This window comes from Micromonospora sp. RB23 (genome assembly GCF_053585025.1).
Genome location: NZ_CM132111.1, coordinates 1,935,143 through 2,165,108, shown reverse-complemented (window position 1 = coordinate 2,165,108; position 229,966 = coordinate 1,935,143). Strand labels below are relative to the sequence as shown.

Sequence of the window (229,966 nt, the reverse complement as noted above, 5' to 3'; positions counted from 1 at the left end):
GGTGCGGAGGCGCGGTCCGCGCGGGCGGTGTCACGCAGCATCATCTACGTGATCGTGGGCCTGGGCCTGCTCTACGCCCTGTGCGCCTGGGCGATGGTGGCGACGGTGGGCGCCGACCGGGTCGTCGACCTGGCCCGCGACCCGGCGGCGCCGCTGCCGTTCGAGGTCTTCTCGGGCTCCCGCGCCGGTAGCGCGGGCGTGCTGTTGGTGGCGCTGGGCGGCCTGCTGCTGGTCAGCAGCGTCCTCGCGGCGATGATCAGCTTTCACAACAGCGTGGCGAGATACCTGTTCGCTCTCGGCAAGGATCGGCTGCTGCCCGCCCGCCTGGCTGCCATCCGCGAGGGTGGGTCGGGCGCGCCGCTGGGTGGCTCGATCACCCAGTCGATCACCGCGCTGATCGTCATCCTGCTGTTCGTGGTGAGCGGCGCCGAGGCGTTGACCATGTTCACCTGGCTGAGCAACATCGCCGCGGTCAGTCTGATGCTGCTGATGACGGTGAGTTCACTCGCCACCGTCCGTTACTTCGCCCGTGGCGGCGGGCGCAGCGAGTCGCTGTGGGCGCGGGCGATCGCCCCCACGCTCGGCGGTATCGCGATCGCGGTGATCCTGCTGGTCACGCTGGTCAACATCAGTGCGGCGCTCGGCACGCCACCCGGCTCCCACCGCGCCTGGCTGGTGCCCGGGACGGTCGGCCTCTTCGTCCTCGTCGGCGTGCTGTGGGCGATCAGCGTCCGGGCCCGCCGGCCGGACCTGCTCAGCGGCATCGGAGAGCGCGAGACCAACCCGACGCGGCAGGTCGACGAGGACCTGGGTCACCTCACGCTCTGAGCCGCGTCTGCGGATCGAGGCAGGCGGCGCCGCCGACGCGGTGCCGCCTGCCTCGTCGTTCCGACTACGTCGCGGCGCCCCTGGTCGGGGTGATCCGCTGCGCACCGACGTGCACCAGCGTCGCCAACTGGGCGATCCCGGTCCAGATAGGAGCGTCGCCCGAATAGCTCTGCAACGGCCGCCACGCCTCGTGGAGCGGCGTCGTGGACTGGATCAGCGGTCTTTCCCAGGGATCGGTGGGCCGGTCGACGACGATTCGCGTCTCTTCGGGATCCATCAACTGGATGTAGAAGCGGCCGGGAATACGGTCCTCACCCTCCACCCGGCGCATCGTCTGCTCCCAGGTGCCGAGCGGACCGTCGAGCGAGCTGACCGCGAGCCCGATGAACGTCGACTCGGCGGTGATCCGCTCGTCGACACGGTTGCACATCTGCGGAGGCTGACGCGGATCCAGTCCCCCGTGGTCGAGGTAGTGCCGCGCCGTCTGCGCCAGGTCGTACAGCAACCTGGGCAGGTGCGACACGTCCTCGCCGGCCTTGTCGAGACGCGTCGCCGCGCCCACCTCGAAGACCGGGCGGTCCGATGTGGACCCGACGACCGGCATCGCGTAGAGGAAGGCGAATCCGTAGGGGCACAGCGGATTGCGTCGACGCTGCGCCCACGCGTGCCGGCCGTGCATGGTGTTCATCAACCCGACCCGGCTCAACGCGGAGGATCGCAACGACGCCCAGATCCGCCGCGTCTCCGGGTCGCTGATCGGGGGCGGCGATTCGCGCGTGCCCGGCGACGGGTCGACCGGCGGCGGCGCGTACGCGGACGGCGCGGACTGCCAGGGAACCGGTGGTTGCTGCTCGACCGCGGGCGACGGCATCGCATTCGTGGGCGCCACCCAACCATGGCGTCCGACCGTCGCCGACGGCTCTGGAGGGAGAGAGGAATGGCCGCCCGGGTGCTGGTCCCAGGGAACGGCCGTCGCCCTTCCGGCGGTCGCCGCCGCTCTCCAATCCTCGGCGTTCCTCTCAAAAGGACCCGAGCGAGTTCCTGGCCTGTCGTACGCCACGGTGTTAGTCCCTCCAAAGACGTCGCTACAGCCTCTCATCGCACACACACCGCGATCAACCATGCACCGCCAGTCGGCTTGATCGGGTTCCGGAGGCGGTTGCCTGGACGTCGGCGTCATGGTCCACTCTTCGCTGAGTCGCCTATCAACGGAGAGCCAGTGACCTCCCCCACCAGCGTTCCCGACGACCTTTCCCTCACCGCTGAGATCGAGCACTTACGAGCCGTTCTGTCAGCGCGCAGGTCGATCGGCTTCCCGGCCGCAGTGGATATCGACTATGGACCCGTGACCTCGCTGTTCGGATTGTTGATCAACAATGTCGGTGATCCGGAGACCGACCCCGACACCGGTCACACGAAAGCGTACGAAAGGGAGGTCATCGACTGGCACGCGAACCTTTTCGGCGCCCCCGCCGACGATCGGTGGGGATATCTGACCAGTGGTGGGACGGAGGCGAACCAGGCGGCCATCCTGCTCGCCCGTGACCGGTTCGCAGGCGCGAGTCCCGTGCTCTACTACAGCCAGGCGACCCACGACTGGATTCGCAAGACCGCCAGCATGCTGAACCTCCCCGAGGTCGTCATCCGGACCGACACCACCGGTGAGATCGACTACGACGATCTGCGGGGCGAGCTGGCCCGGCGTCGGGACCGGCCCGCCATCGTCGTGGCCAACGCCGGCACGACCGTGACCGAGGCGGTGGACGACCCCGCCCGTGTTCGTCGCGCCCTCTCCGAGCTGGCGATCCGCAACGCTCACCTGCACGTCGACGGAGCGCTCGCCGGTGTGCCGTTGGCCCTGCTGCCGGACCGGCCGGTGGCGATCGACCTCGGCCGCGTGGTCGACTCCGTCGCGATCTCCTGCCACAAGTTCTACGGCACCACCATTCCGGGAGGTCTGGTGGTGACCCGCCGTTCACTGCAACGGGCAGCCCGGCGGATCTCCTACACCGCCACGACCGACAGCACGATCAGCGGTTCCCGCTGCGGCCAACTCGCCGTCCAGATGTGGTACGCGCTGCGGCTGCTCGGCGAGGACGGGCACCGCGAACGCGCCGAGCGCGCCCGCGAGACCGCTCGCTTCGCCCACTCCCTGTTGGCCAGCGTCGGCTGGCCGGCCTGGCGCAACGTCCACGCATTCACGGTGTACTTCACGACGCCGCCACCGCCGATCTCCCGCCGCTACGGCCTGTCCAACGCCGACGGCGGCATCAGTCACCTGATCTGCATGCCGGGCGTCACCCGCCAACAGATCGAGGCGCTCGCGGCCGACATCGCGACCGTCCGGGGCGCCGAGCAGCCCAGCCCGAGCCGCGGCGTCCGGCGACTCGTCCCGGTCGCACAGTTGCCCCTGGCCGCCGACCGGCCCTGAATCGGCGGCCAACCGGGGACACACCGCCCGGCGGTGACGGCCTACTCCTGCACGGGGCCGTCGCCGGCGGTGGCGGCGCGCATCTCCTTGAGGACGAACTTGGCGGCCTTCTCCACCACGCCGACGCCCGCCTCCTGGCTGACGTGATGGTCGGAGAGCACGGCGATCAGCCAGTCGTGACGGTCCTCGACGATCCGTCCGATGCTGTTGACGAGCCAGCGACCGCCGTCGACGTCGGCCGTGTCCCAGCCGTTCTTGACGTACACGGAGGTGTTGCCCGGCTGCCGCGCGGCGGGGACTCCCCATCGCTGCTCGGGGATCACCCTCTTCATGAGGCCCATCACGAAGGTGCGGTCCTGCGGCGTCAGCGGTCCCTTCGACGACGTCAGCGCCATCAGCAGACGGAGCTGGTCGGCGGCCGTGGTCGTGGTCATCCCCCAGTGCTTGCTCGCCTTGGTCTCGCGCAGACCGAGTGTGCGGTTCGCGGCGGTGAGGCCGCTCGACCCGCCGATCTTCTGCCAGAGTGCCACCGCCGCGTCGTTGTCACTGGACACGATCATGGCTTCGGCCAACCGTCGGGTCTCCGAGTTCAGGGCCTTGCCCGGCGGCGTCTGGCGCAGCAGCAGAGCCGCGAGGATATTGACCTTGACGATGCTGGCGGTCTCGAAGCGCTCGGTGCCGGCCGTCACCGTGGCCGTACCCTGTCGATCCAGGGCCGCGACCGCGAGATGGCCGTCGTACCGGTCGACGTAGGCCTCGATCCGCGCCCTCGCCGGCTTCATCAGGTCGACGGCCGGTGTCGTCGGGACCGGACCGGCCGGCGAACGGCCGGGTGACGCGTCAGCTCCCCCACCCTCGTGCGCGCGCGTGGCGCCGTAGGCGGCCGTCGCGACGCCGGCGAGAGACAGGGTGGCCGCGGAGACGACCCAGCGGCGTGGCAGCTTCCGACTCCCCCGCTCAGCCAAGACGAGCCACCGCCTTCGCCGCGATCGAATCCACCGCAGCCTGGTCGCCGAGGTCCGGCAGGCTGATCGTCGAGACCGTCTCGTCCCGTTTCACCATGACAAAGTACCTAGCCGTAGTTGGGGTGTCGGAATGTGCGATGCGGCCCCGGACGAGCAGACCGACGCCGCCAAGATAGTGCGGGTCGACGATGTCGAACGAGACCCGCGAGCCGTGGACGAGGTAACTCGCGCACCGTTGGAGAACCTGGCGTACGTCGTCGACATTCCGCTCGGCCCATCCGGGTTCGTACGTCTCCACGATGTGGTGTGCCGGCGACGAGCCATCCGGCAGCCGGTAGTAGCGCTCCACGGCAGCCTGCCGGTGGGACTTCGCGGGGTAGTCGCTGCTCCGGTACTCGGGGCAGTCGTCCTGCTCCCACGGCCAGGGTGGCAGACCGGACCGTGCGTCGTCCGCACGCCAGCCCGCACCCAGATCGCCCGCTCCCAGAAGCATGCTCAGACCGCTCCGCTCGACGTTCACGGTGGATGACTTCTCGGGGCCGTCACCCGGCTCCCCCCGCTGACACCCCGCGACAAGCGCCACCAACGCCGACAGAACCAGCGGAACGGCCACGGACAGGGCCCTGCCGTGAACCGGGCCCCGGCGGGTCCTGCTGCTCGTGACGGACACCGAACCTCCCCCACACAGTTGACTGCCACCACAGGTCGCACCGTCACCGACGGTGCGCGACGGCACCCTCGTCGCCGCCCCGGGACAGGCGCGGCCGCTCAATGTCGCTCCTCGGCGAACAACTCGAAACGGGTCTCGCCGAGCAGCTCGCGCAGCCGGCTGAGGGAGCGCATGCTCTGGGTCTTGACGACGGCGGTGGAGACGCCCACGACCTCCGCGGTCGTCTCCACGCTCAGGTCGTCCCAGTAGCGCAGGACGATGATCGCCCGATCGCGCAGTGGCAGGGTGGCGACCGCGTCGAGCAACGTCATCCGCAGCTCAGCTGGATGTTCCTCGCCCTGATCGGGCGGCGTCGACATCGCCAACTCGGTGCTGGAGCGACGCCGCTGCTGATCGATGACGCAGCGCAACAGCACCTTGCGGGCGTACGCATAGGGGTCGTCGGCACGTTGGACCCGTCCCCAGTTGGCGTACACCTTGGCCAGCGCGGTCTGGGTGAGGTCCTGGGCGAGATGCCAGTCGCGGCACATCAGGAACGCGGCGTCGCGCAGGCGGCCCACGGCCGCCTGCGCGAATTCCACGAAGCCCTCGTCAGCCATTCGACCTGGCCAACGTCGGGAACTTCTTGGCGCCCATAGCGACGATCTCTTCCGGCAGACTCGTCCCCCAGGTCGGGTTCGCGGCGATCGCGACTGCCTCGTCCACGGAGAGAACGGCGGGCGCGGGCGAATTCTCCTTGCCCGACCAGGCCAGACAGGTGGAGATCAGCACGTCGATCTGCAGGCCGCCCCGGTGATACACCGTGATCATCTTGTCCTGCACGCAGTTGCCGGGCACCTCGGTCAACTCCACCGTCCCCGGGGCCGGATCGCCGCCGACGCGGTCCCGGTAGACGGAGAGCCGCACCATGCCGGGCCCGTCACCACGATCCAGATAGATCTGGACATACGGCATGCCGGGGCCCGCCCCGCTGCTTCCCAAGCTCGCCTGACCGCTGGTCTTCCCCTTGGGCAGGAGCCGCGTCAACAGTTCCAGGGCACCCTGTGGGGTGGTCGTCACCAGATCACCGTCCGGCCCCGCCCCGATTCGCACCGTGTCGATCACCGTCGTCGTGGGTGTCGGCGATGTGCCCACTCCCGGCGCCGGGTTCGCGCCCCGCAGGGGCGCTCCGCCCGGAGCGCCATCGGGGGTCTTTGCCGGCGACGGCGTGGGCGACGGGCTGTCGACCGACCCGCCCGGCGAACCGACCTCCCACGTCTTCGACTGACCGATTTGGTCGGCGCCGATGCGTGGCCCGATCGCAAGGCCGACCACGAGCAGCACCGCCAACGCCGATCCGCCCGCGCCGAACTGCGCCAGCCGACGCCGGCGGCGCAGTCGTCGCCCCTGTATCACCGACTGCTCGACCAGGTCACCCAGCGGCGGGGCGACGTGTCGGGCCAGTTCGTCCCTGAAACGAGCACGTACGTCCCCCACGTCTCTCACCCCTCCTTTGCCGACCGCCGACCGTGACCATCCGTCACGTTAGAGACGGGCCGACGGGCCAATTGGGTCGCAGTTTTCCGGCACCAAATTGGTTTGGCAGGAGTGACCTCGGTCGCACTCTCAGCACGTGATCAGGCGATTCCGGAGGGTCATATTCAGTCGTCGAATTCCCCGCAAAACGACGGCAGCGTCGAATTCAAGAGTCCCTTGACCGTTACGGAGCGCAACGACGCCGCTCGCGGGCCGGCCGACGCCACGTGTGGTGAGGGTTGACATTGCCGCATGCCATGTCTCATGTTGTTGAGACAATGCTTGCGACGTATGGAGGTATCTCATGCGCGAGGCGGATCACGCGGAAGCCGGACGGTGGCTGACCCGGCACGGCCTGACCGACGTCGAGCCCACGCCGCTGCTCGCGACGCGACTGTCGGTACGACGACACGCGAAGCTCGCCGACAGCGTCCTGCTGGCCGCGTTTCTGATCGGCGCCGCACTGACGCACGTGCTGGGCCGACTCGACGACCACACGTTCTCCTGGGCCCCGCTGCTGGTGCTCGCGGCGCTGGTGGTCGGCCTGCTGACCGGTCAGTGGCTGCTCGGCTGGTGGGTACGGCGCGTCGACCGGACGGCCGGCGCGCGCCTGTCCCGGCGGGTGGCCCATCCGGTGGCGCTCGGTTGGCCGGTGGTGCTCGGTCGGCCGCACGCCGCCTTCGCGGTCGCCACGTTCAGCGGCGCGGCGCTCCTCGCCGTGAGCGTGCTGCCCGTGCCGGACCCCGGCCTGCGGTACGGAGCGGCAGTCGTGCTGATCGGCCTCACCGGCGTCGGGGCCAGCATTCTCCTGCAGCTACGCCAGATCGTGACGACCCCGGCCGTGGCCGAGGACGAGGCGTCGCTCACCGCCGACGTCATCATGCGGGTCGAGGACGCCCGTCACCTCGTCACACCGAGCCTCGTCTGGTCGCTGCCGGCCATCTTCCTGTACGGGGAATCGCTCGGCTGGTGGAACGCCGTCTCCATGGCGCTCGTGCTGGCGGGCGTCTGCGCGCTCGGCCTGATCGAGGGTCGGACCACGGACGTCGGGACGACGGCGCGGCGCGCCCTGGCGGTCCGATGATCGTCATCGACGCGGCCTCACCGACGCCGCCGTACGAGCAGCTCCGGGCCCAACTCGCGAGGCAGATCCAGGACCGCACCCTCGCCGTCGGCACGAGACTGCCGACGATCCGCCGGCTCGCGGCCGATCTCAGCCTCGCCGTGAACACCGTCGGGCGGGCGTACCGGGAGCTGGAGGAGGCCGGACTCATCGAGACCCGCGGGCGGGCCGGCTCGTTCGTCTCGGCCGGCGGTGAGCAGTCCCTCGAGCAGGCCCGCCGCGCCGCACACGACTACGCGGCCGTCATCGCCCGCGTCGGCATCGATGGCACCGAGGCGATCCGGATCGTCAAGGCGGCGCTGGGCCAGGGCTCGACGCCATGACCGCCCCTGGGCCGGCCGGACAGTCCGACGCCGACGGACGGCGCGCCGGGCGCCGCGTTCACACACCGCCGCGGCGGGTCAGCCCTCGACGGCGGGCCGGCTGTGCACCACCAGCTCGCCGATCTCCAACCGGCCGACGCGCAGCTCCCGTACCACCGCCCGCCGGACAGCCAGCCGCCCGATGACCGACGCCCCGACGGCCACAGCTCCGACCGCCAGCGCCCCCATGGCCAGGGCGCCGAGCGACGCCGCCCCCGCCGCCCGCGCACCGGTGGCCACCGCGCCCGTCGCCACCGCGCCGTCCGCGCGCGTTCCGGTCAACCGCCTCAGCCGTACCTCTCGTCTCATCGCTCCATTGTCCGCACACCATCGTCCGAACGCCGCCCCCACCACCCCGGTGTCACCCCACGGCACCGGTCCTCGCCGGGTAGGGGCCGGCGGGTGACCCGCCGGCCCCTCCGGCCGGGTCACCGTCCGTACAGCTCGAACTCGTAGAGCGAGAATCCGTACGAGGTGGCGCGCTTGACGCCGTACACCCGCACGTAGCGGGCCGTGACCGGGGCGAAGGTGGCGTTGTCGACGCCGCCGTTGCCGACGGTGGTGGTGAACACCGGGGTCCAGGAGCTGCCGTCGCCGGAGACCTCGATCCGGTACGAGGTGCCGTAGGCCGACTCCCAGCGCAGCACCGCCCGGCTGACGGTGCGGGCCGCGCCGAGGTCGACGCGGAGCCACTGGTTGTCGTTGTAGCTGCTGGCCCACCTGCTGCCCAGGCTGCCGTCGACGGCCTTGTCCGGCGTGTTGCTGGTGAGGAACTGCGTGCTCGACGCGGTCGCCGGACGGCCCTGGGCCAGGTTGGTGACGTCGTCGCCCCGGCGTGCCGGGAACGAGACGACCTGCTGGTAGGTGGGGCGGTTCTGCCAGGCGATCACCGGGTGGGTGATGCCGCCGAGCCCGGAGTGTGCGATCGAGTCGGCGCACCACTGGTCGCCGGCGCCGCAGGACTTGTCGCCCGGGTAGACGGTGGTGGCCGGCACCGCGGCGGCCTGGCCGAGCGTGTCGAGCAGGGCCTGCCGGCACGCGCCGAGGTTGCCGCTGCCGCAGTAGGCGCGGCCGAGACCGCCGGTCACCGGGTCACCGAGGACGGTGCGCAGGTCCTTGTCGACGTAGCCCCACCAGCCGTGCTGGAACGACGAGCCCTTGTGCGCCTGGCCTTGCAGGGCCCAGCTCGCGGTGCCGTCGCGCCCACCGTTCTGGCCGCCCGACGGCGCCTCGTTGACCTCGATGGCGTCGACCAGCGCGGCGTAGAGGTCCGGACCGAGGCCGGGCCGGAACTCGGCCGAGGCCAGCAGCGGCCACCAGGCGTCGAAGATCCGGATCGCGTCGGCGTGCTGATAGACCTTGGAGCCCGGAGATGTCTCCACCCGACGGGCGCCCGCCTGCTGCCAGGCGCGCAGCTTGCCCACCGCGTCGGCCAGCGCCGGGTCGGTGACCGGCGTGCTGTCCAGCACCCGCAGCAGGTCGTCGAGGACCTGCTGGCCGCGCAGATCGGTCACCGCCGCGTCCGCCATGATCTTGACGACGTCGGCCCGACCGAGCTTGCGCTGGGCGATCGCCGCCCGCACCGGGCCGTCGAGCAACTGACCCCGGTGTACGGAGCCGAAACTGAAGTTGCCGTCCGCCGCCCCGAAGTCCCGCGCCTGCTTGTTGTTCCAGCTCACGTAGTAGTCCTGGTTGACCGACTGGGGGTGGGCCGACGCCGGCGCGTACGTGGCGTCGTTGGTGTCGGGGTTCCAGCCGGCCCACTCGTACGCCGGCTCGGCCTTCGCCGGGAGGTTCGGATCGGTGACGGACGACCGGACCGGGTTCGAGCCGGAGTTGAAGTACGCCGCCTCGGTCGAGTTGACGTAGAACCAGTTGAACGCGTACCCCACGCTGGCGGCGGACGCCTGGAAGGCCGCCGCGCTGCCCATCGCCGCCGGGTCGTTGAAGGCCTGGAAGCCGATCGCCGAGTCGGCCTCGTGCCGGTAGGTGGAGCGCAGCTTGGTGAACGCGGTCGGCTGCCCGTTCACCAGCCCCCGGTAGGAGACCAGCCCGTACCTGGTGCGCAGCGCGCGCAACGTGTACGAGCCGGCGGGGGTGGAGTCGGCCAGCGTGGGCGACCAGGAGTTGCGCTGCTCCAACGCCTCCATGGCGAGGCACTGCCCGTGGTACAGGTAGCGGTTGGACCGCAGCGTCGGCGCGGTGCCGTCGGTGGTGCACAGCGGGACCGCGTACGTGTCGGTGAGGTCCTGGGAGGCCGAGGTCGCGCTCCACGCGTAGTCCTGGCCGCGGCCCAGCAGCACGTAGAGGTTCAGCCCGGCGAACGCCGCGCCGCGTGCGCTGATGCCCGGCCCCTGCAACTCCTGGAGCATGAGCAGTTGCGGCGCGAAGTAGCCGGTCTGCGGACCGAACACGGCGACCGGGTTGCCGGTGGTGGTGTGCCGTCCGGAGACCACGACCGCGTTGGACATGCCGTGCGCGCGCAGGTTGGCCAGGCCGCCGACCAGCTCCTTCGTGGCGGTGCTGACACCGGCACGGGAGGCGGCCCCGCCGCTGGCGTCGTGGGCGAGCGGCTCGGCGACCACGGTCCCGGCGTCGGGGAGCACCGCGCTGGTCGCGCCCGGAGGCGTCCCCCCGTACGGGAAGCTCTGCCCGTCGTGCAGGGTGAGCACGGTCTCCGGGTCGTTCTGCGACCGGAACGCGGCCCACACCCGGTCGCCCTCGGTCGCGCCGTACTTGGCCCGGGCGGCGACCCGGACCAGCGCGGACTGGATCTCGCTGCCACCGCCCCCGCCGAACAGGCCGCCGATCACACCGGCGGTGGCGATGAGGTCGGTCATGGTGAAGTGCTTCGGCTTGCCGGCGCCGGCGAGCACGTACTCGCCCGGGTAGTTGTCGTCGGCGATCGACTTGTCGATGTAGGCGTTGATGCCGGCGATGTAGTCGACCACGTCGGTGTAGAGCTGCTGGCCCCGAACGCCCTTGGTGCGCAGCGCGTCCACCTGGGCCTGGAGGTCCGCCTCCGTGTAGGGCGAGTTGGCCCAGACGCTCTGCTCCAGCTCACGGTTGCCGGGCGCGCCGCCGGCGAACGAGCTGACGTTGCCCCGGCCGACGTGCCGCAGCAGGTCCATCACCCAGAGCCGGTCCTGCGCCCCGGCGTAGCCCGCGCCGAACATGGTGCCGCCGCGGGTGGTGCCGGTGACGTGCGGGACACCGGTGGCCTTGTCCCGCACGATGGTCACGTCCGCGCGCGGCGAGACGGTGCTCTCGACCTGCGCGGCCGGAACGCCGAACGAGGCGTCGTTGTAGAAGTGGGCGATCTGCTCGTCGGTCAGCCCGGCGTAGTTGTAGACCAGGTTCGCGTACTCGTCGAGCTGGTCGCTGGAGTGCGCCGGGCGGGTGCCGAGCGCCTGGTGCGCCAGGATGGCGACAAGCGTGGCGTTGCCGTTCTGACCCGGGGGCAGGATGTCGGAGCACTGGCCGAGGCAGTAGTCGTTGGCGGCGAACGTGGTGGCGGCCAGCGCCGGTGACGGCGGGGTCACCGTCAGAACGCTCGCGGTAAGGGTGGCGGCGGTGAACGCCGCGAGCCGGGTGCGTAGTGCGGGACGGGGCATGGCGATCCTCCGGGGACGCGGAGTCGGGCCGAACGGTGCGCCCGGCTTCCGGTGCCGCGTCTCGCCCTCCGTGCCCGGGCGCTCCACCCGGAGGTGAGAATGACTCACATCGATACCGGGCAATGATCGGCGCTGAACCGTCGTTAGGGATACCCGTCGTTCACCACGCGCCAATGTCGACGTTTCGTCGCTTTCCCGCTGAAGACCGGCGCGATGGAGCCTCGCTCACTCCCGGCGGGCGCCGCACTCAGTCGTGGCCCCCCCGCGCGACGAGCGCTTCGATGCCGTCCAGGAGCAGGCCGAGCCCGAAGGTGAAGTCGGCGTCGTCGATCCACTCCTCGGCGACGCCCAGGGCATTCGCGCCGACGGCCGAGGTCAGCTCCGGGTAGTCATCCGCGTCGAGTACCTGCCCGAGGATCTCGCCGTACTCGGCCAGCCCGGCGATCGAGTCGTCGGTGGCGGCCGGACCGGCACTCAGCGCGTGGCCCAGGGCCGCCTGCTGGGCAGCGTAACCGCTCAGGACGGTGGCGATGTTGATCCGTGCGCCGTACGTGAGCCCGGTACCGGCGAGCGCGGCGAGCGCGCGATCCAGCCAGCGCAGCAACCGGGGCCCGGTGGGCGGGGTGCGCTGGTCGAGCGCCAGCAGCCACGGTCGGGCGAGCAGGAAGTTCCGGTTGGCCCGCGTCCAGTCGAACAGGTAGTCGCGCCAGGCGCGCCCGTCGAGCGCGGGCGGCTCGGGCGCTGCGGCGTCGGCCATCATGACCAGCAGTTCGTCCTTGCTGCCGACGTAGCGGTACAGGGACATCGGTGCCACCCCGAGCTGGGTCGCGACGCTGCTCATCGTCACCCCCGCCAGACCATCACGGTCGGCGATCCGGATCGCGGCGTCGACGATCCCACCCAGTTCGAGGCTGGGCCGGGGGCCGTGCCGGGAGCTGGTCTCACGACCCCACATCCGGGCCACCACCGCCGGAAGCCTCCGTTGCGCCACGTCCGAATCTCCTCGCTCTCCACCCGGGGGTCTTGCCAGCACTCTAGATCTCAGGGACTCTGTATCTCGTACGCTGTAGCCGATACGGAGATGGAGATCGTGATGACCATCCGGATACCGGGCGGACGTCTGCACGACGTCGACGCGATCCGAGGGTTCGCCCTCCTCGGCATATTCGCGGTCAACGTCACCTTCATGGCCTCCGGCTATCCAGGGCACCTGGTGACGGACCCCGACTTCGCCTCGGGCTTCGACGACGCCGTCCGCACGTTCTCCTCGGTCTTCGTCGACATGAAGTTCTACGTGCTGTTCTCGTTCCTCTTCGGATACAGCTTCACCCTCCAGATGGAGGCGGCGAGCAGGGCCGGCGCGGCGTTCCCGGCACGCATGCTCCGCCGGATCGGCGGCCTCTTCGTCCTCGGCGGCCTGCACACCGTGCTCCTGTACGGCGGCGACATCCTCACCACGTACGCGGTGGCGTGCCTCGCGCTGCTCCTGCTGCGCAAGGTGGCCGACCGTACGGCGCTCCGGATCGCGGCGGCGCTCTACACGCTCGTGCTGATCAGTCTGGTCGCCAGCGCGCTCCTCGTGGACCGCTCGGCATTCCTACCCGGCGAGGCCCAGGCGCTGGCCAACGGCGAGGAGGCGACCCAGGCACTGCTCGGCGGCTGGACGGCGAACATCGGCGAGCACCTGGCCGGCCTGCCCCTACTGGTGCTCCAAGCGGTCACCCTGCAGGGTCCGACCGCCCTGGCCCTGTTCCTGCTCGGCATGGTCGCCGGACGGCGACAGTGGCTGAACCGGGTCCGCGGCAACGAGCCGGTGCTGCGCCGCATCCAGTGGATCGGTTTTCCGATCGGACTGCTCGGGGCGGCCGTCTACGCCGCCAGCGGCAGCAACGGCAACGCTCTCGGCGTCGCGGCCAGTGTCTCGACGGCCCCGCTGCTGGCCGCCGCCTACGTGGCGACGCTACTGCGGATCATGCACAACCCGCGTACGTCGGTGGTCCGGGCCGCGCTCGCCCCGGCCGGCCGAATGGCCCTCACCAACTACCTCGCCCAGTCGGCGGTCGGCCTGATCACCTTCACCGGCATCGGCTTCGGCCTCGCCGGGACGTTCTCCCCGCTGGCCCTCTTCGCCTTCGCTCTGGCGGTGTTCGCGGCCCAGTTGGTGGCGAGCGCGTTCTGGCTGCGGCGGTTCCGCTACGGGCCGGTCGAATGGGCGCTGCGCTGGCTCACCAACGCCCACCGTCCTGCCTTCGTCGCCCGAACCGATCGTGCGCGCGCCGCCGAGGAGGGAGTACGGCGGCCCGATCACGCGTCCTCGGCGTAGCGGACGCCGTACCTGTGCAGCGTGACGCCCTCGGCGAAGGACTCCTGTTCGAGCAGGTCCAGTTCCACCGATCGCGCCACGTCGTCGAAGAGTGGCCGACCTCCACCGAGGATGACGGGGTGTGTGAAGAGCAGCAGCTCGTCCAGCAACCCCGCGCGGAGCAGATGGGTGGCGACCGTCGCGCCGCCGACACCGATGTCGCCGTCCTGCTCCTCCCGGTACCTGGCGAGCAGCTCGACGGCATCGCCGTCCGAGCCGAGGGTCCGGGTGTTGTAGCCGGCCTCGGTGCGTGTGCGGGACACCAGCACCTTGGGCTTCGTCGTCCAGATCTCGCCGTACTCACGCAGGTAGTCCGGTAGCTCCTCGTCGGTGCGTGCGGCCGGCCAGAACCCCTCCATCGTCTCGTAGATCGTGCGCCCCTGGACCATCGACGTCAGCGCGCGGGCCCGTGCGTTGAACTCCCGGTGCAGCGGCTCGCCGATGCGCAGCCAGTTGCCGGCGCCCTCCTCGCCCGGGGCATGCTCGATCCTGAGATCCAGAGAGACGTTCATCCAGTACACGAAACGGCCCGACACGTACCCTCCCGGTGATCGCGGTCTGCACCCACCTAACCCGACGCTGGCGAATCCTCCGCGGATCCGGCGAAGCGTTTCACGAAAGCGCGGTACACCGGGGTGCCCGGCAGGCCGTCGCGGATGGCGAACACCACGTGGTCGAACCGGTCGACCACGTGCAGGGCCTCGGCGAACGCGCCGGCCACCGCGGCGGGCTCGTTGCGGAACACCCCGCATCCCCAGGCGCCCAACACGATCGACCGGTGTCCGTGCGCGGCGGCGACCTCCAACACCCGCCGCGCACGCCGGACCAGCACGGCCGGCACGTCCGACGCGTGCGCCGGCTGGTTGCGCACGATCGCGCCGAGGTTCGGCGCCGCGGCGGTCAGGAACGACGTCGTGTACGGCTGATCGAGCAGCTCGCCCTTGTCGTTGCGGAAGACCGGAACGAGCGGGGAGTAGATGACCCGGTCGCTGTAGCGCAGATCCTGCTGCGCACGGTGGAACGCGTAGAACTCCGGCACGGCAACCAGACACGGGTAGAGCGCCGACGAACGGGCGATGCTCTCCTCCTGCGCCTGCGCCCCACCCAGGAAGCCACCACCCGGGTTCTTCGCCGACGCGAACACGAGGCACGCCGCGCCGGGCCCGAGTCGGTACGCCGCCTGCAACGTCGACTCGTGTGTCACCTCCACCGTCGCGACGCCGGGCGCCGCGTCCCGCAGGGCGAGCACCTCGTCCGGCAGGTGATGCCGGGTGCCGGCGACCGCGGCGCGTACCGCCGCACCGACGAGGACCTCCACGCCGTCGCTGTCGCGGTAACGTCCCGACTCGGCGATCTCGACCGTCTGCCGAGCGATCTCACGAAGACGGCCGCTCACCGGTCCACCCGTGGGATCAGAAGATGAAGGGTGGCCACAGCCAGCAGGCTAGGCAGGCCCAGCGGCCGCCGACAACCGGATTTCGGGATCATGCTCGATGTCCGTGTGACGGGGTCACAGGGGTGACGGGTCGTCGCGCAGCCGGCTGTAGAGACAACCGTCCCGCCAGGCGCCGGCCCGGAACTCGCAGGCCCGGACGACTCCCTCCAACTGGAAGCCGGCCTTCTCCAGCGACCGCTGCTCGGCGACGTTCTCGGCATGGGTGCTGGCCTGGATGCGCTGCGCCGGCGTGTGGCTGAACAGGTAGTCGCAGAGCAGCGCCTGCGCCCGCCAGCCGATGCCCTGGCCGCGCCACTCGGGCAGCAGCACGATGCCGATCTCCCAGTAGGGCGCCCGGCCTCCGTACTGGCGCTGGAGGTAGCTGAGGTAACCCGCCCGCGAGTCGGCCGCCGGCTCGACCTGTACGACCAGGCCACCGGTCCGTTCACCGAGATAGCCGTCCTCGGCGAAGCGACGGGCCGGCGCGGCGGCGTCCCGGTAACCAGCCCAGTCGAGCCCGATCAGCCCGGGTTCGACCGCGAACCGGCGCAACATCTCCAGGTCGTCCTCGGTCACCGGGCGCAGCCGTACGGTCGAGCCGGACATCTGGTGCGCGATGCCGACCACCGGCGGTTCAGACATGTCCACCTGGCGACCGTAGCGACGGGCGGGGCGGCCCGCTGTCCCGGTTGGACAGGCTGCCCGATTCGTGCCGGAAACCCGCCGTCAGTGCGCCAGGTGGCCGGTCGCCTCCAGCAGCGCCCGGGTGAGCCGGTTGAGCGCGGCGCTGCGCAGCTGCGCCGAGGTGAACCAGTCCAGCTCGCTGATCTCCTCCCGGTCCGGTGCCGGTGTCCCGTCGACGACAACCGCCTGGTAGACGGCGGTGACGTACGCGACCCGGTCACCGTTGGAGTAGGTCACCTCGTAGTCCGTACCGCCCAGCACGTCCAGCAGCCGCAGTCCGCCGACGTGGACGCCGATCTCCTCACGGACCTCGCGCACGGCCGCCTGGGCCGGCGATTCGCCGATCTCGACCGCACCGCCCGGCACGCCCCACCTGTCCGGACTTCCGGTGTGGCGTACCAGCAGAAGCCGCTCGTGCTCGTCGACAAGGATGACCGACACCGACGGCAACTGGATCAGCTCGGGGCCGATCAGGGCCCGCAGTCGGGCCAGGTGCGCGGAGATCGCCATCAGGGCGGCCCGAACGGATCTACCGGCAGGTCGGGTAGCGGCGGGGCGTCGCTCGTCCCGTCGACGACGGTGACCTGCCAGTCGACGAGTGTGGGCGCCGCCAGCCGGCTGACGTGCCAGGCGACGACACCGACGGCGATGACGAGCGACGCCGCCGCGGCAACGAGCAGCCACTGCCGCAGTGACAGCCGTTCGTCGGCGCGCGGCGGCTGCGGGTTCTTCAGGAAGGGTGCCCACATCGGGGGCCCGTTCAGAGCCACGACAGCACCTCCTGGGCGACGGTGGCGGCCGACTCGACCACCGCCGGCTCGGCGACACCGGTCGCCTCGTAGTCGACGAACACCCCGTAGGTGCCGAGACACACCGAGAAGTGGACGCTCCGGCCGGTCTCGCGGTCACCCGAGAGGTAGTAGAGGGCGCGGTCACCGAGTGCGAACGGGTAATTCCTGGTGTTCAAGACCGTCTGCAGTCCACCATGGTCCAGGCAACGCGGACCGCGACCCTCATGCCGGCCGTAACGTCCGAGTGACACCCACAGGGCGGCGCGTCGGGCCTCCTTCCCGGGCATGCTCTCGACGCGGCAGTAGTTCGAGCGCAGGCCCGGCCCGTTCTGTTGGGCAACCTGCGGGGTACCGTGCCCGGGAACGAGACGGTCGAACACCTCCGACCGAACGAGCGGGCATACCGCGGGAGGCGCAGGCGGATCCACCGTCGCACTCCGCCAGCCCTGCCAACCGCCGACGGTCACCGAGAGCAGGACGCAGAGGGCCAGGACGCCCACCCAACGCCACCGTCTCATGCCCGCAGTGTGACCGGACAACGCAAGTGGACCAGCGGTACGCCGAGAGCGCCGCGACCGCGTCGTCGCCGCTACGATCAGCCGCCCCGAGAACCGACGAAGGATGACTCTCGTGCCAGCCACTCCCCTGTCGCCGGACGTGCCGATGCACGATGGCCAGCTCACGGTCTCACTCGACCTCGTACGTGAGCTGGTGGACGCGCAGTTCCCCCAGTGGCGGGGCCAGGCTCTCCGGCGCGTCGCCTCGCAGGGAACGGTCAATGCCATCGTGCGTATCGGGGAACGGCTGACGGCCCGGTTCCCCCTCCAGCCTCTTGAGGTCGACGCGGCACGGGTCTGGCTGGAACGCGAAGCGGAAGCGGCCCGAGAGCTGTTGGGCCGTACGCGATTTCCCACTCCCGAGCCGGTCGCCATTGGTCAACCGGGCGGCGGCTACCCGCTTCCCTGGTCGGTCCAGACGTGGATACCGGGAGTCGTTGCCACCGACCAGGACCCCGGGGATTCAGTCGCCTTCGCGCACGATCTAGCCGAGTTCGTCGACGGCGTGCGAGCCATCGACACACGCGGCCGCACGTTCGACGGCCAGGGTCGCGGCGGCGAACTACCAGCACATGACGAGTACCTGGAGAGCTGCTTCCGGCACAGCGAAACGTTACTGGACGTGCCCCTGTTGCGCGGGTTCTGGGAGGTGATGAGGGAACTGCCGCGGGGCGGGACCCCGGACACGATGAACCATGGCGATCTCATCCCGGGAAACGTCCTCGTCTCCGACGGGCGGCTGGCCGGGGTTCTCGACGTGGGCGGACTGGGCCCTGCCGACCCTGCCCTTGACCTCGTCGGCGCCTGGCACCTGCTGGAACGTGAGCCACGCCAGGCGTTCCGGAAGCTACTGGGCTGCGACGATCTCGAGTGGGAGCGCGGCAGAGCGTGGGCCTTCCAGCAGGCGATGGGGTTGGTGTGGTACTACCAGCGCACCAATCCGACGATGAGTCTGATCGGCCGACGCACCCTCGCGCGCATCAGTGCCGACCCACCACGCCCTTGATCAGTCTCCAGTGGCCTTCGGAGATGACGTCAACGCTCCCGTCGACCACCGCGATGGCGGTGTCGTCGTCGATGGCGTAGGTCGGGACCGGGATTCCGGCCGCCCACTTCTCGATGTTGGACAGCGTGGCGTCCTCCATGTCCGGATGATCAAGGTGGGGATAGAGCGTGAAGTCCACCAGGCCCAGCGCCCGGTCGGCGCCCTGCGCCATGTCACTGCCGTCGGGGACGAATTGACTGTCGAACTCGGCGTCGCAGTTGTACGGGGTGACCGCGATGCTCCCGGCGCTGACCCCCACATAAACCGTGTCGTCCAGCGACGGCAGAAGGTCGGCCAGGCCCGACTGGCGCAGCCAGTAGGTCAGGTACAGCACGTCGCCGCCCCAGACGAGGAGGGCGTCGGCCTCCCGGACCGCCGGGACCCAGTTCTCCTGCCGAATGGTCGGCAGCGCCGTGAGTTCCAACAGCCCCAGGGACTTCCAACCCAGTTGGGTCAGCGGGATCGAAGCGTGGCCGTGGACCGCCTTCCACGCCTTCTCGGCCCCACCGGGGAAGGGATGAACGCCGGTCGGGATGAACAGGGCCGTGGACTCGGCGATCGGCTTGCCCAGCAGGTCGACGAGCGCGTCGGAGATGCTCGGGTTGCTGATGCCCCCCGACGTGAGAAGGAACTTCATGACATCCGCCCTCCCGGTCATCACTCAATGACGATCATATTGCCCACGAGGGCCGGCGGCCGGGGCCGCCAGCGGCGGCCCCGGCCGGAGAGTCAGCTCCCGCAGATGCCGTACCCGTTGAGGCTCCACGAGCCGGCGAAGCCGTCGGCGTCCTCGTCCGCCCGTACCCGAACGGTGTTCCCCCCGGTGATGTTGATCGCGGTCAGCAGCACCTGGCCGTTGCCGGCGTTGATGTCGGCGCCCGCGCTGTAGAGGCCCTTGCCGGCCGGGCACGACTTGACGGCGTGGTCCGTCGAGTTGCTCGCGCTCGTTCCGGTCAACGCGACCCGCTCCAGCCCGGCGGGCCCGTTGGCGCAGACCGCGATCGAGGTGGCGCTCCAGCCGGCCGGCGAGGTGCCCTGCACCGCGACCGCCCGGACGGTCACCGACGTCAGGTCGAACGATGGCACGACCTGGTCGAGCACCATGTCACCCTGGCCGTTGTTGACCCGCCCACCCATGCCGATGACCTTTTTCGTCCCGCAACTCGCCGTGACGTACTCCGTTCCGGCCGCTCCGGTCGTGGCCACGACCTGGTATCCGGCCGGCGTGGTGGCGCACTGGGCGACGGCCTGCAACCCCCAGTCGCCGGCGAAGTTGGCCGGGCCGGCCTCCCGCATGGTCACGAAGAACCCGGTGCCGTTCGCCAGCGGCTCCAGCCGGTCCAGCCCGACCCGCCCGTCGGCCGACGAGCCGGCGGTGAGGAAGCCTCCGCCGCCGGTGACCACCTTGCCGGCCGGGCAGGATGCGAGCGCCGACTTGTCCGCGCTGCTCTCGGCCGCCGAATGGGTGACCGTCTCCAATCCCGCCGGCACCGCCCAGGCCGGCGCTGCCCAGCCCAGGCCGGCCAGCACGGCAGCCGTCGACGCGACGACCGTCAGCAGGCCCCGTCCCTTGGTTACTCGCATGTCGCTCTCCCTGTCCGCCTCGGCCGACGCCGCGCCGGCCCGCCTCCCGCCGGCCCGGAGGCCGGCAGCTGAGAAGAGCCTGGTCGGGGCCGCTTGCCGTCCGCTATCCGACCGCTTGGCGCCGGCCGTGCCGGTCACGCCGTCCATAGACTTAGCCTGCTGCGCATCGCCTTCGGCGCTGCCGGAGGTGGTCGTCCGATCACGACTGACGAGGAAAGCCATGCGGTGGTCCCTCCTCGGCCCCGTCCAGGTGACCGCCGGGGGGCGGGTCCTTCCCATCGACCGCCCTCAGCAACGCGCGGTACTCGCGCTGCTGCTCCTCAACGCCGACCGGCTCGTGCCACTGGGGCATCTCGTGTCGGCGCTCTGGGCCGACGACCCGCCGGCCAGCGCCCGGACACAGGTGCAGGTCTGCGTCTCCCGGATCCGTGCGGCCCTGCGCGAGGCGGGCGCGGCCGACCTGCTGACGACGCAGGGCGGCGGCTACCGGCTCACCGTGGGCGGGACCGAGCTGGACCTCACTGAGTTCACCGTGGCGGTCGAGCAGGCCCGCGTCGAGGAGACGGCCGGCCGGCGGGCCGAGGCGGCGCAACTGCTGCGTGACGGCCTGGCGCTGTGGCGGGGGCCGGCGCTGGCCGGCGCTGCCGGCGCCTTCGTCGACGCCGCCGCCGCCGGACTGGACGAGCAGCGGCTGCTCGCGTACGAGCGGCTCGCCGCCGTGGAACTCGGCCTCGGCCGGTTCGCCGCGACCGCGCGTACCCTGCGCCCCCTGGTCGCCGAGCATCCGCTCCGGGAGCCGCTGGTCGCCGGGTACCTGCTCGCCCTGGCCGGCTGTGGCCAGCAGGCCGCCGCGCTGCGGCTCTACGCCGAGACCCGCCGCCGTCTCGTCGACGAGTTGGGCGTCGACCCCGGCCCCGAGCTGAGCGGGGCACACCTGCGGGTGCTGCGGGGACGGACGGCGACCGAGCCGGTACCCGCCGGGCCCGCCGGGCCGCCTCCGGCGCAGCTTCCCGGCGATCCCGCCTGGTTCACCGGCCGCGCGGCGGCGCTGCGGCAACTGGACGCGCTGCTGCCCGACGACCCGGCGGGGGCCGCCCGGGACGGCAGCCAGGACGATCCCGGCCGGGCAGTGGTCATCTCCGCCATCGCCGGCACCGCCGGGGTCGGCAAGACCACCCTCGCGGTGCGCTGGGCCCGTCAGGTGGCGCACCGGTACCCGGACGGGCAGCTCTACGTCAACCTGCGCGGATTCGACCTCGACGGCCGGGCCGTGCCGCCGGGCGAGGCGCTCCGCGGCTTCCTGGAGGCGCTGCACGTGCCGCCTCAGCGCGTACCCACCGACCTGCCCGGGCAGGCCGCCCTGTTCCGGACGCTGCTCGCCCACCGCCGGGTCCTGGTGCTGCTCGACAACGCCCGGGACGACGAGCAGGTACGGCCCCTGCTGCCGGGCTCCCCGGGCAGCCTGGTCGTGGTGACCAGCCGCAACCGGCTCACCGGCCTGGTGGTCAACGCCGGCGCCCACCCGGTGACGCTGGACCTGCTGGGACCGGTCGAGGCCCGGGAGTTGCTGACCGCTCGGCTCGGTCGCGGGCGTGCCAGGCGCGAGGCGACGGCGTTGGACGAGATCGTGCGATGCTGTGCCGGCCTGCCGTTGGCCCTGGCCGTCGTCGCGGCCCGCGCCGTCGGGCAACCGGACGTGCCGCTGTCGGTGCTCGCGGGCGAACTGCGGGACGGCGACCCGGACCGGCTCAGTCCACTGGCCACCGGCGACCCGATGACCGACGTGCGGGCGGTCTTCTCCTGGTCGTACCGAGCCCTGGACGCCGACTCGGCCCGGCTGTTCCGACTGCTCGGGCTACACCCCGGCCCCGACTCCGGACGGACGGCGGTGGCGAGCCTCGCCGGCCTGCCGCCGGCCCGGGTCGGCCCGCTGCTGGCCGAGCTCACCCGGGCGAACCTGCTCACCGAGCGCAGCGCGGGCCGGTACGCGATGCACGACCTGCTGCGCGCGTACGCCTCGGAGCTGTGCCACGACACGGAGCCCGCGGTCGAGCGGGAGGCCGCCCGACGCCGCCTGTTCGACCACTACCTGCACGCCTCGCACGCGGCGGACCACCTGCTCGACCCGTACCGGTTGGCACGGCCGGCCGCGCTGCCGCCGCCGTCGGCGGGAGTGACGGTGGGCGACCGCCCGGAGCACACGTGGGCGACCGCGTGGTTCGCCGCCGAGCACCATGTCCTGCTGTCGTGTGTGGAACAGGCGGCGGCCACCGGCCTGGACCGGCACGCGTGGACGTTGGCGGCGGCTCTCACCACGTACCTCGATCGCAGCGGGCACTGGCCGGAGCTCGCCGCCGCGCAGCGGACCGCACTGGCGGCGGCGCGGCGTCGGGGTGATCTGGCCGGTCAGGCCCTGGCGCACCGCGGCCTCGCCATCGCCTGCACCTGGTCCGGCGACCACGAGGCCGCGCACCGGCACTACCGCCGCGACCTGGAGCTGTACCGCGAACTGGGCGACGACACCGGACGCGCGCACACCCACCTCGGGGTGAGCTGGGTGCTCGCCCGGCAGGGCCGGCTGCGGTCCGCCCTGGACGAGACCCGGCTGGCCCTCGACCTCTACCGGACCGCCGACTACCGGGTGGGGCAGGCGAAGGCGCTCAACAATCTGGGGTGGATGCACGCCCGGCTCGGCGAGCCCGGGCCGGCGCTGCACTGCTGCCAGGAGGCCCTGCGTCTGCACGAGGAGACCGGCGACCGGCACGGCGCGGCGCTGACCTGGGACAGCCTCGGGTACGTCCGGCACGGCCTCGGCGACCACGACGAGGCCGCGGACTGCTACCGGCGGGCGCTGGCGCTGCACCGGGAACTGGGCGACCGGTACGACGAGGCGGAGGTGCTGGACAACCTGGGCGACAGCCTCCGGGCCGCCGGTGACCTCGACGCCGCGCGCCGGGCCTGGCGGGAAGCGCTGACGATCTTCGACGAGCTGCGCCATCCGGACGCCGACCGGCCCCGGGCCAAGCTGGCCGTCCCAGCCGTCCCGGTGGCGCCCACCGGCGGTGGCGAGCGCTGACGACACCGGTGGATCCGTCATTTCTGTCGGTCGGCCGTGGCACACTCCCGCGCCATGGACGCTGACGAGTTCTGGGCACTTGTGGAGTCCGCCGGGGCGGATGTCGACGGGTCGACCGACGACGACGGTGAGGCCGTCGCCGCCGCGCTCGTGGCGCGTCTGGCGGCGACGTCACCGGAGCGTATCGTCGAGTTCGAGGAGCTGTTCGACCAGCTCCAGGACGCGCTCTACCGGTGGGACATCTGGGCAGCCGCGTACCTGATCGGCGGTGGATGCTCGGACGACAGCTTCATGGATTTCCGGGCGGGCGTCATCGCGCAGGGGCGCGGGTGGTACGAGCGGGTCCTGGCCTCCCCCGACGGACTGGCCGACCATCCCCTGGTACGGCGTGCGGCAGCCGGGGAAGACGACGACGGCGCGCTCTTCGCCGAGTCGGTGAACTACGTGGCCAGCGAGGCCTACGAGCAGGTCACGGGTGACGACGATGCCTTCGACGCGGCGTTGAAGGCCCGTCAGCAGGGTGCGGACGGTATCGACGCGGCCGGCGAGGCCGATATGGGCGAGGACTTCGACTTCGACGACGATGACGAGATGCGGCGTCGGCTGCCCCGGCTGGCCGCGCTGTTCCTCGACACCGACGGCTGAGCCCGACCGTCGTGGATCGACGGCAACTCGACGAGCAGCAAACCCTCCTGACCAGGCATTCTTGGCGTATGGACCATTCGGAGAACCTGGCTCTGGAGGTACGCACATGTTCACCACGAAGTTCTGGAAGGCCACCGCCGAGCGGGCGGTGAAGAGCGCCGCGCAGGGTCTGCTCCTCTACTGGGGCGCCGATGTGGTGTTCAACGCGTGGCAGGCGGACTGGGCGGCCGCGGGTGGCATCGCGTCCGGTGCCGCGGTGCTGTCGGTGCTCACCTCGCTCGTGAGCGCGAGGGTGTCGGGCGAGGGTGACTCGCCCAGCCTCGTGGGCGGCGAGCAGTAGCACCGGCCCAGCCGGGAGCCCTTCGGCGTCGAAGGCGCTCCCGGCCGTCGAATTGACTCGGCGGCACGAAGGCGCGACGCTGTGGCAGCGCTCCCATCGACGGGCTCCTATTCGAGAGGAATGCTCGTGCGTCCCCACAGAGTTCTACTACCGGTCGTGCTCGCCACGGCCCTCGGCGGCCTGGCCCTGCCGGTGCCCGCCCTGGCCGCGGCCGGCCCGGCGCTGGCCGTGGACACCACCGCCGCCCGGCACCAGATCAGCCCGTACATCTACGGCATGAACTTCGCCGACGAGGCCCTCGCCCGCGACCTGCGGCTGCCGGTGAACCGCTACGGCGGAAACGCCACCACCCGTTACAACTTCCGCGCCGACACCACCAACCGCGCGGCGGACTGGTACTTCGAGAACATCCCCAACGACAATTCGAGTCCGGAGGACCTCCCGAAGGGCTCGGAGAGCGACCGGTTCGTGCAGCGCAACAAGGCCACCGGCGCCGGCACGGTCATGACGGTGCCGATGCTCGGCTGGATCGCCAAGGACCGGTCGCGGGCCTGCGGCTTCAGCGTCGCCAAGTACGGTCCGCAGGAGTCCACCGACCCCTGGGCGCCGGACTGCGGCAACGGCAAGAAGCCGGACGGGACACTGATCACCGGCAACGACCCGGAGGACACCAGCGTCGCGGTCGGTCCGGAGTACGTCGCCGACTTCGTCAAGCACCTCAAGGGGCAGTTCGGCGCCGCCGCCGACGGCGGCGTCCAGTTCTACAACCTGGACAACGAGCCGGACCTCTGGCAGTCCACCCACCGCGACGTCCGACCGACCGGCATGGGCTACGACGAGTTGCGCGACCGCACCTACGAGTACGCCGCCGCGATCAAGGCTGCCGACCCCGGCGCGAAGACGCTCGGTCCCGTCGGCTGGGGCCTGAACTCGATCATCTACTCGGGCCTCGACCAGGACACCTGCTCGCGCACCGGCTGCTGGTCGAATCCGCCGGACAAAGCCGCGCACGGCGGCCAGGACCTCGGCCCGTGGTACCTGGACCGGATGCGCGAGTACGAGCAGCAGCACGGCACCCGCATCCTCGACTACTTCGACGTCCACCTCTACCCGCAGCAGTCCGGCGTCTTCGGCGATGCGGCCGGCGACGCCAACACCCAGGCGCTGCGACTGCGTTCGACCCGCCAGCTCTGGGACCCGACCTACGTGGACGAGAGCTGGATCAACAGCCCGGTCCGGTTCATCCCGCGCCTGCACGAGCTGGTCGACCAGCACTACCCGGGCACGAAGATCGCGATGACCGAGTACAACTGGGGTGCCCACGGCTCGCTCAACGGCGCGCTCGCCCAGGCGGACGTCCTCGGCATCTTCGGCCGCGAAGGGCTGGACATGGCCGCTCTGTGGACCGCGCCCGCCGCCGACCAGCCGGTGGCCAACGCCTTCCGCGTCTACCGCAACTACGACGGCAACGGCGGCGCGTTCGGCGAGACCTCCGTCCAGGCGACAAGCGCCGACCAGGGCAAACTGGCCGTGTACGCCGCCGAGCGCAGCGCCGACAAAGCGCTCACCGTGGTCGTTGTCAACAAGACCGGGGACGACCTGACCAGCCCGGTCACCCTCTCCGGCGTCTCCGCGAGCACCGCCCAGGTCTACCGGTACAGCGGGGCGAATCTGGCCGGCGTCGTCCGGGAAGCCGACCAGCCGGTGACCGCCGGCGGCCTCACGACCACCTTCCCGGCCAACTCGATCACCCACCTGGTCCTGCCGCGCGCCGCCACGCCCGGCGACACCCAGGCGCCGACCACGCCGGGCAAGCCGACCGCCGGCACGATCACCAGCGACAGCATCCCGCTGGCCTGGACACCGTCCACCGACGACACCGCCGTCACCGGGTACGACGTGCACCGGGTCGACACCACCGGCACCGTGAAGGTGGGCAGCGCCACCGGCCCCACGTACACCGTGACCGGGCTGACGCCGGACACTCCGTACACCTTCGTGGTGACCGCCCGCGACGCGGCGGGCAACGTCTCGCCGGCCTCGCCCGGCCTGACCGTACGGACCGCGCCCACGCCGCCCACCGGCCGTTGCACGGTCGGCTACACGGCGAACAGTTGGCCGGGCGGCTTCACCGCGACCGTGACGATCAAGAACACCGGTGCCACCGCGATCGACGGCTGGAAACTCGCCTTCGACTTCCCCACCACCGGCCAGCAGGTCAGTCAGGGCTGGTCGGCCACCTGGAAACAGACCGGAACGAGCGTCACCGCGGACAGCATGAGCTGGAACGGCAGACTCGGCCCCGGCGCATCCACAAGCATCGGCTTCAACGGGACGTGGAGCGGCACCAATCCGGCGCCGGCCGCCTTCACCCTCAACGGTCAACGCTGCGGATGACCTGAGGTCCTCCTTTTTGCCGGAGCCGAGCCGATGGGGTCCGGGGCGCAGCGTCGCCCCGGACCCCTCGCCCATCAGAGCTGCCCAAATCGGCGTTCGGCCCGGGAGGTACGGGATACTGCCGCGGTGATCAGGTTCCGGTTCGAGCTGTACCCGTCCGACCAGGTGTCGCCGTGGGGTGGCTCGCAGCCGAGGCTGCACTGGTTCGGCCTGACCGAGGGCTGGTACTGGCTCGAAGCAGGCGGCCAGGAGTTCCTGCGCCGCACCCGACACGTCGACCCGCACCCCTACATCGACTACTACCTGGCGCGACTGTGGGAAGACGTCATCGCCCTGACACCCAGGGCGCTGGAACCGGTGCCCGACGACCTACAGCCTTTCATCGCCTCCCACCCCACGCAGTGGATGTGTGACCCGCTTGAGTTCGTGGACGAGCCGGATGGGCAGCGCCCGGACAGCGCGAACGCCCCCGCGCCCGACCACCCGGTCGTCAGCGCAGCGCTCTGGCACGGCGAGCACCACCTGGACTTCGGGTACCTGCGTCATCCTCCCGAACTCCGCCTGTGGCGTACCAGCCACGACGATCGCGACGAGATAACCCTCCACTGGCGGCACGAGGACAACGGGGAGGTCGCCTTCACCACCGATCCCGCGGTGCGGCTCAGCGTTCCGACCACCGCGTACCTCGCGGCCGTGCACACCCTCGACCGCGAGCTGATGGACACCATGGGACAGCGCGTCGAGGATCTGGAACGTCGAGGTGGGTTGCCCGGCACGGACCTCGACCTCGACCAATTGCGGCGGGAGCACGACGATCGGCGGCGTTGGCTCGCCAGGAACCTCGACCGTCGTGTGACGACCGACTGGAACGTCGTACGTCAAGGTGCCCGGCTGCTGCTCGATGATCTCCCATAACACTTGATGCGCGGTTCTGCGAAGCGCGAAGTAGATCAGCCGCCGGAGCCCTCTGCCGCCCCGTCGTGGGTGGAAGCGCCGTCGCCACCATCCAGGTCGACGTGCTGATGGCCCTGACCGGCGTCGACGTTCACCTGATCGAGTTGGGTTGCCGCGACGGACCAGGCAGCCTCCGCTTGGGCCGCCTGCCGCTTCGCCAACGCCGTCAAGGCGGCCCGTTGGGTGGGCGGCCCGGTGACCGCGAGGAGGTACGTCTCGACGGCCAGGGATGCCTGTTCGACGGCGCCGCGCAGCCCGCCCCGTGCAACGTTCGTCGCGGTGGCGCCCGACGGAGTGTCGGCGAACGGCGCTGCGGCACGCTGCATGGTCTGTTGCCACTGGCGGGCCTGCTCAAGGCCTGGTTGCTCGCCGGTTGGCGGCACTGCCCGCAGGGCGGTGAGAACGGGAGCGACCTCCTTACCGAGGCGGCGGGCCGTCGCCGTCAGCTCGACTATCTGCTGGCTGTCGCGCTGTGCGTCGGCCTTACGGATGTCTGCGGCAGCCGACTCGACGCCGTCCGGACGACCGGCTGCGTACCCGGCGAAACCGCCCACAAGAAGAGCCGCGAGCCCGACTGCCACGACGATGACGGCGACACGTGCCGTCCGGCGGCGACTCGTGTCCGGAGCCGACAGCTGATACGAGGGTTTACCGGTACGGCGCGACACGACATCTCCCTGCATCGATGGAAGCTCCATCGCAGCCTAGCTTCTTCGTCGCGGCCGGCGCCCCCGGAAGGTGCCGAACCTCCGACCGTGGCCCGGCCTATGCTCTCGCGGGTGGAGGCCGGGGTGAGGCGCGGGAAATCGCCGGAGCCCGGATCCGGACCCGCATCTCAGCTGTCACACAGGTACCTGTCCGCGGCAGCCCCCGAGTTCCACCGCCCGTGGATGATCCTCATCTGGTCGTGGTAACGGCACCGCCCTGCTCAGCTCAGCTGGACCGTCCCGACGATTCGTGTGGGGACGACGGAGCCGCCCACGGGTTCGTTGGAGACGCCGAACGTTCCCGCCTCGGCAACCGGGCCGACGACCGTGGTCGCCCCCCTGGCATCCTCTGCCAGTCGTCCCACCTTGCGGGGCTCGCCGCCGCGGATGAGCCAGAGTTCGTATATCCGTCCGGGTCCGGGTTCGGGCAGGTCACGCAGCAGCACCACCCCGCGGTCACGGCTGCGGGAGACCACCACGGTCGCGACGCCGCCCGGCTGCAGCGACCGCTCGAACACCTGGGCGTCCGGGGCGTCCAGGACGGCGGCGATCTGCCGCGCCTGCTCGCTGCTGGCCCGCTCGTCGCTGACCCGATCGTCGGTCACGGCCCAGGTGGCCGCGCTCGCGCCGCCGGCCACGACGACGGCCACCGCGGCGGCCACGGTGAGGCGTCGCCACCTGCCTGCCGGCCGTGTGGCGCTGTCTCCGGCGGCAGCAGAGCGCAGCTGCGGGGTACGCGCCGCCTGGACGAGGGTGCGCTTCCGCAACCCCTGGGGCATGGCCTCGACGACGGTGTCGTCGGCGAGCCGTGCGACCGTCTCCCGTAGCTCGGTCACCTCCTGGCGGCACGACTCGCAGTCGGCCAGGTGCCGCTCGAACGCCGCCCTGTCGAGGTCGTCGACCGCGTTCAGGGCGTACGCGCCGGCGAGGGTGTGGATGTCGGCGCTCATGCCCGTCCTTCCATGTCAATGCCCAGGCAGTCGCGCATCCGGATCAGTCCGTCGCGCATCCGCGTCTTCACCGTCGGCAGCGGTGTCTTCAGCTTTTCGGCAACCTCCCGGTAGGTGTGGCCGCCGTAGTAGGCCAGGGCCACCGCCTCCCGCTGGACCGGTGTCAGCCGGCCCAGACAGCGGCGGACCTGTTCGCGCTCCAGCCGGGCGGTGACGTCCTCGACGACCTCGTCGTAGGGGACGTGTGTCTCGGTCGCGGCGACCCGCTGGGTGCGGTCGGTGTGGGCCTGCTCGCTGCGCACGCGATCCACCGCCCGGCGGTGCGCCATCGTCAGGATCCAGGCGGAGGCCGAGCCACGACCGGCCTCGAATCGGCCGGCGGTGCGCCACACCTCGACCATCACCTCCTGCGTCACCTCCTCCGCCTGCGCCGGGTCGCGTACGACGCGGCGGGCCAGCCCGAGGACCCGGCCGGCCATGGTGTCGTACAGCGCCGCGAACGCCACCTCGTCGCCCCGTGCCACCCGCGCCAGCAGCTCGTCCGGGCTCGGTGACGTCGCGGTGTCCGGCGGCACCGAACGAAGCCGCCGCGCGTGTTCCGGGTCGCCGCTCATCCTCGGCATGTCCTCTCCTGTGCTGGCGGCCGTGGGTTTGCCGCCGCGTACTCGTTGCTGGGCGGGATGCGGGTGAGCGAGGCGCGCGTACACGATGACATTCTCGCGACGACGCGCTCCACATCTCCGTTTCTGCCTGGATCCGGCGTTGACACTCGGGTGGGGTCAGGAGGGATTCGTGGCGTGATGGACGGCAAGCACCAGGTCAGGTGATCGTGACGGTGGTGCTGTGCCAGCCGGTCGCGCCGTCGGGGAACGGCGCGGCCCGTTGGTCGGTCTGGGTCGCACCTGTCGCGTCGGTGGCCCGTACGCGCAGGGTGTGGCTGCCCGGGGTGGCGTCCCAGCGGTAGGTCCACTGCCGCCACAGGTCCGGCGATGGTCCGTCGGCGAGGCGGGCCTGCCGCCACGGCCCGTCGTCGACCTGCACCTCGGCTGCCATGATTCCCCGCCGTTGCGCCCAGGCGACACCGGCGATGATGACGGGCCCGGCGCGACGTTGCGCGAAAGGTCTCGGAGTGTCGATGCGCGATGCGGTCTTGACGGGCGCGTCGGCCGCCCACCCGCGCTGCACCCAGTAGGGGTCGAACGCGTCGAACGTGGTCACCTTCATCGAGGTGAGCCACTTGCAGGCGCCCACGTAGCCGTAGAGTCCGGGGACGAGCATGCGGACGGGGAAGCCGTGTTCCAGGGGCAGGGGTTCGCCGTTCATGGCCACGGCCAGGAGTGCGTCGCGCCCGTCGAGGATCGCCGCGAGCGGAGTGCCGATGGTCATGCCCTCCACCGAGCGGCTGACGAGCTGGTTCTGCCCGGTGTGGAGACCCGCCTCGCGAAGCAGCGGTGCGAGGGGAATCCCGGTCCAGCGGGCGGTGCCGATGTAGGGACCACCGACCTCGTTCGAGACACAGTTCAGGGTGATGTCACGCTCGACGAGGCCACGGGCGAGAAGATCCTCGAATTTCCAGGTACGAGGACGGTCGACTGCCCCGTCCAGGGTCAACCGCCAGGTCTCCAGGTCGACCTGCGGAACAGTGAGGGCCGTGTCGACACGGTAGAAGTCCCGGTTGCGGGTGAGGAACGCCGAAACCCCGTCGACACCGACGGAGACACCGTCGGGTAGCGGCGGCGCCGGTCGTACCGGCGGCGGAATGCGAACGGCGGCGCGGGAACGGGCGCCGACCGCACTGCCGCGACCCACGGCCTGGCCGACGGCGGCCGTGGCGCCGGCGATCAGCGCGGTCCCCGCTGTCGTGGCCAGGAACTGACGGCGGTCGAGCAGCCACGGCCGGCTCGGCGCGGTGACCGTTACCGTTCGACCGGCGCGCGCCAACAGCAACATCGCGGCCGATCCGACGCCGACACCCGTCAGCACCGGCAGAACGCCCAGGGGCGTCGCGCCCGGGCGGGACAGGACGGCGGTGACACCGACTGCGGCGAACACGGCGAGGCCAGCCAGACCGTAGCGTCGTCGTCGAAGCGCCGCCGCGCCGAGCAGAACCGCGGCCAGGGCCAGCAGCGCGTAGACGCCGACGAGGAGCGCGATCTTGTCGTTGGCGCCGAAGGTGCGGATGGCGAACGCCTTGACGCCCTGCGGTGCCAGGTCGATGGCAACACCGCCGACTGCCAGCACCGGATCGGCGGCAGGAGCGACCAGCGCCGCGAGGAGGTGCGCCACGGCGAGAGTCACTCCGGCGGTCAGCACGCCGACGACCGAGCCGCGGACGGCGGTCATGCGGAGGGACGGCCCCGGCCGACGGGTCGCCGGCCGGGGCTCGATGTCGGTCGACGCCATCAGCTCTTGGGCATCAGAACGGTGTCGACGATGTACACGGTGGCGTTGGCCGTCGAGACGTTCCCGCAGACCACCATCGAGGTGCCGTTGACGGTGAACGACGAGCCGCTGCCGGTCACCTCGAGGTCGCCGCCCTGCAACGTCTTGTGGGTGCCTGCCAAGGTGTCCGGCGACAGCTGGGTCGTCACCACGTGGTAGGTCAGGACCTTCTTCAGCAGGGCGTCGTCGGCCAGGACCTTGTCCAGGTCCGCCTTCGGGATCTTGGCGAACGCGTCGTTGGTCGGCGCGAACACCGTGACGCCCTGCGCGCCGTTGAGCGAGTCCACCAGGTTGGCCTTCTTCACGGCCGTCACCAGCGTCGACAGCAGCGGGTTGCCGGACGCGGCGGTGGCCACCGGCACCTTCGCCATCGCCTCGAAACTGCCGGGGTTGGACGCATCGGTCGGAACGGCAGCGCACCCCGAGCCGAACTGACCCGACATCATCGTCGAGGGCGAAGCCGATGCCATCGGCGCGCTGGCCGACATGCTCGGCGCGCCGCTGGCACTCTCCCCACTGTCGTTACCGCCGCAGGCGGACAGGGCCAGCACAGCGATCACGCCAACGGAGGCGAACAGGCGTCGCTTCATACGAACTCCTCGAATGCTTGTACTTCACTGCTGTTGTCGAAGGGCATTCGAGGCCGATCTCGAGACGGATGGGCGCAACAGGGAGCAAATTCGGCGCGGCGCTGTCACAGACCCCGACGGGCGCCAGCAGTCCGGGGAATCAGGACCGGTCCGCGGGCCATAGGATCCACCAACATGGTCCGCACCACACCCCCGCGTCCCCTTGATATCACCGCGGTCTTCCCCGAGCTGCGGGAACACTCGACCACGGCCACCCGCCTGCATCCCCGACCCGGCGCTCCGACCGTCAGGGACAGCTCGGTTGGTGGACCGCTGCTGTGGCCGGCCGACGAGGTGTGGCCGGTCTGCGACGACACCGGGGCGCACGAGCCGTACAACCTGACGACCCCGGCCGACCTGCGCCACCAGCGGAAGATCCTCGCGGCAGCAGAAGCCCGGGCCCCGCTGCCGGGCGGGCACTTCTTGACGGCGCAGGAGCGGGCGGAACTCGACGCGGCCGACGCACGCGACCTGGACCACCTCATCGAGAGTCCCATCCCGTTGGTCCCGGTCGCCCAGCTGTACCGACGAGACATCCCGGACTACGCCGGTCCGGACGGCACCGACCTGCTCCAGGTGCTGTGGTGCCCCGTGGACCACTCGGACCGGCACTACAGCCCTCGCGTCTTTCTCCACTGGCGCGACAGTTCGGCCGTCGGCCCCCTGCTCGAAGCACCTCCCGAGCCGTCGGTGATCAGCGACATGTACCTGCCGATTCCGTGCCTGGTGCACCCCGAGCAGGTCCGCGAGTACCAGTACGCCGACCTGCTCCCCGATGACCTGCGCGACCGGCTCGATGAGTGGGATGACGACGAGGACGAGAGCCGTCCGCACTATCAGAGCGACCTGTCGCTGGCGCCGGGATGGAAGGTCGGCGGGTACGCGAACTGGTCACTGACCGACCCGTACCCGATGGACTGTGCTGTCTGCGGCACCACGATGACCTTGATCTTCACCGCGGATTCGGGTGACTGGAACGGCATGAATTGCAGCTGGCGCCCGTACGAGGAAGACCCGAACGCGTCCCCGGACATCGTCGGCGTGCAGATCGGTCGCGGCTACTCGCTGTACACCTTCCGCTGCCCCGAATCATTCGATCATCCCCCGGCCACCGCCATGCAGTGACGCGGCCTCCCGTCCCGGGTGCCGTCCGTCGCCCACGCGATTGAGCAGGTCACGGGCGGGGTAGTGCCCGTCCTCGCAGATGATCAATCGGCGGCCGGGTCGGGCCCGCCGGCGAGGGGGTAGCACCGGTGCGGACGTGGGGGCGCGACGCCGTGGCGCGATTGCGTGGCGACGGCATGACCGTGGTCGAGCTGACCGCCGCCGCGGTGGTCGCCTGGATCGTGGCGGCGGTGGTGATCCGTCACCCGGACCCGTTCTACGCTCCGACCGCCGCGCTCGTCGTACTCGGTGAGTCCCGCGGGCGACGGCTGCGGCAGACCGTCGAGATCCTGCTCGCGGTGGCCGCCGCCGTGCTCGTCGCGGAACTGCTGGTGTACGCGCTGGGCCCCGGCACCGGCACGGTCCTGCTGGTGCTGTTGCTGACCACCACGACGCTGGTGCTGATCGGAGCCCGTCGTGCTCTGGTCGTGCAGGCCACCGTCTCGGCCATGTACCTGGTGGTGGTCGCCGCGCCGCACGGCACGCTGATGCCGTTCCGCTTCGTCGACGCGCTCATCGGCGGCGGGGTCGCGTTGGCCGCCAGCCAGCTCATGGCCGCCCGCGACCCGCTGGCACCCCTGGTGGCGCAGGCCCGGCGCAGCTACACCGACCTGGCCGACCTGCTCGACACGGTGAACGCCGCACTGCAGGGCTGCGACGAGGACGCCGCCCGCGCCGCGCTGGACCAGGCTCGGCAGGTGGACGACTGCGTCGCCCAGCTACAGACCGCCGTGCTCGCCACCGGTGAGACACTGCGGCTCGGACTGCGCCGCCGGCACCTGGGCAAGCTCGCCGACGTGGAAGCGACGCTGCGGCAGCTCGACTACGCCGCCCGCAACATCCGGGTGCTGGCTCGGGCCGGCGTGACCCTGACCCGCCGGCACACCGCCACACCGCCGGAGCTGACCCCCGCGATCGGCGCGCTGACCGGCGCCGTACGGTCGGCCGGGGAGGCTCTGGCCAGCGACCTCAGCGGCGCCGACGCCGAGCGGCACGCGCACCGGGCCGACGCAGCCGCCCTGGAGGCCGTCCGGATCGCCGCGGGCCTGCTGCGGTGTGACCCACCGCTGCCGGTCACCATGATCGTCGGACAGATCCGGGCGACCGCCATCGACCTGCTGCGCGGAGTCGGCCACGACGACGTGACGGTGCTGGATCGGGTGGACGAGGCGCTCGGCCTGAGCCGGGCGTGACGCCCGGTCAGTCGACGGTGCCGACGAGGCGCGTGGCGGTCCAGCCAGTTCGGCGAGGCGATCACCGAGCCGTCGCGATCCGAACAGCCAGCACCGCGTTCGACGGTGGTCGCACATTCACCGCGCCGAAGGAGCCCTACGCATGGACGACGCACTCCTCGTCCGTTGAAGCGCGAAGGACCAAGCGGCTGGACGACCCGACCGGGCGGACCATCCACGAGCGAAGGCAGGCGGAACTTCAGTTGCCCAGCCCTCGCGGGGCAGCAGTCGCGGACGGTGAGTAGTTGTACACGATGTAGCCTCGGTAGACCGCGATCCTGTCGTACAAAGTCCGAGCCTCGGCGTCGACCTCGGTGTTCCAATACAGGCGTGGGGCACCATGCTCGTCGGCATCCTGCGCCACTCTTCCGATCATCGCAGTGGCAATACCTCGCCGTCGTACCTCTGGTGTGACGAACAGCTCCGCCAGATAGCACCTCCCGGCCCCCCCACACGCTCGGGTGAAACAGGTAATGCGCGATGCCGACCATCGTGCCGTCGAGCCGTGCGCAGATGCCCCGGATCTGCCCACCGTCGACCAAGCGATGCCATGTCCGTTCGTAGCCTTCGTCGTCGACCTCGGTCGCGGGCCGACCCGGCCGGCCAGCCCAGTGCGCGTGGAAACTCCGGGTCAACGCTTCCCACTCGTCGCGGTCGGGCTGTGTCAGCGGACCGATGCTCATCACCTGGCCATCCTCCTGCCGCTCTGCGCTTCGGGCGACCGTACGGGATCGCGCCGGGGCTGCGTGTTCCTCACCCGCGTCACGTTGGAACCTGCGTTGGAGAATGTCTCCTCCGGAAAGTTCGAGCACCTGCGGCGGGATGCTCGTCAGCAACTGGAACGACAGACCACCACCTGACTCGCTCGACGGCGGCGCGCTGGTCACGTTCATCGACACACCGCGCCGCTCGCGATGGCGGGCCGGGAGACCGGCACATGAGCGTTCCGCGGGCATCGTCAGCAGCCATGTTGCGGAAGCCACCGCCGCTCTGGTCTACCGGCCGGCTCGCAACTCACCAAGGACCTGTACAACCTCGGCGCGGACCTGTGCTGGGCAACCCCAGTAGTCGTAGATGCCACCACGGTCGCCGTTGTGACCACAGATGACGAACACCCCGGTACCCAGCCGGCGCTTCAACTCGGTGGCCAGCCATCCGACGAACCCGCTGTTGTCCAGTTCGGGCGGGAAGTGGAACGAGAACACCGTGAAGCGCTCCCCCTCGGTCGCACCGCCTGGCGCCAGCCAGGACCACCGATCCTCGTCGCGCACCACGGCCAGCAGGTCAATCGTCAAGGCCGGTGGCTGGGTAAGCGGGGCCTCGAGAAACGACCACTCACCGTCAAATATGACCAGTTCCGCGGCCGCGATGACACGTCGCAGCCGCTGCGCGGTCTCGTCATGGGACTCCTGGCTGATGCTGACCACGCAACGATCTTGCCCCATGACGGCGGGCACCGCAGTCGCCCTCGGCACACCGCTGCTGGTCAACCCGTCGGCGTCCTGGGCCGCCCGACGCAGCGCAGGCGTCGGGCGTGCATCAGGGTCGAGTTGTGCCCTCGATGGTGCTGCTTGTCCGCGGACGGAGTGCGGTCAACAGGCTGTCGAGTTGACCCCATGCTCGCGCGCTGGCGACGTGGTCAATGTAGTCGCGGGATTCGATGATGAGCCCATTGCGGATACGCATCACGAAGACGCATGGCACCCGGAATTCCTCACCTGTCTCGGCGACCCGCCCCTGATAGGCAAACTCGGCGACAATCACCTCCGGGTCCGCGGTCTCATGAATCCTCACGTCGACCGGCTTACGGTTCAGCGTCCGGCCAACCGGAGGCGTCGCGGTGAAGTGCTCGTGCAGTTCGCTGCGGCTACGCAGCGGTGGCGGGTTGAGCGGGTGAAACGGATGCGTGACATGGGTTTCTTCGCCGTACAGGTCGGCCAGGTCCTCGTACGGGCCGTCGCAGACACCGTTCACAAGTCGGAGGAAAGTTTCGCGTGGACTACTCATGCCGAGCTTCCTTCGAATCGGTAGATGTCACCTGTGCCATGCCGAGGGCAACATTCGGGGGTGGCCCGTACCCCATCGACGGCACCCTACCGACATGAGTCCCGATTCGACTGCCCCGAGGGGTCTTCGTCGGCTGTCAGGCCAGGCCGGTGCAGGCCGCGCGGACCGCGGTGCAGGAACACCTGGTGGCCGCCGGCAATCGAGGCCGACTGCGGGGCGATAGCCATCAGTCGTGCGGAGCGGTTGCGACACCCGAGCACCTGCACGTCGTCGACGGTCTGCCCGTTGAGCGCGGCGCCGGTGGGACGCGACGCTCGTACCGTAGCCGTTGCTGTGGACGACGATGAGCTGGCGGGTGCTGGCCGGAATGGTGTGTAGCCGGGAGGCGATGTTGCTCGCTGCGGCCGGCGTCGCGGCCTTACTCGTCGGGGCGCGCGACGGCGACCGGCTGACAGACGGCTTCGTGGATCGGCTCGCCGAAGGCGACGGGGACCGGCTGACCGAAGGCGATGGGGAGGGACTTGCGGGGTCAGTCGGTTCGGGAGCGCCGGTCACCGAGATATCGATCGGAGCCAACCCGGCGTCCACGGTGTCGTTCCGGCCCGGATCTGCGCAGGACGTGAGCCCGAGCCCGCCGAGCAGCGCCACCGCGATGGCACCGAACACTGCCCGCCTGAACGGCGTTCGCATTCCTACTCCCTCAATGGTTCTTGATGTCAGCCAGTCGTCTAGCCAGAGGTGACCGCGAGTCCGGGGGGACTCTTGCCGCGTAGTTGGTCCGAGTTCGCAGGTGCGACCCTCGCGGACGGCGAAGGCAGCGCTGGAGATCAACTGAGCCACTTCCACGGCGTCGTCGGTCTGGCCGGCGTTACATGTGAGGGCGGCGCCCGCCGAATCGAGAGCCTCGTCGGCGACCGGGGACGACTCGGGCAGCTTCGGCCGCACCACGCGTATGGCCCTGCCGCCGCCTGCTGACGTCAGACGAGGCGTTGGATGCGGACCTTCGGGCGCTCGTTTCTCAGGTGGCCGTGCTTGTGCTGGCGGACCTGTTCGTCCCAGACCTCCTGGTCGTATTCCGGGTCGGGTGGGATCCACTTGTGGGAGCCGTCGCTGTAGTGGAACTTCTCGTCACCGGGCCGCAGGATGCTCATCGAATCCAGCCGAGGAAGCGTCTGTGCAGCGCAGCCGCCGGCAACCAGGTCAGGTCCTGGGAGGCCCGCGCCAGCTGGGCACCCAGGTAGAGAGCCAGGGAGAGCGGAGCATCGTCGAACTCGGCGCGTAGCTCGCGCTGCCGTGTGCGGCAGGGCCAGGGCGCATCGCAGCCGCTACAGCTCCAGATCGGCAGCACCGGGCCGTGCGTGGTCATGCGCCACCTCCGAGCAACGCCGCCCTCATCGACCGCGCCTGCCGGCTGGTCCCCGAGGCCACTTGCCAGCACGGGTACGGCGTGAACCGCGACCAGCACGCCCGACAGCCGGCGCAAAGGCCGTCTTTCCCGGGCAGATGTACAACCGGAGCTTTCGGCTCGGCCTCGTTGATCACTGCTCCTCCTGGCAAGGCCAGTGCCCCCGGTTGATCGGGATGCGGTGTCGGCTGCGACAGGGCAGCTCCGCCCCGCAGCGGCAGATCCACCTCCACTTCGGCCACGACCATGCTGGGCGGTGGCGTCGCGCCAGGGTCATCGCGGCAGCGGTCAGGTACTCGTCATAGGTCACTCGTCGCCCTGGTGGTGTCCTGTCCCGCATCACTGGCTCCCTCCGCCGGGCAGCACTCCATGGCCGACCCCAAAACGACGGGACCGGATCTGGAACGTTCGGTAACTGCGACGCTACGATCACGACGGCGTCGCTTGGACTCACCGGCAGTACGACTGAACAGGCGAGATGGGCTGCCATAGCCTTCGTTTCACGGCGGAACGTCGACCACGGGTCAACGTAGGGATGACGCATGAGAGGTCCCGGACGATCAATACCGCATCGCGGCGAGGTGACCGGCTACCTGTTCAAGCTGATCCGGGAGTCCATCCCGCTCACCCAGGAGCAGCTCGCCATCGACCTAGACATCGATCGCGTGACCGTGCAGAGCTGGGAATCCGGGCGCCGGCCATTCACCGCGGTACCGCTCGGGCAGGCGATCGCCGTCCGACGCCGGCTCGGACAGCTCGGCGCGAACAGACTCCTGCTCGCAGCACTTGACGACGCCGCAGAGGCGGATCTCATCCTCGCCGCCGTCCTCAATGCACATGTGGACCGCTGCGACATCGCCGAACAGCCGCTGGGCTGGTCCGTACTGACCCACCGTCTGACCGATTTAATCCTCTGGGCCGTCCTCGGGCAGACACCGACAATCACCAGAGACCTACCCCTCGCCCATTCCCGGCGAGGTCCAGTCCCGTCCGGGCCCACCCTGCCCGTCGATGAGCAACGCGCGTTCTTCGCTCACCTCTACGTACTCGCCGACCGCGCCGCAGCCGGACGGCATCGGCACGTGCTGCTGCACCGGCAAGCCTGCTTCCTAGCCGGCATGGACCCCACCAAGGCAGCAGCAGGTTGGCTCAGCCAGAGCACCGCGCGAGCCCACCGCACGACCACCTTTCGCTCCTGGTCGCCGCTGTGGCCCGACGCCCGCTCCATCGTCACGTCCCTCGCCAACCAGGGTGACCCGGAACCGTTGCGGGATTTCATCGCTCGGGCACATCCCGACGACACCTGCGAGCGGGCAGCCCTCAACTACTCGGCCTACTGGGTGGGCGAGGTCCCCTACCGCCACCGCGACGACTCGTTCATGCCCGGAACGCTGACTGATTGGCATGGCTCATGCCTTCTTCGGCACCTGGTCCAGCGCCTCGATCCAGGGCATCCCTTCGTCGATCTCAACATCCACAACGTCTGGGCTCTGCTGGCCGCACGACGCGGTCTCGCTCTCGACAACCCCGCCGCAATCCGGGCGCTCCTCGACCGCAGTGTCCCGCTCCTGGACAGCGACCGGATCTCCGCGCAGTCACGGCAGGAACTAATCTCTATCGTCTACAGCCTGCGGGCGGACGGACTCACCGGCACAGGGACGGGTAGATGACCGACGACCACGACGCCGGAGCGATGAGATTCATCTTCGAAGCCGGCGTCCTCAAACGCGCCGCCCGGACCGGCTGGTGGTTCGCCGGCGTCAAGCAACCCGAGTCCATCGCCGAGCACTCCTTCCGAACGGCGTTCATCGGAATGATTCTCGCCGTCATGGAGGGCGCTGACCCAGCCCGAGTATCGATGCTCTGCACCCTGCATGACACCCAGGAAACTCGGATCACCGACATCCCACACATCGCCAAGCGCTACCTCACCGCCGTACCCAACACGGCCGTCACCGCCGACCAGGTGGCCGCATGTCCCCCAGCCGTCGCCGACGTCATCAACGCCGCCGTCGCCGAGTACGAAGCCGGCGAGACGCTGGAAGCTGTCGTCGCTCGCGACGCTGACAAGCTGGAATGCCTCGTCCAAGCCGTCGAGTACCGCCATCAAGGCATCGACAGTGTCCAGCGCTGGATTGACAGCTCACGAGCCGCGTTGAAGACCGCCAGCGCCCACCGCCTCGCCGACGCCGCCCTCAACGGACAACCCCTCGCCTGGCTCACGCCCCCACCCCAGGACTGAATACTCAACACCTGCGCGGCCGACGACGGCCCGTAATGGGCATGACCGACTCATGGGTGACTCATGATCTCTGCTATGGGACAGCAAAAAGCCGGCTGGACTATGCCCAACCGGCTTTGACCTGCAAGAACTAAGGGTGGGCGATGCTGGTATCGAACCAGCGACCTCTTCGGTGTGAACGAAGCGCTCTCCCACTGAGCTAATCGCCCTCAGCGCCGTTGACTCTACCCGATCGTGGAACCAGACCAAAAATCCGGGGTCAGCGCGCCGCGAGGTACTGCCTCGCCTCGGCCACCACGTCGATGCCGAGGCTGAGCTTGAGGGAGAGCCAGACCACCGCGCCGACGAAGACCAGGCCGACGGCGCCGAGGACGAAGCGCAGTGGCAGTGACTGCCGCGTCACCCAGCGCGTCCAACCGTGCACGTGCCGCCGGGTGAAGCCGAGCAGTCGGCGGGCCCAGTGGAATTCGACGGCCCAGATGCCGAGGCCGGCGATGACCAGCAGCCAGCCGGGCCCGGGCAGCGGGATGAGGGCGATGCCGATGGTGACCACCAGCGCACCGGCGATCGCGATGAAGATCTTGAGGGCGATCCGACCGGTCGGGTTGGCGCGGATCAGGTCGAGCGTGGTCGAGATCCGCTGCCGCCAGCGCGGGCGGCGCGGCGGTTCGCCGACGACGAGGACGCCACCGGGACGGCCGGCGTCGGGCGTCGACCGTCCGGGTCGCTCGGGCTGCTCCATCGGCACGTCGTACCCCCGCTTTTCGGCTGCTCGGACCGCGACGTTCGGCGGGCCGGGCGCGGTCACCGGATCCACTGAGGATCGGTTCGTGACCATTTCACCCCCCAGTGTCGCTCGGGCCCGTCACTGCAACGGCCGACTGGACGTTACCGGAGTAAGTCGACGACTGAGCCACCCGACGCCGGGCGGAATCACGCACTGGGCAGAACCGGAAATCCTACATGAATGTTCACATTCACGAGGCGCTTCCGTCCCCCTTCCCACCACTGGGTGAAGTCAGCGTATGGCGGAGCGTAGCCAGGAGTAGCACCTGAGTATGGGAAAAGCGGGACACGCGCGTTCCGCAGCGGTGCCGGGGGGAGAACGTCCATGAGTGTCATCCGACCGACGACCGTAGAGGTCGAGACGTCGCTAAGGCTCGTCGCGCCTGACGCCACCGCCTTGCCGGTGCGTGCCAGTCTGCGTTACGACCCTGCTGACCCGTATGCGGTCCATGTCCTGTTCCATGCCGAATCGGCCGGCGGCGAGGCGGTGAGCTGGTCGTTCGCCCGCGAGCTGCTGGTCACCGGCCTGGACGAACCGGCCGGCATCGGGGATGTGCGGGTCTGGCCCTGGGCCACACCGCGCGGCGACTTCGTCGCGCTGGCCCTCTCGTCACCGGACGGCAACGCCCTCTTCGAGGTGCCGCGCAGCGTCCTGGTGCGTTTCCTTCGACGGACGTACGTCGTCGTCCCGCGCGGCCGCGAGGCCGAGCACCTGGACGTCGACACGGCGGTGAACCGGCTGCTCGCCGGCCGCTGAAAAAAGCGACACCGGGGCCGCGCGGATCTGCCGAGTCCGCGCGGCCCCGGCACACCCAGGGGGGTACGACGACAGCCCGACCCGGGCCGGGCGGTGCTCAGCCGTGCGTGGTGATGCCGCCGTCGACGGGGATGACCGCTCCGGTGAGGTAGGCGCCGGCCCGCGACGACAGGTAGATGGCGGTGCCGGCCATGTCCTCGGGGCGGCCGATGCGGCCCAGCGGCACCTGCTGTTCGATGGCGGAGCGGCTGGCCGGGTCGTCGAGGGCGAACGCCATCATCTTGCTCTCGAACGGGCCGGGCGCGATGGCGTTGACGGTGATCTGCTCGCCGGCGAGCTGGTGGGCGAGGCTGCGGGTGAGCATGTGCACGGCGGCCTTGGTGGCCGAGTACGCGTACACCTCCATGAACGGCACCCGGATGCCGTCGATGGACCCGATGTTGATCACGCGGGCCGGGTCGTCGGCGCTGGCGGCGGCGCGCAGCGCCGGCAGCAGCGCCGTGGTGAGTCGGAAGACGGCCTTGACGTTGACCGCCCAGAGCTTGTCGAAGGCGGCCTCCGGGTAGTTCTCCAGTGGCGCGCCCCAGGTGGCGCCGGCGTTGTTGACCAGCACGTCGAGGCGGTCGACGCGGTCGCGCACGGCGGCGGCCAGTGCCTGCGCGCCGTCGTCGCTGCTCAGGTCGGCGGGGATGGCCTCGCACAGGCCCTCGGCGGAGAGTTCCGCGGCGACCTTCTCACAGACGTCCGCCTTGCGGGACGAGATGATCACGCGGGCGCCGGCTCGGACGAAGCCCTGGGCGATCATCAGTCCGATTCCCCGCGACCCACCGGTGACCAGGACCGTCTTGCCTTCGACCGAGAACAGCTCCGTCATAGGAATCCCATCGTGAGTCGGCGTGCTCCGCCGGTCCGGCGAGCGGCCGGCGGGACGCCGGGACCGGGCGGCGATACCGCCGGGTAACGTAGCCCGGCCGTGGGGACCGCGACAAGCCAGGACGTCGTCGCGTACGGCGGTCGGGATGCGGTGACCTGCGGTTCGGGCTACCGTCGCAGACGATGGTCTCCACCGATCCCTCCCCCGCGCCATCGATCGGAACGGCATCACCCGTACCCGACGAGATCTCCACGTTCGCGCTGGCCGACCTGGCCGGTGACCCCGGCTGGCGTCGGCCGGTGTTCGTCGAACGGGAGCTGTTGATCCTCACCACCCGCGGCCACGGCGACGCCGAGCTGGACTTCCACCTCCTGCCTTGCCGGCCCGGCACGCTGCTGCGGGTTCGCGCCGGCCAGGTGCTGCGGTGCGTCGGCCCCCAGTTCGACGCGGCGGTGGTCGGCTGGACCACCGATGCCCTGGACGGCCTGGCCGTCGATCCGGACGCGGCGCCGACCTGGCGGCAGTTGGCCGGCGAGGACGAGGACGCGGTGATCAACGAGGTGAGCCAGTTGGCGGTCGACTGCCAACGGCACCGCGACGGCCCGGCCGGCCGCGCGCTGCTGCGTCACCAGCTCGCCGTGCTGCTGCTGCGGTTGGCGCTGCCCGACGCGAACCGGGCCGGGCAGCGTAACGAGGCCGAGACGTTCCAGCGGTTCTGCCGGGAGGTGGAGCACGGCTACCAGGTGTCCCGGCGGGTCGAGGATTACGCCGCCGCGCTCGGCTGCTCGGTGCGTACCCTGACCCGGGCCTGCCTGGCCGTCACCGGCCGCAGCGCCAAGCAGGTCATCGACGAGCGGGTGGCGTTGCAGGCGGCCCGGCTGCTCGCGGCGAGCGACGAGCCGATCGCGCAGATCGGTCGTGGGCTCGGCTTCTCCGAGCCGACGAACTTCGGCCGGTTCTTCACCCGGGAGATCGGGGTCAGCCCCGGCGCGTTCCGGGCCGCCCGCGACCAGACGGCCGCCGGTCGGGTCGTCCGACCCCGACCGTCGGTCGAGCCCACCGGCGCCAACGGCGGGCGGTTCCGCACCGGCGCACCCGTCGAGCCCCGCAACTCGGGCCGGCCCGGTGGTCCGGGCGTCCCGAGCGGACGGGCATGATGACGGGGTGCAGATCTCCGCGCGCGGCGACTACGCGGTACGGGCGGCGCTGAGCCTCGCGACCGCGTACCCCTCGCTGCTGTCCACCCAGGCCATCGCGGCGGAGCAGGACATGCCCCGCAAGTTCCTGGAGGCGGTCCTGGCGGATCTGCGTCGCGCCGGCATCGTCCGGGCCCAGCGTGGCGCCGAGGGCGGTTACACCCTGGCCCGTCCGCCGCGTGAGGTGACCGTCGGCGCGGTGCTGCGCGCGGTGGAGGGCCCGCTCGCGGGCGTACGCGGCCTGCGCCCCGAGGAGACCCGCTACGAGGGCTCGGCGGAGAACCTGCCCGGCCTGTGGGTGGCGGTGCGTGCCGCAGTGCGGCGGGTGGTCGACGAGGTGAGCCTCGCCGAGATCGTCAGCGGTCGGCTGCCCGCGCACGTCCGCAAGCTCACCGCGCTGCCCGACGCGTGGGAGCCGCGCTGACGCCCCTCACAGGGTGCGCACCACGTCCTCGGTGGTGAGCCGGGGCAGCCGGTCCTGCCAGGCGTCCGGGCCGGGGCGGCCGACGTTCAGCAGCAGCAGCGCCTCGTGCCGGCCGTCGGGGAAGAACTCCCGGGTCACCCCGGCGGCGTCGAACCCGGCCATCGGGCCGGCGGCCAGCCCCGCCGCGCGTATCCCCACCAGCAGGTAGCCGATCTGGAGAGTCGCGCTGAAACGGGCCTGCTCGGCGCGGGCCGTCCGGTCACCCAGCCACTCCCGGGCCTGCGGCCGGTGCGGGTACAGCTCGGGTAGCCGCTCGTGGAAGTCCACGTCGGCGGCGAGCACCGCCGCCAGCGGCGCGCTGGCCGTCTTCGCCCGGTTGCTCGACGACACGTACGGCAGCAGCCGGGCCCGGGCCTGCGGCGAGCGCAGCAGCAGCACCCGTAGCGGCTGACCGTTGTACGCGGTCGGCCCGTACCGGATCAGGTCGTGGATCGCGGCTACCTGGGCGTCGGTGACCGGCTCGTCGGTGAACGTGTTGGCCGTGCGGGCCGCCCGGAACAGCAGGTCCTGGGCGGCCCGGTCCAACACGAGCAGATCGGCCGCGACGGGCGCGTTCACGCCCGGGCCGGGGTGGTGTAGCCACCCCGGTGGTGCACCAGCGGTGGGCCGTCGTCGCCGTCGCCCAGGGCGAGCGGTTCGGCGATGACCAGGGTGTGGTCACCGACCGGGACGCGGTGCACCACGCGACAGAGCAGCCGGGCCAGCACTCCGGTCAGCAGTGGCACCCCGAACGGCCCGGCCGTCCAGTCCGGATAGGCGGCGAACCGGTCGATGCCGCTGGTGGCGAAGACCGTGGCCGCCTCTCGCTGCCCGGCGGCCAGCAGGTGGACCGCGACGTGTTCGGCGCGGGCCAGCACCGGCCAGCTCGACGACGTCGTACCGAGGCAGAACGAGACGAGCGGCGGATCGAGCGAGACGGAGGTGAACGAGGTGGCGGTGAATCCGGCCCGGATCGGTTGGCGAAACCCGCCCGGGCGGGCCGGCTTGGTGGACCGGGCCACCGCGGTGACCACGGTGACGCTGGTGGCCTGCCGACGCAGCAGCGCCCGGAACAGGTCCCGGTCCACCGGTCGCAGCTCCGTCGCGTCCGTGGTCGGACGCTCCAGGGTGGTCACGCCGACGCCGGGGCCGGCGCGGCGTGCGCGATGAAAAAGTTCTCGTCCCGCTGCAACATGAACCCATGCTGCCGACGGCGCGACCGGCCGGTCAACGGTCTTCCAGAAGATGAGACTTGCATCGCCGACGATGTTACGAAGCATCTGTAGCAGCCTTTACCGCAGCGCAACACCTATCTGGTGGATAGGAGTTGGCGCATCGCGGCGTGACACCGTCCACCCGGGACGACGAGGAGGTTTCGGAATTCGCCCGTTCGGGAATGTTCGATCTCGACACGGCAGGGAACGGTTGACGAGGGGAGTGCTCCGATGGGCCTCATGTTTCGCAAGCGCAAGAAGATCGGTCCGCTGATCCTGAACTTCACCGAGAACGGCTTCTCCTCGTGGAGCATCAAGATCGGCCGCTGGTCCTGGAACTCGAAGGCCCGCGCACACCGCGTCGACCTGCCGGGACCGCTGTCCTGGAAGCAGGACAAGGCCCGGTCGTAACGACCCGGGAGTCGAGCGGGGCGCCGGTGATTCACCGGCGCCCCGCTCGGCGTCTTCGTCCCGCCCTCCACCTCGCCGATCTTGCACCTTCGGTTGCCGTTACACGCGGGAATGTCCCTTGTGTCGCCGCAGGAAGTGCAAGATCGCGGGGGTCTTAGGACGTGGGGGTTTCAGGACGTGGGGGTGATCAGTTCGTCGCCGGCGAGGCGGCCGGACTCGCGTTCCCTCGTTGCTTTGCCCTCCTGCACCAGGGTGGTGAGGGCCTGGTTGGCGTCGGTCGCGCGGTAGACCGTCGCGGTGAGGGTGTGTCGGCGCAGCTCGGTGACCGGGCGCGGCCCACCCCGGCGCAGCTCGGCCAACAACTCGCGGGCCAGCGGCTCCAGGGAGGCACCCCCGGTCACGTCCGCTGGCGGGGCCGTCGGGTCGGCGGGGTCGCGGTAGCGCACCCCGAAGTCCGCGCCGACCGACCAGAGCGTGTCACGGACCGCCTCCAGGCTCCGGTCCGACCGGCTCCCGAACGCGATCACGCCGGCCACGGCGTCGTTGAGGTCGGCCGCTTCCAGCACCGGCGCCACCTCGGCGACCAGCGGGAAGCCGGCGAGGCCGAGGGCCGGGCGGGCGCTGGTGGCGGCGTGCAGCAGCACTTCGCCGTTGCGGCCGTTGGCGCAGGCGCGGAGCACCTCGGCGTGCGCCGGGCCGGACAGGTCGGCGAAGCAGAACAGCGGCGCTCCGGCCACGGAGGCCGCCTTGAGCGCCACCGGCAGCCGGGCGGGGCCGCCGGGCAGCAGGTGCACCGTCACCTCGGGAGGCAACTCCGCCTCGACCGCCCCGAGCCGGGCCGGCAGGTCGGTGACCTCGTCCGCGAGCACCAGAATCGTCACCTGCCGACCGCGTATCTGCGCCGCGTGACCGGCGACCGCCCGTAGCGCCGCCTCCGCGCCGCCGCCGTCGGCGCCGGCCCAGGCCAGCGCGACGGTCGCGCGGCGGGAGCGGTGCAGGGCGACGGGCAACCAGGTCGCCACGTGGCGGACCAGCAGTTCGCGGAGGACGTCGGCGGTCCGGTTGGTTGGCATCGGTCCGTTCTACCCCATGGCCGCTCAGGCCGGTACGGAGATCCCCACGCCGCCGCGCGTCTGGCCGCCGTACCGCTGCCGCTCGGCGTCAAGGTCGAGCCGGCCGATGCGCTTGCGGGCGGCCACCGTGGCGTCGTCGAGCAGGTCGGCCGGGACCAGCCACACCACCTCGAACTCCAGGCCGTCGGGGTCCTGCCCGTAGAGGCTCTTGGTCGTGCCGTGGTCGGACGTGCCGGCCAGCGCGCCGGCGGCGGCGAGACGCTCAGCGGTGACGGCCAGCTCGTCGAGGGTGTCGACCTCCCACGCCAGGTGGTAGAGCCCGACGGTGGCCCGGCCGGCGGTCGAGCGCCCGGCGCCCGCGCCGATCTCGAACAGACCGAGGTCGTGGTCGTTGGTGGAGTCGGGGGCCTGGAGGAAGGTCGCGCCCCGGAAGCCGTCCGGGGTCATCTCGACCGGGGTGAAGCCCAGCACGTCCCGGTAGAAGGAGACGCTGCGGGCAAGGTCACTGACGTAGAGAACCGCGTGGTTGAGCCGGTGAATACCCATGACCCCACACTAGCGTCGTTTTGTTGAGCGTTCAACCATCGGGAGTATGATGGTCGTCATGACCCGCTGGCTTAACCCTGACGAGCAGCGCACCTGGCGGGCGTTCCTCGCCTCCTCCCGAGCGCTCATGGACACGCTCGACCGTGAGCTGCAACGCGATGCCGGTATGCCGCACGCCTACTACGAGATCCTGGTCCGACTCTCCGAGGCGCCCGGTCGGCAACTGCGGATGAGCGAGCTGGCCGAGGCGACCGGGTCGTCGCGCAGCCGGCTCTCGCACGCGGTGGCCCGCCTCGAGGAGGCCGGCTGGGTGCGCCGCGAGGACTGCCCCACCGACCGGCGCGGGCAGATCGCGGTGCTCACCGACGACGGTTTCGCCACCCTCGCCGCCGCCGCGCCCGGCCACGTCGAAGGGGTACGTCGGCACCTGTTCGACGCGTTGAGCCCCGCCCAGGTCGACCAGTTACGCCGGATCAGCGAGACGTTGGCCGAGCACCTGAGCAGATCCTGACCGATCGACACCGGCGCGGGTCTTGTACTTACCGTCGTCGGATGAGCACGATGGGGCGTGTCCTCCGGCTTCGACGAGTTGACTGACCAGGCGCACCACCTCGTGTCCGCTGGCGACATCGCCGGTGCGCAACGGCTGCTTTCCGACGCGCTCACCGACGCCGACCCCCGCCCGGCCAACGCCACACCGGAGTTGGCCGAGGCGGCCAGCCTCCAGGCGCGGGTGCTCGTCGCCCTCGGCGAGCCGCACTCCGCCCGCGGCTGGGCCGCCTTCGCGTACGCGGCCACGACCCGGTTGCACGGCCGCTCCGACCCCCGCACGGTGGCCGCCGCCGCGACCCTGGCCGCCGTGCTGCACCGGGTGGGCAGTCACTCCCGGGCCGCCCGGCTCTACCAGGACGTGATCATCGAGCTGACCGCGCAGGACGGTCCCGAGTCGCTGCGGGTGCTGGCCGCACACGCCGACCTGGCCACCGTCGAGTACGCCCGCGGTCAGTGCACGGTGGCCCGCGACCGCCTCCAGGACGCCTGGGAGCTGCACCGCGAGGTGTACGGGGACGGCCACCCCAGCGGCATCAAGATGTTGGCCCGGCTCGGCTCCATGCAGCGCGACTGCGGGCAGTTCGCCGAGGCGCACGACAACCTCGCGCTGGCCCGCGAGCTGTGCCGGCAGCATCTGAGCGCCGACGACCCGCTGGCGCTCCAGGTGGCGGCTCTGGCCCGGGCGGCGGCCAACCCCGACCACGTCTGCGCCGACGACGCGTCCGCCGTCCGGGACGCCCCGGTGGTGCCGGCCGCGCGCACCCCGCCGCAGTCCGACCGGCCGCTCGATCCCGCCTACTATCCACCGGCCCCGGCCCCGGCGGAGACGGAGACGGCTGGTCCCGCCGACCGTACCGATGAGGGCCTGGCCGGCGCCGGGCTCGCCAGCGGCGGCTCGGTGCCGAATCCGCGGGTACCGGCCGACGAGCCGGACGGCTCCCCGGACTTCCGCTGGCCGCCGGATGATGAGCCGGACGGATCGTCGGACGACCGCTGGCCGCCGGCTGACGAACCGGGCCTCCGCTGGCCACCGGACCCGGCGGACGACCCCGTCCCGCACCCCACCACCGCGCCCGTGCCACCGTCGGTCGCCGGGTTCACGGGCGGCACCGAAGAGTCGTCCGGCGTGTACCGGCTGTACCGCCCCGGCGCGCCGTCCGAACCGGACCGACCGTCCGCGCCGCTGACGCCGTACACGCCGTCACGGCTGCTGCCGGTGCCCGTGCACCGGGCGCCGTCGCCGACGCGCAACAGGCTGGTTCCGGTGCTGGTGGCCGGCGTGGTCGTGGTGCTGCTGGGCACGGCGGCGGTCATCGCCGGCGTGGCACGCGTCGGCGACGGGGACGACCCGAAGTCCGGGCCGCCGCCGAGCGCCGGCCCGAGCGGAACGGTCGCCTCCCCCACCACCGGCACCCCGGCCGCCGGCACGGCCGCGCCGGCAGCCGCACCGGGCTCGCCGCCCGGCGCGGTGTCGCTGCGCGACAACCAGGACAACATCGCTCTGCGCTGGACGTACCCGGCCGGCGGCGAGGGGCCGGTGGTCGTGTCCGCCGGGCGGGCCGGGCAGGACAAGACCGCCATCGCCACGCTGCCCGCCGGCACCGACAGCTACATCGTGTACGCGCTGAACCGCGCCAACGACTACTGCTTCACCGTCGCCGTCGTCTGGTCCACCGACACCGTCGCGAGCGCCAACCAGGTCTGCACCCGCCGCCGCTGACGTCCGCCGTGCTCACGGTCGGGCCACCATCGATGGCGGCTCGGGCCCGGTCGGGGTCGCCGGGAGCAGCAGGCGTACCCGCAGACCGTGCCCGCCGTCGGCGTCGGTCAGGGTGATGGCGCCGCCCGCGCGGCGCACCAGCTCCCACACGATGGCGAGGCCGAGGCCCGCGCCGCCGTGGTCGCGGCCCCGGCCGTCGTCCAACCTGGTGAACCGGTCGAAGACGCGGCCCCGGTCGGCCGCCGGAATCCCCGGGCCGTCGTCGGTCACCGTCACCAGGTGGTACGCGGCCTCGTGCGGCTCGGCCGCGACGATCACGCTGCCCCGCGCGTGCCGGACCGCGTTGTCGACGAGGTTGGCCAGCACCCGCCGCAGCTCGGCCTCGTTTCCAGCCGTCCACAGCGGCCCCGACGCCGGTGCCACCCGCACCGGGGGCGACGGATACCGGGCGGCGACCTCGGCCACCAGGGCGGCCAGGTCGACCGGGCCGGTGCCCCGCGCCGCCGGCATCTCGTCCAGGCGGGCCAGCAGCAGCAGGTCGTCGACCAGCCGGCTCAACCGCTCGGTGTCGGCGAGCAGGTTGACGGTCACCGCCGACCAGTCCGTCCGGTCGGCGAGCCGTTGGGCCACCTCCAACTCGGTACGGATGTTGGCCAGCGGGCTGCGCAGCTCGTGCGCGGCATCGGAGACGAAGGCCCGCTGCCGGGCCCGGGCCGACTCCAGCCGGTCCAGCATCCCGTTGAGGGTCACCGCCAACCGATGGATCTCGTCGGCGGACGCGGGCACCGGAAGTCGGCCGGCGCCGGCCCGACCGGTGATCTCCTCGGCGCCACGGCGCAGCGCCTCCACGGGACGCAACGTCGCGCCGACCACCCGCCACGCCACCGCGGCCAGGACCACCACCAGCAGCGGGAACGCCACCAGCAGGATGGTCCGCACCACGTGCGTGCTCTGCCGCACGTCGGCCATCGAGCGGGCGACCAGCACGGTGAGCGGCTCGGCCGCCGTGCCGGCGGGCACCGCGACCACGCGGACCGGCCCACGGAGGCCGACCCGCTCGGCGGGGACGTCCAGGCGTTGACGCTGGCCGGTGTGCAACCACTCGGGGCGGACCATCGGAACGAGCCGGTCCGCGTCGATCGAGGCGGCCCGGACCCGCCCCTGCGCGTCGATCACCTGGACCCGGACCTGCCCGCCGGCCACCGGCAGCGGGTCGGGCAGCGCGTCCTCGGCGGCGAGCAGGGCGACCGCGTCGCCCGTCCGGAACGCCTCGGTGTCCACGTTGCGCTGGAGCACGAAACGGAGCGCGCCGAGCAGCACCACCCCGCCGAGGGCGAGACCGACGGTGAGCCCGAACACGCCGAGTGCCAGGAGGCGGCCCCGCAACCCCAGGCCGTGCAGGCCCCGGCGGGGCGACCAGCCGCGCGGGTCGGCGGATGTCACGTCGCCAGCCGGTAGCCGGCGCCCCGGACGGTCTCCAGCCGATCCCGGCCGAGCTTGCGACGCAGGTAGCCGACATACACCTCGACCACGTTGGGCGCCGTCTCCAGGCTGGCGTCCCACACGTGGTCCAGCAGCTCGATCTTGGAGATCACCTGACCGGGTCGGCGCATCAGATAGTCCAGCAGGGCGTACTCGCGTGCGGTCAGGGTCACCTCGGCCTCGGCCCGGGTCACCCGCCGACGGGCCGGATCGAGCCGCAGGTCGCCGACCGCCAGCACGGCGGGGCGCTCCGGCGCTCCCCGGCGCAGCAGCGCCCGCAGGCGGGCCAGCAGCACCACGTACGAGAAGGGCTTGGTCAGGTAGTCGTCGGCGCCGCAGTCCAGACCGTCGGCCTGGTCGTACTCGCCGTCCTTGGCCGACAGCATCAGCACCGGCAGCCACTGCTGCTCGGCCCGCAGCCGCCGCACCACCTCGTAGCCGGAGAGACCGGGCAGCATGATGTCGAGGATCATCGCGTCGTACCCGCCGTGGCGTGCCGCGTCCAGGCCGGCCGGGCCGGTCGCCACCACGTCGACCGCGAACCCCTCCGCCTGCAGGCCGCGTTGCAGGGCAGCCGCCAGCCGGGCCTCGTCCTCCACCACCAACAACCGCACACCCCAAGGGTGCCACCCGGGTCACAATCGCAGGTTCGGCGTCCTCAGCGCTCTCACAGCGCCGAACGGGCAGGATGTCGGACAGGAGGTAGTCACCATGTCGATCCTGAGAAGCCGTCCCGTCCTGCGGTGGCTGGTCCCGGTGGCCGCCGGCGTCGCCGTCATCGGTGGCGGCGCCGCCGTCGGCACGTTCGCCGCCGAGGCCGAGCCGAGCCTGCCGCCGCGTACCGCCGCCCAGCTTCTGGTGGACCTCCAGACGTCCTCCCTGGAGGGGTTGTCCGGGACGGTCGTGCAGCGGGCCGACCTCGGCCTGCCGCCGCTCGTCGGGTTGGTGCCCGGCAACGACCTGACGGCTCTGCTGAGCGGCACGCACACGCTGCGGGTCTGGTACTCCGGCCCGGACCGGCAGCGCGTCGCGCTGGTGGACACGCTCGGCCAGCGGGACATCATCCGCAACGGTCGGGACGTGTGGACCTGGGAGAGCCGCGGCAACACCGCCCGCCACCGCGCCCTGGGCGACACGAAGGGCACCGGCAAGCCCGCGCCCGAGGCGATGCCGAGCCTGCCGGCCACCCCTCGGGAGGCCGCCGACCTGGCGTTGGGCGCGATCGACCCGAGCACCGAGGTCAGCGTCGGCCGCTCGGCCACCGTCGCCGGTCGGGACGCCTACGAGCTGGTGCTCGCGCCACGTGACCGTGACTCGCTGGTGCACCAGCTCCGGATCGCCATCGACGCCAGGCAGCACGTGCCGCTGCGCTTCGAGGTGCTCGCTCGCGGCAGCGACCAGCCGGCCTTCGAGATGGCCTTCACCCAGGTCGACTACCGGCGGCCCGACGCCGACCAGTTCGCCTTCAACCCGCCCCCCGGCGTGACCGTCACCGAGGAGACCGCCGAACGGCCGACCCCCGGCGGGCCGGCGCACGTCGCACCGGGTCGGGACCCCCGGGTGCGGACGGTCGGCGACGGCTGGACCACCGTCGTGGTCGCGCGTCTCGACGATCCCTCGGGCCGGAAACCGGCCGCCGCCGCGTCGGACGCCGACATCTCCAAGCTGCTCGGTGGCCTCCCGGCGGTCAGCGGCGAGTGGGGCAGCGGACGGCTGCTCACCGGCAAGCTGTTCAGCGTGCTGCTCACCGACGACGGCCGGGTGCTCGCCGGAGCGGTCACCCCCCAACGGCTCTACCAGGTGGCTCGCGGCTGAACCCCGCACACGCGTACGCCGGGTCGACCACACGGTCGGCCCGGCGTAACTGTGTGACCTGCATCGGCCCGGTCGGCTTGGTGACAGCGGACCGGCCGCGCTATCTTCGACAATTCAGGGGCACAAAAAAGAACGGCATTAAATGCCGTTCTAGCATTGGATACTAACGTTTAGGGAGACGGCTTGTCAAGGCACTCCGGCGGTACCGGTGAATTGCCGGTCGACGACGAGATCGGCCGTGAGCAGGAGTACGTCTCGATGCTCTACAACCGCCTGGACGGGTTGCGTGAGCAGGCCGCCCACCGGCTCACCGCCGAGCTGCGCAACACCGGCGGCACGCTGCAGGACCGCTCCCAGCGCGACAGCTCCGTGGCCATGTACGCCGACCAGGTCGAGCAGTTCTCCGCCGTGGAGAATGGCCTCTGCTTCGGGCGGCTCGACGGCGACGACGACTCCCGTCGCTACATCGGCCGGATCGGGATCTTCGACACCAGTGGCGACTACGACCCGCTGTTGATGGACTGGCGTGCTCCGGCCGCGCGGCCGTTCTACCTCGCCACGGCCGCGAACCCGCAGGGCGTACGCCGCCGCCGGCACCTGCGTACCCGCCAGCGCAAGGTGACCGGGCTCAACGACGAGGTTCTGGACATCGACAGCGCCTCCCCCGGCGGGCACGAGGAGCTGACCGGTGAGGCGTCGCTGCTCGCCGCGCTCAACGCCGGTCGGACGGGCCGGATGCGCGACATCGTGGAGACCATTCAGGCCGAGCAGGACCGGATCATCCGCGCCGACCTGCCCGGCGTGCTGGTGGTCCAGGGCGGCCCCGGCACCGGCAAGACCGCCGTCGCGCTGCACCGGGCGGCGTACCTGCTCTACACACACCGGCGGGAGCTGTCCAGCCGTGGTGTGCTGCTGGTCGGGCCGAACGCGACGTTCCTGCGCTACATCTCGCAGGTGCTGCCCACGCTGGCCGAGACGGGCGTGTTGCTGCGTACCCAGGGCGACCTGTTCCCCGGGGTGAGCGCCCAGCGCGCCGAGCCGGCCCGGGCCGCGGCGCTCAAGGGCCGCGCCGTGCTCGCCGAGGTGCTGGCCCTCGCCGTACGGGACCGACAGTGGGTGCCGGACGAGCCGCTGGAGATCGAGGTGGAGCGCGAGGCGCTGACCCTCGACCCGGAGACCGTGCGCGCCGCGCGGGACCGGGTACGCCGCACCGACCGCCCGCACAACCTGGCCCGCGCCCTGTTCGACGTGGAGATCGTGCACGCGCTCGCCGACCAGGTGGCCGAGCGGATCGGCGCCGACCCGCTGGGCGGCGACAACCTGCTCGACGAGGCCGACCGCGCCGAGATCCGCCGGGAGTTGCGGGACGAGCCGGAGGTGCGGGCCGTACTCGATCGGTTGTGGCCGGTGCTCACCCCGCAGCGCCTGCTCGCCGACCTGTACGCGGATCCGGACCGGATCGCCGCCGCCGCGCCGATGCTCACCGACGACGAGCGGGCGCTGCTGCGCCGCGAGCCGGGCGGCTGGACGCCCGCCGACGTGCCGTTGCTGGACGAGGCGGCCGAGCTGCTCGGCGAGGACGAGCGGGCCGCCGCCGCCCGGCGCGAGCGCATCCGCCTGATGGAACGCGAGTACGCCGAGGGCGTGCTGGAGATCGCCCGCGGATCCCGCTCGATCGACGTGGAGGACGAGGCCGAGGGTGGTGAGATCCTCGGCGTGACCGACCTCATCGACGCGGACCGGCTGCTGGAACGGCAGGAGGAGGCCGACCGGCTGACCACCGCGCAGCGCGCCGCGGCCGACCGGACGTGGGCGTTCGGCCACGTCATCGTGGACGAGGCGCAGGAGTTGTCGCCGATGGCGTGGCGGCTGCTGATGCGCCGCTGCCCGAGCCGTTCGATGACGATCGTCGGGGACGTGGCGCAGACCGGCGCGCTCGCCGGGACGCCGTCCTGGGCCGATGCCCTCGCCCCGTACGTGGCGCAGCGGTGGCGGTTGACCGAGCTGACGGTCAGCTACCGCACGCCGGCCGAGATCATGGCGGTCGCCGCCGAGGTGCTCACCGAGATCGACCCGTCGCTGCGGCCACCCCGCTCGGTACGGGAGAGCGGCGTGCCCCCGTGGGACCGGTCGGTGCCCGACGAGCAGCTACCCGCCGAGCTGGTGTCGGCGGTGACCCGCGAGGCCGCCGGGCTCACCGAGGGCCGGCTCGGCGTCATCGTGCCGGCCGGCCGCGTCGACGCGCTCGGCGCGGCGCTGACCGCCGCGCTGCCCGAGGCCACGGTGGGCGAGCACCCGGAGTTGGAGAGCCGGGTGGTCGTGCTGACCGTCGCGCAGGCCAAGGGATTGGAGTTCGACTCGGTGCTGGTGGTCGACCCGGACCGGATGGTGGCCGAGTCGCCACGCGGGCGCAGTGATCTGTACGTCGCGCTCACCCGGGCCACCCAGCGCCTGGGCATCCTGCGCGCCTGCCGCTGACCCGCCCACGTCGCCCCCGCCGACCGGTCGTCGGCGGGGGCGCGGCGGACTCACCGCCGGTCGGTGGAGCGGTCCTGGATGGACTTGCCCGGTCCGGTCGCGGACGTGGACTGATCGCTGGTCCCGCCGCCGGTCGGGGTGCTCATGCCACCGGTGGTGGCGTCACCGGTCGTCGTCGGCGCCACCTTGCCCGGGTGCCGCTCCGGCTGGCGGGCCACCCGGCGCGCGCTCGCCGGCCCGGCGGTGCCACCGGTGGTCGTCACCGCCCCCTGCCCGCCGACCGGACCGCCGTCGTGCAGCACCCGCGGATCGACCTGCTCGTGCGCCGGGTCGAGCGGGTCGTCCCGCTGGATCTGGCTCTCGATGTCGGTGGGTGGCACCGTCACCTCGTCGAGGGCGCCCTCGCCGTACACGCCGCCGATGATCTGGTTCTCGGCCCGGCGGGCGGCCTCCTGCCGCATGTCGTCCTCACGCACGTCCATCACCTCGCAGAAGCTGTGGAACTGACTGCGTGCCCGACCGTCGGTCGACCAAACCCGGAGCGCCCACGGCCGATCCGAAACGGACATCCGGCCCGATCGGTCGTGTTGCGGGCGCGGTCACGCGCCGTCGACTCATTTTCCGAGGTGGGGGTGTTACCTGCTCCGGGCCGTCGGGTAGTCGGTGGGCGTCCCCGCCGTGCAAGCGAACCGTGCCGTGGCCGAAACGCGGTAGCGGGGCGAGGGAAGGCAGGTACGACTCATCGCATCCTGAGGAGGACCAGATGAGCACGCAGGCTGCTTCCACCAGGCCGATGAACCGGCCCATGAACGACCCGCAGAACCCCGCCATGATGCGGGACACGCAGCAGATGCCGGTCATGCACGACGGGCATCGGAACGACATGCAGGCTCCCGGTACGGAGACCAAGCAGGCGTTCAAGACCACCGAGTTCTGGATCTACCTGATCGCGGTGGCCGCCGTACTGGGCGCGTCGCAGGTCGTCGGTCGGAACTCGGCCGGGGTGGACATCTTCCGGGCCGACAACGCCTGGTTCCTGATCACCCTGCTGACGTTGGGCTACCTCGGTAGCCGCGGTCTGGCCAAGGCCGGCAGCAACTTCCGCAGCGGTGCGGAGCGCAAGGCCCGGCACTGACCGGGTGACAGCGCACGGTGGCCTCCGGGAGAGTTCTCCCGGAGGCCACCGTCGTGTGCTCAGGCGTTACTCGTCGCCGCCGAAGTCGCCGAAGTCCCCCTCGAAGGCGTCCTCGATCATCTCGCCGGCGATCATGCCGCCGGCGACGCCGAGCGCCGCGCCGGCGACCATGCCGCCCACACCCATGCCGCCACGGCCGTGACCGTGGCCCGGCCCGTAGCCGTGTCCGTGGCCGTACTGGGACCGCAGGCTGCCGTAGCGGGACGTCGTCTCACGCAGCCACCCGTCGACGACCTGCGCCCAGTCGACCCGGTCGACGTCGGCGTGCGACACCTGGTAGCGGCCGAACGCGTCGTGCCCGGCGCTGAGGAAGCCGCCGCGCTTGTCGCACTCCAGGATCACCTCGACGCCACGCTGGCTGGTCACGAAGGTCAGCTCGACCTCGTTGATCGTGCCCGCGTACTGCGGGGAGGCGAAGAACTCGATCTCCTGGTAGAACGGCAGCGTCTGCTGCACGCCCCGGATGTGGCCACGCTCCAGGTCGGCGTTCTTGAACCGGAAGCCGAGCCGCTGGAACGCCTCCAGGATCCGCTCGTGCACCGGCAACGGGTGCACCGCCACGTGGTCCAGGTCGGTCTTGTCCACCGCGCGGGCCACCGACAGCTCGGTCCGCAGGCCCATCGTCATGCCGTGCAGGCGCTGGCCGTACACGTCGGTGATCGGGGTCTCCCACGGCACCGGAAGCTGGAAGGGGATGGACAGCTCCTGCTTCGGCGCGAGCTGTAACGCCCCGCTCACGGCCATCCGGTGGAACTCCATGGTGCCGGCGTACTCCGTGTCGTGGCCCTCGACCTCGACGCGGGTGACCAGGCCGATCACCACCTGCTCGATGGCCGCCGGGTTGTCACCACCGACGATTCTGACCTCCCCGTCGAGGGTCAGGCCGGGCCGGGTGTTGGGGTTGGCCAGCACAGTGTCCACGCTGGGACCACCCACACCGAACGCGCTCAACATCTTCTTGAAGACCATCGGAACTCCTGTGCGACAGCCGACCGCTCCACCATGGAGTCGGACGTTGACTCACCGCGCACCCTATCCAGACCCCCTGTGAGATGGCTGTGAGCGCGCCGCCCCCGCCCCGTGCCTCCCGCGCTTGATCGACTCGACATCGCCGATGTGGCGGTATCCGCCGCCCTGGAGAGCCCCACATGGGCGATCTGGTGTCGAGACCGGCTCACGCCGGGGTCAGGTCCGCGATCGCCAGCCCTCCTCGACGGTGCGCCGCAACCGTTCCACCGCCCGGTCGAACAGGCCCGCCACCTCGTGCGCTTCCATGGCCGAGATGGTGCCCGCCGGCCGGTGGATGCCGCCATCGACTTCTGATCGACTCGACATCGCCGAAGTCGGGGTATCAACCCGACCGGGACACCGCGACATCGGCGATGTCGAGTCGATCACGGGTCGGTGCGCGTGAATCTGCCGTCCTTGAGCCCGTTGGCGAACGCGGTCCACCCGCTGATGCCGTTGACGAGGGTCGCCCCGCGCGGTCCTTGCTGTCGCCCGCCGACGATCCCTAGGTCGATCATGGACTTGTGGTGCCGAATAAAGCCCCCGATAGACGTCTATTCGGGCACCACAACTCCATGATCGACGCAAGGGGGCGGGGCGGGGGCGGGTCGCCGAGGGGGCCGGGGTTTCATGTCACGGGTCGACGACGACCAGCTCGCCTACCTGTTCGCCGATCGTCGTGCGGGCCTCGGCGGGGAGGCCGACGTCGGTGATGAGGACGTCGGCGGCCTCCAGCGGGGCGATCGTGGCGATGCCGATCGTCTCCCACTTGGTGTGGTCGGCGAGCACCACGAGCCGGCGGGCCGCCCCGATGAGGCAACGGTTGACGCCGGCCTCCAGCAGGTTCGGCGTGGTGAAGCCGGTACGCGGGCTGAGCCCGTGCACGCCCAGGAAGAGCAGGTCAACGTTGAGCGCGCTGATCGCCGCCTCGGCCACCGGGCCGGTCAGCGCGTCGGACGGGGTACGGATGCCGCCGGTCAGGACGACGGTCTGGTCGGCGCGCGGGTTCTGGTAGAGCGCGTCGGCCACCGGGATCGAGTTGGTCACCACGGTCAGCCCGTGCACGTCGGACAGCAGGGTGGCGAGCGCGGCGGTGGTCGTACCGGCGGACAGCGCGATGGCCATCCCCGGCTCCACCATCGTGGCCGCCCGCTCGGCGATGGCCCGCTTCTCCGCCTGCTGGCGGATCGACTTCGCGGCGAAGCCGGGCTCGTCTGCCGAACCGGGCCCGGCCAGTGTCGCGCCACCGTGGACCTTGTCCACCAGGCCGCGCTCGGCCAGCACCTCCAGGTCGCGCCGGATCGTCATGTCGGACACGCCGAACCGGCTGACCAGGTGACTCACCCGTACCCCGCCGCGCTGGCGGATCAGGTCGAGGATGGCGCTCTGCCGCTGCTGGGCCAGCATCTGGGGAACCTCCTTCGCACCGTGGCCGCCGCCCGGATCAGGACTGGTCCTCACGGACGACCGCCACCTCACCGGCCGGCACGGTCAGCTCACCCGTACACGGCACACCGGTCAACAGCTCGACGCCGGTCGCCGAGATCCGTACCTCCGACGACGTGTGGTTGATCGCGAACAGCCAGCTTCGCTCGCCGTCGCGGCGTCGTACCACCTCCACCCCGGTCGGTGCCTGCGCCGCCGGACGGACGCCGGCCTCGTCGAGCAGCCGGGCGACCAGCCGGTCGGTGGCCGGCTCGTCGAGCCGGGCGCCGACGTACCAGGCGGCGCCCGCGCCGACCGGCCGCCGCGTCAGCGCCGGCACGCCCGGCAAGGGCCCGTCGGTGTACGACGCCAGCACCTCGGCGTCGTCGGCGTGCAGCCACTCGGTCCACACGTCGGCGGCGCTGCCGTCGTCGAGGCGCACCTGTTCGCCCTCGCGCAGGGGGAAGAACTCCTCGGTGCGGACGCCCAGCAGGTCCCGGAACGCGCCGGGGTAACCGCCGAGGCGGATGTGGTCGTTCTCGTCGACGATGCCGCTGAAGTAGGTGATCGCCGCGGTGCCACCGGCCGCCACGAATCGGCGCAGCGCCTCGACGTCGGCGTCGCGGACGAGGTAGAGGGTGGGCGCCAGGACCAGTCGGTATCCGCTGAGGTCGGCCGACGGGTGGACGATGTCGGCGGTCACGCCGGCCCGCCACAGCGCGCCGTACAGCGCGTTGATCCGGTCGGCGTAGGTGACGTCGACGCTGGGGTGGGAGTCCAACTCGACCGCCCACCACGCCTCGAAGTCGAACAGGATGGCCACGTCGGCGTCGACCCGGCTGCCGCGTACCTCGGCGAGGGCCTTGAGGTCCGCGCCGAGCTGGCAGACCTCGGTGAAGACCTTGGTGTCCGGGCCGGCGTGCGGCACCAGCGCGGAGTGGAACTTCTCGGCCCCGGCCCGGGAGGCGCGCCACTGGAAGAACAGCACGCCGTCGGCGCCCCGTGCGACGTGGGCCAGGCTGTTGCGGCGGAGCTGGCCGGGGAGTTTCGCCACGTTGCGCGCCTGCCAGTTGACCGCGCTGGTGGAGTGCTCCATCAGTAGCCAGGGCTCGCCGCCGGCGACGCCACGGGTGTGGTCGGCGGCAAACGCCAAGCCGAGGTGGGAGCGCGGGTCGGCGGCGTTCAGGTAGTGGTCGTTGGAGACGAGGTCCACGTCGCCGGCCCAGGAGTGGTAGTCCATGTGCTTGGCCATGCCGATCATGAAGTTGGTGGTGACGGGCTGGCGGACCAGCGTCGTCAGCACCTCGCGTTCGGCGCGTAGCTGGGCGCGCTGCTCGTCGGAGGAGAAGCGCAGGAAGTCGAGCTGCTGCGTGGGGTTGGCGAACGTCGGCGCGGTGCGCGGCGGGTTGATCTCGGCCCAGTCGCCGTAACGCTGGCTCCAGAACGCGGTGCCCCACGCGTCGTTCAGTCGGTCCAGGTCCCCGTAGCGATCGCGTAGCCAACCCCGGAACGCCTCGGCGCTGACGTCGCAGTAGCAGTGCACGTTGTGGCAGCCCAGCTCGTTGGAGACGTGCCACATGACGACGGCCGGGTGTTCGGCGTACCGGCCGGCGACCGCGCGCACCACCTCCAGGGAGCGCTCGCGGAAGACCGGGGAGCTGGGGCAGTACGCCTGCCGCCCGCCCGGCCAGAGGATCGCGCCGTCGGCCCGTCGGGGCAGCGTGTCCGGGTACGCGCGGGCCAGCCAGGGCGGTGGACTGGCGGTGGCGGTGGCCAGGTCGACCTGGATGCCCCCGTCGTGCAGGAGGTCGAGCACACGGTCCAGCCAGCCGAACTCGAACCGACCGGGGTGCGGTTCCAGGAGCGCCCAGGAGAAGATGCCGACGGAGACCAGGTTGACCCCGGCCCGTCGCATCAGCTCGACGTCCTCCGACCAGGTCTGCTCGGGCCACTGCTCGGGGTTGTAGTCGCCGCCGAAGTAGATGCCGTCGCCCTGCCATCGCCGCATGACAGGTGAGGGTGCACCCGCCATCCACCGAAGTCAACAGGTTCCAACATCGACTTCCTTTCCAACGTTTACCTCGTAACGGCCGGATCACGACTGGGTTATCAGAGGCGAAAGGACCTCTTGACAGCGGCCTATGGAGGGGTAGCTTGAGGCCCCAACTGGCCGATCGTGTTCGCCAATGTGGAATCTCGGTGGATCACGATGCGTATTCGCCAGGCTGGACCGCTCCTCACCACACCTGACCCATGGGCGTAGCACCTCTTCTTCCGCAGGAGGCACAGATGTCCCGTCCCCGATCGCAAGCCGAATACCTGGCCCGGCTCGTACCGCCCTCCGTCGCCGGCATCAACCGACGGTCACTGCTGGCCGGCGCGGCCGGCACGGGCGCGCTGCTCAGCACCGGTCTGCTCGCCGGCTGCGGCGACGACTCCGGCTCCGGTGGGTCCAGTAAGGACGTCACGCTCGGATCGAACCAGTCCGACCAGAAGCCCAAGGACGTCCTCGCCAAGATCACCGACGCGTTCAAGACCTCGTCCGGCGTGCAGGTCGCGACCAACACGGTCGACCACAACACGTTCCAGGAGAACATCAACAACTACCTGCAGGGCAAGCCGGACGACGTCTTCACCTGGTTCGCCGGCTACCGGATGCGCTTCTTCGCCCAGAAGGGCCTGGCCAGCGACATCAGCGACGTGTGGGGCAAGCTCTCCGGCTACTCCGACGCGTTCAAGAAGGCGTCCACCGGCGACGACGGCAAGCAGTACTTCGTGCCGGCGACGTACTACCCGTGGGCGGTCTTCTACCGCAAGTCGGTCTGGAAGCAGTACGGCTACCAGGTGCCCACCACCCTGGACCAGTTCACCCAGCTCGGCGCGCAGATGAAGAAGGACGGCCTGACCCCCATCGCCTTCGCCGACAAGGACGGCTGGCCGGCCATGGGGACGTTCGACATCCTCAACCTGCGGATCAACGGCTACCAGTTCCACATCGACCTGATGGCCGGCAAGGAGGCGTGGACCTCCGACAAGGTCAAGAAGGTCTTCGACACCTGGGCCGGCCTGCTCCCCCTGCACCAGCCGGACAGCCTCGGCCGCACCTGGCAGGAGGCCGCGCAGTCGTTGCAGCAGAAGAAGAGCGGTATGTACCTGCTGGGCCTCTTCGTCGGTCAGCAGTTCAGCAACGACGAGCAGGACGATCTCGACTTCTTCACCTTCCCCGAGATCGACCCCGCCATCGGCGCGAAGGCCCTGGACGCCCCGATCGACGGCTACATGATGGCCCGCAAGCCCAAGAACGAGGACAACGCGCGCAAGCTGCTGGAGTACTTCGGTGGCAAGGCCGCCGCGGACATCAACCTCAAGAACGACCCGGCCGTCCTCGTCGCCAACAGTGGCGCGGACGTCGGCGGCTACACGGCCCTGCAGAAGAAGGCCGCCGAACTGGTCGGCTCGGCCACCGAGATCGCCCAGTTCCTCGACCGGGACACCCGGCCGGACTTCGCCTCGACGGTGATGATCCCGGCGATCCAGCAGTTCATCAAGAACCCGAAGGACATCGGCGGGCTGACGTCGTCCATCGAGAACCAGAAGAAGTCGATCTTCACTGACTGACGGCGGAAGGGGGAGGACATCGTGTCCGACCTGCCCCTGATCCAAGCGGATCGCGCCGTGCCGCCGCCGGCCGCGACCACCTCCACGGGTGGTCGTCGCCGGCGGCTACGGCTCCTGTCCCCCACCGACCGCGTGGTCATCACGCTGATGGTGCTCGTCCCACTGCTGCTCGTGACCGCACTCGTCTGGCTGCCGGCCCTGGCGACCGTGGTGTTGTCCGGCACCGACTGGGACGGCATCGGTCCACTCAACGAGATCCAGTTCGTCGGCGGGCGCAACTACAGCGACGTGGTGAACATCTACCCGCCGTTCGTGCCCGCGATCCAACACAACCTGCTCTGGCTCGCCGTGCTGTTCGTGGTCGCCACGCCGTTCGGCATGTTCCTGGCCGTACTGCTCGACAAGGAACTGCGCGGCAGCCGCTTCTACCAGACGGCGCTGTACCTGCCGGTGGTGCTCTCGCTGGCGCTGATCGGCTTCGTCTGGCAACTGCTCTACTCCCGTGACCAGGGTCTGATCAACGCCGTCCTCGGCACCCAAACCGACTGGTACGGCGACTCGAACGTCAACATCTGGGCCGTCATGATCGCCTCTGGGTGGCGACACGTCGGCTACATCATGCTGCTCTACCTGGCCGGGCTGAAGGGCGTCGACCCGTCGCTGCGCGAGGCCGCCGCGGTCGACGGCGCCTCCGAGGTACGGACCTTCTTCCGGGTCGTGTTCCCGGTGCTGCGACCGATCAACATCATCGTGCTGGTGGTGACCGTGATCGAGTCGCTGCGGGCGTTCGACCTGGTCTGGGTCGTCAACAAGGGCCGCAACGGCCTGGAGTTGATCTCCGCGCTGGTCACCCAGAACGTGGTGGGTGAGGCGAGCCGGATCGGCTTCGGCTCCGCGCTGGCGACGATCATGCTGGTCGTCTCGCTGGTCTTCATCACCATCTACCTGGCGACCGTGATGAGGGAGAACCGGGAATGAGCGTCGACACCCCGATCCGCCGACGCAGGCTGACCCCGCTGCGGATGCTGCTGCACGGCTTCCTCATCGCCGTGGCGCTGATCTGGCTCTTCCCGATCGCCTGGGCGGTCCTCACGTCGTTCCGCTCGTACCAGTACACCGCCGCGAACGGCTACGTCTCGTTCGGCGGCTGGACCATCGACAACTACGTCACGGCCTGGAATCAGGCGGAGTTCGGCAAGCACTTCCTCAACTCGGTCTACATCACGGTGCCGGCGGTGCTACTGACGCTCTTCCTCGCCTCCTGCGTCGCGTTCGTCATCGCCCGGTTCAGCTGGAAGATCAACCTCCTCCTGCTCGGGGTGTTCACCGCCGCCAACCTGCTGCCGCAACAGGCGCTGCTCATCCCGCTGTTCCGACTGTTCACCGAGGTGCCGCTGCCGGAGTTCATGAGCGACTCGGAGCTGCTCTACGACAGCTACTGGGGCCTGATCCTGATCAACGTCGCCTTCCAGTGCGGGTTCTGCGTCTTCGTGCTCAGCAACTACATGAAGGCGCTCCCCCACGACCTGTACGAGGCGGCGATGGTCGACGGCGCGAGCGTCTGGCGGCAGTACTGGCAGATCACCATGCCGCTGTGCCGGCCGGCCCTGGCCGCGCTGGCCACCCTGGAGGTGACCTGGATCTACAACGAGTTCTTCTGGGCCACCGTCCTCATGCGTACCGGCGACAAGTTCCCGGTGACCAGCTCGCTCAACAACCTGCGCGGCCAGTTCTTCACCGACAACAACCTGGTGTCGGCGGGCAGCGTGCTCGTCGCGGTCCCCACCCTGGTGATCTTCTTTATGCTCCAGCGGCACTTCGTCCGGGGCCTGACCTTGGGAGCCTCCAAAGGATGACGATCCTGCACCTACGCCGCGGGCGCACCAGCCTGGTGGTCGACGCGCGCGGCCCGGGGCTGCCCCGCGTGGCGCACTGGGGTGGCGACGTCGGCGACCTGGACGACGACGGCCTGCGCCACCTCGTGGACGCCACCGTGCCACCGGTGGTGCCGAGCAGCTTCGACGAGCCACCCGTGCTGTCGCTGCTGCCGGAGGCGAGCGCCGGTTGGATCGGACGGCCGGGGCTGGCCGGGCACCGCGACGGGCGGGACTGGTCCACCGCGTTCCGGCTCGACGGCCTCGCCGTCGACGAGCCGGCCGACGGCCCGGCCCGGGTCACCGTACGGGCCTCGGACGAGGCCGCCGGGCTGTCCCTGGCCATCGAGATCACCCTCGACCCGTACGGCGTGGTGACCATCCGGCACCGGCTCCGCAACGACGGCGACGGCGCGTACGAGGTGCGGGAGCTGACCCCGGCGCTGCCGGTGCCGGCGGTCGCCACCGAACTGCTCGACCTGACCGGCCGCTGGTGCCGCGAACGCTCGCCCCAGCGGCACCCGTGGCAGCACGGCGCGTGGGTCCGCGAGGGACGGCACGGCCGCACCGGGCACGACGCCACGCTGCTGCTGGTGGCCGGCACCCCCGGGTTCGATTTCGGCCACGGCGAGGTCTGGGCGGTGCACACCGCGTGGAGCGGCGACCACGTCACCGTCGCCGAACGGCTCCCCACCGGCGAGTCCACTCTCGGTGGCGGCGAACTGCTGGCTCCCGGCGAGATCAGGCTCGCTCCCGGCGAGGCGTACGAGACTCCGCTGCTCTACGCCGTCTGGTCCGACGAGGGGATGGACGGACTCAGCGACGTACTCCATTCGCACGTGCGGGCACGGCCCGGACACCCGCGCTCCCCGCGCCCGGTGACCCTCAACGTCTGGGAGGCGGTCTATTTCGACCACGACCTGGACCGGCTACGGGCCCTGGCCGACCGTGCCGCGCGGATCGGCGTCGAACGGTTCGTGCTCGACGACGGCTGGTTCCGGGGCCGGCGCGACGACACGGCCGGGCTGGGCGACTGGTACGTCGACGAGGGCGTGTGGCCGGACGGCCTGCAACCCCTCATCGACCACGTGACCGGTCAGGGCCTTCAGTTCGGTCTGTGGGTGGAGCCGGAGATGGTCAACCCCGACTCGGACCTGTTCCGCGCGCACGCCGACTGGCTGCTGGCCGTGCCAGGGCGGCTGCCGCCGGCGTGGCGCAGCCAGCAGACGCTCGACCTGGGCCGCCCCGAGGCGTACGACTACGTGCTGGAACGCCTCGACGCCCTGCTCACCGAGCATCCCGGCATCAGCTACCTCAAGTGGGACCACAACCGGGACCTCACCGAGGCGGGACACCACGGCCGGCCCGGGGTGCACGGGCAGACCCTCGCGGTCTACCGCCTCCTCGACGAGCTACGTCGACGCCACCCCGATGTGGAGATCGAGAGCTGTTCGTCCGGCGGCGCCCGGGTGGACCTGGCCATCCTGGCCCGCACCGACCGGGTCTGGGCCAGCGACTGCAACGACGCCCTGGAACGGCTCGGCATCCAGCGCTGGACCGGGCTGCTGCTGCCACCGGAACTCGTCGGCACGCACATCGGTCCGGAGCGCTCGCACACCACCCACCGCGTACACGACCTGGGTTTCCGGGCGGCCACGGCGCTCTTCGGTCACCACGGCATCGAGTGGGACATCGCCTCGATCAGCGCCGCCGAACAGGCTGAGCTGACCGCCTGGGTGGCGCTGCACAAGCGGCTGCGTCCGCTGCTGCACGCCGGCCGGGTGGTCCGGGTCGACCATCCGGACCCGGCCGTCTGGGCGCACGGCGTGGTTGCCCACGACACGACCCGAGCGGTGTACGCGGTGGCCCGGCTGGCCACCTCGGTGGCGCAGACCCCGGGCGCGGTACGGCTGCCCGGCCTCGACCCGGCGCGGCGTTACCGGGTACGGCCGGTCGCGGACGTGCCGCCCCCGGCGACCATCGAGCGGTCCGCGCCGCCCTGGCTGGCGTCCGGCGTCACGCTCAGCGGAGCGGCGCTGGCCCGGGTGGGCGTGCAGCTACCCGCGCTGCACCCCGAGCAGAGCCTGGTGCTGGAGGTCGACGAGGTCGGCTGAAAAAATCTTTGTCCGGGGTGTCGAGAACGGTGTCGTCGGCTTCTACCTCAGGGTGAGAGCACCGAGGACGGTGCGCAGGCGTGAGGAGCAGGACGATGAAGTACATGCTGTTGATGCAGTTCAGCGCCAACGGGACCGACTTCCCGAGCATCGACACCTGGACCCAGGACGAGGTCCGGGCGCACGTCGCGTTCATGCGTGAGGTCAACGAGAAGCTGGCCGCCGATGGCGAGTGGGTCGACGCCCAGGGCCTCGGCGGCCCGCAGCAGGCGCGGATCGTGCGCGCCGGTGAGGGCGGCGCTCCGGTCGTCACCGAGGGCCCGTTCGCGGAGACGAAGGAGTTCCTCGCGGGCTTCTGGATCGTCGACCTCGACAGCCCGCAGCGGGCGGTGGAGTTGGCCGCGCACATCTCCACCGCGCCCGGCCCGGGTGGCCGTCCCCTGAACATGCCGATCGAGGTGCACCCGGTGATGTCCGCCCCAGCACAGGAGCTGTGAGCGCTGACCACCGACCCCCGCGTCGAGGACCTGCTGCGCGAACTGGCGCCGCAGGTCCTCGGCGTGCTCACCCGCCGGTTCGGTGACTTCGGCACCGCCGAGGACGCCGTGCAGGAGGCGCTGCTCGCCGCCGCCACCCAGTGGCCGGCCGACGGGCTGCCGACGAACCCCCGCGGCTGGCTGATCCAGGTCGGTTACCGCCGGATGATCGAGCTGGTCCGCGGCGAACAGGCCCGGCGTCGCCGCGAGGACCTGGTGACCCGTCAGGACCCGGACGACCGGCGGTACGCGCCACCCCCGGACGAGGAGTTGACCGCCGAGCGGGACGACACCCTGGTCCTGCTCTTCCTCTGCTGTCATCCGGCGCTCGCCCCCACGTCGGCGGTCGCGCTGACCCTGCGCGCGGTCGGCGGACTGAGCACCGCCGAGATAGCCCGCGCGTTCCTGGTGCCCGAGGCGACGATGGCCCAGCGGATCAGCCGGGCGAAGCAGCGCATCCGCGCATCCGGGCTGCCGTTCCGGATGCCCGTCGAGGCGGAGCGGGCCGATCGGCTGGCCGCCGTCCGGCAGATCCTCTACCTGATCTTCACCGAGGGGCACACCAGCACCGCCGGCCCGGACCTACGCCGTGTCGACCTCGCGGCCGAGGCGATCCGGCTGACCCGGGCGCTGCACGTGCGCCTGCCCGACGACAGTGAGACCGCCGGGCTGCTCGCGTTGCTGCTCCTCACGGAGGCGCGCAGTCCGGCACGGACCGGGCCCTCCGGAGAGCTGATCTCACTGGCCGAGCAGGATCGCAGCCGCTGGGACGCGGCGGCCATCGCCGAGGGCGTCGCACTGGTCACGGCGGCGCTGCCGCGCGGGCCGGTCGGCCCGTACCAGGTGCAGGCCGCCATCGCCGCGCTGCACGACGAGGCTCCCAGCACCGACACGACCGACTGGCCCCAGATCCTGGCGCTGTACGACGTGTTGGTTGGCTTGGCCGGCACCCCGGTGGTGGCGCTGAACCGGGCGGTCGCGACCGCCATGGTGCACGGGCCGGCTGCCGGCCTCAGGGCCCTCGACGCACTGACCAACGATCCCCGGCTGGCGGACCACCACCGGTTGCCCGCCGCCCGCGCGCACCTGCACGAGATGGCCGGCGATCGGGAGCGGGCGATCGCGGACTACCGGGACGCCGCCGCCCGCACGAGCAGCCTCCCCGAACAGCGCTACCTCACCATGCGTGCCGCCCGGCTCACCGCCGAGTCCCGGGGCGGACCGAAGCCCGGCTCGACTCCCCCCGCCTCGCCGTAGCGCTCGGTCGGAGCATCCTCTGCCCGGCCGGGCGTAGGGGTCTAGTCGCTGCCTTTGGAGCTGATGCCGTAGACGATTCACCAGCTGACCGGACCGGGACCGCCCTGCCTCCGATTCGTTCACAGCATCAGCTCCAAAGGACTCGCCGAACACGCGCCGGACCGGGGACGCCACGCGGGAACGCGAGGCGCCGCCCGCACCACCGACGGCACTAGCCTGGGCGTCGATGCTCCGAGCACGGCCGGCGGGCCGCGCCGGCCAACGAGGACCGCGAACCGAGGACTGAGGGGCCGTATGGCGTACGTGCTGCTGGGGATCGCCATCCTCGCCGAGGTGCTGGCGACCAGCCTGATCAAGAGCACCGCCGGTTTCACCCGTCTCTGGCCGACGCTCGGCTGCCTCGCCGGGTACGCGTTGGCGTTCGTCCTGCTGGCTCAGGCCGTCAAGGAGATACCGGTCGGCGTCGCGTACGCGCTCTGGTCGGGGCTGGGCACCGCGACGATCGTGGCGATCGGCGCGGTGTTCCTGGGCGAGTCGGTCGGGCCGCTCAAGCTCACCGGCATCGCGCTGATCATCGCCGGGGTGGTGATCGTGAACCTGACCGGGGAGCACTGACCCCGCCCTGCCGCCGATGCCGGCGACGGACGGCGGACCACGCGAGGTGGCCGCCGCCCGTCGTCGGAGGAAAGCACGGTCACCTACGCGAGATCATTCGCCGTCGACCTTCATGGCGGACCACCAGCCGAAGGTCCTCGGCTTGTTGAGCCACGAGCCGAAGGGGGCGTTGAAGCCGCCACTGCTGGTCGAGGTGAAGGTGTGCCAGCCCAGGCTGTTGTCGGAGTACTGGTAGAGGACAGCCAGATCGTCGCGCTTGTCGCCGTTGTAGTCGCCGGAGGTCAGCTTCATGCTGCCGAACCGGCCGAAGGTCGTGGACGACCAGGACTGGACCGGCGCGTTGAAGTTCCCGTCCGCCTTGGCGGTGAAGGTGTGCAGGCGGGTGCTGCTGGCGCCGAGGTCCTGCAGGACCGCCACGTCATCGCGACCGTCACCGTTGAAGTCGCCGTCCGCCAGCTTCATCGCGGAGAGGGCGGCGAACGGCTTGTCGGCCGGCGTCGACCAGGAGGTGTACGACGTGGGGAACTTGCCGTCCACCTGGCCGGGCCAGGTGATCAGCGCCATCGACCCGTTGGCGTACGCGTAGAAGAGGGAGACGTCGTCCCGACCGTCGCCGTTGACGTCCCCGGAGAACACCGAGACGCTGGACCAGGTACCGAAGGTCGACGCCCGCCATGCCTCGATCGGGGCGTCGAACCCGCCATCCGCCCGGGCGGTCCAGGTGATCCACGCTTCGTCACCGGTGCCGCTGTTGTAGCCGTAGAAGGCGGCAAGGTCGGCGCGGCCGTCACCGTTGAAATCGCCCGAGGTCATCTTCATGCTGGTCAGGTGGCCCCAGCCCGCGGGCGCCGTCCACGAGCGGATCGGAGCGCCGGACGTACCGTTGGCCCGGGTGATGAACGTGTCGATCGCGAAGTTTCCCTCGACGCTGGTCGACAGAGCCGCGACATCCTTGATGCCGTCGCCGTCGAAGTCGTCGTTGAACACCTTGACCCGGTCCGCGGAGTAGCCCGCGCCGCCCCTCCAGTCGGCGGTCGGAGCGCCCAGACCGCCGGTGGAGGTCCCTGGGAAGGTGATCGGAGCGACATCCTTCTCGGCGTACACGTACAGGATGTTGACGTCCTCGTAGCCGTCGGTCGCCACTCCCTGCGGGATGGTCGCGGCGAACCAGGATCCGAGGTCGTCGACCCGGCTGTCCACCGCGTCGCGGCGCGTCTCCGTCTCGCCGAGACACCCGCCCTGCCACGCGCTGCGGTGCACGCCGACCAACTGCGCCTTGCCACTCACCACGCGCACCGTGGGCCCACCCAGGTCTCCGCGGCAGAGCCCGGTCTGACCCGTGCCCAGGATGTCCACGGTGGACGCGCCGACGGCCTGCACGGCGAAGGTGCCACTGTGCAGCTTGTCGGGAACCCAGGCGCTGGCGGTACGACCGAAGCCACCCCCGGTGAGCTGCTCGCCAGCCTGGGGTGCGGTACCCAATGCCACCGGAGTCACGTCGACCCGACTGTTCAACCGCACGAGAACGAGATCGCGATCGGGATGCGGGACGATCCGGAAGGCGGAGACGACCGCCCCCGCCGAGCTGGTGAGGTCGGTGCGGCCGACAGTAACGGTCGTCGGCCGGGTGGGCGCGCCCGCGACTACCGCCTGGCCGCCGAAGCTGAAGCAGCTCTTGGCAGTGAGCACCCACCAGGGGTCGACGACCGAGCCGCTGCACGAGCGCTCCGCCGACCCGACGTCGACCTTGGCGGTGAAGGCGAACGCCCCGTCGGCGACGGCAGCGCCTCCGGTCACAGCCTGCGCCGGCCCAGCGGTGAGAGCGCCTGCGGCCAGGATTGCCGCGAGCAGGCCGGCATGGGCTGCTCGCCGTCGATGAGACGAAGACACGGATGATCCCCTCTGGATCTGAAGGCAGGGAGGCTGCTCAGCACGGATCAGGGAGCAACCGCAGGCTCACCTTAGGGATCAATCAGTTTTCGTGCTGTCCCCCCACGCGTGGCGAACCCCACAGGGAGGCCACTTGTCCTGCTTGGATGTGTGCGTCAAATAGGTTGACTTCGTCGCGCGGGAAGTGGCCGAGCTCGACCGGCCCGGCCACTTCCCGATCCTGCTCTGAGTCAGCTCGCCGTGCAGCTCACCTGCGGCGCGGTGTTGCTGCCGGTCCAACTGCCGAGGAAACCGAAGGTGGCGCTGGCGCCGGCGGCCAGGCGACCGTTGTAGTCCAGGCTGCGGGCGGTCACCGTGGCGCCGCTGCTGGTCACCGTCGCGTTCCAGGACTGGGTGACGCTCTGGCCGCTGGCGAAGGTCCACCGGGCGGTCCAGCCGGTGATGGCGCTCGTGCCGGCGGTCACCCGTACCTCGCCCTGGAAGCCGCCCTGCCACTGGTTGGTGATGGCGTAGCTGGCCGAGCAGCCACCGGCCGGCGGCGGCGTGGTGGGTGAAGGGGTCGTCGGAGGTGGCGTGGTCGGAGGTGGCGTCGTCGGAGGTGGCGTCGTCGGCGGCGGCGTGGTCGGCGGCGGGGGGCCGTTGAAGACGCTGGCCTCGCGGGAGGTCTGCCGGATGCCGTTGATGCCGTTGAAGATCCGCTGTCCCCAACTGGTCAGGCTGGCCGGGTTGAACGCGGTGGCCATGTCGAGATACTCGACGCCGCCCCCGTTGCCGCTCCACGACCAGCCGAGCCAGCCGATCCCGCTCGCCTGGCTGTAGGCGAGGATGGAGTCCTCGTCCGGGTCGCCGTCGGAGTGGTTGAAGCCGAACTCACCGACCACGATGGGCAGCCCCGCCGCACGGAACCGGCCCAGGTAGTCGCTGATCTCGGCAGCGGTGTCGAAGACGCCGTACATGTGGATGGAGAAGAGCGTGTTCCGGGCCGGGTCGGCGGCGAAGACCGACGCCGCGTTGTCGCGCATCGTGAACGACCAGTCCTGGCCCCAGTTCGGCGCGTCCACCATGATGGTGTGGGTCAGGCCGCCGGCCCGCAGCCGCTTGATCGCGTTGGCGCTGTCGGTGCCCCACGAGGCGTAGTTCTGGTTGCCGTACGGTTCGTTGCCGATATTGACGATGACGTACCGCTCCTGGCCGACCAGCACATCCTTCAGGCTGAGCCAGTAGTCGACGGCACGGTCCAGGGTGATCGCGCCGCTCTGCTCGCCGTAGCCGGTGGTGTCGTGCACCTCCAACACGCAGATCAGCCGGTTGGCCTTGCACAGCGAGATGACGTTGGCGACGTCGGCGTTGGTGTTCCGGGTCCAGCGGTCGCCGCTGGCGAGCACCACCCGCACGGTGTTCGCGCCGAGCGCCTTGACGTTGGCGAACGAGCTGGTCTGCTGCGGGTACCAGGTGTGGGCGTGGTTGACGCCACGCATGACGAATTCGGCGCCGTTGGCGTCGTACAGCTTGCCGCCCGCGACGGAGAAGCCGGCCGCGGCGTGCGCCGGTTGACCGAACGCCAGCACGGCGAGCAGCAGCGCGAGCAGGGCGGCGCCGACGGCGGAGAGTCGAGTCTTCATGGCCTTCCTCAGGGAGGACCCCCGATGCCCGGCAGGGGTGGGGTGCGACAGGGGAAGGCGGCTGCAGCCCGACAGCCGCCGCCCGGCTCCCGGCGGCGCGCATCAGCGTAGGGCGATGGACCAGTCCTCGCAACCGGTTCAGTAGAACGCTCGAAGGGGCGGGCAGCCGTGACGGCCCGCGCGAACGCGGGCCGTCACGGGGCGGTCATCCCCACCACAGGATGTGCGCCACACCGAGGGTCTTAACCGGTTAAGAGGACCGTAGGCGGGTCCACGGCATCCGTCAAGCATCGCCCGAGCAGAACCGGACAGGAGGGTTGACCGTTGCTGACCTGGGTATCCCGGGACGAACCGTCGGCGAGAAGGAGATAGCGGGATGGTGAGCGTCGGCTACACCCTGATGTGCGAGCAGGCCGGTCCGAAGCAACTGGTGGACCACGCGGTCCGGGCCGAGGCCGCCGGCTTCGACCAACTGGTGATGTCCGACCACTACTACCCGTGGCTGGAATCCCAGGGGCACTCCCCGTACGCGTGGTCGGTGCTCGGCGCGGTCGCGCACGCTACCTCCCGCGCGGAGTTGATGTCCTTCGTGACCTGCCCGATCCGCCGCTACCACCCGGCCGTGGTCGCTCAGAAGGCCAGCACCATCGGTGCGCTCTCGGACGGGCGGTTCACCCTCGGCCTGGGCGCCGGGGAGAACCTCAACGAGCACGTGGTCGGCGGCTGGCCGCACGTGCAGCAGCGCCACGAGATGTTCGAGGAGGCGTTGCAGATCATCCGTCCGCTGCTCAACGGCGAGACGTTGACCTTCTCCGGCAACCACTTCGACGTACCCGACGCGTACGTCTGGGACCGGCCCGAGCGGCCGGTTCCGATGGCGATCGCCGCCTCCGGCCGGCAGTCGGCAACCCTGGCCGCCGAGTACGGCAACGGCCTCGTCGCCACCGAGCCCGACCGGCACATCCTGGAGATGTACGACGACGCGGGCGGCGCCGGCCAGCCCCGCTACGGGCAGGTGGCCATCTGCTACGGCCCCGACGAGGCCGAGTGCCGCAAGATCGTGCACGACCAGTTCCGCTGGTTCGGCATGGGCTGGAAGGTCAACGCCGACCTGCCGGGGCCGGAGTCCTTCGCCGCCGCCACCCAGTTCGTCCGGGAGGAGGACGTCGCCGAGGGCATCTCCTGCGGCCCGGACGTGGACGTCCACGTCGAGGCGTTCCGCAAGTTCGTCGACGCCGGCTTCACGCACGTGGCGATCATCCAGGTCGGCGGGGAGACCCAGCCGATGTTCCTGGACTGGGCGCAGGACCAGCTACTGCCCCGGCTGCGTCAACTGTGAGGGTGACGGCGCCCGGCCGGTTCGGGTTGGCCGAGCTGCGGCTCGCGCTGGCCGCCCCCCGGCCGGCCGCCGGTCTCGCCAGCGACTGGCGGCTCGTCGACGGACTGCGCACCCACACCCGGCTGAGCGCCGACCCGGGCGCCGGGGCCACGCCCGTGGTGCTGGTGCACGGCCTGGCCGTCTCGCACCGCTACCTCACCCCACTGGCCGTCGCGCTCGCCAGCACCCACCCGGTGTACGTGCCGGATCTGCCCGGCTTCGGTCTGAGCGAGCACCCCGGGGGCGCGTACGACGTCGCCCGGCACGCCGACCACCTGGCCGCCTGGCTGGCCGCGTACCAACTGCCCCCGGTCTGCCTGGTGGGGCACTCGTTCGGCGCGGAGGTCGCCGCCGCGGTGGCCGCGAACCATCCGGACGCGGTACGCGCGCTGGTGCTCGCCGGGCCGACCAGTGACCCGGCGGCCCGGTCCCGGCGGGCCCTGTTCGGCCGGTGGCTGGTGGACACGTTGCGCGAGGCCCCGTTGCAGGCGCCCATCCTGGCCCGGGACATCTGGGACGCCCGGCCCTGGCGGGTACTCGCGACGCTGTCGCACTCGGTGCGCAACACGATCGAGACCGACCTCGTGCGGATCACCACGCCGACCCTCGTGCTGACCGGACGGCGCGACCCGGTGGTGCCGGCGCGGTGGCGCGACGAGGCGACCCGGCTCGTACCGGACGCCGCCCTCACCGTCGTGCCGGGTGCGGCGCACAACGTCCTCACCACCGCGCCGACGGCGGTCGCGGACGCGATCCGCCATCTGCTCACCCCGCAGCCTGCACTCACGGACAGGTGAACACCATGCGCTTCGGAAACACGGAGATCCGCCCGCTCGGTGGTGGCCTCGGCTGCCTTCTGATGATCCTCTTCTCGATCCTGGCCTCGGTGGTGCTGACCGTCCTGCTCAACCTGGTGCTCTGACACGTCGTCAGCGGCGCAGACCCAGTGCGCTCAGCACCTCGCGAGACGCCACCCGGGCCGGGTCGAGCACCGCGCCGCGGGTCCACCTGACCGCCGGCGTGACGGTGGCCCGCCACGCCGCGCGCAGGCCGCGCGCCGTCGGCACAACCGTCACCGACCAGACCCAGCGGACGCCCGACAGCAGCGGGCGTACGGCGTGCCGCCACAGCCAGCGCAGCCCGAGCCCGATCGGGCGCAGCAGCAGTCGGTAGACCCACCGGAGCAGCCAGCCGGCGGTCCGCCACGCCCCCACCAGCGCGGCGACGACCAGCCGACCGAATCCGACGACGAGCCACCAGACCCCACGGCCCAGGCCGACCACGACCCACCGGACTCCCCGGGCCAGCGCGACGAGCACGGCAACCACCGCCCCGGCGAGCAGGGCGACGCCGCGCCACAGCAGCCGTCCGGCGGGGGCGAGCGCCGCGCCCAGCCAGCGCAGCGGCCGCACGACGAGGTGCTCGGCGAGCCAGACGAGCACGCGACCCAGGGCCACGAGAGGCGGGCGCAGCCCCTGGCGGGCCAACCACACCAGCGGCGACCACAGCACCGTGCGGACCGTCCAGGCGAGGGCGTACGCCAGCCACACCAGCGGCACCCACACGAGAGCCCGCGCCGCCCACGCCACGCCCCGCGCCAGCCAGACGACCGGCAGCCAGACGAGATTCTGAGCCACCCAGGCCAGACCGCGCCCCAGCCAGACCAACGGCACCCACACGAGATTGCGGGCCGCCCAACGCAGCGGACGCCACAGCAGGTGATGCGCGCACCAGAGCAGCGGACGCCACAGCAGCCGGTCCAGGGCCCACACCAACGGGGCCACCAGCCAGTCGCGCAGGAACCGTCCAGCCGGGGTGAGCAGGTACCGGCCCAGCAGCCGGCCGGCAGCCGCGATCAGCTCCCAGAGCAGGCGTACCGGCAGCACGAAGACCAGCGCGACACCGCGCGCGACGGCCGCGACGAGCGGAAGCGCGGCGGTGGCCGGCTCGGTCGTGGGGACGGTCGACGGGGACCGGCCCGCCGGCGCGGCCGCGCGATCGGTCGGCGGACCGGGCAGCGGTGGGCGGGGGTTGGGCCGGTCGGTCACGGTGGGCACGGTAGCCCGGCGACGCCATCCGCCGGGGCCCCTCGTGCCCGACGCCGCCCGCACCGTCATGCCGGGTGCCGCGCACAACGTCCTCACCACCGCCGACGGCGGTCGCGGACACGATCCGCCATCCGCTCACGCCGCAGCCCGCACTCACGGACAGCCGGGTATGGGAGGGCTCGGGTGAGCCCTCCCATACCGGCACGACGTCAGAGGAGTCGGATCGCGTCCCACTGCCACTTCGCGCTGGCCGGAACGATCAGGCTGTTGGTGTAGGCACCGAACCCGCCCGAGGTGTTCGCCAGTGCGGTGTGCATCGTGATCGACCCGTTCGACTGCGCGTACATGGCCCCCAGGTCGTCACGGCCATCACCGTTGAAGTCGCCGGTGATGCTGCGGAAGGAGTTCCACCCCCAGGAGTTGACGGGGATCTTGTAACTGCCGGTGAAGGTGCCGAACCCACCGCCGGGAGTGCTCAGCGAGGTGAACAGCTCGATCGAGCTGTCCTTGTAGCCGTACAACATGCCAGCGTCGTCCCGGCCGTCACCGTTGAAGTCACCGGTGGTCAGGCGAATGGCATCCCACTGCCACTTCGCGGTGGCCGGAACGGTCAGGCTGCCGGTGAAGGCACCGAACCCGCCCGAGGTGTTGGCCAACGCGGTGTGCATGGTGATCGACCCATCGGCCTGCGCGTACATCGCGGCCAGGTCGTCGCGGCCGTCGCCGTTGTAGTCCCCGACGATCGTCCGGAAGGAGTTCCAGCGCCAGGAGTTGGCGGGAATCGTGTAACTGCCGGTGAAGGTGCCGAACCCACCGCTGGACGTACTCAGCGAGGTGAACAGCTCGATCGAGCTGTCCTTGTAGCCGTACAACATTCCAGCGTCGTCCCGGCCGTCACCGTTGAAGTCACCGGTGGTCAGGCGAATGGCATCCCACTGCCATTTCGCGCTGGCCGGAACGGTCAGGCTGCCGGTGAAGGCACCGAACCCGCCCGAGGTGTTCGCCAACGCGGTGTGCATGGTGATCGACCCATCGAACTGGAAGTACATCGCGGCCAGGTCGTCGCGGCCGTCGCCGTTGTAATCCCCGACGATCGTCCGGAAGGAGTTCCATTTCCAGGCGTTGGCGGGAATCTTGTAACTGCCGGTGAAGGCACCGAACCCGCCATTCTGGTCGCCCAACGAGGTGAACAGCTCGATGGAGTTGTCACGGTAGCGATAGAGCATCACGGCATCGTCGCGACCATCGCCGTTGAAGTCCCCGGACTTCTGCACCACAGCAGGGTCCTCAACCGGGGTGACCCCCGGCGCGCTGGACTGGTCCAGCCACTGCGCCACGGTCTCCCCGCGCAGGACACTGAGCAGGGCGGCCTTGTTGTCGTAGTTGTTGACCTTGTCGCGGTCCTCACTCAGATGAATGTGCCAGAGGTGTGAGTTGTCAGACGACTTTGCGTAGTCCCCCCGGAAGTCCCACCCCTCCACATCATCGTCGCTGTCGGTCTGACCGAAGAATTCCCGCCATCCGTCCAGCCGAGGATCGTTGGGGTCCTGACCCGAGGCCAGCAAGCGCTTGGAGTAGCGGGCGATGTTGCTGTAGTCCGCGGCGGCGGCCCGCACGGTGGACGGAAGGACCAGATCCGGGTCGGCAGCCTGGTCGGCCATCAGCGAGAAACCCTGTGCTTCCGGGAAGGTCCAGTCGTATGCGGCTGCCTTGTCGGACGGACCGCCCTGGTCCTCGGCGTCCTGGACGGAGTAGTCGTCCGCGTCGTTGGCCGACCGGGTGTTGTGGTAGCCCGGCTTGTTGTCGTAGATGCCCCCGTCCTCGGTGCCGGGCTCGAGGCTCTTCAGCTCCTGCATCAACCACCAGGAAGCTTCGGTGATTCTGGACGGGTTCGGGTTCTCGGCCGCGCTGGCCGGAGCCGGCACTGCGGCCACGGTGGCGACGAGCAACGCCGACGCGACCACGGCGATCCCGCGCAGCGGGCGTGACCTGGATGGTGTGGTTGACAGGATTTTGGGCATGGTGAGGCGCATCGTGCTCCTTCTTGCGCGGCGACAGGACACAAAAGGGCGTCCACAAATGACACTCATGGACGATGTCGCAATGCCGTGTGAATGGCGGCGAAAAGCCCAGGGAAAGACCACCCTTCGGGCGCGCGGATGCGCTACTGAAGGGCAGACGGAAATGAAACGCCGAGGCGCGTGCTGCGGGCGGGACTAGTCGATCATCCGCTGCCGGCAACCGCCGTCGAGGCGTAGGGCGCCGAGGGAGAAACCGCAGCACGAGTCGGTGGTCGGCGTTCTGTGCTTGCACGCACGCATGAGGGCCCCCGTGTGTAATTCGTCAACAGACCGCTGTTCGCCGCGCGACATTTCGGTCGTGCGGCCTCTGCTGCTGACGTGAGCTGATGGTCTGCGACTTTAACCGCACAATCTACGGCTGTCAATCAGAGTTGCCCACCCGCGACAACGCGATTGGAAGCCGTCGGCCGATCACGGCGTTGACATTTATGAGCCCGGCCAGCGAGCGGATACGAACGGCATCACCGTCCGTCCACATCTATTTCCCGGGCACGCTCAGCAGGCGTTGAGATCCAGCTCGGCCAGCAACGGATAGTGATCGGAGGCGGTGTCCACCGCACCGCCGCGGATGACCCGACAGTCCAGGAGCCGCTGCGCCACAGCCGTGCTGCCGAACAGGTAGTCCAGCCGCATACCCGCGAACTCGACCCCGCCGAGGTCGGTGGGCACGGTGAGGCCGGCGGCCTCCGGCGCGTCGGCGTTGCCCCACGGCCACAGGTCGACAAGACCGGCGTCGAGCAGCCGCGCGACCGCGCGGGTGTCCACCGCGTCACCGGAGCGACGGAGGTGTCGCCGCCGGTAGAGGGAGGGCATACCGGCCAGTCGAGCGGCGTGGTCGACGATCGGATCGAGCGAGTTGAGGTCACCGGTGACAAGCGTCAGCGGCCCGGGGGCGCGGCGCAGGGCCGCGACCAGCCAGTCGACCTCCATCCGTCGCCGACCCCCCGAGTACGGGTAGAGGTGGGTGCCCAGCACCGTCAACGGACCGGCGGACGTGGCCACCACGACGCGGGCGGCGGCGTGGTGGAACGGGCGGCGCACCGGCCCCGCGTCGACGACCCGGTACGGCGGCCGGACCAGCACCGCCACCGGCTGCCCGAAGCAGGACCGGGCCAGGTGGGGTGTCATCCCGACCCGGTCCGCCACGGTGGCCATCAGCCCGGCCCGGTCGAAGCCGCGCAGCTCCTGCAACGCCAGCACGTCCGGCATATGCCGGTCGACGACCTGGACCACCCGATCCAGCCGGTCGCCGCCGTCCCGGTCCCGGCCGCCGGTGCGGATGTTCCAGGTCATCACCCGCAGCATCGTGGTGCTCAGTCAGGTCGGCCGGCGCGCGCCAGCTCGTCGTCGAGGGTGTCCACGTCCTCCGACTCGATGGCCGGCTGGTTGCCCTGCGCCAGGTCGGCGTTGGGGCGGATCACGACGTAGAGCAGGCCGATCCAGAGCGCGGAGAGCAGGATCGCGCCCATGAAGTCGGTCGGGTGGTGCATCCCCCGGTACATCCGGGAGGTCGCCACCCCGGCCGGCATGATCACGGCCAGCGCCACGAAGATCCACCGCCACCAGCGGTCGGTACGCGGGAACACGATCAGCGTGATCGCCAGCCAGACGCAGATGGTGGCCGCGATGTGCCCGGACGGGAACGAGGAGGTGGGCATCTGCCCGTCCAGGTTCTCCACCGCCGGGCGCGGCCGGCCGACCACGTGCGCCGAGGCGAGGAAGAGGGTCAGCTCACCGACCATCGCCAGCACCACGAACAGCACGGGCCGCCACCGCCGCCACACCGCGAGCACCAGCGGGCAGAAGACCAGCGAGATGAGCAGGATCGCGTGGGTGTCCCCGAACTTGCTCCACCACCAGCTCACGTCGGTCAGCACGTCGGTGTGCCGGTCGGCGAACCAGCGGGGGACCTCGGTGTCCAGGGTGGCGAAGAAGGTGCCCTTGGCGTGGTAGCTGACGAACGTTCCGAAGCCGTACAGCGCGCCGAACACGAGCACCCAGCCGACCAGCAGCTCGGCCACCGCCGAGCGGGGATGCGCCAGCACGCGCTCCTCGGCCGGGGCGATGGCGATGTCGTGCCCCGCCTCCGGCTCCAGTCCCTCGGTCAGCGGCGGCACCGGCTTGCCGCGCTCGCGCCGCCACAGCCGGAAGGCGTACGCGGTGACGCCCAGCCAGGCGGCCCCGAGCAGCCAGGCGCCCAGCACGTCGGAGACGAAGTGCACGCCCAGCGCGATCCGGGTCAGCCCGATCAGCGCCACCAGCACGCCCACGCCGACGATCGCGGGCTTGCGCCAGCGGGGCGCCATCGCCGGCAGGAACACCAGCAGCAGCGCCCCGTACGCGACGATCGAGCCGAGCGCGTGCCCGCTCGGGAAGCTGTTGCCGGGCGCGCTGGCGACCGGAACGTCCACCACCGGGCGGAGCCGACCGACGAGGGCCTTGAGCGACGGGTCGAGGATCAGCCCGCCGACCCCCGTGACGATCAGGTAGACGGCCAGCCGGGGCTGCCGCCGGATCAGCAGGCCGACCGCCGGGATAGCGACCAGCCAGATGAGGATCGGACGGCCACCCAGGTCGGTCACCGCCTGGAGCACGGTGACCAGCGGGTGGTGTGGGGCGACGAGCGAGTTGAACCACTCGGCGAGCGCGTGGTCCGCGTCCTGCAACGGGCTCCACCGGAAGCGGACGAGCAACAGCAACAGCCCGAACGCCGCACCGGCGCCGATGACGGCGACCAGACCGGCGATGCTCCGTTCGGCGAAGTGACCGATCGGACGCCGAGCCACCTCTTTGACCGCGGTCAACCCGCACCTCCCTTGTCGTACCTGGCGAGGCGAGGTACCCGATCCGCGTCCGGCGTACACCCGGCGCGTTCAGAGCGCGGTCATGTCTCCGGTGTCGAACAGCTCGGCGCGGTCGGCCTCGGGCTCCCACAGGTCGGGTTGCGCCGGCTCCTGCACGCCGATCCGCAGCGCCTCCAACTGGGCGGCGAAGGCCAACCCCCCGAAGAGCGCCATGCCGGTGAGGTTGGCCCAGAGCAGCAGCGCCATCATGCCGGTGAGCGCGCCGTAGGTCTGCCCGAAGCCGTCACTGAACTTGACGTACGCGGCCAGCAGCAGGCTGGCCAGCCACCACAGGACCGTGGCGATGCCGGCGCCGAAGAACAGCCAGGACAGGCCGGGCTGGTTGCGGCGCGGCGCCTGCCGGAACAGCACCGCCACGGCGAGCACGGTCAGGCCGAGGCTCAACGGGAACCGGATCACGTTCCAGATGATGTTGGCGGTCTCGCCCCACTCGTAGTGCTCGCGTACGGAGTCGCCCATCGCCCCGCCGCCCACGAGGATCAGGAAGCCGGCCAGCGCGGGCAGGCCGGCGGTGACGGCCAGGACGGCCGCCCGCAGGTACTTCCAGAGGGCCGGGCGGTCCCGCTCGACCCCGTAGATGCGGTTGGCGCCCCGCTCGATCTGGGCCATCGTGGTGGTCAGCGCGACCAGGCCGGTGAGCAGACCGAGGGTGAGCGCCAGCTCCCCCGCGTCCTCGACGCGTTCGCCCTCGCCGAGCAGTTCGCCGACGACCTCGGCGCTCTGACCGGGGGTGAGCGCCAGCACGGTGTCGGCGACGACGCGGCCGCCCTCCTCGACGCCCAGCTCGCTGATCAGACCGGTGAGCGCGATGAGGAACGGCACCACGGCCAGGCAGAGCTGCAACGCGAACGCCCGGGAGTGGCTGAATCCGTCGCCGTAGCGGAACCGGATGAACGCGTCGCGCAGCAGGTGCCAGCCGCCCTTGCGGCGCAGTGTGTGCCAGGCGTCGTCGGCCGACAGCTCCTCGTCGGCCATCAGCCGGGTCTCCGGCACGATCCGGGTGCTACTCACGGCGCGCTTCCTCGATCAGCTGCTCGCCCCGCTCCCCGGCGCCCTGTGCGTCGACGGACAGGTCGGGGGCGTCGTCGGGCTGCGGGACGCACAGCCACAGCGACTGCGGCCGGATCTCGGCGCGGAGCTGCCGTCCGGGAGCGATGAGGTCGCCGTCGAGCTCCCGCGGCTGCGCGCGGTTGCTGGTGACCACCACCGTGCGGCCGCGGAACACCTCCAGCTGCGGCACCTGGCCGCTGCGGCGGACCACGGCCCAGCCGAGCGCGAGCCAGTGCCGCAGGTTACGCGGGGTGAGTACGGCGACGTCGAGCCAGCCGTCGTCCGGCTCGGCCTCGGTCAGCAGGGTCACGCCGCCCTGGAGCCGGCCGACGTTGGCGATCAGCACCGAGCGGGCCCGGCGGCGCACCGGCGGGCGGTCGTCGATGCGGATCTGCACCCGCATCGGCCGGTCGCGCAGGTGCTTCACGGCACCCATCACGTACGCCGGCCAGCCGATGCGGGCCTTGGTGGTCTCGTTTGTGGCGTCGAGCATCTGGGCGTCGAAACCCATGCCCGCCATCACGGTGAAGTACTGGTCCTCCACGGCGCCGACGTCGAGCAGCCGCCGACCGCGTTCGACGGCGACCTGGAGCCCCGCCGGAAGGTCGGTGGAGAGACCGAGGTTGGCGGCGAGCAGGTTGCCGGTGCCCTGCGGCAGCACGGCGAGGGCCACGTCGGTGCCGACGAGCCCGCTGACGCAGGACATCACGGTGCCGTCGCCGCCGCAGGCGAAGACCAGGTCGACGCCGTCCTTGACGGCCTGTTCGGTCTGGCCCCGGCCGGGATCGTCGACGGTCGTCTCGAACCACTGCGGCTCGGGCCAGCCGACGGCGGCCAGCGCGTCGTTCACGGTGCGGCGCAGCTCGTCGAGATCGGCGACCTTCGCCGGGTTGACCACCACGGCGGAGCGCAGCCCGCCGTCGCCACCTGAGGGGCGCCTGTCCTGTCCAGCATCCACGGCGTCAGTGTGCAGTACCGGGCCGCCGTCAGCGACCCGGCGAGCCGCCGGCGTCGGAAGTGCCACAGACAGGTTTCAACCCGCGGGTGACACCTCACGCCGCCGCGCGCAGCGCCGCCTCCACCCGGCGGCGCAGATCGTCGAGGTCGACCCCGGCCTCGGTGAGCACCAGCGCACCCAGCCCCTGGCCCTCACGCAGCACCCCGAGCAGGATGTGTTCGGTGCCGATGTGCTTGTGGCGCAGCCGCAGCGCCTCGCGCAGCGACAGCTCCAGGGCCTTTTTCGACCGGGGCGAGAACGGCCCGCCGAGGTAGCGCCGACGCCCCCAGCGGCGACGCGGCGCCGGCACCGCCTCGCGCAGCGCGTCGGGGCCGAAGGACTGCTCGATGCGGGCCACGATCGCGGCCAGGTCGATGCCGATCTCGCGCAGCGCCGCCGCGTCCGCGTCGCCGAGACCGGCGCCTCCGCCGACGGTGTGCCGCCGGACCCGCTCGCGCAGGTCGTCGGCGCGTACTCCGGCGTCGGCGAGCACGCGGCCGGCCAGGCCGTCCTCGTCGGCGAGCAGGGCGAGCAGCAGGTGTTCGGTGCCGATCGGCCGTCGGCCCTCGGCCCGCGCCTCCTCCAGCGCCCGTCGGACCACGTTCCGTGCCCGGTCGGTGAACCGTTCGAACATCACGCCTCCCAGGATGTGTTGACCGCCGGTCGCCCGGCGTGCTTCTTGTGCACGGCCTGCCGGCTCACCTCGAGCGCGTCGGCGATCTCCTGCCAGGACCAGCCCTGTCGGCGGGCGTTGTCCACCTGGACCACCTCGAGTCGCTCGAGCAGCCGGCGCAGCGCGCGGACGGCGCGCAGCCCGACCCGGGGGTCGGTGCTGCCGGCTGCCGCCGCGAGTTCCGTCGCCTGACTCATGCCGTCAACATACGTTGACAGCCGTACGGTTGTCAACATTCGTTGACAGCGCGCTCGCGTTCGCGTAGCCCTGAACCGATCCGACCCACGCACCGCGATGATCCGACTACCCTCGGTGCAGAGACAGCGCGGTCGTGCCGGGCGCGACGCCCGGGAGGTGGTATCGGATGGCGGCATCGGCCGACGCGGCGGTGCTGGTCGGCCTCGGCTCGGACGGTGACCTCCCGGTCGTGGAGCAGGCCGCCCAGGAGGCCGCCGGCCACGGGCGGCCCCTGCACCTGGTGCACACCTTCGACTGGCACGCCGCCTTCGCGGCGGACACCGTCGCCGCGCCCCGCGACGCGGCCGAGGATCTGATCACCCGGGCGGCCCAGCTCGCCCACCAGGTCGAACCCGGTCTGACCGTACGCGGCGAGATCGTCGAGAGCGCCATGCTGCCCACCCTCATCCGCCGGTCCGAATCGGCCTTCCTCCTGGCGGTCGGCGACAGCGGGATGGCCGGCAGCGGTCAGTGCGTCCCGGCCGACACACCCGCCGTGCAGTTGGCCGCGCGGGCGAACTGCCCACTGCTGGCCGTCCGCCGCGAGCCACCGCCGCAGGGACCGGTCCTGGTCGGGGTGGACGGCTCGCCCAGCTCACACCTCGCCCTGCGGTGGGCCGTGGAGTGCGCCTCCCGGCGCGGCGCGCGACTCGTGGCCCTGCGGGTGGTGGAGAGCGACGAGGACACCGACGCGGTCGCCGAGCAACTCGGCGAGGCTTTGGCCCGCCACGTCGACCGGCACACCGCAGTGCCCACCGAGTGCCGGGTCGTCCGCGGCGACCCCGCGCAGGTGCTCATCGACACGTCACGGTCGGCCCAGGTGGCGCTGGTCGCCGCCCGTGGCGACGAACCGGGACGCGCCATGCTCGGCGCGGTCGCCCAGTCCCTGCTCTACCACTCCCCCGCCCCGGTGGTCGTCGTCCGCGGCCTGGCCGAGAAGCCGCTGACCGGGACCGGCACGCGCCCGGCGCCGAACCAACGGCCGTGACCCGGGGCGCCACCAGCCGCGACGGCGCAAGAGCTGACCGGGGGTGACCGATTCCGTAGCCGCGTGGCTGTGGCGCGGTCACAAGACCGCGCCACAGCACAACGGTCAGGACGATTTCACGGGCTTCACGCAGTTGGACATCCCGCTTTCCAACGCACCGTTGACGGCGGTGACGCAGAATTCGTAGTTCAAGGCACCGGCGAACAGGAACCCGACACCCCAGGTCGTTTCCATGATGGTCTGATCACTGGCTGTCAACTCGCTGCCATCGCTGAGGTTGCGAACCCAGACGCGATAGCCGGCCGCGCCGGCGGATTTGTTCCAGCTGAGGTTGACGCTTGAGGCGTCGAGGACATTGGCCTTCAGGCCGCTCGGCGCCGCGGGGGTTCCGCCGCCGACCAGGACGGGGCGGCCGGGATTCGGCAACCCTCCACCGCCGCTGGTGTCCCAACTCGATACCCAGACGAGATAACGGTGGCCGACTTTCAGGCCGTCGATATGGGCTGCGTGACCCCTGATTCCGACGGAGCCGAGGACTGCGCCCGGTTCGTCCTGATCCCAGTAGATGACCCCGTAACGTTCGACCGTCCCGACGGTTTCGCCCCAGGTGATGTCGAAGCCGGTGCTGGTGGCCCGGGTGACGACCGGGTACGGGCCCGGAGGAGCCGTCGAGTGCGCCACCATGGGCGCTGTCGGGGACGTCCACGCGGATTTCTGGTCATCGGTGTCGCCGTTGTCGGTGCGGACCTGATATTCCCACTTCAGGCCATCGGCAGAGAGCGTGTCGTGGCGGTTGGCCGCCGCCCTGGACTCATTCCAGTTCGCTGAGCCGACAAGACGGGACCGGACGGTGTATCCGTGGGCACCGAAGACCGCATCCCACGTCACCTTGGGCCCCTGGGGGCCGGGCTCGACGACGACGTTTCTCGGCACGGGAGTGGGCCGCGCCGGAATGGTGTCGGGGATGGCTGGCACGCTGGTCCCGATGCGGAAGTTGTTGACGAGGGTGCGTTCGAACGCCTGGGCGATCTTGTACTCGCCACGGGCGTTGGGGTGCAGCCCGTCGTAGCCGTTCGGACAGCTGTCGGGCCCGCAGGCGTAGTTCCCGCGCCAGTCGACCAACGCCACAGGGGACTGGCTGGTGCTCCACGACGGGATCGAGGTGGCCAGCAGCGTGTTGTAGCGATCGGTGTTGGCTGGCAGGTTCGGGTTGGCACCGAGCCGGGTGCGCTGAGGGATGTTGGCCAGTGCCAACTTGATGTTGGGGTTGGCGGCACGAGCCTCGCTCACCAGCGTCCTCATGCTGGCGATGGTCCCGTCCGGGCCGTCGACGAACCAGCCCAGGTCGTTGAACCCAAGCCCCACCAGGAGCAGGTCGGGCTTGTGCTCCGCTACCTGCGCATAAATTTCATTCTTGACCTGGGCCGCTTGACGGCCCCAGACCGCGAAGTGGTCAGGGTCGAAGGCCGACGCACCCGCGGCGTACGCACCCCAGGTGCGGGGCATTCCCTCCCAGGGGGCAGGAGCCCCTTGCAAACGGGGCGGGGCCGGGCCGGTTGCTTCTTCAGGGGGGTTGGTGCCGAAGTAGGGACCGACGAAGTCGACAGCGACATTCTGACTTCTGAACCACTCCCACAGCCGGTAGCGCCAAGTCCAGTCACCCTCGGCACCCTGGGACATCGAATCGCCCACAACCATCACCCTGAGCGCCCCGACCGGTCCTTCTACCGTTGACCCGACGCCCCGCTTCAAGCGCAGGATCGTGTTGTAAATGATGTCGGCAGTATTCCCGGTGAGCAGGCTGGCTACGTAATTAAGAGGAGTCTCCCAGAAACGGAATTTAGTCGCAAAGTTGCGCAACAGCTTCTGACCCTCCTCTATGAAAGGTCGCGTGCTCGAGGAGAGGACTTGCAAGGCCGCCCCGCCGACAGCGCCACCGAGAGCGCCCCACACCGCGTTGCCTGCCGCTTTACCCCAGACGTCGGCGTCGATCGGATTCCCGTCCAACCGGGCGCTCGTCAATTCGCCCACGGCTGAGCCCAAGGCTCCAGAGATAGCACCGCAGACCGGTGCGGCGGCGACAGCCCCGGGGCTGAAGGCGGCCATGCAAATGGCAGCGACCAGGAGCGATGACCCCACACTGGCGAGACCGACCACCAGCCCCTTCCAGAAGCCATCCCAGAAGCCCGCAGCGCCGATGTACACCTTGGGCACCACGATCACCAGGCTGTTGCCGAGAGCCTGGATGCTTCCGCCGAACTTGATGTCGATCCGCGGTGAGTAATAGCCTGCAGAATTTTCTTGGGCTTGGCGCGCGAAAGACTCGCTGAGGAGAAGCCCGGCGTCGGTCTGGTCGCGATGAAAGATCGCGACCCTTTGCAGCAGTAGCTCCTGAAATTGCTCAGGGCGCTGCACGGGATTGAAGTCCAGGATCGCCACGACATCTTCGTCATCGAATGCCAACTGCCGGAATTGCCCTGAGTCGCGCGCGCAGCCCACGCGCAGCCCCACGCTCTCTGCCTCGACCGGCCTGACGTCGAAGGATGAGCCGTGCACGGAGCACACGGCATCCGCCGGGGCGGCGGCCGCTTGGGTCACGCCAATATTGGTGGAGCCGGCCACAACCAGCACCAACGCAAGAACGAACGCCGTGAGACGGGCGCCATGCCGGCTACTTCTGTGCACCCACGATCGACTATGGGAGTGAGACATGGAGGACTTCTCTCTGTCCGATCACGGCACGGAGGGTGGAATCACGAAGTCACCTCCGGCAAAGCATCGCGCCGGACGTACCGGCCCACCCGCTGCCTGACCTGGGACGAGTAGGGATCCGACGCTCGCCTCGACGTACCCCCGTCGATGGCTTGTCGTCGTTGACTGTCGTCGGTTCTTCAGATCCATGATCTTGGAGTGAATTCCATAGATCCACAAGTCTCGAATCGAATACAGCCGCCAGTCCCCCGGCCCAGCGACACCGCCCAGCTCCAGCCGGGGTGGGCCCAGCGGCGGGTCCGCCCGGAGCGGAACACGTTGCCCGGAGACCGTCACGCACCGCCGATCCGACCCCGTCGACAGACCGACGCGACTACCCTCGGTCAGGGAAGAGGTGGCGGCATGCATCCGCGCCAGTGGGGACCAACGGCCCTGCCCCATCCTCTCGGCGGCGACGAAGCTGGACGTGGCCGGGAAAACCCGGGACACCGGATGCGACGTCCCCGATTTCGCGAGAGGCTTACGCAGCATGGATTCCGCTGTTGACCTGCACAGCCCTCTGACCGAAGACGAACTGCGTCGGCTGGACGCCTACTGGCGGGCCGCGAACTACCTCACCGTCGGGCAGATCTACCTGCTGGGCAACCCGCTGCTGCGGGAGCCACTGACCACCGACGACATCAAGCCCCGGCTGCTCGGGCACTGGGGCACCAGCCCCGGACTCAACCTGATCTACGCCCACCTCAACCGGGTGATCGTCGCCCGCGACCTGAACGCCATGCTGGTCACCGGCCCCGGGCACGGCGGCCCGGCCATCGTGGCCAACACCTGGCTGGAGGGCACCTGGTCCGAGCGCTACCACGACGTGGCGCGCGACGAGGCCGGGATGGCCCGGTTGTTCCGGCAGTTCTCCTTCCCCGGCGGCATCCCCAGCCACGTCGCGGCGGACGTGCCGGGTTCGATCCACGAGGGCGGCGAACTGGGGTACGCCCTGAGCCACGCCTACGGCGCCGCGTTCGACCACCCGGATCTCGTGGTCGCCTGCGTGGTGGGCGACGGTGAGGCGGAGACCGGCCCACTGGCCGGCAGCTGGCTCTCCAACGTCTTCCTGAACCCGGCCCGGGACGGCGCGGTGCTGCCCATCCTGCACCTCAACGGCTACAAGATCGCCAATCCCACCGTGCTGTCCCGGATTCCCGAGGCGGACCTGCTGGACCTCATGCGGGGCTCCGGTTACGAGCCGTACGTGGTGGCCGGCGACGACCCGGACGTGGTGCACCGCACCCTCGCGGCCACCCTGGACCGGGCGCTTGACGACATCGCCTCGATCCAGCGCGGGGCCCGCTCCGGCGGGATTGTCGAGCGTCCCCGCTGGCCGATGATCATCCTGCGGACGCCGAAGGGCTGGACGGGACCGCGCGAGGTCGACGGCACGGAGGTCGAGGGCACCTACCGCGCCCACCAGGTGCCACTGTCCGGCGTCCGCGACAACCCGGCGCACCTGGCCGAGCTGGAGCGCTGGCTGCGCAGCTACCGACCGGAGGAGCTGTTCGACGCCACCGGCGCCCCGGTCGACGAGCTGCGGACGCTGCCGCCGACCGGCGACCGGCGGATGAGCGCCAACCCGGTCACCAACGGCGGCGTGGTCCTGCGCGACCTGGACCTGCCCGACTTCCGCGAGTACGGCGTGGACGTCCCCGAGCCGGGCCAGCCGATGGCCGGGGCGACCGGGGTGCTCGGGCCGTGGATCCGGGACGTGATCGCCGCCAACCCGCAGACGTTCCGGCTGTTCGGCCCGGACGAGGTCGCGTCCAACCGTTTGGGCGCCGCCTTCGAGGTGACCGACCGGGCCTGGATGGCCGCCACCGTCCCCGGCGACGACCACCTCTCCCCCGACGGCCGGGTCATGGAGGTGCTGTCCGAGCACCTGTGCCAGGGCTGGCTGGAGGGTTACCTGCTGACCGGCCGGCACGGCGTGTTCACCAGCTACGAGGCGTTCATCCACATCGTCGACTCCATGGTCAACCAGCACGCCAAGTGGCTGAAGGTGACCCGGGCCATCCCCTGGCGGCAACCGATCGCCTCGCTGAACTACCTGCTGTCCAGCCACGTCTGGCGTCAGGACCACAACGGCTTCTCCCACCAGGACCCGGGCTTCATCGACCACGTGGTCAACAAGAAGGCCGAGGTCGTACGGGTCTACCTGCCGCCGGACGCCAACACCCTGCTCGCCACCATGGACCACTGCCTGCGCAGCCGGCACTACATCAACGTGGTCGTCGCCGGGAAGCAGCCGGCGCCGAACTGGCTCACGATGGACGAGGCGATCCAGCACACCCGCCGCGGCCTCGGCATCTGGGAGTGGGCCAGCACCGACGGCGACAGCGAGCCGGACGTCGTCCTGGCCTGCTGCGGGGATGTGCCCACGCTGGAGACCCTCGCCGCCGCCGACCTGCTGCGTCAACACCTGCCGGAGCTGAAGGTCCGGCTGGTCAACGTCGTCGACCTGATGCGCCTGCAACCGGACACCGAACACCCGCACGGCCTGCCCGACAAGGAGTTCGACACCATCTTCACGCCGGACCGGCCGGTCATCTTCGCCTACCACGGCTACCCGTGGCTCATCCACCGCCTGACGTACCGCCGGTCCAACCACGAGAACCTGCACGTCCGCGGCTACAAGGAGGAGGGCACCACCACCACCCCGTTCGACATGGTGATGCTCAACGACCTGGACCGGTTCCACCTGGTCATCGACGTCATCGACCGGGTGCCGGGCCTGGGCGCGCGCGCCGCGCACCTGCGCCAGAAGATGGTCGACGCCCGGCAGGCGGCCCGCGACTACACGCGCCGGTACGGCGAGGACGACCCGCAGGTCGCCGAGTGGCGGTGGGTCCGCGAGACCGACCCGACCAATCCCTGAGAGGAGGACGACGTGCGGGACGCGGAGATCCTGGTCGGCTACGACGGCTCCACCGACGCGTCGGTGGCCCTGAACTGGGCGCTGGACGAGGCCGAACGCAGCGGTCAGGCGGTGCGGCTGGCGTACATCTTCGAATGGCTGACCGTGGCCAGTTGGGTCGGTCCGGGCGTGGCGCCCGGCATCTGGCCGGACGACACCGCCCGGCGGCAGGTGGACGACCTGGTCCGCAGGGCCGCCGCGGACGCCGCCGCCGCGCATCCCGGCCTGACGGTCACCGGCGAGGTGTACGACGGACCACCCGCCCTGGTGTTGCAGGAACGCTCCACCGACGCGGGAATGCTGGTGCTCGGCAGCCGGGGCCACGGCGGGTTCGGCGGACTGCTGGCCGGCTCGACGGCGGTGGCGGTCGCCGCGCACGCGCACTGCCCCGTCGTCATCGTCCGCGACGGTGCGGCCCACGGTCCGGCCGACCCCGTGACCGTGGGTGTGGACGGTTCGGAACCGTCGCTGGTGGCGCTCGGCTTCGCGGCCGAACGGGCGGCCCAACGACGGGTACCGCTGCGCGTGCTGCATGCCTGGACGCCGGGCCCGGGTGGGGCCGCCGGGACCCCCGACGAGCGGGCGGCCGTCGAGGAGGCGGTGGAACCCTGGCGGCGCACGTTTCCCGAGCTGGACCTCACCGTCGACCTCGTCGGGGGCAGTCCGGCGGCGACGCTCATCGAGGCGAGCCGGTCGGCCCAGCTGGTGGTGGTCGGCAGCCGGGGCCGGGGTGGGCTGGCCGGGATGCTGCTCGGCTCGGTCAGCCAACAGGTCATCCAGCACGCCGGCTGCCCGGTCGCCGTCGTCCGGGAACGCTGAGGCCGATCCTGCGTCGTCCGGGCCGACCGGCCCGCGCGTCGGGACCTGTGGCCCGTGCGTCCCGCCCGCCGAGGCCCGACGATGGAGCGGCAACACACCGCGCGACAGCGGCAGGTCAGGCACGATGGCTAAGACGGAAAGGTCGTGACGATGAGTCAGGAAAGCTCGCTGACCACCGCGCTCGCGGAGGCCGCCGCCACCGCCGGCCACGCCCCATCGGTGCACAACACGCAGCCCTGGCGTTGGCGGGTGCTCCCCGAGGCGCTGGAGCTGCACACGGTCGCCGACCGGCAGCTCGCGGCCGGCGACCCGGAGGGACGACTGCTGGCGGTCAGCTGCGGCGCCGCCCTGCACCACGCCCGGACGGCGCTCGCCGCCGAGGGCTGGCGCGCGGTGGTGCGACGCCTACCCGACCCGGGCGACGAGAGTCTGGTGGCCCGCCTGACCGACCTGACCCGAACCGAGGCCGACCCGGACGCCATGCGCCTCGTGCAGTGCATGTCGGTGCGGCACACCGACCGACGGCCGGTCAGCGACGAGCAGGTGCCCACCGACGCGATCGGGGAGATCACCCGGGCGGTCACCGCCGAGGGCAGTCGCCTCCAGATCCTCGACCGCGACCAGGTGTTGGAGCTGGCCGCCACGGCCGGGCGCGCCAGCGCGGTCGAGGCCGAGGACCCGGAGCTGCGCGCCGAGCTGGCGTACTGGACGAGCCGCGCCGACACCGGCACCGGGCTGCCCGCCGAGGTGCTGCCCGAGCAGCCGCCACAGACCACCGTGCCGGGCCGTGACTTCGGCCGCCCCGGCAGCCTGCCGATCGGGCCCGGCCACGACCGCATGGCGGTGTACGCGCTGCTGCACGGCGACGAGGACGACCGGGACAGCTGGCTCCGCGCCGGTGAAGCCCTCTCCGCCGCCTGGCTGACCGCCACCCGGCTCGGCGTGTCGGTGGTGCCGCTCAGCGCGGTCGTCGAGGTCCCCGGCACCCGGCAGACCCTGCGTCAGGTGCTCGCCGGCATCGGCTTCCCGTACCTCGTGCTGCGCCTGGGTATCGCGGACCCGGCACACGCGGGGCCGCCGCACACCCCGCGACTGGCCAGCGAGCAGGTGGTCGACACCTCCGCCGTGCGCGGCGGTCAGCCCTGACGGGTCGATCCGCGGCATCGGCCGACGCTACGATCGCGCGGTGACCAGCAGCGTCCCGCAGCCTCGCCCGGAAACCCCGGTGACGCCGTCGCTCGGCCTGAGCCCGCTGTCCCGGGTCCGCCTCGACGAACTGCTCCAGGAGATGCTGGACCGGGTCGGCGAGGTGATGACCAGCCGGGAGCGGTTGCGGGCGCTGCTCGACGCCGTCGTCGGCATCGGCACCAACCTGGATCTGCGCACCACCCTGCGGCGCATCGTGCAGGCGGCCTGCGAGCTGGTCGGCGCCCGGTACGGCGCGCTGGGCGTGGTCGGGCCGGACCGGCTGCTGCACGACTTCATCGTGCACGGCGTCACGCCCGAGCAGCACACGCGGATCGGCGACCTGCCCCACGGCCGGGGCGTGCTCGGCCTGCTCATCGACGATCCCCGCCCGCTGCGCATGCCGGACATCACCCAGCACCCCCGCTCGTACGGCTTCCCCGCCAACCACCCGCCGATGCACAGTTTCCTGGGCGTGCCGGTACTCATCCGGGAACAGGTGTTCGGCAACCTCTACCTGGCCGAGAAGCAGGGCGGCGCCCAGTTCACCGAGGACGACGAGGAGATCGTCGTCGCGCTCGCCGCCGCCGCCGGCGTGGCCATCGAGAACGCCCGCCTGTACGCCCTCGCCCACCGGCGGGAACGCTGGCTCGCGGCGACCGCCGAGATCACCACGGTGCTGCTCGGCGAGGTGCGTCGCACCGACGCGTTGGCGCTCGTCGCCCGCCGCGCCCGGGAGGTCGCCGAGGCGGAGTTGGCGCTGGTGCTGCTGCACGACGCCGACACCGCGCAGTTCACCGTGGAGGTGGTCGACGGCGTCGACGAGCGGGCCCGGACGCTGGTCGGCGCTGTCCTGCCGGTCGCCGACACCAGTTTCGGGGCGGCCGTCGCGCAGGGACGGCACGACCAGGTGGACGACCTGGCGCACGCCGCGCCGTGGCCGGCGCTGCTGCACAGCGGGCCCGCGATCGTCTCACCGCTGGCCACCGCGGAGACGCTGCACGGCGTGCTCATCGTCGCGCACCGCCCGGAGCGTGGTGGCGGCGCCAGCGACGAGGACGTGGCGCTGCTGGGCAGCTTCGCCGGCCAGGCGGCGCTGGCCATGGAACGGGCGCGTGGTCAGGAGGAGCGCGAGCTGTTGGTGGTCCTGGAGGACCGCGAGCGGATTGCCCGTGACCTGCACGACGTGGTGATCCAGCGGCTCTTCGCCACCGGCCTGCAATTGCAGAGCGCCGCGCCGATGATGGCCCGCCCCGAGGTCGCCAAACGGATCAACGCTGCCGTCGACGACCTCGACGACACCATCCGCGACATCCGGCGGACCATCTTCGAGCTGCGGACGCCGATGACCGCCGCGCTGCGTACCGAGATCCGTGAGGCGATCGAGCTGGCCGCCGAGTCCCTGGGCTTCAGGCCGCACCTGGAGCTGACCGGGCCGGTGGACAGCGCCGTCCCCGACGCCATCCGCCCGGAACTGACCGCTGTGCTGCGCGAGGCGCTGTCCAACACGGTCCGCCACGCGCGGGCCACCCGCGTCGACGTGGCCGTACGCGTCGAGGGCGATCGGGTGAGCGTGACGGTGACCGACGACGGGGTGGGCTGCGACCCGGGTGCGGCCCGAGGCGGCCTGGTGAACCTCCGCGAACGCGCCGACCGCCTGGGCGGCGCCTTCACGATCCGCCCCGCCACCCCCCAAGGCACCGAGCTGCACTGGGCAGTGCCGCTGCGCGACTAACCGCGCTCCCTCCGACCCGCCGCCGATCTTGCAGTTTCGGTTGACGAGATGAGGGGCAAGGTCGGTTTTGTCGGCGCGGAAAGTGCAAGATCGCGGGGACCAGGGCGGGTCAGGGCGTCTTGCCGAGCAGACGGGTGGCCAGGACCGCCGCCTGGGTACGGCGTTCCAGGCCCAGCTTGGCCAGCACGCTCGACACGTAGTTCTTCACCGTCTTCTCCGCGAGGAACATCCTGCCGGCGATCTCCCGGTTGGTGAGCCCCTCGGCCACGTACTCCAGGATCCGCCGCTCCTGCTCGGTGAGCGACTTCAACTCGCGCGGCTGCTCGACACCGTTGCGGATACGTTCCAGCACCCGGGTGGTGATCGCCGGATCGAGCAGGGACTGCCCGGCCGCCACCCGACGCACCGCGTCCACCAGATCGGTCCCGCGGATCTGCTTGAGCACGTACCCGGCGGCACCCGCCATGATCGCGGCGAACAGCGCCTCGTCGTCCTCGTACGAGGTGAGGATCAGACCCTTGATGGACGAGTCGACGGCCCGGACGTCGCGACACACGTCGATGCCGTTGCCGTCGGGCAGCCGGGCGTCGAGGATCGCCACGTCGGGTCGCAGCGCCGGGATGCGACGCGCCGCCTCCTGCGCGGAGCCGGACTCGCCGACCACCTCGATGTCGCCGCTGCTCTGTAGCAGGTCGGCCAGGCCACGGCGGACGACCTCGTGGTCGTCGAGGAGGAAGACGCGGATCATCCCTCGTTTCTACAGGTGCCGCGCGACGGGTGCACGGGCCGAAGGTCCCGACCCGAGGAACCGAGGGCCGCCGGGGCGGTCGGGCCGGTGGATCGGGACGTCCGGCCCTGCTCGACGCCGCCCGATTGGCGGAGCGTGGGGATGCGCCAGCCGTCACGGCTCGACGACCCATCCACGGGAGGAAGCACCGCCATGGACATCGGCTACACCGCGGACCACCTGCGGACCGCCGCCGCCAGCGCGGTCCGGGCGCCGTCGCTGCACAACACGCAGCCGTGGCGGTTCCGGCTGCGCGACGGCGGAATCGAGGTGCTGGCCGACCCGGCCCGGCGGCTGGCGGCGACCGACCCCAGCGGCTGGGGCGTACGGGTCGCCTGCGGCGCGGCCCTGTTCAACCTGCGGATCGCGCTGGCCGTCGCCAGTGCTCCCGCCCGGGTGCGACTGCGCCCGGACCCGGCCGAGCCGGACCTGCTGGCCCGGCTGGCGCCGGACATCCCGCGCCGGCCCAGCCCCACCGAGCAGAGCCTGCACACGGCCATCCCCCGCCGCTTCAGCAACCGGCTGCCGTTCTGGCCGGACCCGGTGCCGTCCGACGCGCGCTGGCGGCTCGGCGAGGCGGCCCGCGCCGAGGGGTGTTGGCTGGAGCTACTTGTCGGGGTGAGCGCGGTGAACGCGTTCGGCGAGATCGCCCGCGGTGCGCACCGGGTGCTGGAACGCGACCCGGCGTACCGCGCCGAGCGGGAACAGTGGCTGCGTCGCGAGCCCGCGCCGGACGGCGTACCCACCTCGGTCGGCGGACCGCAGCACGAGCCGCAGGACGTGCTGCCGACCCGCGGCTTCGGCGGGCGCGACCGGGCACCGGGTCGGGACTTCGAACCCGAGCCGCTGGTCGGGGTGCTCGGCTCGGTCGGCAACACCGCCGTCGACCAGGTGGTCGCCGGTCAGGCCCTGCAACGGGTTCTGCTCACCGCCACCGACGCCGGCCTGGGCGCGTCGCTGCTGTCCCAGCCGATCGAGGTGCCGACGGCGCGGGAGCAGCTACGGGTGTCGCTGGGGCGGTTCGGCACACCGCAGATGGTGCTGCGCATCGGGTACGGCCAGCCGGGCCGACCCACCCCGCGCCGGACGGTCGACGAGGTGCTGGACCTGCCGGTCGTGCCGGCCTGAGACTCAGCGGGCGAGTAGTCGGTCCAGTGGGCGGGGTACGCGATCCGGGTCGAGCGCCCGCACGAGCGCCTCCGCGTAGCGGGCCTTGCGCCCACTCATCGTGCCCAGGAAGCGACGCAGTTGCCGCTCGATCGGCCGTCCGCGTTGGGCGGGCTGGTTCTGGAAGACCCGGAACCGGGCCAGGTCCCGCTGTTCGGCGATGACCCGCTGCACGCCGTCGCTGCCCAGCGCACGGATCAGTTCGTCCTCCAGGTCGGTCACGCACACACCGAAACCGAGCGCCTCCATCGCCGACCGGTCCAGGGCGGCACCGAAACCCGCCTGCTCCAGACCACGGCGGAAGAAGCCCTCCTCGGCCTCGTCGCACAGCCCCCGTACCGTCACGCCGAGGCCCTGCGCCCCGAACAGCCGCAGGTACCGGCCGACGCTCATCGCGCCGCCGAGCGGCACCACGCAGACACCCTCACCGGTGAGATCGTGGTGCCGTCGTTCCGCGAGTGCCTCCACCGCGCGCTGGTCGCTCACCCCTTCGACGAGGACGACGGCACGCAGGCCGACCGCCGACTCCCGGGCGGCGTCGGCGGCCGTCGCGGCGTCGGGACCGCCGGCCGCCCAGAGGTGTACGGCGGCTCGGAAGTGGTCCGGGTCGGGCACGGCTCCGAGTCTCGCAACGGTCGGTCCACCCCGCCACCGGATTAGCGACGGTGGGCCAGCCTCGAGTGACCCGGGCACCCCGGCCGGGCGGGTCATCACGTACCGGGCGAGCCCGGGACCGTGGCGCGACGCAGGACCGCCACGGCGCGCGGTGCCAGGACGGCGGTCCCGGCAAGCCGTTCGCCGCCGACGGCGGAGATGTCGACTGAGTGCCCGGTACGGTTGATCAGGAACCAGTACGGTCCGCGTACGGCCAGTTCGACGCGACCGCGCAGTTCCGTCGGGAGTTCGCTGTGGACGCCGGCTCGCTGCGCCAGGTCGGCCAGGACGACGGTGAGCCCGGCGGGCCGCAGGCGGGTGGAGACGTAGGCGGCGGAGCCGGACCCGACGGCCCGACGGGTGATGGCCGGACGACCGGTCTGGCCGCCACTGCCGTACCGGGCCAAGACCTCGGTCGCGGGATCGGTGAGGTCGATGCGGTCGGTCCACAGGGTGCCCACCGTGCCGTTGTCGAGCTCGACGCTCTCCTCGTCGTGCAGGGGAGCGAACTCCTCGATCCTGATGCCGAGCAGATCGCGCAGGGCTCCCGGGTAGCCACCGAGCCAGACGTGGTCGTGCTCGTCGACGATCCCGGAGAAGTAGGTGGTGACGAGGTGGCCGCCGTCGGCGACGTAGCTGCCCAGGCGGTCGGCGAGCGCGCCGGGCACGACATGCAGCATCGGGGCGACGAGCAGGCCGTACCGATGCAGCGGCGCGTCGACGGGGACCACGTCGGCGCGGATGCCGAGTTCGAGAAGGGCCGTGTACCAGTCCAGGGCCTCCTGCCGGTAGCGGAGCCGGTCGGTGGGGTGCGCGTCGTGTTCGGCCGTCCACCAGGACTCCCAGTCGAAGACGATGGCCGCGCCGGCCGGCCGGCGCGTCGTACCGGCCACCTCGGCGAGATCGCGCAGCGTGGCCCCGAGATCGGTGACGGCGCGGAAGATGGCGCTGTCGACGCCGGCGTGGGGCAGCATCGCCGAGTGGTACTTCTCGGCGCCCGCCGCCGACTGGCGCCATTGGAAGAAGCAGACCGCGTCGGCACCGTGGGCGACGTGCGTGAGCGAGTCGCGGGCCATCTCGCCAGGTGCCTTGGCGACGTTGACCGGCTGCCAGTTGAGCGCGCTGGTGGAGTGCTCCATGAGATACCACGGCTGGCCGCCGGCCAGGTTCGAGGTGAGGTTGGCGGAGAACGACAGTTCGTCGTGCGCCTGCGGGCCCGGCATCGTGTAGTGGTCGTTGGCGACGAAGTCGACCTCGGCGGCCCAGTCGGCGTAGTTGATGGCCTTGGACCAGCCCATGACCATGAAGTTGGTGGTGACGGGGATGTCCGGGGTCACTTCGTACAGCACGGCCCGTTCGGCGCGCAGGTGGTCCCTGAGCGCGTCGGAGGAGAACCGCTTGAAGTCCAGTTGCTGCGTCGGGTTGGGGTGCGTGCTCGCCCGCCTTGCGGGCAGGATCTGCGCCCAGTCGCTGTACTGCTGTGACCAGAACGTGGTCGCCCAGGCCCGGTTGAGGGCCTCCAGGGTGCCGTACCGGCGGCGCAACCAGCGCCGGAACGCGGTGGCGGCGTCGTCGGAATAGTCGTAGGCGTTGTCGCCGCCCAGTTCGTTGTTGACATGCCAGGCGACCAGCGCCGGGTGGTTGCGGTACCGCTCGGCGAGTGCGCGGGTCAGGCGGAGCGCGTGCAATCGGAAGATCGGCGAAGTCGGACGCCAGTGCTGCCGGGCACCGGGCCAGATGGTGCGGCCGTCCCGGTCGATCGGCAGGATCTCCGGATGCATCGTGGTCAGCCAGGGCGGCGGCGACGCGGTCGCCGTGGCCAGGTCGACGGCGATGCCGTAGGCATGCAGCAGGTCCATGACGTCGTCGAGCCACGCGAAGTCCCACACGTCGGCCTGCGGCTGGATCCGGGCCCAGGAGAAGATCGCCAGGGAAACGATGTTCACGCCGGCCACCTGCATGGCCCGAACGTCCGTGTCCCAGACGTGGCGTGGCCACTGCTCCGGGTTGTAGTCGGCGCCGAACGCGAGACGGCTCCGGGACGGATCCGACGGCCAGCGCAGCCATCGGTGCTTGTGGGGCGGCTGCATGCCGGCTCCTGTCTCGCGGTGCTGCTGATGGTGACGTGACCTCGACCGCCGCCGGGTCGACTCTGCCCCGCTCATCCGCTAAGCGGCTTGGCGGCAAACCTCAGCTTCTCGACCTCATGGAAGGCCTGGCCCCCTTCGTGACCGTTGAACGGGTAGACGCGGATGTCCTTCGGTCCGGCGTAGTGGTTGTACGAGGCGTACACGGTTGAGGGCGGGCAGGCCTGGTCCATCAGCCCGACGGAGTACAGCGCCGAGGCGCTGGCCCGCTTGGCGTGGTTGACCGTGTCGAAGTACGAGAGCGTCCGCATCACCTGCTCCCGCTTCTCCCGGTGGACCTTGAGATAGCCGGTGATCTCGGCGTACGGCGACGCGTCGGTGATGGTCAGCGCACGGGGAAAGTCGGCCAGGAACGGAACGTCGACCATGGCGGCCACCAGACCTGAGGCGAGGCCGGCCACGGCGGTGGCGATTCCGCCGCCCTGGCTGGTCCCGGTGACGGCCACTCTGCTCGGGTCCACGGCGGGCAGTTCCCGTACGGCGTCGATGGCACGGACCCCGTCGGTGAAGACCCGGCGGTAGTAGTAGGTCTCCGGACTGGCGATACCTCGGGTGGTGAAGCCCGAGAAGGCGGGGTCACCAGCGGGGTCCGGATCGGGTGTGTCCCCCTTGGGGCCCTTGGAGCCCTGGCCCCGGGTGTCCATGATGAAGTGCGCGTATCCGGCCATGGCCCACAGAGGTCTCTCGTGCGGCAGGCCGCGGCCACCGCCGTATCCGACGTACTCCACCACGGCGGACAGCGCGTCGGTGCGGGTGACGGGCAGGTGCAGCCATGCCTTGACGGGGTTGCCGTCGTACCCGGCGAAGGTGACGTCGAAGGTGTCGATCAGTGCGAGGCCGTTGTCGACCGGCGTGACGGTGAGATTCAGCTCATGGACGCGCGCGTCCTGGAGCGTCGCGGTCCAGAAGCTGTCGAAGTCCTCCGGCTCGGTGTTGTCGGGCCGATAGCTGCGCAGACGGTCTTCGGGCAGGTCGAACAGTGCCATGGCATCTCCACGGTTGCTGGTTGGTCGGAAGTCAGGTGGGTCGTCACCACTCGGTGAACGCGCCGTCCGGGCCGCGCCAGACGGGGGAACGGAACCGGTGACCCCGTGCCGCCGCTGCGCGCACCGCGTTCTCGTCGACGTCGATGCCGAGGCCGGGTGCGCCGAGTCGCTCCACGTGCCCGTCGCGCAGCCGCAGGACGTCGGCATCGACGAGATAGTTCAGGCCGTCCTGGCCGTTGTTGTAGTGGATGCCGAGGGCCTGTTCCTGGATGAGGAAGTTCGGTGTGGCCAGGTCGATCTGCAGGCATGCGGCCAGGGCGATGGGGCCGAGCGGGCAGTGCGGGGCCAGGACGGAGTCGTACATCTCGGCGACCGCGGCGATGCGCCGGACCTCGGAGATGCCTCCGGCGTGCGAGAGGTCGGGTTGGACGACGGCCACGCCGGCGTCCAGGACGTCCCGGAACTCGCGCCGGGTGTAGAGCCGCTCGCCGGTGGCGATCGGCAGTGCGGTGGCCGTGACGATCCGGGCGATGTCGCTGGAGAACTCCGGCCGCAGCGGTTCCTCGACGAACAGCGGCACGTACGGCTCCAGCAGCGGCAGGAGGCGACGGCTGGCGGCGATCGAGGCTCGGCCGTGCAGGTCGATCGCCACGTCGTTGTCGGCGCCGATCGCATCGCGGACCTTGGCCAGGAGATCGACGACGGATCTCAGGCCGGCGGGGGTGTCCAGGAACGCCATCGCGCCCGGCGGTGCGATCTTGACGGCGGTGTATCCCGCCGCGATCGCCGTCGCGGCGGATTCGGCGACCTGCTCGGCGGTCTCGCCGTACGCCCAGCCGTACATCCGGACGCGGTCGCGTACCGGCCCGCCGAGCAGTTCGTGGACCGGCGCCCCGCGGACCTTTCCGGCGATGTCCCACAGCGCCTGGTCGATGCCGGCGACGGCGCTGGACAGGATGGGGCCGCCACGGTAGAAGCCACCGCGGGTGAGGACCTGCCAGTGGTCCTCGATGCGCATCGGATCGGTGCCGACGAGCAGGTCGGACAGCTCACCGATCGCGGCCTGTACGGTCTCGGCGCGGCCTTCCACGACCGGTTCGCCCCAGCCGACGACACCGTCATCGGTGGTGATCTTCAGGAAGAGCCAGCGGGGCGCTACGAGGAAGGTCTCCAGGCGGTCGATCTTCACGGGGCCACGATCCCGCCGTCGAGGTGCCGTACCTGGGCCGACCACCGCTCGTGGAGGTGCTCCACGGGCGGGTACTTGGCCGCCTCCGCCTCGTCGAGGTCGATGCCCCAGCCGGGCGCGTCCGACGGGTAGAGGAAGCCGTTGCGGGGTGCGAGCGTGCCCGGGAACACCGCGTGGACGTCGGGTGAGTACTCGTGGCCCTCCTGGACGACGAACGCCGCGCTGGTCACGTCGAGCGCGACGTTGGCCGCCGCGCCGACCGGGGACACGTCGGCCGGCGCGTGCCAGGCGGTGCCGACACCGTGGAGTTCGCAGAGGGCGACGAGCTTGCGCGCCGGGCTCAGGCCGCCGATCGAGGAGATGTGCAGGCGCAGCAGATCGACGCCGCCACCCGTCACGAGCCGGGCCGCGTCGGCCACCGACGCCACCTGTTCGCCGACGGCGATGGGCATGGGTGCGGCCGCGCGGACCTCGCCCAGCCGGTCGTAGAACTCCGGGGCGATCGGATCCTCCAGGAAGAACAACCGGTACTCCTCGAGCTGGCGAGCCAGTCCGACAGCCTGCTTGACGGTCAGCCGGGAATGGACGTCGTGCATCAGGTGCGGCTCGGGCCCGAGGGCCGCGCGGGCCTGCGCGAACAGGGCCGGGGTGTCGCGCAGGTAGCGGTGCACGTCCCACCCGCCCGGATGCGGTGTTCCGGGGTACCCGCCGGGCGTGGGCGGAGCGCCGTAGGTGCCGACGCCGGGGCTGCCGACCTGGAGCCGGACATGTCGGTAGCCCCGGTCGAGCAGGGCGCGGGCCTGCTCCAGGGTGGCGTCGACGGTGGCCCCGCCGGCGTGCAGGTACGTGTCGGCCGCCGCTCGGACCCGCCCGCCGAGCAACTCGTACACGGGCATGCCGGCCCGCTTGCCGGCGATGTCCCACAGCGCCTGGTCGACGCCGGACAGGGCGTTGTTGGTGACCGGGCCGCTGCGCCAGTACGACGAGAAGTGGACCATCCGGAAGATGTCCTCGATGTCGGCCGGATGGCGGCCGACGAGCAGCGGCGCGACATGACGGTCGACGGTGGCGGCGACGGCGTGGAACCGCTGGGTGAACGTCGCGCATCCGAGCCCGTACAGGCCGGGATCGTTGGTGTCGACCCGGACGACGACGAGCGGCACGCCCTCCGGGGCGGTGACGATCGACCGGACGCCGGTGATGCGCAGCCGGTCACGGCCGGGCCAGGGCGCCTGCGTCTCCGGCATGGGGTTGAGGGGCACGAACGTGGTCTCCTGTTCGAGGATCGTTGCGTGGATGGACGGCGACGGCAGACCGTCAGGCGTAGGCCCGCACGGCGATCAGCTGGGCCGAACCGGCGCCGTTGGTGGCGGTGACGACGACCCTGATCCGGTCGGTCACGATCGGGGCCGCGAGACGGTGCGTGCGGCGCCGCTGCCGGTTGTCGGCCACCGACACGAGCGGCTGCCAGTCGGTCCCGGTGGCACGGGCCTCGATCCGGTAGTCGCGCACGAGCGTCGGCATGAGCGTGAACGGCATCCGGTGATGGGGCAGATTGATCAGGTCCTCATTGACGTCGTCGTTGGCGATGACCTCGACCCGGCTCACCGTCACCGGCTCCGGCCAGGTCAGCTGCAACCACGGCTCACCGTCCGTGGCCAAGGGCCGCGACATCCACAGGTGCGGTCCGGCGAAGGGGCGCAGGTACCCGTCCACCACCTTGTCGGCGGAGTAGGCCGCCGTCGGACCGGTGCGCAGGCAGAAGGTCCGGCGGCGCAGGGCCACGCTCTTCCACTCGAGCACCGGTTGCCGCTCCGTGCGGCCCGCCGCCGGCGGCACGTGGGACAGGGACAGAACGCCGGGGACGGTCGTGTCCGCGACGTGCAGGGCCACGGCGCGGTTGGCCCGTACCCGTAGGAAGGCGTTGCGTGCGGTGGGCGGCGTCCAGGCCAGCGGGAGGCGGACCCACTGCCGGGCGCCCGCGGCGACCCGGACCTCCGCCGTGTCGATCAGCGTGCGCGGTACGTAGTTCTGTCCGAGGGCGGGGTCGTAGAGGTCCACCACGAGCGTCGTGGTCTCGACCGCGTCGACGAGTAGCTCCGGCTCCACCAGGGCGGGATCGACCGGCAGCACGATGCCGGCGTCGGCGGTCAGCGGCCACGGTTCACCCGGTCCGGTCACGTCGATCCCGTCCAGCGTCGAGGACGCCGTCACCAGCGCCCCGCGGGCCTGATCGGTCGGGTCGGCCGCGGCCACGCCGATGAGGGACGCGTCGGAGCGCAGGAGTGTCTGTTGCAGGTGACCCGCGTCGAGTTCGCGGGGGGCCACCTGCCGGTCGAGGCACAGGACGGCGGCGGTTCCGGCCGCCTGGCCAAGCGTCGCGCAGGTGGCCATCACCCGGGTCGAGCCGAACGCGATGTGGCTGGCCGACACGTTGCGTCCGGCGAACAGCAGGTTCGTGGTGTTCACCGAGTACAGGCAGCGGTAGGGGATGTGGTAGACGCCGTCCGGGTGCAGGTGTTTGGAGGCCGCCTCCGTCGCGTACATGCCCTGCGGCGGATGCATGTCGATGGACCAACCGCCGAAGGCGGCCTGGTCGGGGAACTCCGTCTGACCCATGATGTCGTTCTGGGTCAGCACGTAGTCGCCGATGAACCTCCGGTACTCCCGCTTTCCGGGGACGGCGCCGACCCATTCCAGGGTCATCGTGTCCGCGTCGAACCGGCCCGAGTTCTTGATGTGGTCCCAGATTCCGTAGATGACCGACCACAGTTCGTCCCGGATGACGTCGTTGTCGTGGACGGTGTCCAACTCCCCGCCGTACTCGATCCACCAGTACGCGGTGCCGTTGTCGCCGGCCCGGATGATGCGCCGCTGCGGGATGCTGGTCTGCGTGATGTCCTTGGCGAACGACGGCGGCACGTAGGTGACCGGCTCACCGGCGTCCTTGGTGTAGAAGAGCAGGGTGCTGCCGAGGGTGATGTCGTCGGCCTCGGCGGGCGCCCAGGGTTCGCCGTACTGGCCGCTGGCCTCGCGGCCGATGCGGTACTCGGCGCCGGCCAGGTGTCCGATCAGGCCGTCGCCGGTGCAGTCGAGAAAGATCGGCGACCTGAAGTGGATGAGCCGTTCCGAGCCCATCATCCACCCGGTGACGGCGTGGATCTGCCGCGCCTCGGGCGGCCCGTCCGCGTCGACGTCGCGGACGTCCGTGTTGAGATACAGGGAGATGTTCGGCTCCGCCCGCACGGCGTCGAGCACGACCGTGTCCCACACGTACGGGTTGCCCTGCGGGTTGCGGTACTGGTTCTCCACGAACAGCTCACCCATGATCCCGCCTTCGCGGGCGTAGTGGTTGTCCCCGTGGCTGGTGGCGCCCACCACCCAGACCCGTACCTCGCTGCTGGAGTTGCCGCCCAGCACCGGCCGGTTGTTGATCAGCGCGACCGTCCGGCCGAGGCGGGCGGCGGCGATGGCGGCGCACACACCCGCCAGACCACCGCCGACCACCGTGATGTCGTGTCCGACGTGTTCAACACGCATTGTCGTGGCCCTCCGTCGGTGTCACTTGAGCCCGGTGCGGCTCAGTGCGGACAGGAACTGGCGCTGGAACACGAGGAACACGATGATCATCGGTACGACCGACGAGGTGGCCGCCGCCATGGACAGGCCACCGGCGAGGCCGCCGTCACCGTCGACGAAACGGGTCAGGCCGACGGGAAGCGTGTAGTTCTCGTCGGTGGAGAGCATGATCAGCGGCGTCTCGTAGCTGTTCCACGACCACACGAAGCCGAGGATCGCCAGTGCCGCGAGGACGGGCTTCGCCATCGGCAGGTAGATCCGCCAGTAGATCGACCATTCGCCGGCGCCGTCGATGCGTGCGGCCTCGGCCAGCTCCCCGGGTACGGCGGAGAAGTGCTGGCGCATCAGGAAGGTGCCGAAGACGGTGAACATGCTCGGCAGGATCAGCGCCCACAGGGTGTCGTACAGGCCGACGGCCTGGAAGAACATGAACCGGGGCACGAGCAGCAACTGGGTCGGCACGATCGAGGTCGCGATATAGAGCAGGAAGAGGCGGTCGCGACCCTTGAACCGCATGCGGGCGAAGGCGTACCCGGCGAGGGAGGACGTGAACAGCTCGCCGGTGACGGCAACGACCGCCACGATCAGGGAATTGCTGAAGTAGCGCAGCAGGGGCGGGTCGCCGGCCCACACGTCGACGTAGTTGACCCAGCGGACGGGGTCGGGAATCCACGTCACCGGAAGCGTGAACACGTCGATGTTGCGTTTGAGCGAGGCCGAGATCATCCACAGCAGCGGGAGGGCGAAGAGCACCGCGATCGCCCACATGACAACGCTCAGCACCCAGGTGCGCAGGGTCCGGTCTGTACGGCTGCGGGTCATGTGTAGAGCCCCCGTCCCTTCTGGAACCGCCACAGCAGCAGCGTCAGCAGCAGTACCGCGGCGAACGTGACGACGCCTATCGCCGCGGCGTAGCCGAACTTGTAGGCCTGGAATCCGGACTGGTACATGTAGTAGGCCAGCACGGTGGTGGACTCCCCCGGGCCGCCGCCGGTCAGGAAGGCGATCAACCCGAAACCCTGCGACGTGCCGATGAACGACGTGATCGCCAGGAAGATGGTGGTCGGCATGAGGCTCGGCCACGTGATGGCGCGGAACCGGCGCCACGCGCCGGCGCCGTCGATCATCGCCGCCTCGTGCAGGTCCTGGGGCAGTTCCTGGAGAGCGGCCAGGTAGATCACCGCCTGGTAGCCCATGCCGGCCCACACCTGGATGAGTACGAGCGCCGGCAGAGCCCAGTTCTCGGACACCAGCCAGGTCGGCGGCTCGGACAGACCCAGGAACCGCAGGGCCTGGTTGAGCAGCCCGGCGCTGGGGTTGAGCACGAGCAGCCAGACCATGCCGATGGCAACCGTGTTGACCATGCTGGGCACGAAGAACACGACCCGCAGTGCGGCCCGGCCGACCAGCGGCCGGTTGAGGGCCAGTGCGAGCAGCAGGCCGAAGCCGATCGACAGCGGAACGCCGAGGCCGGCGAAGAACACCGTGCGGCCCAGGGCTTTCCAGAACTTCGGGTCGGCGAAGAGGTCGGCGAAGTTGTCCAGGCCCACCCACTCGATCCCGTCCAGGCCGGACAGCACGTTCCACCGGGTGAACGCGATGCCCAGCCCGGCCAGCATCGGACCCAGGGTGAAAGCGATCAGTCCGACGAGATTGGGGGCGATGAACAGCCACGGCAACCAGGAGCGGACCCCGGTGGGCCGGCGCTTCTTCCCCCGTACGACGGGCGGTACCGGTGACCGGGCCGACCCAACCAGAGTCTGCATGTGTTTCTAGCCCGCCTTTTTGATCGCCGCGTCGCACTGTTCCTTGGCGGTCCGGGCCCACTCGTCGAGGCTGATGTTCCCGAGCAGGACCCGCTGGTTGAGCCCGTTCACGATCGTGGAGATCTCGGCGTGCGCCGTCTGGATGGTGTCCACGGGAATCCGCGCGTCCGACGTCAGCAGGTTGGTGACCAGCGACTGGTCGTCGAACAGCTTCGCGGCGTCGGGTCCGCCCAGATCGGCGGCCAGTTTCGCGGTGTCACCCCCGGGCAGCGACGGGAGCCGGCCGCCGGGCACCATGTGTGCCGCGCCTTCACCGACCCAGAACTGCAGGAGCGTGAAGGCGGCGTCCTGGTGGGCGGACTTCTTGGTGATGGCCACGTTGTCGCCGTAGCCACCGGTGTTCCAGAACCGCACGCCCTTCTGCGGCGCGGGCATCGGCAGCAGCACGGTCCTGAAGTCGTGCGGATACTCCTTGGTGTCCTTGATGTAGCGCAGAACGAACGGCTGGGAGACCCACATGGCCACCTTCCCCGTGAGGAACGGGGTCTGGGCGAACGCGTCCCACTTCTGCGCGACGATCTCGGTCATCGGCGCGGCGGACCTCTCGGCCATCATGTCCAGCCGGAGCTGGAAGTTCTCCCGGAACGCCGGGTGGTCGAAGTTGGACTCGCGGCCGCCGGGCTTGTAGGTGAAGTCCGGGCCGAGCTGCTGGCGGGCGAGGTCCGGCGGGATCAGGCACCCGTACACACCGTTGCCGGACAGCTGCTTGGCGATCGCGCGGAAGTCGGCGGTCGTCCAGTCCGCCGGGACGGTGATGCCGGCCTTGTCGAGCAGGCTCTTGTTCGCCAGCACCGTCTCCACGCTGCGGCTGGCCGGAACGGAGTACGCCTTGCCGTCGAAGAAGTTGTTGCTGGCCGGTTCCGCGCCGGGCGCGAAGGCCTTCAACACCGGGTCAGCGGCGAGCCGGTCGGTGAGGTCGGTGAGCAGACCCGCCTCGACGCGTTTGGCCAGCGCCGAGCGCGCGTACGACACGACCACGTCGATGTCGAGGCCGCCCTGCAACGCGGTGTCGAGCTTGAGGTTGCCCTGATCGTCGTTGACGAAGCGGGTGTAGTTGACCTTGATGTTCGGGTGCTTCGCGGTGAACGCGGCGAACAGGGCGCTGGGGCCGTTCTCCGCGGGGACTCCGCCCCACACGTTGAGGGTCACCGTGCCGGTGTCACCGGACTCCCCGCCTTTGCCGCAGGCCGAGAGGAGGGCGGCGGAACCCAGTCCGGCCGCGCCCGCGAGCAGGCGCCGGCGGCTGATCGTACGTGTCATGGCGTCACTTCCTGAGGTGAGGTTGAGGGCTGTCCGGGTGGGGACAGTGGGTGGAGGTGTTCGGGGGTGAAGCCGAGCAGCCGCGTGGCCCGAGCGGTGTCGATGGCGACGCTCCGGCCGGTCAGTCGCGTCCGCCGAGGCACCCCCGGTAGGTGTTCGTCCAGCAGCGCCTCCGTGTCGGTGGCGCACAGGGTGTCCGGGGCGGCGACGAAGACCGCGTGGAATCCCGTCACGGGGGCGGTGAGGCCCAACAGTCCGGCGCGGGCGGCGTCGCGGGTGTCCAGGTAGGCCCACATTTCCTTGGCCCCCCACGAGGGGTGTTCGGCGTAGTAACGGGCGTAGGTGTCGAACTGGTCGCCGGGACCGCCGAGCAGCGGCAGGCGCAGTGCGACGACGGTCATGCCGTGCCGGCGGGCCATCATGGCGCCGATCGCCTCGTCGGTCTGCTTCGACAGCGCGTACGGGTCGGCCACCTGCAACGGCATCTCCTCGTCGAGAGGCAGGTAGGCCGGTGTCTGCGGGTGCGGAGACCAGGGCAGACCGGTCACGGAGAGGCTGCTGGCGATCACGGCCCGGTCGACGCCCCGCTGAGCCGCCTCCTCCAGCACGGTGAACGTCGCCTGGGTGTTCGTGGTGAACACCTCGTGCGGTGTGCCGAGGGTGGGCGCGGGGATCGCCGCGCAGTGGAAGACGGCATCGACCCCCGCGAGGGCGTCGCGTACCACGGTCGGGTCCCCGGCGGATCCGGTCACCATCCGGCCCGCCCCGGTGTCGCCCGGGTCGTGCAGGTCGAGACCGGTGGTGGGGATGCGCCGGTCGGCGAGCAGCGTCAGGGCCGCCCGACCCAACCGTCCGGCCGCACCGGTGACCAGGACCCGCCGGGGCCCGCTCACGGCGCCATCACCTGCACCGGCCGCATCTCCGCGGTGTTCTTGGCCAGGACGATGCCGCCGCCCCACTGGATCCAGCCGGCCCGGCCGATGCCGTCGTCGTCATCGTTGACCACGAAGGACAGGGCGACCGGCGCGGTGGGCGGACCGGTGAACCCAAGTGCCGACCAGGGCACCGACGCGCGGTAGGAGGTGGTGGTCCCGTTCCGGACGATCGCCGCCGTGGCGCCCGGCGTCGCCCCGGCCACTCCGCCGGCCGGTGGCGTGAAGGTGTACACGGCCGGACCGGTGCCCAGCAGCGCCGCGCCGATCTCGACGCGGGCGGTCGACCGCCCCGGAAGGTCGGGGCTGACCGCCAGTTGGATGGAGTCGCCGTCCCACATACTGCCGGCCGTCTTCGTCTGGGCGTGGACGTTGTCGGTCACGTCGGCCGTCAACCACAGGGCGTCCGCGGTGCGGGTAAGCTTGACCGTGCCGGACAGGTCCGACGTGCCGCCGTAGGGAACCCGCCGGTAGTCGACCGCGCCGTCGGCCGCCAGATTCACGGGTACGACCATGTTCTGTCCGTCGGCCTCGATCGGGTTGAAGCCGACTGGCCCGCCAGCCCGGAACGCGCCCAACTGTGTCGTGTCGACGCGCACCGACATGTCGGAGGACTTCCACGGGACGATCCCCGTGACCGGTATGTCGACCGAGGTGACGGAGTTCGGCGGGACCGGAGCGACGCCGGTCGCCGTGCCACTCTGCGTCCCCACCGTCCAGGCGATCTGTGTGACGTTCAGGGCCGTCGCCGACTTGTTGTTGGTGATCTTCACCCGCAGTGCACCACCGAGCGGCCCGACCGACGTCACGATCGGATCGGCGGTCACCACGACCGGATCGGTGATCATCGCGTCGTCGCGCAGCACCATCGACGCCGATCCCCCGGACCCGGCCCGCACGTGCACCGTTCGCGGGCCCTTCACCGTGCCACCCGGGACGCTGACGGTCTTCGTCCCCACCTGCCCGGCCGGCGCGTACACCGCGTAGGTGTCGTTCTCGATGTGGAAGTTGGTCCACGTGCCTCCACCGCCGTGGGTCCGGTCCACCTTCAGCGTCACCGGGATGTCGTCGCCGACGGCGACCGTGTCCGGGACGGAGACCGAGTACACCTTCGGGTTGCTCACCGCGAGGGCCGTCGGCTTGCCCCGGGTGAAGACCGGGTGCTCGGTCAGGTCCAGCGTCACCTTGCCCTGTAGGGGTTCCAGGGTGTTCGACCGGCCGTAGGCGTTGGTGACCGTCACGGGGGTGGTGGTGCTCAGCTCCACCTGGGTCGGTGTGGTCGCCCACATCACCCGGACCGGCGTCTTGCCGGCCCCGCCGGCGAACTCGTACGAGTAGACACCCGAGCCCAGGTTGTCGGCGGCACGGAAATCAAGACCGGCGAGCTGGCGGATCAGCACCGACTGCGTGACCAGCGCCGGCTTCGGGGCGTAGGCGTTCATCCCCAGGTACCCGGGACGGCGCATGACGCCGAAGTTGTACTCCTGGTTCGACGCGGTCGTGCCGTCGTTGAGGAAGTCGTACCAGTAGTAGCGGCTCGCCCCGTTGGCCACGGCCAGGCTCGCCGTGCGGACCAGGTAGTCGCCCTGCTGCAGTTCGGTGACGCCGCCGCTGGTGTGGGTCGGGAATCCGTTCTCGGTGATGTCGATCGGCATGTCACGACCGTTGTTGTAGCGGCGGATCAGGTCTTTGAACGTCGGGATCAGGGTCACGCCGCGGACCTCCGGCGCCGCCGGGAAGCCGTAGAGGTGCGCACTGAAGCGGTCCATGTACTTCAGGCCGCCGATCTGGAACAGCTCCTCCCACCACGCGGGTCCGCCGCCGGCCGGCGCGACGACCTCGGCCTGCGGGTGGTCGGCCTTGACCTTGGCGTAGGTCGCCTGCAACAGCGGTAGGTAACACTGCGGGGTACGACCGCACAGGCCGTTGTTGAAGCCCCCGTCGAACTCGTTGTACACCTCGACCTTGTTCGTGCCGGAGAGGGTGAGCATCGCCGAGGCGTAGGCGGCGAAGGCGGCGTGGCCCTCCGGCGTGCTCGGCGTCTTCCCGCCGTCGTAGAGCGGATTGGCGAACGCCGCGACCAGCAGAGGCTCCATGCCGTTGGCGGCCAGCCCGTTGAGGAACGGGGCGCCGTAGGTGGGCATGGTGTAGGTGCCGGCGGTCTTCTCGACGTGCTGCCAGGACAGGGCGTCGCGGACGTGGGTGTAGCCGACCTTCGCCATCGTGGGGATGAGACTGGCCGGGTCGCTCTGGGAGAAGTGGGTTCCGACTCCCCACGGCGCCCCGGGTCTGCGGGCGTCGGCGGGGAGCGCGTCCAGCAGCGCCACCGGCGTGTACTTGGTGACCGGGAGTCCACCCACCTCGGCCGTGACGCCGAGGGTGTAGTAGCCGGGCTTGACCGTGGCGAGGTCGACCGTCGCCGTGCCACCGGACACCGCGGCCGTGCCGCTGGCCGCCGGCACGCCCTGCTCGTCGGCGACCGTCCAGCTCACGCTGGCCGCGCTGGAGGTCACCGGGATGGTCCGCGGCTCGGATCCGCTGAAGACCAGGTTCGTCGCGGTGATGCGTACCGCCTCGGCGGTGCTGAAGCTGACCGAGACGTCGGAGACGCACAGGTCGGTGGCCGACCGCCCGAGCCGGCTGTCCCAGGAGGCGATGCGGAAGTCGGCGCCGGACGGCAGATCGCCCTTGAACTCGGCGTCGGCCAACTGGAAGACGTAGGAACGCCAGACGTTCCCGCCGGTCAGCGGGACGGCGTCGCCGGCCCGGTTCTGCCCCGTGCCGTCGTACTGGATGGTGAAGTGCCCGGGGCCGGCGTCGAAGTAGCTGACCTTGACGAACGCGTACCCGGTGGTGGCCGGCTGCCGGGCGGCGTCGACCCGGAAGTACAGGAAGTCGTTGGTGATCGGCGTCTGCGTGGTGGTCCAGCAGGAGCGGCCGCCCCGCTCGGTGGCCGCCGCGGAGATCTGGCCGGAGGCGTCGCCGGGGTTGCCGGCCATGCCGTTCCACTGCGGGGTGGCCGAGAGCACCGCGGAGGCCGCGGCGGCGTCGGCGAACGCCGGAGGCGCGACGCCGATCACGGGTAGACCGATGAGAACGGCCAGTCCGGCCGCCACGTGCGTCCGCCACCTGTGGCGGCGCACGTTCGAGGGTCGTATCAAGTTCGTCACCTCTCGGCTCAGCCACGGTCCGCTCGTTGACGCTTTGTCGTCCCGTGACGTGGGCTCGTGGCGAGCCGACCGGCTCGCCACGGTTCGCAGCATGTGGTGCCTTTCCGTCCATGGCGGCAGCCCGCCGGACCCGCCCCGTGCTGGAGGAAACCGACCTGGGCAGCACTCATCGCGCCTGCTCGAGCAGGGTCGACTGCGGCGACCAGGCGGGATCGTTGGTCAAGTGCGGCGAGCGTAATGGTGCAGTAATAGCACCGTCAAGACACTCCACTGAAACCCGCGCGACACGATCTCGTAGCGTCTCCACCCGTAGTGATGCTATAAATGCAACATGCTGCCGTCTCAGCCGAACAAATCGCTCCAGGATGGACTCGACTGCCTGCAGTTGCTGGCCAGCTCTCCTGAGGCCCTCGGCTCACGCGAAGTCGCACGACGGCTCGGTCTGGAACCCTCTCGCGCGAACCGGCTGCTCAAGACCCTCGCGCACATCCGGCTGATCGAACAGGACGAGCGACGCCGCTACCGTCCCGGCCCGGGAATCCACGCCCTGGCCGCGCAGAGCCTCTTCGGGTCCGGCCTGATCCGCCGTGCGCTCGGGCCGCTCGGCGAGCTTCACTCCCACGGTCACACGGTGGCCATGGGCGTGCTCTGGCGCGACCAGATGTCGTACCTGTACCACGCCGACCCGGGCATGGACACCAGCACGGCCCTCGGCCGGATCGGCCTCTTCCCGGTCACCCGATCCGGACTCGGGATGGCCCTGCTGGCCAGCCAGGACGACGAGAACGTCCGTGCCATGTGGACCACCAGCGCGAACGAGACCCCGATCGAGCAGGTCCTCACCGATCTCGCGGAGATCCGCGAAGCCGGGTACGCCCTGCGCACCGGCAGAACCGAACGCACCGTCGCCGTCACCGTCGGCTCAGCGCCGTACGCCGCGATCGGCATGTCCGGCCGTTTTCCCGACGCGCAGATACCTGAACTCGTCAGCGCACTGCGGCACGCGGCAGAGAGGATCGAGAAGAAGGGCTGAGGCCGCCCTGAACCTCGGCACGAAAGCGGCCGCGCCAGGCGGCCGCCACCTCCACGTCACACCAAAAAACCCGTTACCGGAGATCCGGTAACGGGTCGACCGACCTGCTTGCCTACCTGGTGGGCGATACTGGGTTTGAACCAGTGACCTCTTCCGTGTCAAGGAAGCGCGCTCCCACTGCGCCAATCGCCCGTGGTGCCCGCTCGACCGGGCTGTCAGGCCCGTCGAGACGGATCGCGAGCGGACGACGGGATTCGAACCCGCGACCCTCACCTTGGCAAGGTGATGCGCTACCAGCTGCGCTACGTCCGCACGTCCCCGACTACCGCCGGCGACGGAGCAGACTCTACCCGATGCCAAGATCGGCCGGCGCGGCACCCTCGGGCGACCGCGATTGCGCTGCTCGACGGCGGGGTACTGATGAACCTCGACAGCGCACCACACCCCCTAAGGAGGCTGTCGTGGGTATCGGCACCAGCATCTTCCTGATCGCGCTCGGCGCGATTCTCACCTTCGCCCTCGACGCGAGCGTCGGCGGCATCAACCTCGACGTCGTCGGCTGGATCCTGATGGGCGCCGGCGTACTCGGTCTGATCATGACAGCGTTGATCTTCCAGCGCCGCCGTGGCGCGGTCGTGACCACGACCGAGCAGCCGGTCGAGTACCGCCGGGTCGAGGAGCGGCGGGACATCGCCCCGCCGCTGTGACGCGCTCAGCTGAACGGGCCGGCGACCTCCCTGCCGAGGATGCCGGCCCGTCCCGTTTCCGCTGGTGAGGCCCGGGACGAACCCGCGTTACGATCCAGCCCATGGAGTCCCTCGACACGGTGCTGGCAGCACACCGGTCGTACCTGCTCGGTTGGAACATCGGCCCGGACGGTGACCCGGGCCTGCCGACCTACCGCAGTGACGTGCCGCACGCCCCCCTCAACGGCGTGCTGCGGGTGGCCGGGCCCACCCCCGGCGAGGCGCTCGCCGAGGCCCGGCAACGCCTGCGGGGCGTACCCCGGATCTGGTGGGTCGGGCCGGACAGCGACGCCGGCACCGCCGACGGCCTGGTCGCCCTCGGAGCGACCGAGGTCGCCCGCATGCCGATCATGACGGTGGCGCTCGACGCGGTGGCCGAGGCCCCGACGCCCGCCGGCCTGCACATCGCCGAGACCGACGACCTGGACGCCTTCGTCGCGGCCTACGCCCGGGTGTCCGGCATCCCCGCCGAGGGTGTCCCGGCGACCGTCGAACGGGAGAAGGCGTTCAACGGCGACGGCACGGTGATCCGGCTGGCCGGTCGCCTCGCCGACGGCCGGATCGCCGGCACGGTCGTCGCCTGGCTCAGCCACGGTCTGGTCACGCTCTACTTCGTGGGTACGCAGCCCGAGCAGCGCCGGCAGGGCATCGGCGCGGCCATGAGCCGGGCCGCGCTCGACCTGGCCCGCGGGCGGGGCGCCCGCACGGCGGCCCTCACCTCGTCCTCCGTCGGCGAGGGAACCTACCGTCGCCTCGGCTTCCGACCGGTGGGCGAGTTCCGGCTCCTGACCTTCTGACCGCTCGACGCCAGATCCTCGTTCCGCAAGCGAAGCGAAAAAGCCGCCCGAGGGGCATGGTCAACGAGCCCGCCGGTTGCGAGACTGCTGGGAATGTCCACGACACCGCTGTCCCTGCCGCAGCCGTCCGCGCGGGCACCCGAGTTCGGCCGGGACGCCCTCATCGTCTGCGAGAACCTGGTACGGATCTACCAGACCGGTTCGATCGAGGTGCAGGCACTTCAGGGACTGGACCTGGCCGTGGAGAGCGGCGAGATGGTCGCCGTCGTCGGCGCCTCCGGATCGGGCAAGTCGACGCTGCTCTCCATCCTCGCCGGTATCGACGCCCCCACCGCCGGGCGGGTCCGGGTCGACACGTGGAACCTGCTGGCGATGTCCCGCGCGGACCGGGTGGACTACCGGCGGCACACCGTCGGGTTCGTCCGGCAGCAGACGGCGAGCAACCTGATCCCGTACCTGACCGCGCGGGAGATGGTGGACCTGCCGATGACGGCGGCCCGTACCGCGAAGAAGGAGCGGCGGGAGCGCGCGGCCGACCTGCTGGACAGCCTCGGCGTCGCCGACTGCGCCGACCGCCGCCCCGGGCAACTCTCCGGCGGACAGCAGATGCGGGTGGCGATCGCGGTGGCCCTGGCCAACCAGCCGCGGGTCCTGCTCGCCGACGAGCCGACCGGCGAACTGGACGCCGCCACGTCCGCCGAGGTCTTCGGGGTGCTGCGGGACGTCAACCGGCGCTACGGCGTCACCGTCGTCGTGGTCACCCACGACCCGGAGGTCAGCGGCCAGGTCGAACGGACCGTCGCGATCAGGGACGGTCGCACCAGCAGCGAGGTGCTGCGCCGTGCCACCACCGACGCGGAGGGCGACACGCACATGATCGCCGAGGAGTACGCAGTGATGGACCGGGCCGGGCGGGTACAGGTGCCCCGGGAATTTCGCCAGGCGTTGGCGCTGACCCGACGGGTCCGGCTGGCCCTGGAACCCGACCACATCACGATCCACTCCGACTCGCGCAGCGGCGAATGAGCGAGCCGCTGCTGCGGGTGCAGGACGTGCACCGGCGCTTCCACACCGGGCCCACCGTCGTGCACGCCCTGCGCGGCGTGTCCTTCGAGGTGGCCGCCGGTTCCATGGTGGCCCTCGTCGGCCGGTCCGGCTCGGGCAAGACCACCCTGCTCAACGTCATCGGCGGCCTGGACCGCCCGGACGCCGGCGCCGTGCACGTCGACGGCACCGACGTCACCGCGCTCGACGAGGACGGCCTGTCCCGGCTGCGGCGCGAGAAGGTGTCGTACGTCTTCCAGAGCTTCGGATTGATCCCGGTGCTGTCCGCCGCGGAGAACGTCGCCGCGCCGCTGCGGCTGGCCCGCGTCGCCCCGGTCGAGCGCGAGCGGCGGGTCGAGTTGCTGCTGGAACTGGTCGGCCTCGCCGACCACGCCCAGCAGCGGCCCGCCGAGATGTCCGGCGGCCAGCAGCAGCGGGTGGCGATCGCCCGCGCGCTGGCCGCGTCGCCCCGGCTGCTGCTCGCCGACGAGCCCACCGGCCAACTGGACGCCGAGACGGGCCTGTCGGTGATGGCCCTGCTGCGCGGGGTGGCGGAGTCCGAAGGGGTCACCGTGCTCGTGTCGACGCATGACGCGGTGATGATGGCCCTGGCCGACCGGGTGATCCGCATCCACGACGGGCACCTCGACGAACAGGCCGCCGGGCAGGCGTACGAGCCCGTGCCGGACGCCAGGTGACACGACGATGCTGAGGCTCGTCCGCCGACGCGCCCGCGCGCAGTGGCCGTTGCTGGCGGCCCTCCTCGGGGTCGTCACGATCGGCGCCACCCTGCTGGGTACCTGCGCCCTGCTGGTCACCCGCACCGCCGAGCGGGCCCTGGAGGTCGCCCTGGCCCGCGCCGATGCCGCCGCCGTCGACGCGACCGTCTACACCGGCGCCGTCGAGGGCCCCGACGCGTCGTCCGTCGTCACCGACACTCGTGCCGGGCTGACCTCCGCGCTCGCGCCGTTCCCGGTGAGCACCACCGCGCGGGCGTCGACGGTGCTGCGGGCACTGCCGCCCGGGCTCGCCCCGGGCACCACCGTCGGCGCACAGGCGTACCTGTCGGGACTCGACGACCTGCCGGCCCGGGCAGAGCTGGTCACCGGACACTGGCCACAGCGCCCCGGCGACGCGGTGCTCCTGGAGTCCACCGCCCAACTTCTCGGCCTCGCACCCGGCAGCCGGGTACGCCTCGGCGCCGAGCTGGCCCACCCGCCCACCCCCGCCATCGACGTGACCGTCGTCGGTGTCGTACGCCCGCTGTCCGGGCGCGGTTGGGACCGCGACCCGCTCGCGGCGGCCGGGTCCGCAACCGGCTACCGGGACGGTCGCTTCCTGCAACCGGTAAACGCCTACGGCCCGTTCCTCGTCGACCTCGCCGACCTGGTCACCACCGGCGCCACCGTCGACCGCATGGAGATCACCGCCCATCCCGACCTGAGCCACGCGAACCGCCGAGACCTCGAGGCCGTGGCCGGCGGCGTCCGCGACGCCGACCGCCGGCTGGCGGGCACCCTCGGCGACCGCGTCCAGATGGCCCGTGTCGCCACCGACCTGTCGCTGACCCTGCGGTCCGCGGACGAGCAACGGCACGTGACCGCCGCCGTCGTGCTCGCGATCGCCGTCCTCGGCGGTGTCCTGGCCGCGACGGCGCTCGTCCTCGCCGGCCGCCTGACCGCCGGCATCCGCGCCGACGAGACCGCCCTGCGGTCCGCCCTGGGCGCCAGCCGTCGTCAACTCGCCGCCACCGCGACACTCGAGGCCGGACTCGTCGCCGCCGCCGCCATCGCGCTCGCGATACCGGCCTCGTCGGCCCTGCAGGCCGGCCTGACCCACCTGCCGCCGCTGGACGACGCCGGCCTGACCGACCGTCCGGCCATCACCGGCGTCCAGGCTCTCGCGGTCGCGGGAGGCGCGCTGGTGCTCGCCGCGGTCCTCACCGTCCTGGCGATCCGCCCCGTCCCGGCGGCCGGCGAGCGACGCACCCGCCGCGAGCTGCTGGCCCGCTCCGGCGCCGACCTGCTGCTCGCGGTGTTCGCCGCCGTCGGATGGTGGCAGCTGTACGCGCAACCTTCCGCTGCCAGCCCCCGCGCCGACCTGGTCCGGGTCCTCGCTCCGGCGCTGCTGCTCACCGCCGGCGCCGCCCTGGCGCTCCGGGTGGTGCTGCCCGCCCTACGCGCGGCCGACCGCCTGGCCTACCGCGCCCGCGGGCTGGCGCTTCCGCTGGCGTTCGCCGAGAGCGCCCGCCGGCCCCAGGCGGTCGCCGCCGGCCTGCTCGTCGGGTTGGCCTGCGCGGCCGGAACCTTCGGCCTGGCCTTCGACACCACCTGGCACCAGTCGCAGCGCGACCAGGCCGCGCTCTCCGTCGGCACCGACCTGGCGCTCACCCTCAGCACGTCGCCCACGGCCGGACAGGGCGCGGTCGTCAGCGCGGCCACCGCGGGGGCGGTGAGCCCGGTTCTCGACCGTGGCACCGCCATCGGCCAGTGGCTCGGAACATCCGGCGAGGCGCCGCGCCTGGTCGCGGTCGACACCACCCGCGCCGACGCGCTGCTGCGCGGGCCGTTGGACAGCGACCAGGGATGGGCGGATGTGGGCGCCGCGCTGGCACCACGCACCCGGGTCACCGGCCTCGACGTTCCGGCCGGCGCCCCGCTCGTGCTGAGCGGAACGGCGGCCGACAACCTCCCGCTCGCCGTGACGCCCCGGCTGTTGCTGCAGGACGTCGCCGGTCTCCGCACGTCCTGCACCGGTCCCGCCGTACCGCTCGACGGCCGCGAGGTTCGCCTGCCCGCCTGCGCGACGGCCGACGGGCTGCGCCTCGTCGCGGTCGCCCTGCCGATCACCGCCGACACCGGCGACGAACCCGTGGCCGCCGCCGGAGGAGTGGCAGTGACCGTCACGCTGACCGTGCCGGCGGCACCGTCCACCGACGGATCGGACTGGACCGTCACCTCCGCCCCGCCGGTACCGAGCAAGCTGAGCGACCTGAACGTCCGGCTGTCCCCCACGTCGACGGGAACCGCGCTGCGGCTGGCCGCGACCGTCGAGCTCGGCGGTGCCGACGACGCCGCCCGAACCCTCGTCGCCACCGCCTTCCCGGACCCCGGCACGGTGCCGGTCGCCGTCTCCGCCCGCTTCGCCAGCGAGGTCGGTGTCGACAGCGGCAGCGCGCTCAGCGTCACGATCGGCACCACTGCCGTCCCGATCGTCATCACCGAGGTCGTGCCGACCGTGCCGTCCGCCCCCGGCGCCATCGCCGTCCTGGCCGACCTGGACACGCTGTCCCGCGCGCGCGTCGTCACCGGTGACCTCACGTTCCCGGTCGACGCCTGGTGGGTCGGCCACCCCGCCGGTCCCGGCGCCGCCGAGCGGGCCGCCGCCCTGCACCTGGGCGCCGTCACGACCCGCGAGGCGGAGACCACCCGCCTCATCGGCGGCCCGCTGCGCGCCGAACTGCCCGGCGCGCTGCGGCTCGTCGTACCGGCCGCGGCCCTGCTGCTGCTCGCCGGCGTCGTCCTGCACGTCACCTGCGACCTCCAGCTTCGCGCCGTCGAGGTGGCGCGGTTGCGCGGCCTGGGGATGTCCCGGCGCGGCATCCGGGCCGTACTGCTCGGCCAGCACGCCGGCGTCCTGCTGCCCCTGCTCGCGGCGGGCGCGGCCGTCGGCGCGCTCGCCACCCGCCTCGTCGCTCCCCTGCTCGTGCGCTCCGACACCGGCGCCGCTCCCGTCCCGGCCGCCCAGCCACACTGGCCGTGGCCGGCCGAGGGCACACTGCTCGCCGTGCTGCTGGCCGGGTGTCTGCTGGCGGTCGCCATCGTGGTCGGCATCCAGGTCCGCCGGGCCGACGCCGCGCACCTGCGGGTGACGCCGTGAGGCAGTTGACCCGCCGGTTCCCGGCGCCGCACTGGCCCAGCGTCCGCGGCCGTGGCCGGGCCGACGCCGGCCCGCTGCTGCTCACCGCAGCCGTCATCGCGGCCGTCGCGCTGCTCGCCGGAGCCGTGCCGGTGCTGCTCGGCACCGCCGCCGACAACACCGTCCAGGACACCATCCGCCGCGCCGGCCCCGACGCGGACGTCCTCGCGCACGCCGACTGGGAACGCGACGACGGTCCGACCGGCGGGCGGGTGCGGTTCGCCGACCTCGCCAAGGACGTCGACGACTTCCGTGTCCGGGCGACGTCCGCGCTCGGGCCCGACCTGGACAGCGCGCTGCTCCCACCCATCGCCGTCGTCGACGGTCCGGTCCTGACCATCACCGAGGGCAGCACACCGCGTACCTTCCAGTTCACCTACCTGGCCGGCGACGCCGGCGGCCCGGAGGTGACCTGGATCGCCGGGAACGCCCCCGCCGGCGCCGTCCCCGACGATTACGTTGAAGCCCCCTACGAGGGACCGCCCTGGCCCGTGCAGGTCGGCGTCTCCGAGGCGGACGCCGCCGCCCTCGGCCTCGGCCCCGGCGATCGGATCCCGACCAAGGACAGCCGGGGGCGGGACAGGAACCTCCGGATCAGCGGGATCTACCGACCCACGGACACCGCCGACCCCGCCTGGCGACTCACCCCGGCGCTTCTACGCCCCGTGCCGGGCGCCGACGGGGTGGGGATCACCCGCTTCGCCGGTCTGTTGACGCGCGACTCGCTGCCGGACGCCCGGCTCGCCGTCGAGCAGGACCAACTCCGGCGCACCGTCCACTTCGCCCCCGACCCCGACGCGCTCACCTGGCGCACCAGCGCGGCCCTGGTCGACCAGGTGGTCAAGCTCAAGGCGGCTTCCGGCTCGTCAGGCGCCCGCGACGACTCCTTGAAGTGGGAGTCGCAGCTCGACGCCACCCTGCGCGCGACCCGTGCCCGGGTCAGCGCCGTCGCCGCGCAGGCGGCGGTGCTGCTCACGGGTGTGCTGACCGCCACGGTCCTGGTGCTGCTGCTCGCCGCCGACCTGCTGGTCCGCCGCCGCACCCTGGCGCTGAGTGCCGCCCGGCAGCGTGGGGCGGCGCTACCCGACCTCGGCGCGGAACTGGCCATCGAATCCACAGTGGTGTCCCTGTCGGCCGCCGCGGTCGGGCTCGCGCTCGCCCGCCTGGCGGCGCCGGGCGTCTCCTGGGCCTGGGCCATTCCCCTGGTCCTGGCCGGAGCCGTCGCCGGGCCGGCGTTCGGCACCCTCGCCGCCGGCCGCGCGAGCCGCGACCGACGTCAGCCCGCCAACCGGTCGGCTCGGCGCTGGCTCCGGGCCACCGGCGAGCTGCGCCGCACCGCCGTGGAGGCCGCTGTCCTGATCGCCGCGGTCGCCGCCCTCGTCGCGCTGCACCAACGCGGGCTCCTCCCCGTCACCTCCGACGGCGACACCGGTGAGCTGACCGGCGACGTGGTCCTGCCGGTCAGCGCCGTCGCTCTGGGCGCGCTCGTCGGCGCGCTCGTCCTGATCCGGCTGCTGCCCCTGGGCGCGCGGTTCGCGCTCCGCCAGGCCCTGCGCTCGCGCCGTCCGCTGGCCGTGTTCGGCGCCGCCCGGGCGGCCACGACGGCAGGGCGCGCGCTGCCGCTGCTGGTTCTGGTGAGCGCCACGGCGCTCGCGTCGTTCGCGCTCATCCTGGGCACCACCGTCACCCGCGGCCTCGCCGACGGCGCGTGGAGCGCGGTCGGCGCCGACGCCCGTCTCGACGTCGCTGCGGACGCCAAGGCCGCCACGCCCACCATCGCCGAACACATCGCCGCCGCGCCCGGCGTGGGGCAGGTCGTCGTCGCGCAGGTCACCGACTCGGCGCGCGTCTTCGCGGACTCCACACCGTTCGCCCCCCGCCTGGTCGTCGTGGACGCCGAGGCGTACCAGCGCCTGTTGGCCACGACCCCGCTGCCCGACGCGCCGGCGCTGACGCGACTCCGGACGCCCGGTCCCGGTTCCGGACAGATACCCGCGCTGGTCCGATCGAGCGACGGCGAGCTGCCGGCCGGCACCCGGTTGCAGCTGACCCGGGACGACGGCCCGGCGATCCACCTCGCCGTGGTCGGCACCGCGCCCCCGGTCGGCGGCGCCGGCGACGTCGTCATCGTGGACGCCGCGGCCCTCGCCGACGCCGGGCTGCCCGCCGTTCCGAACACGGTCTGGGTGACCGGTCCCGGGGCGGCGCGGGCGGTGGCGAACAGCGGCGTCGCCGCCGATGTCGTGTCGCGTGCGGACGTCCTGCGGGCGCAGCGAGCGGCTCCGCTGACCGCGGGGCTCCTACGGCTGGCGTGGGCGGCCGCCGGGGTGCTGCTGGCGCTGGGGCTGCTCGGCCTCGCGCTCGGCGCCGCCGCGGGGGCGTCCGAACGGTGGCAGACCCTGACCCGGCTGCGGACCCTCGGCCTGCGGCCACGCGACGCCCGCTGGGTCGCCGCCGGAGAGCTGCTGCCGCCGGTCGTGGTCGTCGCGGTGTGCGGGCCGCTCCTCGGGGCGCTGCTCGCACGCCTGACGCTCGGCCCTCTCGATCTGCGGCTGCTCACCGGCCAGGCCGACGACCCGGGGGCCATCCTGCCGTGGTGGCTGCTCGCCCTGCTGGGCGTGGCGCTGCTGGCGGCGGCTGCCGCCGTCGTACCCGTCGAGTCCGCGCTGCGACGACGCGACCGGTTGAGCGAGGTGCTCCGCGCCGGCGACCAGGGATAAGCGTTGAGGCCCGTCACCGGATCCGGTGACGGGCCTCAACGCTCAGGTCGTACAGCTGGTGGGCGATACTGGGTTTGAACCAGTGACCTCTTCCGTGTCAAGGAAGCGCGCTCCCACTGCGCCAATCGCCCGTGCTCTTTGCCGAGGTGGGGACGGGATTTGAACCCGCGTACACGGCTTTGCAGGCCGTTGCCTCGCCTCTCGGCCACCCCACCGAGGTTGCCCCCGTCATGCGTGGCGGCAGCTCCGAGCGGACGACGGGATTCGAACCCGCGACCCTCACCTTGGCAAGGTGATGCGCTACCAGCTGCGCTACGTCCGCACGCCCCCGGCGTTCCCGGGTGACGGATGAGAACTTTAGCCGAGCCGGCGAACGACTGCCAAATCGGGGTCCGTGTCGGCGCGTCCCCTCCTGCCCGGTCCGAGGCCGGTGCGGGAGATGGCGACCACAGGAGGCAGGCTTCCTAGTCAGCTGACCTGATGTCGCAATTGACTCTGGGCCGTCACACTCCGGCATCATCCGGCGATTGGCGCCAGGGCGACGAACGACCGCCGGACCGCTCCGGGGATGCGCCGCCGACCTCGCCGAACACCATCAGGAGAACGAGCCACGACGCCCCCGGAAAGTGTCCAACTTCCGACTCTTACCCCACGAATCGGACGGTAGCGGTAACTGTTCGTGTTCGAGTAGATGGGCTACGGTAACGGTCGTGACGAGACGTGCGGCCGAGATCCGCCTGGATGCCCTGCTGCGCACGGCCTGCGACGTGATCGTGGAGCGCGGCCTGGCCAACACACGAACGGCCGACGTGGCGCAGGCCGCCGGGGTGAGCCAGGCACTGGTGTTCTACCACTTCGCCACCAAGGAGCGCTTGCTCGCACAGGCCTTCGCGTACGCCGTCGAGCAGGATCTGGCCCGCCTGGACGCGGTCACCCGTTCCTCGGCCCCGCCGTTGACGAAGCTCCGCCGGATCCTCAAGCTCTACACCCCGGCCGGCCGGGCGACCTCCTGGTCGATGTGGATCGACGGCTGGTCCGAGTCGCTGCGCACCCCCGAACTGGAGAAGGTGTCCCGCCGCCTCGACCTGCGGTGGCGACAGGACCTCGCCGCCGTGATCTCCACCGGGGTTGCCGACGGCACCTTCCAGTGCGCCGACCCGGACGGGGCCGCCTGGCGGATCAGCGCCGTCATGGACGGTCTCGCCGTACAGCTCGCGGTGCACGACCGGGTCATCTCTCGCCGGCAGTTCGGCGAGTGGGTACGCCTGGTCACCGCCCGCGAGCTGGGCCTGGACCCGGCCGACCTGGACTGACCGGCCGGCGGCGTACGCCAGGCCGGGCAAAACGGCTCGGGCCGGCGCGCCGAAGAGAACAATCGACGGCATGGATCTGCTGGAGGCGTACCGCCGGAGCCTGGCCGAGTTCGTCGACCGGGTGGACCAGATCGGGCCCGGGCAGTGGTCCGAGGAGACGCCCTGCCCCGACTGGGACGTCCGCACCCTGGTCAACCACGTGGTGGGCGAGGACCGGTGGAGCGTCCCTCTGCTCGCCGGCCGCACCCTCGACGAGGTCGGCGACCGCTTCGACGGTGACGTGCTCGGTACCGACCCGGTCACGACGGCCCGGGAGGCGGCCGCGCAGGCCGAGATCGCCGTCGCGCATCCCGGCGCGATCGACCGCACCGTGCACCTCTCGGCCGGTCCGACCCCGGCCGCCGAGTACGTCCGACAACTCCTCGCCGAACACCTGATACACGGCTGGGACCTGGCGGTGGCGATCGGCGCCGACCCACGGTTCGACCCGGACGCGGTGCACGTGTGCGCCCAGTGGTTCGCCGGCCGGGTCGACGACTACCGGCGCGACAAGCTGGTCCGGGACGCCACGCGGGTGTCCGCCGACGCCGACGAGCAGGATCACCTGCTGGCCGCCTTCGGACGCGACCCCGACTGGGCGCCCGGCGGCTGAGCAGTCACCGCCGCGGTCGCGTGTTGGCCAGCCCCGGGTCGCCGCCGTAGTGGGCCAGCACCCGATGGTCCATCACCCGTCGCCAGAGCGGTGGGAGCAGCGCCACGACCACCATCGTCGCGTACCCGGCGGGCAGCTGCGGTGAGCTGTCGAAGCTGCGCAGCGTCTGGTACCGGCGCAACGGGTTCGCGTGATGGTCACTGTGTCGCTGGAGTTGGAAGAGGAAGACGTTGGTCACCGTGCGGTCGCTGTTCCAACTGTGCCGGGCGTCGACCTTCTCGTAGCGCCCGGTCGCGGTGCGTTGCCGGGCCAGCCCGTAGTGCTCCAGGTAGTTGACGACCTCCAGCAGGGAGAAGCCGACCACCGCCTGGAGCACCAGGAACGGCAGCACCGCCGGACCGAAGAGCACGGCGAGCGCCGCGTACAGCGCCACGGTCATCGCCCAGGCGTTGAGCACGTCGTTGCGGTACGTCCAGGGCGTCCGGCCCCGGAGGCGGAACCGGCTGGTCTCCAACCGCCAGGCCGAGCGGAGGCTGCCGAGGACGGTACGCGGCCAGAACGCCCAGAAGCTCTCCCCCAGCCGCGAGCTGGCCGGATCCTCCGGGGTGGCGACCCGTACGTGGTGGCCGCGGTTGTGCTCGACGTAGAAGTGCCCGTAGGCGGCCGGCGCGAGGGCCACCTTGGACAGCCACCGTTCCACCCGCTCGCGCTTGTGGCCCAGCTCGTGGGCGGTGTTGATGGCGATGCCGTTGACCACTCCGACGGTGGCCACGAGACCGGCGGCGCCGACGACCGGGAGGCTGTCGCGGGTCCAGACCGCGCAGCAGGCCACCAGGGCCGCGTACTGCGCCGGCAGGTAGAGGTAGGTCAGCCAGCGGTAGTAGCCGTCGGCGGCCAGCCGGGGCACCGCCTCCTCGGGAGGGTTGCGCCGGTCGTCGCCGATCAGCAGGTCGATCACCGGGATCAGGCCGAACACGACGACCGGGGTGAGCCACCACGCCCCGGAGCTGCCGGTGCTCCGCCAGAGCGCGAGACCGGCGAAAGGTAGCGCCGGCACCAGCAGCGCGAGCGGCCAGAGGGGCTTGCGGCGGTCCCGCCAGGCGACGGGCCCGACGGTCGGATCGGTGTCGACGGCCATGGAGAGACTGTGACAGCCATCACTGTAATTTACAAGAGCCGGCTTTTTGTAAAGTCGACATATTTCGATCATTTGGCCTGCCGACCGTCCGGGACCTTGCCGCTTCCTCGATCGACTGATATCCACAGATGCGCATGCGTTACCGCGCATCGCCGGTCGGCAGCCGCCGGCCATCCCGCTCCCACGAGGAGGTTCCGTGCCACAACCGGAGTGGTCACCCCCGATGAGCCGGCGTCGACGCCGGCTCATCGCCGTCCTGGCGACAACGGCGACCCTCGCCGCGCTGCTACCCAACGGCACGAGCAACGCCGCACCCGCCGCCGCTCCCGCCGAGCGCTCGTCCGGGCCGTTCGCCGAGGGGCACCAGCCCGCCGACCTCGACAACCGCACCGGTACGGCGGCACCCGACGCCCGCCAGCGTGGCCTGGCCCGCGCCGCCGACCCGGACGTACGGTGGAACCGGCTCGGCACGCCGCAGGCGCTCGGCCCCGGTCGTACCCCGCTCGCCGCCGGACTGCCGGCTGACCCGGAGGCCGCCGCGCGCGCCTACCTGACCGCGAACCGCGACCTGTACGGCATGGACGCCGCGACGGTCGCCGGCCTGGACCGGGTGCTGGTCAGGCCGATCGGCAGCGGCGCGGTGGTGACCCTGCGGCAGCGCTTCGGCGACCTGCCGGCCGGTCACGACGGCCTTGTCACGCTCGCGGTCAGCGGCGGCTCGGTGCTCGCCGTCAACTCCTCCCTGGCCCGGGACACCCGCGCGCCCGCCCCCGCGACCCGCACCGCCGAGCAGGCGTACGCCGACGCGCTCGCCGACGCCGGACTGAGCCCGACGGCCGTCGCCAGCCACACCGTGCGGGCCGTGGCCGTGCCCACCCCCCTCGACGGACCCCGGGCCGCCTACGAGGTGACCATGATCGGTGCCGACGCCGACCACCCGGCGGCGTTCACCAGCTACGTGGACGGCAGCACCGGGAAGGTGCTGGTCCGCGAGGACCTCGTCGACTTCGACTCGGACAACCCGAGCTGGGCGGTCTTCCCGGCCACCCCGCCCCGGGACCTCGCCGCCGGCCAGGATCCCCGGGTGCGCTGGTGCGGCGACCCGGCCCCCGACTGCCAGGCGGCGTTCCGTGACCCGGCCACCGGGCAGCCGTGGGACGTCGACGCGGCCACCGGCACACCCACGTTCACCTCGCGCGGCAACTCGGCCAACACCGTGCTCTCCTGGGGCAACAACACGCCGGTCGTGCCGGCCACACCCAGCGCCCAGCGCCGCTACGAGTACCCGTTCACCGACCAGTGGCACCAGGCGAGGTGCAACCCGGAGGTCTTCACGTCCGCGCAGCGCAACGACGCGGACGCGGCGATCGCCAACCTGTTCGCCATGCACAACCGCATGCACGACTGGGCGTACCAGCTCGGCTTCACCGAGTCGGCGTGGAACCTCCAGGCGGTCAACCTCACCCCGTCCGGCCTGGGCGGCGACGCCGAGCAGGGCCGTGCCCAGCAGGGCGCGCTGACGGGCAACCGCAACAACGCCAACCAGGGCACCCCGCGCGACGGCCTGCCGCCGACCACCAACATGTACCTGTGGCAGCCGCAGGCCGGTGGCCCGTACCCGCCGTGCGTGGACGGCGACTACGACATGACGGTGATCGGCCACGAGTACACCCACGCCATCACCAACCGGATGATCGCCGGCCCGGACAGCGGGATCAGCGGCCACCAGGGCGGGGCGATGGGCGAGTCGTGGGGCGACCTGATGGCCGCGGAGTACCTGTACCAGAACGGGCTGCGGGCTCCCGGCGAGTCGCCGTTCGTCACCGGCGGCTACGTCACCGGCAACCTGGTCAGCGGCATCCGCAACTACGACCTGAGCCGTAGCCCGCTGAACTACTCCGACATCGGCTACAACACCGCCGGCCCGGCCGTGCACGCCGACGGCGAGATCTGGGGGGCGACCAACTACCGGGTACGCGCCGCGCTGGTCAAGCGGTACGGCCTGGGCACCCCGCAGCGGCAGCGCGAGTGCGCGCAGGGCGCGGTTCCGGCCGACAGGTGCCCGGGCAACCGGCGCTGGTCGCAACTGGTCTTCGACTCGTTCCTGCTCCAGGCGGCGAGCCAGGTCAGCATGCTGGACATGCGGGACAACATGCTGACCGCCGACCTGCTGCGCTTCGGCGGCGCGAACCAGGACCTGATCTGGGCCGAGTTCGCGCGGTCCGGGATGGGCCGGGACGCCGTCACCAACGGCGCCGCCGACACCGACCCGACGCCGAGCTTCGCCTCGCCACGGGGCGGCAACGCGACGCTCACCCTGCGCCCCCGCGGGGACAGCGCCGACGCGCCCATCCGGGTGTATGTCGGGCACTACGAGGCGCGGGCCGTACCGATCGCGGACACCGACCCGGCGACGCCCATCCCGGACACGGTGGAGATGGTCGCCGGCACGTACGACCTGCTGGCAGTCGCGCCCGGCTTCGGGCACCAACGGCTCAGCGTGGTCGCCGACGCCGGCAAGGCCGGCTACGTGGACCTGCGGATGAGCCGCAACCTCGCGTCCACGGCCTCCGGCGCGACGATCAGCGGGGACGGGGTCAACCTGGACCGGGCCGCCGACGACACCGAGGCGACGAACTGGGCCTCGCTGGACGGGGTGGCCGGCAAACAGCTCACCGTGGCGCTGGCCGGTGACGCCCCGCAGGTGGTCAAGCGCGTGAACGTCAGCGCGATGCTGCGACCCGCGATCGTCGGGGACGCGGACACCGGCAGTCAGAACGCGCTCAGCGCGCTGCGCTCGTTCGCCGTGTCCGCCTGCGACGCGACCACCACCGACTGCGCCGACCCGGCGCGCTGGCGGCGCATCTACACCAGCGCGGCCGACGCGTTCCCCGGCGGCGCGTACCGGGCGTACAGCCGCGACATCAACATGCGCACGTTCGCGGTGCCGACCACCGTCGCCACCCACCTGCGGCTGGAGGTGCTGGCCAGCCAGTGCACCGGCGGTCCGCAGTACGCCGGTGAGCAGGACGACGACCCGGCCACGACGACGGACTGCGCCACGGCCAGCCCGGCCCGGGCCCAGGTGCGAATCGCCGAGTTCCAGGCGTTCGCGAAGTGACACCGTCGGGGCCGGCGGGCGACCGCCGGCCCCGACAACACCCGGATCAGCGGCGCGCCGGGTGCCAGCGCCCGGCCGGCGCGGGCCGTTCCCAGACCCGGTCCACCGGCGGGTCCTCGGCCTCGTCCTTGGCGGCGCGGGTCAGGTGGCGCAGTCGCAGCAGCAGGCCCGCCCCGAGCGAGAGCAGCAACCCACCGAGCAGGAACGCCGCCTGCACCACACCGAACCCGCCGGTCTGCGCGACCGGACGGCTGGCCGGCGGGGGCGCCGCGTCGACCGGCTGGTCCACGATCGGTTCCTCGGCCGGAATGCTCTCCTCCTGCGCCGGTTCGCTCGGCGGATCGCTGGGCCGCGCGGGGGTCGGGCTCGGCGTCGGCGTACGGGCTCCGGCGCCCCCGCTCCCACCACCGATCGGGTGACGGTCTGGCGGGCCAACAGGCGCAGGTTGGCGTCGTACGCCTCGGCGGCGAGGGTGACCCGCCCCTGCGTGACGTCCTCGGCGAAGGCCACCCGGTAGCGGGCGGTCACCGTGCGGCCCGGGCAGAGGGTGCCCGGGTCGAGTTGCCGGTCGGTCAACCGGGCCACGTCACCCTCGGTCCGGATCTCCACCGGGAAGTCGCCGTTCTCCTCCACCCGGTCCATCTTCACCTGGTCGAGCCGGATGCCCTGCACCCGGAGCACCATCGACCAGCGCACCTTCGCGCACCCACCGCGCCGGTCCGTCTGCGAGACCACCGCGGAGATCGTGCGCACCTGGTCGCCGGCGGTGAACCGGGCCGGCAGGCCGCTCATCTCGGTTGCGAAGGCCGCCTGTGCCGGCGCCGCCAGGGTCAGCACCACCCCGGCGCTGCCGGCAACCAACGCTCCGAGCCGCAGCGCGTACCGCCACACGACCACCACCACCTCACTCCTTCTCGTCCCTGTAGGGAAACGCTAGGAGGAAACGGGCGGATCACACAGACGGGTGTCTTCGCACCGGACGCCAAGGACGAGGGGGTATTTCACCGACAGTGGTGAACCCGTCACCACTCCCCCGCGACACGCCGGGCGTCGGGTCGCTGGAACAATCGGGCAGGTGTCCGAGCTCTCCAGCACGTTCGTCCGGCTGCACGCCCGGCTGACCCCGGTCCCCTTCGTCCCCGAGGTGCGCCTGCACCAGGCGGACGAGCCGATCGGGCTCTGGGAGCTGACCGAGGGCCAGTTCTCCAGCGACCGGCCGCCGCCGTTCTGGGCCTTCGCCTGGGCCGGCGGGCAGGCGCTGGCCCGCTACGTCACCGACCATCCGGAGCTGGTCGCCGGCCGGCGGGTGCTCGACCTCGCCTCCGGCTCCGGCCTGGTGGCCATCGCCGCCGCCCGGGCCGGCGCGGCGTCCGTGCGCGCCGTCGAGGTGGACGAACTGGCGGTCGCGGCCGTCGCGCTCAATGCCGAGGCCAACGGGGTACGCGTCGACCCCGAGTTCGCCGACATCCTCGACGGCGACGCGGGCGACGCCGAGGTGGTGCTGGCCGGGGACGTCTTCTACAGCGAAGCGATGGCCCGACGGGTGCTGCGGTTCCTGCTGCGCGCCACCCGGGCCGGGGCGCCGGCGCTGGTCGGCGACCCCGGCCGCGCGTTCCTGCCCCGGGACCGCTTCGACGAGCTGGCCACCTACGACGTGCCGGTGCCGGAGGCCCTGGAGAGCGTACGGGTGAAGCGCACCACCGTCTGGCGGCTGCGCCCCGGCCGGCCCGGAGCCGCCGGCTAGCGTGTCGGCGTGCTCTTCTCCGGCTGGGCGTCCGCGGTCGAGGCACCCTGGCCGGACGTCGCCGAGGTGACCGACCACGTCGGTGTACGCCACCTCGTCGTCACCCGGCACGCGCTGGTCCGCCAGGTCCTCGCCGACCCGGAGCGCTACCGACCGGACAACGCCCTGGACGCGGTGACCCCGATGCCGGTGACCGCGCTGCGGGTGCTCGCCGGGCACCGGTTCCGGCTACCGCCGACCCTGGCGAACAACTCCGGCGTCAGCCATCCGCAGATCCGGGGCATCGTGGCGGACGCGCTGCACCCCGCCAAGGTCGCCGCGCAGCGGCCCTGGCTCACGACGCTGGTCCGGGAGCGGGTGACCCGGCTACGGGCCACGCTCGACACCGGCGCGCCGGTCGACCTGTACGCGGACCTCGCCGCCGACCTGCCCCTGCTCGTGCTGGCCCGGCTGGTCGACCTGCCGGACGCCCCGGTCGGCGCGGTGAAGGACTTCGCCCGGGCGGCACTGGAGCTGTTCTGGGCACCGCTGGACGACGACCGGCAGGTGGCGCTCGCCGCCGAGGTGGGCCGCTTCCACCGCGTCCTGCGGGAGTTCGCGGCCAGCGGCGGCGGCCTGGCCGCCGAGCTGCGCGCCGCCGGGCACCCGCCCGACGTGGTGGTCGGCGCGCTCTTCTTCCTGCTGGTCGCCGGCCAGGAGACCACCTCGCAGTTCCTCACCCTGCTGCTGCACCGGCTGGCCGGCGAGCCGGCGGTACGCGCCGCCCTGCGCGCCGGCGACGTCGCGGTGGCCGACGTCGTGGAGGAGGGCCTGCGCCTCGAACCGCCCATCGTCACCTGGCGGCGCGTCGCGGCGGCGGACGGCACGATCGGCGACACGGCCGTACCGGCGGGCACCAGCATCGTGCTGTGGCTCGCCCGCGCCGGCCGCGACCCGGCGGTCGTCGACACCCCGGACGAGTTCGTCCCCGGACAGCGCGGGTCGCGGCGGCACCTGGCGTTCGGGGCGGGTGCGCACCGGTGCGTCGGTGACGTCCTGGCCCGGATGGAGGCGGCCGTGGTGGTGGCCGAGGCGACGCCGCTGCTCGACGGGGTGACGGTGGTCCGGCCGCCGTGGTGCCCGGACAATCTCACCTTCCGGATGCCGGACGCCTTCGTGGTGCGGTCAGTCGAGCGGCCCGCTGACCAGTAGCACGATGCCCCCGACGACCGCGGTGGCGCCGAGAAGCAGGGCGACGCCGCCGACGAGGAACCGCCCGGCGATGAAGCCGACGCCCTGCCGCACCTCAGCCGGAGCACGGTGGGGTGTTCCCCACAGTCGATTCCACGGGTTCCTCGCCAACCGGCGGGCCTCCGCGTCGACGAACCCGAACAGGTTGCAGGTCATCGCCAGCCCGACAAACCCCAGCAGCACGCCGAAGCCGACGAGGGCGAGCACCTGAGCGATCCACCGGGCCATCGGTCGCCTCCGCTGATCGAATCGACTCGCATCCGAGGCTAGGCCTCCCGGGCAAGACCACTCGGGGGCGCGGCCCCTGAGCGTGACCCGCTATGTTTCCGGGCGTGTCATCAGCCTCTCCGCGCCGCATCCCCGCAGTGGTAACGCTTCTGGCCGTGCTGACGCTGACGTCCTGCACAGTCGGCCACGCTCCCACGATCCACGCCCGGCAGATCGCGGCGCAGCCGACCCCGTCCGCCTCGCCGTTCCTGTCGGCCGCGCCGTCGCCGTCGCCGTCGCCGTCTCCGACCCCTCGGCCGGCGCCCGGAAGCCTCGACTGGTACGTGTCGCAGGCGCCGACCTTCCCCGCGGCGCCGCCACCGCAACCGGTGCCGCTGCCGGTGACCGGCCCCATCCCGTTCTGGCACCGCCTGCCGACCGATCAGAAGGTCGCCTTCATCACCATCGACGACGGCGGGCTGGCCCGACCGCCCGCGGTGGCCGACTTCATCTGGCGCGCGCACATCCCGGTCACGATGTTCCTGAACTCGCCCGCCGCCGAGGAGCACGACGTCTACTTCCGCCAGATCCAGGTCGCCGGTGGGATCGTCGAGAACCACACCATCCGGCACAACTCGCTGGCCGGCCGCTCGTACGACTACCAGAAGCGGGAGATCTGCGGGGCTGCGGACAAACTCCAGACGCTGTTCGGCAAGCGGGCGACCCTGTTCCGCCCGCCGTTCGGCGAGTACGACAGCACCACGCTGAAGGCCGCGCAGGACTGCGGCGCGAAGGCGGTCCTGCACTGGTCCGAGACGGTCCACGAGGGCAAGGTGCGCTACCAGACCCCGGAGAAGGTGGTCCAACCCGGCGACGTGCTGCTGATGCACTTCCGGCCGGCGCTGATGGACGACCTTTTGGCGGCGTTGAAGGCCATCCACCGGGCCGGACTCACCCCGGCACTGCTGGAGGACTACATCCGCTGACCCGCACGGCCTGACGAAAGTCAGTGCCGGTGGGTGCCCGCCAATACGGCTTAGAGCGTGTTTGAGATGGTGTGATCAGGTCCAGATGAAGGTGCGGCGGGCTTGGCGGCGGGCGGGTCGACCGCGGGTGATGCGGCGGGTCATACCGGCGATAGCGGCCCAGCGGATGATGGCTTCGGAGACCGCGGGGTGGCGTTCGTAGTCGCGGGCGAGCCGGCGATAGACGGTGAGTCAGGCCAGGGTTCGTTCCACCACCCACCGCCGCGGGTGCACGGCGAAGCCGCATTGGTCAGCAGGCTTGCGAACACGGTGGCAGATCAGCAGGCAGATAACGCCACGGGCACCCGGACCGCACCACGTACAGGATCGCGTTGACGATCTCCCGCCGCGGGTGCTTCTCCCGCCGGCCGTCCGTGTTCGGCTCCGGCAGCAAAGCCTCAATCAGCGCCCACTGGGCGTCGGTCAGGTCGGAGGGGTAGCCACGACGCGTAGACACCACGCCACCCTGCCCGGTCCGCCACCGAAGGTCACGCCACCGCGCCGTCCACAACAGACCTTCTCACACACGCTTAGCCGAGGACTTTCGCCGGCGATCCCGACCCTGACGGAAATCTCGCCCCGGACCTGGTGCACCTTCTGACTGCCGCCCGCGACGAGCTAACCCGGGGCCACAGAGTCAGCAGGGACGCTCTTACCCGATGCCTCCGCCGCAATGGCCACTCCATCCGTAACAGCGGCGTATCCGAACTGCTCTCCGCGCTGCGTCGGGAAACGCGCCCGGCGATCAACACGTCGGGCAGTCCGGATCGCTGCCGCTAGGCCCAGTTGGCCAACAATAAACAATCTCGGCATTGGTCTCACCGGCGAGCCTGTCCGCCAACCTCAGCCCCCATTCCCTCCAAGCCTCATGTTCCCGTTCATCAGCATGCTCGCCGCCTCCGTATTCGCTATGCCGCTCCCACCATTTGCCCCAACGCCACAACTCCTCAGCGAGATCTTGCGAAATCCCCAACCGCAATGGCGTCGACATTCCAGAGAACTCCCAAACGGGAAAAGCCGAGTAGTCAGGGAAGACGTCCAAACGATTAGCGCTCGACGGCCGACCCTTTGGACACCACCGGGCATGCCTTCGAAAATCATCCACGCGCCAGCCTCCACTCAATTCGCGCCATTTCCACGGCGCACACCCTACATGGCGCTCACGAACAGCTACCTCAACACTAATAGACGATCCCATCTGAACGTTCTATGCGTAACCGTAGATTCATCTTCTTGCAACGCGAAGTTCGGCAGCTGGAAGCCATCCCGGGAAGAGGCAGCGCTTCAGTCGATGCTAACCTGCCATCCCGTCTTCTTGTTGCGAGAGGCAAATGAGAAAATCACTTACTCGCGTATTGGTTGTAATCACTGCTCTATTGGCAACGATTGCAGGCTTAGCCACGCCCGCCTTCGCCAGCCGTAATCCGAATCCAATCGACTGGACCATTTTTCAGCACTACTTTGGCCATTGGGGCAACGACGTGCCTCTCAGGATTGGCCAGCACGACTTCGGCGCTATTGCCGGATTTGGCAAAGACCACATCATAGACAAGCACAAGGCTCTTCCCCCCGCCTATGACATTCAGGACACCATCGGTAACAGCGAGTTTTGTGCGGCGAGAGTCGATCAGCGCATCCAGTGCTACAACGATGAAACAATGCTAATGGTCATCTATTCTCCGAACATCGACACGCGGGCCGACGACGGCCTAGCGTTTGGCATCATTACTGCTTACTACACGATGCCATGTTTCGCTGCCGCTACCGCTGCCACCGCCACCCCCAGCGCCACCACCACCGCCACCCCCAGCGCCACCCCCAGCGCCACCGCCACCCCCAGCGCCACCGTCACCCCCAGCGCCACCACCGCCACCCCCAGCGCCGCTGCCGCTGCCGGATGCGAGGGCGACGACGACGGCAGTGACACCGACCATGACATCCCTAACGCGCAGGTCGACTACGACGGCGACTGGTTCAGTGATATCGCCTTGTTCAGACCCGACGCCCAGAACGGGTCTAGTTGGTGGGTTCGGAGTTCACGGACTGGAAGCGGCATCCACGGCGGCACCAAGTACGGTGGTGCGAAGGATATACCGGCTTCTGCTGACTACAACGGTGACGGCTTTACCGATCTGGCCTTGTTTCGGCCTGACTGCACGAACGGATCGGTCTGGAATATCTATAGCCCCCACACCAATACTCAGCTTCTAGCAAATTTCAAATATGGCGGCTGCGCCGATATCCCGGCCCCCGGCGACTACGACGCCGACGGACGTGCGGACCTGGCACTGTTCCGACGCGATTGCTCGACCGGCTCTTCCTGGTCCATCTACAACCTGCGCACCAACAGCAGCCTCGCATCCGGCCTGAAATACGGCGGCTGCGCCGATATCCCGGCCCCCGGCGACTACGACGCCGACGGACGTGCGGACCTGGCACTGTTCCGACGCGATTGCTCGACCGGCTCTTCCTGGTCCATCTACAACCTGCGCACCAACAGCAGCCTCGCATTCGGCCTGAAATACGGCGGCTGCGCCGATATCCCGGCCCCCGGCGACTACAATGCTGACGGACGTGCGGACCTGGCACTGTTCCGACGCGATTGCTCGACCGGTTCTTCCTGGTCCATCTACAACCTGCGCACCAACAGCAGCCTCGCATCCGGCCTGAAATACGGCGGCTGCGCCGATATCCCGGCCCCCGGCGACTACAATGCTGACGGACGTGCGGACCTGGCACTGTTCCGACGCGATTGCTCGACCGGCTCTTCCTGGTCCATCTACAACCTGCGCACCAACAGCAGCCTCCAATCGGGCCTGAAATACGGCGGCTGCGCCGATATTCCCGCGGCCAGTAGTTCCGCCACAATTTGAGCTCCGCGGGGCGGATCCACGCGACGACGTGTGGTTCCGCCCCGCGCGGAGCCAAAGAGTTGCGGGGCCAGCCCTCAGTGCGTGTGCGAGAAGGTCTGTTGTGGACGGCGCGGTGGCGTGACCTTCGGTGGCGGACCGGGCAGGGTGGCGTGGTGTCTACGCGTCGTGGCTACCCCTCCGACCTGACCGACGCCCAGTGGGCGCTGATTGAGGCTTTGCTGCCGGAGCCGAACACGGACGGCCGGCGGGAGAAGCACCCGCGGCGGGAGATCGTCAACGCGATCCTGTACGTGGTGCGGTCCGGGTGCCCGTGGCGTTATCTGCCTGCTGATCTGCCACCGTGTTCGCAAGCCTGCTGACCAATGCGGCTTCGCCGTGCACCCGCGGCGGTGGGTGGTGGAACGAACCCTGGCCTGACTCACCGTCTATCGCCGGCTCGCCCGCGACTACGAACGCCACCCCGCGGTCTCCGAAGCCATCATCCGCTGGGCCGCTATCGCCGGTATGACCCGCCGCATCACCCGCGGTCGACCCGCCCGCCGCCAAGCCCGCCGCACCTTCATCTGGACCTGATCACACCATCTCAAACACGCTCTTAGGCCCGTACGCGCGAACTGGACCGCCTCGGTTGCACATCCGCCGGGGCGGTTCGCCGTTGGATGACCACCCCGGCCCTCATCACGTACACCTCGCGCTTGGCGGTGGCGTCGCCCCTCGCATCGAGCACGTACCCGGTGATCCAGATCCAGTCGTGGTACGGGTCGGGCTCTCCGACCGACACGACGCGCAGCCTCAGCGCCCGGTTCCCGGTGAACTGCGGCGAGCAGGCCGCCCCGATCGGCACCACGTCTCCCGGCTTCACGCCAGCCACCCGAGGAACCGGCGGTAAACGGCGTCGGCGGGAGCCCAGGTCATGTCCTGGGTAGCTGCCGCCAGATGCGACTCCAGGTAGGTCCGGAGGGCTACCGGCGAGGCGGCGTACTCGTCCAACAGCTCCAGGCGGCATGTGGAACAGGGCCAAGGGCGTTCACACGTCTCGCACAGCCACAACGGGAGCACCGGTCCGTGCGTGGCCATCAGCTCTCACCCGGCTAGTGACCCCGGTTGATCGGGATCTTGTGTCTGGCCCGGCAGGGCAGTTCGTTCCCGCACGTGCAGACGTTCCGCCACCTGATCAACGACCACACCGGCTTGTGCCTGCGGGCCAGGGTCATGGCTACGGCCGTCAGGTACTCGGCATATCGGACGCGTCGGGTCATGTGCCCACGGTCGTCGCCCCGGTCGGATTAGTCAACTGGCAATAGCCAAAAGGAAAGAGCGAGTCGCCTTACGTTCGGGCTATGGACCGAGGGCCAGGTCAGCTCATGGGACCGTTCGAGATCGCCGAACGCCTGGGCGTCTCGCGGCAGCGGTTCCAGCAGCTCGCCCGGTACCCGACCTTCCCGAAGCCGTACCAGGAGCTACGGGGCACGAAGGTCTGGTTGGCCGAGGACGTCGAGGCGTGGATCAAGAAGTACCGCCAGCCACGCCCGACCGAGGACGACACGCCGGACTGACTGGATACGGTGACCGCAGTCGACCCACGCTGATCATCGACGCTTCTTCCTTAAGAGTTGCCCTGGCAGCGAGGGTTGGTCGTCTGGTTCGGCCCCATCCGCCACCTGCGGATTGGACGGGCGCAGTCCAGCCAAGCTGTCCAGGATGGCGGGCCGCTCATCTGGCTTGGTGTCACGTAGCGCCATCCCAGCCAAGGCTCGGTCCCGATCGAATTGATCTTGACATGCAGCAGTTTGGCAACCGCCAGCACGACGGCGGAGATGCTTGGAATGGCTGCCCAGAGCCCAGGATCTTCGAGCCCCGGGGCCTCCATGGTCTCGTTGCCTAGGCAACGCCGATCATGGACGCCCTCGCGTCTGTTTGCGGTCCCACATCTCTTGGAATCGATCATCTAGGGCAGATCTTGGACACTTATCGTTAGCTAACGGAAAGTGTCCAAGATTGCCAGCAATGGCGGGTGAGGCGGCTGGAGGTCGGGTCGCCGATGGGCGTTCGGCGGTTCAGGCCCCTTGGAAAAGATCAGGTGTTCAGCTGCTCTCCTCGGCCCAGACCCGCCAGTCGTCGAGCACCCCGTGCAGCGCCGGCGTGAGCCAGCCCGGCGCGGACCGCCGGAAGACCCCCGGGTCGATCGCGCCCGCGCCGGCCGGCACCGCGCCCAGCAGATTCGGCACCAGGTCGGTCAGGTTCGTCCAGTGCACCAGCTCCGGTGCCGCCGGCCAGGCGCCGATCACCACCCCGGCCGGCACCGCCCGGCGGTCCAGCGCCTCCAGGGTCAGCGCCGTGTGGTTGAGCGTGCCCAGCCCGGCGCGGGCGACCACCACCGCGGGCGCGCCGAGCGACACCGCCAGGTCGGCCATCGTCCAGGGCTCACCGGACGGGCGCAGCCCCATCGGCACCAGCAGACCGCCGGCCCCCTCGACGAGGACCAGGTCGTGCTTGTCCGCCTCCTCGCGGACGGCGTCCACCGCCGTGTACAGCTCCAACGGCGGCAGGTCCGCGACCCGGGCCGCCGCCAGCGGCGCGAGCGGGTCCGGAAAGCTCGCCAGCGTACGGCCGGTCAGCGGGGCCGCCAGCCGGTTGATCACGTCCACGTCCCCCGGCTCACCACCGGCCGTGCCGGTCTGGCCCGGTTTCACCACCGCCACCCGCAGGCCGGCGGCCTGGGCGGCCGCCGCGATCGCCGCCGTGACCACCGTCTTGCCCACCTCGGTGTCGGTGCCGGTGACCAGCACCGGCCCCTCCCACGCCGCATCGCTCATGGGGCACAGTCCACGATGACGTCCAGCGCCCGCTCGAAGTCCGCCCGCGGCACGCCCGCGCTGACCGTGAGGCGCAGCCGGGAGCGGGTGTCCGGGGTCGACGGGGGGCGGAAGCAGCCCACCGCGACGCCCCGGTCCCGGCAGTCGGCCGCCCAGGCCGTCGCGGCCTCCGGGCCGGGCGCCGCCACCGAGATCACCGCGGCGTCCGGCGCGGAGACGGGCAGTCCGGCCGCGCGCAGTCGACCGACCGCCAGCGCCACCCGGTCGGCCACCTCGGCGCGCAGCTCGTCACCGGCCCGGGCCAGCTTCAGCGCGGCGTGCACCCCGGCCGCCACGGCCGGCGGCAGCGCGGTGTCGAAGATGAACGTACGGCCGGTCTCGACCAGGTGACGGACGAACTCGGCCGGGCCGGCGACCACTCCACCCGCCCCGCCGAGCGCCTTGGACAGGGTGGCGGTGACCACCACGTCCGGCTCGCCGGCCAGCCCGGCGGCGGCCACCGCGCCCGCTCCGGACGGGCCGGTGACGCCGAGCGCGTGCGCGTCGTCGACCAGCAGCAGCGCGCCGTAGCGGCGGGCCACCCTGTGGAGCTCGGCCAGCGGCGCGAGGTCGCCGTCGACCGAGAAGACCGACTCGGTGACCACCACCGCCGGGCGTCCCGGCGCGACGGCCAGGGCCGCCGCCACCGCCGTCACGTCGGCGTGTGCGCTGACCACCGTCTCGGCGCCCGAGATCCGGCAGCCGTCGATCAGCGACGCGTGGTTGTGCGCGTCCGAGACGAGCAGGGTCCGGGGCTGCACGAGAGCGCGCAACGCGCCCAGGTTCGCCAGGTAGCCGGAGGAGAACACGAGAGCCCGGTCGGTGCCCAGCCACTGCGCCAGGTCGGTCTCCAGAGCGTGGTGCGCGTCGGTCGAGCCGCGCACCAGACGCGAACCGGTCGCGCCCAGCCCGTACGCCGACAGCGCCGCCGTGGCCGCGGCCGTGACCTCCGGGTGGGTGGCCAGGCCGAGATAGTCGTTGCCGGCGAGGTCGGTCATCCGGTCGTCGGCGGGACGCGGGTGCAGCCGCCGGGTCAACCCCGCCTTCGCCCTCAACTGCGCGCGACGATCGAGCGCCGCCAGCCAGTCCGCCACCGTCACCCCTTCACCGCCGTCCGCGCCGGTCACGCCGACGTCCGCCGGGCGAAATTACCACCCGGCGCCGTCGCGGAGACGAATCCACTCGGTACGCGAGGCGCAGCACCGGGGAACGCCGGCCCGGGGACACCGATCACCACGTACCGTCAGAAGATTGTCACGCACGGTCGCCGCGCGGGCGGCGCGGCCCGCCGCCGCCGGTCGGGCGCCGACGGCGGGTCATACCCGGCGGACCGGGGGCCTTGTAGGGTACGAGCCATGCCAGAGATCCTCGACCAGGCCCGCACCCAGGTCCTGGGTGACGGCGTCGGCCTCGACCAGGCCGGCGTCCTCGCCGTGCTCAACCTGCCCGACGAGCACCTGCCCGCCGCCCTGCAACTCGCGCACGAGGTACGGATGCGGTGGTGCGGCCCCGAGGTCGAGGTCGAGGGCATCGTCTCGCTGAAGACCGGCGGCTGCCCGGAGGACTGCCACTTCTGCTCCCAGTCGGGGCTGTTCACGTCCCCGGTGCGCTCGGTCTGGCTGGACATCCCGTCCCTGGTCGAGGCCGCGAAGCAGACCGCGAAGACCGGGGCCACGGAGTTCTGCATCGTGGCGGCCGTACGCGGTCCGGACGCGCGGCTCATGAAGCAGATGCGCGAGGGCGTGGCCGCCATCAAGGCCGAGGTCGACATCCAGGTCGCCGCGTCGCTGGGCATGCTCAGCCAGGAGCAGGTCGACGACCTGGTCGACATGGGCGTGCACCGCTACAACCACAATCTGGAGACCTGCCGGTCGTACTTCCCGAACGTGGTCACCACCCACTCGTGGGAGGAGCGCTGGGAGACGCTGCGGATGGTCCGCGACTCCGGCATGGAGGTGTGCTGCGGCGGCATCCTCGGCCTCGGCGAGACCGTCGAGCAGCGCGCGGAGTTCGCCGCGCAGCTCGCCGAGCTGAACCCGCACGAGGTGCCCCTGAACTTCCTCAACCCGCGCCCCGGCACCCCGCTCGGCGACCGTCCGGTGGTCGAGGGCAAGGACGCGCTGCGGGCCATCGCCGCGTTCCGGCTGGCCATGCCGCGCACCATCCTCCGGTACGCGGGCGGCCGGGAGATCACCCTCGGCGACCTCGGCACCCGCGACGGTCTGCTCGGCGGCATCAACGCGGTGATCGTCGGCAACTACCTCACCACGCTGGGCCGGCCGGCGACCGCCGACCTCGACCTGCTCGACGAGCTGAAGATGCCGGTCAAGGCCCTCTCCGCCACGCTGTGACGACCATGACGACGACCTCCGACGCCGAACCGACCCGCAGCGGCGGGCCGGCGTCGGAGGCCGTGCTCTGGTGCGACAGGTGCGGCGAGGCCGCAGCCGACGGCCCGCACCCGGGCTGCGCGGCGGCCCGGCAGTTGGAGCCGCCGCGTTACTGCCCACGCTGCCGACGCCGGATGAAGGTGCAGGTGCTGCCCGTCGGGTGGTCGGCGGTCTGTGTCGAGCACGGCGAGAGCAGGGGCTGAGCCGGTGTTGCGCGGGCGTGCGGTGACCCTGCGACCGGCGACGGTCGCGGACGTGCCCGCCCTCGCGGCCATCCGGGCGCACCCGGAGGTACGCCGGTGGTGGCGCGGCGGCGACGACCTGACCGCCGCGGTCCGCGCCGACCTGGGCGACGACGACCTGACGCTGTACGCCATCGAGCACGACGGCCGGGTGATCGGCGCGATCCAGTGGTACGCCGAGTCGGACCCGGACTACCGGCACGCCAGCCTGGACGTGTTCCTCGACCCCGAGTCACGCGGCGCGGGTCTCGGCGGGGACGCCATCCGCACCCTGGCCCGGCACCTGATCGACGAGTACGGCCACCACCGGTTCACCATCGACCCGGCGGCGGCGAACAGCGCCGCCATCCGGGCGTACGCGAAGGTGGGCTTCCGTCCGGTGGGCATCATGCGCCGCTACGAGCGCGGCGAGGACGGCCGCTGGCACGACGCCCTGCTGATGGACCTGCTCGCGGACGACCTCACCGACTGAATCGGACAGGCGTGCCCGGCACCACACGGTGCCGGACACGCCCGTTGTTTCCCGTGCCTAGCGCTGGAGGGTCAGTACGCCCGGCCGCCACGGCAGCCGGTTGTAGTCGCCGCCCGCACCGGGGTCCTTGCCCTGGTACAGCAACTGGAGGTTGCAGGCGTCGACGGTCTTGGTCTGGTCTGGGTTGGTGCGGACCAGGTCACCGTGACTGATGTCGTTGGTCCACGTGGCGCCGCTGTTGGCCTTGCCCGCGAACGGGTTGCTCTCGGTGGCGGCCTGCGGGGTCCACGAGCCGCCCAGGCTGGTGGACGTGAACGACCGGAAGTAGCGTCCCTGGCTCCCGATCGCCTCGACGATCATCAGATACTGGTTCTGGCCCGCCACCTTGTAGACCTCGACGCCCTCGAACAGGTTGTTGGTCGAGTCGGTCATGATCGTCGTGTAGGTCGAGCCGAAGCTGCCCGGGAAGTTCCCGAGCGGCATGCTCGACCGGTAGATCTTGCCGTTGTCCCCGGCGAAGAACAGGTACATGTTCTGGTCGTCGCCGATGAGGGTCTGGTCGATCACCCCGTACGGGGCGTCCGAGAGGGTGGCGGTGGACAGTGTCTGCGCCGAGGACCAGCCGTTGGCGTTGGTCGGGTCGCTCGACGTCTTGTAGCTGAACGAGGTCGGTCCCCACTGGTACGCCAGCACCCAGATGTTCTTCGGGGCGAAGTACAGCAGCGTGGGCGCCACGGTGCCCTGGCTCATTCCGTTCTGGCTGGCCGCGGCCATGTCGGACCAGTTGGTGAACGTGCCGAAGTTCATCGAGCTGTACTGGCCGCTGCTGTTGACGTAGGACCCGTAGACCAGGTGCTGGCCGTTGTAGACCACGTTGGTGAAGTCCTTGAGCGAGAGCCATCCGTTCTTGGGGCTCGCCAGCGCGCCGGTCGACGACCACCGGTAGGTCGACGGGAGCGCGCAGCCACCCGTCGGCGGCGGCGTGGTGGTCGGCGGCGGCGTGGTGGGCGGCGTGGTGGTCGGCGGGGTGCCGCCACCGAAGTCGGTCCGCCACTGCTGGTTGGTCTGCCCGTGGCAGTCGTACAGCTGGACCTGCTGGCCGTTACCGGTGCCCCAGACGTCCAGGCAGCGGCCGGACTGCACACCGGTGATGGTGCCGTTGGAGTTGATGTTCCACTGCTGGTTCGCCCCGTTGTTGCAGTCCCAGATGATGATTCCGGTGCCGTTGGCGGTGGCCGCGCCGTTCGCGTCGAGGCACTTGCTGCCGTACACCCGCAACTGCTTGCCACTGGTGTAGGTCCACTGCTGGTTCGACTGACTGTTGCAGTCGTAGAGCTGGACGCGGGTGCCGTTGGTCTGCGTGGAGTTCGGCACGTCGATGCACCGGCCCGACTGCACGCCGACGATCCGGCCGGCACCGCCGCTCGGCGGCGGGCTCGTGGTGGGGCTCACCGTCGGGCTCACGGTCGGGCTGACCGTCGGGCTCACGGTCGGACCCGAGGTCGGCGGGGCCGCGTTGAGCGCGTTGAGGACGGAGGTGTAGGCGGCCTTCTTGTTGCCGTTGCCGTCGAAGAGCAGCGGGCTCTCGTTCGAGCGCCAGGAGTCGCTGTCGCGTACGCCCCAGACGGTGATGCCGATGCAGCGCGGCACGTTCAGGCACGCCTGGGTGAGCCCGGCGTACTGGGTGGTGGAGGAGTTGGTGACGTCGACCTCGGTCAGCGCCACGTCCACGCCGAGCGCGGCGAAGCTGGACAGCGTGGTCTGGAAGTTGCTCGGCAGCGAGCTGCCGCCGGTGAAGTGGGTCTGCAGACCGACGCAGTCGATCGGCACGCCGCGGGACTTGAAGTCCTGGATCATGCGGTAGACGCCCTGCGTCTTGCCGTACGACCAGTTCTCGATGTTGTAGTCGTTGTAGCAGAGCTTGACCGACGGGTCGGCTGCTCGCGCCGTCCGGAACGCCACCTCGATCCAGTCGTTGCCGGTGCCCTGGAGGTTCGAGTTGCGGCGGCTGCCGTCCTCGTTGAACGCCTCGTTCACCACGTCCCACGCGGCGAGCTTGCCCCGGTAGTGGCCCATCACGCCGTTGATGTGGTCGATCATCGCCTGGCGCAGGCTGCTGCCGCTCAGGCTCTGCATCCACCCCGGCTGTTGCCCGTGCCAGGCCAGGGTGTGCCCTCGGACCTTCAGGCCGCGCTGGGTCGCCCAGTTGTAGATCTGGTCACCGGAGCTGAAGTTGAACTGGCCCCGCTGGGGCTCCGTCGCGTCCGGCTTCATCTCGTTCTCGGCCGTGATCATGTTGAACTCACGTGCCGCGATCGTGCTGTACGTCGAGTTGCTGAGCCGGCCCGCCGCGATGGCGGTGCCGAAGTACCGGCCCGACTGCGCGGCGGCCGCGCCGAGCGTGGTCGCGGCGGCGTTCGCCGAGGGCATCATCACCGCGACGGCGGCCACGGTCACGACGCTGAACGTGCCGGCGAGCAGCGCCCGGACGACTGGCGATCGCCGTCGCCTGGTCCCGCCGCGTTGAACGGATGGGGTCATTGCCATCTCTGCCTCCTTACTGGCCTGCACCCAAGCCGCCGAGGCGGGGACGACCAGATGTCTCAGGAAAATATTTATCTCAGTCGATGTTCATATCACGCGACCGGCCCGGGCAATGAAGGTTTCGGAAAAGTTTCGGAAATGTGTTGGGCTGGCGCGGCAGGACGTGGCCGGCCACGCCGAGCCGGTCACCTCCGAGACGGTGACCGGCCGCGACGACGTGGCCCGGCCTCAGGCGATGGCGCAGGTGGTGTTGTTGACGGTGAAGGCCGTCGGCTTCGGGTTGCTGCCGCTGTGCGAGCCGTTGAAGCCGAAGCTCACCGACGCGCCCGGCGCGATCGTGCCGTTGTAGGACAGGTTCGCCGCGGTGACCGCCGCCCCGGACTGGCTGACCGTCGCCGACCAGCCCTGGCTGACCGTCTGCCCGTTGGCGAAGCTGAACCGCAGCGTCCAGCCGTTGATCGCGGCGGTGCCGGTGTTGGTGATCGTCACCGTGGCGGTGAAGCCGGTGTTCCAGTCCGTCGTGGCGTACCCCACCGAGCAGGTGCCGCCGACGGGCGGCGCCGCCGTGGTCACCGCGACCGGCGCGGACGCCGCGGAGGTGTTGCCGGCCGCGTCGACGGCCACCACGTAGAACTGGTACGCCGTGGAGGCGGTCAGCCCGGTCACCGCGAGGGTGCTGCCGGTCGGCGACCCGATGAGCGCGTCGGTCGTGCCGGCCTCGCGGTAGACCCGGTAGCCGGTGACGCCCACGTTGTCGGTGGACGGCGTCCAGGCCAGGGTGAGGCCGGTGGCGGTGACCGCCGAGGCGACCGGCGTGCCGGGCGTGCTCGGCGCGGTCGTGTCGGTGGAGCCGGTCGGCGGCGTGGTCACGGTGAGCACCGGCGAGGCCGCCGAGGTGTTGCCCGCGCCGTCGCGGGCCACGACGGTGAACTCGTACGACGTCGCCGGCAGCAGCGTCGAGATGGTCAGCGTCGTGCCGGTGACCGGCCGGACCACGACCGTGTCGCTGTTGACCTGGACCTCGCGGACGTCGTAGCCGGCCAGGCCGCTACCGCCGGTGTCGGTGGACGCCGACCAGGTCAGCGTGACCGAGCGGGACGCGAGACTGGACGCCACCGGCTTGCCCGGGACGCTCGGCGCGGTGGTGTCCGGCACGACCGGCCCCGGCTCGTCACCCCAGACGCGGGTGCTGCCGGCGTAGAGCGGAACCTTGCGGTTCGGGCCGGCGGTCGCCTGGTACGACGGGTCGTTGGTCGGATCCCAGGTGCCGCCCTCCGGCACACCGATCTTGAACTGGACCTCCATCCGGTGCGCCGACTGGCCGGCCGGGGCGATGGTGTAGCCGGTGCAGTCCACCTCGACGTACCAGATTTCGCCGCTGAACTGCTTGGCGGTGGTCGGCGACGGGCAGCCCTGGGTGTAACCGGAGGTGACCTGCACCGGACCGCTGCCGTCGGGCCGGAAGTAGTACCGGAACTTCCCGTTGGTCAGCGCTCGCGCCGGGAACGCCGACTTGTTGTAGACGATCGCCTTGAGGCCGGTGGCCCGGGGTTCGGCCTGCATGACGGTGGTCTCCACGGTCAGCTCGTCGATGTCCGGCGTCTCGGCGACCGGGAAGTTCGCCAGCGGGGTGCCGCCGTACTCGGAGGTCAGCCGGACCAGCGCGGACGTGAAGCCGGCGTTGTAGTCGGTGGCCACCTCGTTCATCACATAGTCCGACCGGCTGTCGCTGTACGCGTCGTTGGCCGAGGACGGGCCGCCGACCAGCGCGCCGTAGAGGGTGTGCCGGGTCTCGACGGGCACGGTCTGGCTGTCCCACCACGAGCCGTGCGCGGTGCGGTGGTGCGGGTTCTTCGGCGCGTTGGCCCCGAACCCGATCACGTAGCTCGAGTTGCGCGGATTGTCGCCGAGCGCGTAGTTGATCTGCCGGACGGCGAAGTCGTGGTACCGGGCCTTGCGGGTGGCGTCGGTGGTCTTGTCGCTGTAGACAAGCGCGGCGAAGGAGGTGTTGGCCGCGTAGCGCAGCGCGCCCCAGGAATCGAGCACCGCCATCCCACCGGGCGAGTACGGCACGCGCTGCCCGTTCACCCCGACCGTCCAGTAGTCCAGCCAGCGGTTGGCGTCATCGACGTACTTCTGCTTGCCGGTCAGGTTCGCCAGCAGCACGTACGCGCCGAACTGCTTGTTGTCCCAGGCGATCGTCCACTTGTACGAGCGGGTCGTGGACTGCGGCTCGGTGCCGAGCTTGTCGTACTCACTCTCGGCCTTGCTCAGGTAGCTCGCGTCGCCGGTGGCCCGGTAGAGCCAGATCGCGGCCCACACCAGCTCGTCCTGGTAGCCGCTCCACGACTTGTAGAACGAGGCCGCGTCGGTGATGCACTCGCTGTAGGCCTTCCGCACGGTGTCGGCGAACGTGTAGAGCTGCCGGGCGTGGGTGAGCAGCTTGTCCGCGTAGGTCGCGTCGGTGGGCCGGAACACCATCGAGGAGGCCGCCATCGCGGCGGCCGTCTCCCCCGCCAGGTCCGCGCCGCCACAGCTCGCATCGATCTTGTACGCGGGCCGCGCCATCGGCAGCACCTCGGCCGGGCCCCACCACTTGTGGTCGTCGTCGCCCTTGCCGACCTGTCCGTAGAGGACGTTCGCCGACGGGTGCGCCTTGATGAAGTAGTCGTTGACGAAGCGCAGGTTGTTCAGCAGGTGCGGGAGCTGGCCGGAGGCGCTGTAGCCGCTGCGGTACTCCACCGCGCCCCAGGCGAGCATGGTGGCGCTGAACGCCATCGGGAAGCCGAACTTGACGTGGTCGCCGGCGTCGTACCAGCCACCGGTCAGATCGACTCCCGTGCCGGCCCCGTCGGTGAGGGCGCTGTCGCCACGCCAGGAGACGCGGTTCCAGTCGGGCAGTTGGCCGGACTGCTGTGCCTCGTAGAACAGCAGCGACTTCTGCAACGCCTCGGCGTAGTTGAAGGCGGGCGCGGCGGACGCGGGAGCGGGCGTCGGCGCGGCGACCGCGAGGGACGCGCCGGTGAGCAGGGCGATGCCGACGGCCAGCAGCCGCCGGGGCCACGGTTGGTCGGCGACGGGCGACCGGCCGGGGTGGCCGGTGGACGGCCGGGTCAGGTGGCGCATGAAGGGCTCCTGTGGGGAGGCGCCGCCGGCGGTCGCACCGACGCGGGACGGCGTGGGGGCGGCACGGCCACCGGCGACAGCGGGGGTGGCGGTGTGACCACGGGGCGCATGGAAGCGCTCCCATGGATAACCGACAATGTAATGTGCACCCCGCCGATTGGGAAGCCCGTGTCGGGCGCCGCCGTCAGGCTCGCTGCTGGCCTCCCGGGACGACCACCGCACGAGCGCCCGCCACAGGCACCCCGAGCGGCACGGTCAGCGTGAGCAGACCGCCGTCCCGCTGCACCGAGCTGGGCCGGTCCAGCCGACGCAGCATCCGCAGCATGGGCGCGTTGTCCGCCCGTACGTGCAGGACCAGTGCCGCGTACCCGGCCCGGTCGGCGTGCGACACCAGCCGGCGCAGCAGGGCCGAGCCCAGGCCACGGCGCTGCCAGTCGTCGCGTACCAGGAGCGCCACCTCGGCCTCGTCGCCCTCGCCGAGCAGGTTCGCCATGGCGACCACCGCGCCGTCGGAGTCGGTGGTCGTGGCGACCAGGGTGAGCCCGCGACTCGGCTCCAGCAGGCGGCGCAGCCGGGCCGGCGGCGGCAGTGCCGCCCCGCTCAGGTAGCGCCGCTCCCGACTGCGCGGGGAGCACGCCTCGTGCAGCTCCACCACACCCGACAGGTCGTCCGCGCACGCCGGCCGCACGGTCACCTCGACACCGTCGGGCAGCACCAGGGCGACGTGCTCGACAGCTCGGCGGGTGACGGTGGCGGCCAGCTCGACCAGGGCCTGCGCCCGGGCGTACTCCGCCGGGGTGAAGGCGGGCGCGGCCCGGCGCAACGCGAACGTACCGCCCGCCGGATCGGCCAGCACCATGCTCGTGTCGGTGGCGCCCCGGTCCGCACCGGCCGCCGCCGGACGCCAGCTCACCGAATCCGCGCCCAGCAGGGTACGCAGCGCCTCACCCGTCGCGTCCGGGTCGCGTACGAGCCGGTTGGCCAGCCCGAGCACCCGGGTGGGCTGGTCGGCCAGGCCGCGCGCCTCGCTGCGCGCCACCCAGCAGTCCCGCCCGCGACCCCGCTCGACGGCGGCGATCAGCCCGGCCTCGTCGAGCGCGTCCGGCGCGTCGACCAGAAAATCGTCCACCGCGCCCTGCTCGGTGGGCTGCACCTGCACCGTGAGGATGTTGACCCCGCGCAGCGCGAGGCTCGCCGTGAGGACCGACAGATAGCCGGGCCGGTCGTCCACTGTCGCTCGGATCCGCCACAACGTCATGGTTGGCTCCCTTCCCCACCCAGAGCCTCGCCCGCTGCTGTTGCCGCCCGGTTGCTCGCCGGTGTCGACCCGGGAACTCCTCGCGCTGGTCAGGGACCGGCGACCACCGGGGGCGCACCGACCAGGTCCAGCCGGTCGCCCAGGATGACCGCGCTGGCCCGGACGAGCTGGGTGAGCCGGTCGACCTCCGTGCTGTGGAAACCCGCGGCGCAGAGGGTCTCGTTGTGCTCGCGGGCCACCACCAGCACCAGACCGGCCCGCCCGAACGGGGCGATCGCGTAGTGGGTGCCGTCGGGTGCGGTCATCGACCGACCGCGCAGCGGGGTCACCTCCGGCAACCGCGGCGGTACGGGAGCGCGCCAGCTCGCGTGACCGACGGTGGCCCCGCCACCCCCCGTACGCGACGCCCAGTCCGCCGGCACCACGGCCGCGACCGCCCAGTCGGCCGCCAGCAGCCCCGGCACGGCGTCCACCAGGGTCGCCAGGCCGTCGGCCGGGTTCGCCGCGACCTGCGCCAGCAGCTCCGCGTCCTGGCCGGTGGTGGTGGGCGCGCCGATCGCCCGCCACACACCGTCCACCCGTACGCCCGGGATCGCCGCGAGACCGGCCAGCAGACGCTCGACCCGCGCCGCGCCGGGCCACACCACCGTGAAGTCGTCGACCGCGCGCCCGCCGAGACGCTCCAGGACCACGACCTGAACGATGTCCGCGCCGGAGACACCCAGCGTGCGGGCTACCTGGCCGAGGGTGCCCGGACGGTCCGGCAGGGTGACCCGAACTCGCAGCAACATGTCTGTCCCTCCGCTCGGCGGGCCGGCGACGGCCGGCAGGCTCACAACAGCCTGCCGGGTGACCATTTCGTCCCTGTTGCAGAGGCATATCCCGAGCGGAAATTCCGGCGGCTGGTGACAGGGTGGAACCGGACACCGACGCTCAGGGGAGCCCGCCCAGGGGCAGGACCGGTGTGGAGGCGAGCTGTGCGTGGTAGTCGGCGGCGGACGTCTCCCGACCCCACTGGGGCATGCCGGTGGGCAGGTCCAGTGGGTCGGTCTCCACCTCGATGAGGGTCAACTGGGCCGGAGGGCCGTCGATGCCGGCCAGGATCGCGGCCAGCTCGCCTTCGGTACGGGCGACGTGGGCGGTGAAGCCCTTGTCCCGTCCGAACACCGCCGGCAGTTCGGTGTACCGCCAGTTGTCGATGTCGTTGTACGGCTGGTGCCGCCCGTCGACCGCCCGCTCGACGGTGTAGCCGCCGTTGTTGACCACGATGATGACCGGGCGTTGGTTCGTGGCGAGCATCCGGCTGATCTCCTGCACGGTCAGTTGCAGTGATCCGTCGCCGGTGACGAGCACGGTCCGTCGATCCGGCGCCGCCACCGCGGCTCCGAAGGCGGCCGGGGTGGCGTAGCCGATCGAACCCCAGATGGGCGGCCACACGACGGTGACGTCCGCGGGCAGGCGCATCGTCGCCGCGCCGAAGGACGGGGTGCCGGTCTCCGGGACGAAGATGTCCCCCTCGCGCAGCATCCGCTGGATCGCCGGCCAGAGCAGCGCCTGCCGGACCGGTTCGTTGCTCGACGGGTCGAGTGCGGGCGGGTCGGCCGTCAGCAGCGGCGCGCGTGACCACTCCGCCGTACGGTTCGGGGCGATCTCGTGCAGGCACCGCAGCGCTGCCGGCAGGGCGACCGGGGCGAAGCGGGTGCCGCCGACGACAGCGGCGTCGCGGTGCAGGCTGACCACCCGGTCGACCTTGATGTCGGCGGTGAACAGGCCGTCCCAGTCGAAGAACGTGGTGCCCACGCAGACAAGCGCGTCCGAGTCCTCCACGACCGCGCGGACCTCGTCGACGCTGTCACCGCCGTTGTAGGCGCCCACGTAGTGGGGGTCGGACTCGTCCAGCAGTCCCCGTCCCAGCGACTGCGCGGCGACCGGCCAGTTCCGTTCGGCGGCCAGGGCGGCCACGGCGGCGCCGAGGTGGAGGCGGATCGGCAGGTTCCCCACCAGCAGGGCGGGCCGCTCGGCACCGGCGAGCAGCCGCCGGGCGGCGGTGGCGAAGGCGTCGAGCTGCCCGGGTGAGACGACCGGCTCGGGGCGGGTGAACGGTCGCCCCGGCTCCGCGACCTCGGCGTGGGCCACGTCGCCGGGCATGCGGACGTAGACCGGACGCCGCTGCGACCAGCACTCGGTGAGCACCCGGTCGATTTCTCCCAGCGCGTTCTGCGGGGTCAGCGAGGTCTGGGCGACCGTCACCTCGCGTGCCACCCGTACCCAGTGGTCGAAGTCGCCGTCGGCGAGCGAGTGGTGCATGGAGGTGCGCTGCCGCATGATCTCCTCGGTCGGACCGCCGACGATCGAGACGATGGGCACCGACTCCGCCATGGCCCCGGCGAGGGCGTTGACCGCCGACAGCTCACCGGGACCGAACGTCGTGAGGATCGCGGCCACGCCGGCGAGGCGGGCGTATCCGTCGGCGCTGTAGCCGGCGTTGAGCTCGTTGCAACTGCCGACCCACTCGATCCCGTCGAACGCCTCGATCTGATCGAGGAAATCCATGTTGTAGTCGCCCGGTAACCCGAAGACATGGCGTACCCCGAGGTCGTAGAGCCGGCTGAGCAACAGCTCGCCGACCGTCGTCGTGCCCTCGCGCGCCTTCACCACGATTGCCCCCCGCTGCTCCGGAGACCGCTGTCGCGGTCCCAGATGGCGACGATATCCGGGCAAATGTCGCAATGCATACGGATTGTCCACAGAGTGGCGCGACCGGCGGCGAGGCCGCCTCGCCTGGCCGGGAGCGCTGACGACGACCCGTCAGGCGTACCTGACCTTGACAACGTGAGCGACCTGCCATCAACTAGTCGGATGACCGATCCGGCCGTCAGCGCGCTCCGGCCGGACGCCGTTCCGGCCACCCCCGCCGGCGTCGACCTGGATCGGCTCACCGGCTACCTGGCGACGCACCGACCCGACCTGGCCGTGGGGCCGGTGCGGGCCCAGTTGATCGCGGGCGGCAAGTCCAACCTCACCTACCTGCTGCGCCTCGGCGAGCGGGAGGTCGTGCTGCGCCGCCCACCGCTGGGGCACGTGCTGGCCACCGCGCACGACATGGCCCGCGAGTTCCGGGTCATCTCCGCGCTGGCGCCCACCGAGGTGCCGGTGCCCGGCGCGCTGCTGCTCTGCACCGACACCGACGTCCTCGGCGCACCGTTCTACCTGATGGAACGCATGCCCGGCGAGGTGTTCCGCACCCGCGCCCAGACCGACCCGCTGGGCGACGAGCGGCGCCGGGCCCTCGCCATGGCGATGATGGACACTCTCGCCGCGTTGCACACCGTCGAGCCGGCCGCCGTCGGGCTCGCCGACTTCGGCCGCCCCGAGGGCTACCTGGCCCGGCAGGTCCGCCGCTGGGCCGGGCAGCTCGACCGCTCGCGCAGCCGCGACCTGCCCGGCATCGACGAGCTGCGCGACAGGCTCGCCGCGACCGCACCCGAGGGCGCGAACGCCGGCCGCATCGTGCACGGCGACTACCGGCTGGACAACCTCCTCGCCTCCGCCGACCCGGTGGCCGTGCACGCCGTCCTCGACTGGGAGATGGCCACCCTCGGCGATCCCCTCGCCGACCTGGGGCTGCTGCTGACGTACTGGGACGTGCTGGGCGACAGCGACACGGCCGCCGGCAACCCTGTCGCCGACGGCCTCGGTCCGCGCGCCGGCTTCCCCACCGGCGCCGAGCTGATCGACAGGTACGCCGGGCGCAGCGACGTCGACGTCGGGCCGCTGCACTGGCACGTGGCGCTGGGCTGCTTCAAGCTCGCGGTCATCTGCGAGGGCATCCACTACCGCCACACGCTCGGGCAGACGCTCGGCGAGGGCTTCGACCGGATCGGCGAGATGGTGGCACCGCTGGTCGCGCACGGGCTGACCGCCGCCAGGGAGCGGTGATGGACTTCGCGTACGACGCCCGGACCGAGGAGCTGCGCGACGAGCTGACCCGGTTCCTGACCGAACACGTCTACCCGGCCGAGCCGGTGCACGCCGAGCAGGCGGCCACCGGCGAGGAGTGGTCGCGTACCCCGGTGCTGGCCGAGCTGAAGGCGGAGGCCCGCAAGCGCGGCCTGTGGAACCTGTTCCTGCCCGACCCGCGCTACGGCGCCGGCCTGACCAACCTCCAGTACGCCCCGCTCGCCGAGCTGACCGGGCGCAGTCCGCACCTGGCGCCCGAGGCGCTCAACTGCGCGGCCCCGGACACGGGCAACATGGAGCTGCTGGCCGAGTTCGGCTCGGACGCCCAGCGCGAGCGCTGGCTCATGCCGCTGCTGGAGGGCGAGATCCGCTCGGCCTTCTGCATGACCGAGCCGGAGGTCGCCTCCTCCGACGCGACGAACATCGCCACCCGGATCACCCGCGACGGCGACGAGTACGTCATCAACGGCCGCAAGTGGTGGTCGTCAGGCGCGATGGACCCGCGCTGCGAGATCTTCATCGTGATGGGCAAGACCGACCCGGACGCCGACCGGCACCGCCAGCAGAGCATGGTGCTCGTCCCCCGGGACACCCCGGGCGTGACCGTCCGCCGGGGCATGCACGTCTTCGGCTACACCGACGGCACCCACGGCGGGCACGCCGAGATCGACTTCTCCGACGTCCGGGTACCGGCGGAGAACCTGATCGGCGCCGAGGGCACCGGCTTCGCCATCGCCCAGGCCCGACTCGGGCCGGGCCGGATCCACCACTGCATGCGGCTGATCGGAATGGCCGAGCGGGCATTGGAGCTGCTCTGCCGCCGCGCCAACGAGCGGATCGCGTTCGGCCGACCGCTCGCCGAGCAGGGCGTCGTACGGGAGTGGATCGCCGAGTCGCGGGTCCGCATCGAACAGGCCCGCCTCCTGGTGCTCAAGACGGCCTGGCTGATGGACACCGTCGGCAACAAGGGCGCGCACACCGAGATCCAGGCCATCAAGATCGCCACACCGGCGATGGCGGAGTGGGTGATCGACAAGGCCATCCAGGGGTACGGCGGCGCGGGCGTCAGCCAGGACACTCCCCTGGCCGCCCTCTGGGCACAGACCCGCACCCTGCGCCTGGCCGACGGCCCCGACGAGGTCCACCGCAACTCCCTGGCCAAACGCGAACTCCGCCGCTGGCTCCCCTAACCCACACCCCCGCCCCGCCCGGCCCCGCCGGGCCCGGCCCGGCCCGGCCCGGCCCGGCCCGGTTGATCATGAAGTTAGCGTCACGACACGCCGACGCGGACGCCGCTAACTTCATGATCAACGCGGCAGAGAGGGGGTGGGGTGGGTAGGAGGGGTTAGGCGCTGGCGCGGTGGACCAGCTGGGTGTCCAGGAGGATGTGCGGGGCGGGCAGGTCGTCGCCGCGGATGCGGGCGACCAGCAGTCGGGCCATCTGCCGGCCCATCTCCTCGACCGGCTGGAACACGCTCGTCAACGGTGGATCCGCCTGCCGGGCGACCGGCGCGTCGTCGAAGCCGATCACGGCGACGTCCTCCGGGACACGCCGGCCGGCGTCGCGCAGGGTCCGCAACGCGCCGAACGCCATCAGGTCGGACGCGACGAAGACCGCGTCCAGGTCCGGGCAGGCGTCCAGCAGCCGGCGCATGGCGGTCGCCCCGCTGTTCTCGCTGAAGTCGCCGTACGCGATCAGGTCGGGGTTGACGCCGACGCCGGTGGCCTTGACGGCCTCGGTGTAGCCGGCCAGCCGCGCCAGGCCGGCGCCCATGTCCTGCGGGCCGGCGATGGTGGCGACGCGCCGCCGCCCCTGGCTGGTCAGGTACTCCACGGCCTGCCGCGCCCCGCCAACGTTGTCCACGTCGACGAACCACGCCGGCTGAGCCCCGGGTTGCAGCATCCGGGCCGGCCGGCCACCGAGCACCGCGGGCAGGCCACGCTCCTCGAGCAGGGTGGGCAGCGGATCGGAGTCGTGCAACGACAGCAGCAGCACTCCGTCGACGTGCTGGTTGGTGAGGTGGTGTTCGACGCGCTCCCGCTCGACCGGCGACTGGGCCATCGCCAGCCAGAGCTGCATGGGCGTCTCCAGCAGGCCGGAGCTGATCCCCCGTACGATCGCCGCGAAGAACGGCTCGGTGAAGACCCGCTCCCCGGATTCGGACACCACCAGGGCGACGGAGTCGGTCCGCTGGGTGACCAGCGCGCGGGCGGCACGATTCGGCACGTACCCCAGCTCGGCGATTGCCTGTTGGACCGCGGCCCGGGCCTCCGGGCTGACCTGGGGCGAGCCGTTGACCACGCGCGAGACCGTGCCCCGACCCACGCCGGCGCGCGCCGCGACCGCGTCGAGGGTCGGGCGCCCGAGCGAGCGGGTGCGCTGCGTTGTCATCGTCTGCTCCTCCGACGGCGGGCGGACCCGGCGCCACCCGGAAGTGGACGCCGGGACCGCCCTGATGGCTGGCCCGAGCCTATTGTGCGGCCAGACCGTTGCGTCGGATCACCGAGGCGTACCACCTGGCGCTGGACTTGGGGATGCGAAGCTGGCTGTCGTAGTCGACGTGGATCATGCCGAAGCGCTTGGTGTAACCCCAGGCCCACTCGAAATTATCCATCAATGACCAGGCGAAGTATCCCCGCAGGGGGACGCCGGCGTTGATCGCCTCGTGGCAGGCCCGTAGGTGGGCATCGAAGTAGGCCAGCCGGTCGACGTCGTCGACCTGCCCGTCGACGACCGTGTCGACGAACGCGGAGCCGTTCTCGGTGACGTACAGCGGCAGGTCGGTGTACTCCTCGTGCACCCGACGCAGCGTCTCCACCAGGCCCGGGGCGTCGATCTCCCAGTCCATGTCGGTGACCGGGACGCCCCGGGTGACGAACCGGACGTCCTCGCTGCCCGGCCAGCAGGAGGGCGCCCGCCAGTACGGCTCGGGCTCGGCGCCCTCGACGGGCGCGGCGACCACGTGCCGGCTGTAGTAGTTGATCCCGACCAGGTCCAGCGGCGTGGAGATGGTCTCCAGGTCGCCGTCGCGGACGTGGTCGAAGTCGGTGACCTCGCGCAGGTCGGCCACCAGATCCTCCGGGTACGACCCGCGCAGCAGCGGGTCGAGGAAGAAGCGGTTGGCCAGCCCGTCGATCCGCCGGGCCGCGTCGACGTCGGCGGGAGCGTCGGTGGCCGCGTCGACCGGGTACAGGTTGACGGTCACGCCCACCTCGGCCGTGGGCCGGGCGGCCCGCAGGGCCTGCACGGCCAGGCCGTGCCCGAGCATCAGGTGGTGGCCGGCGCGCACCGAGTCCGCGCCGTTGGACCGGCCCGGGGCGTGTACGCCGGAGCCGTACCCGAGGAACGCCGAGCACCACGGCTCGTTCAGCGTCGTCCAGTAGCGCACCCGGTCACCGAGCGCGTCGGCGACGAGCGTGGTGTAGTCGGCGAAGCGGGCGGCGGTGTCCCGCGACGGCCAGCCGCCGGCGTCCTCCAACTCCTGGGGAAGGTCCCAGTGGTAGAGGGTGAGCCACGGCTCGATGTCGTTCGCCAGCAGCTCGTCCACGAGCCGCCGGTAGAAGTCCAGGCCCTTCGGGTTGGCCGCGCCCGTGCCGCCGGGCTGCACCCGGGGCCAGGAGACCGAGAAACGGTACGACTTCAGGCCCAGCTCGGCCATCAACGCGACGTCGTCGCCGAGCCGGTGGTAGTGGTCGCAGGCCACGTCGCCGGTGTGCCCGTTGACCACCTTGTCCTCGGTGTGGCTGAAGGTGTCCCAGATCGACGGGGTGCGGCCGTCCTCGGCCGCCGCCCCCTCGATCTGGTATGCCGCGGTCGCGGCTCCCCACAGGAAGCCGGGTGGAAAGGTCAGCCCGGAACGCTCGTCGAGGAGATCGACGGCGGATGGGCTGGCGGGGTTGCTCACGACTTGACGGCACCTTCCATGATCCCGCCGATGATCTGGCGGCCGAACAGAACGAAGACGATGAACAGCGGAAGGGTCGCGATGAGCGTACCCGCGAAAATCTGAGAATTGTCCGCGAAGTATGCGGTGTTCAGACTGCGCAGCGAGATCTGCACGGTCGGGTTGGCCGGGTCGGCGAGCACCACGAAGGGCCAGAAGAACTGGTTCCACTGCTCCATGAAGGTGAGCAGCCCGAGCACGGCCGCCGCGGGCCGCAGCGCCGGCACCACCACGTGCCAGTAGACACGCCAGGTGGAGCAGCCGTCGACGCGCGCCGCCTCGATCAGCTCGTTGGGGACGGCCTGCTCGGCGTACTGGCGCATCATGAAGATGCCGAAGCCGCCGATCAGGAACGGCACCGTCACCGACGGCATCGTGTTGAGCCATTCCAGCTTCGCCATGAGGATGTACAGCGGGAGCACGCCGAGCTGAATGGGAATCATCATCGAGGCCAGGATGATGAGCAGCAGCGCGTTCTTGCCGCGGAAGCGCAGTTTCGCGAACGCGAATCCGGCGAGCGAGCCGAAGAACACGGTCGCCACCGTGATCGTGCCCGACACCAGGAACGAGTTCATCAGGCCCTTGACGATGTTCGCGTCGCCGTTGTCGAGAACCCGCTGGATGTTCTCGCCCAGCTTGCCGCCCGGCAGGAACGGCGGCGGCCAGGAGTTCGCGGCGTCACTGGTCCGCGAGGCGATGACGATCATCCAGTAGAACGGGAAGAGCGACAGGATGACGCCGAGGACGAGCCCGAACCAGGTGAGCGGGCTGGCCGTCCAGAGCTTCTCCGCGCTGTGGCGGATGCCGTTGCGCTCGGCCGGTGGCCGGACCGACGGCGGTCGCAGAGTGGTACTGGTCATGGGTGGGCCACCCTCACTTGTCGGAGCTGATGCGGCGGGCCAGCAGGTAGTTGATGAACGAGACGGACGCGATCAGCAGGAACAGCACCAGGGCGACCGCGCCCGCGTACCCCCACCGGAACCGCTGGTTCATGACGTCCAGCAGGTACATCGTGATCGTCTGGAACTGCCCCTCCGTGCCGCCGGAGAGCGCGCCCGATCCGCTGGTGAACATCAGCGGCTCGGTGAAGAGCTGCAGACCGCCGATGGTCGAGATGATCAGCGTGAAGATGATGGTGGGACGCAGCTGCGGGATGGTGATCGACCAGAACTGGCGGCGTTGCGAGGCGCCGTCGAGGGCGGCCGCCTCGTACACGTCCTTGCTGATCGACTGCATCGCGGCGAGGTAGATGAGGGCGTTGTAGCCCACCCACCGCCAGTCGACCATCGTGGCGATGGCGACCCAGGAGGCGAAGCGGTTGGCCCGCCAGTCGATCGGGCCGAGGCCGACGAGGTCGAGCAGCCAGTTCATCAGACCGAAGTCGCGGGCGTAGATCATCGAGAAGATGAGCGCCACCACGGCGGTCGAGGTGATGATCGGCATCGCGATGGCCAGCCGGAAGAACATCTGGCCGCGGATGCGGCGGTTCAACGCGTTGGCCAGCATCAGCGCGATGAGCAGCTGCGGGATGGTGGAGAGCGCGAACATCCCGAAGGTGTTCACCACCGCGTTCCAGAACTGCGGGTCGTTCGTGAACAGCTCGACGAAGTTGTCCAGACCGACGAAGCTGATCGTCGCGTTCATCGGTGACCGGTCGGTCATCGCGATCCAGAACGTGTAAACGATCGGGTAGACGCCGAAGATCGCGAAGAGCACGAAGAACGGCAGAACGAAGATGTACGGGGTGAAGCGCAGGTCCAGCCGGTTCAGCTGCCGGCGGCGCGCCGTTGAGTGCCGCGGCGCCGGACGCGGCCCGCGGGCCGAGGCGCCCGGTGGCGCGGGGGTCTTCAGGGAGCTCATGAGCGGTCCTTCACACTCGGCGGCGCCGTCGTGGGGCGCCGCGGCAGGGCGTGTCGACGCGGGTCACGGGTGGTGCCGGAGCGGCACCACCCGTGAGCGCGTCGCAGCCGTTACTTGCCTGCTGCCTGGCCGTTCTTCACCGCGTCCTGCCAAGCGGCGTCGGCGGCCTTGCCCTGCTCGATGCTGCGCAGCGCGTTCTCGACCGCGTCCCGGACCGCCTGGTTCTTCGGGCCGAGGTAGACCGGCTTCAGCTCCTTGGCGCCAGCGGCGAAGATCTTGCCGATCGGCGCGCCGCTGAAGTACTCGTTGGTCGCGGCGAGCACGGCCGGGTCCTCGAGCGCCTGCGGCGACGAGGGCAGGTTGCCGACCTTCTTGAACGCCTCGGTCTGGCTCTTGGCGCTGGTCAGGAACTTGGCCAGCTCAGCGGCTTCCTTCTGGTGCTTGCTGGACTTCGGCACGGCCAGCCAGGAACCGCCCCAGTTGCCGCCGTTGCCCGGCGCCTTGGCGACGTCCCACTTGCCGGCCGCCGCGTCACCGGCCTGACCCTTGATGACACCGGTCATCCACGCCGGGCAGCCGATGGTGGCGAAGCTGCCGTTCTTGAAGCCGGCGTTCCACTCGTTGGAGAAGCTCCGCAGGTTGTTCGACAGGCCCGCGCTGATCATCTTGGTGGTCTGCTGGAACGCGGTCTGCACGTCCGGGTTCTCGCCGACGACCAGCTTGTTGCTCTTGTCGAAGTAGGTGTAGCCGTTGCCCGCGCCCGCCGTCTGCATCAGCACGATGTTGTAGAAGTTCGTGGCCGAGTCGACGAACTTGTGCTTCTTGTCGGCGGCGGTGAACTTCTGGCCCTGGGCGATGAAGTCGTCCCACGTCGGCCAGAGGGCGCCGACCTGCTCGCGGTCGGTCGGCAGACCGGCGGCCTTGAAGAGGTCGCTGCGGTAGCAGACGGCCATGCCACCGACGTCGGTGCCGAGGCCGAGCACCTTGCCGTCCGGCGTGAGGCCACCCTCCCACTTCCAGGGCAGGAAGTTGGCCTTGAGGTCGTTGGCGCCGTGGTCGGCCAGGTTCACGAACTTGTCGGCCTGCGCGAAGAACTGCACGATCGTGCCCTCTTCGAGGGCGACGACGTCGCCGGCACCGGCACCGGCGGTGATCTGCTGCGTCAGCCGGGTGTTGTAGTCACCGAGGCCGAGGCCCTTGCCGCGCTCCTGGATCGTGACGTTCGGGTGCTCCGTCTGGTACTGCTTGTAGAGCTCCTCGTAGCCGAAGCCCTGGTCGCCGAAGACGTCGACGACCAGGGTGACCTTGCCGCCGTCCGAATCGGACGACGAGTCGCCGTCGCCGCAGGCGGTCGCCGCGGCGAGCACGGCGACGGACGCGAGCGCGATCGCCGCAAAGCGGCGACGTGAGGTGACGCTCATCCTGACCCCTCTCAAGTGGTGAGGCTTGGTGTGTCGTGCGTGGTGGGGGGTGCTGTAGCGCCCCGCGCCGCTCGGCCGGTGGCCGAGGGCGTCCGGGGCGTGCGGTGAAGGAGACTTCCGCCACTCCCCCGGGAGCGCTCCCATGAGATTGCCGGGGCGCTACCAGGGTGTCAATAGACCATTGGGAGCGTTCCCAGATCGTTACCGCCCTGTTTCAGAGCGACGCACCAGGGACTTTCCCGCGCCTGACCAGCCAGGTCAGCAGAAGCGGCGCAGCAGCGTCGTGGCGACGGCGGGATCGAAGAACGCCGGGTCGAAGCCGCCGGTGACCCAGCCGGTCAGGAGAGCCCGCTCCGGATGAGCCGGATCGGTCAGGGCCGCCAGCAGCGTCTGGTAGCCCAGCGGACCACCGATGCCCTCCGGCGGGCAGGCGCGTTCCCCGTCCAGGCAGAGCGGGTACCGCTCCTCCTGGTCGGCGGCCAGCGCGTCCTCGACGACCAGGTCGTGCTCCCACCAGTCGCCGAAGTCGTACGTGTAGGAGAACCTGCTGCCCTTGCCGAGCACCGCGTCCAGCCGGACGTCCAGCTCGTCGTGCACCGCCAGATCCCCGTCCGGGTCGGGCTCGCCGTAGGCCACCGTGTCGATCTCGAACGAGTGCAGGTGGCAGTCCCGCCAGCCCATCGCGAGCTGCGCGACCCGGTGCAGTCGGTCCAGCGTGTAACCGGCCGGGACGAGCACCCGACGCCAGACGAGCGGGCGGACGCCGGCGAGGGACATCTTCAGCTGGAAGATCTGACGCGGCATGCTGTCCTGTCCTTGAGCGGCTTAGGCTGCGAGCATGATCTGCCGAGCGTGCCGGGACCGGCGGCACGACGACTGCCCGGGCCGGAACTGGTGCGACTGCCAGCACCGTACCGCCGAACCGCCCCCTCCGGTCACCGGTCCGGCCGGCGAATGACGGTCGGAATTCCGATCCGGCGGCTCTGGCCGGAGCCGTCCGCCGAGCCGCTCGACGACGCGGCGTTGACCGCCCTCTACGGCCGCGCCGACCGGCCCCGACTGCGGGTCAACTTCGTCTCCAGCCTGGACGGCGCGGTCACCGTCGACGGCTTCTCCGCCGGGCTCTCGGGTGAGCCGGACAAGCGGGTGTTCGGCCTGCTGCGGATGGTCTGTGACGCCCTCGTCGTGGCCGCCGGCACCCTGCGGCACGAGGGGTACCGGGCCGTCCGCCTGGACGAGCGCCGTCGCGCCTGGCGGACGGCCAACGGGCTGTCCGCGTACCCGACGCTCGTGGTCGTCTCCGGCACCCTCGACCTGGACCCGGCGCAGGCCGCGTTCGCCGACGCGCCGGTCCGGCCGATCGTGCTCACCCACTCCGCCGCCGAGCCGCCACCCGGCCTCGGCGACGTCGCCGACGTGCTGCGCTGCGGCGCCGACCGGGTCGACCTCGCCGCCGCCCTGGCCGCGCTGCACGGGCGTGGACTGACCCAGCTGCTCTGCGAGGGCGGCCCGCGTCTGCTCGGCACGCTCACCGCGGCCGACCTGGTGGACGAGCTGTGCCTCACGGTCGCGCCGCTGCTCGCCGGGCCGGGGCCGGGGCGGATCACCGCCGGCGACGCCACGCCGGCCCGGCACCTGCCGCTGCGGCACGTGCTCGCCGCCGACGACGGCGTCCTGATGCTCCGGCACGCCCGCGACTGACGGCCTCCGCACGCCCGCGCCCGGAAAGCGGCGCGTCACGCACGGGCGCGTGACGGGCCGTCGCCCGATCGCACACCCAGCGTCGCGGGTGTGACCGACCAGGGTGTCGTCCGCCGCGTCGCGTGGCGACCTGTCGTACTCCTCGGGCAGGATGCACGTCATGCTTCCCGACCGTGCTGCCCGACCGACCCGAGCCGCCCGATGACCGACGCCGACCTCGACGGCCCGGGCGAGCTGGTCGGCCGGGTACTGGGCACCGCCGACGCCACGCCGTTGCAGTTCTGGACGGCCGTGGCCCCCGGCAGCTACCTCCAGCTCGACGACGTGGTGGTCACCCGTCGCGAGCTGCCCGACCGCGAGCCCGTGACGATCGCCGGGGTGGTCACGCAGGTCCGGGCCCGGCACGAGGGCGCCCAGTTCGACTCGGACGTCTTCGCCATCGCCGACGGCACCCTGCCCGCCCAGGTGCAGGAGGCGGCCGAGGTCACCACCACGCGGGTCGACCCGGAGCTGTACGTGCCGCCGACCCCGGGGGCCGTGGTGCACCGCGCCGAGGGCGACGCGCGGGCCCGCGCGCTGCACTTCGACCGGATGGAGCGGCGCATCCCGATGGGGATGGGCCGCGACGGCGTGCCGGTCTACCTGAACGCCGACTTCCTCGACGGCAGCCGGGGCGCGCACGTCTCGATCTCCGGCATCTCCGGGGTGGCCACCAAGACGAGCTTCGCCACCTTCCTGCTCTACTCGGTGTTCCGCTCCGGCGTCCTGGGCGGCGACGCGGTCAACGGCAAGGCGCTCATCTTCAACGTCAAGGGCGAGGACCTGCTGTTCCTCGACCACCCCAACACGCGCCTCGACGAGCCGACGCGGGCGGCGTACGCGAAGCTGGGCCTGAGCGCCGGCGCCTTCCCCGACGTGCGGGTGTACGCCCCGCCCCGGGTCGGTGACGCGGCCGGCACGCCGGACGTGAGCAGCCGGTTGACCGGTGTGGACGCCTTCTACTGGACGTTGAGCGAGTTCTGTTCCGACCGTCTGCTGCCGTACGTCTTCGCGGACGCCGACGACGAGCGCCAGCAGTACACGATGGTCGTGCACTCGGTGGCCGCGCACCTGGCCCGTTACGCCCAGCCCGCCGACGGTGGCGTGAGCATCGACGGGGTCCGGCTCGGGTCCTACGGCGACCTGGTCGACCACATCGTCGATGCGCTCAACGACGACGAGACCCGCTCCGACTGGGCGGGCAGCGCGGTCGGCCTGGGTACCGTCAACGCGTTCGCCCGCCGCCTGATCGGCAGCAAGAAGGACCTGGCCCGGCTGATCCGTGGCGACCTGGCCGTCCGTCGCCCGCACTCGATCAACACCAGCGAGTCGGCGCAGGTGACCGTCGTCGACCTGCACAACCTGCCCGACCGGGCGCAGCGGTTCGTGGTGGGTGTGACGCTCAAGAGCGAGTTCGAGCGCAAGGAGAAGGCGGGCACGGCTAAGCCGCTGCTCTTCGTCGTCCTCGACGAGCTGAACAAGTACGCGCCCCGGGAGGGCTCCTCCCCCATCAAGGAGGTGCTGCTCGACATCGCCGAGCGGGGTCGCTCGCTCGGGGTCATCCTGATCGGTGCCCAGCAGACGGCGAGCGAGGTGGAGCGCCGCATCGTCACCAACTCGGCGATCCGGGTGGTCGGCCGGCTCGACCCGGCCGAGGCGTCCCGCCCGGAGTACGGCTTCCTGCCGCCGGCCCAGCGACAGCGGGCGCTGCTCGCCAAGCCGGGCACCATGTTCGTCAACCAGCCGGACATCCCGGTGCCGCTCTGCCTGGAGTTCCCGTTCCCGGCCTGGGCCACCCGGGTGTCCGAGGCGGGCCGCGCCCCCTCCGAGACGCTGCGCTCGATCACCCAGTCCGCCGACCCGTTCGCCGTGGTGGGCTCCGGCGGCGGCACCGACGACGACATCCCGTTCTAGCTGAGGGCCGGCACCCATGAAGATCCTGCACACCTCCGACTGGCACGTGGGCAAGGTGCTCAAGGGGCAGTCCCGGGCCGAGGAGCACACGGCCGTGCTGGCCGGGGTGATCGACATCGCCCGCGCCGAACAGCCCGACCTGGTGATCGTCGCCGGTGACCTCTACGACACGGCCGCACCGACCTCGGAGGCGACCCGGCTGGTCACCCGGGCGCTGACCGCGCTGCGTCGCACCGGCGCGGACGTGGTCGCGATCGGCGGCAACCACGACAACGGGCCCGCGCTGGACGCGCTGCGCCCGTGGGCCGAGGCCGCGGGCATCACGCTGCGCGGCGGGGTACGCGAGAATCCGGCCGAGCACGTCATCGACGGCACCACGGCCGGCGGTGAGCGCTGGCAGCTCGCCGCGCTGCCGTTCCTGTCCCAGCGGTACGCGATCCGCGCGCTGGAGATGTACGAGCTGACCGCCGCCGAGGCCAACCAGACGTACGCCGACCACCTGGGCCGGGTGCTGGGCCGGCTCACCGAGGGTTTCTCCGAGCCGGACCGGGTGCACCTGGTCACCGCCCACCTCACGGTGATCGGCGCGGCGGCCGGCGGCGGCGAGCGGGACGCGCACACGGTGCTCGGCTACGCGGTACCGGCCACCGTCTTCCCGGCGACGGCGCACTACGTGGCGCTGGGCCACCTGCACCGGGCGCAGCGCGTCGAGGGCCCCTGCCCGGTCCGGTACAGCGGCAGCCCGCTCGCCGTCGACTTCGGCGAGCAGGAGAACGTGCCGTCGGTGACGGTCGTCGAGGTGACCGCCAGCACGGCCGCCCGGGTGCGGGAGGTGCCGGTGACCGCGGCGAGCGCGCTGCGGACGGTACGCGGCACGCTGGCGCAGCTCGCCGAGATCGAGGCGCCGGACGCCTGGCTGCGGGTGTTCGTGCGGGAGCACCCCCGCGCGGGCCTGCGCGAGGAGGTCCAGGAGCTGCTGCCCCGGGCGTTGGAGATCCGGATCGACCCGGAGTTGCTGGCGACGCCGGGCAGCGGCACGCGGATCGCGCAGCGGTCGGGGCGTTCTCCCCGGGAGCTGTTCGGCGACTACCTGGACAGCCGGGGCCACGACGACGAGGGCGTCCGGGAACTCTTCGACGAACTCTTCGAGGAGGTCGATCACTGATGCGACCGATGCGGCTGGACATGGCCGGGTTCACGGTCTTTCGGGACGAGACGACCGTCGACTTCACCGACGCCGACTTCTTCGCGCTGATCGGGCCGACCGGCTCGGGCAAGTCCACCGTGCTGGACGCGATCTGTTTCGCCCTCTACGGCACGGTGCCCCGGTGGGGTGGCACGCGGGGGTTGGCCAACGCCCTCGCGCCGTCGGCGACCGAGGCCCGGGTCCGGCTGGTCTTCGAGTCCGGCGGCGCCCGGTACGTGGCGACCCGGGTGGTGCGCCGGGACGGCCGGGGCAACGTGAAGACCGCGAACGCCGGGTTGCAGGTGATGCCGGCCGGGTTCGACGTGACCAAGCTCGACACCGGGTTGAGCCCGGACGACCTGGGTGAGGTGGTCGCGGGCACGCCCGCCGAGATGGAGCAGGCGGTGCTGGAGGCGGTCGGGCTGCCGTACGAGCAGTTCACCAGCTGCGTGGTGCTGCCGCAGGGACAGTTCGCCGACTTCCTGCACGCCAAGCCGGCCACCCGGCAGCAGATCCTGGTCAACCTGCTGGGTCTCGGCGTCTACGAGGACGTGCAGAAGCGGGCGACGGCCCGGGCGGCGCAGGCGGAAGCCAAGCTGGACGCGGTCGACCAGGTGCTCGCCGGCCTGACGGGGGTGGACGACGAGGCGGTGGCCGAGGCCGACGCCCTCGTCGAGCGGATGGTCGAGCTGGCCGGCGCGGTGACCGGGGCCATGCCGGAGCTGGCGGCCGCCCGGGTCCGCGCACGGGAGGCGGAGGCCGCCCTGACCGCGCTCGACGACGAGCTGGGCGTGCTCTCCGCCGTTCGCGCCCCGCACGGGGTCGCCGAGGTGGCGCGTGCGGTGGCCGCGGCGCGGGCCGAGGCCGACGCGGCTGCCACGGCGGTGTCGCTGGCCGAGGAGCGCGAGGAAAAGCTGCGCGGTGAGCTGGCCGGCGCCGGGGACGAGAGCGCGCTGCGGCTGCAACTGCGGGCGTACGACGACCGGGACCGGCTGACCGGCGAGGCCGAGACGGTCCGCGCGGCGGTGCGCGCGGCGGACGAGGAGCACACGGCGGCGGTGGCGGCGCTGGCCGCCGCCCGCGCGGACGCCGAGCGGGCCGACGCCGAGTTGGAGGCGGCCTTCCGGGCGCATGAGGAGGCGAAGGCCACCGACCTGGCGGTCGGCCTGCGGGCGCACCTGCACCCGGGCGGGCCCTGCCCGGTGTGCGAGCAGCCGGTGGCGCGGGTGCCGGCCGTCCCGGCGGATTCGGCGGTGGCCGCCGCGACGGCGGCCGGCAAGGCGGCGCGGGCCGCCACGAAGGCCGCGCAGGCGGCCGTCCAGCAGCGCGACGCCGCGGCGCGTGACCTGGAACGACTCCTGGTGCAGGCCCGCGCCCGGCAGGAGCAGGCGGACGCCCGGCTGGCCGAGCTGGACGCGCAGCTCGCGGGCGCGGCCGAGCCGGCGGTGCTGCGCCGGGAGCTGGCCGAGCACGCCCGGCTGCGACGCGCCCTGGAGGAGGCGGCGACCGCCGTGCGGGCGGGCCGGGACAACGCCCGCCAGGCCCGCGCCGGCGTGGACGCGGCGCAGGAGCGGCTGCGGGCGACCTGGCGGGGCTTCGACACCGCCCGCGACGGGCTGGCCCGGTTCGGCCCGCCGGCCGCGGACCGGGACGACGTGGCGGCCTCGTGGACGGCGCTGACCGACTGGGCGACGGCCGAGGCGCAGCGTCGTCGTGCCGATCGGGCCGGCCGCGCGGCGGCGGTCGCCGAGGCCGAGGCGGCTGCCGACGAGGTGCAGCGGCGGATCGCCGACATCTTCGCGGCGGCCGACGTTCCGGTCGGCGACGATCCGGTGCACGCCGCGACGGTCGCCGTCGAGCGGGCCGAGGCCGAGCGACGCCGGCTGCACGAGCGCCGCGAGCAGGCCGGCGCGTTGCGCGAGCAGCGGGCCGGGCACGAGCGTGAGGCGCAGGTGGCGCGGGCCCTCGCCGGGCATCTGCGGGCCAACAACTTCGAGCGGTGGTTGCTGGCGGAGGCGCTGGACCTGCTTGTCGACGGCGCGTCGGGAATCCTGCGGGAGCTGTCCTCGGGTCAGTACGAGCTGGTGCACGACAAGGGCGAGTTCTTCGTTGTCGACCATCACGACGCCGGGTTGCGCCGGGGCGTGCGGACGCTCTCCGGTGGGGAGACGTTCCAGGCGTCCCTGGCGTTGGCGCTGGCGCTGTCCGAGCAGTTGGCCGGCATGTCGACGACCGCGGCGAGTCTGGAGTCGATCGTCCTGGACGAGGGCTTCGGCACGCTGGACGCGGCCACCCTGGACACCGTGGCCGCGACGCTGGAGAACCTGGCGGCCCGGGGTGACCGGATGGTCGGCGTGGTCACCCACGTCGCGGCGCTGGCCGAGCGGATTCCGGTCCGCTTCGAGGTGCGCAAGGACGCCCGCTCGGCGCGCGTCGAACGGACCGGCCGGTGAGCGCGAGGAGTGCAGCGCAGCGGAGCCCCGCAGTCGCGAACGAAAGGTCCGGCCGGTGAGCGCGAGGAGTGCAGCGCAGCGGAGCCCCGCAGTCGCGAACGAAAGGTCCGGCCCGTGAGCGACGCGGCGTTCTTCGTCGACTCGTGGGACCCGTCGTACGGGGCGTCCTTCGAGGCGGCAGCCTCCGGGCCGGCCACGCCGAGCAGCACCCAGGTCGAGGTCGACGTGGAGTTGCCGGCCGTCGACTGGCGGGCGATCGGCGTACGCGCCGACGTGCGGGCGCCGGACGTGGTGCTGCTGGTCGACGGGGTCCGTCGGGTCGACGCGAGCATCTGGACGGCGGAGGAGGACGGCGGGTCGTTTCCGGGGCTGGCGGCGTCGTACGCGGCCGGGGTGGTCCGCTGCGACCTGGGTCGGGGCGCGGCGCAGTTGGCCGGCACGCAGGTGGGCCGGGGCCTGTTCACGGCGAGCCCGTCGGCGCGGGACGTGGTGGCGGGCGCGATCCGCTATCCGGTGCACCGGGTGGGTGGCACCGGCGAGCTGGCGAAGCTGCCGGCGGCCGTGCAGGGCCCGTTGACCGCGTTGGAGGTGGCGGTGTCCGATGCCGCCCGGGTCGACGGCGATCTGCTGGTGGTGGACGGTCCGCTGCGCAGCCGCCACCATCTGCCGCGCACCCTCGGCTACATCAAGACCCAGCACAGCCAGTACCTGGACGCCCGACTGACGGCGGTGGTGACGGGCCTGGCGCCGGGCGAGCGGTCGCCGGTGTTCCGGCTCGGCACGCCCTGGGGCGGCTGGTCGTGGTATCTGCGGCTGCCGGTGGCCGTGGGCGCGCCGTGGGCCGGCATCGTCCGGGTGGAGTGCTCCACCGAACTGCCCGTCGAGGCGGCGATCGACCTGGCCGACCTGTCGCTCGTCACGCTGCCCCGATTCGCCTCGACGCCGTACAAGGATCCACGGGCGCCGCAGAACCTCATCCCGATCGCCGGTCTGGAGCGCCGCCTACGCGCGCTGCTCGGCGACTCCCGGCTGCTGCACCGCGCGTTGACCGCCGCGGCGCGTGCGGCCCGCTGAGCGGGCGGGTCACGGTGGGACGTAAACGAGCGGGTGACCGGGTGGTCGAGCAGGTGGACACCGGTCTGGCCGAGCTGGCGCCGTCCCCGGACCGGCCCGGTTCGTGGACGTTGCTGCTGGACGGCGCGCCGCAGTCGCACGTCGACCTCAACGACCCCACGCACCTGGAGTTCGAGTACGTCCGGCGGCTGGCCGCCGCGCTGGACCTGGTCGCGCCTCCGGGTGAGCCGCTGCGGGTGCTGCACCTGGGCGGCGGCGCACTGACCCTGCCCCGGTACGTGTCGGCGACCCGGCCCGGCTCGACGCAGCGGGTGTCCGAGGTGGACGGCGCCCTGGTGGAGCTGGTGCGTCGCGTGCTGCCCTGGCCGACGGACCCGAGGTTGCGGGTCCGGGTGCAGGACGCGCGGGCCGTGTTGGCCTCGACGCGGGACGCCAGCTACGACGTGGTGGTCGCCGACGTCTTCGCCGGTGCCCGTACCCCGGCGCACCTGACCTCGGTGGAGTACGCCGCCGAGGTGGCACGGGTGCTCCGTCCGGCGGGCTGGTTGCTGGCGAACCTGGCCGACGGCCCGCCACTGCGGTACGCCCGCAGTCAGGTCGCCACGGTGCGCTCGGTGCTGCCCGAGGCGTGCCTGGTCGGCGACGCGGGGGTGCTGCGTGGTCGCCGGTACGGCAATCTCGTGCTGGTCGCCGGGCGGACCACTCCCCCGGTGCCCGCCCTGACCCGGCGGGCGGCCGGTGACTGGTTTCCCGGCCGGGTGGTTGCCGGTGACGAGTTGGACCGCTTCGCCAGCGGGGCGGCGGTCGTCCGCGACGCCGACGCCACCGGCTCGGATCCACCACCTCCGGGGCTGTTCTCCGTCCGCCGCTGACCGTCCACCGGGGACCGCGGGCCCGCCGCCGGAAATTTTTCCGCCGTTCGTTGATCCGTTCGGAGCGTCACTGCGTACCACCGGGCGGCCCGCCTCGTGGGCCGGCGTTGGTCACGGACATCCCGGAGGTCTGCATGCATGCGGTGGCGGCCGGTTGGCATGGCGACGCGGTCGGCGCGGACTGGTTGTCCGCGCGGTCGTCGTCACGGTCGACCTCGTCTGCCCGGGGGGTCGACGCCCGAGCCACGTCTCGCCAAAATGGTCCGGTGACGCCCCGACCGGCGCCCGGGCGCCACCAGGCGACGACAACCGAGGCCAGCCACTCCGACCAGTTGATCCGGCTGCTCTACGCCGAGCACGCCGGCCCGTTGCTGATGTTCGTCATGCGGCTCACCGGGGGGGACCGGCAGCGCGCGGAGGACATCGTCCAGGAGACGCTGCTGCGGGCCTGGCGCAACGCGCACCGCCTCGGCGCGCAGGGGCAGGGTTCGCTGCGGCCGTGGCTCGTCACCGTGGCGCGTCGGATCGCCATCGACGAGCACCGCAGCCAGGAGGCCCGGCCGCCGGAGACGTACGACCGGGACCTGACCGCGTTCGCCGAGGCGGACAGCACCGACCGGGTGCTACGCACGATGACGGTGGCGGACGCGCTGCGTACGCTGAGTCAGTCGCATCGGGAGATCCTGATCGCGACGTACTTCCGGGGGCGGACGGTGCCGGAGGCGGCCGAGGAGTTGGGGCTGCCGTTGGGCACCGCCAAGTCGCGGGTCTACTACGCGCTGCGCGCCTTGCGCACGGCTCTGCAGGAGCGGGGGGTGACAGAATGAGCCGGCCAGACCACATGGACGTCGCCGCGTACGCGCTCGGCGTGCTCGACGAGCAGGACACCGAGCGGTTCGAGGAGCATCTCGCCGCGTGCTGGGCGTGCGCGGCCGAGCTGGAGACGATGGTGCCCGTGGTGGGCCTGCTCTCCGGCATCGACGGCGAGACGATGATGGCCCTGGAGCAGACCGCGACCGACCCGGCGCTGCTGGACCGGACACTGGTCGCGGTCCGGGCCGACCGACGGCGGACCAGGTTTCGTCAGCTGCTCGCGACCGCCGCGGCGGTGGTGGTCTTCGGCGGGTTGACGGGTTACGGCTTCGTGAGCGTGGCCGGGGACGACGCGCCGGGGACTCTCGCGGAGCCGACGACGAGCGCCGGCGTCAACGACCCGCCGACGAGCGCGCCGACCGCGCCGCCGAGCGGCCCGGGTGTCGGCGGCACCGAGGAGGAGGGCGACCAGGTCGACGCCACCGACCCGACGACCGGCGTCCAGACGACCATGTTCCTCATCGAGCGGGAGTACGGCACCCGCATCAACTTCAGCCTGCGGAAACTGCCCGGCCCGCGCACCTGCCGGTTGGTGGTGGTGCGCAAGAACGCCACCACGGAGGTGATTTCTACGTGGTCGGTGCCCGAGGGTGGCTACGGGACGAACAATCGCCCGCAGGGTCTTGAGCTGAGCGCGTCGACGTCGGCGTTGACGAGTGACATCAAGCAGCTCCAGGTGCAGTCGGTCGACCGTAACGGTGTGGCGAGCCCGCTGGTCACGGTGCCCATGTAGGGTCGCGTACCATCGTCGACGCCGGCCATTGCTCCAATGGCCGGCGTCGATTCTTTTTCCTGGTCGATGGTTCGTGCAGGGCGATACGGATGAGCGCCCCATTCGGTTCAATCAAAAGTCGTGAAATTGACCACTGTTACTTCTTCAACCTTGACAGCCCGCCCCCCGTACCTATGGGTGAACTGCCAAGAATGAGGAGGGCACGTGGCACAGATGAAGCGGACCGTCATCGTCGCGAGCGCGATGGTCGCACTAACGGCCTGCGCTCCCGCGGGTTACGACGGGGCGAACTCGAGCGCGGCCGAGCCGGTCGCCGTCGCCGCGGCCGAGCCCACCGCGTCGGCGGAGCCCGAGGCGTCGGCATCCGCGGAGGCGCCGGTCGCCGACGCGCCGCCGCCCGCGGACGTCGACCTGACCGAGCAGTTGATCGGCAAGAAGATCGCCCGGATGGGCAACGTCGTGACGGACCAGGACGGCTGGGTCCTGTACCGCTTCGACAAGGACACCGCCGACCCGCCCGCGTCGAACTGCGTCGACAAGTGCGCGCAGGTGTGGCCGCCCGCGCTGACCGACGGTAACCCCCAGCTCACCGGCCTCTCCGACGACAAGGTCGGCAGCGTCACCCGCCAGGACGGCACCCGTCAGCTCACCATCGGCGGCTGGCCGGTCTACCGCTACATCGGCGACAAGAAGCCCGGCCAGTGGAAGGGTCAGGCCGTCGGCGGCACCTGGTTCGTGGTCGACCAAAACGGCAAGAAGAACCTGACCTGCCTGCCCACCTCGACGCCGAAGGCCGTGGCGCCGCCGGCCGACAGCGAGTCGAGCGACGCCGGCGGTTCGGGCTACTCGTACTGATCCCGGTACCGCCAGGGCACGGCGGTGGTCGGTCGCAGCCGGGGAGGGCGCGACCGACCACCGCCGTGCCCGAGGTGTTCGGGCCGGTGTCGGCGATCGGCACCGCCGCGTCACCTGGCAGAGTGGCAGGGGTGACCGAGACCGAACCTGCCGCGACCCGGGTGCTGCGCCCGCCGGTCGGCTACCGGCTGGCCGCGTCGGTCCGCGCGTTGACCTTCAGCCCGTACGACCCGTGCGCGCGCATCGCCGCCGGCACCTTCTGGTGGGCGACCCGCACCCCGCAGGGGCCGGCCACCCTCGCCCTACGGCCGGCGGGCGGTGACCTACTCGCCGAGGGTTACGGCCCGGGCGCGGAGCACGTCGTGGACCGCGCCGACCGGATCGCCGGGCTGCACGACGACCTGACCGGCTTCACCGAACTGGCGGCGGCGCACCCGCTCGTCGCCCGGCTGGCCCGGGAGCACCGCGGGCTGCGCATGCCGGCCACCGGCCAGATTTTCCCCCGGCTGCTGCGGGCGGTCTTCGAGCAAAAGGTCACCGGCAAGGAGGCGTACCGGGCGTACGCGGCGACCGTGCGGCACTTCCGCAAGCCGGCGCCCGGCCCGTTGCAGCCACTGCTGCTGCCGCCGGAGGCCGCCGCGGTGGCCGCCACCCCGTACTGGGTGTTCCACCCGTTCGGCGTGGAGCAGCGCCGGGCCGACACGCTGCGCCGCGCCGCCGCGCTCGCCGACCGGCTGGAACGGTGCGTCGACGCGGCCGAGGCCACCCGCCGGCTGACCGCCATCGCCGGCATCGGACCGTGGACCGCCGCCGAGGTGGTCCGGATCGCGTACGGCGACCCGGACGCGGTCAGCGTCGGCGACTACCACATCCCGAACACGGTGGCCTGGGCGCTCGCCGGTGAGCCCCGCGGTGACGACGCGCGCATGCTGACCCTGCTGGAGCCGTTCCGGGGCCATCGGGGTCGGGTGTGCGTGCTGTTGGAGGCCGCCGGCATCCAGGCGCCGAAGTACGGCCCGCGCGCCCCGATCCGCTCGTTCGCCCGTTTCTGAGCGCTTCCCGGCCGCCGGGCAGCGGCCGGGCCGCCCGGGGTCGGTGACGCCGGCTGTGGTGTGCTGCCCCGATGAGCGTCGAGGTGAGCATCGTTCCGGCGGTTGTCGCGGACGCCGGCGAGATCCTGACCGTCCAGCGCGCCGCCTACCTCAGCGAGGCACAGCACTACGCCGAGCCCTTCCTGCCGCCGCTGACCGAGACCCTGGACGAGGTCGCGGCCGTGCTGGCCGGCCCGACCATCGTGCTCGTCGCCCGGGCGGGGCACCGGCTGATCGGCTCGGTGCGTGCCCACCTGGTCGGCGACACCGCGCACGTCGGGCGCCTGTCGGTCGCTCCCGACCGGCAGGGCCACGGTGTCGGGGCACGGTTGCTCGTCGCGATCGAGGAGGCCTGCGCCGGCCGGGCCGCCCGCTTCACCCTCTTCACCGGCGCGGACAGCGCCCGCAACCTCACGCTCTACCAACGGCACGGCTACCGGATCGTGGCACACCGCCCGGATCCGAACGGCACGCCGTTGGCGGTGCTGGAGAAGCCGGCCGTCACCGCTCGCAGCGACGCCTGAGCCCGTCGGCCTCCAGCCTGACGTAGCGGCGCAGCAGGCCGCCGTACAGCCGGCCGATCAGCCCGGCGAGCGGCCCGGCCTGGTCGACGGCCACCTCGACCCGGGTACGTCCGTCGGGCAACGGCAGCAACCGGTGCTCGCCGCGGGTGCGCACGCCCGGGACGTCGGAGACCCAGGTGAACTCCCGCCCCTCGGTCAACTCGACGACCCGCCACACCGCCGGCCGCAGTTTCGGCTGGGCCAGGCGGGCTGTCGCGCCGACCGCGAGGGGCCCCGGCTCACCCCGCTCGGCCCGGGTCACCGAGGCCGTCCACTCCGGCCACCGCTGGACGTCGACGAGCACCGCCCAGACCCGCTCGGCGTCCGCGTCGATCTCCGTGTCCGCTTCGAACCGCATCGCGCTTCCTCCCCCGATGGCGCCGTCCGGCACCTCCTGCCGACGACGCTGCCCGCCGGAGGGAGACTGCGGCATCCACCGGCCGGTCCGATCATCGATCGGGCCGCCGGTCCGCCGGCCACGCGGGATCAGGCGGCTTCACGCAGGTCGGCGAGGCTCAACGGGGTACGCCGGCGCAGCAGCTCTTCCAGCTCGGGCACCGTGGCGACCTCGCCGAGCACGTCCCGGCCGCCGCCGAACCGCTGCGGATATCGACAGGTCAGCCGGTAGCGGTAGCGGCCCCGGATCAGCTCGACGCTCACCCGCCACCGCCCGCAGCAGTTACAGACCCACTCGGCCATTCCGCGAAACTAGCTCTGACCTGCGGTTATTTGATTCGCCCGTGCGGGACGAGGGGCGCGCGGACGGACACGCCGCCGCGGCACCGGCGGTGATCTGCCTCACGACTGTCGGTGTCGTCTGATTGACTGGTCGCCGTGGACCTGCCGATCAACCCTCCGGTCGAGCCGATGCTGGCCAAGAGCGTCGCCAAGCTGCCCACCACGCCCGGTGTGACGTACGAGCCCAAGTGGGACGGGTTCCGGTGCATCGTGTTCCGTGACGGCGACGAGGTCGAGCTGGCCAGCCGGGGCGGCAAGTCGATGACCCGCTACTTTCCCGAGGTGGTCGAGCAGGCCCGCCGACAACTGCCCGAGCGGTGCGCGGTCGACGGCGAGCTGATCGTGATCCGGCGGGACGGGCCGTCCGGCCAGCCGAGGCTGGACTTCGAGCTGCTGGCCCAGCGCATCCACCCGGCGGCGTCGCGGGTGAAGATGCTGGCCGAGACCACGCCCGCCGATTTCGTCGCCTTCGACCTGCTGGCGGTCGGCGACGAGGCGTTCCTCGACCAGCCGTACCCGTACCGCCGGGAGCGGCTGGTCCAGGCGCTGGCCGACGTGCGCCCGCCGGTGCACGTCACCCAGGTCACCACCGACCCGGAGACCGCGCGCCGCTGGTTCGACGTCTTCGAGGGCGCGGGGCTGGACGGGCTGATCGTCAAGCCGGCGGACCTGCCGTACGAGCCGGGCAAGCGGTTGATGTTCAAGGTCAAGCACGCGCGCACCGCCGACGCGGTGGTCGCCGGCTTCCGCTGGCACAAGTCCGGCCCGGTGGTCGGCTCGCTGCTGCTCGGCCTGTACGACGACGAGGGCGTCCTGCACCACGTCGGGGTGAGCGCATCGTTCAGCATGGCCCGCCGTGCCGAGCTGCTCGACGAGCTGGCCCCCTACCGGGACACCGGCGGCGAGCACCCGTGGGTGCACGGCGACCACGAACGCGGCCAGCGCATCCCGGGCGGGGTGAGCCGGTGGACGGGCACCAAGAACCTGGAGTGGGAGCCGCTGCGCCCGGAGTTGGTCGTCGAGGTGGGTTACGACGCAATGGAGGGTGACCGCTTCCGGCACACCGCCCAGTTCGTCCGGTGGCGACCCGACCGCGATCCCCGCTCCTGCCGCTACGACCAGCTCGACCGTCCGATCCGCTTCGACGTAGACCAGGTGCTGCGCGGAGATCCGACGGTCACCCTCGATCGGGCCGCCACCGGTCCGGCGTAGCCTGGCCGTCGACCCGACTCCGGAGGATCACGTGAGCCGCACCGCCGACCACCCTCGGATGGCACCCGGTCGCCGGGTCCGTCGCAGCCTCGTCGCCTTCGCCGTGACGGCGCTGCTCACCGCCGGCTGCACGTTGCCGGCGTTCGCGCCGCGCACCGAGGTGCAGGGTGAGGCGGCCCCGGCCGGCTCGTCGGCCACCTGGCGGCCCTGCCCGGAGGTGGCCGAGGATCTGGTGGGACGGGGCGCGCCGGACATGCGGTACGAGTGCGCGCGGATCGCGGTGCCGAGGGACTGGGGCACCGGCAGCGGGGCCACCGCGGGGCCGGGCGCCGGGCAGACCTTCGAGATCGCTCTGCTGCGGGCCCGGTCCAGCAAGCAGCGCGACCGCATCGGCTCGCTGGTGGTCAACCCCGGCGGCCCGGGGGGCTCCGGTGTGGACACGGCCGTCTACCTCTCGTTCGGCACCCAGTTCGGTGGGCTGCCCACCTCGGTCACCGAGCGCTTCGACATCGTCGGCTTCGATCCGCGCGGTGTGTCCCGGTCCAGTCCGGTCAAGTGCATCTCCGACGCCGACCTGGACGCGAGCTTCGGCTACGACCCGGACCCGCAGAGCCAGGCGTCGTTCGACGGCTTCGCCGGGTTGAGCCAGCGGATCGGGCGTGGTTGCGGGGACCGCTACGGCGACCAGTTGCCCCTGTACGGCAGCGAGCAGGCCGCCCGGGACATGGACGCGGTCCGCGCCGCCGTCGGTGACGACAAGCTGACCTACCTGGGTTACTCCTACGGCACGCTGCTCGGCGCCATCTACGCCCAGCTCTACCCGCAGCGGGTACGCGCCTTGGTGCTCGACGGCGCCGTCGACCCGCAGCAGCGGTTGGTCGCCGGTTCGGAGAGCCAGGCCCGCGGGTTCGAGCGCGCGTTCGACAACTTCACCCGCTGGTGCGCCGCCAACGCCGCGCGCTGCCCGATCGCTCCGGACGCCCGCGCCGCCGTGACCTCGGCCATCGAGAAGGCCAAGGTCTCCCCCGTCCGGGGCGACGACGGGCGGGAGGCCACCGCGGGCTGGGTCTTCTACGCGGTCATCTCGTCGCTCTACACGGAGTCCGGCTGGCAGGAGTTGGCGCGGGCCATCGACCGGCTGGCCGAGGGCGACCCGAAGGACGTGTTCCGGCTCGCCGACTCGTACGCCGGGCGGGAGAGCGACGGGCACTACTCGAACCTGTTCGACGCCAACCTCGCCATCAACTGCGCCGACGAGACCGAGAAGCCGAGCCGGGAGCAGATCCGCCAGTTGCAGTCGCAGTGGCGCGCGAAGTACCCGCTGTTCGGCCCGGCGCTCGCCGTCGGCATGTTGAGCTGCGTCGAGTGGCCGGGCAGCCGGGACCCGTACCCGACCGGCCGGGCCAGCGGCGCGCCGCCCATCGTGGTGGTCGGCACGACCGGCGATCCGGCGACGCCGTACGAGCAGACCGGCCGTCTCGCCTCGATGCTGGGCGTGGGCCGGGTGCTCACCTGGGAGGGCGAGGGGCACACCGCGTACCCGCAGACCTCCTGCATCACGCGGGCCGTCGACGCGTACCTGCTCGACCTCACCGTGCCCGCGGAGGGGCTGCGCTGCCCGGCCAAGTGACGTCGTGCCAGGCTGACCGGCATGAGCGACATGATCTTCCGGGAGGCGGTCCGCGCGGACCTTTCCGCCGTCATCGCCCTGCTCGCCGACGACGTCCTGGGCAAGGCCCGTGACTTCACGCAGGTCGACGAGGCGTACGAACGGGCGTTCGCCGACATCAGCGGCGACCCGCGGAACTTCCTGATCGTCGCCGAGCAGGACGGCGAGCTGGTCGGGTGCCTACAGATCACCTACATCCCGGGGCTGGGCCGGCACGGCGCCGAGCGCTCCCTGATCGAGTCGGTCCGGGTGCGCTCCGACCTGCGCGGTCAAGGACTCGGCCGGGAGCTGATGGTCTGGGCCATCGACCAGGCCCGGCAGCGGGGCTGCGCCCTGGTTCAGCTCACCACCGACAAGTCCCGCACCGACGCGCACCGCTTCTACCTGAGCCTCGGCTTCAAGGCCAGCCACGAGGGCATGAAGCTCCCGCTCTGAGAGCGCCTCGCCGTCCCAGGACCGGGCCGAACACGACCCGCCTCGCTCGGATCCTTTGGAGCTGATGTCACAGACGAGTCACTACCCCGATTCGTTGACGACATCAGCTCCAAAGGACGCGAGGAGCACACCCGCCGCCGCGCCACCGACGATCGCCGGCTCGCCGCCGGGCTTGCCTCCGCCCTCGAGGGCCGGCCAGCGGAGACGGCGGGCGCTGGTCAGCCGTCGACGAGGCGGCCGTCGCGGAGCACGAGGACCCGGTCGGCGAGGTCGATCAGGGCGGGGTCGTGCGTGGCGACCAGGGCCGTCATCCCTCGGGCGTGTACCACGGCGCGGAGCAGGTCCATGATGGACCGGCCGGTCTCCGAGTCGAGCTGGCCGGTGGGTTCGTCGGCGATGAGCAGGTCCGGCTCGTTGGCGAGCGCGCGGGCCACGGCGACGCGCTGCTGCTGGCCGCCGGAGAGCTCGTACGGGCGCTGGGCCGCGTGCCCACCCAGGCCGACCAGCTCCAGCAGCACGGCGACGCGCTCCTCCCGTTCGGCGGCCGGCACCTGCGCCAACCGCAACGGCACACCCACGTTCTCGGCGGCGGAGAGGATCGGCACCAGCCCGAAGGTCTGGAAGACGAATCCGACCGTGCCTCGGCGCAGCCGCAGCAGCTCGGCCTCCCCGGCCGAGGTCACCTCGTGTCCAGCCACCATGATCTGGCCGCTGTCCGGCCGGTCCAAGCCACCGATGAGGTTCAGCAACGTGGTCTTACCGGCCCCGGAGCGCCCCCGGACGGCGACCAGCTCACCGCGGTTGGCGGTGAACGAGACGTCCCGCACCGCCTGCACGGCGTGCTCACCGCGGCCGAAGGTCCGGCTCACTCCGCTGACCCGGACCACCTCGGCGGGCGGCACATCCGGCCCGCCAACCGTCGATGCCGCTCCCGCGACCGTCACGTCCTGCTGGTTCACGCCCGAGCCTCCCGCTCCTCCGAGACCCGGTCACCGGGCCGTACCTGCACGTGGTCGGGCTCCAGATCGAGCCGGACCCGCTCCTTCAGCGACAGCGCGTCGACGAACGCGGCCGGCAGTTGCATCCGGCCGCTGCGGTCCAGCACCGCATACTCCTCGCTGACCAGTTCGGTGTTGCCGTCCGCGCCGACGCGCGCGGTCCGGCGTACCTCGGAAGCGGTTCGACCGTCGCGGATCGCGACGGTCCGGCGGACCTGCGTGGCGACGGCGTGGTCGTGGGTGACGACCACGATGGTCACGCCCAACTCGGCGTTGATCGTGCGCAGCGCCCCGAAGACCTCCGCGCCGGTGGCCTCGTCCAGCTCACCGGTCGGCTCGTCGGCGAACAGCACCTCGGGATCGTTGGCCACGGCCACCGCCACCGCGACCCGCTGCTGCTCGCCGCCACTGAGCTGACCGGGCCGCCGGTCCGCGCCGTAGCCCACGCCGACCAGGTCGAGCAGTTCCCGCGCCCGTTCCCGGCGGGCGCGCCCGGAACGCTTGCCGGCCAACTCCATCGGCAGTTCGACGTTCTCGCGCGCGGTGAGATACGGCAACAGGTTGCGACCGGTCTGCTGCCAGACGAACCCGACCAACTGCCGCCGGTAGCTCAGCCGACGCTTCGCGGAGAGCGAGAGCAGGTCGTAGTCGGCTACCCGGGCGATGCCGGCGGTCGGCGTGTCCAGGCCGGAGAGGATGTTGAGCAGGGTCGACTTGCCCGAGCCGGACGCGCCGACGATCGCCACCAGCTCGCCCCGGTCGATGACCAGGTCGAGCCCCTGGAGGGCGACCACCTCCACCCCCTCGGTCTTGAAGATGCGCACCAGTCCGTCACAGACGATGTGTCCGCGCAGACGGTCCTGCCCGCCGGCCCGCTCGGCGGCGCGTTGCGCGGCCCGCTGTTGCAGGGAGGCCAGGTCGGGCACCAGGGCACCCTGGGCGGTAGCGGTCATCTCAGCTCTCCTCTCCGAGCCGCAGCACCTCACCGAGGCGCAGCCGGCGGTTGTTCAGGGCCTCGACGGCGACCGCGAAGCCGAGGGCGACCGCGCCGAGCGCGACCACCGCGACGACCAGCCCGGGCTCGAACGCCACCCGGACCGGCACTCCGCCGGTGAACGCGGACAGGCCGAGCACCGGGTTGAGCACCAGTGGGAGCACCGCGCCGACCAGCGCTCCGGTCAACACCGACATCCCGACCAGCGGGGTCAGCTCCACCAGCAGCAGCCCTCGCCACTGCCGGCGGGACAGGCCGAGGGTGCGCAGCCGGGACAGCACCTGCCCCCGGGCCCGCGCGCCGGCCAGCACGGTGAACGCGATGGCCAGCAGGCCGAGGACGGTGCCGCCGACGGCGCCGCCCAGGAACCCGAAGGCCAGCACGCCGTTCGCGCCGCCGTCACCGAGCTGGTGTCGTACGCCTGCCCGGGTCTCGACGGTGACCCCCAGCGGCCGTTCCCGGCCGGTGACCGCCCCCTGCTGCTGGAAGCGCAGTTGACCCTGGTCACCGGCCTGCCGCAGCGCCTCCGCGTCGAGCCGGTCGCCGGCGACGAGCAGGCTCGTCGGCGCCGGTGTGGTGGCCCGCTGCGGCAGCGCCTGCCAGGGCAGGATGACGAACCGGTCGGTGTCCGCCGGCAGCAGCGGGAAGCCGTCCTGCGCGCCGGCCACCCGGAACTCGTACCGCTGGCCCTGCACCGAGACGAACGCCGCATCCCGCAGGTCCGCCCGCGCCAGGTCGGCGGCGACGGCCGGGGACACGATCGCGGGCAGCGCCCCCGGTACGGCTCGAGCGGCGCGCAACGCGTCCGGCACCCGCACGTCCACGCCGGACTCGTCCGTCACCCTCACCAGACCGGGACCGTCGACCAGCAGCACAGTGGTCTGGCCGATCCGTGCGTCGGTGCCCAGCTCGTCGCGGGCCAGCCGCTGGTCCCGCTCGATCAGCACCGGCGTGGCGGCCTGGACGCCGGGCAGACCGTTCAGCGCGTCGACCGTGTCCGGGGCGAAGCGTTCCCCCCGGATCAGCGCGTCGGCGGGGACGACCTGTTCGGCGGCGCGACCCCGGCTCGCGTCGACGCCGGCGGCGACGACCGCGCAGAAGGCCGCCGTGCCGATCGCCAGCACCACGACGACCAGCGGCGCGGCGACCGTCGAGCGACCGGCCCGCGCGGTGCCGAGGAAGGTCACGCTGCCGCGGGTCCGCGCGGCGAGCCGACTGACGAGCAACAACGGCCAGGGGTACGCGCGCAGCGCGAGCACCGCCGCGGCGACCGCGAGCAGCACCGGCACCGAGACGAGCAGCGGGTCGACCTCGCCGAGGGTGAGTCCACGCCGGCGCAGCAGCACGGCGCCGAGCCCGGCCAGCAACAGGAGGAAGACCTCGACGGTCAGCCGGCGTGTCGACGGACGTACCCGGATCAGGTCCCGGCGGGCCGCGCCGACGCCCTGCACCGCCAGCGTCGCCAGCGGTAGCGCGAGGGTGACCAGCAGGGTCGCCGCGGCGGCGTACGGCGCGGTCGGGTCGGGCGTACCGGGGAACAGGGTGCCCAACCACCAGCCCAGCGCCGCCGCGACCGGCACCACCAGCAGCGACTCGGCAAGACTGCGGCGCGCGCCGGCGGTGGCCGCGCCACCACGGGCCCGGATCAGCGCGAACTCGGAGCGGCGTCGGCGGGTGGACAGGGTCGCCGCGAGGACGATCAGCCCCGCCAGGGTCGCCAGGACGCCCGCCCCGACCACCGCGAGCAGGGTCCGGGCCGAGTTCACCTGGGCGGCGAACGCGCGCAGCGGGATGTCGACCGCCTGGGTCAGCGTGAGACCGGGCGGTACGTGGCGCTGCACCTGTTGCAGGCCCTCGATCGTCTGGTCGAGCTGGCGCGCGTCGATCCGGTCCACGCCGAGCCGGTAGCGCCACTGGGTGCGGACCGGGTAGCCGCTCGCGGCCCGCTTGTCGAGGACCACCGGGGCGACCACGCCGACGGCGATGTAGGGCTTCCCGTCGCCCTCCGGTTCGATGACCTGGAGCACCTGCGGCAATCCGCCCCAGGCGCCGTCCGCGCGGTCGACGGGTCGGAACAGACCGACCACCACCATCGGCGTCGGTTTGACAGTGTCGTCGGGCGGACCGAGGTCGAGGCGGCTACCCACGCGCAGGTTCAGCTTGCGCGCCATGTCCGCGTCGAGGGCCAGCTCGATGGGCCGGCCGGTCACGAAGGTTTCGTTCGGCCAGGCGCCCTCGACGAGGGTGCTCTCGTCCTGGATGCCGGGCATCGCGCGCAGACCGAGGGTCACCAGCAGGTTGCGGGCCTTGAGATCGGGACCGACCACCTGGTTGGGTGTGGTGTCCACGCTGAACCAGCGTTCGACGACGGCGGAGCGTACCTGCGGCGGCATTCCCTCGACCAGGCTGTCGAACTGCTTGCGGGCACCGGGCATGACCGGCGCGGCGCCGGTGACGACCTCCCCCGTGGAGAAGTTGAGATCCCGGCGGTCGGCCGGCTCGCTGTTGAGCTGCGCCCGCAGGCCCTCCTCGGCGAGCCGGTTGACCAGTCGGGGCACCCCGCTGACCAGCAGCGTGACCACCAGGGTCAGCACCGCCAGGAGCAGGAACTGCCCGCCGTACGCCCGTACCCGGCGGGCGGCCGCGCCGACGCTCATCGTTCTCCCCCGATTCGCAGCTGCACCGCCGCCACCCGTTGACGGATGCCGGTGGCGATGAACGCGCTGAAGGCGAGCGCCGCCAGCAGCAGGCCGACCGCGGTCAGGCCGATGGGCACCCAGGGCAGCGCGAACGCGGCCGGGGGCACCGGCCGGTTGGCGGCCGGGGTGAGGATGACAAGTGGTGCCATGGTGGCCGCGACGGCGGCGCCGAGCAGCAGCCCGACGCCCACGCCGATGCCGGCCAGGAAGGTCTGCTCGGCCAGCAGTGCCCGGGCCAGCAGCCGGGGCGTCGCGCCGAGGGTGGTCAGCACGGCGAACTCGCTCAGCCGACGTCGTGCGGTGGCCCACACGTCGACCATCAGGCCGACCAGGGCGAGCAGCACCGCGCCGAGCGCGGCGGCGAGCATACCGGTGCGTGAACCGCGCCAGTACGGGTCGTCGGCGGCGGCCTCGATCTCGGCACGCCGGTCGAGGACGGTGACGCCGGTCAGTTCACCGGCGGCCCGGGTGGCGGCCGCCGGGTCGTCGGCGCCGATCCACCACTCGGGTGTGGTCCGGACGGTTCCACCGCGGATCAGCGCGTCGACCGCCGTGGGCAGGTCGAGGAGTACGCCCTCGCCCGAGGTGGTCGGTACGGAGTCCAGCTCACCGATCAGCCGGGCCGGCACGGACACTCCGGCGAGGGCCAGGGTGAAGGTGTCGCCGCTGTGCAGGCTCAACGCGTCGCGCACGGCGGAGGTCATGAGGACCGGAACGGGCGCGATCTGCCCGGCGGGCACGATGGCGAACCGGGTGGGCGGCTGGTACGCGAACTGCCCACCGGGGATCACCTGCACCGGGAAGCTGGCCGCGACACCCTGCTCGTCCGACTGCGCCGGGCTGGCCGGCTTACCGGCGGCTGCGGTGGCCCAACCCCCGGTCAACTCGGCGGGCCGCTTGGCGCCGTCCGCGCCGACCAGCGTCAGCCCGTCCACCTGGAGCCGGTACGCGTTCCCGGCCGCCGCCCCGCCGTCGGCCTCGAATCCGGCGAGGCGCAGTCGCGCGTCCCCCACGTCGGGTAGCCGCACGGTGAACGGGGTGGGTCGTCCGTCGCTGGTGGCGTCGACCGCCGGCAGCCGGAAGGCCGACCCGTCGCTGCTGGTGACCAGCAGCGACACGGCGACGTTCAGCGTGCGGAACGCCCCCTCCACGGGGGTGCGGGCCGTCCCCGTGATCGCGCGGGTGCCGGCGGGCAGTTCGAGACCGGTGGAAGCGCCCCGAGCGGCGACCATGCGCTGGTACTGCGTCGACACCGGCTCGTCGCTCAACCGGTCGGCGAGCCGGACGACGCCCTGCGCTGCGGCCGAGTCGAAGCCGATCACGGTGACGGGCAGGTCCCCGCGACCGACCCGTACCTCGTCGCGCCAGACCGGCAGCGCCCGGCGTACGCCCGGCATCGCGGCGAGCTCACCGGCCCGGGTCACCGGGGCGGCGCCGCCGCGCTCGGTGATCCGCAGGTCCGCGCCGACCGTGTGGCCGGCCTGCTCGACCTGGGACCGTTCGCCGGTGCTGACCAGCGACCAGGCGAGCGTGCTGCCGCCGACGGCGAGGGCGAGCAGCAGCACGGGCCCGGCGTGGGGACGCCGACCGGCCTGCCACATGCCGAGCATGGTGGCGGTCCACGGCCGCCGGTCGACGAACCGTTCGGCGAACCGGGTGAGCGGCGGGAGCACCCGCAGTGCCAGCACGGCACCGGCCAGCACGCCGAGGGTCGGGGCGGCGACCAGGAGCGGGTCCAGACCGAGTCGGCCGTTCGAGCCGGCGAGCGGTGAGGCGTACCGGCGGAGCTGCACCCAGGCGAGCACGGCGAGCGCGACGAGCACCAGGTCGACGCTCGCGCGCTGGATGCTCGCCGACCGGTTCGGCCGCGACCGGGCGGCCATGTCGGCGACGTACGTGCCGGAGCCCCGCAGTGTCGGCGCGACCATGGCGACCAGGCAGCCGGCCGCCGTCGCGGCTGCCGCGGCCCAGAGCAGGGTGGTGTTCCCACCGGCGGTGGACAGTTCCGCCGCGCCGCCGGGCCGGACGAACCGCAGCGCCTCTCCGGCGATCACCGGCCCGAGCAGGGCCGCCGGCGCCACCACCAGGGTCGCCTCCCGCGCGGCCAGGCCGGCCAGTTGGCGGCGGGCGGCGCCCCGGGCGCGCAGCAGCGCGGTCTGCGGACGACGGTCCTCGTGCAGGAGGGCGGCGACCAGCACCAGCGCGTACCCGCCGAGCACCAGGATGAGCAGCAGCGGGGTGGCCAGCGCGGAACGGCCCACCAGGTCGGCCCGGGCGATCCGGTCCAGCAGTCGGTCGATCTTCGTCGACGCCTGCCCGGAGGAGCCCAGTTCGGCTGCCTCGGGCACCGCGACGGTCGCCGCGCCCACGGCGGTCCGCACGGCGGGCAGGTTGGCCGCGTCGACCCCGCCGAGGTCCGGTTCGGCCAGCCAGGACGCCGTCACCGAGCCCGGGAAGAGAGTCGCGAAATCGGCCGAGTCCAACGCGAACGGCCCGTACGAGGTGCCCGACCCGACGCTGCCCGTGCCCACACCGGGAGCCAGCAGCCAGTACGCCTCGGTCGGGTCGCGGGGCCGCCAGGTGCCGGCGAGCACCACCGCGCTGGCCTTCTCGGTGGCGCGGTCCCGCAGCGGGATCCGCTCGCCGACGGTCAGGCCGAGTGTCGTGGCGACCCGCTCCGGCAGGCTCACCTGGACCGGATCAGCCCCTGGGCGGGGCCACGCTCCGTTGGTCAGCTCGGCGTGCGCGGTCAGGCCATCGAGGGTGGCCAGGTTGGCGAAGATCGGATCGTCACCGCTGCGCGGCACCGAGCCGAGATCGCCGGTCAGTTCCCGGCCGGTGCCGTACCGCGCGGCGGAGACGGCGACGGGAACCCCGGCGAGCCCGTCGGTGAACTGTGCCCGCGCCCCCCCGTCGCGCTTGGCGAACTCGGCGGCGTCGCGGCCACCGGACCCGGTGACCAACAGGCCGCGTTCCTCGGCCGGCGACGCCGCGACCAACGCGCGTTGTCCGGCGTCCACCGCGCGCCGGTTGTAGTCCGACAGGCCGGTGACCAACGCGACGGCGACCAGTGCGGCGAGCACCGCGGCAACCAGCAGTCCCCGCGCCTCGCGGGCCCGCCTCCACACCAGCTTCATCCGACGCCTCCCCTGGCCCTGGCGGGCCGACGACCTTCAAGACAGGTCACCTACGGGGAAAGGTTCGCGCCCGTTACATGATCGTTATTACGAGCGCCGCGCCGTGCGTACGGCGAAGGCGATCGCGCCCACGACGAGCAGCGCGCCGATGAGCTGGAGGCCCGGCGAGTCGTCGGCTCCTCCGTACACGACGGCGGCGACGCCCAGGGCGACGGCAGCGATGGCGACGACGTACCTCACGGGGTCTCCTCCTCAATCCATTCGAGCAGGTCTCCGGGCTGGCATTCGAGCACCCGGCACATCGCTTCGAGGGTGCTGAAGCGGACGGCCTTGGCGCGGCCGTTCTTGAGCACCGCCACGTTCGCCGGGGTGAGCCCGACGCGCTCGGCGAACTCGCCGACGCTCATCTTGCGCTTGGCCAGCTCGACGTCGATCCGGACGACGATGGGCATCAGATCACCGCTTCCATGTCGGTCCGCAGCGTGGTGGCCTGCCGGAGCAGCGCACGCATGACCACCATGAGCAGCCCCAGCACGGTGACGCCCACCGTCAGCAGGAACAGCAGGAGCGGCAGCCCGGGATCGTTCGCGTTGAACCCCACGTAGAGGAAGACGCCCACCAGCACCACCCACGCGGCGGCGATGGCCCAGACGATGGCGTCCACCCACTTCAGCGACGCCTCGGTGAAGATGCGGTCGTTCTTGACCAGGCTGAGGAGCTGCCACGTCGCGACGATCACCACCTGGACGCAGAGCACCCAGAAGACCGTCACGATCGTCGCCGGCCACCGGAGGTACGCGTCCTCTGGCGACTCCTGCGCCATGTGCGCGAACTGCCCCGGCAGCGAGAGGGTCTGGAAGAGGACCAGGACCCCGAACAGCACCACGAGGAACACTCGGAGAGCGGACACCGCTCGACGTTCAACAAACATGCATCGAGTTTCGCTCGTTAACTATCGAAAGTCAATCGGTACGGCGATCGGCGTGCGGGGGTGGCGTGCGGGTCACTTCGGCGTCAGGAGACAGAACTCGTTGCCCTCGGGGTCGGTGAAGACCTTCCACGGGATCGTGCTGTCACCCAGGTCGACGTCGATGGCGCCGAGAGCGCGCAGTCGCGCCGCCTCGGCCTCCAGGTCGTCATCCGGGTACGGGCGCAGGTCGAGGTGGACGCGGTTCCACCCGGTCCTCACGTCGGGGGTGCGCAGGAACTGCAGGTACGGACCCACGCCCCGGGACGAGCGCAGGACCGCGCTGTCGTCGGTCACCCGGTGCACGGTCCAGTCCATCGCCTCGCCCCAGAAACGAACCATGGCCCTCGGGTCCGCGCAGTCGACCACCACGGAGGCGATCGGGCCGGTGTCCTGGTCCGGGTCGTGCCAGTCCAGCACGCAGAACTCGTTCCCGTCCGGGTCGGCCAGGACGGTCCACGGCACGTCCCCCTGACCCACGTCGGCGGGCGTCGCGCCAAGATCCCGAAGGCGCGCGACGACCTCGGCCTTGTGCGCCGCCGAGGTGGTGGCCAGGTCGAGGTGCACCGGGTTCTTTCCCGTCTTGGGCTCGTCGGTCACGACGATGTCGACAACGACGGCGACCGGATCGGGATAGACGAAGCCCTTCGGTTCGAGGTTGACCACACCGGGCCCCTCCCGGGACATCTCCCAGCCGAGCACCTCGGCCCAGAAGGCGCCGAGCGCCGCCTCGTCCCGAGCCTTCATGTTGATCTGCACAAGCCTCGTCGCCATGGCGGCGATGCTACCGATCTTGTCGCGCGCTACGCCGCCCTGTTCAGGCCGGCCGCCGGGTCATGCGCGCGATGTCCGGTCCGGGTTGTTCATCTGGCGACGAAACACGAGGTACGCGCTCAGGTTCGCCAGCAGCATCACCATTCCGATCGCTGAGGCCAGCAGCCCCACGTCGAGGCTCGGCAGTGCCACGAAGGTCAGCGCGGCGAGCACGATGGCGAAGATGTTGAGGAAGGTGAAGGCCAGCACCAGTTCGTTGAGTAGGCGGGACCGCCGGTCCTGGAGGCGACCGACCAGTTGTTGGTGCAGCGTCCGGACGAAGTCGAGCCGCTCGTCCAGCGTGGTGAGCACGAGTCGGAACTTCCACTGCTGTTCCAGCGCGTTCCAGACGGTGCCGCCGGCCGCGTCGAGGTGCGCCTCCACCGACGAGTAGCCGAGCCGGAACAGGCGAATGCGGTGGTAGCCGCCGAGAATGCGCTTGGCCTGGTCTTCGAGAGCGCTCATGGACAGGCCGCCACGCCCGGGGTCGATCTGGGACAGCTCCGCCGACAGCACCGCGTCGTAGCGCAGGGCCGCGGCCCAGCAGACGTGGTGCACCCCGGTCAGCCGCGCCAACAGCAGGGCCGGGCGCGACCCGAAGTCACTGACCACGGCCGTGGTGTGCGAGCCGACCCGCAACACGCCGTCGGACATGCCGTCGGGCGTGCAGTCCACACCGTCCGGGGTGAACTGTTCGGCGATGGCACGTCGACGCGCCGGCTCGCAGTCCGGGTCCACCAGTACGGCGAAGGTGGTGTTGGCCCAGAGGACGAACACCTCGTCCGCGCCGTCCGTCGCCGGTAGGACCGCCCGCAGGAGCCGCGTCGCCGCGGGCACCATCCGCTGCACCGGCGGGGCGACCTCGGCGACCACGTCGCCGGTGCCACCGATGATGCCGTCCGGCAGTTGGTACGTGACGCACAGCAGCCCGCAGTCGACGTTCCAGAGGCTGATCCGGGCCGAGACCACCTGCCATGCGCCCGACTCGGTGGTCGGCAACAGCGCGGGATCGATCTCCTGCCCGGCGGCCCGCAGGACCTCCACGCCACCGCCGATCTCCTGGGTGGGCCGTGGCATGCTGCCGAGCAGCTCGTCGAGGAGCCGTTGACCGTACGGCTGCAACGCCAGGTCGTCGAGGCCGTCGGTGACGCTCCAACCCGCGCTCACCGCACCCTCGGACCCGGACGGCGCGGAGAGCTGACACGGGAAGTAGGCGAGCACCCGCACCGACGTGACGTCCTTGAGCATCAGCCACCTCTCCCCCGACCAGACCTCGCAGGGTATCGACAATGTCAACTGCCCCGACCGGCGCGGAATCCCCTTCGGCGGCTGGCCGGCCTACGTCCGCCGGTGGAACTTGTTGCGGCGCGGGAGTTGGTCGGGGTCGAGCCAGGCCGGCGGCACGAACTCCGGCTGGCCGTCGTCGCCGAGCCGCACCACCCAGTCGGCCTGGTGGATGTGTCGATGGTGGTGGCCGCAGAGCAGGACCGCGTTGTCGAGGCTGGTCGGCCCGCCGTCGACCCAGTGGCGGATGTGGTGGGCGGCGCACCAGCGCGGCGGCCGGTCGCAGCCCGGGAAGGCGCAGCCCCGGTCGCGCAGGACCAGCGCCCGGCGCAGCGGGCCGCTGACGAGCCGGCGTTGCCGGCCGACATCGAGGACCTGACCGGTGCCACCGAGCACGGCCGGCAGTACGGCGGCATCGCAGGCGACCCGACGCACCGCTTCGGGCGTGCGGCGCAGGCCGACGTCGAGCGTGCCCGCGCCCAACTGTCGGGTCAGCCCGTCGTAGCTGGTGGTCACGACGAGCTGCGCGGGATCACCGCCGGTCTCGGGTAGTTCGCCGGTGCGCAGCGCGAGCCGGCACACGTCCGCGAGGGCGTCGTGGCGGCGCTGGCCGGCGCAGCGGGTGTCGTCCGGCCCGGCGGGCGCGCTCAGCGGGTCGATGGCGGCGCGCAGCAGCGCGGCGGCCTCGGCGTCGAGGATGCCGCTGAGCCGGAGCCGGCCACCGGTCTGCTCGGAGACGGTGACGTGCCGGTCGCGGGCTTCCCGGGCGGCCTCGGCGGCCAGGGCTGCCGCGTCGGCGGCGTCGGCGAGGTCGGGAGCGACGTGGTCGAGGATCCGGGTGCCCATCCGCCGCAGCAGCGTCGGGTCGAACCGCCCCGCCCACTCGACGAGCACGCCGACCGCCTTGTCGGCCACCTCCGCACCCGCCACGGCCGACACGGTGGCGGCCGTGTCGGCGATGACCCGGGCCTGCTCCACGCTGACCGTGCCGTCCGTCAACGCCTCGCGCACGCCGGCAGGCGCGACGTCGACCGAGGCCGCGAGCCCGACCAGCCGACGCGCGGCGCCGACGTCGAGGCGCAGCCGTCCACGCAGCCACACCGCCGTCGAGGACGCGCCCTGCGCGACAGCCGTGCCGCGCCCGTCCAGCTCGCGCACCAGCGCCAACTGCGTCGCTGCCAGGCGCTGCGCCAGCCGGTGAGTGGCGTCCAATGCCGCGATCAGATCGTGCTCGACGAGGGCCCACACGGCGGTATCGGCGCACGCCGCCACCGCATCTTCCGCCCGCGCCAACTCATCGATCACAGACAAACTCTAGAACAGGTGTACGACAAGAACGGGCCGCCGCAGTCGCGGCGCGTGCCGCTGATCGATCAGCTCGTCGTGGACTCCGGCCGGTATTTCTTGATCCACACCTCGACGTCCGACCTGCGCCAGACCTTGCCCATGGCCAGCACGGCGACCGGCTCCGGGAAGTTGCGCTGATTGGCGATGACCGACGCGCGCTGCCGCGACACGTTCCCGAGCATCACCCGGATCTCCGCAACGCCAACCAAGTCCACATGTTGACGATGACAGCGGCACTGTCCGCCCACTGCGACAACTACGCAGGCTGTTGACAGCGACAATAGTCTCACCCACGATGGGGTAATGCCTTCGCCGCACGAGCCGCGCGTCCCGCAATGCCAGCGGAGATCGATCCGCCCGCACACTCCGATGCGCCCGCTGTGGATGTGTCGCGTCTGTGCGGCCGCCTGGCCGTGCCCGCCGGCCCGACTGCTGCTGACCATGCAGTACCGGCGGGATCGGGTGGGGTTGTCGGTCTACCTGGCGAGCCAGTTGTTCGAGGCGACGGCCGACCTGCTGAAGCTGAACCCGGATGCGGTACCCGACCCTCGGGAGCTGTTCGACAGGTTCGTGGCATGGACGGCCCGGCCGCCCTCAGGAGAACAGACCTAGGGCGTGCGCTTGGCGCGGCTGGGCTGCACGCGCTTGGGTTCACCCGGCATCTTCGGGTGGTCCGGCGGGTACGGCAGGTCGCCCTGGCCGGCGGTGGCGTCGCGGTCGGCCCACTCCAGCAGGGGCGTGATGTCCCACGGGGCGTCGTCGATGCCGGCGTGCGGGTCACCCTGCTCGGCCAGTCGGGCCGGCACGGTCCGCAGGTCGAAGTCGTCCGGGTCGACGTCGGGCAGTTCGTCCCAGGTGACCGGCGTGGAGACGGTGGCCCGGGCGTTGGCGCGCAGCGAGTACGCGCAGGCGATGGTCCGGTCGCGGGCCATCTGGTTGTAGTCGACGAAGACCCGGCTGCCGCGCTCCTCCTTCCACCAGGCGGTGGTCACCAGGTCCGGGTTGCGACGCTCCACCTCCCGGGCCAGCGCGATGGTGGCGCGACGTACCTCGGTGAACGTCCAGCGGGGTTGGATGCGCAGGTAGACGTGCACGCCGCGCCCGCCGGAGGTCTTCGGCCAGCCGGTCGCGCCCAGCTCGTCGAGGAGCACGCGCACCTGGGCGGCGGCCCGGGCCGCGTCGGCGAAGTCGGTGCCGGGCTGCGGGTCGAGGTCGATGCGCAGTTCGTCGGGGCGGTCGGTGTCGGCGGCGCGCACCGGCCACGGGTGGAACACGATCGTGCCCATCTGCGCCGCCCAGGCGACGTGCGCCAGGTCGGCGGGGCACAGCTCGGCCGCGCCGCGACCGCTCGGGAAGGTGATGTCGGCGGTGGTGATCCAGGGCGGCACGCCCCGGGTGGGCACCCGCTTCTGGAAGAACGCCTCACCCTCGACGCCATCGGGGAAGCGTTGCAGCGTGGTGGGCCGGTCCCGGAGGGCGCGCATGATCCCGTCGCCGACGGCCAGGTAGTAGTGGAAGACGTCCGCCTTGGTGAAGCCCCGTTGCGGGAAGATCACCCGGTCCGGGCTGCTGAGTCGTACGGTGTGCCCGGCCACCTCGACCTCGGCGACCGCTGCCTTGGTGCCACCCATCCCGCGACCTTATGCCACGCCCCCGACGTTCGACGTACCGTTGACGGGTGAGTCTTGACGACAACAACCTGCCCAAGACCGAGGACGAGTGGCGTGTCCGCCTGACCCCGGAGGAGTTCCACGTCCTGCGGGAGCACGGCACCGAACGCCCGTGGACCGGCGAGTACGTGGACACCAAGACCCAGGGGGTCTACCACTGCCGGGCCTGCGGTCTGGAACTCTTCTCCAGCGACACGAAGTTCGACTCGCACTGCGGGTGGCCGAGCTTCGACGACGCCATCCCGGGCCGGGTCAAGGAGATCGAGGACCGCAGCCTCGGCATGGCCCGTACGGAGATCCGCTGCGCCCGCTGCGACAGCCACCTCGGGCACGTGTTCCACGGCGAGGGTTTCACGCCGAAGGACACCCGACACTGCGTCAACTCGATCTCGGTTCGCCTGGAGCCCCGCTGACCTGATCGTCGTACCCACTGAGTAGCTCGACCTCGGCGGACCGGGACTGTTCGATCCGCCGGGCCAGGTCGCGGACCCGCTCGTCGCGGCCGACGCCGACCTGGGCCCGGGCCAGGTCGGCGGCGGCTCGCTGGTGGTCGGCGAGGACCTGGCGCAGCACCCGGTCGACGTCGGCGTCCGACGCGGCCCGCAGCCGGTCGAGCGCGGCGTCGTCGCCGTGCCCGGTGTGGTCGTGTCCGGCGGTGGCGCTGGCGCCCGGCCCGGTCGTCGGCAGCCAGCCGCGCATGGTCGACAGCTCGTCGGCCTCGGTCACCTCGATGGCGGCGGCCAACGTGCGCAGCGCGTCGTCGCGCAGCCGGTCCCGGGCGAGCCGGACGATCTGGAGGGTGCGCTCGCTGTGCCCGGCCATCGTGCTCAGGAACACCACGTCGATGCCGCTCAGTTCGGTGGCGGCCGGCGCGGAGTCGGCCAGCACCGGGGACGCGGCGACCGGCGGACGCGGGGACGTTCCGGCGCAGCCGGCGAGCAGCGACGCGGCGACCAACCACGCCAGGGGGGTTGCGCGGGGCATGCCGGGCTCCGATCGGGTGGGGCGGCGACACGGGTGCGGCCGGGGCCGCACCCGTGCGGTCAGACCTGCTGCCAGAGCGCCGGTACGTTCGGCGGCTCCCAGCCGGAGATCGCCGTGTGGGCCTGCCGGCAGCGGTACGTCGCCCCGCCGTAGGTGACCTGGTCACCGACCTGGTACGCCCGGCCGGCCGTCCACGTGCCACCCGCCGGGGGTGGGGTCGTCGGCGCGGCGGTCGGGCTGGTGGTCGGTCGCGGCGTGGGTGAGGTGGTCGGCGCCGGGGTGGGCGTCGATCCGCCGCCGCCGATCTGCACGTCGATGCAGGAGTAGAAGGCGTTCGCGGTGTCGGCGATGTTCCACACGGCGAGGATCTTCTGCCGTCCGGAGAAGCCGCCGAGGTTGACGGTGTGTGAGACCGTCGCGCCGGGCTGCTGCCCGTTGCCGTTGACCACGCCGACGCGGGTGTTGCCGATCCAGTACTCCCAGTTGCTGGTGGCGTGCCGGGCCGTGTTGAACCAGGTGAAGGTCAGCGAGCTGCCGACCGATGTGGCCGGCCAGCCCCGGCTGTCGTCGTTGAGGACGGCGAACTGGGTGATGCCGGCATTGCAGCTCTTGAGGCCCTTGGGGCCTTCGACGCTCTGCGGCTCGTACTTGATCTGCCCGCAGTCGGGCACCTTGTTCTGCGCGCAGAGCGCCTGCCGGCTCGGCGGGGCGGAGACGTAGCCGTGCGCCTGGGCGGGCGCGGCGACGGTGAGGGTGGCGGCGACAGCGCCCGCCGCCACCAGCGGGACGGTGATTCTTCGACGCATGGGGGCAGCTCCTTCTACAGGTGCGGTGAGGTGCCCCCAAAGTAATTTAAACTTTATTAACAGTAAAGAGCATCATCGATAAATGCATCGATGGTGACGAGTTGACCTCTCACAGTCGCAGCAGGGTGCCGCTGTCGTCCACGCCGTCGGCGGTCTCGTCGTCGAGCCAGACGCCACCGGTGGCGAGATAGCGGAAGCGGTACTCCCCCGGACCGAGCCGCACCGTCACCGTCCGGGTGCCGTCGCGGCGGGCCACCAACTCGTGCCGGCCGGGCTCCCAGTCGTTGAACGAGCCCACGACACTCACCGGACCGGGCGGCGCGTCCCGCGGGAGGCAGAAGGTCACCCGGGTCTGGCTACCGAAGAGCTTGTTGCGTTTGATCATGGCGATCCTCCGGTCACGGCGGTTCACCTGGCCCAACGACGACACGCCGACGCCGACACGCCGCCCAGCCCGGCCGACCGGCGGTAATTCGCCCGCCGCCGCCCCAGCCTGGGGCACCCTGGGACCACATGTCCTGATACGGGGGGTTCCTGTGGCAACCTGCGAGGTCTGCGGCAACGACTACTGGATGGCGTTCGAGGTGCACACCGTCAGCGGCGACGTGCACACCTTCGACTCCTTCGAGTGCGCGATCCACCGCCTGGCGCCCATCTGCGAACACTGCCAGGTCAAGATCGTCGGGCACGGGGTCGAGGTCAACGGCCGCTTCTTCTGCTGCGGGCACTGCGCCCGCGCGGTCGAGGGCGCCGAGGGCGCCCAGATCCGCGACGCCGTCGGCGCACGCCCGGCCTGACCGGATCGTCCTGGCCGTGGGCCAACCGGACCGCCACGCTGGGGTACGGTCATCGCCATGCGGCCATTCCTGGGCGTCCTGCCCCCGCCGCGCTCCTGAGCGTGTCCACCACCCGTGCCCCGGCGACGGTCGCCCCGTCCGCCCGCCACGCCGCCCGCAGCGGCCTGCTCCAGATCACGGTCACCGGCGTGCTGTGGGGCACCACCGGCGTGGCGGTGCAACTCCTGCGCGAGGGGGCCGGGCTCAGCCCGGTGAGCATCGGCTTCTACCGCCTCGCGATCGCCGCGCTCGTCCTGCTGGCGTACACCGCCGGTCGGCTCCGCACCCTCGCCGCCGCCCTGCGCGCGGCACCCGCACCGCTGCTGCTCACCGGCGTCGGCCTCGGCCTCTACCAGGCGCTCTACTTCGCCGCTGTGGCGCTCGCCGGGGTCAGCGTCGCCACCGTGGTGAGCCTGGGCCTGGCGCCGGTGCTCGCCGCGGCCTGGGAGTCGCTGCGGGCCCGCCGGCTACCCGGCCCGGTACGCCTCGGCACCCTGGTCGCCGCCGTGGTCGGGCTCGCCCTGATCACCGGGTCCACCGCCGAGCCCACCACGGCCGCGCCGGCCCCGCTGCTGGGCCTGCTCGCCGCCGCCGGGTCCGGCCTCGGGTACGCGGTGACGACCCTGATCAGCCGCCAGGTGTCGCAGCACACCGCACCGATGACACTGACCACCATCTCCACCGTGGTCGGCGCGCTGACCCTGGCGCCCATGGCACTGGTCGCCGGCGTCAGCGTGCCCGTACGCCTCGACACCCTGACGCTGCTGCTGCACCTCGGCGTCGTCACCACCGCCGTGGCGTACGCGCTGTTCTACGCCGGGCTGCGCACCACCCCGGGCAGTGTCGCGGCCGTCCTGACCCTGCTCGAACCGCTGACGGCGGCGGCGCTGGCCGTGGCGCTGCTGCACGAACCGCTCCCGCTACCGGTGATCATCGGCGCTGCGCTGCTGCTCACCGCCGTGGCCGCCACCTATCTCGCACCGACCCGCGAGGACGCCGCGGGAGCCGGCCCGACCTAGGATCGGTGGGTGCCCCAGCAGACCATCGACGTCCGGACGGCCTCCATCGCCGAGCTGGACGCCCGCACCCTCCACGACCTGCTCAAGCTGCGCGTCGACGTGTTCGTGGTGGAGCAGAACTGCCCGTACCCGGAACTCGACGGGCGCGACGTCGAGCCGGGCACCCGACACGTCTGGCTGACCGACGGCGACGCCCCCCTGGCGTACCTGCGGATCCTCGCCGACCCGGACGGCGTCGCCCGGATCGGGCGGGTGGTGGTGGCACCGTCGGCGCGCGGCGGCGGGCACGCCGGCCGGCTCATGACGGCGGCGCTCGACCTGATCGGCGACCGGCCGTCCGTGTTGGAGGCGCAGTCGCACCTGGTCGCGTTCTACGCCCGGCACGGCTTCACGGTGAACGGCCCGGAGTACGTCGAGGACGGCATCCCGCACACCCCCATGCGCCGCGACGCACGGCCCGCGCCGGCGGCGGTCCGCCATTGACGTCTGACGATCAACCTGGCATCGTGCCGGATAGAGCTATCGCGGGAGCCAGCGAGTAGGCACGGGAGCGGGCAACTCCCGGCAGTCCGGGTGTCGTCGTCCGACCTCATCCCCCGGGGGCTCCATGTCCACAATCGCCCGAACACCACGCGTGCTCCGGCCGCTCGCCATCGCGGCAGCCGCCACGCTCCTGATGACCACGGCGCTGAGCGTCTCGCTGGTCCCCTCCGCCTCCGCGCACGGCTCGGTCGTCGACCCACCCTCGCGCAGCTACAGCTGCTGGCAGCGCTGGGGCGCTGACTTCCAGAACCCGCGCATGGCCACCGAGGACCCGATGTGCTGGCAGGCCTGGCAGGCCGACCCGCAGGCCATGTGGAACTGGAACGGCCTGTTCCGGGAGGGCGTGGCCGGCAACCACCAGGGCGCCATCCCGGACGGCCAACTGTGCAGCGGCGGACACACCCAGAACGGCCGCTACAACGCCATGGACACCGTCGGCGCCTGGAAGACCACCTCGGTCGCGAACAACTTCCGGCTGCGCTTCTTCGACCAGGCCAGCCACGGCGCCGACTACATCCGGGTGTACGTGACGAAGCAGGGCTTCAACTCGACCACCCAGCCGCTGGGCTGGAACGACCTCGAGTTGGCCGGCCAGATCGGCAACACCCCGGCGTCGCAGTGGGACAAGGACACCGGCGGCGTCTCCATCCAGATCCCGGTGAGCGCGCCGGGACGGACCGGGCGGCACATCGTCTACACCATCTGGCAGGCCAGCCACCTGGACCAGTCGTACTACCTGTGCAGTGACGTGGACTTCGGTGGCGGATCCACGCCGCCTCCGCCCACCACGCCGCCGCCGACGACGCCGCCACCGACCACCCCGCCGCCGACGACCCCGCCGCCCACGACCCCGCCGCCGAGCACCCCGCCGCCGGCCGGCGCCTGCACGGCGACGTACCAGATCACGGGGCAGTGGAGTGGCGGCTTCCAGGCGGAGGTGAAGGTCACCGCCGGTGGCTCACCCACCAGAGGCTGGTCGGTGAGCTGGAACTACAACAACGGCCAGCAGGTCGCCTCGTCGTGGAGCGCCACCGTCACCACAAACGGCAACCTGGTCACCGCGCGCAACGTCAACTACAACGGCACCTTGGCTGCCGGGCAGAGCACGACATTCGGTCTGCTCGGCTCCTGGAACGGCAGCAACCCGGTTCCGCTGGTCTCCTGCACGGTGACCAGTTGACCTCCGGCCGGTGCCGCACCCGGGCGGGGGCGCGGCACCGGCCGGCAGGGGTCAGACCAGGCAGTTGACGATCTCGGCCACCGAGCGACGGCGGCCCGTGTAGAACGGGACCTCCTCGCGGACGTGGCGGCGGGCCCCGGAGGCCCGCAGATCCCGCATCAGGTCGACGATCCGGTGCAGCTCGTCGGCCTCGAACGCGAGCATCCACTCGTAGTCGCCCAGCGCGAACGACGCGACCGTGTTGGCGCGTACGTCCGGGTAGCCACGCGCCATCTTCCCGTGCTCGGCCAGCAGCTCACGCCGCTCGGCGTCGGGCAGCAGGTACCACTCGTACGAGCGCACGAACGGGTAGACGCACAGGTATCCGCGGGCCTCCTCACCGGCCAGGAACGCCGGGATGTGGCTCTTGTTGAACTCCGCCGGCCGGTGCAGCGCCATCTGCGACCACACCGGGGTCAGCGCCCGGCCCAGCGTCGTACGCCGGAACCGCAGGTAGGCGTCCTGGAGCGCGTCGCTCGACGCCGAGTGCCACCAGATCATCACGTCCGCGTCGGCGCGCAGCCCGGCGACGTCGTACACGCCCCGGATCACCACGTCCTTGCCGGCCAGCTCGTCGAAGAGGGACTCGACCTCACCGGTGACGTTGTCCCGCAGCGACGGCAGCGGCCCACTCGCCCGGAACACCGACCACATCGTGTAGCGGATGCTGTCGTTCAGCTCCCGCAGCCGGGCCGCGTTGGTCTGCTCGGTCATGTCGCCGATCCTCCCAGTGCTGTGATGATCTCGTCGGCCGCCGTCTCGCCGGAGCGGACGCAGACCGGTATGCCGACACCGTCGTAACCGGCGCCGGCCAGGACCAGGGTGGGGTTCGTGGCCCGCAGCGCCGTCCGCGCGGCGGCGACCCGGTCGGCGTGCCCCGGGGTGTACTGCGGCAGCGCGCCGCCCCACCGCTGCACGTGCCCGTCCACCGCTGCGGGCAGCGTGGCGCCGAGCACCGCCGACAGCTCCCGGTGCACGGTCGCGGCCAGGTCGGCGTCCGGGCGCTGGAGCTGCGCCTCGTCGCCGTACCGGCCCACCGAGGCGCGCACGAGCGCCAGCCCGTCCGGCCGCCGCAGGTGCCCCCACTTCGTGGTGAAGAACGTCGCCGCCTTGATCAGCAGCCCCTCGGTGCTCGGCACCAGGAAGCCGGACAGCTCGGGCAGCGGCGGCTGCGGCAGCGCCAGGGTGACCAGCGCGACGCTCGCGTAGTCCAACTCGCCGACGACCGAGGCGGCCTCCGGGGCCGGGCCGGCGAGCAGGCGGGCCGCGGGCCGGGCCGGCACCGCCAGCACCACCGCGTCCACGTCGACGCTCGCAGCATCGCGGGTCGGGCCGACGGTGAGCCGCCAGCCGCTGTCGGTCCGGGTCACCTCGCGCACGGCGGCGTCCCGTCGGATCGTCGCGCCGCTGGCCGCCACGGCCGCCTCGATGAGGGTGCTCAGGCCGCCGACCAGGGTGCCGAACACCGGGGCGCCGGGGGCGCGCGGTGCGGCGGCCTGCGCGGCCCGGACCGCGCCGACGAGGGTGTGCTCCACCCGCGCCGCGCGGGCCAGGGCCGGCATCGTGGTGACCAGGGACAGGTCGTCGGCGCGCCCCGCGTACACGCCGCCGAGCATCGGGTCGACCAGCCGGTCGACCACCTCGTCCCCGAAGCGGGAGCGAACCAGCGCGCCCACCGAGACGTCCGCGTCGGGCCCGACCAACGGCCGGCCGCCGTCGGTGTCGGCGTCCGCCGCCGGCCGCGCGACCGTCGCCACCTGATCCAGATCCCCGGGTACGCCCACCAGGGTCCCGCCCGGGATGGGGCGCAGCCCTCCGTCGACGACCAACGCGGCCTGCCCGACGGTGGGGTGGACGATCTTCTCGGCCAGTCCGAGCCGGCGGGCCAGCGCCACCGCCGCGCTCTCGGCGCCGGTCGGGTCGCGCATCAGGAACGACTCGGCGCCGAACTCCACCGGCGCGCCGGCCAGCGTTCCGGTGCGCAGCTTCCCGCCCAGCGCGCCGGACTGCTCGTACACCGTGATCTCGGTGCCCTCCGGCGCGCGGTCGCGCAAGCGGACCGCGGCGGCCAACCCGGCGATCCCGCCGCCGACCACCGCCACCCGCCAGGGCTGCCGCATCGCCGTGTCAGCCCTGGTCGGCCCGACGGCTGGACACCTCGTGCACCAGCGCGACCACCCGGGTCAGCACGTCCGGGTCGGTCTCCGGCAGTACGCCGTGGCCGAGGTTGAACACGTGTCCGGGGGCGGCCCGGCCCTGCTCGACGATGCGGCGCACCTCGGCCTCGACCACCGGCCAGGGCGCGAGCAGCACGGCCGGGTCCAGGTTTCCCTGCACCGCCCTGTCCGGCCCGATCCGGCCGGTGGCGACGTCCAGCGGCGTACGCCAGTCGACGCCGACCACGTCCGCGCCGGCCTCGCCCATCGCGCCGAGCAGCTCGGCGGTGCCCACGCCGAAGTGGATCCGCGGCACACCGGCGTCTTCCAGTCCGCTGAGCACGGCCGTCGAGTGGGGCAGCACGTAGCGGCGGTAGTCGGCCTCGGAGAGCGCGCCGGCCCACGAGTCGAAGAGCTGCACGGCGGAGACACCCGCGTCGATCTGTACGCGCAGGAAGGCGAGGGTCACGTCGGCCAGCCGGGCGCAGAGCGCGTGCCACAGCTCCGGGTCGCCGTACATGAGGGCCTTGGTCTTGGCGTGGGTCCGCGACGGACCACCCTCGACGAGGTAGCTGGCCAGCGTGAACGGCGCGCCGGCGAAGCCGATCAGCGGGGTGTCGCCCAGCTCGACCACGAGCTGCCGGACGGCCTCGTCCACGTACGGGACGTCGTCGCGGGTGAGCGGGCGGATCCGCTCGACGTCGGCGGCGGTACGGATCGGCTCGGCGACCACCGGACCGGTTCCCGGCACGATGTCCAGGTCGATCCCGGCGGCGGCGACGGGCACCACGATGTCGCTGAACAGGATGGCCGCGTCCACCCCGTGCCGGCGCACCGGCTGGAGGGTGATCTCGGTGACCAACTCCGGACGGCGGCAGGACTCCAGCATCGGCACGTTGGCCCGGATCTCCCGGTACTCCGGAAGCGAGCGACCGGCCTGGCGCATGAACCAGACCGGGGTGTGCGGGCCGGGCCGACGCCGGCACGCCCGGACGAAGGGCGAGTCGGCCGGGCCGCCGGGGCGCGGTTGTCCGTCTCGGGCGTCAGTGCCCGTGGTATCCGTGGTCATCGCCGCAATCGTGCCACGCCGCCCACCTCGGACCGGGTGGGGGTGAGAGGAAGGGCACGTTCCCCACTCGGGCGCCCCTTCGCGAGTGTCGGCGCGCCGTCGAAGCGGCCGGCCCCACGGCGGCATAGGCTGCCGACATGGCCCCCCCGATCGCGCTCCCGGAGACCTTCGCCCGCGCGGTCGCCGGGCTGCGGTCGCCGGCGCCCCGGCCGGAGATCACCCTCGAGGAGGTCGGCGCGCCCCAACGGCTCGCGCCGTACACGTTCGCGCTCTCCGCGACGGTGCTGCGCGACGGCGACGAGGTCGCCACCGGCCGGCTGATCCTGCTGCACGACCCGGCCGGGCACGAGGCGTGGCAGGGCACCCTGCGACTGGTCACCTACGTGACGGCCGAGTTGGAGGTCGACCTGGCCGCCGACCCGCTGCTGCCCGGTGTCGGCTGGACGTGGCTGACCGACGCCCTGGACACCCAGGACGCCGGTCACCGCGCGATCGGCGGGACGGTCACCCAGACCATGTCGACCCGGTTCGGTGACCTGGCCGGCCCGCCGACCGCCGGCGACATCGAGATCCGCGCCTCCTGGACACCCGTCGACGACAACCTCGCGCCCCACCTGCTCGGCTGGTGCGCCCTGCTCGCGTCGACGGCCGGTCTGCCCCCACCCGGGGTCACCGCGCTCGCCGACCGCCGCCCGGCCGCCACCGCCTGAGGACTGGCGTGACGGCGGGCGGCGCGACGGATCAGAGGTAGTTCTCCGCCTCGTCGCAGACCTTGTCGAGGCCCTTCATCGCCGCGTCGTACTGACCCTTGTTACCGGCCGCCGCCGCGCCCAGCGCGGTGGTCAGCTTGTCCAGGCAACTCGCGATGACCTTCTTCTGCCGGGCCTGCTCGTCACGGTCGTTCCGGGTACCGGTCAGGTCCTGCTCGGTGTTGTCGAGCTTGTCCTGCATGACCTGAAGTTCGGTCTTGAGCCGGCCGATCTCGGTGGTGTTCGCCGCGATGGTGCCGTCACGCTGGCTGACCTGGGCGTTGAGGCGCTTCTCGGTCCGGTTCAGCTCGTTGTTCTTGGTCACGAACAGCCCGGTCATCACCCCGCTGACGAGAAAGAGCAGCGTGGCCACCAGGGCCAGCACCAGCACGGCACGACCGCGCCGGGGGGCTGGCGCGGCGCCGTACGGCGGCATACCGGGCGGACCCGACATCGGCTGCCCGTACGCGGGACCGGAGACCGGCGGCGCCGACATCGGCTGGCCGTACGCCGGGCCGGAGACCGGCGGCGCCGACATGGGCTGCCCGGCGTACGGCGGGGCGCTGGCCGGGTAGGCCGACGTCTGGCCGGCGGCGTACTGCGGGGCGGCCTGGCCCGGGGCGTACTGCTGCGGCGGCATGGGCTGACCCGGGGCGTACTGCTGCGGGGCGGGCTGACCCGTCGGGTACTGCGCGGTCGGTTCGGCGCCGGACGGCTGAGGCACCGCCGCGTGCGGGACCGTCGCGTCGGCGTCGGGCGAACCGGCCGTCGGGCCGGCGGTCGGCGGCGTCGGGGTGGCGTGCGGGAGACCCTCGGGGCCGGTCGGTGGCTGGGACATGTTCTTCCTCCAGGTGAGCAGGTCCTCCGCTCAGGGCGCGACGGACCGGATGCAGCGACAGGATCGCCAGGGCCGAGGACCCGGACGGGGTGGGAGACGGCCGGAAGGGCCGTGGGTGGCGCGAGCGGCCGGGGCCGCTAGCAGATCTTGAAACCGTCGCAGGCGACCTTGATCGGTACGGCCAGCCCGATGCCCTCGGCATCGCGTGCCTTGGCGGTGGCGATGCCGACCACCTGCTTGCTGCCGTTGATCACCGGGCCGCCGGAGTTGCCGGGGTTGATTGGCGCGTCGAACTGGATGGCCGGTCCGGAGCCACCCTGGGCGGCGCGCAACGCGCTCACCACACCGGTGGTGACGCTGTCCTCCAGGCCGAGCGGAGCGCCGACGACGACGATCTGCTGGCCGGACTTCACGGCCGTGGGCGCGGTGACCAGGCCGGTGAACTTGCCGGTGGTACGCAGGTGCGCCACGTCGTTGGTCTTGTCGACCTTGACGATGGTGGCCGGGAAACGCTGGTCCGTGCGCTCCAGGAAGACCTCGCGTCCGCCGCCCTCCCACACCGACTCGACCACGTGGAAGTTGGTGAACAGGTTGGTGCCGCCGCCGGCCGCCGGCTTGCCCACCGCGAAGGCGCTGCCGGTGAACTGCCCGGCCCGTACCCGGAACACGCTGGGCAGCACCGCGCTCGCCACCGCCTCGGGGTTGAACGCGGCACCGGCCTGCTTCTCCAGGGCGTCCGCGCGCTTCTCCAGGCCGTCGAGGCGGGCGCCGTCGCCGGCCTGGGCCTGCGCCAGCCGACTGTCGGTGGCGGCGAGCCGGTCACCGAGCCGGTCGATCTGGTACGCCTGCACGCCGGCCACGGCGGCCAGCGCGACCACGAGCACCGTGGCCAGCACGACCGGCCAGCGGCGTCGGGTGGGTCGGACGGGCGGCGGGGTGACCCCCGGCCAGCCGGGCTGACCGGCCGGGTACGGCGGCGTGCCGGCCAGGTCACCGGCGGGCGGGTAGCCCCCGCCGTACGACGCGGGAGCGGCCGGGGCGTACGGCACCGGCCCCGCCGGGTAGGGGACGGCTGCGCCGTGGCCGGTGGCGACGGGCGCACCGGCCGGAGCCGGACCCTGGCCCCACTGCCCGTTGTGGGGCGGCGTCGACCATCCGGCACGGGGCGCCGGCACGGCCGTGGGTTGCTCGGTGCCGCCCGGCGTGGCCGACCAGGTGGCGCCGACCGGTGGATGCGGTTCGATGCGCGGGGGCAGCGGACCGGGCCGTTCGGCGGCTGAACCGCTCATGCCGTCCGGGTCGGCGTCCATCGGTCGCCCGTCGCCCGCACCGAAACCAGCCGTCATGATCGTCTTGCCCTTCCCCGTGGTCACCCCGTGCGGCCGTCGTCCCGGTTGTCACCCGATCGGGGCCTACGGCTCGATGGACCGTACCTGCGCGAACGGGCTTTGTCTCCCCCGATGTCCTGCATCCGAAAGGACACCTTGCGGACACCTGACCGACACACGCCGGACCGGCTGCGCACGCGGGATCGGCGCGCGCACTAGGGTTGGCAGGTGATCGACGAACCACCCCTGCGCCGTCGGCCCACCGCAGAACCTCCGGGCACCGCACCCCAGCACCCGCCGTCGGCCCAGCCGCAGCCGGCGGGCGAGGGGCCCGACCCGACCGACGGTGGGCCCGTTCCGCTGACCGCCCCGCGTGACGGCACCCCCGAACCGGTGGCCACCCCGGCCGAACTCGCCGAGGTCGTGGCCCGGTTCGCGGCGGGCACCGGCCCGGTTGCCCTGGATGCCGAGCGCGCCTCGGGCTACCGCTACAGCCAGCGCGCGTACCTCGTGCAGCTACGCCGCGCGGGCTCCGGCACGGCGCTCATCGACCCGCTGCCGCTGCCCGACCTCAGCGCGCTGGACGCGGTGATCGGCGAGGCCGAGTGGGTGCTCCACGCGGCCAGCCAGGATCTGCCGTGTCTGGCCGAGGTGGGCCTGCGTCCACGCCGGCTCTTCGACACGGAACTGGCCGCTCGGCTGGCCGGGTTCGAGCGGGTCGGCCTGGCCGCGCTGACCGAGCAGCTACTCGGTTTCACCCTGGAGAAGCACCACTCGGCGGCCGACTGGTCGAGTCGCCCGTTGCCCGAGTCGTGGCTGACCTACGCCGCGCTCGACGTGGAGATGCTCACCGATCTGCGCGACGCGCTCGACGCGGAACTGGCGCGGCAGGGCAAGTCGGCCTGGGCCGCCGAGGAGTTCGCCGCCCTGGTCCGTACCGGCGCGCGGCCGCCCCGGGTGCGCGCGGAGCCGTGGCGGCGCACATCCGGCATCCACCGCGTACGGGGGGCGCGGGCTCAGGCCCGGGTCCGCTCACTCTGGTACGCCCGGGACCAGATCGCCGCCCGGCGGGACGCCGCGCCCGGCCGGGTGCTGCCCGACTCGGCCATCGTCGCGGCGGCCGAGCTGGACCCGAAGGACGAGAAGACGCTGCTGACGCTGCCCGGTTTCGGCGGCCGATCGGTCCGCCGGCTGGCCCGCACCTGGCTGGCCGCCCTCGATGACGCCCGGGAGTTGCCGGACGACGCCCTGCCGGTCACCCCGACGGTGGAGGGCCCGCCCCCACCGCACCGGTGGGCCGAGCGGGACCCGGTGGCGGCCGGTCGCCTGGCCCGCTGCCGGGAGGTGGTGGTCCGGATCGCGGGCGAGCACAACCTGCCTCCGGAAAACCTGATCACCCCGGATTCGGTACGCCGCCTGGCCTGGAGTCCGCCGGAGGAGATCACCGAGGCCACCGTGGCAGAGGCGCTACGCGGCTTCAACGCCCGGGAGTGGCAGATCGGGCTGCTCGGCGCAGAACTCACCGAGGCCCTGGCGCCCAACCCGATCCCCTGACCCCTCCGGCCCCCGAACGGCGCCTACGCCGCCGTTGATCATGAAGTTGTTGCCACCGGCCTCGGCGTGTCGTGACAACAACTTCATGATCAACGGGCCGGCGGGGCGGCGGGGCGCGCCGGTGGGGGCGGCGGGGTCGGGATGGGTTGTGGGGTGGGCCACAGCGGGGCGTCGGGACGGGGTTGGTTACTGACGAGTAGCATTCCGGGTGACGTGCCCCGCCCGGCCGACCCCCGTTCGGTCCGGAGCGCCGCCCAGCGGCGCGGAGGCCGAACTGTGGTCGAGTAGGAGGCTCAAGTGCCCCGTGAAGTTCGGGATGTCGTCTTCGTCGACGGCGTCCGTACCCCATTCGGCAAGGCGGGTGGCATGTACGCCAACACCCGCGCCGACGACCTGGTGATCCGCTGCATCCGGGAACTGCTGCGCCGCAACCCGCAGCTCCCGCCGGAGCGGGTCGAGGAGGTCGCCATCGCCGCCACCACCCAGATCGGCGACCAGGGCCTCACCATCGGCCGCACCGCCGCTCTGCTGGCCGGGCTGCCGAAGACCGTCCCCGGCTTCGCCATCGACCGGATGTGCGCCGGCGCGATGACCGCCGTGACGACCGTGGCCAGCGGCATCGCCATGGGCGCGTACGACGTCGCCATCGCCGGCGGTGTCGAGCACATGGGCCGCCACCCGATGGGTGAGGGCGTCGACCCCAACCCGCGCATCATCGCCGAAAAGCTTGTCGACCCGTCCGCGCTGGTCATGGGCGCGACCGCGGAGAACCTGCACGACCTGGTCCCGCACATCACCAAGGAGCGCACCGACGCGTTCGCGCTCGCCTCGCAGCAGAAGACCGCCAAGGCGTACGCCAACGGCAAGCTCCAGGACGACCTGGTGTCGATGTCCGTCCGCGACGCCGAGGGCGCCTGGGGCCTGGCAGCCGTGGACGAGGCGCCCCGGGACACCTCGATGGAGAAGCTCGCCACCCTCAAAACCCCGTTCCGCCCGCACGGCAAGGTCACCGCGGGCAACGCGGCCGGCCTGAACGACGGCGCCACCGCGAGCCTGCTCGCCGACGAGGCCACCGCCCGCGAGCTGGGCCTGCCGGTCGCCATGCGGCTGGTGTCGTTCGGCTTCGTCGGGGTGGAGCCCGAGGTGATGGGCGTCGGCCCGATCCCGTCGACGGAGAAGGCCCTGCGTCTGGCCGGGCTCAGCATCGACGACATCGGCCTCTTCGAGCTGAACGAGGCGTTCGCCGTGCAGGTGCTCGCCTTCCTCGACCACTTCGGCATCGCCGACGACGACCCGCGGGTCAACCCGTGGGGCGGCGCGATCGCCATCGGCCACCCACTCGCCTCGTCCGGCGTACGGCTGATGACGCAGCTGGCCCGCCAGTTCGCCGAGCACCCCGAGGTCCGCTACGGCCTCACCGCCATGTGCATCGGCATCGGCATGGGCGGCACGGTCATCTGGGAGAACCCGAACTGGGAGGGTGACAAGTGAGCGCGAGGAGTGAGCCGGGCCTGCGAGCCCCGCAGTCGCGAACCGAAGGTGGCACTGTGCAGGCAGCGAACGAGGTCGTCACGAAGGCGCTCCTGCGTCAGGTGAACGTGCCGGGGCTGGACCGGCCCGCCGCGCTGATCACCCTGGACAACGGCTTCGACCACACCAAGCCGAACACCTTCGGCCCGGCCGGCCTGGCGAGCCTGGACGAGGCGATCAGCGCCGCGCTCGCCGCCGACCCGGCGTTCATCGCGGTCACCGGCAAGCCGTACATCTTCTGCGTTGGCGCGGACATCGTCGGCCTGCCGCAGCTCGCCGACCGCGCGCAGGCGCTGGAGATCGGCCGGCTCGGCCACCGGGTCTTCGCCCGCCTCAAGGACAGCGCCGTGCCCACGTTCGCGTTCGTCAACGGCGCGGCCATGGGTGGCGGCCTGGAGCTGGCACTGCACTGCCACTACCGGACGCTCTCCGGCGGCGCGGCCGCGCTGGCCCTGCCCGAGGTCTCCCTCGGCCTGGTGCCCGGCTGGGGTGGAACGCAACTGCTGCCGAACCTGATCGGCATCCCCGCCGCCACGCAGGTGATCATCCAGAACCCGCTGATGCAGAACAAGATGCTCAAGCCGAAGCAGGCCGCCGAGATGGGCATCGCGGACGTGCTGCTGGAACCGGCCGACTTCCTGGAGCGCTCGCTCGAATGGGCCGCCGGTGTCGTGCGCGGCCAGGTCACGGTGACCCGGCCCGAGGTCGACAAGGACATGTGGGCGGGCGTGCTCTACTTCGCCCGGGAGACGCTGAACCAGCGGCTGCACGGCGCGGTTCCGGCCGCCTACAAGGCGTTGGACCTGTTGGAGACGGCGAAGGACGCCGACTTCGCCACCGGTACCGCGGCCGAGGACGAGGCCCTCGCGGACCTGGTCTTCTCCGAGGAGCTGCGCAGCGGCCTGTACGCGTTCGACCTGGTGCAGCGGCGGGCCAAGCGGCCGGCCGGCGCACCGGACAAGGGCCTGGCCCGCCCGGTCACCAAGGTCGGCATTGTCGGGGCCGGCCTGATGGCCAGCCAGTTGGCGCTGCTGTTCGCCCGTCGTCTCCAGGTGCCGGTCGTCATGACCGACCTCGACCAGGCCCGGGTGGACAAGGGCGTCGGCTACGTGCACACCCAGATCGAGAAGGCCGTCACCAAGGGCCGCATGGACAAGGGTACGGCCGCCAAGCTGTACGGCCTGGTCAGCGGAACGGTCGACAAGAGCGCCTTCGCCGACGCCGACTTCGTCATCGAGGCGGTCTTCGAGGACCTGGGCGTCAAGAAGCAGGTGTGGGCGGAGCTCGAGAAGATCGTCTCGGCGGAGGCGGTGCTCGCCACCAACACCAGCTCGCTGTCGATCACCGAGATGGCGGCGGAGTTGGAGCACCCGGAGCGGGTGGTCGGCTTCCACTTCTTCAACCCCGTGGCCGTGCTGCCGCTGTTGGAGATCGTCCGGGGCGAGCGCACCGACGACGCCACTCTGGCCACCGCGTTCGCGGTGGGCAAGCAGCTCAAGAAGTCGAGCGTGCTCGTCAAGGACGCTCCGGCGTTCGTGGTGAACCGGCTCCTCACCCGCTTCCTGGGCACCGTTTTCGCGGCCGTGGACGCCGGCACTCCGCTGGACGTCGCGGACAGCGCCCTGGACCCGCTGGGCCTGCCGATGCGGCCGCTCGCCCTGCTCCAGCTCGTCGGGCCGGCCGTGGCGTACCACGTGGGAGGCACCCTGCACGCCGCGTACCCGGACCGGTACGGCGTCAGCGAGAACCTCAAGCGGATCGCCGACTCGGGTCAGCCGCTCGTCGTCGACGACCAGGTCAACGCCGAGGTCGCCAAGCTGCTCGTGGTCGGCGACCAACCGCTCACCGCCGAGCAGGTACGGCAGAACGCCCTCGACGCGCTCGCGCAGGAGATCCGGCTCATGCTGGACGAGGGCGTGGTCGCCGAGGCGCAGGACATCGACCTGTGCATGATCCTGGGCGCCGGCTGGCCGTTCCACCTGGGCGGCGTCACGCCGTACCTGGACCGGACCGGCACCTCCGAGCGGGTCACCGGCCGGCGGTTCCTGCCGCGCGGGGCGGCGAGCCTGCCCGCCTGACCGATCAGCTCCACCGTCGCGGTGGCCGGGCCGTCCCTCGTGGACCGGACCGGCCACCGCGGCCGTTTTCTGGGGTCGCGCTGACCGGCGCGACCTGGCGGGTACCGCACCGGTGGCCTCGCCGGGATACGATCACGCGTTTCGCACCCCATCCTGGAGCTGACTGATGTCCCAGCCACCGGCCAATCCCTTCGGCCCTCCGCACGACTCCCCCACCCCGCCCCAGCAGCCGGGCCAGCCGGCCCCGTACCAGCCGGGGCCGCCGGCAGCGGAGCAGCAGCCCGGCCCGCCGCAGCCCGGGTGGCCGCAGCAGCAGGGCTTCCCGCCCCCGCAGCCGGGCCAGCCCTACGGTGGCCCGCACCTGGCCGGTCCGCCGCCGAAGAAGTCGAACGTCGGCAAGATCATCCTGATCGTGCTGGCCGTCGTGCTCGTGCTCTGCCTCGGCGGCGCGGCGATCACCTGGTTCGCGGTCAAGGACGATGTCGGCGACGTCGTCGACGCCGCCAAGACCCGGGTCGTCGCGCCGGCCACCCTCGCCGGGCGGACGAAGAACACCGACCCGCAGTTGCAGACGGTCGCCGACCAGATGGTCACCCAGATGAAGGCCGAGGTGCAGAACGAGACCAGCACGGTCGGCGCGTTCTACGGCGATCCGACCAAGCAGGACCTCATCCTGATCGCCGCGGTGTCCGGCGTGATGGCCGACCCGAAGAAGGAACTGGACGAGGCGGTGACCGGGCTCTCCAGCGAGCTGTCGGTGACCAACATGGCGGCGGTCGAGGCGGGGCCGCTGGGCGGCGACGCGCGCTGCGGCGACGGCAAGGCCGAGAGCGTGCCGCTCGGCGTCTGCGTCTGGGCCGACCGGGGCAGCGTGGGCCTGGTGGTCATGTACTTCAAGACCGCCGACGAGGCCAAGGCGGAGTTCGTCGGCGTCCGGGGTCAGATCGAACAGCGCTCCTGAAGAAGAAATGTACGACCGGGCCCCGGCCACCCTCGGGTGGCCGGGGCCCCTCCGTCGTGTTGATCGCTGATCAAGTGGATGTCCATTACGGACGCTTAGCGTCTGTCGCGTCATTGATGCCTGCATGAGTATTGGAGTACGACAGTGGGCTCAACAATCATCCGACGCGGTGTCGCCGCGGCGGCGGGCGTCCTGCTCGCGTCCGCGCTGCTGCCGATCGACGCGCAGGCCGCTCCCCCCGGTGCCAGGGTCGCCGAGGCGGCGAACGCGCTGCGGGCGAGTCTCGGCGCCGAGGGCATCGTCGAGATCGACCGCGACACCGCGACGCTGCGGCGGCTGGCTCGGCTCGACGGTTACCTGACCGGGACGAGCGCTGCCGCTCCCGAGCGGATCGCCCGCGACTATCTGGCGGCCCACCGCTCGGTCGTCGGCCTGACCGCCGCCGAGATCGCCGCCCTGCGGCTGCGCAAGGACTACGTCGACATTGAGGGCACCCACCACCTGAGCTTCGTGCAGCGCGTGAACGGGGTCGACGTCGTCGGCAACGGCCTCAAGGTGCACATCGCCAGGGACGGCCGGCTGGTCGCGGTCGACGGCGTGCCGCTGGCCGGGCTGCCCGCCACGCTCGGTGCGGCGCGCGTCGACGCCGTCGCCGCCCACCAGGCCGCGGTACGCGCCGTGTCGGGCACGACGGCCGCGACCGTGCGCTCCCGGACCACCTCGTCCGCGACCTTCTCCGACGGCGGTCGCTCCCGCCAGGTCGTCTTCAACACGAAGACCGGCCCGAGACTGGCGTGGGAGGTGATCGACATGGACGGGGGCTACCTGAGCGTGGTGGACGCGGCCGACGGCGGCGTCCTCTTCCAGCGGAGCATGGTGGCCAACCACCACGCGACGACGTGGCAGAACTACCCGGGCGCCCCGGTCGGCGGAACCCAGCGCACGGTCGACCTGACCAGGTGGTTGCCGTCGAACGCGACCAGGCTGGAGGGCAACGTCGGGCACGTCTACTCCGACGTGAACGCCGACAACGTCGCGCAGGCGTCGGAAGAGGTCACGCCGAACGCCGCGAGCAGCTTCGATTTCCCGTTCACGAACTTCTCCGACCAGGTCGGCGCCCCGTGTTCGGCGCAGCGGCAGTGCTCGTGGAATCCGGCGGTGCCGTACTCCTGGCAGACCAACCGCGAGCAGAACGCGGCGCAGCTCTTCTCCTTCCTGGGCACCTGGCACGACCACCTCGCATCCGCACCGATCGGTTTCACCCGGGCAGCCGGCAACTTCGAGGCGGTCGACGGTGACGCGGTGGTCGCCGAGGCGATGGACGGCGCGGACACCGCCAACGGTCTGCCGGACAGCGACCACGACAACAACGCCAACATGACCACCCCGCCGGACGGCATGGCGCCGCGCATGCAGATGTACCTGTTCGTCAAGTCGGCAAGCGTTCTCGCCGGCAACTCGGGAGACACCGCGGACATCCTCTACCACGAGTACACCCACGGACTGTCCGACCGACTGGTGGTCGACGCCAGCGGCAACTCGACGCTGATCAGCGCCCAGGCGCAGGCGATGTACGAGGCGTGGAGCGACTGGTACGGCCTGGACTACCTGGTCGACAGCGGTCTCGAGCGGGACGACGCCGTCGACGGTGACGTGCGCGAGGGCGACTACATCCTGGGCGGCCGTTCGGTGCGCAGCGAGGCGATGGACTGCCCGGTGGGCAGCACCGAGCAGGTGTGCGCCGGCAACCCCGCTGCGGGCTCGGGCGGCTACACCTACGGCGACTACGGCAGGATCCGCAACTCGTCGACCGTACCGGGCACCACCGAGCCGGAGATCCACGCCGACGGTGAGATCTGGGCGCAGACCCTCTGGGACCTGCGCGCCGCGATCGGCAGCCGCCTGGCCCGTTCCCTGGTCACCCGTGCGATGGAACTCTCCCCGGCGGACCCGTCCTACCTGGACATGCGGGACGCGATCCTGCTCGCCGACCGGGTCGTGAACCACGGCCGCGGGCAGCGGGACATCTGGCGGGTCTTCGCCGCCCGCGGCATGGGCGTGCACGCGAGTACGGACGGCGCCGGCGACACCACTCCGACCGAGGACTTCTCGGTGCCCCGGCGCTGACGCGCCAGCGTGGGTACGGCGGGACGTCACGACTGCGGCGTCCCGCCGTACCCGGGCCCTAGGCTGCCGGGATGTCCGGCCCCGCCGGTGTCGCCGCCCGCTCGGCGGCGCTGCGCAGCACGCAGAACTCGTTGCCCTCCGGGTCGGCGAGCACGACCCAGCCGGAGCCGTCCGGCCGGATCTGGTCGGCGACATGCACCGCGCCGATGCCGAGCAGCCGCTCGACCTCCTCGCCCCGGGTCCGGTCGGCGGGCTCCAGGTCCAGGTGCAGCCGGTTCTTCACGGCCTTGCCCTCGGGCACGGCGATGAACAGCACCTCCGGGCCACCCGGCGGCAGCAGCATCGCCTCCGGGTCGCCGGGAAGGTCGTCCGGCTGCATGGGGCAGTCGAAGACCTGCGACCAGAAGCCGGCCAGGGCGTACGTGTCGCGACAGTCGAAGCTGATGTTGTGGATCGTCGAACTCACAGTGGTCCTCCACGAGAGTGGCGTGGCACGGGGAACGTCGCCTCCGGGACCCTCAGCCGACGCGGACCCGGGGCGCGGAGTCATGCTTGGTGGACATCGACGCACCCCCTCTCGTCTCGGGCTGACGCGGCGATCCTGCCGGCGTCCGGGGATGCGCGCAACCGCATTCTCACCCGCTGATGGCCACCGGACCGGGCACCGCCGGGGCGTCCACCGCCGGCAGGGTGACGGTCACCTCCAGGCCACCGCCGGGCTGGGCGACCACCCGGACCGTACCGCCGTGCGCCTGGCAGACCGCGCGGACGATGGACAACCCCAGGCCGGAGCCGCGCGCGCCGGTACGCTCCCGGCCGCCGCGCCGGAACGGCTCGAACAGCCCGGGCACGTCGGCCTGGTCCACCTCGAAACCGGTGTTGCCGACCACCAGCCACGAGCGGTCGCCGTCGGTGCCCGTCCGTACCCAGAGCCGCCCGTGCAGGTGGTTGTAGCGGACGGCGTTCTCGATCAGGTTGCCGGCCAACCGGTCGAGCAGCCCCGGGTCACCGATCACCGGCGCGGCCTGAAGTGACGTCTGTACCCGCAGGCCGATCCGCTCGACCTCGCGGCGCATCGCGGACAGCGCGTTGGCGGTGCCCGTCGCCAGGTCGCACTCGCTGCGCCGCCCCAGCCGCCCGCCGGCCTGGGCCTCGCTGCGGGCCAGCACCAGCAGCGCGTCCACCAGGCCGTTCGCCCGCTCCGAGGCGTCCCGGACCACGGTCGCCATCCGGCGGTACTCGGCGGCGTCCGCGTCGTCGTCGCTGAGCGTCACGTCGATCTCGGTCCGCATGACGGCGAGCGGGGTACGCAGCTCGTGCGAGGCGTTCGCCACGAAACGCCTCTGCGCCTCGAACGCGGACGCGATCCGGTCCAGCATCGCGTCGAACGTCTTCGCCAGCTCGGCCACCTCGTCGTCCGCGCCCGAGTAGCCGATGCGCTGGTCCAGGGTCGCCTCGCCGAGCCGTTGGGCGGTCGCGGTGACCTGGTGCAGGGGTCGCAGCGCCCGGCCGGCCACCGCGTACGCGCCGGCGACCCCCACCACGCTGATCGCCAACAGCGCGACCAGCCCCTTGGCCAGCAGCTCCCCGGAGGCGGCGTCGACGAGTTCGCGCTGCCACTGGGCCGCGTCCATCCTGCCGCCGTCGGAGAGCAACACGGTCGTGCCGGGCAGCAGCTCATCGGTGGGCCGCAGCGCGTCACGGACCAGCAGCCAGGCCAACACCACCAGGATCGCGCCCGCGCCGACCAGCAGCACGCCGTTGAGCAGCGTCAACCGCAACCGTAGGGTGGGCCGCAGCCGCCCCGGCCGGCTCACGGCAGCACCTCGGCCGTGCGGTAACCCGCCCCCACCACCGTCTCGATCAACGGCGGATCGCCGAGCTTCTTCCGCAAGGTCATGACGGTCACCCGGACGATCGTGGTGAACGGGTCGGTGTTGGCGTCCCAGACCCGCTCCAACAGCTCCTCGCTGGACACCACCGCGCCACGGGCCTTGAGCAGCTCGCTGAGCACGCCGAACTCCTTGTTGGTCAGGTCCACCGGCACACCGGCGCGGGTGGCGACCCGGCGGGCCGGGTCCAGCACCAGGTCGGCCAGTTCGAGCACCGGCGGCGCGGCCGGGGTGGCCCGCCGGCCCAGCGCCTGCACCCGGGCGACCAACTCGTCGAACGCGAACGGCTTGGGCAGGTAGTCGTCCGCGCCGAGTTGCAGCCCCTCCACCCGGTCGGCCACCGTGCCGCTCGCCGTCAGCATGAGCACGCGGGTCAACGCACCGGAGGCGGCGAGGTCGGCGCAGATCTGGTCGCCGTGCACGCCGGGCAGGTCACGGTCGAGCACCACCACGTCGTACCGGGTGACGAACGCCGCCTCATGGCCGGCGTCGCCGTCGTACGCCACGTCGACCGCCATGCCCCGCTTGCGTAACCCGCGCGCGATCGCGTCGGCGAGGTTGCGCTCGTCCTCCACCACCAGTACCCGCATGCCGGCCTCCTCGCTGCTGACCACCGACAACCTAGTGCCGGCGGGCAACCATCCTCCCTCGCCGACCGCCGGGACCCGCCGACGGTCAGCGGGGCAACCGCCACACCCCGAACGCGGCGTCCCGACGGCGGCAGAGCAGCAGGCCGGCGGCGGCCCGGCAGTCCCCGGCGGCGTCGCGCAGCACGTCCAGGACGCGCACCGTGCCGCTGCGGACGTCCAACTCGGCGACGACCAGGCCGCCGTCGGGGTGGCGGCGTACGCCGATCAGCGGTTTGTCGACGTCGTACCGGACGATCTCCCAGCGACCCAGCCTCGCCAGCACCCGACCGGTCGGCGGATCGAGGACGACGAGATCCTCCGCTCCCGGCCCGGCGCTGCTCACCTCGGTGGCCAGCAATCGGTCGGCGTACGGCCAGACCCAACCCCAGCGGTCGTCGGCCCATCGTGGCTCACCTGTCGCGGCGTCGACCGTCCGCATCCCGCCGGACTGGCTCTGCAGGCACAGGAGGACGCCGCAGGCGGAGACGTACGTCTCCCCGACGGCAGGGATCTGCCAACGCCGGTCCAGGTGGTCCAAGCCGTACGCCGTCATGACGGACGGTGATCCGTCGACGGTGACCAGCAGGTCGTCCACCACCTGCATGACGCGGGGTGTTCCACCGGGAGGCACGGGCAGGTTGGCGCGGGCCCGCACCGTTCCGGTGGTCGCATCGCGGACCTCGAACTGCCCGTTCCCGCGCAGGAGCACCAACCGGTCCACCCATCGCTCGCCGTCGCGCGGGGTGAGGTCGGCACCCGCCTCGACGGACGCCTGCCAGCGCACGGTGCCGCAGCACGCGTCGACGGCGCGCAGGGCGCCCACGGCCTCGTTCTCGGTGGACCACAACAGGATCGCGCCGTCGGGCAGGAGGATGGGCCTTCCCGGTTGCTGCCAGCGGTACGCGCCGGTCCGGGGATCCAGCGCGATCGTGAGCGTCCCGGCGCCCTCCGAACCGGTCTCGTACCCGATGGCCAGCAGCGTGTCCCCGTACCGTGCGACACCCCAGTACCGGCCCTCGGCCGGCAGCGACGTGCGCCAGGCCGGCGTGCCCCCGGGCAGTCGGGTGGCGGTCAGCGTCCGCTGCCGCGTCGCCCCGATCGGCTCGACGAGGAAGACGACGTCGTCGAAGAGGACCGCGTCGGCGCCGGCGGTGGCCGGTAACGTCGTACCCACGCGCCGCGGATACGGCGTCGACGTGGCGAGGCCGACGAGCACCAGCAGCGCGACGAGCGCGGCGCGGGTCCGGCGTCCCCGCCCCGACGGTGGGCGGGGCAGCGGATCGGGGTCCGGTCCGTGCCGCAGCTCCCCGAGGTCGATCACCGCGTCGGTCACCGGGACAACCTCCAGAGGGCCGTCGAGCCGTCGAGCCGTCGGCAGAGCAGGACGAGCCGCGCCGCCTGACACCCGCCCACCACGCCCGGCAGGACGTCCAGGATCCGCGTCCGCCCGGCGTCGAGGTCCAACTCGGCGACGACGAGCCGGCCGTCGGGCGTCGGGCGTACGCCGAGCAGCGTGTCCTCGCGGCGTACCTGGTCCACGAGCTGCCACCGGCCCAGCTCGGCACGTTCCCGCCCGGTCCGCGCGTCGCGCACCGCGTACCGCTGCTCGGACGCGGCCACCAGCAGCCGGTCCCGCCGGACGTCCACGAGCGTGTCCGGTCCCGAATCGGACCAGCGGACGACGCCGGTGGCGGGGTCGATGGTCTGGATACCACCGGTCTGCTGGACCGTACACAGCAGATCGGCGCACGGGACCGCCCAGGCGACCAGCGACGCCGGGGACGTCCAGACCCGCTGCATCGCGGGCAGCCGGAAGGCGACCAGCTCGGTGCTGCCGGGCGGAACGAGCAGCACCAGGTCGTCCACCACCTGCAGCCGCTGGAACGCCGAGCGGTCACCGGGCAACGTGTCGACGCTGTGCAGCAGGTCTCCGGTGTCGGCGTCGTGCACCTGCACCTCGCCGGTCGGCTGGACGAACACCACCTGGTCGACCTGCCCGTCCCGGCGGTGGAATTCGGTGCCGCCGAACGGCACGGGCACCGACCACAGGAGTCGACCGGTGTCGGGTGCCACCCGACTCACCGTGCCCAGCCCGTCGCCCGTGTCGTTGGCGAGGAGCATGCCCCCGTCGGTGGCCCGCTGGGCGATCCCCGGTTGACGCCAGCGCCGCTGGCCCGTCTCGGCGTCGAAGGCGGTGGTCTCCAACACACCGCTCGCGACGTTGACGCCCACCGCCAGCAGCATTCCGCGTTGGATCCACACGGTCACGTAGTCACCGCTGCGGTCCAGCGGCGCCCGCCAGCGACGCCGTACGCCGTCCCCGCCCGTCGGCCCGGCCTGGTCGTAGACGCTCAGGTACCGGTCGCCGTTGGGCGTGGACGCGTCGACCACCACGACGCCGTCCTCGGTGAGGTACGCCGAAGCGCCCGGCGCGGTCGGCACCGACGTGACGATGCGTTGCCGGACCGGTGTCGCGCCGGCGAGGGTGACGAGAGCCAGCAGCAGCACGGCCACGCTGCGCAGGGGGCGGCCGGCGGCGCGCGGTGGGCGGGCCGGTGGCGGCAACGACGAGGGCTCGTCCCGGATCTCGCCCAGCTCGATGATCGACAACGACCGTCCCTCCATCGCCGGCGCAACCGACCGGGTGTGACCCGGCAAACCGGCCGTGGGCGCACCGGCCCGGCAAAAGCGACGCATCCTCGCCTGTACGATGGCGCGTCGTGGCTGTGCCGGTGGTAGACCCCTCGCTGAATTCCGTGACCGAGCCCGCGTCGGACCAGGTCGAGCCGACACGGCGGCCTCGACGCCGTCCGGCCCGAGCCGACCTGCTGGCCCTCGGAGCCTATGTGCTGCTGGGCGTCTTCGTCTGCCTCAACTACTGGGGGGACGTGACCGGCCGGGTCTCGTCGCACCTGCCCACCGACCACAGTTGGTTCGAGTGGCTGTTCGCGCACGGCGCGTACTCGGTGCGGCACCTGGAGAACCCGCTGTTCACGGCCCGGCAGAACGCCCCGGACGGGGTGAACATGATGGCCAACACCTCGCTGCTCGGGGTGACGCTGCCGCTGGCCCCGCTCACCATGCTGCTCGGCCCGCAGGTGATGTACGCCCTCTACCTGGGCGGGGCCCTGGCCGCCACCGCCGGCACCGCGTACTGGATGCTCTCGCGGCACCTGGTGCGCTCGCGGGCGGCGGCCTTCGTGGGCGGGGCCTTCCTCGGCTTCGCGCCGGGCATCATCCACCACGCCAACGGCCAGCCCAACTTCGTCTCCAACTTCCTGCTACCGCTGATCGTGGTGCGGGTGCTGCGCCTCGGCGAGCCGGGCCGGTGGCGGCGCAACGGGCTGGTGCTCGGCGCGCTGGTGGCGTACCAGATCTTCATCAACGAGGAGATGCTGCTGCTCACCGCGCTGGCCTGCCTGGTCGTCGTGCTGGCGTACGCGGTGCAGCGACCCCGGGCGATCCGCGCCATGGCCGGGACGTTCGCGGCCGGGCTGGGCGTGGCCGGTGGGGTGGCCCTGACGCTCACGGCGTACCCGATCTGGTTCCAGTTCGACGGCCCCCAGTCCTACCGGGGCCTCCAGGGTGGCGTCTTCCACAACTGGGGCGAGGACCTGGTCGCCTTCGTGACCTTCGCCCGGGACACCTGGGCGGGTAACCCGGAGGTGGAGAAGACGATCGGGCTGACCGAGCAGAACACCTGGTTCGGCTGGCCGCTGGTGCTGGTCTCGCTGGTGGCTCTGGTGCTGCTCGTCCGCCGCTCGCTGGCCGCCCGGATCGTCGCGGTGCTCGTCGTGGTGTTCACCGTGGCCTCGATCGGGCCGTGGGTGCGTTTCGACGGCGTGGAGACCGACATCCCCGGCCCGTGGTCCTACGTGTCGGACGACCTGCCGCTGGTCGAGATGATGATGCCGACCCGGCTGGCCCTGGTGGTCGCCGCCGCGGTGGGCGTACTGCTGGCGCTGTTCTGCGAGGCGGCGTCCCGCCAGGCCCGCGCGGGCGTCGCGCCGGCCCCGCGCGCCGGGGAGCCGGCCACCGCGCCGGTCGCCCCGCGCCGACGGTGGCTGCGCCCCCTGGGGTACGCGGCGGTCGCCCTCGCCCTGCTGCCACTGTTCCCCCGGCCGCTGCCCGCACAGCAGATCGACCCGCCGCCGCACTTCATCACGGCGGGCGGCTGGCGGCCGTACGTGCCGGCGGGCCGGACCCTCGTGCCGGTGCCGATCCCGAGCAACGTGCACGGTCTGCCGACGCTGCGCTGGAGTGCCCTGACGGGGCAGGAGTTCCCCATTCCGGGCGGCTACTTCATCGGCCCGAACGAGCTGGGCGAGGGTGTCTTCGGCGCGCCGAACCGACCGACCAGCAGCCTCATCTACTCCACCATGGACAAGGGCGCCGTCCCGGTCCTCACCGACGAGAACCGGCGGCAGGCCGTCGAGGACCTGCGGTTCTGGCGGGCGTCGGTGGTGGTGCTCGGCGCCCACCCGCGTGAGGCGGTGCTGCGCGAGCTGGTCACCGCGCTGCTCGGGCCGCCGCAGCGGGTCGACGACGTCTGGATCTGGGACGTCCGCGCCCTGGTGGGCTGATCAACCGACGAGGGGCCGTACGTCCCACATCCACCCGCCGTCGACCGGGCGGCCCGCGCCGAGCAGGTCGTCGACGGTCCGCCGGACGGCGTCGCCGTTCGGCAACCGACCGAGCACCACGACCGCCGCTCGCCAGTGCCGCAGATCCTCGACGGCCTGGCGGCGGTCGGCCGCGCTCAGCACCGGTGTCGCGCCGGTCTCGGCGACCCGCCGCAGCAGCACGGCGGTGGGCCGGTCCGGGGCGCCCCAGCGGGCCGCCGGGTCGTCCGGCCCGCTGGGCCCGATGAAGTACCCGCCCGGGGCGTCGAACGACAGCCCGGTACGCGCCGACCAGAACATGACCGGGCTCAGCGCGGCGCCGGTGACCGGGGGCACCGCCACCACGGTCCGCCCGGGCGGCACCAGCGGTCGCCAACCGTCAGCGGCGACGAAGGCCGGCACGGGCGGGACGGGAACGACCCGGATCGGTGTCGGCGTCAGGGGCAGCAGCGCGGCGGCCACCGCCGGCACCCACACCAGCCGCACCGGCAGTCCCGGCACGGCCGTCCGGCGGGCCCCGGCGACGCGGTCCACGAAGAGCGCCACCAGGACGCCGAGCACGGGCACGCAGACCAGCGCGAACCGGGCCGGCACCGCGAGGTCGAGCAGCGGCAGCCCGGCGACGAGCCGGTACGGGCCCGGGATCCCGGTGGCGCTGCCGTCCAGCCGCAGGTCGGTGCCGAGCGACAGCAGGGCGAAGACCACACCGCAGCCGGCCAGCGCGCGGACCAGCGGTCGTCGCCACAGCCAGACCACGACCACGACCACGAGGACCAGCAGCCCGGGGCCGAAGAACGAGTTCTCCTCCGTCGGGTTCGGCGAGAGCAGGCCCGGCAGCCAGTCGTCCCCGAGGACGGTCTGCCGGGCCGACGCGGTGAACGACGCCGCGTCGAGCTGGAAGCCGTGCGCGGCGAACGCCATCCCGGTGTAGTGCTGCGGTCCGTGGAACTGGAACCACAGCGGGTACGCCAACAGCACCGCGCCCACCACGGCCGCCACCGCGAGCCGACCGCACAGGGCCGGCGCGAGACGACGGGCAGCGGCCCGGTCGGCCAGGGCGTAGCCCAGCGCGAAGACCCCGGCGGCGAGCACCAGGAAGACCAGCACCTCCTCGCCGATGAAGACCTGCCAGACGAGCAGCAGCCCGAGGACGACCCCGGGCCGCCACACCCCTGCGGAACGGGCGTCCGGACGGAACACCAGGGCGAGGATCGCCGGCAGCAGGAACTGGGCGGCCACGTGCAGGTGCGCGCCGGCCTGGGCGACCATGCCGGGGGCGAACCCGCAGACCAGCCCGCCGAGCGCCGCCGCGGAGCGGGCGGAGACGAGTCGACGACGCAGCAGCGCGTACCAGGCCGTGGCGGTGCCGGCGAGGCAGCCGACCACCGCCACGCAGAACGCCACCTGCGAGCCGAACAGCAACGTGACCGGGGTCAGCGGGACGCCCAGCCCGAGCACCGAGGTGTTCGCCATCAGGTTGACGCCGTACGGCGCGTTCAGGGCGGCGCTGAAGAGCGGGTTCTCCCCCGCGACCACGGTGTGCGCCGCGTGGGCCAGCATCCACTCGAAGAGCACCTGGTCACCGGCCTGGTGGAACAGCCGCTGCGGGTGACCCCACTGCGCGCTGGTCAACAGCGTGGCCAGCGCCAGGTAGCCGGCGACCACCAGCGCGTCCGGCAGCCACGCCGCCCGTGGCGGGCGCGCGGCCGGGGAATCGGCCGTCGTCGTCGACCGCGCCGTTCCCGTGATCATCAGACCGAGCGGTCGGTCAACGTCCGGACATCCCACACCCAGACGTCCAGTTCCTGGCGGCCGGGACCGACCAGCTCCTCGACGGTACGGCGCAGCGGCTCGGCGTTCTGTTGGCGGATCGGGAGCACGAGGATCGCCGCCCGCCAGTGCCGCAGCTCGTCCGTGAAGCGCCGGCGCTGCCGGTCGTCCAGTTTGGAGGTACGACCGGTGGTGGCCACCTCCTCCAGCAGTTGGCCCACCCCGCTGGGCCGGCCGCCGAACCGGCCCGGGTCACCGGTGTTGCCGTTGCGGGGGGCGAGGAAGTAGCCACCCGGGATCTTGAAGTCGAGGTTGGTGGCCGCCGCCCAGCGCATGCCGTGCGTGTTGCCCATGCTGGGCACCGGGATCGGCACGAGCGTCTGGTCCGGCCCGACGTACGCCCGCCACCGGTCGGCGGTGATGAACTCCGGCACGGGCGGCCGGGAGACCATCCGCAGCGGCATCGGAGCGATCGGTAGCAGCGCGAACGCCAGGCCGGCGGCGGTGAGCGTCCGGACGGTACGCCGGTCGGCCGGCCGCAGCGCCCAGGCCCGCTCGACGGCGATCGCGAGCAGCAGACCGATGACCACCGTGGTGATCAGACCGAACCGGGTCGGCACCACCGCGTCCAGCAGGGGCAGGTGCACCAGCAGCTCCCACGGCCCGGTGATCAGGTCCCGGTCCCACCAGGAGATCTGCTCGCCGAGCGAGAGCAGGGCGAAGAACGCGCCGGTCGCCGCGAGCGCCCGGACGATCATCTCCCGACGCAGCCAGACCACGACGCCGACGGCGAGCATCGACAGGCTCCAGCCGAAGAAGGCGTTCTCCTCCGAGTAGTTCGGCGCGAGGTTGACGTTGGCCCGCTGGTTGCCGCCGAGGGTGGCCGAGCCGGGCGCGAAGAAGGCGGCGATGTCGTTGCCGTAGTCCTGCACCGCGTCACTGAGCCCGTGGTACGCCATCGGCCCGGCGAACTGCACGTACAGGGGGTACGCCAGCAGCGCCCCGGCCAGCAGCGCGCAGGCGGCCAGCCCGGCGGCCAGCGGTCGCCACGCGGCCCGCCAGCGGGCCGGCTCCTGGACCACCACCGCGAGCAGGAAGATCCCGCAGGCCAGCGCCGTGAAGAGCAGGATCTCCTCGTTGATGAACGCCTGTGCGGTGACGAGCACCGCCAGCAGGAGGCCGTGACGGACCGGCCGGCGCGAGCGGGTCAGCACCAGGACCCGCCAGACGATGAACGGCAGCAGGAACTGGCTGATGATGTTCGGGTGCCAACTCGCGTGCGAGAGCATCGCCGGGGAGAAGCCGCAGAACCAGCCGCCGACGGCCGCCGCGAGCGGCGTACGCACGATGTGGCGGCGGAGCACCACGTACCAGGCCATGGCGGTGCCGGCAAGGCCGAGCGTCACCAGCACGACGAAGGACACCGCCGGGCCGAACAGCAGGGTCACCGGCACCATCGGGATGCCCAGCGCCAGCACCGCCGTGTTGGCCATCAGGTTGACGCCGTCGGGGTAGTTGAACTGCTCGGTGTAGAACGGGTACTCGCCGTGCAGCACCACCCGTACCGAGTGGGCGAGGAAGAACTGCACCTGAGCCGGGTCACCGGTGTAGAGCGACGCCACCCGGCCGGCCGGGTCCAGCCAGATCCGGCTGGTCACCCAGACGGCGGCGAGCAGGAACAGCGCGCCGACGGCCAGGTGCTGCCGACGCGGGGTCCAGCGGGCCCAACCGCGCCGACTCGGTTCGGACGCCGGAACCGTCCCGTCCGGCGCGGTGGTCTCCGACACAGTCGCGTCCGGAGCAGCCTCGTCCTGGTCCGGCGCTGCCTGGTCCGGCACGGCCCCGTGCGGCGCGACCCGCGACGGGTCGGCCTCCTCGGGCGGGGCCGAAACCGGCGCTGTCGTTTCGGGTGCGGTCGAGGTCGGGATGGCCGGGGCGGTGTCGACCCGGTCGGCCGGAGCGGCGGAATCGCCGGGCGCCCCGACGGACCTGGCCCGGGAAACGAGGGCGCGGGACTCGGCAGGCGTCACAGTCGGCGGAGTCTACCCGAGCGGCAAAAAGGCACTAAAGCCCCGGTGATGTCCATTGTGGTGGACGAGGAACCGGCCAGCGGCGGCGTGGCGTCGGACATCTCGTACTATGGCGCTTTCCGACAGCGACGGCGAGGCGATCGGGGGCGGATCAGGTGACTCCGGGCCGCCGGCACGGCAGGACGCTCGCCGTCCTGCTGACGGCGTTGTTGGTCAGCACCGCATGCGGTCCCGTCGCGGACCGCGCGCCTCGCGATCTGCGCGTGGGGTACGACAGCCTCGACGGCACGCTGGCCGTGTGGCCGCCGCGGGGCGATCTGTCCGGCGACGCCGCGGCGACGACGGCGGTCACCGAGGCGGTGCGCGACTGGCGGTCACCGGACGACGACCGGGCGCACCTGCCGTCGTCCGGCATCCTCTTCTCCGGACGCGTCGACGGCGCCCCGGTGGCCCTGGTCGCGGCCGACGTGCCGGGCGAGAGCGCGTCCTGGCTGCTCCAGCTCACGGCCGACGGCGGCCGGTACCGGATCGCCCGCGCCACCGAGTACACCGACCCCGGCTACCTGGTCTACTCCGACGTGCTGCCGGTGCAGACGGCCGGCGGCCGGCGCTACCTGGTCTCGGCCCGCGTGCAGCAGTTGCTCGGGCCGCAGGGGCGGGCGTTGGCCGTCACCGACGGCCTCAGCGCGCCGGTCGACGTGCCGGCCTGCATGGCTGTCGGCGTGACGGCGACGCTGCGCGCCACCGAGTCACTGCCCCGCGGCCGGGCCGCCGACCGCCTGCTCGACCTGGGCACCGGCACGACCGACCCGCGTTATCCACTGGTCCGGGACGAGTCCGGCGCCGGCCGGCGGGCGCTCACCGGCCTGGACACCTGCGTGCTGGCCGGCGAGCGGGGCCCGTTCGGCAGCATTCCGCGCCGGATCGGCGACCGGGACGCGCCGAAGTCGGTACCGACGTCCTGGCCGATGGCGAAGCTCTCGGTCCGGTCGCTCGGCGAGGTGGCCCTCGGCGGTGGCGAGCCGGCCGAGTTGCAGCAGCTCAGTTGGGACACCGACGCCGGCACGATGACCGCTGTCGTCTACCGGCCGGCGGACGGGAGCGCGCCGGTGGTGTCGCCGGCCGACCGGGCCACTCCGTTGCAGACGTACCAGCTTCCGATCCCCAACCAACCGCTGCTGGTGCTCAGTTGGCGGGCCACCCGGGACAGCTCGCTCTCGGTACCGCCCGGCACCCCGCTGCTGGTGGAACGCCCCGGCCTGGTGGTCGTGCCGGAGCCGTCCCGAACCCAGACCTACAGCCTCGCCAACACCGACAAAACCCACTACCGCTCAGTAAGCCCCCGCCGCTAACCCCACCCCCACCCCCACCCCGCCCCCCACCCCACCCCACCCGGTCGATCATGGACTTGTGGTGGGCATTAGGTGTGGATCCGCCTCTTTTGGGAGGCACCACAACTCCATGATCGACGGGGCAGGTGACGGGGTGGCGCGGACGCACGACGGCGGGCGGCCCCCCGGGGGGCGCCCGCCGTCGGGCGTCCGCGGGCTAGTTCTGGGCTGCCGTGTTGCTGGTGGGGGTCAGGTGGTCCGGGGTGGCGTCCAGGCGGGAGATCCAGCCGGTGACGTCCCGGGCCACGTCCTGCGCGGTCAGGCCGAGGTCGGCGAGGATCTGCGCGCGGGTGCCGTGCGGGTGCCAGTCGGCCGGTACGCCCAGGTCCTTGAGCGGCACCCGGACGTCGGCGTCGCGCATCGCCTGGCCGAGAGCGTCGCCGACACCGCCGACGCGGACGCCGTCCTCGACGGTGACCACGAGCCGGTGGCGGGCGGCCATGTCGACCAGCTCGGCCGGGACCGGACGTACCCAACGGGGGTCGACGACGGTGACGCCGTAACCGTGCTCGGCGACCCGGGCGGCGACCTCCATGCCCATCTGGCCGAAGGAGCCGACGGCGACGAGCAGCACGTCGGTACGCGCCGACTCGGCCAGCACGTCGACGGTGCCGACCCGGCGCAGCGCCGGCAGGTCGGCGGCGACCGCGCCGGTCGGGAAGCGCAGGACGGTCGGGCCGTCGTCGGTGCCCACCGCCTCGCGCAGCTCCTCGCGGAGGGTGGTGGCGTCACGGGGGGCGGCGATCCGCAGACCGGGCACCACGCCGAAGACCGACATGTCCCAGATGCCGTAGTGGCTGGGGCCGTCCGGGCCGGTGATGCCGGCCCGGTCCAGTACGAAGGTCACCGGCAGCTTGTGCATCGCCACGTCCAGCAGAACCTGGTCGAAGGCGCGGTTGAGGAAGGTGGCGTAGACGGCGACCACCGGGTGCAGGCCACCGAGCGCCAGGCCGGCCGCCGAGGTGGCGGCGTGCTGCTCGGCGATGCCCACGTCGTACACCCGCTCGGGGTACTTGCGGGCCAGCTTGGCGATGCCGGTCGGCTCGGCCATGGCAGCGGTGATGCCCACCACGTCGGGCCGCTCGTCGGCGACGGCCAGCAGCTCGTCAGCGAAGACGTGGGTCCACTTCACCGAGGGTGCGGCCAGCAGCGTGCCGGTCTCCACGTCGAAGGCGCTGCTCGGGCCGTGCAGGCAGTCCGCCTCGTCCTCCTCGGCCGGGCGGTAGCCGTACCCCTTGCGGGTGACGGCGTGCACGATCACCGGGCCACCGAAGTTCTTCGCCGCGCGCAGGGCCGACTCGACGGCCGCGACGTCGTGCCCGTCCACCGGGCCGACGTACTTGATGCCCAGGTCCTCGAACATGGCCTGCGGGGCGACCGCGTCCTTGATGCCCTTCTTGACCGCGTGCAGCACCTCGTACATCGGCTTGCCGACCAGCGGGGTGGAGCCGAGGGCGTCCTTGACGGTGTCGAGGACCTTCTCGTAGCCCGGGTTGAGCCGCAGCGAGGAGAGGTGGTCGGCCAGCCCGCCGATGGTGGGCGAGTAGGACCGGCCGTTGTCGTTGACCACGATGACCAGCGAGTTGCCGGCGGTGGCGATGTTGTTGAGCGCCTCCCAGCACATGCCGCCGGTGAGCGCGCCGTCGCCGACCACGGCCACGACGCTGCGCTGCTCCCCCCGCAGGGCGTACGCCTTGGCGAGGCCGTCGGCGTAGGAGAGCGCGGTGGAGGCGTGCGAGTTCTCGATGAGGTCGTGCTCGCTCTCGGCCTGGCTGGGGTAGCCGGAGAGGCCACCGCGCTGGCGGAGCTTGTCGAAGCCGGCCTGACGCCCGGTGAGGATCTTGTGCACGTACGCCTGGTGGCCCGTGTCGAACAGGAGCCGGTCCCGGGGGGAGTCGAAGACGCGGTGCATGGCCAGCGTCAGCTCGACCACGCCGAGGTTGGGCCCGACGTGCCCGCCGGTGCGGGAGACCTTGGCGATCAGAAAGTCCCGGATCTCGGCGGCGAGCACATCCAGCTCTTCGCCGGACATCCGCTTGACGTCCTGCGGACCGCGGACCGTCTCCAGCAGCCGACCGTGGTTGGCCGTGTCCTCTTCAACGCTCATGACCGGAGAGTCTATCGGCCGTCCGACACTCCGCAGCCTGGCCCGAGCCGCTTTCGCCGGACCGGCCGGCTGAGCGCCTGGTCAGGGGCGAATCCGCCGCCGGTCGCTACGCGGCGGTCGGCGGGAGCAGCAGCCCGACGCACTCGACGTGCTGGGTCATCGGGAACAGGTCGAAGCCGCGCAGCGCCGCCAGCCGCCAGCCCAGGTCGGCGAAGGTGCGGACGTCCCGGGCGAAGGCCGCCGGGTCACACGCCACGTACGCGACCGCGCGCGGGCCGGCGGCGGCCAGGGCGCGCACCACCGGGGCGCCGGCGCCGGAGCGCGGCGGGTCGAGCACCACCACGTCGACCGGGCCGGTGATCCGTCGGCGGGCCAGCGCGGTCTCCACCCGGGCCGACACCACCTCGACGCGGGGCAGGTCGGCCAGGTTCTCCCGGGCGGCGGCGACGCCCTGCGCGGAGGCCTCCACCAGCGTCACCCGACCGGCCGCGCCGACGCGGGCGGCCAGCCCGGCGGCGAACAGTCCGGCGCCGCCGTAGAGGTCCCAGGCGGCCTCGCCCGGCCGCGGGTCGAGCAGCTCCAGCACAGCGGTGTTCAGCGTGTCGGCCGCCGCCGGGTGCACCTGCCAGAAGGCGGACGCGGGCAGCGTCCAGTCCCGCCCGGCGGCCACCTCGCGGACCTCGGTGGGCCCGCTCACCGGGGTGACGACCCCGTCGCGGACCTCGGCGACGCTCACGTCCCCGCCGCTGCTGGCGACGGTCTCCACCGCCTCGGCGGCCGGCCAGCTCGCGCCGGTCGGACCGAGCACCGCGAGCTGCTGGATGGCCGGGTGGGCGATGCGGCAACGGTCGATCGGCACGACCTCGTGCGAGCGGTGCTTGAGCAGGCCGGCCCGGTCCGCGGCGTCGACCGCGTAGCGGACCCGCGTACGCCAGCTGAGCAGCCCACCCGGCAGCGCCTCGACCCGGACGCCGAGCCGGTCCAGCTCGGCGTCGGTGAGCCCGCCGAGGCGGGTCAACTGCTCCCGCACGACGGCGGTCTTCCAGGCCAGTTGCGCGTCCGGGGCGACGTGTTGCAGGTCGCACCCGCCGCAGGCGCCCGGCTTCGCGTACGGGCAGGGCGGTTCCACCCGGTCCGGCGACGGGTCCAGCACGGTCACGGCGTCGGCCCGGACGAACCCGCGGTGCACCTCGGTGACCTCGGCGATCACCCGTTCCCCGGGCAGCGCGTGGCGGACGAACACCACCTGCCCGTCGACCCGGGCGACGCAGTGCCCGCCGGGGGCGACCGCGTCGACGGTCAGCTCGACCCGCTCCGCCTCGCCGAGGCCCCGCTCGGCCGTCGGTGTCACACCCGCGGTCGTACGCTCAGTCACGGCCGTCCCCCACCGTCTCGCCGCCCGCCGGACCCGCCTCGCCGGGCGCCGGCGCGGTCACCGCCGCCGGTACGGTGCCCCGGGGTCCACGCGCCGGCGTGTTGGAGAGGGTGGCGTCCAGCCGGTCCAGGTTCTTGCTGGCGGTCGAGGCGAGCTGCCACGGCACGCTGACCACCATGACCCCCGGTTCGAACAGCAGCCGGCCCTTGAGGCGCAGCGCGCTCTGGTTGTGCAGCAGGTTCTCCCACCAGCGCCCCACCACGTACTCGGGGATGAAGACGGTGACCACGTCGCGCGGCGACGTACGGCGGGTCGAGGCGACGAAGTCCAGGATCGGCCGGGTGATCTCCCGGTACGGCGAGTCGACCACGGTCAGCGGGATGGCCATCTCCCGCCGTTCCCAGTCGGCCTGCAGGTCGCGGGTGTCCTTCTCGTCCACGTTGACGGTCACCGCGGTCAGCGTGTCGGGTCGGGTGGCGCGGGCGTACGCGATGGCCCGCAGCGTCGGCTGGTGCAGCTTGCTGACCAGCACGATGGCGTGGTTACGGGCGGGCAGCACGCCCCGGCTCTCGTCCGGCGGGGTCAGTTCGGCGGCGACCCGGTCATAGTGCCGCCGGATGGCCAGCATCAGCGCGTAGATCACCGCCATCGCGGCGATCGCGATCCATGCGCCGAGCAGGAACTTGGTGATCAGGACGATCACCAGGACCGTGCCGGTCAGGCCCATGCCGAACGTGTTGATGGCCCGCGAGCGGTGCATCCGCTTGCGGGCCTCCGGGTCCCGCTCGGTGCGCAGCCGCCGGTTCCAGTGCCGGATCATGCCGGCCTGGGAGACGGTGAACGAGACGAACACCCCGACGATGTAGAGCTGGATGAGTCGGGTCACCTCGGCCTGGAACCCGACGATCAGCACAATCGCGAAGAGGGCGAGGAACGTGATGCCGTTGGAGAAGGCCAGCCGGTCGCCCCGGGTGTGGAACTGGCGGGGCAGGTAGCGGTCCTGGGCGAGGATCGAGCCGAGCACCGGGAAGCCGTTGAACGCGGTGTTCGCGGCCAGGAAGAGGATGAGCGCGGTCATCCCGGCCACCACGTAGAGCAGGATCGAGCCGGAGCCGAAGACCGTCTCGCCGAGCTGGGTGGTGACGGTCTTCTGCACGTACCCGTCGGGGCCCGAGACGATCTGCAGGGCCGGGTCCTCGACGAACTGCAGGTGGGTCAGCCGGGCCAGCCAGATGATCCCGACGAGCAGGCTCACCGCGATCACGCCCAGCAGCAGCAGTGTGGTGGCGGCGTTGCGGCTCTTGGGCGCCTTGAACGCGGGAACGCCGTTGGAGATCGCCTCGACGCCGGTGAGCGCGGCGGCGCCCGAGCTGAACGTCCGCAGCAGCAGGAAGACGAGCGCGAAGCCGGTCACGCTGTGCTCGGCCTGGATGACCAGGTCGGCGCTGGGCGCACGCAGGTCGTCGCCCAGGACGAAGACACGGAACAGACCGGTGAGCAGCATTCCGCCCATCACGATCACGAAACCGTAGGTGGGGATGGCGAACGCGGTGCCCGACTCGCGCAGCCCGCGCAGGTTGACGGCGGTCAGCAGGATCACCGCGAGGACCGCGATCATGACCTTGTGCGTGGCCACGAACGGAACCACCGAGCCAAGGTTCGCCACTCCGGAGGAAACGGACACGGCCACCGTGAGCACGTAGTCGACCAGCAGGGCGCTGGCCACCCCGATGCCGAACTTGGGGCCGAGGTTGACCGTGGCCACCTCGTAGTCGCCGCCGCCGGAGGGGTAGGCGTGCACGTTCTGTCGGTAGCTGGCCACCACCGTGAGCATCACCACGACGACCGCGAGGGCGATCCACGGGGAGAACACGAACGCCGACGCCCCGGCGATCGACAGGGTCAGCAGGATCTCGTCGGGCGCGTACGCGACGCTGGACAGCGCGTCGGAGGCGAACACGGGCAGCGCGATGCGCTTCGGCAGGAGGGTGTGCTGCAGGCGGTCGGACCGGAACGGTCGACCGAGGAGCAGCCGCTTCAGCAGCGAGGTGGGACTGGCCACGAACGCCAAGGGTACGACCACCACGGCGCGGACGCGGGGGTGGGCGATCACCACCGGTCCAACCGACGGGGTACGGTCGGTCCCGCTGTCGAGGAGGACATGGCAGGCTCGGACCCGGAGCAACCGGCAGCGGCAGCGGTACGCACCTTGGGAGGGACAGCGTGCACGTCGTGATCATGGGATGTGGCCGGGTCGGGTCGACCCTCGCCCACAGCCTGGAGTCCCGGGGGCACTCGGTGGCGGTGATCGACCAGGACGCCGACGCCTTCCGCCGACTCGGCCCCGACTTCGCCGGAATCACGGTGACGGGGGCGGGCTTCGACGGCGAGGTGCTCCGTCAGGCCGGCATCGAGCGGGCGGACGCCTTCGCGGCCGTCTCCAGCGGGGACAACTCCAACATCATCTCGGCGCGGCTGGCCCGCGAGACGTTCGGCGTGTCCCGGGTCGCGGCCCGGATCTACGACCAGCGCCGGGCGCAGGTGTACGAGCGCCTCGGCATCCCCACCGTGGCGACGGTGCGCTGGACGGCCGACCGGATGCTGCGGCACCTCGTACCCGAGGGCAACGTGGAGATCTTCCGCGACCCGACCAGCACCGTGTCGATCGTCGAGGTCCCGGTGCACCGGGAGTGGATCGGTCGCCCGGTGCACGTGCTGGAGGAGGCCTCGGGTGCGCGGGTGGCCTACCTGATCCGCTTCGGCATCGGCACGCTACCCACCGCGTCCACCCTCGTGCAGGAGGGCGACCAGGTGTTCATGCTGGTCAGCGACGACATCGTGGCGACGGTCACGGCGGTGGCGGCGACGCCGCCGGAAGGAGGGCACTGAGCCATGCGGATCGCCATCGCCGGCGCCGGCAACGTGGGTCGTTCGATCGCCCAGGAGCTGATCGAGAACGGCCACCAGGTGATGCTGATCGAGCGTCAGCCGAAGATGCTCCGGCCGGACCGGGTGCCCGCCGCCGAGTGGGTGCTCGCCGACGCGTGCGAGGTGGCCAGCCTGGAGGAGGCCAACGTCGCCGGCTGCGACGTGGTGGTCGCGGCCACCGGCGACGACAAGACCAACCTGGTGCTGTCGCTGCTGGCCAAGACCGAGTTCGCGGTGCCCCGCGTGGTCGCCCGGGTCAACCGGGCGGAGAACGAGTGGCTCTTCACCGAGCAGTGGGGCGTCGACGTCGCGGTGAGCAAGCCCCGGGTGATGGCCGCCCTGGTCGAGGAGGCGGTCACCGTCGGCGACCTG

203 protein-coding genes, 6 tRNA genes and 4 pseudogenes (2 of these 213 cut by a window edge) are annotated in these 229,966 nt (G+C 71.7%); 93 read left to right on the top strand and 120 right to left on the bottom strand.

Annotated elements, in window-relative coordinates; all coding sequences use genetic code 11:
* Positions 1-828: the 3' portion of an APC family permease gene (locus tag ACTFTM_RS10035; protein ID WP_449565517.1), read on the top strand. It extends 678 nt beyond the left edge of the window; 828 of the gene's 1,506 nt are visible here — the last part of the coding sequence; the start codon falls outside the window, past its left edge; it ends in the stop codon at positions 826-828.
* Positions 829-892: 64 nt separating this feature from the next.
* On the opposite strand, the gene ACTFTM_RS10030 is transcribed toward ACTFTM_RS10035, so the two are convergent.
* The gene (locus ACTFTM_RS10030) at positions 893-1,717 is read right to left on the bottom strand and encodes a hypothetical protein (RefSeq protein ID WP_449565516.1); all 825 of its coding nucleotides are present in this window, start codon (positions 1,715-1,717) and stop codon (positions 893-895) included.
* 330 nt (positions 1,718-2,047) lie between these two features.
* On the opposite strand from ACTFTM_RS10030, the gene ACTFTM_RS10025 reads away from it, so the two are divergent.
* Positions 2,048-3,259, top strand: coding sequence for a histidine decarboxylase (locus ACTFTM_RS10025; RefSeq protein ID WP_449565515.1), 1,212 nt, complete (start codon positions 2,048-2,050; stop codon positions 3,257-3,259).
* Positions 3,260-3,300: 41 nt separating this feature from the next.
* On the opposite strand, the gene ACTFTM_RS10020 is transcribed toward ACTFTM_RS10025, so the two are convergent.
* From ACTFTM_RS10020 to ACTFTM_RS10005, 4 genes are all read right to left on the bottom strand, one after another.
* Positions 3,301-4,224, bottom strand: coding sequence for a serine hydrolase (locus ACTFTM_RS10020; protein ID WP_449565514.1), 924 nt, complete (start codon positions 4,222-4,224; stop codon positions 3,301-3,303).
* The gene (locus ACTFTM_RS10015; RefSeq protein WP_449565513.1) at positions 4,217-4,744 is read right to left on the bottom strand and encodes a hypothetical protein; all 528 of its coding nucleotides are present in this window, start codon (positions 4,742-4,744) and stop codon (positions 4,217-4,219) included. Before ACTFTM_RS10015 ends, ACTFTM_RS10020 begins: the two co-directional genes overlap by 8 nt.
* Positions 4,745-4,992: 248 nt before the next feature.
* Positions 4,993-5,493, bottom strand: coding sequence for a SigE family RNA polymerase sigma factor (locus ACTFTM_RS10010; protein ID WP_449565512.1), 501 nt, complete (start codon positions 5,491-5,493; stop codon positions 4,993-4,995).
* Positions 5,486-6,223, bottom strand: coding sequence for a hypothetical protein (locus ACTFTM_RS10005; RefSeq protein WP_449565511.1), 738 nt, complete (start codon positions 6,221-6,223; stop codon positions 5,486-5,488). The genes ACTFTM_RS10010 and ACTFTM_RS10005 overlap by 8 nt, the downstream gene beginning before the upstream one ends.
* A gap of 490 nt (positions 6,224-6,713) precedes the next feature.
* On the opposite strand from ACTFTM_RS10005, the gene ACTFTM_RS10000 reads away from it, so the two are divergent.
* Positions 6,714-7,493 (top strand): hypothetical protein, encoded by a 780-nt coding sequence (locus ACTFTM_RS10000; RefSeq protein WP_449565510.1) that lies wholly within the window; start codon positions 6,714-6,716, stop codon positions 7,491-7,493.
* A complete protein-coding gene (locus tag ACTFTM_RS09995; protein ID WP_449565509.1) occupies positions 7,490-7,855 on the top strand; it encodes a GntR family transcriptional regulator in 366 nt (121 codons plus the stop codon). The genes ACTFTM_RS10000 and ACTFTM_RS09995 overlap by 4 nt, the downstream gene beginning before the upstream one ends.
* A 78-nt stretch (positions 7,856-7,933) precedes the next feature.
* On the opposite strand, the gene ACTFTM_RS09990 is transcribed toward ACTFTM_RS09995, so the two are convergent.
* The 3 genes from ACTFTM_RS09990 to ACTFTM_RS09980 all read right to left on the bottom strand — a co-directional run bounded on the left by ACTFTM_RS09990 (position 7,934) and on the right by ACTFTM_RS09980 (position 12,499).
* Positions 7,934-8,203: a hypothetical protein gene (locus ACTFTM_RS09990; protein ID WP_449565508.1), complete on the bottom strand. Its 270-nt coding sequence runs from the start codon at positions 8,201-8,203 to the stop codon at positions 7,934-7,936.
* A gap of 119 nt (positions 8,204-8,322) precedes the next feature.
* Positions 8,323-11,508, bottom strand: a complete 3,186-nt coding sequence (locus ACTFTM_RS09985) for a penicillin acylase family protein (RefSeq protein WP_449565507.1) — start codon at positions 11,506-11,508, stop codon at positions 8,323-8,325.
* Positions 11,509-11,755: 247 nt separating this feature from the next.
* Entirely contained in the window at positions 11,756-12,499 is a 744-nt protein-coding gene (locus ACTFTM_RS09980) for a TetR/AcrR family transcriptional regulator (RefSeq protein ID WP_449565506.1), read from the bottom strand.
* A 102-nt stretch (positions 12,500-12,601) separates the two neighbouring features.
* Here ACTFTM_RS09980 and ACTFTM_RS09975 point away from each other — a divergent pair, with 102 nt between their 5' ends.
* Positions 12,602-13,831 carry a DUF418 domain-containing protein gene (locus tag ACTFTM_RS09975; protein ID WP_449565505.1) on the top strand — a complete coding sequence of 410 codons (1,230 nt, stop codon included), beginning with the start codon at positions 12,602-12,604 and terminating at the stop codon, positions 13,829-13,831.
* Here the strand turns inward: ACTFTM_RS09975 and ACTFTM_RS09970 are convergent.
* The 6 genes from ACTFTM_RS09970 to ACTFTM_RS09945 all read right to left on the bottom strand — a co-directional run bounded on the left by ACTFTM_RS09970 (position 13,813) and on the right by ACTFTM_RS09945 (position 17,298).
* Positions 13,813-14,382, bottom strand: coding sequence for a dihydrofolate reductase family protein (locus ACTFTM_RS09970; RefSeq protein ID WP_449565504.1), 570 nt, complete (start codon positions 14,380-14,382; stop codon positions 13,813-13,815). The two genes, ACTFTM_RS09975 and ACTFTM_RS09970, sit on opposite strands and share 19 nt — an antisense overlap.
* 56 nt (positions 14,383-14,438) lie before the next feature.
* Positions 14,439-15,266 (bottom strand): TIGR02452 family protein, encoded by an 828-nt coding sequence (locus ACTFTM_RS09965; protein ID WP_449565503.1) that lies wholly within the window; start codon positions 15,264-15,266, stop codon positions 14,439-14,441.
* A gap of 114 nt (positions 15,267-15,380) precedes the next feature.
* Positions 15,381-15,947: a GNAT family N-acetyltransferase gene (locus tag ACTFTM_RS09960; protein WP_449566596.1), complete on the bottom strand. Its 567-nt coding sequence runs from the start codon at positions 15,945-15,947 to the stop codon at positions 15,381-15,383.
* 84 nt (positions 15,948-16,031) lie between these two features.
* Complete coding sequence (locus ACTFTM_RS09955; protein WP_449565502.1) at positions 16,032-16,499, bottom strand: NUDIX domain-containing protein; 468 nt, start codon at positions 16,497-16,499, stop codon at positions 16,032-16,034.
* On the bottom strand, positions 16,499-16,759 hold the full coding sequence (locus ACTFTM_RS09950; RefSeq protein ID WP_449565501.1) for a hypothetical protein: 261 nt from the start codon (positions 16,757-16,759) through the stop codon (positions 16,499-16,501). The genes ACTFTM_RS09955 and ACTFTM_RS09950 overlap by 1 nt, the downstream gene beginning before the upstream one ends.
* Positions 16,750-17,298 carry a hypothetical protein gene (locus tag ACTFTM_RS09945; RefSeq protein WP_449565500.1) on the bottom strand — a complete coding sequence of 183 codons (549 nt, stop codon included), beginning with the start codon at positions 17,296-17,298 and terminating at the stop codon, positions 16,750-16,752. The genes ACTFTM_RS09950 and ACTFTM_RS09945 overlap by 10 nt, the downstream gene beginning before the upstream one ends.
* A gap of 112 nt (positions 17,299-17,410) precedes the next feature.
* On the opposite strand from ACTFTM_RS09945, the gene ACTFTM_RS09940 reads away from it, so the two are divergent.
* On the top strand, positions 17,411-18,343 hold the full coding sequence (locus ACTFTM_RS09940; protein ID WP_449565499.1) for an aminoglycoside phosphotransferase family protein: 933 nt from the start codon (positions 17,411-17,413) through the stop codon (positions 18,341-18,343).
* Here the strand turns inward: ACTFTM_RS09940 and ACTFTM_RS09935 are convergent.
* The gene (locus tag ACTFTM_RS09935; RefSeq protein WP_449565498.1) at positions 18,318-19,019 is read right to left on the bottom strand and encodes a Type 1 glutamine amidotransferase-like domain-containing protein; all 702 of its coding nucleotides are present in this window, start codon (positions 19,017-19,019) and stop codon (positions 18,318-18,320) included. The genes ACTFTM_RS09940 and ACTFTM_RS09935 overlap by 26 nt on opposite strands.
* Before the next feature lie 92 nt (positions 19,020-19,111).
* Positions 19,112-19,966: a hypothetical protein gene (locus ACTFTM_RS09930; RefSeq protein ID WP_449565497.1), complete on the bottom strand. Its 855-nt coding sequence runs from the start codon at positions 19,964-19,966 to the stop codon at positions 19,112-19,114.
* A 220-nt stretch (positions 19,967-20,186) separates the two neighbouring features.
* Here ACTFTM_RS09930 and ACTFTM_RS09925 point away from each other — a divergent pair, with 220 nt between their 5' ends.
* The 5 genes from ACTFTM_RS09925 (at position 20,187) to ACTFTM_RS09905 (ending at position 27,339) form a co-directional block, all read left to right on the top strand.
* On the top strand, positions 20,187-23,042 hold the full coding sequence (locus ACTFTM_RS09925; RefSeq protein WP_449565496.1) for a BTAD domain-containing putative transcriptional regulator: 2,856 nt from the start codon (positions 20,187-20,189) through the stop codon (positions 23,040-23,042).
* A 54-nt stretch (positions 23,043-23,096) separates the two neighbouring features.
* On the top strand, positions 23,097-23,687 hold the full coding sequence (locus ACTFTM_RS09920) for a DUF4240 domain-containing protein (protein WP_449565495.1): 591 nt from the start codon (positions 23,097-23,099) through the stop codon (positions 23,685-23,687).
* 106 nt (positions 23,688-23,793) lie between these two features.
* A complete protein-coding gene (locus ACTFTM_RS09915) occupies positions 23,794-24,027 on the top strand; it encodes a holin (protein ID WP_355052950.1) in 234 nt (77 codons plus the stop codon).
* A gap of 156 nt (positions 24,028-24,183) precedes the next feature.
* Positions 24,184-26,424: a glycoside hydrolase family 44 protein gene (locus ACTFTM_RS09910; protein ID WP_449565494.1), complete on the top strand. Its 2,241-nt coding sequence runs from the start codon at positions 24,184-24,186 to the stop codon at positions 26,422-26,424.
* A 126-nt stretch (positions 26,425-26,550) separates the two neighbouring features.
* Positions 26,551-27,339, top strand: a complete 789-nt coding sequence (locus ACTFTM_RS09905; protein WP_449565493.1) for a DUF5984 family protein — start codon at positions 26,551-26,553, stop codon at positions 27,337-27,339.
* A gap of 35 nt (positions 27,340-27,374) precedes the next feature.
* On the opposite strand, the gene ACTFTM_RS09900 is transcribed toward ACTFTM_RS09905, so the two are convergent.
* The 5 genes from ACTFTM_RS09900 to ACTFTM_RS09880 form a co-directional block, all read right to left on the bottom strand.
* Positions 27,375-28,076: a hypothetical protein gene (locus ACTFTM_RS09900; protein ID WP_449565492.1), complete on the bottom strand. Its 702-nt coding sequence runs from the start codon at positions 28,074-28,076 to the stop codon at positions 27,375-27,377.
* A gap of 230 nt (positions 28,077-28,306) precedes the next feature.
* Positions 28,307-29,035, bottom strand: a complete 729-nt coding sequence (locus tag ACTFTM_RS09895; RefSeq protein WP_449565491.1) for an anti-sigma factor — start codon at positions 29,033-29,035, stop codon at positions 28,307-28,309.
* On the bottom strand, positions 29,032-29,658 hold the full coding sequence (locus ACTFTM_RS09890) for a sigma-70 family RNA polymerase sigma factor (RefSeq protein WP_449565490.1): 627 nt from the start codon (positions 29,656-29,658) through the stop codon (positions 29,032-29,034). Before ACTFTM_RS09890 ends, ACTFTM_RS09895 begins: the two co-directional genes overlap by 4 nt.
* A gap of 196 nt (positions 29,659-29,854) precedes the next feature.
* Positions 29,855-31,378: a molybdopterin-dependent oxidoreductase gene (locus ACTFTM_RS09885; RefSeq protein WP_449565489.1), complete on the bottom strand. Its 1,524-nt coding sequence runs from the start codon at positions 31,376-31,378 to the stop codon at positions 29,855-29,857.
* 59 nt (positions 31,379-31,437) lie between these two features.
* Positions 31,438-32,067, bottom strand: a complete 630-nt coding sequence (locus ACTFTM_RS09880; RefSeq protein ID WP_449565488.1) for a fasciclin domain-containing protein — start codon at positions 32,065-32,067, stop codon at positions 31,438-31,440.
* Between the two features lie 174 nt (positions 32,068-32,241).
* On the opposite strand from ACTFTM_RS09880, the gene ACTFTM_RS09875 reads away from it, so the two are divergent.
* Both ACTFTM_RS09875 and ACTFTM_RS09870 read left to right on the top strand, forming a co-directional pair.
* Positions 32,242-33,231, top strand: coding sequence for a hypothetical protein (locus tag ACTFTM_RS09875; RefSeq protein ID WP_449565487.1), 990 nt, complete (start codon positions 32,242-32,244; stop codon positions 33,229-33,231).
* A 152-nt stretch (positions 33,232-33,383) separates the two neighbouring features.
* Positions 33,384-34,463 carry an FUSC family protein gene (locus tag ACTFTM_RS09870; protein ID WP_449565486.1) on the top strand — a complete coding sequence of 360 codons (1,080 nt, stop codon included), beginning with the start codon at positions 33,384-33,386 and terminating at the stop codon, positions 34,461-34,463.
* A 238-nt stretch (positions 34,464-34,701) separates the two neighbouring features.
* On the opposite strand, the gene ACTFTM_RS09865 is transcribed toward ACTFTM_RS09870, so the two are convergent.
* A complete protein-coding gene (locus ACTFTM_RS09865) occupies positions 34,702-35,034 on the bottom strand; it encodes a GNAT family N-acetyltransferase (protein ID WP_449565485.1) in 333 nt (110 codons plus the stop codon).
* Between ACTFTM_RS09865 and ACTFTM_RS09860 the strand changes: the two genes are divergently transcribed.
* Complete coding sequence (locus ACTFTM_RS09860; RefSeq protein ID WP_449566790.1) at positions 34,976-35,362, top strand: hypothetical protein; 387 nt, start codon at positions 34,976-34,978, stop codon at positions 35,360-35,362. The two genes, ACTFTM_RS09865 and ACTFTM_RS09860, sit on opposite strands and share 59 nt — an antisense overlap.
* Positions 35,363-35,497: 135 nt before the next feature.
* Here the strand turns inward: ACTFTM_RS09860 and ACTFTM_RS09855 are convergent, their stop codons facing one another.
* Together ACTFTM_RS09855 and ACTFTM_RS09850 are read right to left on the bottom strand one after the other, a co-directional pair.
* Positions 35,498-35,929: a DUF6196 family protein gene (locus tag ACTFTM_RS09855; RefSeq protein WP_449565484.1), complete on the bottom strand. Its 432-nt coding sequence runs from the start codon at positions 35,927-35,929 to the stop codon at positions 35,498-35,500.
* Positions 35,930-36,041: 112 nt separating this feature from the next.
* Complete coding sequence (locus tag ACTFTM_RS09850; protein ID WP_449565483.1) at positions 36,042-36,509, bottom strand: nuclear transport factor 2 family protein; 468 nt, start codon at positions 36,507-36,509, stop codon at positions 36,042-36,044.
* 328 nt (positions 36,510-36,837) lie between these two features.
* Here ACTFTM_RS09850 and ACTFTM_RS09845 point away from each other — a divergent pair, with 328 nt between their 5' ends.
* Positions 36,838-37,251 carry a hypothetical protein gene (locus tag ACTFTM_RS09845; RefSeq protein WP_449565482.1) on the top strand — a complete coding sequence of 138 codons (414 nt, stop codon included), beginning with the start codon at positions 36,838-36,840 and terminating at the stop codon, positions 37,249-37,251.
* A gap of 235 nt (positions 37,252-37,486) precedes the next feature.
* On the opposite strand, the gene ACTFTM_RS09840 is transcribed toward ACTFTM_RS09845, so the two are convergent.
* Positions 37,487-37,660 (bottom strand): hypothetical protein, encoded by a 174-nt coding sequence (locus ACTFTM_RS09840; protein WP_449565481.1) that lies wholly within the window; start codon positions 37,658-37,660, stop codon positions 37,487-37,489.
* Positions 37,657-37,875 carry a hypothetical protein gene (locus tag ACTFTM_RS09835; RefSeq protein ID WP_449565480.1) on the bottom strand — a complete coding sequence of 73 codons (219 nt, stop codon included), beginning with the start codon at positions 37,873-37,875 and terminating at the stop codon, positions 37,657-37,659. Before ACTFTM_RS09835 ends, ACTFTM_RS09840 begins: the two co-directional genes overlap by 4 nt.
* Before the next feature lie 581 nt (positions 37,876-38,456).
* Here ACTFTM_RS09835 and ACTFTM_RS09830 point away from each other — a divergent pair.
* Positions 38,457-39,584, top strand: coding sequence for a helix-turn-helix domain-containing protein (locus tag ACTFTM_RS09830; RefSeq protein WP_449565479.1), 1,128 nt, complete (start codon positions 38,457-38,459; stop codon positions 39,582-39,584).
* Positions 39,581-40,156 carry an HD domain-containing protein gene (locus ACTFTM_RS09825; RefSeq protein ID WP_449565478.1) on the top strand — a complete coding sequence of 192 codons (576 nt, stop codon included), beginning with the start codon at positions 39,581-39,583 and terminating at the stop codon, positions 40,154-40,156. The genes ACTFTM_RS09830 and ACTFTM_RS09825 overlap by 4 nt, the downstream gene beginning before the upstream one ends.
* 137 nt (positions 40,157-40,293) lie before the next feature.
* Here ACTFTM_RS09825 and ACTFTM_RS09820 read toward each other — a convergent pair.
* A tRNA-Val gene (locus ACTFTM_RS09820) sits at positions 40,294-40,365 on the bottom strand.
* 50 nt (positions 40,366-40,415) lie between these two features.
* Positions 40,416-40,973 carry a TIGR02611 family protein gene (locus tag ACTFTM_RS09815; protein ID WP_449565477.1) on the bottom strand — a complete coding sequence of 186 codons (558 nt, stop codon included), beginning with the start codon at positions 40,971-40,973 and terminating at the stop codon, positions 40,416-40,418.
* Positions 40,974-41,267: 294 nt separating this feature from the next.
* Between ACTFTM_RS09815 and ACTFTM_RS09810 the strand changes: the two genes are divergently transcribed.
* Complete coding sequence (locus ACTFTM_RS09810; RefSeq protein WP_007457244.1) at positions 41,268-41,699, top strand: SsgA family sporulation/cell division regulator; 432 nt, start codon at positions 41,268-41,270, stop codon at positions 41,697-41,699.
* Between the two features lie 97 nt (positions 41,700-41,796).
* Here the strand turns inward: ACTFTM_RS09810 and ACTFTM_RS09805 are convergent, their stop codons facing one another.
* Positions 41,797-42,573: a glucose 1-dehydrogenase gene (locus ACTFTM_RS09805; protein WP_449565476.1), complete on the bottom strand. Its 777-nt coding sequence runs from the start codon at positions 42,571-42,573 to the stop codon at positions 41,797-41,799.
* A gap of 182 nt (positions 42,574-42,755) precedes the next feature.
* Between ACTFTM_RS09805 and ACTFTM_RS09800 the strand changes: the two genes are divergently transcribed.
* Together ACTFTM_RS09800 and ACTFTM_RS09795 are read left to right on the top strand one after the other, a co-directional pair.
* Positions 42,756-43,730: a helix-turn-helix domain-containing protein gene (locus ACTFTM_RS09800; RefSeq protein ID WP_449565475.1), complete on the top strand. Its 975-nt coding sequence runs from the start codon at positions 42,756-42,758 to the stop codon at positions 43,728-43,730.
* A 7-nt stretch (positions 43,731-43,737) separates the two neighbouring features.
* Complete coding sequence (locus ACTFTM_RS09795; RefSeq protein ID WP_030333674.1) at positions 43,738-44,193, top strand: RrF2 family transcriptional regulator; 456 nt, start codon at positions 43,738-43,740, stop codon at positions 44,191-44,193.
* A gap of 6 nt (positions 44,194-44,199) precedes the next feature.
* Here the strand turns inward: ACTFTM_RS09795 and ACTFTM_RS09790 are convergent, their stop codons facing one another.
* Both ACTFTM_RS09790 and ACTFTM_RS09785 read right to left on the bottom strand, forming a co-directional pair.
* On the bottom strand, positions 44,200-44,811 hold the full coding sequence (locus tag ACTFTM_RS09790) for a malonic semialdehyde reductase (protein ID WP_449565474.1): 612 nt from the start codon (positions 44,809-44,811) through the stop codon (positions 44,200-44,202).
* Positions 44,808-45,368, bottom strand: coding sequence for a flavin reductase family protein (locus ACTFTM_RS09785; protein ID WP_449565473.1), 561 nt, complete (start codon positions 45,366-45,368; stop codon positions 44,808-44,810). Before ACTFTM_RS09785 ends, ACTFTM_RS09790 begins: the two co-directional genes overlap by 4 nt.
* 309 nt (positions 45,369-45,677) lie before the next feature.
* Here ACTFTM_RS09785 and ACTFTM_RS09780 point away from each other — a divergent pair, with 309 nt between their 5' ends.
* Positions 45,678-45,857 (top strand): DUF4236 domain-containing protein, encoded by a 180-nt coding sequence (locus ACTFTM_RS09780; RefSeq protein ID WP_355051826.1) that lies wholly within the window; start codon positions 45,678-45,680, stop codon positions 45,855-45,857.
* 170 nt (positions 45,858-46,027) lie between these two features.
* On the opposite strand, the gene ACTFTM_RS09775 is transcribed toward ACTFTM_RS09780, so the two are convergent.
* Positions 46,028-46,930 (bottom strand): hypothetical protein, encoded by a 903-nt coding sequence (locus ACTFTM_RS09775; protein WP_449565472.1) that lies wholly within the window; start codon positions 46,928-46,930, stop codon positions 46,028-46,030.
* Between the two features lie 24 nt (positions 46,931-46,954).
* The gene (locus tag ACTFTM_RS09770; RefSeq protein ID WP_449565471.1) at positions 46,955-47,476 is read right to left on the bottom strand and encodes a VOC family protein; all 522 of its coding nucleotides are present in this window, start codon (positions 47,474-47,476) and stop codon (positions 46,955-46,957) included.
* A 49-nt stretch (positions 47,477-47,525) separates the two neighbouring features.
* Here ACTFTM_RS09770 and ACTFTM_RS09765 point away from each other — a divergent pair, with 49 nt between their 5' ends.
* The gene (locus ACTFTM_RS09765; RefSeq protein WP_449566595.1) at positions 47,526-47,987 is read left to right on the top strand and encodes a MarR family winged helix-turn-helix transcriptional regulator; all 462 of its coding nucleotides are present in this window, start codon (positions 47,526-47,528) and stop codon (positions 47,985-47,987) included.
* Between the two features lie 57 nt (positions 47,988-48,044).
* Entirely contained in the window at positions 48,045-49,748 is a 1,704-nt protein-coding gene (locus ACTFTM_RS09760) for a tetratricopeptide repeat protein (protein ID WP_449565470.1), read from the top strand.
* A gap of 12 nt (positions 49,749-49,760) precedes the next feature.
* On the opposite strand, the gene ACTFTM_RS09755 is transcribed toward ACTFTM_RS09760, so the two are convergent.
* Positions 49,761-51,119 (bottom strand): sensor histidine kinase, encoded by a 1,359-nt coding sequence (locus ACTFTM_RS09755; RefSeq protein WP_449566594.1) that lies wholly within the window; start codon positions 51,117-51,119, stop codon positions 49,761-49,763.
* Positions 51,120-51,187: 68 nt separating this feature from the next.
* Complete coding sequence (locus tag ACTFTM_RS09750) at positions 51,188-51,844, bottom strand: response regulator transcription factor (RefSeq protein WP_449565469.1); 657 nt, start codon at positions 51,842-51,844, stop codon at positions 51,188-51,190.
* A gap of 97 nt (positions 51,845-51,941) precedes the next feature.
* Here ACTFTM_RS09750 and ACTFTM_RS09745 point away from each other — a divergent pair, with 97 nt between their 5' ends.
* Positions 51,942-53,045 carry a LolA family protein gene (locus tag ACTFTM_RS09745; protein WP_449565468.1) on the top strand — a complete coding sequence of 368 codons (1,104 nt, stop codon included), beginning with the start codon at positions 51,942-51,944 and terminating at the stop codon, positions 53,043-53,045.
* Between the two features lie 258 nt (positions 53,046-53,303).
* A complete protein-coding gene (locus tag ACTFTM_RS09740; RefSeq protein WP_449566593.1) occupies positions 53,304-55,523 on the top strand; it encodes a HelD family protein in 2,220 nt (739 codons plus the stop codon).
* 50 nt (positions 55,524-55,573) lie between these two features.
* Here ACTFTM_RS09740 and ACTFTM_RS09735 read toward each other — a convergent pair whose 3' ends face one another.
* Entirely contained in the window at positions 55,574-55,999 is a 426-nt protein-coding gene (locus tag ACTFTM_RS09735; protein ID WP_449565467.1) for a hypothetical protein, read from the bottom strand.
* A gap of 374 nt (positions 56,000-56,373) precedes the next feature.
* Between ACTFTM_RS09735 and ACTFTM_RS09730 the strand changes: the two genes are divergently transcribed.
* Positions 56,374-56,658, top strand: coding sequence for a hypothetical protein (locus ACTFTM_RS09730; RefSeq protein WP_425731982.1), 285 nt, complete (start codon positions 56,374-56,376; stop codon positions 56,656-56,658).
* Between the two features lie 66 nt (positions 56,659-56,724).
* Here the strand turns inward: ACTFTM_RS09730 and ACTFTM_RS09725 are convergent, their stop codons facing one another.
* From ACTFTM_RS09725 to ACTFTM_RS09710, 4 genes are all read right to left on the bottom strand, one after another.
* Positions 56,725-57,687, bottom strand: coding sequence for a sporulation protein (locus ACTFTM_RS09725; protein WP_449565466.1), 963 nt, complete (start codon positions 57,685-57,687; stop codon positions 56,725-56,727).
* A gap of 425 nt (positions 57,688-58,112) precedes the next feature.
* A complete protein-coding gene (locus ACTFTM_RS09720) occupies positions 58,113-58,244 on the bottom strand; it encodes a hypothetical protein (protein WP_449565465.1) in 132 nt (43 codons plus the stop codon).
* A gap of 115 nt (positions 58,245-58,359) precedes the next feature.
* Positions 58,360-59,133 carry a DeoR/GlpR family DNA-binding transcription regulator gene (locus ACTFTM_RS09715; protein ID WP_355233767.1) on the bottom strand — a complete coding sequence of 258 codons (774 nt, stop codon included), beginning with the start codon at positions 59,131-59,133 and terminating at the stop codon, positions 58,360-58,362.
* 37 nt (positions 59,134-59,170) lie between these two features.
* Positions 59,171-61,159 (bottom strand): beta-galactosidase, encoded by a 1,989-nt coding sequence (locus ACTFTM_RS09710; RefSeq protein WP_449565464.1) that lies wholly within the window; start codon positions 61,157-61,159, stop codon positions 59,171-59,173.
* A 281-nt stretch (positions 61,160-61,440) separates the two neighbouring features.
* Here ACTFTM_RS09710 and ACTFTM_RS09705 point away from each other — a divergent pair, with 281 nt between their 5' ends.
* The 7 genes from ACTFTM_RS09705 to ACTFTM_RS09675 all read left to right on the top strand — a co-directional run bounded on the left by ACTFTM_RS09705 (position 61,441) and on the right by ACTFTM_RS09675 (position 69,165).
* The gene (locus ACTFTM_RS09705; RefSeq protein ID WP_449565463.1) at positions 61,441-62,769 is read left to right on the top strand and encodes an ABC transporter substrate-binding protein; all 1,329 of its coding nucleotides are present in this window, start codon (positions 61,441-61,443) and stop codon (positions 62,767-62,769) included.
* A 21-nt stretch (positions 62,770-62,790) separates the two neighbouring features.
* Positions 62,791-63,747, top strand: a complete 957-nt coding sequence (locus ACTFTM_RS09700; protein WP_449565462.1) for a carbohydrate ABC transporter permease — start codon at positions 62,791-62,793, stop codon at positions 63,745-63,747.
* Positions 63,744-64,625 (top strand): carbohydrate ABC transporter permease, encoded by an 882-nt coding sequence (locus tag ACTFTM_RS09695; RefSeq protein ID WP_449565461.1) that lies wholly within the window; start codon positions 63,744-63,746, stop codon positions 64,623-64,625. The genes ACTFTM_RS09700 and ACTFTM_RS09695 overlap by 4 nt, the downstream gene beginning before the upstream one ends.
* Complete coding sequence (locus ACTFTM_RS09690) at positions 64,622-66,757, top strand: alpha-galactosidase (RefSeq protein ID WP_449565460.1); 2,136 nt, start codon at positions 64,622-64,624, stop codon at positions 66,755-66,757. The genes ACTFTM_RS09695 and ACTFTM_RS09690 overlap by 4 nt, the downstream gene beginning before the upstream one ends.
* 95 nt (positions 66,758-66,852) lie before the next feature.
* A complete protein-coding gene (locus tag ACTFTM_RS09685; RefSeq protein ID WP_449565459.1) occupies positions 66,853-67,254 on the top strand; it encodes a YciI family protein in 402 nt (133 codons plus the stop codon).
* A 3-nt stretch (positions 67,255-67,257) separates the two neighbouring features.
* Complete coding sequence (locus ACTFTM_RS09680) at positions 67,258-68,550, top strand: RNA polymerase sigma factor (protein ID WP_449566592.1); 1,293 nt, start codon at positions 67,258-67,260, stop codon at positions 68,548-68,550.
* Between the two features lie 294 nt (positions 68,551-68,844).
* A complete protein-coding gene (locus tag ACTFTM_RS09675) occupies positions 68,845-69,165 on the top strand; it encodes a DMT family transporter (RefSeq protein ID WP_449565458.1) in 321 nt (106 codons plus the stop codon).
* A 93-nt stretch (positions 69,166-69,258) separates the two neighbouring features.
* Here the strand turns inward: ACTFTM_RS09675 and ACTFTM_RS09670 are convergent, their stop codons facing one another.
* Both ACTFTM_RS09670 and ACTFTM_RS09665 read right to left on the bottom strand, forming a co-directional pair.
* The gene (locus tag ACTFTM_RS09670; RefSeq protein ID WP_449565457.1) at positions 69,259-70,962 is read right to left on the bottom strand and encodes an FG-GAP-like repeat-containing protein; all 1,704 of its coding nucleotides are present in this window, start codon (positions 70,960-70,962) and stop codon (positions 69,259-69,261) included.
* Between the two features lie 323 nt (positions 70,963-71,285).
* Entirely contained in the window at positions 71,286-72,677 is a 1,392-nt protein-coding gene (locus tag ACTFTM_RS09665; protein WP_449565456.1) for a cellulase family glycosylhydrolase, read from the bottom strand.
* 376 nt (positions 72,678-73,053) lie between these two features.
* Here ACTFTM_RS09665 and ACTFTM_RS09660 point away from each other — a divergent pair, with 376 nt between their 5' ends.
* Positions 73,054-74,016, top strand: a complete 963-nt coding sequence (locus ACTFTM_RS09660) for a TIGR03557 family F420-dependent LLM class oxidoreductase (RefSeq protein ID WP_449565455.1) — start codon at positions 73,054-73,056, stop codon at positions 74,014-74,016.
* Positions 74,017-74,018: 2 nt separating this feature from the next.
* On the top strand, positions 74,019-74,852 hold the full coding sequence (locus tag ACTFTM_RS09655; protein WP_449565454.1) for an alpha/beta fold hydrolase: 834 nt from the start codon (positions 74,019-74,021) through the stop codon (positions 74,850-74,852).
* A 132-nt stretch (positions 74,853-74,984) separates the two neighbouring features.
* On the opposite strand, the gene ACTFTM_RS09650 is transcribed toward ACTFTM_RS09655, so the two are convergent.
* From ACTFTM_RS09650 to ACTFTM_RS09610, 9 genes and pseudogenes are all read right to left on the bottom strand, one after another.
* Positions 74,985-76,103, bottom strand: a complete 1,119-nt coding sequence (locus ACTFTM_RS09650) for a hypothetical protein (protein WP_449565453.1) — start codon at positions 76,101-76,103, stop codon at positions 74,985-74,987.
* A gap of 209 nt (positions 76,104-76,312) precedes the next feature.
* Entirely contained in the window at positions 76,313-77,377 is a 1,065-nt protein-coding gene (locus ACTFTM_RS09645) for an FG-GAP repeat domain-containing protein (RefSeq protein WP_449566591.1), read from the bottom strand.
* 51 nt (positions 77,378-77,428) lie between these two features.
* A pseudogene (locus tag ACTFTM_RS09640) lies at positions 77,429-78,124 on the bottom strand (hypothetical protein); the annotation flags it as partial.
* Positions 78,125-78,679: 555 nt separating this feature from the next.
* Positions 78,680-79,489: an endonuclease/exonuclease/phosphatase family protein gene (locus tag ACTFTM_RS09635; protein ID WP_449565452.1), complete on the bottom strand. Its 810-nt coding sequence runs from the start codon at positions 79,487-79,489 to the stop codon at positions 78,680-78,682.
* A gap of 8 nt (positions 79,490-79,497) precedes the next feature.
* Complete coding sequence (locus tag ACTFTM_RS09630) at positions 79,498-80,988, bottom strand: phosphatase PAP2 family protein (RefSeq protein ID WP_449565451.1); 1,491 nt, start codon at positions 80,986-80,988, stop codon at positions 79,498-79,500.
* Between the two features lie 69 nt (positions 80,989-81,057).
* A complete protein-coding gene (locus ACTFTM_RS09625; protein WP_449565450.1) occupies positions 81,058-82,059 on the bottom strand; it encodes a YihY/virulence factor BrkB family protein in 1,002 nt (333 codons plus the stop codon).
* On the bottom strand, positions 82,052-83,056 hold the full coding sequence (locus ACTFTM_RS09620; RefSeq protein ID WP_449565449.1) for a diacylglycerol/lipid kinase family protein: 1,005 nt from the start codon (positions 83,054-83,056) through the stop codon (positions 82,052-82,054). Before ACTFTM_RS09620 ends, ACTFTM_RS09625 begins: the two co-directional genes overlap by 8 nt.
* A 94-nt stretch (positions 83,057-83,150) precedes the next feature.
* Positions 83,151-83,729 (bottom strand): Clp protease N-terminal domain-containing protein, encoded by a 579-nt coding sequence (locus ACTFTM_RS09615; RefSeq protein WP_449566590.1) that lies wholly within the window; start codon positions 83,727-83,729, stop codon positions 83,151-83,153.
* Positions 83,729-83,965 (bottom strand): HTH domain-containing protein, encoded by a 237-nt coding sequence (locus ACTFTM_RS09610; protein WP_278151289.1) that lies wholly within the window; start codon positions 83,963-83,965, stop codon positions 83,729-83,731. Before ACTFTM_RS09610 ends, ACTFTM_RS09615 begins: the two co-directional genes overlap by 1 nt.
* 167 nt (positions 83,966-84,132) lie before the next feature.
* On the opposite strand from ACTFTM_RS09610, the gene ACTFTM_RS09605 reads away from it, so the two are divergent.
* On the top strand, positions 84,133-84,993 hold the full coding sequence (locus ACTFTM_RS09605) for a universal stress protein (protein ID WP_449565448.1): 861 nt from the start codon (positions 84,133-84,135) through the stop codon (positions 84,991-84,993).
* Between the two features lie 105 nt (positions 84,994-85,098).
* Here ACTFTM_RS09605 and ACTFTM_RS09600 read toward each other — a convergent pair whose 3' ends face one another.
* Positions 85,099-87,624 (bottom strand): GDSL-type esterase/lipase family protein, encoded by a 2,526-nt coding sequence (locus ACTFTM_RS09600; protein ID WP_449566589.1) that lies wholly within the window; start codon positions 87,622-87,624, stop codon positions 85,099-85,101.
* A gap of 610 nt (positions 87,625-88,234) precedes the next feature.
* On the opposite strand from ACTFTM_RS09600, the gene ACTFTM_RS09595 reads away from it, so the two are divergent.
* The 4 genes from ACTFTM_RS09595 to ACTFTM_RS09580 all read left to right on the top strand — a co-directional run bounded on the left by ACTFTM_RS09595 (position 88,235) and on the right by ACTFTM_RS09580 (position 94,406).
* Positions 88,235-90,628: a phosphoketolase family protein gene (locus tag ACTFTM_RS09595; RefSeq protein WP_449565447.1), complete on the top strand. Its 2,394-nt coding sequence runs from the start codon at positions 88,235-88,237 to the stop codon at positions 90,626-90,628.
* A 12-nt stretch (positions 90,629-90,640) separates the two neighbouring features.
* Entirely contained in the window at positions 90,641-91,486 is an 846-nt protein-coding gene (locus tag ACTFTM_RS09590) for a universal stress protein (protein WP_449565446.1), read from the top strand.
* 150 nt (positions 91,487-91,636) lie between these two features.
* A complete protein-coding gene (locus ACTFTM_RS09585) occupies positions 91,637-92,632 on the top strand; it encodes an Acg family FMN-binding oxidoreductase (protein ID WP_449565445.1) in 996 nt (331 codons plus the stop codon).
* A 97-nt stretch (positions 92,633-92,729) separates the two neighbouring features.
* A complete protein-coding gene (locus tag ACTFTM_RS09580) occupies positions 92,730-94,406 on the top strand; it encodes a GAF domain-containing protein (RefSeq protein WP_449566588.1) in 1,677 nt (558 codons plus the stop codon).
* 109 nt (positions 94,407-94,515) lie between these two features.
* On the opposite strand, the gene ACTFTM_RS09575 is transcribed toward ACTFTM_RS09580, so the two are convergent.
* Positions 94,516-95,154: a response regulator gene (locus tag ACTFTM_RS09575; protein WP_030336079.1), complete on the bottom strand. Its 639-nt coding sequence runs from the start codon at positions 95,152-95,154 to the stop codon at positions 94,516-94,518.
* 192 nt (positions 95,155-95,346) lie between these two features.
* Between ACTFTM_RS09575 and ACTFTM_RS09570 the strand changes: the two genes are divergently transcribed.
* The gene (locus ACTFTM_RS09570; protein ID WP_449565444.1) at positions 95,347-96,321 is read left to right on the top strand and encodes an Acg family FMN-binding oxidoreductase; all 975 of its coding nucleotides are present in this window, start codon (positions 95,347-95,349) and stop codon (positions 96,319-96,321) included.
* Between the two features lie 3 nt (positions 96,322-96,324).
* On the opposite strand, the gene ACTFTM_RS09565 is transcribed toward ACTFTM_RS09570, so the two are convergent.
* The 11 genes from ACTFTM_RS09565 to ACTFTM_RS09515 all read right to left on the bottom strand — a co-directional run bounded on the left by ACTFTM_RS09565 (position 96,325) and on the right by ACTFTM_RS09515 (position 112,049).
* Positions 96,325-96,975 carry a TOPRIM nucleotidyl transferase/hydrolase domain-containing protein gene (locus tag ACTFTM_RS09565; RefSeq protein ID WP_449565443.1) on the bottom strand — a complete coding sequence of 217 codons (651 nt, stop codon included), beginning with the start codon at positions 96,973-96,975 and terminating at the stop codon, positions 96,325-96,327.
* 95 nt (positions 96,976-97,070) lie between these two features.
* Positions 97,071-99,104 carry a beta-galactosidase gene (locus tag ACTFTM_RS09560; RefSeq protein ID WP_449565442.1) on the bottom strand — a complete coding sequence of 678 codons (2,034 nt, stop codon included), beginning with the start codon at positions 99,102-99,104 and terminating at the stop codon, positions 97,071-97,073.
* 71 nt (positions 99,105-99,175) lie between these two features.
* Positions 99,176-100,147, bottom strand: a complete 972-nt coding sequence (locus tag ACTFTM_RS09555) for an acetylxylan esterase (RefSeq protein WP_449565441.1) — start codon at positions 100,145-100,147, stop codon at positions 99,176-99,178.
* A gap of 43 nt (positions 100,148-100,190) precedes the next feature.
* Complete coding sequence (gene dgoD, locus ACTFTM_RS09550; RefSeq protein ID WP_449565440.1) at positions 100,191-101,336, bottom strand: galactonate dehydratase; 1,146 nt, start codon at positions 101,334-101,336, stop codon at positions 100,191-100,193.
* Positions 101,333-102,598 carry an enolase C-terminal domain-like protein gene (locus ACTFTM_RS09545; RefSeq protein ID WP_449565439.1) on the bottom strand — a complete coding sequence of 422 codons (1,266 nt, stop codon included), beginning with the start codon at positions 102,596-102,598 and terminating at the stop codon, positions 101,333-101,335. Before ACTFTM_RS09545 ends, dgoD begins: the two co-directional genes overlap by 4 nt.
* A 55-nt stretch (positions 102,599-102,653) precedes the next feature.
* A complete protein-coding gene (locus ACTFTM_RS09540) occupies positions 102,654-104,876 on the bottom strand; it encodes an FAD-dependent oxidoreductase (protein WP_449565438.1) in 2,223 nt (740 codons plus the stop codon).
* A 21-nt stretch (positions 104,877-104,897) separates the two neighbouring features.
* Complete coding sequence (locus tag ACTFTM_RS09535) at positions 104,898-105,737, bottom strand: carbohydrate ABC transporter permease (RefSeq protein ID WP_449565437.1); 840 nt, start codon at positions 105,735-105,737, stop codon at positions 104,898-104,900.
* Positions 105,734-106,681 (bottom strand): carbohydrate ABC transporter permease, encoded by a 948-nt coding sequence (locus ACTFTM_RS09530; RefSeq protein WP_449565436.1) that lies wholly within the window; start codon positions 106,679-106,681, stop codon positions 105,734-105,736. Before ACTFTM_RS09530 ends, ACTFTM_RS09535 begins: the two co-directional genes overlap by 4 nt.
* A 6-nt stretch (positions 106,682-106,687) precedes the next feature.
* Entirely contained in the window at positions 106,688-108,001 is a 1,314-nt protein-coding gene (locus tag ACTFTM_RS09525) for an ABC transporter substrate-binding protein (protein ID WP_449565435.1), read from the bottom strand.
* Positions 107,998-108,894 (bottom strand): NAD-dependent epimerase/dehydratase family protein, encoded by an 897-nt coding sequence (locus ACTFTM_RS09520; RefSeq protein ID WP_449565434.1) that lies wholly within the window; start codon positions 108,892-108,894, stop codon positions 107,998-108,000. The genes ACTFTM_RS09525 and ACTFTM_RS09520 overlap by 4 nt, the downstream gene beginning before the upstream one ends.
* Entirely contained in the window at positions 108,891-112,049 is a 3,159-nt protein-coding gene (locus ACTFTM_RS09515) for a sugar-binding protein (RefSeq protein ID WP_449565433.1), read from the bottom strand. Before ACTFTM_RS09515 ends, ACTFTM_RS09520 begins: the two co-directional genes overlap by 4 nt.
* Before the next feature lie 385 nt (positions 112,050-112,434).
* Here ACTFTM_RS09515 and ACTFTM_RS09510 point away from each other — a divergent pair, with 385 nt between their 5' ends.
* A complete protein-coding gene (locus ACTFTM_RS09510) occupies positions 112,435-113,136 on the top strand; it encodes an IclR family transcriptional regulator (protein WP_449565432.1) in 702 nt (233 codons plus the stop codon).
* A gap of 117 nt (positions 113,137-113,253) precedes the next feature.
* Here ACTFTM_RS09510 and ACTFTM_RS09505 read toward each other — a convergent pair.
* Both ACTFTM_RS09505 and ACTFTM_RS09500 read right to left on the bottom strand, forming a co-directional pair.
* Positions 113,254-113,328 (bottom strand) — tRNA-Val (locus ACTFTM_RS09505).
* 47 nt (positions 113,329-113,375) lie between these two features.
* Positions 113,376-113,448: transfer RNA gene (locus ACTFTM_RS09500), tRNA-Gly, on the bottom strand.
* Positions 113,449-113,597: 149 nt separating this feature from the next.
* Here ACTFTM_RS09500 and ACTFTM_RS09495 point away from each other — a divergent pair.
* From ACTFTM_RS09495 to ACTFTM_RS09470, 6 genes are all read left to right on the top strand, one after another.
* The gene (locus ACTFTM_RS09495; RefSeq protein WP_357122984.1) at positions 113,598-113,843 is read left to right on the top strand and encodes a DUF6458 family protein; all 246 of its coding nucleotides are present in this window, start codon (positions 113,598-113,600) and stop codon (positions 113,841-113,843) included.
* A 101-nt stretch (positions 113,844-113,944) separates the two neighbouring features.
* Complete coding sequence (locus ACTFTM_RS09490) at positions 113,945-114,679, top strand: GNAT family N-acetyltransferase (protein ID WP_449565431.1); 735 nt, start codon at positions 113,945-113,947, stop codon at positions 114,677-114,679.
* Positions 114,680-114,772: 93 nt separating this feature from the next.
* A complete protein-coding gene (locus ACTFTM_RS09485; protein WP_449565430.1) occupies positions 114,773-115,705 on the top strand; it encodes an ABC transporter ATP-binding protein in 933 nt (310 codons plus the stop codon).
* On the top strand, positions 115,702-116,421 hold the full coding sequence (locus ACTFTM_RS09480) for an ABC transporter ATP-binding protein (RefSeq protein WP_449565429.1): 720 nt from the start codon (positions 115,702-115,704) through the stop codon (positions 116,419-116,421). The genes ACTFTM_RS09485 and ACTFTM_RS09480 overlap by 4 nt, the downstream gene beginning before the upstream one ends.
* A gap of 7 nt (positions 116,422-116,428) precedes the next feature.
* Positions 116,429-119,602, top strand: a complete 3,174-nt coding sequence (locus tag ACTFTM_RS09475) for an FtsX-like permease family protein (RefSeq protein ID WP_449565428.1) — start codon at positions 116,429-116,431, stop codon at positions 119,600-119,602.
* Positions 119,599-122,361 carry an FtsX-like permease family protein gene (locus tag ACTFTM_RS09470; protein ID WP_449565427.1) on the top strand — a complete coding sequence of 921 codons (2,763 nt, stop codon included), beginning with the start codon at positions 119,599-119,601 and terminating at the stop codon, positions 122,359-122,361. Before ACTFTM_RS09475 ends, ACTFTM_RS09470 begins: the two co-directional genes overlap by 4 nt.
* Before the next feature lie 56 nt (positions 122,362-122,417).
* Here the strand turns inward: ACTFTM_RS09470 and ACTFTM_RS09465 are convergent.
* The 3 genes from ACTFTM_RS09465 to ACTFTM_RS09455 form a co-directional block, all read right to left on the bottom strand.
* Positions 122,418-122,492 (bottom strand) — tRNA-Val (locus ACTFTM_RS09465).
* 13 nt (positions 122,493-122,505) lie between these two features.
* Positions 122,506-122,576, bottom strand: a tRNA-Cys gene (locus ACTFTM_RS09460).
* A gap of 34 nt (positions 122,577-122,610) precedes the next feature.
* Positions 122,611-122,683, bottom strand: a tRNA-Gly gene (locus ACTFTM_RS09455).
* Between the two features lie 388 nt (positions 122,684-123,071).
* On the opposite strand from ACTFTM_RS09455, the gene ACTFTM_RS09450 reads away from it, so the two are divergent.
* On the top strand, positions 123,072-123,674 hold the full coding sequence (locus ACTFTM_RS09450; protein ID WP_422739035.1) for a TetR/AcrR family transcriptional regulator: 603 nt from the start codon (positions 123,072-123,074) through the stop codon (positions 123,672-123,674).
* A 70-nt stretch (positions 123,675-123,744) separates the two neighbouring features.
* Positions 123,745-124,326, top strand: a complete 582-nt coding sequence (locus tag ACTFTM_RS09445) for a TIGR03086 family metal-binding protein (protein ID WP_449565426.1) — start codon at positions 123,745-123,747, stop codon at positions 124,324-124,326.
* Between the two features lie 4 nt (positions 124,327-124,330).
* Here ACTFTM_RS09445 and ACTFTM_RS09440 read toward each other — a convergent pair whose 3' ends face one another.
* Positions 124,331-125,464 (bottom strand): alkane 1-monooxygenase, encoded by a 1,134-nt coding sequence (locus ACTFTM_RS09440; protein ID WP_449565425.1) that lies wholly within the window; start codon positions 125,462-125,464, stop codon positions 124,331-124,333.
* Between the two features lie 196 nt (positions 125,465-125,660).
* Here ACTFTM_RS09440 and ACTFTM_RS09435 point away from each other — a divergent pair, with 196 nt between their 5' ends.
* On the top strand, positions 125,661-128,585 hold the full coding sequence (locus ACTFTM_RS09435; protein ID WP_449565424.1) for a M36 family metallopeptidase: 2,925 nt from the start codon (positions 125,661-125,663) through the stop codon (positions 128,583-128,585).
* A 46-nt stretch (positions 128,586-128,631) separates the two neighbouring features.
* Here the strand turns inward: ACTFTM_RS09435 and ACTFTM_RS09430 are convergent, their stop codons facing one another.
* Positions 128,632-128,775: a hypothetical protein gene (locus ACTFTM_RS09430; protein ID WP_449565423.1), complete on the bottom strand. Its 144-nt coding sequence runs from the start codon at positions 128,773-128,775 to the stop codon at positions 128,632-128,634.
* Positions 128,727-129,488, bottom strand: coding sequence for a hypothetical protein (locus tag ACTFTM_RS09425; protein ID WP_449565422.1), 762 nt, complete (start codon positions 129,486-129,488; stop codon positions 128,727-128,729). Before ACTFTM_RS09425 ends, ACTFTM_RS09430 begins: the two co-directional genes overlap by 49 nt.
* A gap of 172 nt (positions 129,489-129,660) precedes the next feature.
* On the opposite strand from ACTFTM_RS09425, the gene ACTFTM_RS09420 reads away from it, so the two are divergent.
* Positions 129,661-130,329, top strand: a complete 669-nt coding sequence (locus tag ACTFTM_RS09420; protein ID WP_449565421.1) for a class I SAM-dependent methyltransferase — start codon at positions 129,661-129,663, stop codon at positions 130,327-130,329.
* Positions 130,330-130,338: 9 nt separating this feature from the next.
* Complete coding sequence (locus ACTFTM_RS09415) at positions 130,339-131,520, top strand: cytochrome P450 (RefSeq protein ID WP_449565420.1); 1,182 nt, start codon at positions 130,339-130,341, stop codon at positions 131,518-131,520.
* Here ACTFTM_RS09415 and ACTFTM_RS09410 read toward each other — a convergent pair.
* Positions 131,494-131,787 carry a hypothetical protein gene (locus tag ACTFTM_RS09410; protein WP_449565419.1) on the bottom strand — a complete coding sequence of 98 codons (294 nt, stop codon included), beginning with the start codon at positions 131,785-131,787 and terminating at the stop codon, positions 131,494-131,496. The genes ACTFTM_RS09415 and ACTFTM_RS09410 overlap by 27 nt on opposite strands.
* A 155-nt stretch (positions 131,788-131,942) precedes the next feature.
* Here ACTFTM_RS09410 and ACTFTM_RS09405 point away from each other — a divergent pair, with 155 nt between their 5' ends.
* Positions 131,943-132,752 carry a polysaccharide deacetylase family protein gene (locus tag ACTFTM_RS09405; RefSeq protein WP_449565418.1) on the top strand — a complete coding sequence of 270 codons (810 nt, stop codon included), beginning with the start codon at positions 131,943-131,945 and terminating at the stop codon, positions 132,750-132,752.
* 75 nt (positions 132,753-132,827) lie between these two features.
* On the opposite strand, the pseudogene ACTFTM_RS09400 reads toward ACTFTM_RS09405, so the two are convergent.
* Positions 132,828-133,251: pseudogene (locus tag ACTFTM_RS09400) on the bottom strand (transposase).
* 98 nt (positions 133,252-133,349) lie between these two features.
* Between ACTFTM_RS09400 and ACTFTM_RS09395 the strand changes: the two are divergent.
* From ACTFTM_RS09395 to ACTFTM_RS09385, 3 genes and pseudogenes are all read left to right on the top strand, one after another.
* Positions 133,350-133,571: pseudogene (locus ACTFTM_RS09395) on the top strand (hypothetical protein); the annotation flags it as partial.
* A 551-nt stretch (positions 133,572-134,122) separates the two neighbouring features.
* Complete coding sequence (locus ACTFTM_RS09390) at positions 134,123-135,664, top strand: hypothetical protein (protein ID WP_449565417.1); 1,542 nt, start codon at positions 134,123-134,125, stop codon at positions 135,662-135,664.
* 149 nt (positions 135,665-135,813) lie between these two features.
* Positions 135,814-136,237: pseudogene (locus ACTFTM_RS09385) on the top strand (transposase).
* Between the two features lie 22 nt (positions 136,238-136,259).
* Here ACTFTM_RS09385 and ACTFTM_RS09380 read toward each other — a convergent pair.
* The gene (locus ACTFTM_RS09380) at positions 136,260-136,526 is read right to left on the bottom strand and encodes a hypothetical protein (RefSeq protein ID WP_449565416.1); all 267 of its coding nucleotides are present in this window, start codon (positions 136,524-136,526) and stop codon (positions 136,260-136,262) included.
* 478 nt (positions 136,527-137,004) lie between these two features.
* Here ACTFTM_RS09380 and ACTFTM_RS09375 point away from each other — a divergent pair, with 478 nt between their 5' ends.
* Positions 137,005-137,220 (top strand): helix-turn-helix transcriptional regulator, encoded by a 216-nt coding sequence (locus ACTFTM_RS09375; RefSeq protein ID WP_396802652.1) that lies wholly within the window; start codon positions 137,005-137,007, stop codon positions 137,218-137,220.
* Between the two features lie 528 nt (positions 137,221-137,748).
* Here ACTFTM_RS09375 and bioD read toward each other — a convergent pair.
* On the bottom strand, positions 137,749-138,480 hold the full coding sequence (gene bioD / locus ACTFTM_RS09370; RefSeq protein WP_449565415.1) for a dethiobiotin synthase: 732 nt from the start codon (positions 138,478-138,480) through the stop codon (positions 137,749-137,751).
* Complete coding sequence (locus ACTFTM_RS09365; protein ID WP_449566587.1) at positions 138,477-139,613, bottom strand: 8-amino-7-oxononanoate synthase; 1,137 nt, start codon at positions 139,611-139,613, stop codon at positions 138,477-138,479. Before ACTFTM_RS09365 ends, bioD begins: the two co-directional genes overlap by 4 nt.
* 261 nt (positions 139,614-139,874) lie before the next feature.
* On the opposite strand from ACTFTM_RS09365, the gene bioB reads away from it, so the two are divergent.
* The 3 genes from bioB to ACTFTM_RS09350 are packed head-to-tail and all read left to right on the top strand — an operon-like array spanning position 139,875 to position 141,623.
* Positions 139,875-140,870 carry a biotin synthase BioB gene (gene bioB / locus ACTFTM_RS09360; protein WP_449565414.1) on the top strand — a complete coding sequence of 332 codons (996 nt, stop codon included), beginning with the start codon at positions 139,875-139,877 and terminating at the stop codon, positions 140,868-140,870.
* Between the two features lie 5 nt (positions 140,871-140,875).
* On the top strand, positions 140,876-141,112 hold the full coding sequence (gene bsaP, locus ACTFTM_RS09355) for a biotin synthase auxiliary protein BsaP (protein ID WP_449565413.1): 237 nt from the start codon (positions 140,876-140,878) through the stop codon (positions 141,110-141,112).
* A gap of 4 nt (positions 141,113-141,116) precedes the next feature.
* On the top strand, positions 141,117-141,623 hold the full coding sequence (locus ACTFTM_RS09350; RefSeq protein WP_449565412.1) for a GNAT family N-acetyltransferase: 507 nt from the start codon (positions 141,117-141,119) through the stop codon (positions 141,621-141,623).
* Positions 141,624-141,680: 57 nt separating this feature from the next.
* Here the strand turns inward: ACTFTM_RS09350 and ACTFTM_RS09345 are convergent, their stop codons facing one another.
* The 5 genes from ACTFTM_RS09345 to ACTFTM_RS09325 form a co-directional block, all read right to left on the bottom strand.
* Entirely contained in the window at positions 141,681-144,170 is a 2,490-nt protein-coding gene (locus ACTFTM_RS09345) for a non-reducing end alpha-L-arabinofuranosidase family hydrolase (RefSeq protein WP_449565411.1), read from the bottom strand.
* Between the two features lie 225 nt (positions 144,171-144,395).
* On the bottom strand, positions 144,396-147,293 hold the full coding sequence (locus ACTFTM_RS09340; protein ID WP_449565410.1) for a glycoside hydrolase family 9 protein: 2,898 nt from the start codon (positions 147,291-147,293) through the stop codon (positions 144,396-144,398).
* 184 nt (positions 147,294-147,477) lie between these two features.
* The gene (locus ACTFTM_RS09335; protein WP_449565409.1) at positions 147,478-148,551 is read right to left on the bottom strand and encodes a GNAT family N-acetyltransferase; all 1,074 of its coding nucleotides are present in this window, start codon (positions 148,549-148,551) and stop codon (positions 147,478-147,480) included.
* 89 nt (positions 148,552-148,640) lie between these two features.
* Complete coding sequence (locus ACTFTM_RS09330) at positions 148,641-149,342, bottom strand: ACT domain-containing protein (RefSeq protein WP_355051760.1); 702 nt, start codon at positions 149,340-149,342, stop codon at positions 148,641-148,643.
* Between the two features lie 142 nt (positions 149,343-149,484).
* Entirely contained in the window at positions 149,485-151,209 is a 1,725-nt protein-coding gene (locus tag ACTFTM_RS09325; RefSeq protein WP_449565408.1) for an alpha-keto acid decarboxylase family protein, read from the bottom strand.
* A 201-nt stretch (positions 151,210-151,410) separates the two neighbouring features.
* On the opposite strand from ACTFTM_RS09325, the gene ACTFTM_RS09320 reads away from it, so the two are divergent.
* Positions 151,411-152,490, top strand: coding sequence for a phosphotransferase family protein (locus ACTFTM_RS09320; protein ID WP_449565407.1), 1,080 nt, complete (start codon positions 151,411-151,413; stop codon positions 152,488-152,490).
* Entirely contained in the window at positions 152,490-153,701 is a 1,212-nt protein-coding gene (locus tag ACTFTM_RS09315) for an acyl-CoA dehydrogenase family protein (RefSeq protein WP_449565406.1), read from the top strand. Before ACTFTM_RS09320 ends, ACTFTM_RS09315 begins: the two co-directional genes overlap by 1 nt.
* Positions 153,702-153,856: 155 nt before the next feature.
* On the opposite strand, the gene ACTFTM_RS09310 is transcribed toward ACTFTM_RS09315, so the two are convergent.
* From ACTFTM_RS09310 to ACTFTM_RS09285, 6 genes are all read right to left on the bottom strand, one after another.
* Positions 153,857-154,903, bottom strand: a complete 1,047-nt coding sequence (locus ACTFTM_RS09310) for a LacI family DNA-binding transcriptional regulator (protein ID WP_449565405.1) — start codon at positions 154,901-154,903, stop codon at positions 153,857-153,859.
* A 79-nt stretch (positions 154,904-154,982) separates the two neighbouring features.
* Positions 154,983-156,416, bottom strand: coding sequence for a GH1 family beta-glucosidase (locus ACTFTM_RS09305; RefSeq protein WP_449565404.1), 1,434 nt, complete (start codon positions 156,414-156,416; stop codon positions 154,983-154,985).
* Entirely contained in the window at positions 156,413-157,258 is an 846-nt protein-coding gene (locus ACTFTM_RS09300; protein WP_355051884.1) for a carbohydrate ABC transporter permease, read from the bottom strand. The genes ACTFTM_RS09305 and ACTFTM_RS09300 overlap by 4 nt, the downstream gene beginning before the upstream one ends.
* A 70-nt stretch (positions 157,259-157,328) precedes the next feature.
* A complete protein-coding gene (locus tag ACTFTM_RS09295) occupies positions 157,329-158,315 on the bottom strand; it encodes a carbohydrate ABC transporter permease (RefSeq protein WP_449565403.1) in 987 nt (328 codons plus the stop codon).
* A gap of 110 nt (positions 158,316-158,425) precedes the next feature.
* Positions 158,426-159,736, bottom strand: coding sequence for an ABC transporter substrate-binding protein (locus ACTFTM_RS09290; protein WP_449565402.1), 1,311 nt, complete (start codon positions 159,734-159,736; stop codon positions 158,426-158,428).
* A gap of 258 nt (positions 159,737-159,994) precedes the next feature.
* Positions 159,995-160,540, bottom strand: coding sequence for a plasmid pRiA4b ORF-3 family protein (locus tag ACTFTM_RS09285; protein ID WP_449565401.1), 546 nt, complete (start codon positions 160,538-160,540; stop codon positions 159,995-159,997).
* A 150-nt stretch (positions 160,541-160,690) separates the two neighbouring features.
* Between ACTFTM_RS09285 and ACTFTM_RS09280 the strand changes: the two genes are divergently transcribed.
* The 11 genes from ACTFTM_RS09280 to ACTFTM_RS09230 all read left to right on the top strand — a co-directional run bounded on the left by ACTFTM_RS09280 (position 160,691) and on the right by ACTFTM_RS09230 (position 173,051).
* Positions 160,691-161,437, top strand: coding sequence for a pyrimidine reductase family protein (locus tag ACTFTM_RS09280; RefSeq protein WP_449565400.1), 747 nt, complete (start codon positions 160,691-160,693; stop codon positions 161,435-161,437).
* Positions 161,438-161,638: 201 nt separating this feature from the next.
* A complete protein-coding gene (locus tag ACTFTM_RS09275; protein ID WP_449565399.1) occupies positions 161,639-163,390 on the top strand; it encodes an ATP-binding protein in 1,752 nt (583 codons plus the stop codon).
* Between the two features lie 16 nt (positions 163,391-163,406).
* Positions 163,407-164,555, top strand: a complete 1,149-nt coding sequence (locus tag ACTFTM_RS09270; protein WP_357122879.1) for an exonuclease SbcCD subunit D — start codon at positions 163,407-163,409, stop codon at positions 164,553-164,555.
* A complete protein-coding gene (locus tag ACTFTM_RS09265; RefSeq protein ID WP_449565398.1) occupies positions 164,555-167,029 on the top strand; it encodes an AAA family ATPase in 2,475 nt (824 codons plus the stop codon). Before ACTFTM_RS09270 ends, ACTFTM_RS09265 begins: the two co-directional genes overlap by 1 nt.
* Positions 167,030-167,143: 114 nt before the next feature.
* Positions 167,144-168,103 (top strand): hypothetical protein, encoded by a 960-nt coding sequence (locus ACTFTM_RS09260; protein WP_449565397.1) that lies wholly within the window; start codon positions 167,144-167,146, stop codon positions 168,101-168,103.
* Between the two features lie 14 nt (positions 168,104-168,117).
* The gene (locus ACTFTM_RS09255) at positions 168,118-168,975 is read left to right on the top strand and encodes a spermidine synthase (protein ID WP_449565396.1); all 858 of its coding nucleotides are present in this window, start codon (positions 168,118-168,120) and stop codon (positions 168,973-168,975) included.
* Between the two features lie 134 nt (positions 168,976-169,109).
* A complete protein-coding gene (locus ACTFTM_RS09250; protein WP_355051883.1) occupies positions 169,110-169,802 on the top strand; it encodes a sigma-70 family RNA polymerase sigma factor in 693 nt (230 codons plus the stop codon).
* Complete coding sequence (locus ACTFTM_RS09245; protein WP_449565395.1) at positions 169,799-170,581, top strand: anti-sigma factor family protein; 783 nt, start codon at positions 169,799-169,801, stop codon at positions 170,579-170,581. Before ACTFTM_RS09250 ends, ACTFTM_RS09245 begins: the two co-directional genes overlap by 4 nt.
* A 204-nt stretch (positions 170,582-170,785) precedes the next feature.
* Positions 170,786-171,436 carry a COG4315 family predicted lipoprotein gene (locus tag ACTFTM_RS09240; RefSeq protein ID WP_449565394.1) on the top strand — a complete coding sequence of 217 codons (651 nt, stop codon included), beginning with the start codon at positions 170,786-170,788 and terminating at the stop codon, positions 171,434-171,436.
* A gap of 131 nt (positions 171,437-171,567) precedes the next feature.
* Positions 171,568-172,488 carry a DNA-3-methyladenine glycosylase family protein gene (locus tag ACTFTM_RS09235; protein ID WP_449565393.1) on the top strand — a complete coding sequence of 307 codons (921 nt, stop codon included), beginning with the start codon at positions 171,568-171,570 and terminating at the stop codon, positions 172,486-172,488.
* A gap of 71 nt (positions 172,489-172,559) precedes the next feature.
* Positions 172,560-173,051, top strand: a complete 492-nt coding sequence (locus ACTFTM_RS09230) for a GNAT family N-acetyltransferase (protein WP_449565392.1) — start codon at positions 172,560-172,562, stop codon at positions 173,049-173,051.
* On the opposite strand, the gene ACTFTM_RS09225 is transcribed toward ACTFTM_RS09230, so the two are convergent.
* Together ACTFTM_RS09225 and ACTFTM_RS09220 are read right to left on the bottom strand one after the other, a co-directional pair.
* Positions 173,029-173,448, bottom strand: coding sequence for an SRPBCC family protein (locus tag ACTFTM_RS09225; protein WP_449565391.1), 420 nt, complete (start codon positions 173,446-173,448; stop codon positions 173,029-173,031). The genes ACTFTM_RS09230 and ACTFTM_RS09225 overlap by 23 nt on opposite strands.
* Before the next feature lie 128 nt (positions 173,449-173,576).
* Complete coding sequence (locus ACTFTM_RS09220) at positions 173,577-173,789, bottom strand: hypothetical protein (protein ID WP_449565390.1); 213 nt, start codon at positions 173,787-173,789, stop codon at positions 173,577-173,579.
* A gap of 135 nt (positions 173,790-173,924) precedes the next feature.
* On the opposite strand from ACTFTM_RS09220, the gene ACTFTM_RS09215 reads away from it, so the two are divergent.
* Genes ACTFTM_RS09215 through ACTFTM_RS09205 form a run of 3 tightly spaced genes read left to right on the top strand, consistent with a single transcriptional unit; the run spans position 173,925 to position 177,144 of the window.
* On the top strand, positions 173,925-175,040 hold the full coding sequence (locus tag ACTFTM_RS09215) for an ATP-dependent DNA ligase (protein ID WP_449565389.1): 1,116 nt from the start codon (positions 173,925-173,927) through the stop codon (positions 175,038-175,040).
* A gap of 58 nt (positions 175,041-175,098) precedes the next feature.
* Entirely contained in the window at positions 175,099-176,670 is a 1,572-nt protein-coding gene (locus ACTFTM_RS09210; RefSeq protein WP_449566586.1) for an alpha/beta hydrolase, read from the top strand.
* Between the two features lie 21 nt (positions 176,671-176,691).
* On the top strand, positions 176,692-177,144 hold the full coding sequence (locus ACTFTM_RS09205; protein WP_449565388.1) for an N-acetyltransferase family protein: 453 nt from the start codon (positions 176,692-176,694) through the stop codon (positions 177,142-177,144).
* A gap of 218 nt (positions 177,145-177,362) precedes the next feature.
* Here the strand turns inward: ACTFTM_RS09205 and ACTFTM_RS09200 are convergent, their stop codons facing one another.
* The 11 genes from ACTFTM_RS09200 to ACTFTM_RS09150 form a co-directional block, all read right to left on the bottom strand.
* Positions 177,363-178,046, bottom strand: coding sequence for an ABC transporter ATP-binding protein (locus tag ACTFTM_RS09200; protein WP_449566585.1), 684 nt, complete (start codon positions 178,044-178,046; stop codon positions 177,363-177,365).
* Between the two features lie 53 nt (positions 178,047-178,099).
* Positions 178,100-179,095 carry an ABC transporter ATP-binding protein gene (locus ACTFTM_RS09195; protein WP_449565387.1) on the bottom strand — a complete coding sequence of 332 codons (996 nt, stop codon included), beginning with the start codon at positions 179,093-179,095 and terminating at the stop codon, positions 178,100-178,102.
* A gap of 1 nt (position 179,096) precedes the next feature.
* A complete protein-coding gene (locus ACTFTM_RS09190) occupies positions 179,097-181,793 on the bottom strand; it encodes an FtsX-like permease family protein (RefSeq protein ID WP_449565386.1) in 2,697 nt (898 codons plus the stop codon).
* Complete coding sequence (locus ACTFTM_RS09185; protein ID WP_449565385.1) at positions 181,790-184,972, bottom strand: FtsX-like permease family protein; 3,183 nt, start codon at positions 184,970-184,972, stop codon at positions 181,790-181,792. Before ACTFTM_RS09185 ends, ACTFTM_RS09190 begins: the two co-directional genes overlap by 4 nt.
* Positions 184,973-185,059: 87 nt before the next feature.
* Positions 185,060-185,212, bottom strand: a complete 153-nt coding sequence (locus tag ACTFTM_RS09180; RefSeq protein ID WP_449565384.1) for a hypothetical protein — start codon at positions 185,210-185,212, stop codon at positions 185,060-185,062.
* Positions 185,209-185,424 (bottom strand): helix-turn-helix domain-containing protein, encoded by a 216-nt coding sequence (locus ACTFTM_RS09175; protein ID WP_151490317.1) that lies wholly within the window; start codon positions 185,422-185,424, stop codon positions 185,209-185,211. The genes ACTFTM_RS09180 and ACTFTM_RS09175 overlap by 4 nt, the downstream gene beginning before the upstream one ends.
* Positions 185,424-185,882 (bottom strand): DUF2975 domain-containing protein, encoded by a 459-nt coding sequence (locus ACTFTM_RS09170; RefSeq protein ID WP_422738993.1) that lies wholly within the window; start codon positions 185,880-185,882, stop codon positions 185,424-185,426. Before ACTFTM_RS09170 ends, ACTFTM_RS09175 begins: the two co-directional genes overlap by 1 nt.
* 93 nt (positions 185,883-185,975) lie before the next feature.
* The gene (locus ACTFTM_RS09165; protein ID WP_449565383.1) at positions 185,976-186,713 is read right to left on the bottom strand and encodes a VOC family protein; all 738 of its coding nucleotides are present in this window, start codon (positions 186,711-186,713) and stop codon (positions 185,976-185,978) included.
* Between the two features lie 60 nt (positions 186,714-186,773).
* Entirely contained in the window at positions 186,774-188,000 is a 1,227-nt protein-coding gene (locus ACTFTM_RS09160) for a hypothetical protein (RefSeq protein WP_449565382.1), read from the bottom strand.
* A gap of 90 nt (positions 188,001-188,090) precedes the next feature.
* Complete coding sequence (locus tag ACTFTM_RS09155; protein ID WP_449565381.1) at positions 188,091-189,341, bottom strand: DUF222 domain-containing protein; 1,251 nt, start codon at positions 189,339-189,341, stop codon at positions 188,091-188,093.
* 68 nt (positions 189,342-189,409) lie between these two features.
* Positions 189,410-189,598, bottom strand: a complete 189-nt coding sequence (locus ACTFTM_RS09150) for a hypothetical protein (RefSeq protein WP_449565380.1) — start codon at positions 189,596-189,598, stop codon at positions 189,410-189,412.
* Positions 189,599-189,767: 169 nt separating this feature from the next.
* On the opposite strand from ACTFTM_RS09150, the gene ACTFTM_RS09145 reads away from it, so the two are divergent.
* A complete protein-coding gene (locus tag ACTFTM_RS09145; RefSeq protein ID WP_449565379.1) occupies positions 189,768-189,995 on the top strand; it encodes a hypothetical protein in 228 nt (75 codons plus the stop codon).
* On the opposite strand, the gene ligD is transcribed toward ACTFTM_RS09145, so the two are convergent.
* A complete protein-coding gene (ligD, locus tag ACTFTM_RS09140) occupies positions 189,992-191,014 on the bottom strand; it encodes a non-homologous end-joining DNA ligase (protein ID WP_449565378.1) in 1,023 nt (340 codons plus the stop codon). The genes ACTFTM_RS09145 and ligD overlap by 4 nt on opposite strands.
* 47 nt (positions 191,015-191,061) lie before the next feature.
* Here ligD and msrB point away from each other — a divergent pair, with 47 nt between their 5' ends.
* Positions 191,062-191,466, top strand: coding sequence for a peptide-methionine (R)-S-oxide reductase MsrB (msrB, locus tag ACTFTM_RS09135; protein WP_355233954.1), 405 nt, complete (start codon positions 191,062-191,064; stop codon positions 191,464-191,466).
* Here msrB and ACTFTM_RS09130 read toward each other — a convergent pair.
* The 3 genes from ACTFTM_RS09130 to ACTFTM_RS09120 form a co-directional block, all read right to left on the bottom strand.
* Positions 191,432-192,037: a DUF305 domain-containing protein gene (locus tag ACTFTM_RS09130; protein ID WP_449565377.1), complete on the bottom strand. Its 606-nt coding sequence runs from the start codon at positions 192,035-192,037 to the stop codon at positions 191,432-191,434. The two genes, msrB and ACTFTM_RS09130, sit on opposite strands and share 35 nt — an antisense overlap.
* Positions 192,038-192,096: 59 nt before the next feature.
* Positions 192,097-192,843 (bottom strand): lytic polysaccharide monooxygenase, encoded by a 747-nt coding sequence (locus tag ACTFTM_RS09125; protein WP_449565376.1) that lies wholly within the window; start codon positions 192,841-192,843, stop codon positions 192,097-192,099.
* Positions 192,844-192,952: 109 nt separating this feature from the next.
* Complete coding sequence (locus ACTFTM_RS09120) at positions 192,953-193,228, bottom strand: isoamylase early set domain-containing protein (protein ID WP_449565375.1); 276 nt, start codon at positions 193,226-193,228, stop codon at positions 192,953-192,955.
* Between the two features lie 151 nt (positions 193,229-193,379).
* Between ACTFTM_RS09120 and ACTFTM_RS09115 the strand changes: the two genes are divergently transcribed.
* The 4 genes from ACTFTM_RS09115 to ACTFTM_RS09100 all read left to right on the top strand — a co-directional run bounded on the left by ACTFTM_RS09115 (position 193,380) and on the right by ACTFTM_RS09100 (position 196,421).
* Positions 193,380-193,640, top strand: coding sequence for a Prokaryotic metallothionein (locus ACTFTM_RS09115; RefSeq protein WP_449565374.1), 261 nt, complete (start codon positions 193,380-193,382; stop codon positions 193,638-193,640).
* A 101-nt stretch (positions 193,641-193,741) separates the two neighbouring features.
* Complete coding sequence (locus ACTFTM_RS09110) at positions 193,742-194,698, top strand: DMT family transporter (protein WP_449565373.1); 957 nt, start codon at positions 193,742-193,744, stop codon at positions 194,696-194,698.
* 9 nt (positions 194,699-194,707) lie between these two features.
* The gene (locus tag ACTFTM_RS09105) at positions 194,708-195,181 is read left to right on the top strand and encodes a GNAT family N-acetyltransferase (protein WP_449565372.1); all 474 of its coding nucleotides are present in this window, start codon (positions 194,708-194,710) and stop codon (positions 195,179-195,181) included.
* 124 nt (positions 195,182-195,305) lie between these two features.
* Positions 195,306-196,421, top strand: coding sequence for a lytic polysaccharide monooxygenase auxiliary activity family 9 protein (locus ACTFTM_RS09100; protein ID WP_449565371.1), 1,116 nt, complete (start codon positions 195,306-195,308; stop codon positions 196,419-196,421).
* Positions 196,422-196,472: 51 nt separating this feature from the next.
* On the opposite strand, the gene hemQ is transcribed toward ACTFTM_RS09100, so the two are convergent.
* Genes hemQ through hemE form a run of 3 tightly spaced genes read right to left on the bottom strand, consistent with a single transcriptional unit; the run spans position 196,473 to position 199,685 of the window.
* The gene (gene hemQ / locus ACTFTM_RS09095) at positions 196,473-197,174 is read right to left on the bottom strand and encodes a hydrogen peroxide-dependent heme synthase (protein WP_396802583.1); all 702 of its coding nucleotides are present in this window, start codon (positions 197,172-197,174) and stop codon (positions 196,473-196,475) included.
* Entirely contained in the window at positions 197,171-198,580 is a 1,410-nt protein-coding gene (gene hemG / locus ACTFTM_RS09090) for a protoporphyrinogen oxidase (RefSeq protein WP_449565370.1), read from the bottom strand. The genes hemQ and hemG overlap by 4 nt, the downstream gene beginning before the upstream one ends.
* Before the next feature lie 7 nt (positions 198,581-198,587).
* The gene (gene hemE / locus ACTFTM_RS09085; RefSeq protein ID WP_449565369.1) at positions 198,588-199,685 is read right to left on the bottom strand and encodes a uroporphyrinogen decarboxylase; all 1,098 of its coding nucleotides are present in this window, start codon (positions 199,683-199,685) and stop codon (positions 198,588-198,590) included.
* Between the two features lie 137 nt (positions 199,686-199,822).
* Here hemE and ACTFTM_RS09080 point away from each other — a divergent pair, with 137 nt between their 5' ends.
* On the top strand, positions 199,823-200,395 hold the full coding sequence (locus tag ACTFTM_RS09080; protein ID WP_449565368.1) for a DUF3000 domain-containing protein: 573 nt from the start codon (positions 199,823-199,825) through the stop codon (positions 200,393-200,395).
* A 31-nt stretch (positions 200,396-200,426) separates the two neighbouring features.
* Here the strand turns inward: ACTFTM_RS09080 and ACTFTM_RS09075 are convergent, their stop codons facing one another.
* Entirely contained in the window at positions 200,427-201,272 is an 846-nt protein-coding gene (locus ACTFTM_RS09075; RefSeq protein WP_449565367.1) for a hypothetical protein, read from the bottom strand.
* A gap of 137 nt (positions 201,273-201,409) precedes the next feature.
* Positions 201,410-202,645: a trypsin-like peptidase domain-containing protein gene (locus tag ACTFTM_RS09070; RefSeq protein WP_449565366.1), complete on the bottom strand. Its 1,236-nt coding sequence runs from the start codon at positions 202,643-202,645 to the stop codon at positions 201,410-201,412.
* A gap of 183 nt (positions 202,646-202,828) precedes the next feature.
* On the opposite strand from ACTFTM_RS09070, the gene ACTFTM_RS09065 reads away from it, so the two are divergent.
* The 5 genes from ACTFTM_RS09065 to ACTFTM_RS09045 all read left to right on the top strand — a co-directional run bounded on the left by ACTFTM_RS09065 (position 202,829) and on the right by ACTFTM_RS09045 (position 210,850).
* Positions 202,829-204,154, top strand: coding sequence for a ribonuclease D (locus tag ACTFTM_RS09065; RefSeq protein ID WP_449565365.1), 1,326 nt, complete (start codon positions 202,829-202,831; stop codon positions 204,152-204,154).
* 297 nt (positions 204,155-204,451) lie between these two features.
* Positions 204,452-205,645, top strand: coding sequence for a thiolase family protein (locus tag ACTFTM_RS09060; protein ID WP_449565364.1), 1,194 nt, complete (start codon positions 204,452-204,454; stop codon positions 205,643-205,645).
* A 20-nt stretch (positions 205,646-205,665) separates the two neighbouring features.
* The gene (locus ACTFTM_RS09055; protein ID WP_449566584.1) at positions 205,666-207,762 is read left to right on the top strand and encodes a 3-hydroxyacyl-CoA dehydrogenase NAD-binding domain-containing protein; all 2,097 of its coding nucleotides are present in this window, start codon (positions 205,666-205,668) and stop codon (positions 207,760-207,762) included.
* 166 nt (positions 207,763-207,928) lie between these two features.
* Positions 207,929-208,723 (top strand): hypothetical protein, encoded by a 795-nt coding sequence (locus tag ACTFTM_RS09050; RefSeq protein ID WP_449565363.1) that lies wholly within the window; start codon positions 207,929-207,931, stop codon positions 208,721-208,723.
* 144 nt (positions 208,724-208,867) lie between these two features.
* A complete protein-coding gene (locus ACTFTM_RS09045; protein WP_449565362.1) occupies positions 208,868-210,850 on the top strand; it encodes a M36 family metallopeptidase in 1,983 nt (660 codons plus the stop codon).
* Positions 210,851-210,908: 58 nt separating this feature from the next.
* On the opposite strand, the gene ACTFTM_RS09040 is transcribed toward ACTFTM_RS09045, so the two are convergent.
* From ACTFTM_RS09040 to ACTFTM_RS09020, 5 genes are all read right to left on the bottom strand, one after another.
* Positions 210,909-211,316 carry a VOC family protein gene (locus ACTFTM_RS09040; RefSeq protein WP_449565361.1) on the bottom strand — a complete coding sequence of 136 codons (408 nt, stop codon included), beginning with the start codon at positions 211,314-211,316 and terminating at the stop codon, positions 210,909-210,911.
* Positions 211,317-211,485: 169 nt separating this feature from the next.
* Positions 211,486-212,667, bottom strand: a complete 1,182-nt coding sequence (locus ACTFTM_RS09035) for a sensor histidine kinase (RefSeq protein WP_449565360.1) — start codon at positions 212,665-212,667, stop codon at positions 211,486-211,488.
* On the bottom strand, positions 212,664-213,332 hold the full coding sequence (locus ACTFTM_RS09030; protein ID WP_355053305.1) for a response regulator transcription factor: 669 nt from the start codon (positions 213,330-213,332) through the stop codon (positions 212,664-212,666). The genes ACTFTM_RS09035 and ACTFTM_RS09030 overlap by 4 nt, the downstream gene beginning before the upstream one ends.
* Positions 213,333-213,417: 85 nt before the next feature.
* Entirely contained in the window at positions 213,418-214,704 is a 1,287-nt protein-coding gene (locus ACTFTM_RS09025) for an outer membrane protein assembly factor BamB family protein (RefSeq protein ID WP_449565359.1), read from the bottom strand.
* Positions 214,701-215,981 carry an outer membrane protein assembly factor BamB family protein gene (locus ACTFTM_RS09020; RefSeq protein ID WP_449565358.1) on the bottom strand — a complete coding sequence of 427 codons (1,281 nt, stop codon included), beginning with the start codon at positions 215,979-215,981 and terminating at the stop codon, positions 214,701-214,703. Before ACTFTM_RS09020 ends, ACTFTM_RS09025 begins: the two co-directional genes overlap by 4 nt.
* A gap of 146 nt (positions 215,982-216,127) precedes the next feature.
* Between ACTFTM_RS09020 and ACTFTM_RS09015 the strand changes: the two genes are divergently transcribed.
* The gene (locus ACTFTM_RS09015; RefSeq protein WP_449565357.1) at positions 216,128-217,954 is read left to right on the top strand and encodes a hypothetical protein; all 1,827 of its coding nucleotides are present in this window, start codon (positions 216,128-216,130) and stop codon (positions 217,952-217,954) included.
* Here the strand turns inward: ACTFTM_RS09015 and ACTFTM_RS09010 are convergent, their stop codons facing one another.
* Together ACTFTM_RS09010 and ACTFTM_RS09005 are read right to left on the bottom strand one after the other, a co-directional pair.
* On the bottom strand, positions 217,955-219,745 hold the full coding sequence (locus tag ACTFTM_RS09010; RefSeq protein ID WP_449565356.1) for a hypothetical protein: 1,791 nt from the start codon (positions 219,743-219,745) through the stop codon (positions 217,955-217,957). It abuts the gene before it with no gap.
* The gene (locus ACTFTM_RS09005) at positions 219,745-221,601 is read right to left on the bottom strand and encodes a hypothetical protein (protein ID WP_449566583.1); all 1,857 of its coding nucleotides are present in this window, start codon (positions 221,599-221,601) and stop codon (positions 219,745-219,747) included. Before ACTFTM_RS09005 ends, ACTFTM_RS09010 begins: the two co-directional genes overlap by 1 nt.
* 347 nt (positions 221,602-221,948) lie before the next feature.
* On the opposite strand from ACTFTM_RS09005, the gene ACTFTM_RS09000 reads away from it, so the two are divergent.
* A complete protein-coding gene (locus ACTFTM_RS09000) occupies positions 221,949-223,145 on the top strand; it encodes a hypothetical protein (protein WP_449565355.1) in 1,197 nt (398 codons plus the stop codon).
* Between the two features lie 196 nt (positions 223,146-223,341).
* Here ACTFTM_RS09000 and dxs read toward each other — a convergent pair whose 3' ends face one another.
* The 3 genes from dxs to ACTFTM_RS08985 form a co-directional block, all read right to left on the bottom strand.
* Positions 223,342-225,291 (bottom strand): 1-deoxy-D-xylulose-5-phosphate synthase, encoded by a 1,950-nt coding sequence (dxs, locus tag ACTFTM_RS08995; protein ID WP_449565354.1) that lies wholly within the window; start codon positions 225,289-225,291, stop codon positions 223,342-223,344.
* 106 nt (positions 225,292-225,397) lie between these two features.
* On the bottom strand, positions 225,398-226,666 hold the full coding sequence (locus ACTFTM_RS08990; RefSeq protein ID WP_449565353.1) for a class I SAM-dependent RNA methyltransferase: 1,269 nt from the start codon (positions 226,664-226,666) through the stop codon (positions 225,398-225,400).
* Positions 226,659-228,728 (bottom strand): APC family permease, encoded by a 2,070-nt coding sequence (locus tag ACTFTM_RS08985; RefSeq protein WP_449565352.1) that lies wholly within the window; start codon positions 228,726-228,728, stop codon positions 226,659-226,661. The genes ACTFTM_RS08990 and ACTFTM_RS08985 overlap by 8 nt, the downstream gene beginning before the upstream one ends.
* A 161-nt stretch (positions 228,729-228,889) precedes the next feature.
* Here ACTFTM_RS08985 and ACTFTM_RS08980 point away from each other — a divergent pair, with 161 nt between their 5' ends.
* Both ACTFTM_RS08980 and ACTFTM_RS08975 read left to right on the top strand, forming a co-directional pair.
* A complete protein-coding gene (locus ACTFTM_RS08980) occupies positions 228,890-229,555 on the top strand; it encodes a potassium channel family protein (RefSeq protein WP_433537670.1) in 666 nt (221 codons plus the stop codon).
* A gap of 3 nt (positions 229,556-229,558) precedes the next feature.
* Positions 229,559-229,966: the 5' portion of a potassium channel family protein gene (locus ACTFTM_RS08975; RefSeq protein ID WP_355053285.1), read on the top strand. Its footprint extends 282 nt past the window's final position; only the first 408 of its 690 coding nucleotides appear in the window; its start codon is at positions 229,559-229,561; the stop codon falls past the right edge of the window.

Excerpts from the sequence above, each read along its gene's own strand:
- ACTFTM_RS09830 (WP_449565479.1), top strand. The coding sequence starts at position 38,457 with ATGAGAGGTCCCGGACGATCAATACCGCATCGCGGCGAGGTGACCGGC.
- ACTFTM_RS09555 (WP_449565441.1), bottom strand. The coding sequence starts at position 100,147 with ATGGCACTGTTCGACCTGCCCGAAGACCGTCTGCGCAGCTATCGGCCC.
- ACTFTM_RS09690 (WP_449565460.1), top strand. The coding sequence starts at position 64,622 with ATGACGATCCTGCACCTACGCCGCGGGCGCACCAGCCTGGTGGTCGAC.
- ACTFTM_RS09535 (WP_449565437.1), bottom strand. The coding sequence starts at position 105,737 with ATGACCCGCAGCCGTACAGACCGGACCCTGCGCACCTGGGTGCTGAGC.
- ACTFTM_RS09080 (WP_449565368.1), top strand. The coding sequence starts at position 199,823 with ATGGCCCCCCCGATCGCGCTCCCGGAGACCTTCGCCCGCGCGGTCGCC.
- ACTFTM_RS09075 (WP_449565367.1), bottom strand. The coding sequence starts at position 201,272 with ATGTCCCAGCCACCGACCGGCCCCGAGGGTCTCCCGCACGCCACCCCG.
- ACTFTM_RS09715 (WP_355233767.1), bottom strand. The coding sequence starts at position 59,133 with ATGCTGGCCCAGCAGCGGCAGAGCGCCATCCTCGACCTGATCCGCCAG.
- ACTFTM_RS09375 (WP_396802652.1), top strand. The coding sequence starts at position 137,005 with ATGGACCGAGGGCCAGGTCAGCTCATGGGACCGTTCGAGATCGCCGAA.
- ACTFTM_RS09915 (WP_355052950.1), top strand. The coding sequence starts at position 23,794 with ATGTTCACCACGAAGTTCTGGAAGGCCACCGCCGAGCGGGCGGTGAAG.
- ACTFTM_RS09145 (WP_449565379.1), top strand. The coding sequence starts at position 189,768 with ATGTGTCGCGTCTGTGCGGCCGCCTGGCCGTGCCCGCCGGCCCGACTG.
- ACTFTM_RS09285 (WP_449565401.1), bottom strand. The coding sequence starts at position 160,540 with ATGCCGCGTCAGATCTTCCAGCTGAAGATGTCCCTCGCCGGCGTCCGC.
- ACTFTM_RS09210 (WP_449566586.1), top strand. The coding sequence starts at position 175,099 with ATGGCACCCGGTCGCCGGGTCCGTCGCAGCCTCGTCGCCTTCGCCGTG.
- ACTFTM_RS09440 (WP_449565425.1), bottom strand. The coding sequence starts at position 125,464 with ATGGCCGTCGACACCGATCCGACCGTCGGGCCCGTCGCCTGGCGGGAC.
- ACTFTM_RS09220 (WP_449565390.1), bottom strand. The coding sequence starts at position 173,789 with ATGGCCGAGTGGGTCTGTAACTGCTGCGGGCGGTGGCGGGTGAGCGTC.
- ACTFTM_RS09720 (WP_449565465.1), bottom strand. The coding sequence starts at position 58,244 with ATGATCGACCTAGGGATCGTCGGCGGGCGACAGCAAGGACCGCGCGGG.
- ACTFTM_RS09615 (WP_449566590.1), bottom strand. The coding sequence starts at position 83,729 with ATGTTCGAACGGTTCACCGACCGGGCACGGAACGTGGTCCGACGGGCG.
- ACTFTM_RS09030 (WP_355053305.1), bottom strand. The coding sequence starts at position 213,332 with ATGCGGGTACTGGTGGTGGAGGACGAGCGCAACCTCGCCGACGCGATC.
- ACTFTM_RS09970 (WP_449565504.1), bottom strand. The coding sequence starts at position 14,382 with ATGAACGTCTCTCTGGATCTCAGGATCGAGCATGCCCCGGGCGAGGAG.
- ACTFTM_RS09195 (WP_449565387.1), bottom strand. The coding sequence starts at position 179,095 with ATGACCGCTACCGCCCAGGGTGCCCTGGTGCCCGACCTGGCCTCCCTG.
- hemE (WP_449565369.1), bottom strand. The coding sequence starts at position 199,685 with ATGACCACGGATACCACGGGCACTGACGCCCGAGACGGACAACCGCGC.
- ACTFTM_RS09835 (WP_449565480.1), bottom strand. The coding sequence starts at position 37,875 with ATGACCACGCACGGCCCGGTGCTGCCGATCTGGAGCTGTAGCGGCTGC.
- ACTFTM_RS09265 (WP_449565398.1), top strand. The coding sequence starts at position 164,555 with ATGCGACCGATGCGGCTGGACATGGCCGGGTTCACGGTCTTTCGGGAC.
- ACTFTM_RS09975 (WP_449565505.1), top strand. The coding sequence starts at position 12,602 with ATGACCATCCGGATACCGGGCGGACGTCTGCACGACGTCGACGCGATC.
- ACTFTM_RS10010 (WP_449565512.1), bottom strand. The coding sequence starts at position 5,493 with ATGGCTGACGAGGGCTTCGTGGAATTCGCGCAGGCGGCCGTGGGCCGC.
- ACTFTM_RS09165 (WP_449565383.1), bottom strand. The coding sequence starts at position 186,713 with ATGGCGACGAGGCTTGTGCAGATCAACATGAAGGCTCGGGACGAGGCG.
- ACTFTM_RS09585 (WP_449565445.1), top strand. The coding sequence starts at position 91,637 with ATGAGTCAGGAAAGCTCGCTGACCACCGCGCTCGCGGAGGCCGCCGCC.
- ACTFTM_RS09635 (WP_449565452.1), bottom strand. The coding sequence starts at position 79,489 with ATGCTGCGGGTGATGACCTGGAACATCCGCACCGGCGGCCGGGACCGG.
- ACTFTM_RS09925 (WP_449565496.1), top strand. The coding sequence starts at position 20,187 with ATGCGGTGGTCCCTCCTCGGCCCCGTCCAGGTGACCGCCGGGGGGCGG.
- ACTFTM_RS09480 (WP_449565429.1), top strand. The coding sequence starts at position 115,702 with ATGAGCGAGCCGCTGCTGCGGGTGCAGGACGTGCACCGGCGCTTCCAC.
- ACTFTM_RS09525 (WP_449565435.1), bottom strand. The coding sequence starts at position 108,001 with ATGACACGTACGATCAGCCGCCGGCGCCTGCTCGCGGGCGCGGCCGGA.
- ACTFTM_RS09890 (WP_449565490.1), bottom strand. The coding sequence starts at position 29,658 with ATGCCGAGGATGAGCGGCGACCCGGAACACGCGCGGCGGCTTCGTTCG.
- ACTFTM_RS09410 (WP_449565419.1), bottom strand. The coding sequence starts at position 131,787 with ATGGCCCGGTGGATCGCTCAGGTGCTCGCCCTCGTCGGCTTCGGCGTG.
- ACTFTM_RS09840 (WP_449565481.1), bottom strand. The coding sequence starts at position 37,660 with ATGAGCATCCTGCGGCCCGGTGACGAGAAGTTCCACTACAGCGACGGC.
- ACTFTM_RS09330 (WP_355051760.1), bottom strand. The coding sequence starts at position 149,342 with ATGTTGCTGCGAGTTCGGGTCACCCTGCCGGACCGTCCGGGCACCCTC.
- ACTFTM_RS09885 (WP_449565489.1), bottom strand. The coding sequence starts at position 31,378 with ATGACCGCCGTCCGCGGCTCGGTCGTCGGCGTGCTGACCGCCGGAGTG.
- ACTFTM_RS09175 (WP_151490317.1), bottom strand. The coding sequence starts at position 185,424 with ATGCCCATCGTCGTCCGGATCGACGTCGAGCTGGCCAAGCGCAAGATG.
- ACTFTM_RS09125 (WP_449565376.1), bottom strand. The coding sequence starts at position 192,843 with ATGCGTCGAAGAATCACCGTCCCGCTGGTGGCGGCGGGCGCTGTCGCC.
- ACTFTM_RS09825 (WP_449565478.1), top strand. The coding sequence starts at position 39,581 with ATGACCGACGACCACGACGCCGGAGCGATGAGATTCATCTTCGAAGCC.
- ACTFTM_RS09225 (WP_449565391.1), bottom strand. The coding sequence starts at position 173,448 with ATGCGGTTCGAAGCGGACACGGAGATCGACGCGGACGCCGAGCGGGTC.
- ACTFTM_RS09540 (WP_449565438.1), bottom strand. The coding sequence starts at position 104,876 with ATGCGTGTTGAACACGTCGGACACGACATCACGGTGGTCGGCGGTGGT.
- ACTFTM_RS09310 (WP_449565405.1), bottom strand. The coding sequence starts at position 154,903 with ATGACAACGCAGCGCACCCGCTCGCTCGGGCGCCCGACCCTCGACGCG.
- ACTFTM_RS09445 (WP_449565426.1), top strand. The coding sequence starts at position 123,745 with ATGGATCTGCTGGAGGCGTACCGCCGGAGCCTGGCCGAGTTCGTCGAC.
- ACTFTM_RS09780 (WP_355051826.1), top strand. The coding sequence starts at position 45,678 with ATGGGCCTCATGTTTCGCAAGCGCAAGAAGATCGGTCCGCTGATCCTG.
- ACTFTM_RS09485 (WP_449565430.1), top strand. The coding sequence starts at position 114,773 with ATGTCCACGACACCGCTGTCCCTGCCGCAGCCGTCCGCGCGGGCACCC.
- ACTFTM_RS09290 (WP_449565402.1), bottom strand. The coding sequence starts at position 159,736 with ATGAGCGTCACCTCACGTCGCCGCTTTGCGGCGATCGCGCTCGCGTCC.
- ACTFTM_RS09560 (WP_449565442.1), bottom strand. The coding sequence starts at position 99,104 with ATGCAGCCGCCCCACAAGCACCGATGGCTGCGCTGGCCGTCGGATCCG.
- ACTFTM_RS09320 (WP_449565407.1), top strand. The coding sequence starts at position 151,411 with ATGACCGATCCGGCCGTCAGCGCGCTCCGGCCGGACGCCGTTCCGGCC.
- ACTFTM_RS09245 (WP_449565395.1), top strand. The coding sequence starts at position 169,799 with ATGAGCCGGCCAGACCACATGGACGTCGCCGCGTACGCGCTCGGCGTG.
- ACTFTM_RS09605 (WP_449565448.1), top strand. The coding sequence starts at position 84,133 with ATGGCGGCATCGGCCGACGCGGCGGTGCTGGTCGGCCTCGGCTCGGAC.
- ACTFTM_RS09995 (WP_449565509.1), top strand. The coding sequence starts at position 7,490 with ATGATCGTCATCGACGCGGCCTCACCGACGCCGCCGTACGAGCAGCTC.
- ACTFTM_RS09675 (WP_449565458.1), top strand. The coding sequence starts at position 68,845 with ATGGCGTACGTGCTGCTGGGGATCGCCATCCTCGCCGAGGTGCTGGCG.
- ACTFTM_RS09275 (WP_449565399.1), top strand. The coding sequence starts at position 161,639 with ATGACCGACGCCGACCTCGACGGCCCGGGCGAGCTGGTCGGCCGGGTA.
- ACTFTM_RS09490 (WP_449565431.1), top strand. The coding sequence starts at position 113,945 with ATGGAGTCCCTCGACACGGTGCTGGCAGCACACCGGTCGTACCTGCTC.
- ACTFTM_RS09960 (WP_449566596.1), bottom strand. The coding sequence starts at position 15,947 with ATGTCTGAACCGCCGGTGGTCGGCATCGCGCACCAGATGTCCGGCTCG.
- ACTFTM_RS09205 (WP_449565388.1), top strand. The coding sequence starts at position 176,692 with ATGAGCGACATGATCTTCCGGGAGGCGGTCCGCGCGGACCTTTCCGCC.
- ACTFTM_RS09745 (WP_449565468.1), top strand. The coding sequence starts at position 51,942 with ATGTCGATCCTGAGAAGCCGTCCCGTCCTGCGGTGGCTGGTCCCGGTG.
- ACTFTM_RS09185 (WP_449565385.1), bottom strand. The coding sequence starts at position 184,972 with ATGAAGCTGGTGTGGAGGCGGGCCCGCGAGGCGCGGGGACTGCTGGTT.
- ACTFTM_RS09880 (WP_449565488.1), bottom strand. The coding sequence starts at position 32,067 with ATGAAGCGACGCCTGTTCGCCTCCGTTGGCGTGATCGCTGTGCTGGCC.
- ACTFTM_RS09390 (WP_449565417.1), top strand. The coding sequence starts at position 134,123 with ATGAGAAAATCACTTACTCGCGTATTGGTTGTAATCACTGCTCTATTG.
- ACTFTM_RS09530 (WP_449565436.1), bottom strand. The coding sequence starts at position 106,681 with ATGCAGACTCTGGTTGGGTCGGCCCGGTCACCGGTACCGCCCGTCGTA.
- ACTFTM_RS09875 (WP_449565487.1), top strand. The coding sequence starts at position 32,242 with ATGGTCCGCACCACACCCCCGCGTCCCCTTGATATCACCGCGGTCTTC.
- ACTFTM_RS09685 (WP_449565459.1), top strand. The coding sequence starts at position 66,853 with ATGAAGTACATGCTGTTGATGCAGTTCAGCGCCAACGGGACCGACTTC.
- ACTFTM_RS09800 (WP_449565475.1), top strand. The coding sequence starts at position 42,756 with ATGGTCTCCACCGATCCCTCCCCCGCGCCATCGATCGGAACGGCATCA.
- ACTFTM_RS09160 (WP_449565382.1), bottom strand. The coding sequence starts at position 188,000 with ATGCTCAAGGACGTCACGTCGGTGCGGGTGCTCGCCTACTTCCCGTGT.
- ACTFTM_RS09120 (WP_449565375.1), bottom strand. The coding sequence starts at position 193,228 with ATGATCAAACGCAACAAGCTCTTCGGTAGCCAGACCCGGGTGACCTTC.
- ACTFTM_RS09475 (WP_449565428.1), top strand. The coding sequence starts at position 116,429 with ATGCTGAGGCTCGTCCGCCGACGCGCCCGCGCGCAGTGGCCGTTGCTG.
- ACTFTM_RS09730 (WP_425731982.1), top strand. The coding sequence starts at position 56,374 with ATGCCGGTCATGCACGACGGGCATCGGAACGACATGCAGGCTCCCGGT.
- ACTFTM_RS09315 (WP_449565406.1), top strand. The coding sequence starts at position 152,490 with ATGGACTTCGCGTACGACGCCCGGACCGAGGAGCTGCGCGACGAGCTG.
- ACTFTM_RS09510 (WP_449565432.1), top strand. The coding sequence starts at position 112,435 with ATGCTGCCGTCTCAGCCGAACAAATCGCTCCAGGATGGACTCGACTGC.
- ACTFTM_RS09710 (WP_449565464.1), bottom strand. The coding sequence starts at position 61,159 with ATGCGGCGATGGCAGGGCGACGGCATCTACTTCGGCGGCGACTACAAC.
- bsaP (WP_449565413.1), top strand. The coding sequence starts at position 140,876 with ATGACGACGACCTCCGACGCCGAACCGACCCGCAGCGGCGGGCCGGCG.
- ACTFTM_RS09610 (WP_278151289.1), bottom strand. The coding sequence starts at position 83,965 with ATGAGTCAGGCGACGGAACTCGCGGCGGCAGCCGGCAGCACCGACCCC.
- ACTFTM_RS09740 (WP_449566593.1), top strand. The coding sequence starts at position 53,304 with ATGCTCTACAACCGCCTGGACGGGTTGCGTGAGCAGGCCGCCCACCGG.
- ACTFTM_RS10000 (WP_449565510.1), top strand. The coding sequence starts at position 6,714 with ATGCGCGAGGCGGATCACGCGGAAGCCGGACGGTGGCTGACCCGGCAC.
- bioB (WP_449565414.1), top strand. The coding sequence starts at position 139,875 with ATGCCAGAGATCCTCGACCAGGCCCGCACCCAGGTCCTGGGTGACGGC.
- ACTFTM_RS09295 (WP_449565403.1), bottom strand. The coding sequence starts at position 158,315 with ATGAGCTCCCTGAAGACCCCCGCGCCACCGGGCGCCTCGGCCCGCGGG.
- ACTFTM_RS09765 (WP_449566595.1), top strand. The coding sequence starts at position 47,526 with ATGGTCGTCATGACCCGCTGGCTTAACCCTGACGAGCAGCGCACCTGG.
- ACTFTM_RS09725 (WP_449565466.1), bottom strand. The coding sequence starts at position 57,687 with ATGGTCTTCAAGAAGATGTTGAGCGCGTTCGGTGTGGGTGGTCCCAGC.
- ACTFTM_RS09930 (WP_449565497.1), bottom strand. The coding sequence starts at position 19,966 with ATGCGAGTAACCAAGGGACGGGGCCTGCTGACGGTCGTCGCGTCGACG.
- ACTFTM_RS09955 (WP_449565502.1), bottom strand. The coding sequence starts at position 16,499 with ATGGCGATCTCCGCGCACCTGGCCCGACTGCGGGCCCTGATCGGCCCC.
- ACTFTM_RS09575 (WP_030336079.1), bottom strand. The coding sequence starts at position 95,154 with ATGATCCGCGTCTTCCTCCTCGACGACCACGAGGTCGTCCGCCGTGGC.
- ACTFTM_RS09810 (WP_007457244.1), top strand. The coding sequence starts at position 41,268 with ATGAGTGTCATCCGACCGACGACCGTAGAGGTCGAGACGTCGCTAAGG.
- ACTFTM_RS09695 (WP_449565461.1), top strand. The coding sequence starts at position 63,744 with ATGAGCGTCGACACCCCGATCCGCCGACGCAGGCTGACCCCGCTGCGG.
- ACTFTM_RS09775 (WP_449565472.1), bottom strand. The coding sequence starts at position 46,930 with ATGCCAACCAACCGGACCGCCGACGTCCTCCGCGAACTGCTGGTCCGC.
- ACTFTM_RS09665 (WP_449565456.1), bottom strand. The coding sequence starts at position 72,677 with ATGAAGACTCGACTCTCCGCCGTCGGCGCCGCCCTGCTCGCGCTGCTG.
- ACTFTM_RS09345 (WP_449565411.1), bottom strand. The coding sequence starts at position 144,170 with ATGGCAATGACCCCATCCGTTCAACGCGGCGGGACCAGGCGACGGCGA.
- ACTFTM_RS09340 (WP_449565410.1), bottom strand. The coding sequence starts at position 147,293 with ATGCGCCACCTGACCCGGCCGTCCACCGGCCACCCCGGCCGGTCGCCC.
- ACTFTM_RS09190 (WP_449565386.1), bottom strand. The coding sequence starts at position 181,793 with ATGAGCGTCGGCGCGGCCGCCCGCCGGGTACGGGCGTACGGCGGGCAG.
- ACTFTM_RS09895 (WP_449565491.1), bottom strand. The coding sequence starts at position 29,035 with ATGAGCGCCGACATCCACACCCTCGCCGGCGCGTACGCCCTGAACGCG.
- hemQ (WP_396802583.1), bottom strand. The coding sequence starts at position 197,174 with ATGACCGAGCAGACCAACGCGGCCCGGCTGCGGGAGCTGAACGACAGC.
- ACTFTM_RS09770 (WP_449565471.1), bottom strand. The coding sequence starts at position 47,476 with ATGGGTATTCACCGGCTCAACCACGCGGTTCTCTACGTCAGTGACCTT.
- ACTFTM_RS09990 (WP_449565508.1), bottom strand. The coding sequence starts at position 8,203 with ATGAGACGAGAGGTACGGCTGAGGCGGTTGACCGGAACGCGCGCGGAC.
- ACTFTM_RS09860 (WP_449566790.1), top strand. The coding sequence starts at position 34,976 with ATGCGCGATGCCGACCATCGTGCCGTCGAGCCGTGCGCAGATGCCCCG.
- ACTFTM_RS09130 (WP_449565377.1), bottom strand. The coding sequence starts at position 192,037 with ATGCCCCGCGCAACCCCCCTGGCGTGGTTGGTCGCCGCGTCGCTGCTC.
- ACTFTM_RS09920 (WP_449565495.1), top strand. The coding sequence starts at position 23,097 with ATGGACGCTGACGAGTTCTGGGCACTTGTGGAGTCCGCCGGGGCGGAT.
- ACTFTM_RS09050 (WP_449565363.1), top strand. The coding sequence starts at position 207,929 with ATGTCCCAGCCACCGGCCAATCCCTTCGGCCCTCCGCACGACTCCCCC.
- ACTFTM_RS09570 (WP_449565444.1), top strand. The coding sequence starts at position 95,347 with ATGGACATCGGCTACACCGCGGACCACCTGCGGACCGCCGCCGCCAGC.
- ACTFTM_RS09010 (WP_449565356.1), bottom strand. The coding sequence starts at position 219,745 with ATGATCACGGGAACGGCGCGGTCGACGACGACGGCCGATTCCCCGGCC.
- ACTFTM_RS09900 (WP_449565492.1), bottom strand. The coding sequence starts at position 28,076 with ATGGAGCTTCCATCGATGCAGGGAGATGTCGTGTCGCGCCGTACCGGT.
- ACTFTM_RS09660 (WP_449565455.1), top strand. The coding sequence starts at position 73,054 with ATGGTGAGCGTCGGCTACACCCTGATGTGCGAGCAGGCCGGTCCGAAG.
- ACTFTM_RS09945 (WP_449565500.1), bottom strand. The coding sequence starts at position 17,298 with ATGAGACGGTGGCGTTGGGTGGGCGTCCTGGCCCTCTGCGTCCTGCTC.
- ligD (WP_449565378.1), bottom strand. The coding sequence starts at position 191,014 with ATGGGTGGCACCAAGGCAGCGGTCGCCGAGGTCGAGGTGGCCGGGCAC.
- ACTFTM_RS09100 (WP_449565371.1), top strand. The coding sequence starts at position 195,306 with ATGTCCACAATCGCCCGAACACCACGCGTGCTCCGGCCGCTCGCCATC.
- ACTFTM_RS09985 (WP_449565507.1), bottom strand. The coding sequence starts at position 11,508 with ATGCCCCGTCCCGCACTACGCACCCGGCTCGCGGCGTTCACCGCCGCC.
- ACTFTM_RS09270 (WP_357122879.1), top strand. The coding sequence starts at position 163,407 with ATGAAGATCCTGCACACCTCCGACTGGCACGTGGGCAAGGTGCTCAAG.
- ACTFTM_RS09280 (WP_449565400.1), top strand. The coding sequence starts at position 160,691 with ATGACGGTCGGAATTCCGATCCGGCGGCTCTGGCCGGAGCCGTCCGCC.
- ACTFTM_RS09850 (WP_449565483.1), bottom strand. The coding sequence starts at position 36,509 with ATGAGTAGTCCACGCGAAACTTTCCTCCGACTTGTGAACGGTGTCTGC.
- hemG (WP_449565370.1), bottom strand. The coding sequence starts at position 198,580 with ATGCGGCAGCCCTGGCGGGTGGCGGTGGTCGGCGGCGGGATCGCCGGG.
- ACTFTM_RS09595 (WP_449565447.1), top strand. The coding sequence starts at position 88,235 with ATGGATTCCGCTGTTGACCTGCACAGCCCTCTGACCGAAGACGAACTG.
- bioD (WP_449565415.1), bottom strand. The coding sequence starts at position 138,480 with ATGAGCGATGCGGCGTGGGAGGGGCCGGTGCTGGTCACCGGCACCGAC.
- dxs (WP_449565354.1), bottom strand. The coding sequence starts at position 225,291 with ATGAGCGTTGAAGAGGACACGGCCAACCACGGTCGGCTGCTGGAGACG.
- ACTFTM_RS09705 (WP_449565463.1), top strand. The coding sequence starts at position 61,441 with ATGTCCCGTCCCCGATCGCAAGCCGAATACCTGGCCCGGCTCGTACCG.
- ACTFTM_RS09230 (WP_449565392.1), top strand. The coding sequence starts at position 172,560 with ATGAGCGTCGAGGTGAGCATCGTTCCGGCGGTTGTCGCGGACGCCGGC.
- ACTFTM_RS09250 (WP_355051883.1), top strand. The coding sequence starts at position 169,110 with ATGCATGCGGTGGCGGCCGGTTGGCATGGCGACGCGGTCGGCGCGGAC.
- ACTFTM_RS09805 (WP_449565476.1), bottom strand. The coding sequence starts at position 42,573 with ATGACGGAGCTGTTCTCGGTCGAAGGCAAGACGGTCCTGGTCACCGGT.
- ACTFTM_RS09335 (WP_449565409.1), bottom strand. The coding sequence starts at position 148,551 with ATGACGTTGTGGCGGATCCGAGCGACAGTGGACGACCGGCCCGGCTAT.
- ACTFTM_RS09935 (WP_449565498.1), bottom strand. The coding sequence starts at position 19,019 with ATGAAGTTCCTTCTCACGTCGGGGGGCATCAGCAACCCGAGCATCTCC.